Source organism: Pedobacter psychrophilus (assembly GCF_001652725.1).
Classification (GTDB): domain Bacteria; phylum Bacteroidota; class Bacteroidia; order Sphingobacteriales; family Sphingobacteriaceae; genus Pseudopedobacter; species Pseudopedobacter psychrophilus.
In genome coordinates this window covers 346,028-510,043 of the sequence record NZ_LWHJ01000027.1, presented here as the reverse complement: position 1 = coordinate 510,043, position 164,016 = coordinate 346,028, and the positions used below count along the sequence as shown (strand labels likewise).

The 164,016-nt window shown below is 32.5% G+C and carries 142 protein-coding genes, 2 tRNA genes and 1 pseudogene (1 of these 145 running past the window's edge); 69 read left to right on the top strand and 76 right to left on the bottom strand.

Translation table 11 applies throughout. The features are described 5' to 3' along the window. Positions 1–200: 200 nt before the first annotated feature. The 3 genes from A5893_RS10690 to A5893_RS10680 form a co-directional block, all read right to left on the bottom strand. A complete protein-coding gene (locus A5893_RS10690) occupies positions 201–1,244 on the bottom strand; it encodes a tyrosine-type recombinase/integrase (RefSeq protein WP_068822539.1) in 1,044 nt (347 codons plus the stop codon). 81 nt (positions 1,245–1,325) lie between these two features. Beyond that, positions 1,326–3,668: a M1 family metallopeptidase gene (locus tag A5893_RS10685; RefSeq protein WP_068822538.1), complete on the bottom strand. Its 2,343-nt coding sequence runs from the start codon at positions 3,666–3,668 to the stop codon at positions 1,326–1,328. Positions 3,669–4,069: 401 nt separating this feature from the next. After that, positions 4,070–4,648: a HupE/UreJ family protein gene (locus tag A5893_RS10680; RefSeq protein ID WP_068822537.1), complete on the bottom strand. Its 579-nt coding sequence runs from the start codon at positions 4,646–4,648 to the stop codon at positions 4,070–4,072. 43 nt (positions 4,649–4,691) lie between these two features. Here A5893_RS10680 and A5893_RS10675 point away from each other — a divergent pair, with 43 nt between their 5' ends. Next, positions 4,692–5,165 carry a DUF6702 family protein gene (locus A5893_RS10675; RefSeq protein WP_068822536.1) on the top strand — a complete coding sequence of 158 codons (474 nt, stop codon included), beginning with the start codon at positions 4,692–4,694 and terminating at the stop codon, positions 5,163–5,165. Positions 5,166–5,177: 12 nt separating this feature from the next. Next, on the top strand, positions 5,178–6,056 hold the full coding sequence (locus A5893_RS10670) for a glycosyltransferase family 2 protein (RefSeq protein WP_068822535.1): 879 nt from the start codon (positions 5,178–5,180) through the stop codon (positions 6,054–6,056). On the opposite strand, the gene A5893_RS10665 is transcribed toward A5893_RS10670, so the two are convergent. Both A5893_RS10665 and A5893_RS10660 read right to left on the bottom strand, forming a co-directional pair. Then, on the bottom strand, positions 6,042–7,934 hold the full coding sequence (locus A5893_RS10665; protein WP_068822534.1) for a RecQ family ATP-dependent DNA helicase: 1,893 nt from the start codon (positions 7,932–7,934) through the stop codon (positions 6,042–6,044). The two genes, A5893_RS10670 and A5893_RS10665, sit on opposite strands and share 15 nt — an antisense overlap. A gap of 181 nt (positions 7,935–8,115) precedes the next feature. Beyond that, complete coding sequence (locus A5893_RS10660; protein ID WP_068822533.1) at positions 8,116–8,766, bottom strand: LON peptidase substrate-binding domain-containing protein; 651 nt, start codon at positions 8,764–8,766, stop codon at positions 8,116–8,118. A 229-nt stretch (positions 8,767–8,995) separates the two neighbouring features. On the opposite strand from A5893_RS10660, the gene A5893_RS10655 reads away from it, so the two are divergent. The 5 genes from A5893_RS10655 to A5893_RS10635 all read left to right on the top strand — a co-directional run bounded on the left by A5893_RS10655 (position 8,996) and on the right by A5893_RS10635 (position 14,462). Further along, positions 8,996–11,029 carry a M13 family metallopeptidase gene (locus tag A5893_RS10655; RefSeq protein ID WP_068822532.1) on the top strand — a complete coding sequence of 678 codons (2,034 nt, stop codon included), beginning with the start codon at positions 8,996–8,998 and terminating at the stop codon, positions 11,027–11,029. Between the two features lie 456 nt (positions 11,030–11,485). Next, positions 11,486–12,646: a homogentisate 1,2-dioxygenase gene (locus A5893_RS10650; RefSeq protein WP_068822531.1), complete on the top strand. Its 1,161-nt coding sequence runs from the start codon at positions 11,486–11,488 to the stop codon at positions 12,644–12,646. A gap of 130 nt (positions 12,647–12,776) precedes the next feature. Then, positions 12,777–13,925: a 4-hydroxyphenylpyruvate dioxygenase gene (hppD, locus tag A5893_RS10645; RefSeq protein WP_394330785.1), complete on the top strand. Its 1,149-nt coding sequence runs from the start codon at positions 12,777–12,779 to the stop codon at positions 13,923–13,925. A 91-nt stretch (positions 13,926–14,016) separates the two neighbouring features. After that, entirely contained in the window at positions 14,017–14,208 is a 192-nt protein-coding gene (locus A5893_RS10640) for a hypothetical protein (RefSeq protein WP_068822530.1), read from the top strand. Then, positions 14,199–14,462 carry a Txe/YoeB family addiction module toxin gene (locus A5893_RS10635; protein ID WP_068822529.1) on the top strand — a complete coding sequence of 88 codons (264 nt, stop codon included), beginning with the start codon at positions 14,199–14,201 and terminating at the stop codon, positions 14,460–14,462. The genes A5893_RS10640 and A5893_RS10635 overlap by 10 nt, the downstream gene beginning before the upstream one ends. A gap of 63 nt (positions 14,463–14,525) precedes the next feature. Here A5893_RS10635 and A5893_RS10630 read toward each other — a convergent pair. Further along, positions 14,526–14,609 (bottom strand) — tRNA-Leu (locus tag A5893_RS10630). Between the two features lie 125 nt (positions 14,610–14,734). On the opposite strand from A5893_RS10630, the gene yihA reads away from it, so the two are divergent. The 5 genes from yihA to A5893_RS10605 all read left to right on the top strand — a co-directional run bounded on the left by yihA (position 14,735) and on the right by A5893_RS10605 (position 20,454). Next, complete coding sequence (gene yihA, locus A5893_RS10625) at positions 14,735–15,373, top strand: ribosome biogenesis GTP-binding protein YihA/YsxC (protein ID WP_068822528.1); 639 nt, start codon at positions 14,735–14,737, stop codon at positions 15,371–15,373. A 14-nt stretch (positions 15,374–15,387) separates the two neighbouring features. Beyond that, entirely contained in the window at positions 15,388–16,248 is an 861-nt protein-coding gene (locus tag A5893_RS10620; protein WP_068822527.1) for a 4-hydroxybenzoate octaprenyltransferase, read from the top strand. Then, positions 16,245–17,951 (top strand): M3 family oligoendopeptidase, encoded by a 1,707-nt coding sequence (locus A5893_RS10615; RefSeq protein WP_068822526.1) that lies wholly within the window; start codon positions 16,245–16,247, stop codon positions 17,949–17,951. The genes A5893_RS10620 and A5893_RS10615 overlap by 4 nt, the downstream gene beginning before the upstream one ends. A gap of 151 nt (positions 17,952–18,102) precedes the next feature. Beyond that, complete coding sequence (locus A5893_RS10610; protein ID WP_068822525.1) at positions 18,103–19,422, top strand: cytochrome ubiquinol oxidase subunit I; 1,320 nt, start codon at positions 18,103–18,105, stop codon at positions 19,420–19,422. A 3-nt stretch (positions 19,423–19,425) separates the two neighbouring features. After that, positions 19,426–20,454 (top strand): cytochrome d ubiquinol oxidase subunit II, encoded by a 1,029-nt coding sequence (locus A5893_RS10605; RefSeq protein WP_068822524.1) that lies wholly within the window; start codon positions 19,426–19,428, stop codon positions 20,452–20,454. Positions 20,455–20,595: 141 nt separating this feature from the next. Here the strand turns inward: A5893_RS10605 and trxB are convergent, their stop codons facing one another. The 5 genes from trxB to A5893_RS10580 all read right to left on the bottom strand — a co-directional run bounded on the left by trxB (position 20,596) and on the right by A5893_RS10580 (position 27,710). Further along, positions 20,596–21,549, bottom strand: coding sequence for a thioredoxin-disulfide reductase (gene trxB / locus A5893_RS10600; RefSeq protein WP_068822523.1), 954 nt, complete (start codon positions 21,547–21,549; stop codon positions 20,596–20,598). Between the two features lie 295 nt (positions 21,550–21,844). Continuing rightward, positions 21,845–22,060 (bottom strand): cysteine-rich CWC family protein, encoded by a 216-nt coding sequence (locus A5893_RS17470; RefSeq protein ID WP_082911405.1) that lies wholly within the window; start codon positions 22,058–22,060, stop codon positions 21,845–21,847. Between the two features lie 9 nt (positions 22,061–22,069). Beyond that, a complete protein-coding gene (locus A5893_RS10590) occupies positions 22,070–24,442 on the bottom strand; it encodes a ribonucleoside-diphosphate reductase subunit alpha (RefSeq protein ID WP_068822521.1) in 2,373 nt (790 codons plus the stop codon). A 67-nt stretch (positions 24,443–24,509) separates the two neighbouring features. Then, positions 24,510–25,478: a ribonucleoside-diphosphate reductase small subunit gene (locus tag A5893_RS10585; protein ID WP_068822520.1), complete on the bottom strand. Its 969-nt coding sequence runs from the start codon at positions 25,476–25,478 to the stop codon at positions 24,510–24,512. Between the two features lie 603 nt (positions 25,479–26,081). Further along, complete coding sequence (locus tag A5893_RS10580; protein WP_068822569.1) at positions 26,082–27,710, bottom strand: acyl-CoA carboxylase subunit beta; 1,629 nt, start codon at positions 27,708–27,710, stop codon at positions 26,082–26,084. 220 nt (positions 27,711–27,930) lie between these two features. On the opposite strand from A5893_RS10580, the gene A5893_RS10575 reads away from it, so the two are divergent. Further along, a complete protein-coding gene (locus tag A5893_RS10575) occupies positions 27,931–28,404 on the top strand; it encodes a ribonuclease H-like YkuK family protein (protein WP_068822519.1) in 474 nt (157 codons plus the stop codon). A 126-nt stretch (positions 28,405–28,530) separates the two neighbouring features. Next, positions 28,531–28,722: a cold-shock protein gene (locus A5893_RS10570; protein ID WP_017259446.1), complete on the top strand. Its 192-nt coding sequence runs from the start codon at positions 28,531–28,533 to the stop codon at positions 28,720–28,722. 98 nt (positions 28,723–28,820) lie between these two features. Here the strand turns inward: A5893_RS10570 and A5893_RS10565 are convergent, their stop codons facing one another. From A5893_RS10565 to A5893_RS10545, 5 genes are all read right to left on the bottom strand, one after another. Beyond that, complete coding sequence (locus A5893_RS10565; protein ID WP_068822518.1) at positions 28,821–29,042, bottom strand: hypothetical protein; 222 nt, start codon at positions 29,040–29,042, stop codon at positions 28,821–28,823. A 47-nt stretch (positions 29,043–29,089) separates the two neighbouring features. Continuing rightward, the gene (locus A5893_RS10560) at positions 29,090–29,302 is read right to left on the bottom strand and encodes a hypothetical protein (RefSeq protein WP_068822517.1); all 213 of its coding nucleotides are present in this window, start codon (positions 29,300–29,302) and stop codon (positions 29,090–29,092) included. A 172-nt stretch (positions 29,303–29,474) separates the two neighbouring features. Next, positions 29,475–29,969: an FKBP-type peptidyl-prolyl cis-trans isomerase gene (locus tag A5893_RS10555; protein ID WP_068822516.1), complete on the bottom strand. Its 495-nt coding sequence runs from the start codon at positions 29,967–29,969 to the stop codon at positions 29,475–29,477. Between the two features lie 33 nt (positions 29,970–30,002). Next, entirely contained in the window at positions 30,003–32,009 is a 2,007-nt protein-coding gene (locus A5893_RS10550) for a thioredoxin domain-containing protein (RefSeq protein WP_068822515.1), read from the bottom strand. 166 nt (positions 32,010–32,175) lie between these two features. Next, a complete protein-coding gene (locus A5893_RS10545; protein ID WP_068822568.1) occupies positions 32,176–33,396 on the bottom strand; it encodes an ABC transporter permease in 1,221 nt (406 codons plus the stop codon). Positions 33,397–33,460: 64 nt separating this feature from the next. On the opposite strand from A5893_RS10545, the gene A5893_RS10540 reads away from it, so the two are divergent. Next, positions 33,461–34,699, top strand: coding sequence for an exo-beta-N-acetylmuramidase NamZ family protein (locus A5893_RS10540; protein ID WP_068822514.1), 1,239 nt, complete (start codon positions 33,461–33,463; stop codon positions 34,697–34,699). A gap of 7 nt (positions 34,700–34,706) precedes the next feature. On the opposite strand, the gene A5893_RS10535 is transcribed toward A5893_RS10540, so the two are convergent. Together A5893_RS10535 and A5893_RS10530 are read right to left on the bottom strand one after the other, a co-directional pair. Beyond that, positions 34,707–36,497, bottom strand: a complete 1,791-nt coding sequence (locus A5893_RS10535; RefSeq protein ID WP_068822513.1) for a MutS-related protein — start codon at positions 36,495–36,497, stop codon at positions 34,707–34,709. Between the two features lie 84 nt (positions 36,498–36,581). Beyond that, the gene (locus A5893_RS10530; protein ID WP_068822512.1) at positions 36,582–37,184 is read right to left on the bottom strand and encodes an OmpA family protein; all 603 of its coding nucleotides are present in this window, start codon (positions 37,182–37,184) and stop codon (positions 36,582–36,584) included. A gap of 198 nt (positions 37,185–37,382) precedes the next feature. Here A5893_RS10530 and A5893_RS10525 point away from each other — a divergent pair, with 198 nt between their 5' ends. The 3 genes from A5893_RS10525 to A5893_RS10515 all read left to right on the top strand — a co-directional run bounded on the left by A5893_RS10525 (position 37,383) and on the right by A5893_RS10515 (position 38,814). Further along, a complete protein-coding gene (locus A5893_RS10525) occupies positions 37,383–37,751 on the top strand; it encodes a response regulator (protein WP_082911403.1) in 369 nt (122 codons plus the stop codon). 36 nt (positions 37,752–37,787) lie between these two features. Continuing rightward, positions 37,788–38,261 (top strand): 23S rRNA (pseudouridine(1915)-N(3))-methyltransferase RlmH, encoded by a 474-nt coding sequence (gene rlmH, locus A5893_RS10520; RefSeq protein WP_068822510.1) that lies wholly within the window; start codon positions 37,788–37,790, stop codon positions 38,259–38,261. 175 nt (positions 38,262–38,436) lie between these two features. After that, positions 38,437–38,814, top strand: a complete 378-nt coding sequence (locus A5893_RS10515) for a DoxX family membrane protein (RefSeq protein WP_068822509.1) — start codon at positions 38,437–38,439, stop codon at positions 38,812–38,814. 11 nt (positions 38,815–38,825) lie between these two features. Here the strand turns inward: A5893_RS10515 and A5893_RS10510 are convergent, their stop codons facing one another. Continuing rightward, positions 38,826–39,257, bottom strand: coding sequence for a hypothetical protein (locus A5893_RS10510; protein ID WP_068822508.1), 432 nt, complete (start codon positions 39,255–39,257; stop codon positions 38,826–38,828). 204 nt (positions 39,258–39,461) lie between these two features. On the opposite strand from A5893_RS10510, the gene A5893_RS10505 reads away from it, so the two are divergent. Both A5893_RS10505 and yidC read left to right on the top strand, forming a co-directional pair. Further along, a complete protein-coding gene (locus A5893_RS10505; RefSeq protein ID WP_068822507.1) occupies positions 39,462–41,075 on the top strand; it encodes a CTP synthase in 1,614 nt (537 codons plus the stop codon). 33 nt (positions 41,076–41,108) lie between these two features. Next, the gene (yidC, locus tag A5893_RS10500) at positions 41,109–42,914 is read left to right on the top strand and encodes a membrane protein insertase YidC (RefSeq protein WP_068822506.1); all 1,806 of its coding nucleotides are present in this window, start codon (positions 41,109–41,111) and stop codon (positions 42,912–42,914) included. Between the two features lie 62 nt (positions 42,915–42,976). Here yidC and A5893_RS10495 read toward each other — a convergent pair whose 3' ends face one another. Next, positions 42,977–43,198 carry a hypothetical protein gene (locus A5893_RS10495; protein ID WP_068822505.1) on the bottom strand — a complete coding sequence of 74 codons (222 nt, stop codon included), beginning with the start codon at positions 43,196–43,198 and terminating at the stop codon, positions 42,977–42,979. A gap of 230 nt (positions 43,199–43,428) precedes the next feature. Here A5893_RS10495 and A5893_RS10490 point away from each other — a divergent pair, with 230 nt between their 5' ends. From A5893_RS10490 to nhaA (A5893_RS10480), 4 genes are all read left to right on the top strand, one after another. Further along, positions 43,429–44,049 carry an L-threonylcarbamoyladenylate synthase gene (locus tag A5893_RS10490; RefSeq protein ID WP_068822504.1) on the top strand — a complete coding sequence of 207 codons (621 nt, stop codon included), beginning with the start codon at positions 43,429–43,431 and terminating at the stop codon, positions 44,047–44,049. A gap of 83 nt (positions 44,050–44,132) precedes the next feature. Next, a complete protein-coding gene (locus A5893_RS18310) occupies positions 44,133–44,255 on the top strand; it encodes a T9SS type A sorting domain-containing protein (protein WP_082911413.1) in 123 nt (40 codons plus the stop codon). Between the two features lie 66 nt (positions 44,256–44,321). Next, positions 44,322–45,521: a Na+/H+ antiporter NhaA gene (gene nhaA, locus A5893_RS10485; RefSeq protein ID WP_068822503.1), complete on the top strand. Its 1,200-nt coding sequence runs from the start codon at positions 44,322–44,324 to the stop codon at positions 45,519–45,521. Positions 45,522–45,726: 205 nt separating this feature from the next. Beyond that, entirely contained in the window at positions 45,727–46,968 is a 1,242-nt protein-coding gene (nhaA, locus tag A5893_RS10480) for a Na+/H+ antiporter NhaA (RefSeq protein WP_068822502.1), read from the top strand. On the opposite strand, the gene trpA is transcribed toward nhaA (A5893_RS10480), so the two are convergent. The 4 genes from trpA to trpD form a co-directional block, all read right to left on the bottom strand. Further along, positions 46,958–47,731 (bottom strand): tryptophan synthase subunit alpha, encoded by a 774-nt coding sequence (gene trpA / locus A5893_RS10475; protein WP_068822501.1) that lies wholly within the window; start codon positions 47,729–47,731, stop codon positions 46,958–46,960. The two genes, nhaA (A5893_RS10480) and trpA, sit on opposite strands and share 11 nt — an antisense overlap. Positions 47,732–47,818: 87 nt before the next feature. Beyond that, positions 47,819–49,000, bottom strand: coding sequence for a tryptophan synthase subunit beta (trpB, locus tag A5893_RS10470; protein ID WP_068822500.1), 1,182 nt, complete (start codon positions 48,998–49,000; stop codon positions 47,819–47,821). A gap of 10 nt (positions 49,001–49,010) precedes the next feature. Then, a complete protein-coding gene (locus A5893_RS10465; protein WP_068822499.1) occupies positions 49,011–49,643 on the bottom strand; it encodes a phosphoribosylanthranilate isomerase in 633 nt (210 codons plus the stop codon). Beyond that, a complete protein-coding gene (gene trpD / locus A5893_RS10460) occupies positions 49,643–50,641 on the bottom strand; it encodes an anthranilate phosphoribosyltransferase (protein WP_068822498.1) in 999 nt (332 codons plus the stop codon). Before trpD ends, A5893_RS10465 begins: the two co-directional genes overlap by 1 nt. A 198-nt stretch (positions 50,642–50,839) precedes the next feature. On the opposite strand from trpD, the gene A5893_RS10455 reads away from it, so the two are divergent. Further along, positions 50,840–51,778 carry an ion channel gene (locus A5893_RS10455; protein WP_068822497.1) on the top strand — a complete coding sequence of 313 codons (939 nt, stop codon included), beginning with the start codon at positions 50,840–50,842 and terminating at the stop codon, positions 51,776–51,778. A gap of 3 nt (positions 51,779–51,781) precedes the next feature. On the opposite strand, the gene A5893_RS10450 is transcribed toward A5893_RS10455, so the two are convergent. Beyond that, positions 51,782–53,383, bottom strand: a complete 1,602-nt coding sequence (locus A5893_RS10450) for a peptide chain release factor 3 (protein WP_068822496.1) — start codon at positions 53,381–53,383, stop codon at positions 51,782–51,784. 308 nt (positions 53,384–53,691) lie between these two features. On the opposite strand from A5893_RS10450, the gene A5893_RS10445 reads away from it, so the two are divergent. From A5893_RS10445 to A5893_RS10435, 3 genes are read left to right on the top strand one after another with little or no spacing between them, the layout of a single operon-like run. Then, positions 53,692–54,924, top strand: a complete 1,233-nt coding sequence (locus tag A5893_RS10445; protein ID WP_068822495.1) for a nucleoside recognition domain-containing protein — start codon at positions 53,692–53,694, stop codon at positions 54,922–54,924. Between the two features lie 5 nt (positions 54,925–54,929). Then, positions 54,930–55,301: a methylglyoxal synthase gene (locus A5893_RS10440; protein WP_068822494.1), complete on the top strand. Its 372-nt coding sequence runs from the start codon at positions 54,930–54,932 to the stop codon at positions 55,299–55,301. 31 nt (positions 55,302–55,332) lie between these two features. Continuing rightward, positions 55,333–55,977, top strand: coding sequence for a DUF1801 domain-containing protein (locus A5893_RS10435; RefSeq protein WP_068822493.1), 645 nt, complete (start codon positions 55,333–55,335; stop codon positions 55,975–55,977). Positions 55,978–56,051: 74 nt separating this feature from the next. Here the strand turns inward: A5893_RS10435 and A5893_RS10430 are convergent, their stop codons facing one another. From A5893_RS10430 to topB, 6 genes are all read right to left on the bottom strand, one after another. Beyond that, positions 56,052–56,999, bottom strand: coding sequence for a HaeIII family restriction endonuclease (locus A5893_RS10430; protein WP_068822492.1), 948 nt, complete (start codon positions 56,997–56,999; stop codon positions 56,052–56,054). A gap of 16 nt (positions 57,000–57,015) precedes the next feature. Beyond that, positions 57,016–57,444 carry a DNA cytosine methyltransferase gene (locus tag A5893_RS10425; protein WP_394330784.1) on the bottom strand — a complete coding sequence of 143 codons (429 nt, stop codon included), beginning with the start codon at positions 57,442–57,444 and terminating at the stop codon, positions 57,016–57,018. A 122-nt stretch (positions 57,445–57,566) separates the two neighbouring features. Then, a complete protein-coding gene (locus A5893_RS10420; RefSeq protein ID WP_068822491.1) occupies positions 57,567–58,073 on the bottom strand; it encodes a hypothetical protein in 507 nt (168 codons plus the stop codon). After that, positions 58,070–58,315 carry a hypothetical protein gene (locus A5893_RS10415; RefSeq protein ID WP_068822490.1) on the bottom strand — a complete coding sequence of 82 codons (246 nt, stop codon included), beginning with the start codon at positions 58,313–58,315 and terminating at the stop codon, positions 58,070–58,072. Before A5893_RS10415 ends, A5893_RS10420 begins: the two co-directional genes overlap by 4 nt. After that, positions 58,312–58,842: a DNA cytosine methyltransferase gene (locus tag A5893_RS10410; protein WP_198342304.1), complete on the bottom strand. Its 531-nt coding sequence runs from the start codon at positions 58,840–58,842 to the stop codon at positions 58,312–58,314. Before A5893_RS10410 ends, A5893_RS10415 begins: the two co-directional genes overlap by 4 nt. Before the next feature lie 246 nt (positions 58,843–59,088). Beyond that, positions 59,089–60,933 carry a DNA topoisomerase III gene (topB, locus tag A5893_RS10405; RefSeq protein ID WP_068822489.1) on the bottom strand — a complete coding sequence of 615 codons (1,845 nt, stop codon included), beginning with the start codon at positions 60,931–60,933 and terminating at the stop codon, positions 59,089–59,091. 606 nt (positions 60,934–61,539) lie between these two features. Here topB and A5893_RS10400 point away from each other — a divergent pair. Beyond that, complete coding sequence (locus tag A5893_RS10400) at positions 61,540–62,445, top strand: SDR family oxidoreductase (protein ID WP_068822488.1); 906 nt, start codon at positions 61,540–61,542, stop codon at positions 62,443–62,445. A gap of 79 nt (positions 62,446–62,524) precedes the next feature. On the opposite strand, the gene A5893_RS10395 is transcribed toward A5893_RS10400, so the two are convergent. After that, positions 62,525–63,574 (bottom strand): glycoside hydrolase family 113, encoded by a 1,050-nt coding sequence (locus A5893_RS10395; protein ID WP_068822487.1) that lies wholly within the window; start codon positions 63,572–63,574, stop codon positions 62,525–62,527. Further along, positions 63,555–64,406 (bottom strand): hypothetical protein, encoded by an 852-nt coding sequence (locus A5893_RS10390; RefSeq protein WP_068822486.1) that lies wholly within the window; start codon positions 64,404–64,406, stop codon positions 63,555–63,557. Before A5893_RS10390 ends, A5893_RS10395 begins: the two co-directional genes overlap by 20 nt. Positions 64,407–64,664: 258 nt before the next feature. On the opposite strand from A5893_RS10390, the gene A5893_RS10385 reads away from it, so the two are divergent. The 10 genes from A5893_RS10385 (at position 64,665) to purE (ending at position 78,069) form a co-directional block, all read left to right on the top strand. After that, a complete protein-coding gene (locus A5893_RS10385; RefSeq protein WP_068822485.1) occupies positions 64,665–67,373 on the top strand; it encodes a carboxypeptidase-like regulatory domain-containing protein in 2,709 nt (902 codons plus the stop codon). A gap of 76 nt (positions 67,374–67,449) precedes the next feature. Continuing rightward, positions 67,450–68,412 (top strand): WG repeat-containing protein, encoded by a 963-nt coding sequence (locus A5893_RS10380; protein WP_068822484.1) that lies wholly within the window; start codon positions 67,450–67,452, stop codon positions 68,410–68,412. 229 nt (positions 68,413–68,641) lie between these two features. Continuing rightward, a complete protein-coding gene (locus tag A5893_RS10375) occupies positions 68,642–69,040 on the top strand; it encodes a DUF4348 domain-containing protein (RefSeq protein ID WP_068822483.1) in 399 nt (132 codons plus the stop codon). A gap of 171 nt (positions 69,041–69,211) precedes the next feature. Then, positions 69,212–70,219: a phosphotransferase gene (locus A5893_RS10370; RefSeq protein ID WP_068822482.1), complete on the top strand. Its 1,008-nt coding sequence runs from the start codon at positions 69,212–69,214 to the stop codon at positions 70,217–70,219. A 52-nt stretch (positions 70,220–70,271) separates the two neighbouring features. Then, on the top strand, positions 70,272–70,919 hold the full coding sequence (locus A5893_RS10365; protein ID WP_068822481.1) for a hypothetical protein: 648 nt from the start codon (positions 70,272–70,274) through the stop codon (positions 70,917–70,919). Positions 70,920–71,156: 237 nt separating this feature from the next. Then, complete coding sequence (locus A5893_RS10360) at positions 71,157–71,369, top strand: putative signal transducing protein (RefSeq protein ID WP_157687541.1); 213 nt, start codon at positions 71,157–71,159, stop codon at positions 71,367–71,369. Positions 71,370–71,451: 82 nt separating this feature from the next. Then, complete coding sequence (locus A5893_RS10355; RefSeq protein WP_068822479.1) at positions 71,452–72,672, top strand: DUF2254 domain-containing protein; 1,221 nt, start codon at positions 71,452–71,454, stop codon at positions 72,670–72,672. Between the two features lie 120 nt (positions 72,673–72,792). Beyond that, positions 72,793–76,041, top strand: a complete 3,249-nt coding sequence (locus A5893_RS10350; RefSeq protein ID WP_068822478.1) for an amidohydrolase family protein — start codon at positions 72,793–72,795, stop codon at positions 76,039–76,041. Between the two features lie 243 nt (positions 76,042–76,284). Then, positions 76,285–77,418 carry a 5-(carboxyamino)imidazole ribonucleotide synthase gene (locus A5893_RS10345; protein WP_068822477.1) on the top strand — a complete coding sequence of 378 codons (1,134 nt, stop codon included), beginning with the start codon at positions 76,285–76,287 and terminating at the stop codon, positions 77,416–77,418. 147 nt (positions 77,419–77,565) lie between these two features. After that, positions 77,566–78,069, top strand: a complete 504-nt coding sequence (gene purE / locus A5893_RS10340; protein ID WP_068822567.1) for a 5-(carboxyamino)imidazole ribonucleotide mutase — start codon at positions 77,566–77,568, stop codon at positions 78,067–78,069. 284 nt (positions 78,070–78,353) lie between these two features. Here the strand turns inward: purE and A5893_RS10335 are convergent, their stop codons facing one another. Next, positions 78,354–78,917, bottom strand: a complete 564-nt coding sequence (locus A5893_RS10335; RefSeq protein WP_068822476.1) for a YqgE/AlgH family protein — start codon at positions 78,915–78,917, stop codon at positions 78,354–78,356. A gap of 128 nt (positions 78,918–79,045) precedes the next feature. Between A5893_RS10335 and pdxH the strand changes: the two genes are divergently transcribed. From pdxH to A5893_RS10305, 6 genes are all read left to right on the top strand, one after another. Next, complete coding sequence (gene pdxH / locus A5893_RS10330; protein ID WP_068822475.1) at positions 79,046–79,699, top strand: pyridoxamine 5'-phosphate oxidase; 654 nt, start codon at positions 79,046–79,048, stop codon at positions 79,697–79,699. After that, the gene (locus A5893_RS10325) at positions 79,672–80,196 is read left to right on the top strand and encodes an NADH-quinone oxidoreductase subunit C (protein WP_394330783.1); all 525 of its coding nucleotides are present in this window, start codon (positions 79,672–79,674) and stop codon (positions 80,194–80,196) included. Before pdxH ends, A5893_RS10325 begins: the two co-directional genes overlap by 28 nt. 84 nt (positions 80,197–80,280) lie before the next feature. Beyond that, the gene (locus tag A5893_RS10320) at positions 80,281–81,405 is read left to right on the top strand and encodes an NADH-quinone oxidoreductase subunit D (protein WP_232456841.1); all 1,125 of its coding nucleotides are present in this window, start codon (positions 80,281–80,283) and stop codon (positions 81,403–81,405) included. A gap of 51 nt (positions 81,406–81,456) precedes the next feature. Beyond that, a complete protein-coding gene (locus A5893_RS10315; protein WP_068822473.1) occupies positions 81,457–82,350 on the top strand; it encodes a carboxypeptidase-like regulatory domain-containing protein in 894 nt (297 codons plus the stop codon). Positions 82,351–82,862: 512 nt separating this feature from the next. Next, positions 82,863–84,845, top strand: a complete 1,983-nt coding sequence (locus tag A5893_RS10310) for a DEAD/DEAH box helicase (protein WP_068822472.1) — start codon at positions 82,863–82,865, stop codon at positions 84,843–84,845. A 185-nt stretch (positions 84,846–85,030) separates the two neighbouring features. Then, positions 85,031–85,882 (top strand): MORN repeat-containing protein, encoded by an 852-nt coding sequence (locus A5893_RS10305; RefSeq protein ID WP_068822471.1) that lies wholly within the window; start codon positions 85,031–85,033, stop codon positions 85,880–85,882. A 7-nt stretch (positions 85,883–85,889) separates the two neighbouring features. Here the strand turns inward: A5893_RS10305 and A5893_RS10300 are convergent, their stop codons facing one another. Further along, the gene (locus tag A5893_RS10300) at positions 85,890–86,792 is read right to left on the bottom strand and encodes a YitT family protein (protein ID WP_068822470.1); all 903 of its coding nucleotides are present in this window, start codon (positions 86,790–86,792) and stop codon (positions 85,890–85,892) included. Positions 86,793–86,859: 67 nt separating this feature from the next. Between A5893_RS10300 and A5893_RS10295 the strand changes: the two genes are divergently transcribed. Together A5893_RS10295 and A5893_RS10290 are read left to right on the top strand one after the other, a co-directional pair. Next, positions 86,860–88,227 (top strand): NAD-dependent succinate-semialdehyde dehydrogenase, encoded by a 1,368-nt coding sequence (locus A5893_RS10295; protein ID WP_068822469.1) that lies wholly within the window; start codon positions 86,860–86,862, stop codon positions 88,225–88,227. 124 nt (positions 88,228–88,351) lie between these two features. Beyond that, positions 88,352–88,849: a GNAT family N-acetyltransferase gene (locus tag A5893_RS10290; protein WP_068822468.1), complete on the top strand. Its 498-nt coding sequence runs from the start codon at positions 88,352–88,354 to the stop codon at positions 88,847–88,849. Here A5893_RS10290 and A5893_RS10285 read toward each other — a convergent pair. Together A5893_RS10285 and A5893_RS10280 are read right to left on the bottom strand one after the other, a co-directional pair. After that, positions 88,846–89,340 (bottom strand): hypothetical protein, encoded by a 495-nt coding sequence (locus tag A5893_RS10285; RefSeq protein ID WP_082911398.1) that lies wholly within the window; start codon positions 89,338–89,340, stop codon positions 88,846–88,848. The two genes, A5893_RS10290 and A5893_RS10285, sit on opposite strands and share 4 nt — an antisense overlap. A gap of 1 nt (position 89,341) precedes the next feature. Continuing rightward, the gene (locus A5893_RS10280) at positions 89,342–90,718 is read right to left on the bottom strand and encodes a dicarboxylate/amino acid:cation symporter (RefSeq protein ID WP_068822466.1); all 1,377 of its coding nucleotides are present in this window, start codon (positions 90,716–90,718) and stop codon (positions 89,342–89,344) included. Between the two features lie 63 nt (positions 90,719–90,781). On the opposite strand from A5893_RS10280, the gene A5893_RS10275 reads away from it, so the two are divergent. From A5893_RS10275 to A5893_RS10265, 3 genes are all read left to right on the top strand, one after another. Beyond that, positions 90,782–91,300: a hypothetical protein gene (locus A5893_RS10275; RefSeq protein WP_068822565.1), complete on the top strand. Its 519-nt coding sequence runs from the start codon at positions 90,782–90,784 to the stop codon at positions 91,298–91,300. 63 nt (positions 91,301–91,363) lie between these two features. Then, entirely contained in the window at positions 91,364–91,867 is a 504-nt protein-coding gene (locus A5893_RS10270) for an RNA polymerase sigma factor (RefSeq protein ID WP_068822465.1), read from the top strand. Further along, complete coding sequence (locus A5893_RS10265) at positions 91,854–92,456, top strand: hypothetical protein (RefSeq protein WP_068822464.1); 603 nt, start codon at positions 91,854–91,856, stop codon at positions 92,454–92,456. Before A5893_RS10270 ends, A5893_RS10265 begins: the two co-directional genes overlap by 14 nt. Before the next feature lie 4 nt (positions 92,457–92,460). On the opposite strand, the gene A5893_RS10260 is transcribed toward A5893_RS10265, so the two are convergent. From A5893_RS10260 to holA, 3 genes are all read right to left on the bottom strand, one after another. Continuing rightward, a complete protein-coding gene (locus tag A5893_RS10260; protein ID WP_068822463.1) occupies positions 92,461–92,853 on the bottom strand; it encodes a hypothetical protein in 393 nt (130 codons plus the stop codon). Positions 92,854–92,855: 2 nt separating this feature from the next. Beyond that, positions 92,856–93,260 carry an EVE domain-containing protein gene (locus A5893_RS10255; protein ID WP_068822462.1) on the bottom strand — a complete coding sequence of 135 codons (405 nt, stop codon included), beginning with the start codon at positions 93,258–93,260 and terminating at the stop codon, positions 92,856–92,858. 204 nt (positions 93,261–93,464) lie between these two features. Beyond that, the gene (gene holA / locus A5893_RS10250; RefSeq protein WP_068822461.1) at positions 93,465–94,469 is read right to left on the bottom strand and encodes a DNA polymerase III subunit delta; all 1,005 of its coding nucleotides are present in this window, start codon (positions 94,467–94,469) and stop codon (positions 93,465–93,467) included. A 71-nt stretch (positions 94,470–94,540) separates the two neighbouring features. On the opposite strand from holA, the gene A5893_RS10245 reads away from it, so the two are divergent. Both A5893_RS10245 and A5893_RS10240 read left to right on the top strand, forming a co-directional pair. After that, entirely contained in the window at positions 94,541–95,011 is a 471-nt protein-coding gene (locus tag A5893_RS10245) for a type I restriction enzyme HsdR N-terminal domain-containing protein (RefSeq protein ID WP_068822564.1), read from the top strand. Between the two features lie 189 nt (positions 95,012–95,200). Then, entirely contained in the window at positions 95,201–95,614 is a 414-nt protein-coding gene (locus A5893_RS10240; RefSeq protein ID WP_157687539.1) for a hypothetical protein, read from the top strand. Positions 95,615–95,665: 51 nt separating this feature from the next. On the opposite strand, the gene A5893_RS10235 is transcribed toward A5893_RS10240, so the two are convergent. The 3 genes from A5893_RS10235 to A5893_RS10225 all read right to left on the bottom strand — a co-directional run bounded on the left by A5893_RS10235 (position 95,666) and on the right by A5893_RS10225 (position 99,324). Next, the gene (locus A5893_RS10235) at positions 95,666–96,550 is read right to left on the bottom strand and encodes a Ppx/GppA phosphatase family protein (RefSeq protein ID WP_068822459.1); all 885 of its coding nucleotides are present in this window, start codon (positions 96,548–96,550) and stop codon (positions 95,666–95,668) included. Between the two features lie 5 nt (positions 96,551–96,555). After that, positions 96,556–98,607, bottom strand: coding sequence for a polyphosphate kinase 1 (ppk1, locus tag A5893_RS10230; protein ID WP_068822458.1), 2,052 nt, complete (start codon positions 98,605–98,607; stop codon positions 96,556–96,558). A gap of 96 nt (positions 98,608–98,703) precedes the next feature. Further along, positions 98,704–99,324, bottom strand: coding sequence for a hypothetical protein (locus A5893_RS10225; protein WP_068822457.1), 621 nt, complete (start codon positions 99,322–99,324; stop codon positions 98,704–98,706). 71 nt (positions 99,325–99,395) lie between these two features. On the opposite strand from A5893_RS10225, the gene A5893_RS10220 reads away from it, so the two are divergent. Beyond that, positions 99,396–99,890, top strand: coding sequence for a YajQ family cyclic di-GMP-binding protein (locus A5893_RS10220; protein WP_068822456.1), 495 nt, complete (start codon positions 99,396–99,398; stop codon positions 99,888–99,890). 1 nt (position 99,891) lies between these two features. Here A5893_RS10220 and A5893_RS10215 read toward each other — a convergent pair whose 3' ends face one another. Continuing rightward, a complete protein-coding gene (locus A5893_RS10215) occupies positions 99,892–101,196 on the bottom strand; it encodes a nicotinamide mononucleotide adenylyltransferase (protein WP_068822455.1) in 1,305 nt (434 codons plus the stop codon). 98 nt (positions 101,197–101,294) lie between these two features. Further along, positions 101,295–101,732, bottom strand: coding sequence for an Hsp20/alpha crystallin family protein (locus tag A5893_RS10210; RefSeq protein WP_068822563.1), 438 nt, complete (start codon positions 101,730–101,732; stop codon positions 101,295–101,297). A gap of 132 nt (positions 101,733–101,864) precedes the next feature. Between A5893_RS10210 and A5893_RS10205 the strand changes: the two genes are divergently transcribed. The 8 genes from A5893_RS10205 to A5893_RS10170 all read left to right on the top strand — a co-directional run bounded on the left by A5893_RS10205 (position 101,865) and on the right by A5893_RS10170 (position 109,738). Further along, the gene (locus tag A5893_RS10205) at positions 101,865–102,314 is read left to right on the top strand and encodes an acyl-CoA thioesterase (protein WP_068822454.1); all 450 of its coding nucleotides are present in this window, start codon (positions 101,865–101,867) and stop codon (positions 102,312–102,314) included. A gap of 12 nt (positions 102,315–102,326) precedes the next feature. Further along, entirely contained in the window at positions 102,327–102,926 is a 600-nt protein-coding gene (locus A5893_RS10200; protein WP_068822453.1) for a DUF6992 family protein, read from the top strand. 376 nt (positions 102,927–103,302) lie between these two features. Then, positions 103,303–105,438, top strand: a complete 2,136-nt coding sequence (rnr, locus tag A5893_RS10195; RefSeq protein ID WP_068822452.1) for a ribonuclease R — start codon at positions 103,303–103,305, stop codon at positions 105,436–105,438. Between the two features lie 143 nt (positions 105,439–105,581). Continuing rightward, positions 105,582–106,556 (top strand): polyprenyl synthetase family protein, encoded by a 975-nt coding sequence (locus A5893_RS10190; protein WP_068822451.1) that lies wholly within the window; start codon positions 105,582–105,584, stop codon positions 106,554–106,556. 11 nt (positions 106,557–106,567) lie between these two features. Beyond that, on the top strand, positions 106,568–107,458 hold the full coding sequence (locus tag A5893_RS10185; protein ID WP_394330782.1) for a 3-hydroxybutyryl-CoA dehydrogenase: 891 nt from the start codon (positions 106,568–106,570) through the stop codon (positions 107,456–107,458). A gap of 33 nt (positions 107,459–107,491) precedes the next feature. Beyond that, entirely contained in the window at positions 107,492–108,331 is an 840-nt protein-coding gene (locus tag A5893_RS10180) for an MBL fold metallo-hydrolase (RefSeq protein WP_068822450.1), read from the top strand. A 17-nt stretch (positions 108,332–108,348) separates the two neighbouring features. Continuing rightward, on the top strand, positions 108,349–109,152 hold the full coding sequence (locus tag A5893_RS10175; RefSeq protein ID WP_068822449.1) for a metallophosphoesterase family protein: 804 nt from the start codon (positions 108,349–108,351) through the stop codon (positions 109,150–109,152). Next, complete coding sequence (locus tag A5893_RS10170; RefSeq protein ID WP_232456838.1) at positions 109,133–109,738, top strand: hypothetical protein; 606 nt, start codon at positions 109,133–109,135, stop codon at positions 109,736–109,738. The genes A5893_RS10175 and A5893_RS10170 overlap by 20 nt, the downstream gene beginning before the upstream one ends. A gap of 58 nt (positions 109,739–109,796) precedes the next feature. Here A5893_RS10170 and A5893_RS10165 read toward each other — a convergent pair whose 3' ends face one another. Then, positions 109,797–112,385, bottom strand: a complete 2,589-nt coding sequence (locus tag A5893_RS10165) for a phosphoenolpyruvate carboxylase (protein ID WP_068822448.1) — start codon at positions 112,383–112,385, stop codon at positions 109,797–109,799. 252 nt (positions 112,386–112,637) lie between these two features. Here A5893_RS10165 and A5893_RS10160 point away from each other — a divergent pair, with 252 nt between their 5' ends. From A5893_RS10160 to A5893_RS10150, 3 genes are all read left to right on the top strand, one after another. Further along, positions 112,638–113,573 (top strand): DM13 domain-containing protein, encoded by a 936-nt coding sequence (locus A5893_RS10160; protein WP_068822447.1) that lies wholly within the window; start codon positions 112,638–112,640, stop codon positions 113,571–113,573. Between the two features lie 49 nt (positions 113,574–113,622). Further along, positions 113,623–114,468, top strand: a complete 846-nt coding sequence (locus A5893_RS10155) for a hypothetical protein (protein ID WP_068822446.1) — start codon at positions 113,623–113,625, stop codon at positions 114,466–114,468. A 271-nt stretch (positions 114,469–114,739) separates the two neighbouring features. Beyond that, a tRNA-Ser gene (locus A5893_RS10150) sits at positions 114,740–114,824 on the top strand. A 421-nt stretch (positions 114,825–115,245) separates the two neighbouring features. On the opposite strand, the gene A5893_RS10145 is transcribed toward A5893_RS10150, so the two are convergent. The 10 genes and pseudogenes from A5893_RS10145 to A5893_RS18190 all read right to left on the bottom strand — a co-directional run bounded on the left by A5893_RS10145 (position 115,246) and on the right by A5893_RS18190 (position 128,964). Next, positions 115,246–118,434, bottom strand: coding sequence for a type I restriction endonuclease subunit R (locus A5893_RS10145; RefSeq protein ID WP_068822445.1), 3,189 nt, complete (start codon positions 118,432–118,434; stop codon positions 115,246–115,248). Between the two features lie 60 nt (positions 118,435–118,494). Next, positions 118,495–120,579, bottom strand: a complete 2,085-nt coding sequence (locus A5893_RS10140; RefSeq protein WP_068822444.1) for a DUF262 domain-containing protein — start codon at positions 120,577–120,579, stop codon at positions 118,495–118,497. Beyond that, the gene (locus tag A5893_RS10135; protein ID WP_068822443.1) at positions 120,576–122,342 is read right to left on the bottom strand and encodes a DUF262 domain-containing protein; all 1,767 of its coding nucleotides are present in this window, start codon (positions 122,340–122,342) and stop codon (positions 120,576–120,578) included. Before A5893_RS10135 ends, A5893_RS10140 begins: the two co-directional genes overlap by 4 nt. Before the next feature lie 34 nt (positions 122,343–122,376). Beyond that, positions 122,377–123,480, bottom strand: coding sequence for a restriction endonuclease subunit S (locus A5893_RS10130; protein WP_068822442.1), 1,104 nt, complete (start codon positions 123,478–123,480; stop codon positions 122,377–122,379). 76 nt (positions 123,481–123,556) lie between these two features. Beyond that, positions 123,557–125,073, bottom strand: a pseudogene (locus A5893_RS18305) (type I restriction-modification system subunit M). A gap of 84 nt (positions 125,074–125,157) precedes the next feature. Next, positions 125,158–125,436: a hypothetical protein gene (locus A5893_RS10120; protein WP_068822441.1), complete on the bottom strand. Its 279-nt coding sequence runs from the start codon at positions 125,434–125,436 to the stop codon at positions 125,158–125,160. Positions 125,437–125,501: 65 nt separating this feature from the next. Then, positions 125,502–126,404 carry a helix-turn-helix transcriptional regulator gene (locus A5893_RS10115; RefSeq protein ID WP_068822440.1) on the bottom strand — a complete coding sequence of 301 codons (903 nt, stop codon included), beginning with the start codon at positions 126,402–126,404 and terminating at the stop codon, positions 125,502–125,504. A gap of 51 nt (positions 126,405–126,455) precedes the next feature. After that, a complete protein-coding gene (locus A5893_RS10110) occupies positions 126,456–127,583 on the bottom strand; it encodes an AAA family ATPase (RefSeq protein WP_082911396.1) in 1,128 nt (375 codons plus the stop codon). Positions 127,584–127,805: 222 nt separating this feature from the next. Next, entirely contained in the window at positions 127,806–128,780 is a 975-nt protein-coding gene (locus A5893_RS18195; RefSeq protein WP_262497033.1) for a zinc-binding dehydrogenase, read from the bottom strand. Continuing rightward, positions 128,737–128,964 (bottom strand): alcohol dehydrogenase catalytic domain-containing protein, encoded by a 228-nt coding sequence (locus A5893_RS18190; RefSeq protein ID WP_262497032.1) that lies wholly within the window; start codon positions 128,962–128,964, stop codon positions 128,737–128,739. Before A5893_RS18190 ends, A5893_RS18195 begins: the two co-directional genes overlap by 44 nt. A 238-nt stretch (positions 128,965–129,202) precedes the next feature. Between A5893_RS18190 and A5893_RS10100 the strand changes: the two genes are divergently transcribed. Both A5893_RS10100 and A5893_RS10095 read left to right on the top strand, forming a co-directional pair. Beyond that, positions 129,203–129,661, top strand: coding sequence for a ferritin-like domain-containing protein (locus A5893_RS10100; protein WP_068822438.1), 459 nt, complete (start codon positions 129,203–129,205; stop codon positions 129,659–129,661). A 120-nt stretch (positions 129,662–129,781) separates the two neighbouring features. Then, entirely contained in the window at positions 129,782–131,488 is a 1,707-nt protein-coding gene (locus A5893_RS10095) for an FAD/NAD(P)-binding protein (RefSeq protein WP_068822437.1), read from the top strand. 111 nt (positions 131,489–131,599) lie between these two features. On the opposite strand, the gene A5893_RS10090 is transcribed toward A5893_RS10095, so the two are convergent. The 13 genes from A5893_RS10090 to A5893_RS10030 form a co-directional block, all read right to left on the bottom strand. Then, entirely contained in the window at positions 131,600–131,893 is a 294-nt protein-coding gene (locus A5893_RS10090; protein ID WP_068822436.1) for a hypothetical protein, read from the bottom strand. A 158-nt stretch (positions 131,894–132,051) separates the two neighbouring features. Then, positions 132,052–133,050 (bottom strand): Gfo/Idh/MocA family protein, encoded by a 999-nt coding sequence (locus A5893_RS10085; protein WP_068822435.1) that lies wholly within the window; start codon positions 133,048–133,050, stop codon positions 132,052–132,054. 98 nt (positions 133,051–133,148) lie between these two features. After that, the gene (locus tag A5893_RS10080) at positions 133,149–134,984 is read right to left on the bottom strand and encodes an ABC transporter ATP-binding protein (RefSeq protein ID WP_068822434.1); all 1,836 of its coding nucleotides are present in this window, start codon (positions 134,982–134,984) and stop codon (positions 133,149–133,151) included. A gap of 175 nt (positions 134,985–135,159) precedes the next feature. Then, positions 135,160–137,445 carry a GH92 family glycosyl hydrolase gene (locus tag A5893_RS10075; RefSeq protein WP_068822433.1) on the bottom strand — a complete coding sequence of 762 codons (2,286 nt, stop codon included), beginning with the start codon at positions 137,443–137,445 and terminating at the stop codon, positions 135,160–135,162. Between the two features lie 127 nt (positions 137,446–137,572). Continuing rightward, positions 137,573–139,852 carry a GH92 family glycosyl hydrolase gene (locus A5893_RS10070; protein WP_068822432.1) on the bottom strand — a complete coding sequence of 760 codons (2,280 nt, stop codon included), beginning with the start codon at positions 139,850–139,852 and terminating at the stop codon, positions 137,573–137,575. Between the two features lie 444 nt (positions 139,853–140,296). Continuing rightward, on the bottom strand, positions 140,297–141,376 hold the full coding sequence (locus A5893_RS10065) for a formylglycine-generating enzyme family protein (protein ID WP_068822431.1): 1,080 nt from the start codon (positions 141,374–141,376) through the stop codon (positions 140,297–140,299). A gap of 73 nt (positions 141,377–141,449) precedes the next feature. After that, positions 141,450–143,885 carry a TonB-dependent receptor domain-containing protein gene (locus A5893_RS10060; protein ID WP_068822430.1) on the bottom strand — a complete coding sequence of 812 codons (2,436 nt, stop codon included), beginning with the start codon at positions 143,883–143,885 and terminating at the stop codon, positions 141,450–141,452. Between the two features lie 125 nt (positions 143,886–144,010). Further along, the gene (locus A5893_RS10055) at positions 144,011–145,378 is read right to left on the bottom strand and encodes a right-handed parallel beta-helix repeat-containing protein (RefSeq protein ID WP_068822429.1); all 1,368 of its coding nucleotides are present in this window, start codon (positions 145,376–145,378) and stop codon (positions 144,011–144,013) included. Beyond that, positions 145,375–147,996, bottom strand: coding sequence for a glycoside hydrolase family 3 C-terminal domain-containing protein (locus A5893_RS10050; protein ID WP_068822428.1), 2,622 nt, complete (start codon positions 147,994–147,996; stop codon positions 145,375–145,377). The genes A5893_RS10055 and A5893_RS10050 overlap by 4 nt, the downstream gene beginning before the upstream one ends. A gap of 59 nt (positions 147,997–148,055) precedes the next feature. Further along, positions 148,056–149,564: a glycoside hydrolase family protein gene (locus tag A5893_RS10045; RefSeq protein ID WP_068822427.1), complete on the bottom strand. Its 1,509-nt coding sequence runs from the start codon at positions 149,562–149,564 to the stop codon at positions 148,056–148,058. A 24-nt stretch (positions 149,565–149,588) separates the two neighbouring features. Beyond that, positions 149,589–151,421 carry a glycoside hydrolase family 36 protein gene (locus A5893_RS10040; RefSeq protein ID WP_068822426.1) on the bottom strand — a complete coding sequence of 611 codons (1,833 nt, stop codon included), beginning with the start codon at positions 151,419–151,421 and terminating at the stop codon, positions 149,589–149,591. Between the two features lie 153 nt (positions 151,422–151,574). Beyond that, positions 151,575–153,449, bottom strand: coding sequence for a T9SS type A sorting domain-containing protein (locus A5893_RS10035; RefSeq protein ID WP_068822425.1), 1,875 nt, complete (start codon positions 153,447–153,449; stop codon positions 151,575–151,577). Positions 153,450–153,635: 186 nt separating this feature from the next. Beyond that, positions 153,636–155,441, bottom strand: a complete 1,806-nt coding sequence (locus A5893_RS10030; protein ID WP_157687538.1) for an endo-1,4-beta-xylanase — start codon at positions 155,439–155,441, stop codon at positions 153,636–153,638. A gap of 438 nt (positions 155,442–155,879) precedes the next feature. Between A5893_RS10030 and A5893_RS10025 the strand changes: the two genes are divergently transcribed. Beyond that, positions 155,880–157,127 (top strand): glycoside hydrolase family 5 protein, encoded by a 1,248-nt coding sequence (locus A5893_RS10025; protein WP_068822423.1) that lies wholly within the window; start codon positions 155,880–155,882, stop codon positions 157,125–157,127. A 144-nt stretch (positions 157,128–157,271) separates the two neighbouring features. Here A5893_RS10025 and A5893_RS10020 read toward each other — a convergent pair whose 3' ends face one another. The 6 genes from A5893_RS10020 to A5893_RS09995 form a co-directional block, all read right to left on the bottom strand. After that, positions 157,272–158,105, bottom strand: a complete 834-nt coding sequence (locus tag A5893_RS10020; RefSeq protein WP_068822422.1) for an oxidoreductase — start codon at positions 158,103–158,105, stop codon at positions 157,272–157,274. Next, positions 158,095–158,607: an SRPBCC family protein gene (locus A5893_RS10015; protein ID WP_068822421.1), complete on the bottom strand. Its 513-nt coding sequence runs from the start codon at positions 158,605–158,607 to the stop codon at positions 158,095–158,097. The genes A5893_RS10020 and A5893_RS10015 overlap by 11 nt, the downstream gene beginning before the upstream one ends. Before the next feature lie 11 nt (positions 158,608–158,618). After that, positions 158,619–159,368 carry an SDR family oxidoreductase gene (locus A5893_RS10010; protein WP_068822420.1) on the bottom strand — a complete coding sequence of 250 codons (750 nt, stop codon included), beginning with the start codon at positions 159,366–159,368 and terminating at the stop codon, positions 158,619–158,621. A gap of 83 nt (positions 159,369–159,451) precedes the next feature. After that, positions 159,452–159,802 (bottom strand): SnoaL-like domain-containing protein, encoded by a 351-nt coding sequence (locus tag A5893_RS10005; RefSeq protein ID WP_068822419.1) that lies wholly within the window; start codon positions 159,800–159,802, stop codon positions 159,452–159,454. An 80-nt stretch (positions 159,803–159,882) separates the two neighbouring features. Beyond that, positions 159,883–160,767, bottom strand: a complete 885-nt coding sequence (locus tag A5893_RS10000; protein WP_198342301.1) for an AraC family transcriptional regulator — start codon at positions 160,765–160,767, stop codon at positions 159,883–159,885. Between the two features lie 443 nt (positions 160,768–161,210). Continuing rightward, a complete protein-coding gene (locus A5893_RS09995) occupies positions 161,211–162,065 on the bottom strand; it encodes an SDR family oxidoreductase (protein ID WP_068822417.1) in 855 nt (284 codons plus the stop codon). A gap of 59 nt (positions 162,066–162,124) precedes the next feature. Here A5893_RS09995 and A5893_RS09990 point away from each other — a divergent pair, with 59 nt between their 5' ends. Beyond that, complete coding sequence (locus A5893_RS09990) at positions 162,125–162,604, top strand: winged helix-turn-helix transcriptional regulator (protein WP_082911394.1); 480 nt, start codon at positions 162,125–162,127, stop codon at positions 162,602–162,604. 234 nt (positions 162,605–162,838) lie between these two features. Further along, the gene (locus tag A5893_RS09985) at positions 162,839–163,705 is read left to right on the top strand and encodes an NmrA family NAD(P)-binding protein (RefSeq protein ID WP_068822416.1); all 867 of its coding nucleotides are present in this window, start codon (positions 162,839–162,841) and stop codon (positions 163,703–163,705) included. A 188-nt stretch (positions 163,706–163,893) separates the two neighbouring features. On the opposite strand, the gene A5893_RS09980 is transcribed toward A5893_RS09985, so the two are convergent. Beyond that, on the bottom strand, positions 163,894–164,016 hold the 3' end of the coding sequence (locus tag A5893_RS09980; RefSeq protein ID WP_068822415.1) for a beta-L-arabinofuranosidase domain-containing protein. It continues 1,608 nt past the right edge of the window; 123 of the gene's 1,731 nt are visible here — the last part of the coding sequence; its start codon lies off the right edge, out of view; it ends in the stop codon at positions 163,894–163,896.

Below are 164,016 nucleotides of genomic sequence, written 5' to 3'. Positions count from 1 at the left end.
AACAACTCGCGAAGTCATCAAAAAAAATATCGATAATATTTTGACCATTGCTTATTTCAATTTCTGTCATTATTCGGTTTTGTTATAATTGCGCCTAACTTGTATATATGTATGACCCAGACATACATATACAGCTGTAAATTGTTGTGTATGTATGATAAATGTTATACTTTATAAATTTTAAAAATATAAAAAAGTTATTATAAATCATCAAATGGGCTCTTAATTTGTTGTAAATTCTTAGTACTTACATGGGTGTAAATTTCGGTTGTTCTACTGCTGTTATGTCCTAATAATTCTTGTATGTATCTTAAATCAGTACCACTTTCTAATAAATGAGTAGCGTAGCTATGGCGCAACCAATGCAAACTTACGGGCTTTTTAATATTTGTTTTTTCTAAAGCTTGTTTCAAAACACTTTGTAAACTTTGTTCAGAGTATAATGTGCCTGCTTCTTTTCCTTCAAACAGCCAAACTATAGGTTTATATATTTTAAAATAATCACGCAACATCTCTAATATTTTAAGGCTTAAAGGTGCAATTCTATCCTTTTTTCCTTTCGTTTGTCTGATAATGACAATATTTCGTTTAGAATCAATATCTGTAAGTTTTAAATTTATTAATTCACTTCTGCGTAAGCCACAACTATAAATTAAACTGAGCATAGTTTTATGTTTAATATTGGAGTGTGCATTTAAAATTTGCTTAATTTCCTCTTTACTTAACACATTAGGTAATAATTTCTGCGTTTTTGGCCTGTATATCTTCTCTATAATAATTGCCGTTTCTTTTATCGTTTTAAAATAAAGCTTTATCGCATTTACTACCTGGTTTTGAAATGATATGGATAATTTTTTTTTTAAAATATAATTGTTGTAAAAGTTTACAACATCTTGGTTATTAATGGTCTTTACGTTTTTATCGTTGTAAAACATTAAAAAGGTTTGTAATGCTTCAGAATATGTTTTTACCGTATTAGAACTGTATCTTTTGGTGTTTAAATACTTCTTAAAATTTTCTATCTCTTGTATCTTATCAAAGTTTATATGTGGTATTTCTTCAAGCTCAATACTAAACTTTATTCTGTTTTCTGTAGTATCTGGCAAATGCCAAACTTGTAAGCTGGCGCTCCATTTGGCATCATCTAATTTTCTAAACCTGGTAATTAGCTCTTGCTGATTTGGATACCAAACAGCAATTCGTTTTTTACTTTTATGGGTAATTATTTTTGCCTCAAAAGCCATAGCTTAATCAATTATAAAAGAGTATAAATCTATTCAAAATCAAATCGTTAAAAAAATTAACTCTTAAATTTTAATAGGTCACTATTTACTACCATTCTTCTTAGCATCTTGCATTGGGTTTCCACCTCCCGATGCTCCTCTAATGCTTTGTTGTTGTTTAAACAATTCGAATTTTGTAGGCTCATAATTCCTTGGGAAACTATTGTTTGAGATATCAATATCTGCAGTTTCTAAATAAGGATCTAATTTTACCGATGCCATCGGCTTTGCCTTTGCAAAAACTTTGGTGACTTTATTTTCGTCTTTACGCCAGATATAAGCAGGTATGGTTTCCACCTCTTTGGTGCCATCTGTAAATGTCCATTCTAAAATTATCGGGGAAACTAAACCCCCTTTATTTGTAAAATCTATTTGGTAAAAATTAGTCTTGCTATCGTAGATTTTCTTTTCGGTTGCACTTAAACCTGCATAATAGTTATTAAAATTTTCTTTGGCAGTTGTTGTAACCGCAAACCTATCCCATTTGCTGTAAAAGTCTTGTAGCGTGGTATCTGCTTCTACTGCAAAATTAATCCCCGATTCTCTATTTCTCTTTCTGCCAATTTCTTTGTTTGCATTTTCATAATCTCTTTTGGCAATAGCATTTTCTAAATCAGGATTTTTAGAATCCAATTGATAATAACTGATGTTATCAATAGAAATATCAACAGGGTCTGTTCCGTAAAACCAACCTCTCCAAAACCAATCTAAATCCACGGCAGATGCATCTTCCATCGTTCTAAAAAAATCTGCAGGAGTTGGGTGTTTAAAAGCCCATCTTGTTGCGTAAGTTTTGAAGGCAAAATCAAATAACTCACGCCCCATAACCGTTTCTCTCAAAACATTTAAGGCTGTTGCAGGTTTCGCATAAGCATTTGGCCCAAAATTGATGATGTTTTCTGAGTTAGTCATGATGGGTTCTAACTGGTCCTTTGGCAATTTCATATAATCGGTAATCATACGGGCCGGACCTCTTCTTGATGGGTAATTATTATCAAACTCCTGTTCTGCCAAATACTGGCAAAAAGTGTTCAATCCTTCGTCCATCCAGGTCCACTGACGCTCATCAGAATTAACAATCATCGGAAAAAAGTTATGCCCAACTTCATGGGTAATTACTCCAATCATTCCATATTTTGTAGCTTCAGAATAAGTTCCGTCTTTTTCTGTTCTTCCATAATTAAAACAAATCATAGGATATTCCATACCATTTGCAGCCTCCACAGAAATTGCAACCGGATAAGGATAAGCAATGGTATGTTTAGAATAAACCTTTAAAGTATTTGCAATTACCTTGGTAGAAAATTTTCTATATAAACCGTAAGCTTCTGGCCCATAATAAGACATTGCCATTGGTGCTTTTCCTTCTACGTTTACTTTCATCGCATCCCAAATTAATCTGCGTGAGCTTACAAAAGCAAAATCCCTGACATCTTTAGCAATGTATGTCCAGGTTTTTTTTGCCGTAGCTTTAACTTTCATCGCATTTTTTGCTTCTGCTAATGATACCACTTCTATAGGTTCTGTAGCATTTTGAGCTTGTTTCCAACGATTATATTGTGCAGCGGTTAATACAGAACTATAATTTTGGCATTCGCCAGTAGCACCAATTACATGATCTGCAGGAACAGTAATATTTACTTTAAAATCTCCAAATGTTAAAGCAAACTCTCCCCTACCTGTAAATTGTTTATTTTGCCAACCTTGAAAATCCGAATAAACTGCCATACGTGGATACCATTGCGCAATAGTGTATAAATAATTATCATCTTCCGCAAAATATTCATATCCGCCTCTGCCGCCAACCGATAAACGATCTGTGATTTTATAATTCCAATTGATTTTAAAAACAAACTTGGCCCCTGGCGCTAGAGTCTTTGGTAAATCAATCCTCATCATAGTTTGGTTAATGATGTATTTTAAAGGATTTCCGCTGGCGTCTGTAGCTTTTAAAATGTTTACACCAAAATCATTTACTCCGCCAATTATTCCGTTTAATTGGTTAGCACTCATTTTAGAATTCATTTTACTACCGTCAAAAGCCTGATTATCGCTGGTTGCTTTGTGCTCATTTTCATCCAATTGTAACCATAAATAGGTTAATGGATCTGGCGAATTATTGGTATAGGTAATGGTTTCTGCACCTGTTAATTTTTGGGTTTTATCATCAAGCTCAGCGTTAATCTCATAATCTGCTTGTTGCTGCCAATATTTCGGACCTGGCGCACCAGAAGCAGAACGATACATATTTGGATCTCTAATGATTGTTTCTAACTGCTCGAACTTGTTACCATGGTTAGACCCGGGATTGTTTTGTTGAAACTGTGCAAAAGTGTTACTGCAAACACCTAAACTTAAAAGGAATAGTAGAGATTTTATTTTCATGTTATTTTGAGTATTGAGATATTAGTATTGAGTATTGAGACCTTTAAAACTGATTATTTTTATTTATAAATTATTTATTTGTAATTCTGTTAATTAATATTTTTGATGACAAATGTTTATCGATTAAAATAAAAATCAAAGTTTCTAAAGTAAAACTTTATACTTTATACTTTATACTTTTTACAACTTTCTACTTAACACTTTAAACTTTTTACTTTTTCAGGGCATGCCCCTCATAAAAAATTCGGGTCGGGCTTTTTGCTCATACTGCACAGGCCTTATTCACAGGCCGGTATCCACTTCAATCCCTCATGCGAAATATCTGGTAATCACAAAATGAATGCTTTAAAACCCCTAACCACCCAACAAACCAACCACCTAAAACCTAACAAACTAACCACCTAAAAAGGAAACCTTTCAATTGCCATAATCACTGCTATTCCAAAAATTGCGGAAGAAAGAAACAAATTCCATTCTCTTTTTTGCACTTTTAAGATACTGATCATCAAAAAACAAATCAGCAATACCGAAAGTACAATAATTATTTGTCCAAATTCTAGCCCGATGTTAAATGCCAATAGTTCTCCAACAACATTGTTACTTTTGCCCATTAAGCTTTTCAAATAATTGGAAAAACCCATTCCGTGTATTAAACCGAAAAGCAAGGCGAGGAAATAAATTGGATCAAATCTATTTTTTGAAGCCTTCTTTTTTACGATGTTGATAAATGCAGTAGTAAATATAGTAACAGGAATTAAAAATTCTATCCAGTTAGAAGGAATTAGAATTTTATTAAAAACACTTAAAGCTAACGTTATAGAATGCCCAATGGTAAACGCGGTGACTAAAATCAGTACTTTTTTCCAATCGCTTAATAAAAATACACCACACAAGGCAGTTACAAAAAGAATATGGTCATAACCCTGCCAATCCAAAATATGTTGCCAACCTAATTCAAAATAAATGGAGAAGTCTTGCATTAAATTCTTTTAGTAGTTTTGTTCAAATTGCAAAATATCAAAAATGATAAATATATTAATCGTTCTGTTCAGTTTTTTACATCCTTTCTATGTAAGTGTTACAGATATACGCCATAATGCAAAAAATAAAAGCATAGAGATAAGTTCTAAAATATTTTTTGATGATTTAGAACGTGAAATTGAACTGGAAAATAAAGTCAGTTTTGATATTATTAAACCAGTTGATAAGGCTAAAGTAGATTTGCTAATTGCAAATTACATTAAAAAACATCTTCAACTAAAAGTAGACGGAAAGTTAATGGCCATGAATTATATTGGGTACGAGATTCAGGAAGATGCTGCATGGTGTTATCTGGAAATCCCTAAAATTAATAAAGTTGGCAAAATTGAAATTGATAATAATATTTTATTTAAGCTACATCAAGAACAGATTAATATGCTAAATGTTACTGTAAATGATCATCGCCAAAGCACTAAATTAGATGCGCCAACAAGCAAGGCAAGTTTTAAATTTTAAATTCTTTTCATCATGCTTTCGGTTTGCATTCCACATTATAATTATGAAAATCCTTCCCTTTTAAACACATTAAAAGCTCAATGCGAAGCTTTAAATCTAGTTTTCGAGATTTTAATTATTGACGATGCTTCGGACATAAACAAAAAAAAATATCTAACATCATATGAAGAAAAACCATTCAGGGTTATTTATTTAGGAGAAAATATTGGCAGATCGGCCATTAGAAATTTACTGGCTAAGCAAGCCACTTTCAATTTACTTTTGTTTTTAGATGCGGATGGGAAAATCGAAAATGATCATTTTATTAAAACCTACCTTAATAATTTTAATGAAGATATAGTAAGCGGTGGTCGGGCTTATGCTAACATGAAGACTGATGCAGCTCATTTTCTGCATTATAATTATGGTTTTAATATTGAATCTAAAAGTCAAAGTTTTTTTCATTCCAATAATTTCATCATTAAAAAAAGTGCTTTTGAACGCTTAAAATTTGATGAAAAAATTAAAAATTACGGCTACGAAGATGTTGTTTTTGGTTTGGAAGCAAAAAATATGGGATTTAAAATGTTAACGATTGAGAATCCAGTTATCCATCAAGACATAAAAAGCAATAAAGCTTTTTTAGATGATGTTGATCAGGCCTTGGATAATCTTTTAAAAATTATCGGGATAAAAAAAGATCTGCAAATTGTCGATTTTGTAGGAATCAGCAAGAAATATAAAATGCTGGAAAAATTTGGATTAACTAAATTATTATCGATAAGAAATCGTAAAATAACCAACAGTTTAAGAAATTCTATGGTTTTAAATCCAAAGAAAAACAGCAATATTTTGCTATCAATTTATAAGCTTTATAAATATCATCAGCTAAAGAATTTAAAGCTGGTATAAATCTCCAATTAATTTTAAATCCCCAGCATCCATCATCAAACGCACTAAATCTAGCTTTTCCTTTTCTGAACCTTTTTTCACAGCTATTAAAATTTCTTTTAAGGTTAACTTTTTTTGATTGGATAATAGTTGCGTGATTTGATTGGCAATTTGTTCGTTTAAATCTTGCTGTAAATTTCGTTTTTCATTTAAGCAAACATCGCAAATACCACATTTTCTAACTTCCGTTTCATCAAAATATTTTAAAAGCTGAATGCTTCTGCAAACATCTTTCTCTATAAAATTTAATACGGAAAGCATTTTTTGATGATAATTTTTCTTTCTTTCCTGGTAATAAGTAGCATCTATGGTTAAATCACTAATTGGGATTCTTGGTTTTAAAAAAGTAAGTAAAGGTAAATCTGTTTGTTTTTGATAACTGATAATCTCCAATTTATCCAGCTCCTCTAAATAAGAAACTACCAAATTTTTGTTGATGCCATTTTTTTGAGCAATATCAAATTCCTTAATCTGGATAAATTGGTCAAATGCTCCTCCATAAAGTCTTAATATAGATTTTATAAAACCATCATACTTAGCGTTTTCTACCTGAAACTTATATAAATCATCACCATCTACAATAACCTGTAAACGAGAAGGCAACAGCGCATTTTCACTCAGTATAAAATATTCATCATGTTCTAAAAATTTAATGGCACTAATTGCACTTAAAACTTCCAATTGAAATTTAGAGCAAAAATCGGCTAAATTAAAATCATAGCTGATTTCCATTCCGCTTTCAAATGGAATCTGTAAGTAATTGCATAAAAAGTGATAAACTTGTTTGATGTAATTGATGTCAGGAAAATTCTGTTCGTATTTTTTTTCAAAAGCTATTTTATCCCTTGGTTGATAAAGCATTACAGCATAGGCTTTTTTTTCATCCCGCCCTGCCCTTCCTGCCTCCTGATAATAAGCTTCTAAACTTTCGGGCATTTCATAATGCACAACAAACCTTACGTTTGGTTTATCAATTCCCATCCCAAAAGCATTGGTAGCAACCATAATCCGCACTTGGTCGTTTAACCAATATTTTTGCTTTTGTGCCCTTTCTTCTAAATTTAAACCAGCGTGATAATATTGTGCAGCAATATTATTTTGGTTGAGGTATTTTGCCAGTTCAACAGTGTCTCTTCTGGTACGAACATATAAAATACCGCTTCCTTGTACTCCATTGCAAACATCCAACAGTTTTTGCAATTTATTTTCTTGATTGATAACAGAATAGCTGAGGTTAATTCTTTCAAAACTTTTTCTAAAGATATTTCTGCTTTTAAAACCAAGTTTCGTAATAATATCTTCCTGTACTTTTTCTGTAGCGGAAGCAGTAAGTGCTAAAACCGGAACATTTGGATGGATCTCTCTGATTTCTGCTATGTGCAAATATGGTGGCCTAAAATCATAACCCCACTGAGATATACAGTGCGCTTCATCAACAGCTATCAAATTCACTTTCATGTATTTAATACGCTCTTTTACCAAATCCGAAAGTAAACGCTCTGGAGATAAATAAAGAAATTTTATAGGGCCATAAATGCAGTTATCTAAGGCAATATCAATTTCCCTTTTGCCCATTCCAGATACAATCGCAATAGCTTGAATTCCTCTTTTTTGTAAATTTTCTACCTGATCTTTCATTAAGGCAATGAGCGGAGAAATAACAATGCAAATTCCTTCCATTGCCATCGCAGGTACCTGAAAACAAATGGATTTACCTCCGCCTGTTGGCAATAATGCCAGAGTATCTTTATGATCTAAAACAGATTGAATGATTTCTTCCTGCAGAGGTCTAAATTCATCATATCCCCAATATTGTTTTAAAACACTTTTAATTGGCATCTTATTTTAATGAGAGAATTAATGAATTTGAATGAGAGAATTTTAAAATTTTAAATGAATGAAGGATTGAATTTTTAGTAAAATATTGATATTACATTTTAAATCTTCTTGATACTAAATACTTTATACTCATTACTCAATACTCAATACTCATTACTCGATACTAAATACTCAATACTCCCTACCCCTTATTATTACTACTAAACTTAAAGGATTGCAGGTTTTTAAAATGCCCATTAGCTACAATTCTGGTTTGTGTTTCCTGGATGCTTCGCATAGATGGCATAATAAATTTAAAATGATTGATCATAATTTCTTGCCTTTCTTCTTCTGATGGCGTAGCCAGTAAAGCTAATTTTTGATCTTCGTTTAAGCCTGCATAATGTGCAATTTGAAACGAGTACTTATTCGGATTGATGTTTATGATTTCTTTTCTTTGGGTTAACATCGCTTGAAATTCTTCATACAAATTTTGAAGCTCTTCAAATTTGATCAGATTATATTCCTCATCATCAATCAATAGTTCAATATTTGCGCCTTCGTACCTTTTATCAATATAAGTGCTATAAATTTCATTGATTGAAAAAACGCCCACACCTTCGGTTACAACATCCATTTCTCCACTTGAATATAGTTTTTCAATCTTCACTAATTTAAGCTGTGTACCTAAAGAATATATTTCGTTTTTGATCACTGGAGGAATACCAAATGTCATTGATTTATCTTCATTCAAATCATTAAAAAGATCACGGTAACGTTGTTCAAAAATATGGAGATTCAGTTGTTCTCCGGGGAAAGCGATCAGTTGAAGAGGAAAAATAGCAATATCCATAAATTACGTAACAATATTTTTATAAATAAGTTGTTTAAAATCAGAATGCAAAATATATAGAGTAAAATGCGCTTAAAATCAAATCTACCAAACTTTTTAGATATCAGATATTTATTTAAATCAATTTATTATTGGTTTAATAGGTGAAATTTCAATCATTTTGATAAATATAATTAGCTAATTACTTACATTACCTGATATTTTTCAAACACAATCTTAATTAAATTTTATGAAACTTAAAGTAGCTTCTTTAATGCTGTTGAGTTCGGGCTTTATTTTTACTGCTGCTCAAGCTCAAGATGGCACTAAAAAATTTATTGATAAATCTAATATGGATTTATCTGTTAAACCCGGAGATGATTTCTATACTTATGCTAGTGGAAATTGGATTAAAAATAATCCAGTACCTGGAAAAGAAACGCGTTGGGGTAGTTTTCAAGTGTTAAGAGATTTTAACATCAATGCCGTAAAAACGATAGTTACCAATTCTATGAATGATAAAAATGCAATTGCAGGTTCATTAGAAAAAAGGGTTGGAGATTTTTATGCAGCGGGAATGGATAGTTTAACGATTGAAAAATTAGGTTACACTCCCATTAAACCTGATTTAGCCAGAATTGACGCCATTAAAGATTTGAATGGAGTTATTGATGAGGCTGCAACTATGAGAACTAAAGGAATTGGATCTCCAATGTTTGGTTTTTATATTGGGCAGGATAGTAAAAACCCGACTGTAATGATGCCACAATTAGGTCAAGGTGGCACAACTTTGCCAGATAGAGATTATTATTTAAAAGATGATGCCCGTTCAGTAAAAATTAGAGAGGCATATCATGATTTTATTGTCAGCCTTTTTACCCTAACCGGAACAACTCCAGCTCAATCAGAAAAAAATGCAAAAACCATTTTTGATATTGAAAAGAAATTTGCAGAAGCGCAAATGAGCCGAGTAGAAATGAGAGATCCTTATAAAACTTATAATAAGTTTAGTGTTTCAGATTTTTCTAAAACTACTCCAGGTTTAAATTGGGGATACTTAATGCAAAAAATGAAGGTTGTTGGAGAGGATTCTATTTTGGTGGGCAATCCAAAATTCTTTGTAACTACAAGTTCTATGTTAAAGTTTATTCCTTTAGCAGATTGGAAAACTTATTTAAAATGGAACGTTTTAAAGAGTTCTGCTAATAACTTGAGTTCTCCATTTGTAGCAACAGGGTTTAAATTTTCTCAAGCTTTATCTGGTCAAAAAGTTCAAACTCCAAGATGGCAAAGAATGTCGTCTTTAACAGATGGTACCATTGGCGAATTATTGGGGCAGATTTATGTTAAATCTTATTTTAAGCCAGAAGCTAAGGTAAGAATGAAAGAACTGGTTAATAATTTATCTAAGGCTTATGAAATTAGAATTTCTAACCTAAATTGGATGAGTGATGTTACCAAGAAAAAAGCTTTAGATAAATTAAATGCTTTTACCAAAAAAATTGGCTATCCAGATAAATGGGAAACATATGATGGTTTAGCAATTAATAAGGCAACTTATTTTCAAAATTTAAGAAGTGCCGGAGCTTGGGGATATAATAAAATGGTTAACCAATTAGGTAAACCTGTTGATAAAAACAGATGGGGAATGACGCCTCCAACGGTTAACGCTTATTACAGCCCGGTAATGAATGAAATTGTTTTCCCTGCAGGGATTTTACAATTTCCATTTTTTGACCCAAATGCCGATGATGCAGTAAATTATGGTGGAATTGGAGCTGTTATCGGACATGAAATGTCTCATGGTTTTGATGATCAAGGGAGTCAATACGATAAAGACGGAAGTTTACGTAATTGGTGGACTCCAGAAGATTTGAAAAATTTCAAAGCAAAAACATCTGCTTTAGCTGCTCAATATGATGGTTATACGGTTTTAGATACTATCCATGTAAATGGAAAATTAACATTAGGCGAAAATATTGGTGATTTAGGAGGGCTTAATGTTGCTTATGCTGCCTTTAAAATGACAAAACAAGGTCAGTCTGAAGATAAAATTGATGGATTTACACCAGACCAAAGATTTTTCTTAGCGTGGGCACAAGTTTGGAGAGGTAATATTTTACCGGAAAGCGCAGCACAATTAATTGTGACAGATCCACATTCTCCTGGTCCATACAGAACTATTGGCGCTCCCGTAAATATGGACGCTTGGTATAAAGCTTTCAATGTACAAGCTGGAGATAAACTTTATAAAGCACCAGAAGATAGAATAAGAATCTGGTAGTTATTAAATAATTTAAGTAAAAAAAGGTCGGGCAATATTGCCCGACCTTTTTTGTTAGTCAATTTAAAACTTACAATATATTCGTACTCATATTTGCCTTACTTTCTCAATCCAAGAAATACAGCTAGTCAAAATTCTGACATTCCAAACAAAATATCCAACCAACATCAGGAAAATCCTATAATCCTGTTAATCAAGATTCAGACATTTATTTTTATCCTAAATTTAAAAACCTTATATTGTCAATCAATCAAAACAAATAAACATTGCAAAACTTAAAGCATCTTAGATTAGTTTCTTCGGGAGTACTTGCTAAATTCCGTTCTGCAATGGTAGCTAAAATCGTTTTCGCACAATATTCCATCTAAACTCTTGATAACAATCGTTATCAAAACCTTTCAACCTTCACAACCTTTTCGTATTCAAATCGTTATATAATTATTAACCGATTTTATTATGCCATTTTATTATAAACTTGGAGAAATTCCTCCAAAAAGACATACCCAATTTCGTAAGCCTAATGGCGAGCTTTATGCAGAAGAGCTAGTTTCTACAGAAGGCTTTTCAAGCAATTATTCATTGGTTTATCATTGCCACCCTCCCACTTTGGTTAAAAATTTAGGAGAAGCTTATTCTGTTGAACCAAAAATTGCAAGAGAAAAGCATTTAAAACACACCAGTTTAATTGGTTTCAAAATTAAACCTGAAGATGACTTTTTAAAGAGTAGAAAGCCTGTTTTAGTAAATAGCGATCTTCATATTTCTTTGGCAGCGCCGAGGAAATCTATGACGGATTATTTTTATAAAAATACCATGGCGGATGAGATGATTTTCATCCATGAAGGATCTGGAATTTTGAAAACAGGTTATGGAAACATCAATTTTGAATATGGAGATTATCTGATTATACCACGTGGAGTTATTTATCAAATCCATTTTAATGATGAAAAAAACAGACTATTTATAGTTGAGAGTTTTAGCCCGATAAAGGCACCAAAGCGCTATAGAAATGAAAACGGTCAACTTTTAGAACATTCTCCTTTTTGTGAAAGAGATATTAAAACACCTCAAAATTTAGAAACTATAGATGAAAAAGGTGATTATAAAATATTAATAAAAAAACAGGGATTGATTTATCCATACACTTATGGAACACATCCTTTTGATTTTATTGGTTGGGATGGTTTTCATTATCCATGGGGATTTAGCATCCATAATTTTGAACCAATTACAGGTCGCTTACATCAACCACCGCCGGTTCATCAAACATTTGAAGCACATAATTTTGTGGTTTGTTCTTTTGTTCCGCGTAAATACGATTATCATCCACTATCAATTCCGGCTCCTTATAATCACTCAAATGTAGATTCTGATGAAGTTTTATATTATGTAGATGGAGATTTTATGAGTCGTAAATCAGTAGAAAAAGGACAAATCACTTTACATCCAGGAGGAATTCCTCATGGTCCACATCCCGGAACGGTAGAAAAATCTATCGGTAAAGAAAGTACCGAGGAATTAGCCGTTATGATTGATCCTTTCCGACCATTAATGTTAACAGAAAATGCTTTAGAAATTGAAGATCCTAACTATTATAAAAGTTGGATGACTGAATAGATTTGAGTACTGAGATTTGAGTAGCAAGATAAAAGACAAAGAAAATTAAAATTAAAAATTAAAAATTTAGACTTCGGTCCTCGGACTTCAGACTATAACACATAAAGACATGACAAATCCTAATGAACCAATGACTAATGAACTAATTAGCCATTCTGAAAATACTAATGAAACAATGACAAATGACTCAAAAGATTTCCTTCCCATTAACGGAACAGACTATGTAGAATTTTATGTAGGAAATGCAAAACAAGCTGCACATTTTTATAAAACAGCTTTTGGTTTTCAAAGTGTGGCTTATGCCGGACCAGAAACTGGAGTTAAAGACACAGCTTCCTATGTGATTCAGCAAGGGAAAATACGATTTATCTTAACATCTGCTTTGCGTTCCAACCATCCAGTTGCACATCATGTTTTAAAGCATGGCGATGGCGTTAAAATTTTAGCACTTTGGGTGGATGATGCTTATAAAGCACATGAAGAAACGGTAAAAAGAGGTGCAAGGTCTTTTTTAGAACCAGAAACTTTATCGGATGAAAATGGAGAGATCAAACAAAGTGGGATTTACACTTACGGAGAAACTATCCATTTATTTATCGAAAGAAAAAACTATAACGGCCTGTTTTTACCAGGATATCAACCATACACTTCGACATATAACCCAGAGGAAATAGGCTTATTACATGTTGACCATTGCGTAGGAAACGTGGGTTGGCACCAAATGAATAAATGGGTCAGCTTTTATGAAGACACCATGGGTTTCAAAAATATCTTAACTTTTGATGATAAAGCCATTTCAACAGAATATTCTGCATTAATGAGTAAGGTAATGAGCAACGGAAATGGTTATGTGAAATTTCCAATAAATGAACCAGCAGAAGGTAAAAGGAAATCTCAAATTGAAGAATATTTAGAATTTTACGAAGGCGAAGGCGTACAACATGTTGCTATTGCTACCGCAGATATTGTAGATACGGTAAAAAAATTAAAAGCAAAAGGAATTGAATTTTTAGACACTCCCGATACTTATTATGAAGATTTGTTAGACCGTGTAGGTAAAATTGATGAGGATATTAAAGTATTAAAAGAGCATAAAATATTAGTAGATAGAGATGAGGAAGGTTATTTACTACAAATTTTTACCAAACCTTTGCAAGATCGTCCAACTGTGTTTTTTGAAATTATCCAAAGAAAAGGAGCTCAATCTTTTGGAGCAGGAAACTTTAAGGCTTTGTTTGAAGCGATTGAAAGAGAGCAAGAGTTGAGGGGGAATTTGTAATTTTTTCTTTCGTTTCTCAAATAAGCAAAACAATATATTAAACAGATTATTTAAGAAACTATTATTTTATATTTGTTTAAAACAATAAGATATGACTACTTTAACTATAGAAATACCTGAGGAAGAAAAGGATTTATTTTTGCAGATTATAAAAAAATTTAATGCTAAAGTCGTTAATAGCTCTTATAATGCTGAGTTTGTGTCCGAAATTGTAAAAGGGATAGAGGAAAAAAATCAAGGTAAAAAAGGGTTAAAAGTAGATTTAGAAAATTTATGGAAATAATATTCCATGGAAAAGCAAAAAAAGACTTTGATTATTGGAAAAAATCTGGAAATAAATCTGTTCAAATTAAAATAGAAGAATTATTAAGGGATATAATTTCAAATCCTTTTCAAGGTATTGGAAAGCCAGAGCAACTAAAATATGAATTATCTGGACAATGGTCAAGACGTATTAACAACGAACATCGCATCATTTATGATGTTGACTTTGAAACTATTAATGTCTATTCCTTAAAAGGACACTACAATAAATAAAATCCTAAAAAATTTATTTCAAAAATAAAAAACCGCTTTAAGATAATTAAAGCGGTTTTTTTGTGTCCGAGAGCAGATTCGAACTGCCACACCCAAACGGGCGCCAGCCCCTCAAGCTGGTGCGTCTACCAATTTCGCCACCCGGACAATTGTTTTGCAAACTCAAAGATATATTTAAAATGATTGATCACGATTATAAATTAAGATTTCGTTTTAACCTTCTATCTACAAACCAATCCTTGTTCAAATAAAAATTAGATTAACTTTGTGTTATGATTATAAAATCTGCCGACTTTACGGTAAGTAATACAAGAATTAGCAAGCTGCCTCCGCCAATTTTGCCAGAATATGCTTTTATAGGGCGTTCTAACGTTGGTAAATCCTCATTAATAAATATGATTGTTAATGTGAAAGGTTTGGCTAAAACTTCTCAAAAACCAGGTAAAACTCAGCTTATTAATCACTTTTTAATTAATAAAGAATGGTATATAGTTGATTTACCGGGTTATGGCTATGCGAAAAGCTCAAAATCTAATAGAGCAGAATGGGCAAAATTTATCAGGTTCTACCTGGAGAAAAGAGAAAGTTTACAAGTGGTTTTTGTACTAATAGATAGCCGATTAGAACCTCAAAAAATTGATATTGAGTTTTGCTGTTCATTAGGAGAAAAAGGAATTCCTTTCTACCTTTTATTTACAAAAGCAGATAAACAAGGTGCAGTGAAATCTCAACAGAACATGGCTCAATTTAAAAAAGAATTATCTGAGTTCTTTGAAGAAGTTCCACAAATGATTTTAACCTCTGCAGAAAACCAATTGGGCAAAGACGATGTTCTAGCATTGATACATGAGATAAATGGAAACTTTGTTGTTCCAGAATTTGAGGAAAGACAAAGTCCTTCTTTAGGTTAAAACATAAATTTTAAATGAAAAAATACCTTTCATTAGTTACCTTTTCCCATACCATATTTGCAATGCCTTTTGCTTTTATAGGATTTTTTCTGGCTATAAGTACCACAGATCATGAGTTTTCCTGGCTAAAATTAGTCTTGATGATTTTATGTATGTTTTGCGCAAGAAATGCCGCCATGGCTTTTAATCGTTATTTAGATCGGGAAATTGATGCTAAAAACCCACGTACAAAATTACGCGATATTCCTTCAGGTAGAATTTCAGCAAATAATGCTTTAACATTTACAATCATTAATTGCTTACTATTTATAATTGCAACTTATTTTATCAATCTACTTTGCTTTTTTCTATCTCCAATAGCATTATTAGTGGTATTAGGTTACAGCGCCACCAAAAGATTTACCGCTCTTTGTCACTTAGTGTTAGGTCTGGGGCTTTCCCTCGCTCCTATTGGTGCATATTTAGTAGTAACTGGCGAATTTGCACTTTTACCTGTTTTATTTTCATTAGCGGTTTTATGTTGGGTTAGCGGTTTTGATATTATTTATGCCTTACAGGATGAAGATTTTGATAGAACACAAAATTTGCATTCTATTCCCTCCTATTTAGGAAAAGAGAGAGCTTTAATGGTGAGTAATATTCTGCATGTTTTCGCAGCACTTTTTGTAATTGCTCCCTTATTTTTTACACCATTAACCTGGCCTTACTATATTGGTTTAGCAATTTTTATTGGAATGTTGGTTTATCAGCATCAACTGGTAAAGCCAAATAATTTAAGCAAAGTAAATTTCGCCTTCATGACCACAAACGGCATAGCTTCTGTAGCTTTCGCCATATTTTTTTTATTTGATATTTATTACAGACACCACTTATGATTTTAGAAAAAGCGAAAAGGAATTACATTCCTCAAGAATTAAATATGGATTGGCATGCGTTAGAACCAATTTTTAACGAACTTTTAAACCGAGAAATCAATTCAGTAAATGAATTAGAAAAATGGCTTAAAGACAAAAGCGAAGTTGAAGCCGCACTTGAAGAAGATTTTGCTTGGCGATATATCAAAATGAGTTGCGATACTGCAAACGAGGATTTAGTGAAATCGTTCCAGTATTTTGCGACTGAAATTGAGCCTAAAATTGCCCCGATTGGAAATGATTTAAACAAAAAACTAAATGATTCTCCTTTTGTAAAAGATTTAGACCAAGATAAATACTTTGTTTACTTACGTGGGATAAGAAAAGCATTAGAACTTTTTAGAGAAAAAAATATTCCTTTACAAACCGAATTACAAGTAGAGCAACAAAAGTATCAGGGTATTACGGGTGCAATGTCGGTTACACTAAACGGACAAGAATATACTCTAGAGCAAGCCGCAAATTTTTTAAAGGATTTAAATAGAGAAACCCGTCAAGAAGCTTGGGAAGCAATTACTGCAAGAAGACTAGAAGACAAAGATAAATTAGATGGCTTGTTTAATAAGTTAAAAGACTTGCGTCATGAAGTTGCTTTAAATGCTGGATTTGATAATTTTAGAGATTATATGTTTCAGGCTTTAGGCCGATTTGATTACACGCCTCAAGATTGTTTTGATTTTCATGATGCAATTGAAAAGGAAGTAGTTCCCTTGTTATCAGCACAAGCGGAAGAAAGAAAAAGTCTTTTAAAATTAGACAGTTTAAAACCTTGGGATACCGAGGTTGATACTTCTGGAAAAGCAGCTTTAATTCCTTTCAACAATGGCGAGGAGCTAATTGAAAAAGCAACTAATTGTTTCAACAAATTAGATAGTTATTTAGGTTCTCGATTAGAAATAATGAAAGCTAATGGACTTTTTGATGTAGAAAGCAGGAAGGGAAAAGCTCCTGGAGGTTATAATTACCCACTTTCAGAAACTGGCGCACCTTTCATATTTATGAACTCTGCTAATTCTTTTAGAGATTTAACTACAATGGTTCATGAAGGTGGCCACGCTGTTCATACATTTTTAACTGCAAATTTAGAATTGAACGATTTTAAACATTGCCCTTCTGAGGTTGCTGAATTAGCATCTATGAGCATGGAATTAATTTCTATGGACCATTGGGATGAGTTTTTTAAGGATGAAGAAGAATTAAAAAGAGCAAAGCGTTACCAATTAAAAGATGTTTTGAAAACTTTGCCTTGGGTTGCAGTAGTTGATTCTTTCCAACATTGGATTTATACTAACCCAACCCATACCGTAGAAGAAAGAACAAAAGCTTGGACAAATATTTTTAATCGTTTTGGAGCTAACTTTGTAGATTGGAGCGAACATCAAGAAGCTTTAGAAAATCTTTGGCAAAAACAATTACACATTTTTGAAGTGCCTTTTTATTACATAGAATACGCTATTGCGCAGTTAGGAGCAATTGCAGTTTGGAAAAACTACAAAGAAAATCCAACAAAAGGTTTAGCAAAATATATGGAAGCACTAAAGTTAGGTTACACAAAAGACATGAAAACCATTTATGAAACTGCAGGTATCAAATTTAATTTCAGTGCAGATTATATTAAAGAATTAATGGATTTTGTAAAGAGTGAACTAGAAAAATTAGATTAACTAAATAATAAATTTTAATTAAGATTTAGGGATGCCAAACGGTATCCCTATTTTTTTTATTAATAATCACTTTAAATTATATTCTCATCTTTTATAAGCCAAGTTAAAATTTGATATTCTGTAGATTTGCGTAGAATAAAAAATTATTAAAATGAATGATTTTATTGCCGCTCGTTCGCAGATGGCTCTTTCGTTGGGTTTTCACATTATATTTTCTTGTATTGGTATGGTGATGCCGTTTTTTATGGCAGTTTCTCATTATCTATATTTAAAAACTAATGATGTTTCTTATAAAAATATTACCAAAGCCTGGAGCAAAGGTGTAGCTATTTTCTTTGCAGTTGGTGCAGTTTCTGGAACTGTGTTATCTTTTGAATTAGGATTGCTTTGGCCAAAATTTATGGAACATGCAGGACCAATTTTTGGAATGCCCTTTTCTTTAGAAGGAACCGCTTTTTTCATAGAAGCCATTGCCTTAGGTTTTTTTCTTTACGGTTGGGATAGATTTAACAAATGGTTTCATTGGTTTACTGGAGTTGTAGTTGGTGTAAGTGGTTTACTTTCAGGTATATTAGTAGTTGCAGCTAATGCATGGATGAACACCCCAGCAGGTTTTGATTATGTGGATGGAAAATATATTAATATTGATCCTATTGCAGCCATGTTTAATGATGCTTGGTTTTCTCAAGCTTTACACATGAGTATTGCAGCTTTTGCAGCAACAGGTTTTGCAGTTGCTGGCGTACATGCATTCATGATTTTAAGGAAACAGAATATCTCTTTTCATACTCGTTCATTTAAAATAGCTGCCATTTTTGGGACAATTGCAGCTGTACTTCAACCTTTAAGTGGAGATATTTCTGCAAAGTTTGTCGGTAAATCACAACCAGCTAAACTTGCAGCCATGGAAGCACATTTCCATACGGAAAAATCAGCATCATTAATTATTGGTGGTATTCCCGATGTTAAAAATCAAAAGGTAGATTATGCCATAAAAATTCCAGGGGCATTAAGTTTTATGGCCAAAGGCGATTTTAATGCTGAAGTTACAGGCTTAGACCAAATCCCAAAAGAAAACCAGCCTCCAATAGCTATCACGCATTATTCTTTTCAAATAATGGTTGCATTAGGAATTATAATGATGGGAATTGCATTTTCTTATTTTATTGCATTGATAAAAAAGAAAAGTTGGTTACAGAAAAAATGGTTGCTTAAGCTTTTTGTATTTGCAACTCCTTTAGGTTTTATAGCTGTCGAAGCGGGTTGGATAGTAACAGAAGTTGGTAGGCAACCTTGGATAATAAATGGAATAATGCGCACTAAAGATGCAGTTACTCCAATGCCCGGAATCCAATATTCATTTTATTTATTTTCTGCCGTTTATATTTCTTTATCAATCATCGTTATTTTTATGCTATATCGACAGATAAAAATGGTTTCTCAACTTTACGATAATCCTGAAAATTCTTAAGATATGCTTTACGTTGTTATGATTTTTCTTTGGACCGCTATTTTGCTATACCTGCTTTTAGGTGGTGCTGATTTTGGAGCGGGTATTATTGAACTTTTTACATCTGATCCCAATAAAAGTAAAATTCGTAAAACCATGTATCGGGCAATTGGTCCTGTTTGGGAAGCCAATCATATGTGGTTGATCATTACAATAGTAATTTTATTTGTTGGCTTTCCGAGTATTTATACCACCATGTCGGTTTATATTCATATTCCTTTGGTATTGATGCTTTTAGGAATTATTGCTAGAGGTACAGCTTTCACATTTAGACATTACGATGCAGTAAAAGATGAGATGCAACAGGTTTACAATAAAATATTTGTTTATTCTAGTTTTATAACTCCTTTTTTCTTGGGAATTATTGCGGGTAGTACCGTTGCAAGAAGAATTGATACAGAGGCAACTAACTTTTTAGACGCTTATATTTTTAGCTGGTTTCATTGGTTTTCCATTGCTGTTGGATTGTTTACGGTAGCTATTTGCGGTTTCTTAGCAGCGGTTTTTATTATTGGGCAAATAGAAGATAGACAAGAGCGTGAACGGTTTGTGCGCAAAGCTAAAACATTTAATATAGCTGCAGTATTTTGCGGTGGATTGGTTTTTATGGCCTCACTTTATGAAAAAATACCATTACTAGATTGGGTTTTTGGAAACCCGGTTGGGATTACTACTTTTGGTTTGGCAACTATCTCAGTGATTTTCTTATGGAGATTATGGGATACCGATAAAACAAATTTAATGCGTTTACTAGCCGGGTTCCAAATTACTATGATCTTATTAATTACCACTTGGAAACATTACCCAAATATCATTTTATTAAAAAATGGAAATTCTCTTTCTCTTTTAGAAGAACAAGGAAATGCAAAAACTATTGATGCTTTAGGTTGGGCCTTATTGCTGGGAAGTTTATTCATTCTCCCAGCTTTAATCTGTTTAATATATAGTTTTCAAAAACCTAAAGAGAAAGTAAAAAGACAATTTGAAAATTAACAAAAAATCTTGTCTACTTAACCCAATATTAATTGATTTTAAATGTCATCACTCGATCGCTTTTTTTTGCGACTTGAAATAAGAATTACAATAAAAGGCTCAGATAAATCCGAGCCTCAATAATAGTTTAATATTTAAAAATTAAGCTTCAACATCCTCTTTTGCAGCTAAATATCTTTCTGCTTCTAAAGCTGCCATACAACCAGTTCCGGCTGCAGTAACCGCTTGGCGATATATTTTATCTTGTGCATCCCCACAAACAAAAACACCGTCAATATCTGTTGAAGTGGTATCTGGATGAGTGATGATATAGCCAACTTCATCCATTTTTAACCAATCTTTAAAAATATCTGTATTTGGTTTATGGCCAATTGCCACAAAAAATCCAGTTGCAGGGATATCAGTTTCTTCTAGTGTTTGATTATTTAAAACTTTAACCCCAGTTACTCCTTTTCCATCACCTAAAATTTCTTTAGTTTCTGAATTATAAAGAATTTCGATATTTTTAGTTTTTAATACTCTGTTAACCATTGCTTTCGAAGCCCTAAACTCGTCTCTTCTTACCAGCATAGTTACTTTATTACAAAGTTTTGCTAAATAAGTAGCTTCTTCTGCGGCTGTATCTCCTGCTCCAACAATTACTACATCTTGATTTTTAAAGAAAAAACCATCGCAAACTGCACATGCAGAAACTCCAAAACCATTATATTTTTCTTCTGATGGTAATCCTAACCATTTTGCTGTTGCACCAGTTGATACAATAACTGTATCAGCTAAAATAGTGGTGTTTTCATCAACAATTACTTTATGTACAGGGCCAGAAAAATCTACTCCAGAAACATATCCAAACCTAATATCAGTTCCAAAACGCTCTGCTTGCTTACGGAAATCCTCCATCATTTCTGGCCCCATTATTCCGCCTGGATAACCGGGGAAATTCTCAACATCAGTAGTTTGGGTTAACTGACCGCCCATTTGCATACCAGTAATCATTAATGGTTTCAAATCTGCCCTTGCAGCGTATATTGCAGCAGTATAACCTGCTGGCCCTGAACCTATAATTAGGCATTGTACGTGTTCTAATTCTTCTGACATGATTTTAAATTGATGCACAAATTTAACATAAGTGATTGCATATCCCAAACGATATTCTCTATTGTGAGATAGGGATTATTTATTTGAGTTGATTTTATAATTAATTTTAATTTTTCCTTTAAATAAGCTGCTATAACGATTGAAACGACATCCCCGGCGGTAGTCGGGCAAGCTTTTTTTTCTTTTTCGAAAAAAAGATATAGTGGAAAGAGTGTATAAACGACCAAAAAATAAATTTAAGTTTTATAAGATTGTTAAAATAAAAATCGGCCTGCGTTTCTCACAGACCGACTAATTATTTATTCTCAATTGAAGTTTGATATTCTTGTCTCAATTCCTGTAAACAAGCCAAACACATACAATCTTCGTAACCTTCTTCTGCAATGTATTGCAATTCATTGAGGTTCAATTGGATTTGTGAACATTGACATTGCGTAAAATTATTGGCTTTGCATTCAATTTTTTTGCCGCATCGTCCGCATGGGATACACTCATGTTTAGTATATTCCATCCATAAATTTTAAGATCCACAAGAAAGACAACCGTCTTCCATGCTGCAACTTTGTCCGTTCATGTCTTCTACTTCAGCTTCTACAGTTTGTACAACTGGATCAATTTCTTTAATTGCCTGGCTTTGTACACTAAACTTAACAGCTTGTGCGGCAGCTTGTGTACGTAAATAATACATACCAGTTTTTAAACCTTTCTTCCATGCGTAAAAATGCATAGATGTTAGTTTTGATGCTGTTGGCTGACTAATAAATAGATTTAAAGATTGAGACTGACAGATGTAAGCACCTCTATCGGCAGCCATATCTATAATTGTACGCATCTTAATCTCCCAAACTGTTTTGTATAAGTCTTTCAGTTTTTGTGGGATGCTATCTATATTTTGAACAGATCCATTTGCTAAAATGATTGCTTCCTTCATCTTATTATTCCACAAACCTAAGTCAACCAAATCTTTTAATAAATGCTTGTTTACCACTGCAAACTCACCACTTAAAACCCTACGACTATAAATGTTAGAAGTGTATGGTTCAAAGCATTCGTTATTACCTAAAATTTGAGAGGTAGAAGCTGTTGGCATTGGTGCTAACAATAATGAGTTTCTAACACCGGTTTTGACAACTTGCTTTCTCAGTTTTTCCCAATCCCATCTTTTTGTTGCTGGCTTAACATCCCAAAGATCAAACTGAAATTTACCTTGAGATAAAGGAGAACCTTTAAAACTTTCGTAAGCACCTTCTTTTATTGCTAAATCTGCTGAAGCTTGCATTGCAGAAAAATACATGGTCTCAAAAATCTCGATATTTAATTGCTTAGCTTCTTCACTTTCAAAAGGAAGTTTCAATATCATGAAAGCATCTGCCAAACCTTGTACACCTAATCCAATTGGACGGTGACGGGTATTAGAATTTTGAGCTTCAATTACAGGATAATAGTTATGGTCTATAATTCTGTTTAAATTGATAGTTGCCTGATAAGTAACTTCATACAATTTATTATGATCAAATTCTCCGTTGATGATATATCTTGGCAAAGACAAAGAAGCTAAATTACATACTGCAACTTCATCTGGAGAGGTGTATTCAATAATTTCAGTACATAAATTAGAACTTTTTATGGTACCTAAATTTTGTTGATTTGATTTTCCATTAGCAGCATCTTTATATAAAATATAAGGAGTGCCGGTTTCTATTTGAGCATCTAAAATTGCAAACCAAAGTTCTTGTGCTTTAATTGTTTTTCTAGCTTTTCCTTCTTTTTCGTAACGCTCATAAAGATTTACAAATTCTTCTCCATGGCAATCTGCCAAACCTGGTGCTTCATGAGGACAGAAAAGACTCCATTGACCATCTTCTTCTACTCTTTTCATGAATAAATCTGAAATCCACATTGCGTAAAATAAATCACGAGCTCTGTTTTCTTCTTTACCATGATTTTTCTTCAAATCTAAGAAGTCGAAAATATCAGCATGCCAAGGTTCTAAATAGATAGCGAATGCACCTTTACGTTTACCACCACCCTGATCTACATATCTTGCAGTATCATTAAATACCCTTAACATTGGTACAATACCATTACTTGTACCATTTGTACCACCAATATAAGAACCTGTTGCCCTTACATTATGAATGCTTAAACCAATACCACCAGCGCTTTGAGAGATTTTGGCAGTTTGTGTTAAAGTGCTGTAAATACCTTCAATACTATCGTCTTTCATTGTTAATAAAAAACAACTAGACATTTGAGGCTTTGGTGTTGCAGCATTAAATAAAGTTGGCGTTGCGTGAATAAACCAACGTTCGCTCATCAAATCATAAGTTTTGATAGCGCTTTCTAAATCATTTTTATGGATACCTACAGCAACACGCATAAACAAATGTTGCGGACGCTCGGCAATTTTACCATTGATTTTCAAAAGATAAGAACGTTCTAAAGTTTTAAATCCGAAGTAATCAAAACTAAAATCGCGATCATATATAATGGTACTATCTAATAAATCTGCATTATCTGAAATAATTTGCATCACATCATCAGCAATTAAAGCGGCTGGTTTGCCTGTTTTATCATCACGATAAGTGTGCAATTTGTGCATAGTCTCAGAAAAAGACTTCTGTGTATTTTTATGTAAGTTGGAGACTGCAATCCTGGAAGCTAATAACGCATAATCAGGGTGACGAGTAGTTAAAGAAGCCGCTGTTTCTGCTGCTAAGTTATCTAATTCTGAAGTGGTTACTCCATCATAAAGACCATCAATAACTTTTTTAGCAACTTCAGCAGGATCAACAAAATGTTGATTTAAGCTATAGCTTAATTTCTCAATCCTCGAAGTGATTTTGTCGAATTTTACAGTTTCTGTTCTACCGTCTCTTTTTATTACAAACATATTTTTTTGATTTATTATCCAGTATGTAGTATTAAGATTAAATTTTAATACTTAAATCTTATTTTATTTAAAAGTCTTCACTTAATGAAAACGTTTGACTTTCTTTATCGCCAATCACTCCACTTTTTTGATAATCTCCTACCCTTTTTTCGAAGAAATTGGTTTTGCCTTGAAGTGAAATCATTTCCATAAAATCAAATGGATTTGTTGCATGATAAATTGGTGGATAACCTAATTCAGTAACCCATCTATCAGCTACATATTCGATATATTGTTGCATTAAGCGGGCATTCATACCAATTAAATCAACTGGTAAAGCATCTGTAACAAATTCCTTTTCAATAGTTACAGCCTCTTCAATAATACTATAAACTTGTTCTTTACTCAATTGATTCTGCAACATGCCATAAAGTAAACAAGCAAATTCACAATGCAAGCCTTCATCTCTTGATATTAATTCATTACTAAAGGTTAAACCCGGCATCAAACCTCTTTTCTTCAACCAAAAAATGGAACAAAAACTTCCACTAAAGAAAATGCCTTCTACCGCTGCAAATGCAACCAGTCTTTCTGCAAAACTTCCATTCTCGATCCATCTGAGTGCCCATTTTGCTTTTTTCTGAACACAAGGAACAGTATCAATAGCATGTAATAGTCTGTCTTTCTCTTTCGGATTTTTGATGTAAGTATCAATCAAAAGCGCATAAGTTTCAGAATGGATGTTTTCCATCATAATTTGGAAACCATAAAAACATCTTGCTTCTGGTAATTGAACTTCACTCATGAAATTTACCGCTAGGTTTTCATTAACGATTCCATCACTTGCTGCAAAAAAGGCTAATATATGACTGATGAAATGTCTTTCGCCATCAGTCAAGTTTTCCCAATCCTTTTGATCTGATGATAAATCAATCTCTTCGGCAGTCCAGAAACTGGCTTCATGACGTTTATACATTTCCCAGATTTCAGGGTATTTAATAGGCAAAATCACAAAGCGATCTTTGTTTTCCTTTAGTAATAATTCTTCCTCTGGCATATTGACGTTTTTATTGTTTGATTGATATTTTTTGATGAAAACTATTATCGATTATTGTAAATATTATTACCGATATAAAACCTCATCATAAACTAAAGCTCGTTTTTAAGAGCATATAATTTCATCTCTTTTTCTTAGCTAACTGGAAATAAAAGGCTTCACTTTTTTTAATAAAATTTTAAAAAAAATGATTTTATTTTAAAATCTCTATTTGAAGATCCTGAAACATCTAATCATCTATAATTGATATATTTATGATTAAAAGCTTGTAAACTTTATAAAGAAATTTTTGAGCTAACCATTCCTAAAAAGAACGAATGTAAATGTATGTTTTGATGTACGAAATACACAGTCAAAGTTTTACACAATTCATGATTTTTCTTCACAAATCCTTTAAAATTTAGCCAGAAAGAAATGTTTTGATGTGAGTAAATTAGGATAGAAAAATTTATAGTTAAGATATTTTAAAAACCTAAAAACTATTAATTAAATAGTTATAAATCACAAAAATATATGCAATTATATATTATAATAAGCCAGGTCAATGTTAGTATATAATAAGATTAATTATCATCCTATTTGCAGACAATTATTTATAAATAATCAGGTTTGGATAATTCCCACATTAAATCGCTTTTTTATTGGCGATTGATTGGCTGCCTCAATTCCCATAGAGATTGCTACTCTGGTTTCAATTGGATCAATAACACCATCAACCCATAATCTTGAAGCAGCATAATAAGGTGTAGTTTGCTCATCATATCTATCTGTAATAATTTTAATCTGTTTTTCTTCTTCCTCTTTGGTAATTTCCTCCCCTGCATTTTTCATACTTGCAGATTGAATTTGCCATAAAGTTTTACCAGCAGAAGCACCACTCATTACAGCAATTTTTGCTGTTGGCCAGGCAAAAATCAAACGTGGATCATAAGCTTTACCGCACATAGCATAATTTCCTGCACCATAAGAATTTCCTAAAACGATAGTGAATTTTGGCACTACTGAATTAGAAACCGCATTTACCATTTTTGCTCCATCTTTAATAATTCCTCCATGTTCTGATCTTGAACCCACCATAAAACCAGTTACATCTTGCAAAAACACCAATGGAATTTTCTTTTGATTACAATTCATGATAAAACGGGTGGCTTTATCTGCAGAATCTGAATAGATAACACCTCCAATTTGCATTTCACCTTTACCAGATTTTACAACTTTACGTTGATTGGCAACTATACCAACCGCCCATCCATCAATCCTAGCCAAACCGCAAACAATACTTTGACCGAAACCTGCTTTATATTCATCCAAAGAATCTTCATCAATTAAACATTCTAACAATTGATGCATATCATAAGGTTTTTCTCTTGTATCAGGTAAAATCCCATAAACATCTTCTAATTTTCTTTTTGGCATAGCCGATTTAATCCTGTTAAAACCTGCATCTTCTGGTGCACCAATCTTAGAAACAATACTTTTTATGGCTGTTAAACATTTCTCATCATTCTCATGCTTATAATCAGTTACACCGGATATCTCACAATGCGTTGATGCGCCACCCAATGTTTCGTTATCAACGCTTTCGCCTATTGCGGATTTTACTAAATAAGAACCTGCCAAAAACACAGATCCTGTTCCGTCAACTATCATGGCTTCATCACTCATGATAGGTAAATATGCGCCTCCTGCAACACAAGAACCCATAATGGCCGAGATCTGAATAATTCCCTCTGAACTCATGATTGCATTATTTCTGAAAATACGTCCAAAATGTTCTTTATCAGGAAATATCTCATCTTGCATCGGTAAAAAAACTCCTGCAGAATCAACTAAATAAATAATTGGCAATCTATTTTCCATGGCAATTTCTTGCGCCCTTAAATTCTTTTTAGCAGTCATCGGAAACCATGCACCTGCTTTTACAGTCGCATCATTAGCAACTATCATACATTGTTTACCGCTGATATAACCAATCCCAGCAATTACACCAGCAGAAGGACAACCGCCAACATCTTCATACATTCCTTCAGCTGCAAAAGCACCTATTTCTAAAAATGGTTTATTATCGTCTAATAAGAATTTAACACGTTCCCTTGCCAGCATTTTACCCTTAGCTTTTTGCTTTGCCGAAGATTTTTCTCCTCCACCCAAATAAACTTTTTTTAGTTTTTGCTTTAATTGATAAACCAATTGTTTGTTTACGTCTTCGTTCTTATTAAATTCTAAATCCATGGATTGGTTGTTTTGGCTAATTTCAATTATAACGATTTTATTTATTTTTTTGAGCTTGATGGCTAATAAATAAATATTAAACAATTTCAAAAGAACAATAACCTGTTGATAACGAGGAATATGTTAACAATTAAATAATAATAATTTTATAAAAGTGAAGTAATAAATCGCTTATTTTTATAGACCCTAAAATTGGTCAGGATAATTTAACCCCAAAATTATGACCTGGAAAAAATTCAGTGGTGAAATATTAAATTCACCAATTATGGAAGAAGTGGAACAAACCATTGAAAGAGAATATTTAATGGGCAATAAACTTAAAGTTTGTATAGGAACAGATTCACAAGTAAAAGGTAAAATTACCGATTTTGCAACTGTAATTGTTTTTTTGAGAGAAAAAAAAGGTGCTTTTATGTACATCCATCAAGAAAGAAGCGCTTTGAAAATGAGCATTAAAGAAAGAATGCTTTCAGAAGTTCAAAAATCCATTGATTGTGCTTATTCACTTTGCAACCTTTTAGATTTATATGATGTTGATTTAGAAGTTCATGCAGATATCAATACAAACCCAAGTTTTAAATCTAATGCAGCTTTACATGAGGCTATGGGTTATATTTTGAGTATGGGTTTTGTGTTTAAGGCGAAACCAGAGGCATTTGCAAGCTCTTATTGTGCTAATAAAATGGTTCAATAAATATCATAGTGATAACAAAAAACCTTTGTTTAGAAACATTTATTATACTGATTATCAAAAAATTAAAAAATAATTTATTATTAAAATATTAATTCATACATTTGTATAAATTAATAACAATACATAATGAACAATGGAACAGTAAAGTTCTTTAATTCTACCAAAGGTTTTGGTTTTATTAAAGAAGACGGAACAAACAAAGAATACTTTGTACACGTTTCGGGTCTGGTTGACGAAATCAGAGAAAATGATGAAGTTACTTTTGACCTACAAGACGGAAAAAAAGGATTAAATGCAGTGAATGTTAAACTTGCTTAATTGCAGGTCTCTTAATATAGATCACATTTAAAATCATCAAAGCCATTATCCAAAAGATAATGGCTTTTTTGCTTTATAAGATTTTAAGAAATAGTAATTTATTTATTGAAATCGATAATTTCCGATTTGTTTGCATTAGAAGTATGGTTAATCATTACTTCTTTTGGATTTATTTGTTTCTCTTTTACTTGAGCATTAGTTCTATTGCATTGGCCCAATGCAAAATAAATCAATACAAAAATTACGATTGTAGATAAACATCCACCACCTAATTTTTTAGCACCGTAACCGGCAATTAGAGTTTTAAAAAAGCTGTTCATGTTTTTGGGTTTAAAAAAATCCCATGTTTATCATGGGATTTTAAATGTTAATAACCTTGGTTATTGTAATTAGCTGACGAGCTAGGTTGATTGATATTTTCTATGGCATCTTTGCCCATTTTTTTGGCTTTATCAATCCAATCAGGAGCATTTTCTTTAATGCTGTCTAATTTAGATTTACCAAAAGCATCCTTTTTAGTTATGTAATTATAACCGTAAGCTGCTGCTGCACCTAGTGCAATTAAATTAAATAGTTTCATATTGATAGTTTTTTTAAAATGTAATCAATGATAATGCCATTCTAGTAAAAAAAATCTAAAATATAATTATAGAAATAATAGCATATTAAAGAAATAAGAATACAAATAGTGCCATAAACAAAAACCTCAAAATCATTGATTTTGAGGTTTTAGGATATTACTGATATTTTTATTAGTGTTGGTGTCCACCTTCTCCGTGAACGTGACCATGTTCTAATTCCTCTTCGGTTGCAGGTCTCACATCCTGTATAGTTCCGTTAAAATGCAATTCATGACCAGCCATTGGATGGTTTAAATCTACTAAAACCGCATCTTCTACTATAGAAACAACTCTTCCTTGAAATTGGCCACCATTATTATCCTGTAAAGGTAAAATAGAACCAATTTCTGGTAAAGGCTCTTCGCCGAACATATCTTTAGGAAGTGGCGCAACTGCCTTATCATCATAAGCTCCGTATCCATCTTCAGCGGTAAGCGAAAATGAATAATCATCACCTACAGATAAACCTGTTAAATGTTCTTCAAACTTAGGCAACATCATACCTGCACCATATAAAAAAACTAGAGGCTGCTCAGTTGTAGCACTTTCTACGTGTTTTTTTTCTCCATCCTCTGTTACATACAAATCGTATGTTAAACTTACTACGTTGTTATTATCAATTTTCATTTCTTGGATTTTTTCGAAACGATACGCTCGTTTCTATTCTAAAATTTGTTTAATTGCTTCATTTACATCACTTACTGGTAACTGACAACTTTTGTCTTTACAAACATAAATTTTTGTGTCACCTGTAATCTTATCTTGCAGCAAAGGTAAATTTCCTTGTTTACCTCCCAAAATTATCTTGTTAGGAATGTAAAGTTTTTCTATTTCTTTACGCTTAAGTGAAGCTTCATCTCCAGTAATTGCAATTTCAAAGCCACCTATTACCTCTTCTAACAACAAAGATGCCCAATTAGAATATCCTGAAGCATAAGATTTAATATTAGGAGCTACAGTTGCCAGCATTTTTTGGTATGTATTTGTATAATGGGAATTATCGAAAAGCAAACTTAATTTTTTTAAATTCCAAGCCATAACCGAGTTTGAAGCTGGTATTACATTATCCATTACTTCGTATTTTCTAGCTATTAGAGCTTCATCTTTGTTAGATGTATAAAAAAACATTCCAGATTCTTCATCTGTAAAATAATCCAAAACATAATTGGTTAAGGCTTTCGCCGAGGTTAAATAATCCTCATTGAAGGTGGCTTCATATAAGCAAATGAGTGAATCAATTAACAAAGCATAATCATCTAAAAAGGCGTTGATATTTGCTTTACCATTTTTATAATTTCTATAAATGCCACCATCTTCTTTCATCATGTTCTTGTGAATGAAATTTATATTTAGAATGGCCACTTCTAAAAACTTTTCATCGGCGAAAGCCTGATAAGCATTTACTAACCCTTTTAACATCAATGCATTCCATGAGGTTAAGATTTTATCATCTAAGCCAGGATGAATTCTTTTATTTCTTACTGCTAATAATTTTTCTCTTGAGGCTTTTAAAATATCATCTAATTTTTGTTCGGTTATATCAAAAGCCTGAGCGAAATCTTCTTTCTCTTTTCTTACCCAAAGATTGTTAATGTGTTCTTCCTCCCAGTTTCCCTCATCAGTAACCTGATAAAAATGATTAAAAATTTCCGCATCATTACCTAAAATCTCCTCAATTTCCTTATTATCCCAAGTATAAAATTTACCTTCTACACCTTCACTATCCGCATCTAATGCAGAATAAAATCCCCCCTCGGGTGAAGTCATTTCTCTTTTTAGCCAATCAAAAGTTTCATAAACTACTTCTTGATACCGATCTTCTTCACACCATTTATAAGCATCAGCGTAAAGCGACATTAATTGACCGTTATCATAAAGCATTTTTTCGAAGTGAGGAATATGCCATTTCCCATCTACAGAATATCTTGCAAAACCACCGCCTAAATGATCATAAATACCACCAGCAGCCATTTTATCTAAAGTTAACCTCACAATAACATGAGCAGCTTCGTCTTTTAAAAGATGTGCAGCTCTCATTAAAAAATCCCAATTATTAGGCATCGGGAATTTTGGAGCCCGGTTATGTCCACCTTCCGTAAAATCGAAAAGCATTTTCCAAGGCTCTAAAATTTCTTCTAAATCTTTTTCACTATAAGCCTCTACCCTTTTCACAAAGCTCAACTTTTCAGATTGTTGAATGCCTTCAGTCAGTTTTAATGCATAATTTTCTGCATCTTCTGGTTTGGTTTCATAAAAGTGAGCAAGATTGGTTAACAAATTCATCCAATCTGTTTTAGGGAAATAAGTTCCTCCATAAATTGGACGCTGATCTGGTAAGCAAAAACAATTTAACGGCCAGCCTCCCCTTCCTGTCATTAACTGAGCGGCCGTCATGTATATTTGATCGATATCTGGTCGTTCTTCTCTATCAATTTTTATACAAACAAAAAATTGATTCATCAGCTTTGCTACCTCCTCATTTTCAAAGCTTTCATGCTCCATAATATGACACCAATGGCAAGCAGAGTAACCAATGCTTACTAAAATGAGTTTGTTCTCATTTTTTGCTTTATCTAATGCTTCTTTGCCCCAAGGAAACCAATTTACAGGATTATTTGCGTGTTGCAGTAAATATGGAGATGTAGAATTTTTGAGTTGATTGGACATATAAGTTTAACGATAGAATTGATGGAGTGTTTTAAAATTTAGTAATCTTGATGTTTATGATCTTAAGATTTTCTTGATTCTATTTAAAGACTAGATTTTAAAGTTCTCAGATTGGTAAAAATTAATAGCTCTACATTAATTTATATTAGTGCATTCTGGCTAAAAATTACTTAAAAGCTATTGCTTTGATAGGTGTAATTTTAGTGACTAACATAGAAGGGATTAATAAAACTAATAAACAAATACCTAAGGTTGCAGCGTTTATTAGAACTATATCTAAAACATTAAATTGAACTGGAATAAACTTCATATAATAAGAGGCCTCATCTAATTTAAAAAAATGAGTCTTTTGTTGTAAAAAACCTAATCCTAAGCCAAAAATATTACCTAAAAACATTCCAATTCCAACTAAATAAAGTGCATTATATAAAAATATTTTTCTTACTCCCCAATTGGTTTCTCCCAAAGCCTTTAATAAACCAATCATGTTTGTCCGTTCTAAAATCATGATTAGTAAAGCAGAAATCATATTAATAACCGCAACTATCAACATCAAAATTAAAATGACTTGTGCATTGACATCTAATAAAGAAAGCCAATCGAAAATTATGGGATAATTCTCTTTCACTGAAACGGTTTTGATTTGTGGAGGCAAATAATTGCTAAGTTCATCTGCAAAATGGTCTAATCTGTTAAAATCATTTATTCTAATTTCATAACCACCAACTTCATCTTTTTTCCAGTCGTTTAACTTTCTGATTAAAGAAATATCCCCAATCACATAAGTTTTATCAACTTCTTCAACACCTGTATTATAAATTCCAACAATTTCAAACTTTCTTTTTCTTAAAGCTTCCTGGATAAAATACATCAAAAAATCATCGCCAACTTTAAGATTTAAACGCTTTGCTAATTTTTCTGAAATGATAATTTGTTTTGAAGCTTGTACGCTGTCAGAAAAGTCTATTGTTTTGCCAGAAGTTAATATATTTTTAAAATAAGACCAATCATAATTAGCGTCCACACCTTTTAATACAACACCCTCAACTTCATTATTTGCTTTTATGATACCTGGTTTAGTGGCAAAAGGAACAATATGTTCTACTCCTTTTTCTTTTTTTGCATCCTCTAAATATTTTTGTTGTAAAGTAAAAGGCGAGTTTTCATAAGATGAGTTTAAATCATATTTTATGAATTGGATATCACCGTTAAATCCCCTTACTTTTTCTCTGATTTCTGCTTTAAAACCTTTAACAATGGCCAAGGATAGAATCATTACACCCAACCCAAGCATAATTCCTACAATTGCAATTCGTACAATCAGTTTAGAGAAAGTACGTTCTGCTTTAAGCGAAATTCTGTTAGCTATAAATAATCCTAAATTCAAAAGCTTTTTGTTAATTTGATAATCGCAAATATGCAATCAATTCTATAAAATCACTCTTTTAAAAATGATAAATTTAAAGTTTAATGTATTTTTTCTTTTAACGATGCCATTGTTAATTGCCTGTAATGGTTGCAATACTGTAAAGATTGAGACACCAAAAAGCAATAAGGAAGCTACTTCTGTAAAATATATTGAAACAAAAATTTTAACGGGTGCAGATCAAGCTCAAAAATATTTATCTATTTTGAAAGGTAAAAAAGTGGGCTTGGTAATTAATCAAACTGCAGAAATAAATAGTGTGAATTTAGCCGACACCTTAAAAAGTTTAGGTATTAATATAGAAGCCATTTTTGGTCCTGAACACGGTTTTAGAGGAAATGCAGATGCTGGAGAAAAGGTTGGGAATTATGTAGATAAACAAACTGGAATTCCAGTAATCTCACTTTACGGAGCAAAAAGTGCTCCTTCTAAAGAAGACTTAAAAAATATTGATTTGATGGTTTTCGATATTCAGGATGTAGGCGCTAGATTTTATACATATACCATAACAATGGCAAAAATTATGCAGGCTTGCGCCGATAATGATATTCCGCTTATGATTTTAGACCGACCAAATCCTAACGGAGATTTAATAGATGGGCCAATTTTGAACCCAGATTTTAAATCTGGAGTTGGGATGCATCCCATACCAATTTCTCATGGTTTAACAATTGCCGAGTTTGCACAAATGATTAATGGTGAAGGCTGGTTAAATGGCAGTAAAAAATGCAAACTAGTCATTGTGAAAAATGCAAATTATAAACATAGCGATGAATATATATTGCCCGTAAAACCTTCTCCAAACCTTCCAAATAACCTTTCTATTTATTTATATCCTAGTTTATGTTTATTTGAAGGAACTGTTTTGAGCCAAGGTAGAGGAACTTTATTCCCATTTCAAGTTTTGGGTCATCCTTTATTAAAAGGTAAATATGATTTTAGTTTTACGCCTAAAAGCATTGATGGAATGAGTAAAAATCCACCTTTAGAAAATCAGCTTTGCTATGGAATAGATTTCAGAAAAATGGATTTAGAAAAAATCCGAAATGAAAAACAATTGAACATTAAATTATTGTTGGATGTTTACAAATCTTATCCAGATAAAGAACATTTCTTTAATCCTTTCTTTGATAAACTGGTTGGTAATGATGCTTTAATGCAACAAATAAAGGACGGAAAAACTGAGAAAGAAATTAGAGACAGCTGGCAACCTGCTTTAAATGATTATAAGTTAAAACGTAAAAATTATTTGTTGTACAATTAAAACAAAATTAATCTTCAATCTCAATTCCAATTGCTTTTAGAAGAATTGAGGCATTAAACGTTTTACATTCCCCGTTTTTAATTTTATAATCAAAAAACATTTCTTGGTTTCCTATGGTGATATCGAAATGGAAGTTCCGTAATTGAGTGGGAAATTCCTTTTCAAGTTCTGCAATTTGAAGATCATGAGTTGCAATAAAACCCGGAGTATTTTGGGCAATTAGTTTTTTGATAAATACCTTAGAACCTAAATATTTATCCTTGCTATTTGTCCCTCTTAGCATTTCATCAATTAAAACAAAACTATTTTGATGGGATTGTGTAAAATCTAAAATCATTTTCAAACGATCAATTTCAGCTTTAAAAGTTGATGTTTGGTTTGCCAAAGAATCTTTAATACGCATATAACTTATCAGGCTAAAAATAGAAGTTTCCATGTTTTTAGCACAAACTTTTGCACCTGCATAAGACAAAACCATATTTATACCAACAGTTCTTAAAAAAGTTGATTTTCCCGCCATATTTGATCCTGTAATCACGTCAACTGTAATGTTTTTGGCTAATTGAAAATCGTTATCTATTCTTGAATTTTCATTAATCAATGGATGACCAATGGCTTCTGATTGGAAGTGGTATTGGTTGAGAATTTTTGGATAAACCCAATTTGAATGATTAGAACTAAATGTTGCTAAACTGATTAACGCTTCAAAATTTACCAAAACTTCAAAAGCATTTATAATTTCACTTTTATTTTTAGCTTCCCATTTTGAAAGCCTTTTTAATGTTCTTAAATCCCACTGAAAAAAAAGGTTAAGAAATAAACCCACTATCGGGTTTAACCGGCTGTTTAAACTATTTAATATTTTTGAGAGTGAAAAAATTTCTTGACTAATCAACTCGGTTTTTTTAATGGATGATTTTAATTGATTCAATAAATTGCTTTTCCATTCTTCGTTTTCAATCCATTTTATATTTTCCGCATAATGTTCCAATCCATTTACACTTTTCCCTATTTGTTCATGTATTTGATCTATCTTTTGTTTGTAAAACATGTAGCAGACACCGCTTAAAAGCAATATCAATCCAAAGATATTCCATATCAACCCATTAAATATGATGGATAAAATTAAAACTCCAACAGATAAAACGGGTGTTATTAGAATGAGGATATTAATAAATTTACTATTTAAAAATTCTAGTTTATTTGGTAAAAAATCACTGAAAAATGTTTTTATAGTTATAATTTCAGATTTATCAATATCAAATAATCTTGTTCTAAAATTTAAAGATTCTTCATATTTATCAGCTAATTCCTCAATTGCAATTTGTCTTTCTTCTATCTGTGTTTTTGTGGAGGTGGATTTTAAAAAATTGGCTAAAATATTTTGACTTTCATTTGTTGCGCTTCTATTAATGTATTCAAATAGTGAATGTGCTCCAAAAATATCCAAATCATCTGTGTAAGGATGCTGAGGATTACAAAAACCTTCCCCGTTATTATAAATGTTGATTTTATTGCTTTTTATATTTATTTCATTTTCTACCAATAACTTTTTAATGCTTAAAAATTTTAGTTCACTTTGATGTTTTACTTGCTTTTTAACCAAAAACATAAAACCAATTAATGATAAAACAACTACTAAAATTAATATGGTAATTCCTTGATTAAAAAATAGATAAATCAACAAGATATCAATTCCAAACAAAATTAATCTGGCAAAAGAATATTGATTAATCAGTTTTTTTAAAGCTTTTATTTCGCTTTCTAATTTTGTTTTCTGTTGTAAATAATCGATCATAATAAATATAAAATCATTTCATTATTAAAAACAAAACCGCCTGTTTTGCAGACGGTTTTGCTTTACTTTTAAAATTACTAATTTTTAATTTTGAATAGCAATTTCAACCCTTCTATTTAAAATTCTACCTTCTTCTGTACTATTATTAGCAATAGGTTTAGATTCACCTAAACCTTCAGTAATCAATCTACTAGCAGCAATCCCATTATTAACCAAGTAAGCTTTTACAGCATTGGCTCTGTCTATGGATAGCATCATATTCCTGTTTTCTGTTCCCTCAGCCGATGAATTTCCGCTTAACATAAATTTTGCATTGCCGTACTTTTTAATTTGAGAGGCAATATTTTCTAAAGTTACGTAAGAAGAAGTTTTTAATACCGAAGAATTAAATTCGAATTGTATGTTTTTAGAATCAAATGGTTTATCCATTTCTTTGGGGCAACCTCCATTGTCTATACCTCCTTTAACCTCAGGGCAATCGTCTCTATCATCAGGCACACCATCACCATCAGTGTCTAAAGGCTTTGCTGGTTCAGGCTTTTTGGGTTGTTCAATTACCTCTTGTGTTGGCTGTTGAGTTTCGTTAGGGGTAACTGGTTTTTTAGCTTTACATGAACTGTAGAAAATTGCTAAAGTGCATAATACACACACAATAATAAAACGATTTAAATTTTGTTTGATATTCATATTCAATATTAAAGAGATTAAATAATTAAAAAAATAAAACTAAGATAATTTATAAATATAGTTTTATAGTTGAAAAATTTTATTCTTGCTAAAAAAAACGTAAGATTTCATCGTTTCATTTTTAGCCTTTAAATTATTTGCATACATTTATTTTTTAAATCTAAATTTACTCAACTCAGCATATTTTTGGTAATCGATATGAATAATATTTTGATAATAGATGACGAAATTGGAATATGTCTAATTATGTCTAAATTCTTAACTAAGAATGGTTATCAAACAACCACTGCAGAAAGTGGAGAGGCTGCATTTGAAGAATTAAAAAAACAAAAATTTGATCTTGTACTAAGTGATTTTAGATTAGAAGACACAGATGGTAGAGAAATATTGCGAAGGATTAAATCTGATTATCCGGGCTTAATTGTAATTATAGTAAGCGGTTTTGGAGATCCAAATTTAGCTGCAGAATTAGTTAGAATGGGTGCTTATGCATTTATAAACAAGCCAATATATCCGAATGTGATTTTAGAAACTGTAGAAAGGGCTTTGTCCCAAAAATCTGTCTAAACTTTTACTATTTAGCCATTACCTAATACTCATTTAATGAAAATAACATTATTAGTAATTGGCAAAATAGATGATTCTTATCTTTTAGATGGTATTGATAAATATTTAAAGAGACTGAAGCATTATATAAAATTTGATATTCAAATTTTACCCGACATAAAAAAAACAAAAAATTTAACCGAACAAGAGCAAAAAAATAAAGAGGCCGAACTATTTTTGAAATTTATACAACCTCAAGATGATATCATTTTATTAGATGATAAAGGAGCTGAACTTAGTTCTAAAAGGTTTGCAGATTTATTGAATAAAAAGATGATTGCAAGTGTTGGTCATTTAGTTTTTTTAGTTGGAGGACCTTACGGTTTTGATAATAGCATATACCAAAGGGCCAATCAAAAACTTTCTTTATCAAAGCTCACTTTTTCTCATCAAATGGTAAGGTTATTTTTTGTTGAGCAAGTTTATAGAGCATTTACAATTTTAAAAAGTGAACCATATCATCACGAATAACAATTAATTATGGATTTATTTGGTCTTAAAAGAAACTATAGATTTAAAGGAGGCAATCAAAATAATGAAAACAAATTATTTTGGATTTTGGCCGTTTTAGTTAGCGTAATCTTTTTAGCAATTTACTTATATAGATAAACTTAAATTTTTATAACTATTAACTATAAAAACTATCATGAAAAATAAAATACTATTTGTGGTTTCTTTATTATTTGGATTATTGTTTATAAATGCCGGACTCAATAAATTTTTTAATTACATGCCAATGCCAGATAATTTGCCTGAAAAAATGGTAAAAATTATGGGAGCAATTATGGAAATAGGTTGGCTTTTACCATTAGTTGCAGTTGCAGAAATAGTAGGTGGTTTATTAATCATATTACCAAAAACCAGAGCATTAGGAGCAATTATAATTTTCCCTATTATGGTTGGTATTTTATTGATTAATATATTACAAGCTCCTTCCGGTTTGCCTTTTGCAATAGTTTTATCTTTAATTTTGGGTTGGATAATGTTTGAAAATAGAAGAAAATATATGAGTTTAATAAATTGATTGAATAATCATTATACATTAAAAACAAAATTCACACTAACTTCTTTTTCTCCTTGATTATCAATATCTGCAATCTCTTCTAGAAATAAATCCCAGTCTCCATCTGTAAATAAATTCCCTTCGTATTCTTTAATATCATCATGGTAGTGAAAATACCATTCATTTAGTTCGTCTAATCCATCTAAAGTATAAGCTCTTACACTAAAACCATCTTCGTTAAACTGAGCTGTCCAAATACTTTCTAACTCATCAATTTTGGTTTTGATAGACATTTCGATTTCAAAAGCGTTAGCAAATTCTGGTAAGTTTTCCAAAAAATCCCTAATCATTGAGGCTTTTGCCAATTCGCTGGGTATTGTAATATTCTTATCTTCTAATAGCTGATAAAACTCTAAAAAATAATTTTGATATCTTAATAACAGGCTTTTGAAAATCTCACTCATATTTTACAAAATTAAATATTTTATTCAAACCATATGTAATAAAATCCTTTCCCTTTTCTGTAACAATTGCTTATCCACACCAATCTATTTTCTCCACACCTACACTAGAGTAAAATAAAAAGCCTACTTTTGTATCCCGTACAAATAGCTTTAAAATTAGCCCTAAACTTTTTTTTTTAAAGCATTATAAATATAAAATCCATCATGACTAAGTATATTTTTGTTACGGGAGGCGTTACATCGTCTTTAGGAAAAGGTATTATTTCCGCTTCATTGGCTAAACTGCTACAAGCCAGAGGTTATAGCGTAACAATCCAAAAATTTGATCCTTACATAAATATTGATCCTGGAACTTTAAACCCTTATGAACATGGCGAATGTTATGTTACAGAAGACGGTGCAGAAACAGATTTAGATTTAGGACATTATGAACGTTTTTTAAATGTTCCAACTTCCCAAGCCAATAATATAACAACAGGCAGGATTTATCAAAATGTAATCAACAAAGAAAGAGAAGGCGCTTATTTAGGTAAAACAGTACAAGTTGTACCACATATTACTGATGAAATTAAACGTAATATGGCTCTCTTGGGACAAAATGGAGAATATGATATCATAATTACTGAGCTTGGCGGAACCGTGGGAGATATTGAATCCTTGCCGTTTGTAGAGGCTGTACGACAGTTTAAATGGGAAGTGGGTTCTAGCAATGCCATTGTAATACATTTAACATTAGTGCCTTTTTTGGCTGCTGCAGGAGAATTAAAAACAAAGCCTACTCAACACTCTGTTAAAATGCTGCTAGAATATGGGATACAACCCGATATTTTAGTTTGTAGAACAGAACATCATATCTCACAAGATTTAAGAAAGAAGATTGCTTTGTTTTGTAACGTGAATTTAAATGCAGTTGTAGAATCTATTGATGCCAAAACGATTTATGATGTTCCTTTATTAATGTTGAAAGAACAACTAGATAGAACAGTACTTTCAAAACTAAAACTTCCATTAAAAAATGAACCAAATCTAGATAACTGGAAAGATTTTTTAGGAAGGTTAAAAAATCCCACTTCAGAAATCAGGATTGGTTTAGTAGGTAAATATGTAGAATTACCGGATGCCTATAAATCAATCACAGAATCATTTATACATGCTGGTGCACAAAATGAGTGCAAAGTTAGAGTAGAATGCATACACTCTGAAAGTATTACCCCAGAAAACGTACAATCCAAATTGGCTAATTTAGATGGTGTTTTGGTAGCTCCTGGCTTTGGTAATAGAGGTATTGAAGGGAAAATAATTTCCATTCAATTTATCCGTGAAAACAACATTCCTTTTTTCGGGATTTGTTTGGGAATGCAATGTGCAGTAATAGAATACGGCAGAAATGTATTGGGAATTAAAAATGCCCACAGTACAGAAATGGACCAGGAGGAAGAAGATGCAGTAATTTCTATGATGGAAGATCAGAAAAAAATTACTTTAAAAGGTGGTACCATGAGGTTGGGTTCTTATGTTTGCGAGCTTAAAAAAGGATCCAAAGCAGCAAATATTTATGGTAAATCAAAAATAAACGAACGTCACAGACATCGTTATGAGTTTAACAACAAGTTTTTAAAACAATATGAAGATGGTGGTATGATAGCTTCAGGGATTAATCCCGATAATAATTTAGTTGAAATTGTTGAGTTAAAAAATCACCCATTTTTTGTTGCCGCACAATTTCATCCAGAATTAAAATCAACTGTTGCAAATCCTCACCCACTTTTTGTTAAATTTGTCGCCGCTTGCTTAGAAAACGCAAAAAAGAAAAATTAAATTTTGATAATATAGAGGATAGAAAATTAAGAAATGGATAGAAATACGTTTACAGGTTTATTCCTGATATTAGTCATACTAGTGGGATCAACCTTTCTTTTAAAACCATCATCAGAAGATGTTAAAAAAGAACAATTATTGCAGGATTCTTTAGCTAAAGCAAAAAATATTACAGTAACAAATAATGATACAACGCTTGCTAAAACTAATAATGCCTTAACTACTGGAAATACAAATATTACAGATACGACAAAAAGTACTTCATCTTTAATTAATGAAGAATTTACTGTTTTAGAAAACAAAAATTTAAAAGTCTTAATATCTAACAAAGGTGGTAAGATTGCTAGTGTAGAAGTTAAAAATGAAACCACTTATCAAGGTAAACCATTAATCTTATTTACTCCAGAATCTACAAATTTTGGTTTTGAGTATAAAGGCACCAATGCTGTTGCAAATACAACCAATAACTTTTTTAACAAAGTAGAAACTGGTAACGGAAAGGTGGTGATGCAATTGGCTAACGCCGATGGATCCAGCGTTCAATACACTTATACTTTATCTCCAGATTCTCATCAAGTTGGTTTTAGAGCTGATGTAAAAGGTTTCCAAAATATCATTACAGATAATTCTTTGGTTTTAGACTGGAACACTAAATTATTACAACAAGAAAAAGACATTAAAAATGAGAGAATGGGTTCTACAACCTATTATCAAAAAGCTGATGGAACTGTTGATTTTTTGAGTGAAAGTAAAGACGAAGATTTAGTGCTTAACGAAGGAAAAACTAATTGGATTTCTTTTAAAGAACACTTTTTCTCCGCAGCTTTAATTCCTAAAGAAGGATTTAGCAAAGCTGATATTAAAATAATCACTATTGCCGATAGCTCCGCTGTAAAAGCTTATGCAGCAAAATTAAGCCTACCCTACAAAAACCAGGTGGTTAATAGTTATGAGATGAACTTTTATTTTGGATCTAATAAGTTTAGCCAGTTAAAAGCTCAAGGTCATGATTTAGAACAAATGGTAAAAATGGGCTGGGGTCCGTTAAAATGGATCAATAGATTTTTAGTACTTCCTATTTTTAATTTTTTCGAAAGCTTAAATTTAGGTTACGGACTAATTATCCTTTTATTAACCTTAATCTTAAAATCTGTTCTTTTCCCATTTACCTACAAGTCATATCTTTCGATGGCTAAAATGAGGGTTTTAAAACCTGAAATGGACGAGATAAAAAAGAAAGTCGGAGAAGGAAATCAAGCCCTAGTACAACAAGAGTATTTAAAATTATACAAGCAAGCTGGTGTTAATCCATTAGGTGGCTGTTTACCTTTGGTTTTCCAAATGCCATTTATATTGGCATTCTTTTACTTTTTCCCAAATTTATTTGAGTTAAGACATGAAAGTTTCTTATGGATGAAAGACCTTTCTACATATGATCAATTTATAACATTTGCTCCAATCCCACTTTTAGGTTGGAATCATATTAGTTTAATGTGTTTGTTGATGACTATTTCGACGTTGGTTTATACTTATTTTAACAACCAAGTTTCTGGAGCACAAGGGCAGATGAAATATATTGGTTACATCACTCCTTTAATCTTTTTTGGTGTTTTAAATAGCTACCCAGCGGGTTTAAATTATTATTATTTCTGTGCTAACATTTTAACATTCTCTCAACAATACTTTATTAGGAAATTTGTTGATGATGATAAGATTCATGCTCAAATACAAGAGAATAAGAAAAAGCCAGAGTCTGAAAAGAAAAAAGGTGGATGGCAGAAGAAAATGGAAGACATGATGCGCCAACAACAACAAGTAAATCAACAAAAAAAGAAATAATAAATCTCTTTATAAATAAAAAACCTATCGCTTTAAACGATAGGTTTTTTTATGCAGTTTATTTAGCTAGCGTTAGCTAAACTTGGATTTGAATTCGAAAATTGGGATTTTAAAGCGTTTAAATCATTTTTTATAATTGCTAATAACTCATTATCATAAACTTTAGTAGCCATGTTTATAAATTTTGATTTTACTTTAGAATGTTGTTCTTGAATATCATTTTTTAGAATATTTAATAATTCTAAATCAAAGTTTGCGCTTATAATAGTTGAGTTATTTTTCATCATCTTAAAATATTAGTTTGGTTATTTTCCGTAATACCAATCAAATGCCAAATTTTAAAAAAATTTAAATTTTGCAAATAACAAAGCTCTAGCAAATATTTAGCTTATAAAAACGGTTTAAAGCCGAATTAAACGAGAAAGATTTTAAAATTGTGACCTTTATTTGGTACGATTTATGAAATTGTATCATTAAAATTAAAAAACAGTTTATAATACTTATTTTTAAAATTATGTTAATCCGTGTTTACCCTGAGAATCCAAATGAAAAAATTATAGAACAAATTGTTGATGTTCTAAAAAAAGGCGGAATTATTATTTATCCAACCGATACAGTTTATGGGATGGGCTGTGATATAACCAATCATAAAGCAATTGAAAAAATTGCACAGCTAAGAGGTGTTAATCTAGAAAAAGCCAACTTTTCTTTTATTTGTTATGATTTAAGCCATATATCGGATTATATTAAACCTATCGACAATACCATTTTTAGAGTTTTAAAGAAAGCGCTTCCCGGACCTTTTACATTTATTTTTAACGCAAATAATAACGTCCCAAAACTATTATCAAGTAATAAAAAAACGGTTGGTATAAGAGTTCCTGATAACAATATAGCCAGGCAAATTGTTAAAATGTTAGGTAATCCAATCCTTTCAACTTCTATACATGATGAAGATGAAATTATAGAATACACTACCGACCCAGAATTGATATTTGAAAAATATCAAGATAAAGTAGACTTAGTAATTGATGGAGGATATGGAGATAACATTGCTTCTACTGTGATTGATTGTACATCAGGAGAATTTGAAGTGTTAAGGGAAGGAAAAGGAATTATTGAGGATTATATATAATCAAGAATGATACAATCATTTCTTATTCTGTTAACATTGAGTTAGTTTTCATGAGATATTTATGTGGCTTAAAATTCACTTAAATATTTATAAAAAAATTCTACTACTTTCTCAATCAACAAATACAAAATCTTAATTCAGGAACTTATATAATTAGAATTAAGGATGATAATCTTAGCTTTCAAGAAAAAATAATCAAGAAATAGTAAAAAATCCCCTTTTAAGGGGATTTTTTAATTCTTTTTAAAAGCCTTATTGTTATTTTAGCAGAAATGGCTAAAATAATCAACCTAAAACCTTACAAAGACTTTTTTACTTCTCAGTCTACAGGAGGGATACTCTTAATGATTTGTGTGGTAATCAGTTTAATTATTGCTAATTCTAGTATAGGAGATGCATATAATAACTTATTAGCTCAACAAATCGGATTTGAAACATCTTCTGTTAATTTAAGATACAGTATTCTATTATGGATAAATGATGGCCTAATGGCAATCTTTTTTCTAATGGTTGGGTTAGAAATCAAAAGAGAATTGATTGAAGGTGAATTATCCAGCATCAAACAAGCTAGTTTACCTATTATGGCAGCAATTGGTGGTATGCTAGTTCCAGCTGTTTTATATATGTTATTAGATTCTTCTGAAGAGACAGGGCATGGCTGGGGAATACCAATGGCAACTGATATTGCATTTGCAATTGCCATATTATCTTTATTGGGCAGCAAAGTGCCAAACTCCTTAAAAATATTTTTAACAGCATTGGCAATCGTTGATGACTTAGGAGCGATTTTAGTAATCGCTATATTTTACTCAACAGAGATACATTTTATGTATTTATTATATTCTGGAGGTGTTTTAATTTTATTAATAGCTCTTAATTATTTTGGTGTTAAAAGGCTTGTATTCTATATTATTCCAGGAATTTTAATGTGGTATTTTATTCATCATTCTGGTATTCACGCTACTATAGCCGGAGTATTAACGGCTTTAACAATCCCTACCAATGAAACGAATAAAGCCTCCCCTTTAGAGAAATTAGAGCATATTTTAGTAAAACCAGTGAATTTTATTATTATGCCTTTATTCGCTATTGCAAATACAAACATCCGTTTTGAATCAGAAATGCTAAATAACATCACTTCGGGTTTAAGTGTTGCAATTATTGGTGGTCTGTTAATTGGAAAACCCTTAGGTATATTATCTTTTTCGTGGTTATCAGTTAAGCTTAAAATTAGCAAATTACCAGAAACAGCTACCTGGTCACAAATTGGTGGTTTAGGTTTATTAGGCGGCATAGGTTTTACAATGTCGATATTTATTGCGCTACTTTCATTAAATAATCCAGAATATCAAACTCAAGCTAAATTTTCAATCCTAATTGCGTCTGTAAGTGCCGGAATATTAGGCTATTCGGTATTAAAATTCTTGGGAAAATCAAAAAAACGTATGATTTTAAAGGACAATACGCTTTAAGTCAAATTATATAAGAATAAAACGAAAGAAATTTTAAATAATTCTTAATAATTGATTGGATTTTGCATATGTAATTAGTAAAATTTCATTTTTTGTTAATTTTACAGATAAATCATTTAAAAATGATTGAAATTTAAAACCAAAATCATAATATTTATATATTTTTTCCTATTTTTATACTCATTATCGTTAAGACAATTATAAAATGAGAGAAATTAGTAAGAATGTTTATAAAAAGTTTCTACAAACAGAATCCAAAGCTGGTATTATTCTAATATTTTGTGTCTTTATATCAATTTTAATAGCTAATTCTTCTTTAGGTAGTTATTTTAACAATCTTTTAAATCTTAAGCTAGGTATTGAAACTGGTGGTATTGATTTAAACTTTACCTCGCTAAGTTGGATTAACGATGGCTTAATGGCAATTTTCTTTTTATATGTTGGTTTAGAGATAAAAAGAGAAGTTGTTGATGGCGAATTAAAATCAATTAAACAAGCTTCACTACCAATTATAGCAGCTTTAGGAGGAATGTTAGTACCAGCATTGCTTTTTGCCTTAGTAAATATTGGGGCAGCAACGTCTAAAGGTTGGGGCATACCAATGGCAACTGATATTGCATTTGCGATAGGTATACTTTCTGTTCTTGGAGATAGGGTTCCAAAATCTTTAAAGATTTTCTTAACTGCCTTAGCTATTGTAGATGATTTAGGTGCCATCTTAGTTATAGCAGTATTTTATACTTCTGATTTACATTTTACTTATTTACTATTGGCTGCTGGTGTTTTTGCGTTTCAAATGGCACTAAACTATTTTGGAGCTAAAAAACTTATTTATTATATCATACCTGGAATTATATTATGGTATTTTATACATCATAGTGGTATTCATGCAACTATTGCTGGAGTTTTAACCGCAATTGCTATTCCTGCCAATGCAGAAAAAAGAAAATATTCTCCTTTAGAAAGATTAGAAGGCTTATTAAGTAATCCTGTTAGTTATGTTATTATGCCCTTGTTTGCATTGGCAAATACAAACATAAAGTTTGAATCTGAAATGCTTAAAGGATTAACAAATCCATTAGGTTTAGGAATTTTGGCTGGTCTTTTTATAGGAAAACCGCTTGGTATTACTTTCGCATCCTGGATAGCTATTAAATTAAAAATAGCTAAAAAACCACGATTAGCGACTTGGAAACAATTATCAGGTGTTGCTATGTTAGGTGGTATTGGTTTTACCATGTCGATATTTGTCTCATTACTATCCTTTGCATCTCCACTATTTCAGTTAGAAGCTAAGTTTTCGATACTGATAGCGTCTATTATATCTGCAATTTCAGGATACATTTTCCTAAATTATTTGAGTAAAAAACAAGCTCCGGCAATAGTTAAGGAAAAATCAAAAGGAGAGAAATTTTCAGGAAAAGAAAAATTAGAGCTTAGTCTCTAATTTTTCTAATAAATTCTGGAATGTGGCTTAAATAATCTTTGGTATCCCCTATCGTTTTTACAAAGGCAGAGCCAACAATAGCACCATTCGCATATTTGCTAGCTCTCATAAAACTATTTTTATCGGATATGCCAAAACCTATGATTAATGGGTTTTCAAGATTTAATGATTTAACTCTATCATAATAAGCTCCTATCTCATCCGAAACGTCTAAGCTTTTCCCTGTAGTTGCAGACGATGATAACAAGTAAATAAATCCATTTGAAAGTCCGTCTATTTTTTTAATTCTTTCATTTGATGTTTGCGGAGTTACTAAAAACACATTACTTAATCCGTTATCTATAAAATCATTTTTATAAATCTCTTCGTATTCATATAAAGGTAAATCCGGAACAATTACTCCATCAATACCAACATCGGCGGCAGCCTTACAAAAATTTGCCACCCCGTATTGCAACATAGGATTAGCGTACCCCATTAATAAAACTGGTATAGAAACCTTAGCCCTTAAATCTTTTAATTGCTGAAATAAAAGCTTTAGGGTCATTCCGTTTTCTATTGCAACTTGTGAGCTGTTTTGTATAATTGGTCCATCAGCTAATGGATCAGAATATGGAAAACCTATTTCTAAAAAATCTGCTCCAGCTTTTTCTAAGGCTTCAGCAATTTTTAAAGTCGCTCCAATTTCTGGATAACCAGCAGTGAAATATATGGAAAGTATATTGTTTTTCTTTTTCTCAAAGAGTTGTTGTAATCTGTTCATTTATTTTAGGATTAAGAAGCAAGAATCGAAAGAATAAAGAATTAGACAAGGTCTTTAATTTTTATTCTTTGCTCTTTTTTTTTTTTTTTAAAGTTTAAAATATTTCATAAAGGTATCTAAATCTTTATCTCCTCTCCCCGATAGGCATATTACAACCACTTCATCAGGTTTAAAAGTCATTTTTTCTAATTGTGCTAAAGCATGTGCAGATTCTATAGCAGGGATAATACCTTCTAATTTAGATAATAACAAACTCGCTTGCATGGCTTCATTATCAGTAATATTTACATATTCTACCCTTTTTACTTTATGCAAATGAGCATGTTGAGGACCAATTCCAGGATAATCTAAACCTGCGGAAATAGAATAAGGCTCTACAACTTGTCCATCATCAGTTTGCATTAGCAAGGTGCGTGAACCATGCAAAACGCCTTCTTTTCCTAAAACAGAAGTTGCGGCAGAATGACCAGAATTTACACCTAAACCTGCAGCTTCTGCAGCAATTAAACGAACGTTTTCGTCATCTAAAAAATGATAAAACATTCCCATAGCGTTACTTCCGCCACCAACACAAGCTAAAACATAATCAGGTTGATCATTGCCAGTTTGCTCAATTAATTGCTTTTTTGTTTCTTCTGAAATGATTGATTGAAATAAAGAAACCATTTCTGGATAAGGATGTGGCCCAACTACAGAACCAATTATATAATGTGTATCAACAGGATTGTTAATCCAGTCTCTCATCGCCTCATTTGTTGCATCCTTAAGCGTTTTACTTCCCGATGTTGCAGGAATTACTGTCGCTCCCATCATTTTCATACGGGCAACATTTGGTGCCTGACGCTCAATATCAACCTCACCCATATAAATAACACACTCTAAACCTTTTAATGCGCAAACAGTTGCTGTGGCTACACCATGTTGCCCTGCTCCTGTTTCGGCAATGATTCTTTTTTTACCTAGCTTTTCAGCTAAAATTATCTGGCCTACCGTATTGTTTATTTTATGGGCTCCTGTATGATTTAAATCCTCCCTTTTAAGATAGATTTTTGCACCATATTTTTCCGAAAGTCTTTTAGCTAGATATAAAGGTGACGGTCTGCCTACATAATTTTTTAGCAAGTCTTCATATTCTGCTTTAAAATCTGGTTGGGCAATAATATTTAAATACTCATTTTTTAATTGTTCGATATTTGGATAAAGCATTTCTGGAATGTATGCTCCACCGAAATCTCCATAATATCCATTTTCATTTACACGATAGTTCATCTTCACTTGTTTAATTTCTTAAAATTTTAAATGCCAATTCCAATTTTTCTATGTCTTTTAATCCAGGTTCAATCTCAAATTTTGAGTTTAAATCTACCCCGTAAAAACTGGGGTTTTCTATTTCTGCAATTGATGTTAGATTATCTAAACTTAAGCCTCCGCTTAAAAAGAAAGGTATATCAAATTGGTAATTATTTAATAATTGCCAACCAAAAGTTTTGCCAGAACCACCATGTTCTACAGTTTTTGTATCAAATAAGAAATAATCAACACAGCCTTTATAATTTTCTAAAGTTTTAAAATCAAAACTGTCATCTATACCAAATGCTTTAATAATTTTAAATCCCTTTCCCATTAACTCATTACAAAATTCTGGAGATTCAGATCCATGTAATTGAATAGTTTTAAAGCCATAAATATTACTAAATTCTACTACCTCGTGAAAATGTGCATTTACAAAGACAGCAGTTTTATTTATTTCTTCGTCCATGCTATTCAAATCTGATTTTTGAAAATCCAAGCCTACAAATCTTTTTGATGGAGGATAAAAAATAAAGCCCATATAATCAGGTTTAATATCAGATAATGCAGTAATATTATCTGGATATTTCATTCCACAAACTTTAATTTTTAAATCTTTCATTAATTGTTTAATGATAATAATGTTTTAAATGATGTTTTTGCATTTCCAGCTGTTAAAGAATTTTCTGCTTCATAAAAGCAATCTGCAAACGTCTTATTTAAATTAATGGTTTTAATTGCCAAAGCCGCATTACATAAAACCACATTTTTCTGATTTTCGGTCGCTTCGTTATTTAAAACATCCATAAAAATTTTAGCCGACTCTTCAACCGTATTACCTCCTGTTATTGTATTTGCTTCTATCCTTTCAAAACCCAAACTCTCAATGGTGGTAATTTGTTCTCCTTTATTTGAAAAAGTTTTAAAATCGCAGGTTAAAGAAACTTCATCATAACCTTCTAGAGCATGTAAAATAGTATAGTTTTTATTTGATTGCTGATACAAATAGGCATATAATCTTGCCAATTCCAAGCTAAAAACACCTACAATTTGGTTTTGAGGCTGAGCTGGATTAACCATAGGACCCAACATATTAAAAAATGTTTTAACGCCTAATTCCCTTCTAATGGGTGCTACATTTTTCATAGCCGGGTGAAAGAGAGGTGCATGGAGAAAACAAATTCCAGCTTTATCTAAAGACTTTTTTAAATCGTCTTCATTATTAGTGAATTGATAACCCAAAAATTCCATTACGTTTGAAGAACCACAACCAGACGAAACGCCATAATTACCGTGTTTTGCCACGTGATAACCTGCTCCCGCAACCACAAATGAAGCTAAGGTAGAAATATTAAAAGTATCTTTTCCGTCTCCACCTGTTCCACAAAGATCAATTAAATCGAATTCAGAAGTTAGGTTTATTGGGATGCAAAGTTCTAACATCGCATCTCTAAATCCTTCTAACTCATCAACAGTAATATTTCTCATGCAGTAAGCAGTCATAAAAGCTGTCATTTGTGATTGATTGTATTTCCCTAAAGAAATATTTTTTAGAATCTCTGTAGATTGCTCTTTAGAAAAGGTTTTTTGCTCGAATAAGTGATTTAAAATCGCTTTCATTAAATTGCTTAATATTAAATAAAAAAAGGGCTACCAAATGGCAACCCTTTATATCTTGTTTAAAATAAAAAATGAGGTATGCCTTACGAGTTTTCGTAATGCCACCACCAAATTATATTTAGATTTAAAATTTTCATGTTTGTTAGGCAAATATGGTAATTTTTTGAATATTGAAAAAATTAAAAGCATTTTTAATTAATGATTAAGATTAAACATAAATCAACCATAAATGAGGATTTGGGTTTTGGGAAAAATCCAACCCAAAATAACCAACGGCTTTTAAACAAAGATGGCAGTTCTAACATCAAAAGAAAAGGTTTGCCGTTTTTTAAACCTCATGAAGCTTATAATTCTTTAATTTTTATGAGTTGGACAAGGTTTTGGATAACCATCTCCATATCTTATATTGGAATTAATATCTTTTTCGCATTTATTTATTATAGTTTAGGGATGGAACATTTAAATGGTTCTGTTTCTACAGAACCATTTAAAAAATTTCTTGACGCCTTCTTTTTCTCAGCCCAAACAATTGCCACAGTTGGTTACGGACATTTAAGTCCAAATGGTTTTTTAACAAACATTGTTGCTGCATTTGAGTCTTTTTTAGGATTATTAACATTCGCATTAGCCACAGGATTGTTATATGGCCGTTTTAGCAGACCAAATGCTAAAATTATTTATAGCGAAAACATATTGGTTGCACCTTATTTAGAAGGAAAAGCCTATATGTTTAGATTTGCGAATTTACGTAGCAACCAATTAATAGAATTACATGTGGAAGTTTTGCTAAGCATTAATGTTGGTGAGGGCGAAAAAGCTACCAGACGATTTGTACCACTTAAATTAGAGCGAAATACCATCAATCTGCTGACTTTAAGTTGGACTGTAGTGCATCCTTTAGATGAAGAGAGTATCTTATATAATTTATCAGCAAAAGAATTAATAGATGGAGATGCAGAATTTATAATCATGTTAAAAGCTTTTGACGATGCTTTTTCACAAACTGTACATTCCAGAAATTCTTATAAGGCTAACGAAGTCGTATTTGACGCTAAGTTTGAGAAAATCATTAACACTGATAAAGATGGAATTGCTGAAATTGATTTAGCAAAAATTAGTGATTATCAGGTTATTTAAATCCTATTTCTTATCCACTAACATTTCCCATTCTGATGTTTCATGAAAGGTAATTGCTGGATATTCTTTCGCAGCATATTCAATATCCCATGCAGAAGAAGCTAAAAACACAGGCTTACTTTCTTTATCGAAAGCTATTTTTTGAGCATAACGTCTGGTAAATTTTTCTAATTCTTGAGGAGTTGTAGCCGAAATCCATTTTGCTTTAGAAATATTTACTGGTCTAAAATGACAAGACGCTCCATACTCATTTTTTAACCTGAATTGTATCACCTCAAACTGCAACTCTCCTACTGTACCGATGATTTTTCTGTTTCCAGGATTTTGTACAAATAGTTGAGCAACACCTTCATCACTCAATTGATGGATTCCTTTTTCTAATTGCTTGGTTTTAAAAGGATCGCTGTTTTCTAATTCTCTAAATATTTCTGGTGAAAAACTTGGTATACCAATAAACTGTAAACTTTCTCCTTCTGTTAAAGTATCTCCAATCTTAAAGTTTCCTGAATCATATAGACCAACCACATCGCCAGGAAAAGCCTCTTCTACCAAGCTTTTATTATCAGCCATAAAACTGGTGGGTGAAGCAAATTTCAATTTTTTGTTTAAACGATTATGCTGATAAAATGTATTGCGTTGGAAAGTACCCGAGCAAATTCTGCAAAACGCAATTCTATCACGATGATTGGGATCTAAATTTGCATGAATTTTAAAAATAAATCCACTAAACTTAGGTTCATTAGGCTCTACTTTACGTGTATCAGTCTCTCTGCCTTGCGGCGATGGAGCAATTTTTATAAACGTTTCTAACAGTTCCTGAACTCCAAAATTATTGATTGCACTACCAAAAAAAACTGGGGCTAAATATCCTGAAAGGTATAAATCTCTATCAAAAGGTTCGGCAACGGTTTCAATTAATTCTACATCTTCTTTTAATTTCGATGTTAATCGCTCTCCTAAAAGTTCTTCTAATTTAGGATCATCTAAACCGTTAATTGCAATGCTGTCATCGGCAATATGTTTTTTGCTGGCACTAAAAAGATTTAAAGATTTATCATGTAGTTGGTAAACACCTTTAAACGTACTTCCGATACCAATTGGCCAACTTAAAGCCCTTGTAGAAATATTTAGCTCTTTTTCAATCTCTTCTAATAAATCGAAAGGATCTTTACCCTCTCTATCCATTTTATTTACAAAAACGATAACAGGTGTATGGCGCATTCTACAAACCTGCATCAGTTTTTTGGTTTGCTCTTCTACCCCTTTCACACAATCAACCACTAAAATCACCGAATCTACGGCGGTTAAAGTACGGTAGGTATCTTCAGCAAAATCCTTGTGACCCGGTGTATCTAAAATGTTGATTTTAGTATTTAAATATTCAAAACCCATTACAGATGTAGCCACAGAAATACCACGTTGTTTTTCAATCTCCATAAAATCTGAAGTTGCCGCTTTATCTGCTTTGTTACTTTTTACCGCTCCAGCTTTTTGTATGGCACCTCCAAATAAAAGTAATTTCTCTGTTAAAGTTGTTTTACCTGCATCAGGGTGACTTATAATACCAAAAGTTCTACGTTTGGCAATTTCGCTTTGTAAACTCATATTAATTTCATGCTAAAGCTGAGCTTTTGCTTGTGGGTAATTTTTGAGGTGCAAATATAGGGTTTTAATCTATTTAGAAAATTGAAGATTTGTATTACCACAGAGGTAACAGAGGAAGGCACAAAGAGCGCAAAGTTTTTATAAATTAATTGCAGGGGAGTTATTGGTTTGCAAATCAATACTTTTTATCCTTAAATCTTATAAATCGAAATGGAGATAATTTTATTTTATTTGATTTACAGCTATTAATCAAACCTCAAAAATTTATATCTTCAAAAAATTTTAAACTTTAGACTCAAAACATATAAATGGCTTTAAATTACGTTTGGATTGCTTTTTTCTTAGTCTCTTTTGTGGTGGCTTTGGTAAAATTAATTTTCTTTCAGGATTATCAAATTTTCCAAACTATTGTAAACAGTACTTTCGATATGTCTAAAACCGGGGCAGAGATTTCTTTGGGTTTGGTTGGATTGATGACGTTTTGGTTGGGCATCATGAAGATTGGCGAAAAAGGAGGAATGATTAATATTTTTGCCAAAATTGTAGGTCCTTTTTTCTCTAAAATTTTTCCAGAAGTTCCACGCAATCATCCTGCATTGGGGTCTGTTTTGATGAATTTTTCTGCAAATATGTTGGGTTTGGATAACGCCGCAACTCCACTTGGTTTAAAAGCCATGAAAGAACTGCAAGAGCTTAATCCTAATAAAGAAACAGCATCTAATGCTCAGATTATGTTTTTGGTGCTTAATGCATCAAGCTTGGTTTTAATTCCAACCAGTATCATGGCATTTAGAAAAGCTGCAGGTGCGGTTGATCCTTCCGATGTTTTTGTTCCCTGTCTGCTAGCTACATTTTTCTCCACTTTGGTAGGTTTGGTGGTGACTTGTATTTATCAGAGAATCAATTTATTTCAAAAAGTAATCATCATTTACTTAGGATCAGCGGCAATATTAATTGGGGGTTTGTTATATTATTTTACTACGCTCAATCCAGATCAGATTGGTTTAGTTTCTGGTGTGGTTGGCAATGTTTTATTATTTAGTATCATCATTTCATTTATCACATTAGCACTTTTCCGTAAAATAAATGTTTTTGAAACTTTTATAGAAGGTGCAAAAGAAGGTTTCGAAATTGCAGTTAAAATCATCCCATATTTGGTTGGGATTTTAGTTGCAGTAGGTGTTTTACGAGGTTCTGGAACTTTAGATTTTATCACTCAAGGCATTGGAAGCATTGTTGCATTTTTTGGTTTAGATACCGGATTTGTGCCTGCCTTACCCGTTGCTTTTATGAAACCGTTAAGTGGCAGTGGCGCAAGAGGATTAATGGTAGAATTGATGGAGAACAGTGGAGCGGATAGTTTTGCATCTAAAGTGGCTTGTGTGATTCAAGGTTCTACCGAGACTACTTTTTATGTATTAGCTATTTATTTTGGATCGGTCTCCATTAAAAAAACGAGACATGCTTTGCCAGCAGCTTTATTGGCAGAACTGGCTGGAGTAGTTGCCGCAATTATAATAGCATATATATTTTTTAAATAACAGATATGAGAAAGAGATTAGCTTTAATAGCTCACGACGGAAAGAAACCAGAAATGGTTGCATTTGTAAAAGATCATTATGATATTTTATCTCAAATGGATTTAACGGCGACTGGTACAACCGGAGGATATATAGAACAAACAGGATTGGATGTAGATAAAAAATTGAGCGGCCCAAAAGGTGGCGATGCTCAAATTGCTGCAATGACAGCGGAAGGAAAATTAGATGGGATTATTTTCTTTAGAGACCCGCTGGGTAAACATCCACACGAACCAGATGTACAAATGTTAATGAGGATTTGTGATGTCGCAAATGTGCCAATCGCTACTAATCCTGCAACAGCAAAATTAATTTTAGATGGCTTTAAAGCAATATAAAAATGATCATTTTCTATAAATTCTTTTTAACATGAACCCTAAAGTTGATGAATTCATTTCCAATCTGAAAAATTGGAAATCAGAAATGGAAAAACTGAGAAGTATTATCTTAGAAACTGGTTTACAGGAAGATTTTAAATGGATGCATCCTTGTTATACTTTAAATAATGCCAATATTGTGTTGATACACGGCTTTAAGGATTATTGTGCGCTTTTATTTTATAAAGGTGCTTTGTTAAATGATGAGAAAAATCTACTCATCCAGCAAACAGAAAATGTTCAATCCGGAAGGCAGATAAGGTTTAACAATATTAAAGAAATTGTAGAATTAGAAAGCACTTTAAAGGAATATATTTATGAAGCTATCGAGGTTGAAAAAGCGGGTTTAAAGGTCGAATTAAAAAAACATGAGGATTTTGAATTACCCGAAGAATTAATTAGTGGTTTTGATAAAGATTCCAAATTTAAAAATGCTTTTGAAGCATTAACGCCAGGCCGACAAAGAGCTTACATCTTACATTTTTCTGGTTCTAAAAATGCCGCCACTCGTGAAAACAGAATTGAAAATTATAAGCAAAGAATATTAAATGGAAAAGGAATAAATGATTGTGTTTGTGGCTTATCTAAAAGATTTCCTGTTTGTGATGGGTCTCATAAAGGTTTGGTAAACAGATAATCAATATCAAATATTACACTTTTTATGCTAGTTGTTAACTATTGAAACGATGAGCGCAAGCTCGAGATTGAAAACTAACCAACAAACAATTTGTTTACAAACAATGAATGTGGTGCAGAAACCAAATTAATATCAAACTTTAAGGATGGTTCAATTCTCGAACTTGCATTATGAATTCTGAACGAAATTTGCCAACCTTCAGTTAAAGTTACCAACAATGTAGTTTTAGAATTATCTTGGTAAACTACCTCAATTAATCTATTTGGCAATTTTAGACGCTGAATTTTAAACTTAGGTTTTACATTTTCAAAAGGTAAATTCAAAGTTCCATGCAAATTATAAGCTTGAATTTCCACTTTACTTTTTCCTTTAATAATTTTATAAAAATCTTGGTTACCAATTAAGTATTCAACTAATTTTTCTGCGACAATTCCTGGATTTTCATTATCCAGCCGTATTAATTCTTTTTTGAAAGCGTCTAGAACTGGAACATAAACCGAAGTATGGTAATCACCTAATGTACTCCATTTCTGCGTGGCTTTACTCAAAGTTCTTAATTCAGCTAAATTATCAAATATTGGTTTTATCTCTTCAAAATATCCCGAACTGGATGTAAAGCCTAACCATTTTTGACCAAAATTAATATCGTTTGACAGACGAGAATGTTTAACCGCTCTATGGTTATTTTTGGCAGAAATCCCAATTTCCCATTTTTGCAATGACCTAATTGCTAAAACATCCCGAACATCTCCAATCTGACCTTCTTTATCTGAAACAATCTCTAATTGAAGAATATCATTTTCGCTAATTCCATTTGACAATCTTGGTTCAATATCTAACAAAAAATTAACAGCAAAACTAGCAACCAATTTATATTGACCTTGCTCTTTTTCGTCAAATGTTTCAAAACATTTTAAAGCCGTTTGAAATGGTGCATTATCGACTATAGAAGTTTGAGTTATTTTCTCCAATCTTTCAAAAAATTGGTTTAGTAAAGCATATTCAAATGCTTTACCGTTAATAGTTTAACTTGGAACTTTAGGCATTAACAGGAATATTATTTATTATTTCAACCATTCTTTCTCGAACTACAACGCCATTAACTTTGGTTATGACTTTCTGAATTTTCACATCATTCTTGACTTTGAAACCTTTTAAGTCTTTTAAAATTTTATTAGCTAAAATCTCTCCCATTTTTACAGGAACAGCATTTCCAATCATTTTGTAACCTGCATCAACACTCTTATAATAAAATTTAAAAGTATCGGGAAAAGTTTGAATTCTTACGCATTCTCTAATACTCAATCGACGATATAAATCTTCACTTCCTCTCACAAATTCTCGTAAATTCTGCTCAATAAACTTCATTTTTGGAGCTTGTGGGTGTATTGGAACATGACGACCGCCAGCTTGAATTGTATAAGACACTTCATCCCAAGAACGTACTCTGTTTCTCGACATGAAAATTGAAGAAAATAAAAATAATTTGGGCGTAACCCTGCGGGTCGGGCTATTCGCTTCAATCTTTTTGCAGAAAAAGCAAAAAGGATTTCCACTGCTATCCCTTACGTAAACCTATATCATGGATATTAATACCCAATTAATAAGATTCCTTTAAGAGGAAGATGGAGGCGATTTGAGATATAAAGAGTCTCTAAAAAAGTGTGAATTATCTCAAAATCTTTGTGTTTTCGATACACTTTTCTTACTACGATTATTAAATATTCTACTTCAAACATCATACATGCTTGAAAAATATCTTTTAAAAATTGATTGTTTTCTGTTGCTCTTCCTGCTTCAATTTCAATTACAATTTTTCCATCACAGCTTAGCGCATCAGCATTGAAAGATTTATCTATTCGGTTGTCATAACCAAATAAGACTGGGACACTTATTTTTTGAGTTGCCGATTTACCAGTTTCACAAATAAATTCAAGTTTTTCTAAATGAGGTCTTACAACTTCTAACACTTCATTACTTGACAAATTAAATTCGGGAGATTTAATATTTGAATATTCTAATTCAAAACAAGAAATCACATCTTTAATTTCTTTAGTAATACCTTGTGACCGAGGGAAAAATTGAAATGTAATCATGAAGCTTGTTCTTTTAGTAACTTAATTAAATCATCATCAGACAATTTAATTTCATTTTCTTGAACAAAGTAATAAATTTTTTCATCAACTGAAATAGCTTCATCAGAAACATAACCTCCTTTATCGTTCATTAACAAATCATTTAACTCAACAGTCGAAATTAATACATTTCCAATTTTTGGTAGTTCAATTTCTCTAATTAAATATTCTTTGTTGTGAAATTCTATTTTATCAGTTATCATGCAGCATTCTTCAAAGTGAATTTTAAACCTAAATCCTTTCTATAACCAATAAAAAAAACTCTCTTCCTATCCTGTGGAACTCCAAAATCAGAAACATTTAACAATTGAAAAGACAAATCATATCCAATTTCTTGAAACATCTGTTTTATGTTTGCTAAAGCTTCTTTATGTGCAGGTAAAAGCATTCCAGACACATTTTCAGCTAAGAAAAATTTTGGATTTTTATCCGCAAGAATTCTCATAAACTCATAGAATAACTGACCTCTTTTATCAGCAATTCCAGGTTTAGAACCAGCTTCCGACCAACTTTGACAAGGCGGACCTCCAATAATTCCATCACAATCAGGAACTTCACTTGAAGGAATGTCAACGATACTTCTTCTATCTAAAATTGTGTTTTTATGGTTTTTTTCAAAAGTTTCCCAAATCTCTTTATCGTATTCGTTTGCCCAAATAACATCGAAACCAGCATTTTCAAAGCCTAAATCAAGACCTCCAGCACCAGCGAAAAAAGAAACGACCTTCATAAACTAATAATTTTAGCAATAAAGGTAATAAATGAAACTCAAAGACGACAATAAGATTTTCAACATTGAGGACTTTTAAATCTTATATGTGCAGAACTGAATATAGAGAATTTCCGCACCTAGTCACAGGTTTGCAAAATTGCGGTTATTGTGCTTGTACTTTCTTCGGCTTTTATAACTAATTTAGAACTGGCAGAAAGAAATTGGTCCGTCTAAATCTCCATTTCTTATCCAATCGATTGACCCTTAAGCCACCTTCTCCTCTTTCAAAATCTGCATCAATCCAGAACCTGCAACCAACAATTCTTGTGTAATGGTTTTGGTGTAATCTGCAATCTCAGCTTTAAATTCTTTTACGGAAGCACCTGTTCTAATTTCCTCTAAACGCTTTTCCCACTGTCCGGTTAGTTCTGCCTGGGCTATTTTTTTGTCTTTTACTACCTCGTAAACGCCTAATCCTTTATTAGAAGGAACCAAATTTTTCTTTTCTCTAAAGATATATTCTCTTTTAATTAAGGTCTCAATAATGGAAGCTCTGGTTGCTGGCGTTCCTAAACCACTTTCTTTCATGGCATATCTTAATTCCTCATCTTCAATATCTTTACCACAGGTTTCTAAAGCTTTTAATAAAGTAGCTTCGTTAAATAATGGTTTAGGCTTGGTTTGTTTTTGAAGGATTGCTTTATTGGTAATGTCTAAATCTTCGCCTTTAATCACCTTTGGTAAAGTAGCATTGTCTTCATCCTTTTTTTCTTCATCGTTATCATTAAAAACAGAACGCCAGCCAGCAGATTGTATCACAGTTCCGTTGGCAACAAAATCAATTCCTGAAGTGATGGTGATTTTGGTGGTCGCCTTTAAACATTCTTTATGGAAAGCTTCAATCATCCTCCCAACCACCATATCATAAACTGCTTGTCGGTCTGAAGATAAATGCCCTGCGTATTCCCCTGTTGGTAAGACGGCATGGTGATCCGTTACTTTTTTAGCATTTACACTACGCTTATTGAGTTTTGTATTTAACAGTTCTTCTGCTTGTTTTCCAAATAATGGATGATTGGTAAATTTTGATATTAAATCTGGAACGGTAGCAAAAACATCATCCCCAATAAACCGACTTCCGGTACGTGGATAAGTCACCAGTTTACTTTCGTATAGATTTTGAAGGATGCCCAAAGTTTGGTCGGCGGTGTAACCTTTCTTTCTGTTGGCCTCTTGTTGCAAGCTACTCAGATCATGCAAAAGTGGTGGTGGTTCTTTTTTTGCTTTTGCTTCTACATCTTTAATATGTCCACCTTTTTGGTTTCCAGATGCCAAATCTAAAACTTGAGCTAAAACAGTTTCTGCTTTCTCTTTCTCCTCAAAGTTGACTGTGGAAATTGCCCTGAATAATTGTTCGTCTTTTTTTAATTGAATAGCAACCTGATAGTAAATTTGAGGGACAAAATCTTTGGTCTCTAAATATCGCTGACAAATCATGGCTAGCGTTGGCGTTTGTACCCTTCCCAAAGAAAGTACGGCTTTGTTTCCAGCAGAAATACTCAATGCTTGTGTGGCATTCATGCCAACTAACCAATCAGATTCTGACCTACAATGAGCCGAATTGAAAAGTGTATCATAATCGGTTCCCGGTTTTAAATTACGGAAACCATTTTTTATAGCTTCATCTGTTTGCGAAGAAATCCATAACCTGCGGAAAGGTTTTTTACATTTTAGATAATAGTAGATATATCTAAAAATCAGCTCTCCTTCCCTCCCAGCATCCGTTGCAACTATAATTTCAGTGCATTCATCAAACAAGGATTTGATAACATCTAACTGCTTTTTTACAGCAGGATCATCTACCATTCCTTCTTTGGTTTTTACTTTCCTGATGGCCAGTTTAAACTTTGCGGGAAGCATGGGCAGGTTTTGTTGTTTCCAACCGTAAAAGCCATAATCTTGAGGAGGTGCCAATTGTAGTAAATGACCAAAAGCCCAGGTAAAAGAATATCCTTTACCTTCAATATAACCCACCTTTTTTTGATTAGCTCCAAAAACTTTGGCTAATTCACGGGCTACAGAAGGCTTTTCGGCGATAACAACTTTCATTTAGGCTTTGAAGATTTGATGCGCAAGTTATAGAAAATGCTTGTTGAGATGGATTAAATGTTATTCAAATCCTTTGTATTTATCCACAAATTATCTGAATCTTGATTTACTCGATTTTAGGATAAACCAGATTTGAATTAAACAATTTACTAAATATCCATCATACAAGAATCCTGAAAATCCTTTAATCCTGAAAATCGGGATTCAGAATATTGCCGATATCTTTTATTTGTCTGAATCTTGATTTGCTTGATTTTAGGATAAAATTATCTGAATCTTGATTTGCAGGATTTTAAGATAAAATTGGCTGAATCTTGATTTACTCGATTTTAGGATAAAAAGGATTTGATTGATTTTGCGCTTAAAAGGATTTGAATAAAATTTCTATACTAAATATCCATCATACAAGAATCTTGAAAATCGGGATTCAGACTTTTGCGTTAACGATAGAAGCGATATCCTTTTGCTCTTGCCAATTTGCAAATAGCAAAAAAAGATTTAGCGGATAGCGTGTTAAAACGCCCAAATAATATTTAACACGATATTACATCAATTTTAAAAAGGCATGAATTTTGAAATTCTCAATGACATCGAATTATAAAAAACATGAAAACAGAAAATCAAAAAACCAAGAAATTAGAAAATCCACAAACTAAATATCCTCAGCCACCTTTTAAAGGTCAGTTGCAAGATTGGCCAGGTTTAGCAAGTAAAATGAAACCCGTACCAGATCATGGCGAAAAAAGTTATAAAGGTTCTGGAAGATTGGCTGGCAGAAAAGCTTTAATTACAGGCGGAGATTCTGGAATGGGAAGAGCGGCTGCAATTGCTTACGCTCGTGAAGGTGCTGATGTTGCCATCAATTATCACCCATTAGAAGAGGAAGATGCTAAGGAAGTAATCGCATTAATTGAAGCTGAAGGAAGAAAAGCATTTGCAATTCCGGGAGATTTGATGGACAAAGATTTTTGTAAGCAATTGGTAAAAGAAGCGGTGAAAAAGTTAGATGGATTGGATATTTTAGTAAGTAATGCTGGAAGACAACAAGCGCATGATTCTATATTAGATATTTCTGATGAGGATTTTGATGCCACCATAAAGACCAATATTTATGCGCCGTTTTATATCATAAAAGCGGCATTACCTCATTTGGTAGAAGGTTCTAGTATTATTGCAAGCACATCTGAACAGGCAACCGACCCTACAAAAGATTTGTATGATTATGCACAAACAAAAGCTGCAACAACAAATTTTGTAAAATCTTTAGCTAAGCAATTGGCAGATAAAGGGATTAGGGTAAACGGCGTTGCACCCGGACCAGTTTGGACACCTTTGCAGGTTAGTGGTGGCGCATCACAGGAAAAATTAAAACAATTTGGCGGCAAAACTCCTTTAAAAAGACCGGGACAACCTGCCGAACTAGCTTCTATTTATGTGCAATTGGCGGATAATGATGCTAGTTATACAACAGGACATATTTATGGTGCGGCTGGCGGAGCTGGTCAGCCTTAAGTTTTACCTATTATATTAAAAAACCATTGTTCAATAACGAGCAATGGTTTTTTTAGTTTATGGGGAGATTTATTAAATTTTATTTCCCATAATATTGCGTCATGATATCCTGAGCGGGTTTATTTTGCGGTGTCCAATCATGGTTACTTGTTGGGTCTAACCTTCTAAATGATGTATACCATTTCCATGCAAAACCTCCGGCAAACCATTTCTCGTTCCATAAACTTCTAAATAAAGCATCATAAGCATTTGCCTGACCCTGATTATTTATTGGTCGTTCTTGATATTCCATTTCCCAACTTCGCCATGCGGCTTGGTCCATACTTCGATATCCATATTCTGTAAATAAAATTGGCTTTCCCTCTTTTAAACTAAATTGTTTTAATTGCTGCTTTACAGGTCCCCAGGCTTTAACTAAATCTGCTGTTTTTGGAGTTACCGCATCAGAAAGCGGAAAGTAACCGCTCATTCCTATTAAATCTAAATCTTTCCAAAATTCTACGTCTTTGTAATCATCCCAATTGGCACAATAAGTTAGTTTGCCTTTGTATACTTTTCTAATATCTTTAATTAGCTGCACCCAATAAGATGGCCGTTTTTGTACTGCTTTTTTATATTCGGTACCAATACAAAATAGATCGACTTTTTCTTCTGCAGCGAGTTTAACAAAAGACATAATGTAAGCTTCGTAATCTGTTTCCCAAATTTTCCAATCTTCTTCTTTTTCTAAATCAAAATCCCCAATCCATCCACTTTGTGTCCAAACCTGAGGCTTAATCATCACCTTTAAACCAGCTTCATGTGCTTGTTTAATGTTAACCCTTACCCCTTCAATGCTTTCTCCCCAATATTGTCTCCCGTTTCCAAAATATACTTTTGGCTCGTTTGCTTTTGTAAATGCATAAGGGATTAGCGCCACATAATTGGCATTTATTTTTTGCAATTCGCCTGTCCAGCTGCTATCAATTTGCCTTGGAGAAGCGGTAAGACTTACACCTCCAATTTTATTAGAAATTGGATTATAATTTTTATCAACTATAATATTATCTTTTTTTTGCGATTCTGCGCTGTTGCAGGCAAAAAGGAAAACCAGGAAAATAAGGATGTATTTAGTGTTGCCAGTAAGCATATCTAGAGGTTTGTTTAAGTGTTAAGTTCAGTCCGTCCCAGGTGTTTTGTTTTAATAATAGATTTGGATATGATTTTTGAAAATAATAAACGTTGGTTTTATTTGGCTCAAGCGTTACGGTAACTTTCCAGGTTGCTTGTGCTAAAATGTCGTTATTTCCATCGCTAACATTTAATTTGGCTTTATAAATTTCAAGATTGCCTACCTTGTTTGTAATCTGACTTTCTAAGATATTAGCATCAAAACTTAAACCTGCTTTAAAATTTAAACTTCTTAAAGTGTAACTTAATTGATCTTCAAATAAATTTTCTGTAGCTATATTTTTCTCACCATCGCCTTCATTATCAAAATAAGAATGGTAATTCATTACGTATTGATTACCGTTGTTTAAATATTCTTTATAAGTGTTACCACACCACTCTTGCGAACTGGTAGTCATTTTATCCATTTCCCAGGGTTTATCAAAATAAAAAAACATCGAACTTAAATAATGATATGGATAGTTATCTGTTTTTATACTTGCAAAGGCGTTCAGCTTCATTACTTTATATAAATCCTTACGTTTATAATCATCAGTTTTAACTCTAAATTCTTTGTTAAAATCTTCTGCTACAGTGATATAAGTATAATCGAAATTTCGCTGTTTCTTGTAAACAGTTTTTTGAGCGTCGTAAGTTGCTACCTCCGCCAAGCCATCATACCAAAGCTTGTTATTTGCCCAATCTTTATTAAAGTTTTGGCTTAAAGCCGATGGTTTTTCTTGTTTGCTACTAGATTGATCAGTACAAGCAACCAATAAAATGCTTATCACTAAATATGGATAAAACTTCATGTTATAATTGGGTTCTTTATTAGAAATAATTGTTAAAAATATAAATTAAAAAAATGAAGCATCATCCATTTAAGAAAAGATACGACATTATTACAAATTGGTTTTGATAATGATTTAAGTTTACTGTAAAATTTTAGTTCAATTTAATAATATAATACTTGCTTCTCTGTTTGAAATGTTAAAAAAAACTAAATTTTATTTTAAAGGCTGATATTTTTAATTTAAAAACTAAATTTAAAAACTTACATATTTTACAGGATGAATAGCTTCAAGATTTACTTTTTTATATTTATTTCCATTTTATCATTTAAAGGATTTAGTCAGACAAATAACATCACCCTAAAAGAATTAGCAGATAAAAAAGCCAAGCAATCTTATGATTTCCCGTCAGAGAAAACCTATTTGCAATTTGATAAACCCTACTATGCAGTTGGTGATACCATTTGGTTTAAGGCTTATGTTACTTTAGAAAACCATTTGCCCTCTCCTATCAGCAAAATTTTATATGTCGATTTAATTAACCAAAAAGATTCTTTGGTAGAAAGTTTAAAGATTCCAATTAAAAATAGTGTAGGAACAGGAAGTTTTCTATTGGCTTATCCTAATTTTAAAGAAGGTAATTATCATTTAAGGGCTTATACCAAATGGATGTTAAACTTTGGGGAGTCTTACTTTTTTAAGAAAAACATTTTAGTCGGAAACGCTTTGAGTAAGACTTTAAATACACAAATCAATTTTGATGGAAGTGTAAATGATAAATCTCAAAACGTAAAAAGTAAGATTATTTTTAAGGATGAATATGGTAAAGTTTTAGCTAACAAAAAAGTAAGTTGGGAAGCAACAGCAGATTATGAAAGGGTTGCCAAAGGAAAAGAAACTACCAATGCAAAAGGAGAAATTTTATTCAACTTTAGCGCTGATAATAAAGTTGCGCTCAACACAGGAATCTTAACCACATCTTTGGATGCAGGGGATAATAGAATTTTAAACGCCACTTTTCCACTTAAAACCGCCATTTTAGATTACGACCTTCAGTTTTTTCCAGAAGGAGGAGATTTAATTGATGGCCTACCTACAAAAGTTGCTTTCAAAGCGTTACAATCTGATGGTTTAGGCGCTGGTTTTACAGGTAAAATTGTTGATGAACAAGGTGCAGAAGTTTCTAAAATAAGTCCCACTCATTTAGGGATGGGTAATTTTGAAATCACTCCCTCAAAAGGAAAAAAATATTTTGCTAATGTAGTCTTCCCAAATGGCAAACAAAAAAACATCCCTTTACCCATAGTTAAGGATGAAGGTATTGCCTTAACTACCCAAATTATTGGAGATAGTTTAAACATCAAAATCAATCCAAACGACACTTATTTACAGAACAACAGAAATCAGGTTTTTTACATTGTTGCACAAAACAGTAAAATACTTTTTTACGCTGCACAAAGTACATTAAGGATAAAAAATTATTCGATTAACATACCAATAGTTAGATTACCCACAGGTATTTTACAAGTCTCTTTGTTAAATGCAGGTTTTGAACCTTTAAGCCAGCGTTTAACTTTTATCCAAAGAAATGATGATTTAAAAATCACGTTACGCCCAGACTTGCCTGCCTATAAAGGTCGATCAAAAATTAAAATAAGTATTTCTACTTCTCAAGGTATGGATATGATGGCAGGTAATTATGCGGTATCTGTTATTAATGATGCCAAAGTTCCTTTTAACGAGGATAAAGAAACATCCATTTTAAGTTATTTTTTATTGAGTTCTGATTTAGCAGGTTTTATAGAGGAGCCTAACTATTATTTTCATCATGTTGATGCAAAAAAAATTATTGATTTAGATAATCTAATGCTTACCCAGGGCTATACAAAATTTGTATATAAAGATATTGCGACTGACAAGAAATTTGACATTTTAGCTTTCCCGGAAGGAAGCATGGCAATTACGGGAACCATCAGAAAAAGAGATGGAATGCCCTTAGAAAATGGTAGAATTTTGTTTCAAATACCCGATAAATTTTTTAATACTACAGGCACTACAGATAAGGAAGGGCGTTTTAAATTCGAAAATTTAATTTTTAAAGATTCTTCAGAAGTTATAATTAACGCCAGAAATAACCTAAATTCAAAAGACTTAAGAATAGCTGTAGATGGCGAAGCATTTCCTTCTATTTATAAAAACATTAATACTGCAAATGATGTCTTAAATATTGATAGTGCTTTAGAAACCTATCTTAAAAACAGCAAAATTGAGCATCAAAGTGCATTTTTATTAAGGGAAGTTGTGGTAAAAGCAGCCGCAGTAAAAAAAATTGATCACACTGATTATTCAGCGTTAACTGGCTTAAACCCAATAGCAGATAGGCAAGTTGATGGTAAACAATTTGAAGGATGTAATATTTTACTTAATTGCCTAGCAAGCGCTGGCTTAACCTATTTAGACCAACAATTGTACCTTTCAAAAAATTATAACCAAGGTTTAAAAGTCCCTATAGAGATTTACGTAAACGGATTACAAGTTGATGTAAATTATTTAGCAAGTCTTGATGGAAAAGGAATTGATAACATAGAAATATTTAATAATGACGGACTTTCGGGAATAAACAGGCTAAATGGTACAAGTGGTGTAGTTTCTATCAATATGAAAGAATTAAAGAAAACACCAGTTACCAAAGACCAGTTAAAAGAGCTTTTCCCTCCAAATAATGTTTTAACATTAACTCCAAAAGGATATGCTGTAGAACGCCAGTTTTATAGTCCTAAATTTGCTGGACCAAAATCCAGTTTACAAGCCCAGGATAACCGCACAACTATTTATTGGAATCCTTTTGTGGTAACGGATAAAGAAGGTAAAGGAAGTTTTGAGTTTTTTAATAGCGACGATAAAGGTCCTTATAAAATCACCATTGAAGGTATTGATGCAAATGGAAATATTGGGAGAGGAATTTATACTTACGAATTGAGGCAGTAAGTATTTTGCGAGGTGATAACTTAAAAACCCCTGATATATACAAGTTAGCGGCAACTTTAGACGACACAACATAAATATGAACGACAATTTATTTCAAGTTACAAAAGACGGTAAATCTGGTTTCATTAACGACAAGGGACAAATAGTAATTGACTTGACGTTTGACGGTGTTTCTTCTTTTTCCGAAGGACTTGCAAGGATTTTCGTTGACGACAAAGTTGGTTTCATTGACAAGCAAGGAAACATTCAAGTTGAACCCAAGTTTGACACAGTTTCAGGTTTTTCGGAAGGTATGGCATATGCAACCATAGGAGACAAATACGGTTACATTGACAAATCAGGTAATTTTATTATTGAACCAATGTTTTATCGTTGTTGGGCTTTTGAAAATGGTTATGCTCTTGTTATGCAAGAAGTTGTTTCAACAGGTTGTTTTATTGACAATTTTGGTACTATCAAACTAAACGGCAGAAATTTTCTTGTTTCAAAGTATAGCGAAGGACTAATAAATTGTTCGGAACGTGGAGATTGGGGCCACATTGACATCAACGGCAATTTTATTATCCCACCAAATTACAAATACACAAGAGAATTTTCAGAAGGTAAAGCAGCAATTGCACCGAAAAAAATAAATGGCAAAGCAAACAGAAAAGACCTATATGCTTTTATTAATAAAGGCAATGAGATTATAATTCCACCATTATTTACTGGTGCTGACATTCATTTTTCAGAAGGAATGTGTGCAGTTTTTGACAGTGGATATGGTTACATTAATGCTAAGGGACAACTAATAATTCCTTGCGATCTTTGTTTGGGTCAGCATTTTTCAGAAGGACTTGCTGTTATAAAAGAAGACGCCAAAATTAAAAAATATGGCTACATTGATAAAACAGGAACAATAGCAATTAAACCAACTTTTACACTGGCAGAAAGTTTTAAAAATGGACTTGCATCAGTGACAATTGGAAAAAAATATGAAGAATTTAAACACGGCTACATTGACAAAAGTGGAAACTATATTTGGGAACCGACAAGATAAAAAAGCAGCCGCTAACCACAAGTTTGTAAAAAAATGGCTGACCTGCTTAAACTCAATTTATACAAATTAATTAAGTTTATGCAAGCTGAAATTGGTACTGCTTTAATGCCATTTCTGCACAAACTTGCAAAACGTTAGCGGTATTTATAAAGACATGCTAAAACGACATTTCATAATAAGCATCTTAATATGTGTTTTCTTGAACGCCTGTAACAGCAATTCAACAAATTTGAAAAGCCAGAACTATGCTGAAAAGCAAACTGTTACTTTCCCGACCAAAGAGAAAGTTGACAACGATTTCAACGATTTTCTAATAAAATTTAGTAGCGACACATCTTTTCAAAAAAGCAGAACTAAATTTCCTCTAAAAATTAATTGGTACGACATTGAAAAAGACAAAGACTCTTTAATTTACAAAGATGTATCGGACTTTGAAATGATGGATTTTCGAAAGAAAAAATCTAAAGGTCAATATGACCAATGGGAACAGAAAATATTGGTCGACAAAGATAATACATCTGCAATAATCGAAATCCGCGGAATCGAAAATGGCATTATGGTGGACTACTTATTTAAAAAGATAAAAAATGTATGGATGATTATTGAAATACGAGACGGCTCAACATAACTGGTGCTAACAGCAAATTTGCACAAAAATGGCTGACGGTGGTTTACGTCAATTCATCAGTTATTTATTTAAATATAATGCTATATTATAATGGTTTTGCTTGTAATGCCATTTCTGCGCAAATTAGCAAAGCGCTAGGTAAAATTTTACTACAGAAAACAAAGTAAACCAATGACAAATTTTCCAGTAACAAATTCTAATCTTTCAGCAACACATCTTGGACTGTTTTTACAGGAAAAATATTCTTTAAGCAAAGAAACCAAATGCCAATTAATAAAGGCGGGGATTAATGACACCTATTTGGTAACGGATAATTTAGACAAATTTATATTTAGAGTTTATAGTTTGAATTGGCGTTCAAAAACTGAGATTAACGAAGAAATTAAACTGCTAAATCAACTAAAAGAAAATGAAATTTCAATCTCTTTTCCGCTATCAGACAAAGAAAATAATTACATACAAACATTAAATGCTCCAGAAGGCGACAGGTTTGCTGTACTTTTTACTTTTGCAAGTGGTGAAAAGCTGCATATAATTTCGCAGGAAACACATTTCCAAATTGGAAAACTTATGGCTAACCTTCATAAGATAACCATTAATCAGCAGGTAAACCGTATAGACTACTCTCCAGAAGTAATTCTTATTGACTCCCTAAAAAAAATATCATCTTTTTTGACAAATGATACAGAAGAAATGAACTTTATGAAATCGGCTCAAACAAATTTGTTAGCCGAGTTTGAAAATGCAAACATTTCACAAATTCGACAGGGGATTGTTCATCTTGATATTTGGTTTGACAATCTAAACATAACAAGCGATAATAAAGTAACAATATTTGATTTTGATTTCTGTGGAAACGGTTGGTTATGCTTAGACATTGCTTACTATATTTTGCAACTACATAACGTTGAGAAATATGAAGTAAAAGATTATCAACCCAAAGTTGAAAGCTTTATTAAAGGCTACGAATCTGTAACACCAATAAGTGGAGAAGAAAAGCGACTAATTCCAATGCTTGGAGTAAGCTTATACTTTTTCTATTTAGGTGTTCAATGCCAGCGATACGACAATTGGTCAAACTCCTTTTTAAGTGAGAACTATTTGAAAAGATTTATCAACGGACTTGTTAAAAAATATTATAATATTTATAAACTGGGGGAAAATAAAAAAAGTGTCTAACAGGCATTTGGCAAATCGTTACCAGTTATTTTAAAGAGAATAGAAATCAACAATGAAACAACTTTTACTTTTACTATTTTTTTTCACTTTTTTGAAAGCGGCACAAAGTCAGACCAAACTAAATACTGACACTTTAAAAGTATACGAATTCTCCGTAAGTGAATATCCACAGAAAGTTAAACTAGTAGAATTTCAAAACAAAAGCTATAAAGGATTAATAACAACTCCTTTCTATCAAGGACGATTTACAAATAATGGCTTTTTCAAAAGACTTTGGAAGAATATTTGGAACAATCAACCTACAGGAAAAATTATTGATAGTATAGAAATAAGTCCCAGATTGACAATGAATTTAATGAATGAACTGAAACTTGAGGGTATTGAAACAATCAAAGATTGTGAAGATGACAAAGATTGTAATGATAGATATTTTTTGGATGGAAGTTCAGTTAGTTTTAAAATATCTACAGACTCTTTGAAAAGGTCCTATGGATTTAAAGAAATACATCCTAATAACTCGAACAATACTGAAAATACAGAATTAAGAAATCAAGCTCAAAAATTAGTTACTACCATATATGAGAGTTTAAATTTTAAATATCAATTTGAGCAAAGCAAAGAAAGACTTCCAAAAGGATATTATTTTTATATTAGAAGTGGTAATTCATTTATCGAATTTTATAGTAGGAAAGGAAAATAAAATGACAAAACTACTGCTGGTAACAGCAACAATAAAAACTACAAGTAGACCTTTTAAAGTCAAAACAACTTTTAAAACCACTTATGGTTAACCTCAATTTGAAGTTTATTAAAAAAAAGCAAAGATCAAACAAAATCTAAAAATCGTACCTACTATATAATTACAAATAATGCTATGCAAAATCAAGACGACATTTTATCGGTAGAAGTATTTTCCGGGGCACTTTGGCAATCCACAATGGTGAAAAATATATTAATCGATAATAACGTAAAAGCATTTCTTGAGAATGAATTAATGGGAACCGTTGCGCCTTGGAGGGTTACATCAGGTGGATTTAATCCTGTCAGAGTAATCGTATCAAATCTGGATTATGAAGCATCTATCAAACTAATTGAAGAGTTTAACAATAGCGAACCTCAAGAAGAAACTGACGATTGGCAGCAAGAATAATTAAATGATTAAAAAATTCTTAAAGCTAGGCAATTAATTATTTGGACAAATTATTGCTTTCCCTATCGCACAACAACAATTTATGTTCAATAAAATTAAATATTGGTTTAAAAGCCATTTGAATAAAATTCTTAACAGCATTTCATTTTATCCTGCCGTTATAGGACTTTTATTTTTGGTTTTAGCTATCCTAATGATGGGATTTGATTTTTCCCTACAAGGAAAACAATTTAAATCCCAAATAGATTGGCTTAACATAAAAGATGCAACCACTGCCAGAAGTATCATTTCAGCAATTGCGGCAGGCATTATCTCATTAGCGGTTTTTAGTTTTTCTATGGTGATGATTATCCTAAATCAGGCAGCATCACAGATGAGTAACCGAGTTTTAGATAAATTGATAGGTAATCGTTTTCAGCAAATTGTATTAGGAATTTATATAGGAACCATTGTTTACGCTTTCTTTTTATTAAGTACCATTCGTGATATAGATTCTGGGCTGTATATCCCATCATTAAGTACATATCTTCTTATTTTAATTACAATTTTCGATATTTTCTTATTCATCTATTTCTTGCATTATATTACGCAATCTGTTAAGTATGATGTAATTATTAAAAAAGTTTTCGATAATACTTATGATGTAATGAAAGATGATTGCACTGTAAAAGAACATACTTCTGTTACAATAAAATTTGCTCAAAAATTTGAGATCAAAACTTTACAAGCTGGAATTTATGAGGGGTTTGATAAAAATAGCTTGCTGCATATTTGTGAAAAACACAATTGCATGGTAAATATTTTGAGAGCTCCTGGAAGCTCACTTCTCAAAAATATAGTTATCGCAAATGTTGATGTCGACTTAGATCAAGAAATTAAAAAAGATATTGCTGATTGTTTCTTTTTGCATAAATCAGAATCTATAGAAGAGAATTATTTTTATGGCTTTAGGCAATTAACAGAAATTGCACTTAAGGCATTAAGTCCAGGAATTAATGATCCTGCAACCGCAATTATCAGTTTACGATCTTTATTTGAATTATACAGCTTTCAAATTGTTAACTTTTCTAAATTGCTTTTTACCAATAAAAATGGCGAAGCTAAAATCCTTTTAAAAGGATTAAGTTTTGATGATATCTTTATTGAAACCATAATCCCAATCTGGAATTATGGTAAAAATGACAGGATGATCCAAAAAGAATTATTGTCTTTACTACCTCAATTACTCTCAATTTCAGAAAACGAAAAAGTAACACAATTCTTAAATGTGGTAAAGGAAAAAGCTAAAGAAAATATCTTTTAATGATTGAAAAAAATATTGTTAATTGAAAATTTATAATCCTGATTTTCTTAAAATCCTGAAAATCCTAATTCAGACAAAATTTAAAATTATTAAATTGCGGATTGTAATATATCCTCAATCATGAATAAAAATATCATAACCACTTTAATATTCACATTTTTAACGGTATTTACTTTTGCACAAGACAAAGACAAATGGGATGTTGAAAAACCAACCGGACCTTCAAAATCTGTAAATTTTAGTACTGATGAAGGTACTTATATGAATGTGGATGTGAGCCCAGATGGAAAAAACATTGTTTTTGATTTATTAGGTGATATTTATAAAATGCCAATTTCAGGTGGCAATGCTACCTTGCTTTCTGGCGGAATGGCTTTTGAAGTTCAACCTCGTTTCTCGCCTGATGGTAAGTACATTTCTTACACAAGCGATAAAAATAGTGGGGATAATATTTGGGTGATGGATGCAGATGGTAAAAACCAACGAGCCATCACTAAAGAAAATTTCAGATTACTTAACAACGCCGTTTGGACATCAGATAGCAAATATATAATTGCTAGAAAACATTTTACAGGTACTCGCTCTTTAGGTGCTGGTGAGCTTTGGATGTATCACATTGCTGGTGGTTTAGATGGTATCCAACTTACCAAAAGAAAAAACGACCAACAAGATTTGGGCGAACCTTGGGTTTCTTCAAATGGAAAATATGTTTATTACAGTGAAGATGTGAGCGATGGTCCAAATTTTCAATACAATAAAGACCCTAATACAGAAATTTATGCCATAAAAAGATTAAACCTTACAACTTCAGAAACAGAAAAAGTTGCTGGTGGATCTGGCGGTGCTGTACGTCCACAAGTTTCTCCTGATGGTACAATGATGGCTTTTGTAAAAAGAGATAGGTTAAAATCTGTACTTTATATACAAAACTTAAATACCGGAGAAGAATATCCTGTTTATAACGATTTATCAAAAGACCAACAAGAAGCATGGGCAATATTTGGGGTTTATCCTAATTTTAATTGGTTGCCAGATAATCGCACTCTTATTTTTTATGCTAAGGGCAAAATTAGAAAAGTAGATATCATTACTTTATATTCTGAAGTAATTCCTTTTAATGTAGAAGTAAAACAAACTGTTCAAGATGCTTTGCATTTTCCTCAAAAAGTGTTTTCAGATAACATCGATATTAAAATGATACGCCAACTGGTAACCTCTCCGGATGGTAAAAAAGTGGTTTTTAATGCTGCAGGATTTTTATACATCAAAGAATTACCTAATGGAAAACCAACACGTTTAACAAACGGAAAAGATTGGGAATTTGAGCCAAGCTTTAGCGCTGATGGAAATTATATTGTTTTCACCACCTGGAATGATGAACAACGTGGCGCTATTTTAAAATATGATTTTAAAAGCAAAAAAACAAGCTCAGTGACTAATGAGCGAGGCTTTTATTACTCCCCAAAATTTAATAATAAAGGAAATTTAATTGTTTACAGGAAAGGGGTTGGAAATAATGTTTTGGGATATATTTATGGAAAAAATCCTGGGATTTATACCATTCAGCCTAATTACGGCACTCCAAAATTTATCAGCAAAGAGGGTATAAAACCTTCTTTTAACAGCACTGATGATCGTATTTATTTTCAATCGAGCGAAAGCGGGAAAAAAGCTTTTAAAAGTTGTGATTTAGATGGTGGTAAAGTAAGAACGCTTTACACCTCTACCTATGCAAATGCTTTTATTCCGAGTCCGGATGATAAATGGTTGGCATTTAACGAACTTTTTAACGTTTATATAACTCCTTTAATTGCTACCGGAACAGCGCAAGAACTTTCAAGTAACAATAAATCTTTACCATTAAAAAAACTGACAAAAGATGCTGGGATTAATATCCATTGGAATACGGATAGCAAAACTTTACACTGGACATTGGGTCAAAAATATTTCTCGACCAAATTATCAGATGCTTTTGCTTTTGTGGATGGTGCTCCGGATAAATTACCTGCAATAGATGAAACCGGAATAGAATTAAATTTAACATTGCCTACTGATAAACCAACAGGAAGAATCGCATTTAAAAATGCAAGGATCATCACCATGGATGGTAATAGCGTAATTGAAAACGGAACAATTGTAGTTAACGAAAACAGAATTGAGAACATGGGGAATACTATTGATGTGAATATCCCTAATGATGCCAAAGTTTATGATGCTGCTGGTAAAACCATAATGCCTGGCATAATAGATGTTCATGCACATTTACCTACTAGTCCGGATGGTGTTTCCCCTCAACAAGATTGGGCTTATTACGCCAATCTAGCTTATGGCATCACCACTTCTCATGATCCATCCAGCAATACAGAAATGGTTTTTAGTCAGGCTGAGATGATTAAAGCAGGACTAATGGTTGGTCCAAGATTATATTCTACAGGTACGATTTTATATGGTGCTGATGGAGATTTTAAAGCAGTAATCAATAATTTAGATGATGCCCGCTCCCATTTAAGAAGGATGAAAGAGGTAGGTGCGTTTTCTGTTAAATCATATAATCAACCTCGTAGGGAGCAGCGTCAGCAAATTATCCAGGCAGCAAGAGAACTTAATATGGAAGTAGTGCCAGAAGGTGGTTCAACTTTTTTTACAGATATGAGCATGATTGCCGATGGGCATACCGGAATTGAACATAATATTCCAGTTATCCCCGTTTATAAAGATGTATTAAACTTTTGGAACGGTAGTAAAACTGCCTATACACCAACATTGATCGTAAGTTTTGGCTCTCAATCTGGCGAGAATTATTGGTATGATAGAACCAATGTTTGGGAAAATGAACATTTATTAAATTTTATCCCCAAAGCAATTATTGATGAAAGATCAAGAAGAAGGACGGCTTCAGAATATGGAGATTACGGACATATTGATGTTTCAAAAGCGGTTAATGATATTTCTAGAGGTGGAACAAAAATAAATTTGGGAGCACACGGACAATTACAAGGCTTGGGCGCACATTGGGAATTATGGATGTTGGCACAAGGCGGAATGAAACCCATAGATTGTATCAAATCTGCAACTATAAATGGAGCCGAATATTTGGGAATGGATAAGGAAATTGGTTCTTTAAAAATTGGAAAATTAGCAGATTTAATCGTCTTAAATTCTAATCCATTGGATGATATCCGCAATAGCGAAAACATAAAATACACCATGGTTAACGGACGTTTATACGATTCTGAAACCATGAATGAAATAGGAAATAGAGAAAAGCCTAAAGCAAGATTTTGTTGGCAAATAAGTAATGGCGAAAATTATTTTGTACCAAGCGGAAATGTAGAAACTTATACTTTTACAGTGCCAGACTGTGATTAGATATTTTAAATTATTTATTAGGGCGATTTACCCTCATAGCAAAAAAGCTAAAAAAAGGATACTCTTTAATCGATAGCGCAAAATTCTATAGAACACCGTCATGTTGACGTAAGGAGACATCTCACAAATAGGCAATAGATTAAATGAATACTTTGTTAATCAATTTTTCATTAAAATAATAATCATGATATTTGCCTCAAAAATAATCAGAATTATAGCTATTAACTCAGCTACCAATAAAAAATGAAAGTAACACAAACCAGATTAGGAATTTTAGGTGGCGGTCAATTAGGCCGTATGTTTATCCAGGCTGCAATTAATTACAATATCTCTGTTCATATATTAGATCCAGATGCCGATGCACCATGTAAAAACATCTGTGATCACTTTGAAGTCGGTTCTTTAAGCAATTATCAAACAGTTTATGATTTTGGAAAAGATCTGGATTTAATTACCATAGAAATTGAAAAAGTAAATATTGAAGCTTTAGAAGATTTAGAAAAGGAAGGAGTTATTGTTTATCCTCAACCTAGAATTATAAGGTTAATTCAGGATAAGGGTTTACAAAAACAATTTTTCAAAGAAAACGACATTCCTACCGCTCCTTTCCAATTATTTAATACAAAAGAGCAACTAATAGAAGCAAACATCAATTTCCCTTACATCCAAAAATTAAGAAAAGATGGATACGATGGAAAAGGTATTAAAAAAATTGATAACTCTAATGATTTAGATCAGGCTTTTGAACAACCATGTTTAGTTGAAAACTGGATAGATTTTGAAAAGGAAATTGCAGTAATTGTTGCTAGAAATGAAAATGGAGAAATGAAAACTTTCCCAATGGTAGAGATGGATTTTAACCCACAAGCTAATTTAGTAGAGTTTTTAATTTCACCCTCTACTTATTCGTTTGAGATTCAACAAAGAGCAGAAGACATTGCAAAGAGTATTGCTTCAAGTTTAAATATTGTTGGGATTTTAGCTGTAGAAATGTTCCTCACTGCCGACCATCAGATTTTGGTTAATGAGTTAGCTCCACGTCCTCATAACAGCGGACATCAAACTATCGAGGGAAATTTTACTTCACAGTTTGAACAGCATTTAAGGGCAATTTTTAATCTGCCTTTAGGCGATACCCGCTCTATCACAAATGCAATAATGGTAAATTTATTGGGAGAAAGTGGACATGAAGGAGTTGCAGAATATAAAGGTTTAGAAAAAGTTTTGGAGAAAGACGGTGTTTACGTTCACCTTTATGGAAAGAAATACACAAAACCTTTTCGTAAAATGGGACATGTAACCATTATTGATGAAGACAGACAAAAAGCAATTGAAAAAGCGAATTTTGTTAAAGAAAACTTGAAAGTAGTTAGTTAAGGAAAATTCTCTAAATCTTGATTTGTAGGATTTTAAGATTATCAATATTAATAATTTTTTTAATTAACATTCAACTCTGTGAACTCAGTGTTCTCTGTGATTGAAAATATAAATAACTCTGTGCCCTCTGTGGTTAACAAAAAATATATGAAAGTAGGAATTATCATGGGCAGTAAATCCGATTTAGGGATTATGGAAGAAGCTGCAAACGTATTAAAAGAATTAGGTGTAGACTATGAGTTAACGGTAGTTTCCGCCCATCGCACACCAGAAAGAATGTTCGAATATGCAAGCAAAGCAGTTGAGAGAGGCTTAAAAGTGATAATTGCAGGAGCTGGCGGTGCGGCACATTTACCCGGAATGGTCGCCTCAATTACTTCATTACCAGTAATTGGCGTTCCAGTAAAATCAAGTAATTCTATCGATGGTTGGGATTCTGTTTTATCAATTTTGCAAATGCCAAACGGAATTCCAGTTGCTACTGTTGCTTTAAACGCAGCAAAAAACGCAGGAATTTTAGCAGCTCAAATTTTAGCTATCGCCGATGAAAACATCGCAAAAAACGTGATTAAATTTAAAAATGATTTAAAAGCTAAAATTGAAGAATCTGCAGAAGATTTAAAAAAAGAGGGTTTTCCATCTGAATTTTAATTTTTTCTTGCCACGAATAGCACAAATTAAACTAATTTGAATTAGATAAAATTCAAATGGTAATAAACCAAGAATCGTTTTTATCCTGAAATCCTGCAAATCAAAATTCAGACAAATATTAACCACTAATCACACAAAGCTTCAAAAAGAAGGAAAAGAATTCTTAAATTTTAATAATTAGAAAATCAAATCCTTTTTATCCTGAAATCCTGAAAATCAAGATTCAGACAGTTATTAAACCCAGTTTAGTGTTAATTAGTGAAATTAGTGGCAAAATAAAAACTCTAATTCAACCCAGGATCTTCAGGGAAATTAACAATATGTGCATATTTGATCCCCATATTGGCAACAGCTTCTTTCCAAAGGTTATAACTTTCCTCATCAAAAATCATATCGGAGTTATATTTTTTAGAAACCATCCAACTATTTAAAGCCAATTCATCATCCAGTTGATCTTTAGACCAGCCAGAATATCCGATAAAGAACTTTATTTCTGAATCCTTAATATTGTAATTATTGATTTGAATTTTTAATGGTTCAAAATCTCCTCCCCAAAATAAACCGTTTCCCAAATCCTGTCCATTTGGTATTTTATCCGGACAGTTATGAATAAAATGAAGTGTATCTGTCGCTACCGGACCACCATAATAAACTTGAAAATTAGCATCCCAACAATCTGGAATAACATCTTTTAAAAGATAATCGCTTTTTTGATTCAAAATATAGCCAACAGAACCTTCCAAAGAATGTTCTGTAATTAAAACTACTGATCTTTTAAAATTTGGGTCGCTCATAAACGGCTCCGAAATCAATAAGCTTCCTTTAGTTGGGATGTCTTTTGTTAGCATAATTCAATTAACGTTTTCAAATATAAAAAGGTTTTAAACAACTAGCATGGATTAGGCCAAGTCTTCAATAAATTCTTTATTAAAAACATTCTTTAAAACTATTTCACAATGGTTAAGTTTGTTCTATCATGAGTATCGATAAAGCAACCATACAAAACTTAAGGCAAGATTACCGTTCTGCAGCACTTTCTGAAGAAGATGCCACAGAAAACCCCTATCAATTATTTGAAAAATGGTTTACTGAAGCCCTAAATGCTGAAGTTTTAGAAGCAAATGCGATGACATTGGCTACTTGTAGTAAAAATTGTATTCCATCAGCTAGGGTAGTTTTATTAAAAGATTTTAATGAAAATGGATTTGTTTTTTACACGAATTATGAAAGTCAGAAAGGATTAGAAATTCAGGAAAACCCGTATGCAGCATTGGTGTTTTTTTGGGGAGATTTAGAGCGACAAATAAGAATTGAGGGTGTTGTAGAAAAAGTAAGTGAAGAAGAATCTACAAGTTATTTTAAATCAAGACCAAAAGGAAGTCAATTAGGTGCTTTAACTTCTCCTCAAAGTAAAAGCATTCCTAATCGCGAGTTTTTAGCAAAAAAACTAGCCCAATTAGAAAAAGAATACGAAGAAAATGAGATTATTAAACCAGAATATTGGGGCGGTTACCGTGTAATCCCAAATAAAATTGAGTTTTGGCAAGGTCGTTCCAACCGCTTACACGATCGTTTAGCATATATTCAAGCAAAAGACCAATCTTGGAAATTCGAAAGGTTGGCGCCATGATCATCAATAAAGTAAAAGAAATATTAATTGCCAAATTTGGTGATGAAGTAATAATCGCAGAAGAATTAAATCAAAAACAACCTGCTTTAATTATTAATCCCGAATTGATTGATGAGGTTTGTTTAATTTTAAGAGACCATCCAGAAACTTGGTTCGATTTTCTTTCTTGCTTAACCGGAGTTGATTATGGCGTAGAACAAAAGAAATTTGGTGTGATTTATCATTTAAGCTCCATCATCAAAAAACATCAAATCGTTTTAAAAACTTTTAAAGAAAACGATAGAGATTTAAACCAGTTACCAGTTTTCAAAAGTATAAGTGCTGTTTACAAAGCTGCCGAATGGCATGAGCGTGAAGCTTTTGATTTGTTTGGTATTTATTTTGAAAACCATCCAGATTTACGCAGAATATTATTGCCAGACGATTGGGAAGGTTATCCGCTAAGAAAAGATTACCAAACCGCCGAAAATTACCACAACATTAAAATCGATTTTTAAGTTTTGCAAGATACCTCCATATATAAATATCAAGAAGCTTTAATCAGTTATCAAGAAAAAATTAAAGCGGTTGCTTCCGAAGAAATGGTGTTGAATCTAGGTCCTCAACATCCAAGTACACACGGAGTTTTGCGTTTAGAATTAATTACCGACGGAGAAATTGTTAAAGAAGTAATCCCACATATTGGTTATTTACATCGCTGTTTTGAGAAACATGGCGAATCCCTGAATTACGCTCAGATTATTCCATATACCGATCGTATGGATTATATGGCTTCCATGAATAACAACCATGCTTTTGTAATGGGCGTTGAGCGAATGTTGGGAATAGAAAATGACATCCCAAAACGTGTAGAATATATTAGGGTTTTGGTTTGTGAGCTTAATCGTATTGCATCCCATTTAATTGCGATTGGAACTTACGGAATTGATATTGGTGCCTTCACTCCTTTTCTCTGGTGTTTTAGAGACCGCGAACATATCATGAACATGCTAGAATGGGCCTCTGGAGCAAGAATGCTTTATAATTATATTTGGGTTGGAGGATTATTTTATGATATTCCAGTTGGTTTTGAAACTCGATGTCAAGAATTTGTGGCCTATTTTAAACCTAAAATGCAGGAGCTGAATGAGCTTTTGACAGACAATCAAATCTTTATTTCTCGTACTGCAAACATCGGTATATTGCCTTTAGATGTTGCAATAAATTACGGTTGTTCTGGACCAATGTTACGTGGTTCTGGTTTAAAATATGATTTACGCAGAGTGGATGAATATTCTGTTTATCCAGAAATAGATTTTGAAATTCCTTTTGCCAAAGGCGAGATTGGCCAGGTTGGTGATTGTTGGAACCGTTATAAAGTTCGGATAGATGAGATTGAGGAGTCCTTAAAAATTATTGAGCAATGCACAGAAAAGCTAACTAAAGAACATAAACGCACTACTGAGTTCGATCCAAGAGCGTTAGTTCCTAAAAAAACGGTTCCAAAAGCACAAGATTTTTATGTGCGAGCAGAAAACCCAAAAGGTGAAATTGGTTTTTATTTTATTGCTGATGGTCGCTCAGATAAACCTTTCAGGATTAAATCCAGAGGCCCTAGTTTTTGTAACCTCTCCGTTTTACCGGAAATTTCTAAAGGGGTAATGATAGCAGATTTAGTAGCTATAATTGGTTCTTTGGATATTGTTTTGGGTGAGGTGGATAGGTAAGTATATATTAGAACTAGATTTAACTAATCTCTAATTACATTAATTTTAATGATGAAAAATGGATTTCTTTTTATATTCCTAATATTTCAATCAATTCATATTTTTGCTCAATTTACTGCAACAATTATAGATGCGAAAGACAAAAAAGGGATAGCTTATGTCAGCATTTATATTCCTGAAGAAAATATTGGAATTACTGCAGATGAAAATGGGAAATTTACTATTAAAACATCTTTAACTAGTAAGTTAATTTTTAGCGCATTAGGTTATGAAAACAAATCAGTTGCTTTCGCCGATTTAAAAGAGATAATTGAATTAAGCCCAAAATTTTTTGAATTAAATGAAATAAGAGTTTTTCCAAAGCAGATGGAAGAATTAAAAATTAACACTTTTTCAGAAACAGAAATTAAAAATTCATTTGCTTCTTCAACCGTAACTCCAACAATCTATGCTCGGTATTTCCCCTACGATACAATTTATCAACACACTCCATTTATAAAATCTATTAAAACAAGCGTTCGCAGCTTTACTAAAAACAGCATATTCAATATCAAAATTTATGGAGTTAAACACGATGGAGGTGTAGGTAAAGAATTAACAAATAAGAATATTTTAGTTAAAACCAAAAAAGGGATAATGTTTCCAATAACAGATGTTAGTAAGCTTAATATTCAATTCCCAGAAGATGGATTATTTATTGGGCTTGAAAATCTATTGTTAGAAAGCAATAAATACGATTCAAAAGAATTATTAAATTGGCCAAAAGATAAACCGTTTAGAATGCATACTTATTATTCCCCACTTTTCAATAATGTGGTTATCAAAGATAATTTTTACACTTGGGTAAATATGAATGGTCAATGGGAAATTGTTAGTAAAAATTATTCTGATAACCACATGTTTAAGTACAGCAAGTTGGCTATTGAATTAACTCTTTCAAATTAATCTTTTCTTAACTAAATTTTTTTGATAATTAAATAATTTCATTCCTGTTTTACTCTTAAATTTTTACGGCTAAGAGTTGAAATTTTTATTTTTATTTAGTTAAATATTATTTTGATGAATTGATATTTTTTGAAAAAGATTATTATCAAATAAATAGTAAAACTAATACTTTGATTAACAACATTAAGAAAAGAATTAACAGATGTTTTTATTGCGTTAACGATTGAAGCGATATCCTTTTTTTCTTTTTCAGAAAAAAAGATTTAGTGCAAAGCGTGGTAAAAACGCCACAATAATATTTGAAATAACCAAAATTAAATCATCCAATCATTACTCCTTATTTCATTCTATAATCATCATTCAAAATTCGTCAACCATTCTTTCAATAATTCCCTCATCCCTCTATCATTCGCTCCTTCACAATTCTATCATTAACATCCCCTTGCAATTCCCAAAACAAAACCCTATCTTTGCGCCCGATTTAACGATGTTGTTAAATCTTATAATTAATCATGAACCCATTCAATGAATTGGGGATCCGTGAAGATATTGTTAATGCGATAACCGAGTTAGGCTTTGAAACGCCAACTCCGATACAGGAAGGTGCCATTCCGGTTTTGTTATCAGGCAGCAACGATTTTGTCGGATTAGCCCAGACAGGAACCGGAAAGACCGCAGCATTTGGTCTTCCACTTTTAGAACTAATAGACTACAAGAAAAATTTCCCTCAAGCTTTAATTCTTTGCCCAACCCGCGAACTTTGTTTGCAGATTAGCAATGATATTAAAAATTATGCAAAAAACCTTCCTAATGCAAGTGTTGTAGCGGTATATGGCGGTGCCAATATCGTAAATCAATTACGTGATATTAAAAGAGGTGTCCAAATTGTTGTTGCTACCCCAGGTAGAATGAAAGACATTTTGAACAGAAAAGCCATTGATTTCTCTGAAGTAAGATTCGTTGTTTTAGACGAAGCTGATGAGATGTTAAATATGGGTTTTCAGGAAGATATCGATGATATTTTATCGACTACTCCAAAAACCAAAAAAACTTGGTTATTTTCTGCTACCATGCCTCGCGAAGTGAGAGCAATAGCTCAAAATTACATGACCGACCCGAAAGAGTTGACCATGGGAACCAAGAACACAGGTAACGTGAATATTGAGCATGAATATTATGTGGTGAAAGCCCGTGATAAGTATGCTGCTTTTAAACGTATTGTAGATTATAACCCAGAGATTTTCGGTATTGTATTTTGTCGTACTAAAATTGAAACGCAAGAAATTGCAGAATCTTTGGTAAAAGATGGTTACAATGCAGATGCTTTACACGGAGATTTATCTCAACAACAACGTGATAAAGTAATGAAGCGTTACCGCGATAGAAGTTTGCAATTATTAATTGCAACTGATGTTGCAGCAAGAGGTATTGATGTTAACGAAGTAACTCACGTAATCAATTACTCTTTACCAGATGAAATTGCTAACTATACACACCGAAGTGGTAGAACTGGTAGAGCAGGAAAATCTGGTATTTCTATAGCGATTATCAACTCTAGAGAGACTGGTAAAATACGTCAGATAGAAAAACAAATCGGTAAACAATTTACTAAAGCTGAAATACCTAGCGGTTTTGATGTTGTAGAAAAACAATTGTTTGGATTGATACACAAGGTAAATCAGGTTGAAGTTAATGATAGCCAAATTGACCAATATTTACCAAGAATAATGGACGAATTTGCTGATGTAAGCAAAGAAGACATTATCAAGCGTTTTGTTTCCTTAGAATTTAACAGATTCTTAGAATATTATAATACAGCCAGAGACCTTAATGCAGCAGCAGAAGAAAGAGGTGATAGAAGCGAAAGAGGTGAACGTGGAGAGCGTAGTGAAAGAGGTGGCAGAAATGCTAGTGAAGGGTTTACACGTTTGTTTATCAATTTAGGTGCGGTTGATGATTTTAGCAGAGGAGATTTATTAGGTTATATCTGTAACAATACTGGTATTACTGGTAAATCTGTTGGTAAAATTGATATGAAAGGTGTTTTCTCTTTCTTTGAAGTAGAAACTGAATTTACTGAAAAAGTAATTGAAGCATTTAAACCAATTGATTTCCACGGAAGAGACGTAAGGATAGAAATATCCGGAGAATCTACAGGTGGTGGTGAAGGTGGCGAAAGACGTGGCGGTGGCGAGAGAAGAAGCGGTGGCGGTGGCTACGGTGGTGGAGAAAGAAGAAGCGGCGGCGGTTATGGCGGTGGCGAGAGAAGAAGTGGTGGTGGCGGTTACGGCGGCGGCGGAGACAGAAGAAGTAGCGGAGGTGGACGTAGTGGTGGTGGAGAGAGAAGAAGTGGTGGTGAATCTGGCGGAAATAGCGGAGGTGGTTTCAGAGATTACTCTGGTGGCGGAAATAGAAGAAGTGAAGGCGGCAGTGGCGATTCTGGAAATAGAGGTGGATCAGGTGGTGGTGGCAGAAGACGCAGAACTGACAGTTAAGATACTGTTTATTATGTTGTTTGAGAGAGGTTTCACATTGTGGAGCCTCTTTTTTTTTGATATAATTTTTAAAACCAGACTTACGAAGTTTTAAAAACTTCGTAAGTCTTGCATCATTATATAATCTCTTTTTTATAAAATTTATAGTCATTAAAATAAGCTATTGAATTTTTAGTTTTATTGAGGTGATAAAACTTTTCCCATTGCTATTAATTTTTTTTTACCTGAATGTTCAGGGTCAATCCCCTTGTTTAAGCGGCGATTGTGAAAATGGTTATGGCAAATATAAAACTAGCGGTGGTGATTTATATGAAGGCAGTTTTAAAAATGGTTTATTTGAGGGAAGAGGGAAAATAATTCTAAAAAATAAAGGGATTATAGAGGGAGATTGGATTAAAGGTTTACCAATTGCAGGTAATTTAACTTTCCCTAATGGTGATAAATATGTTGGGCAATTAGCAGATTATAATCCAAACGGTAAAGGAAAATATCTTTATAAAAACGGCAATATTTACGAGGGGAATTTTAGTAGAGGTAAATGCAGCGGAAAGGGAAATCTGTTTTTTACAGATGGCAGAAGATATACTGGGGATTTTTTATTTGATAATCTTTACGGTAAAGGCGCATTAACCTATCCAAACGGAAATATTTATACAGGAGATTTTATTGACGGAATGGCTCAAGGCGATGGAATCTATAAATCGCGTTTAGGTGTATATTGTGGTAAATGGTTTAAGGATAAATATAACGGAAAAGGAATTTATCAATATGCAAATGGCGATGTTTACAATGGCGATTGGGTAGCTGGATATTGTCACGGACAAGGAACTTTAACCTACAAAAATGGCAACAAATACATTGGCAGTTACATCCAAGGAAAAAAAGCGGGAAAAGGTAAATGGTTTAGTTTAGATGGCAGCATTTATGAAGGTAATTTTGATCATGGCGTTAAACATGGCGATGGATTGATTACTTATAAAGATGGCTCAAAGAAAAAAGTTACTTTTAAGGATGACGTTTTGGTGAGAAGTTATTAAATAATAATTACTGATGCAACGGCCGCTGTTTCACCATTCCGCCATAGGTATCATCAACTGTGTGCATTACAATAAAAGCTCCTTTATCTATATTTTTCACTAAGTTTTTTAAACGAGAAACTTCCAATCTGGTAACCACAGTAAAAACAATTTTTAAGTTAATATCATCTGGATTTGATTCACTGATAAAACCTCTTTCCCCTTTATAAATAGTGACTGCCCTTCCCATTACTTTAGTAATTACTTTTCTTATTTCTTCATTTCTAGAAGATATAATAGTTACACCAATGTATTGCTCAATACCATGAATGATAAAATCTACTGTTTTTGATGCTGATAAATAAGTTAAAATTGCATAAAGTGCGGTTTCCATATTTAGGATATAAGCTGCAACGCCAAAAATCACAATATTGAAAACCAAAATAATATCGCCTACGCTTAGGCTAATTTTTCTTGAGATAAACAAAGCTAAAACCTCAGTTCCATCAATTACAGCTCCTCCCCTAATGGCTAAACCAATTCCTGCTCCTAAAAAGAAACCTCCAAATACGGCAATCAATAATTTATCTGATGTTACAATAGGATAAAAATCGAAAGAGACCATTAATGCTAATCCTGCAATAGCCAATATAGTCTTGAAAGCGAACATCTTAGAGATCTGCTTAGAGCCTAATAATACAAAAGGTATATTAACTAAAATAACCAATGCACCTAAAGAATATCCGGTTTTTAAATTTAAAAGAAGAGAAATTCCCATTGCACCACCATCTAAAAAATGATTGGGCAACAGAAAACTCTTGAGTCCAAAACTTGCGGAAATAATTCCTGCAACTATAAAAAATAGTTCTCTAAATATAATTCCGAAGTTTGCTTTTCGGTATGCTAATTGCGCTTTTCTCTTATATCCCATTGCGTGTTAAGATAAAAAATTAAGCGTTTTAATCCGCAATAAAATTCATTATTTATTAAAATAACCCATGACTTTAAAAAGCATCAATCCGTTTAACGGAAAAACCATAAAAACTTATAAAGAACATAGTCCAAAAGAAATTGATAAAAAAATTGCGCAAACTCATCAAACCTGGTTAAGTTGGAAAGAAACAACATTTAAGGAACGCTCCACTTTGATGATGAATTTAGAAAAAGTGCTAAAATCTAAAAAAGAAAAATTAGCAAAACTGATGACTGAAGAAATGGGTAAACCTTATTTGGCTGGCATTGGTGAAGTTGAGAAATGTGCCTTAGTTTGTGAATATTATGCAAAAAATGCTAAAGACTTTTTAAAAGATCAAATTATAAAAACCGATGCTTCCAAAAGCTTTGTAGCTTTTGAACCGATTGGAGTTGTATTGGCGATAATGCCGTGGAATTTTCCATTTTGGCAAGTATTTCGTTTTTTGGCTCCAAATTTAATGGCTGGTAATTGTGATATATTAAAACACGCTTCAAATGTTAGTGGTTGTGCTTTGGCCATAGAAGAAATGGTTTTAGACGCTGGTTTTCCAAAATATACTTTTCAAACTTTATTTGTAAGTGGCAAAAAAGTAAATCCAATTATAGAAAATCCATTCATTAAAGCGGTTACATTAACAGGAAGCACAGCTGCTGGTAAAAAAGTAGCAGAAAAAGCAGGTTCTGTTTTGAAGAAATGTGTTTTAGAATTAGGCGGCAGCGATCCTTACATCATTTTAAAAGATGCAGATTTAGAATATGCGGCAGGTGCTTGTGTAAATTCCAGGATGATTAACAATGGACAAAGTTGTATTGCTGCTAAAAGATTCATTGTTGTAAAATCTGTAGAGAAAGAATTTATCAAGCTTTTTAAGCAAAAAATGGAAAGCAAATTAATGGGTAATCCTATCGATAAAAAAACAGATTTAGGTCCCCAAGCAAGAACGGATTTACGTGATGAATTACATCAACAAGTTAAGAAGTCAATTGCTAAAGGAGCAAAATGTATTTTAGGAGGTGAAATTCCGAAAGGGAAAGGAGCTTTTTATCCCGCAACAATTCTGACAAACCTTAAAAAAGGAATGCCAGCATATGATGATGAACTATTTGGACCTGTTGCATCAATCATTACTGTGAAAGATGAAAAGGAGGCTATCAAAGTAGCTAATGATTCTGTTTTTGGATTAGGTTCTGCTGTTTTTACAAACGATTTAAAAAGAGGTGAAAAAATAGCCAAACATCAACTTCAGGCTGGAAGTGCATTTGTAAACGATTTTGTAAAATCTGATCCACGTTTGCCTTTTGGTGGCATTAATCAATCTGGTTTTGGCAGGGAATTAAGTAGTTTTGGAATTCATGAATTTATAAACATAAAAACTATTTACATTAAATAATTAATTACAAATACTTCAAATATATTAGGGATAATAGCGAAATATCCTCTATAATAACATTGGCTGTTTGTTGGTTATTAATAGGATAAAGTTAAAGCCGATTGAAAGTTTATAAAATACCAGTATGCTGATTAAAAAATTACTTCCGGAACATTGGGAATCGGTCAAAAAAATTTACGAATTAGGAATAGCAACCGGACTTGCTACTTTTGAAACTCAGGTTCCTGATTGGAACAACTGGGATGAAAAGCATCTTCCATTTGGACGTTTAGTTTGTATTATTGATGAAAGGGTTGCAGGTTGGGTTGCTATTTCATCTGTTTCAAGTAGAGATGTTTATAAAGGTATTGCAGAGATTAGCATTTATATTCATCCTTCATTTAAAGGCTTAGGCATAGGTTTCGTTTTATTAAATAATGTGATTAGCGAAAGTGAAGAAAATGGTATTTGGACTTTGCAGGCGGGTATTTTTGAAGAAAATAAGTCAAGCTACCGTTTACATGAAAAAGCAGGCTTTAGAAAAGTAGGTTATAGAGAAAATTTAGGACAAGTTAATAACCAATGGCATAACATCATTTTATTTGAAAGAAGGAGTAAATTAGTAGGATTTAATTTGATTTAATTTTTCTGCTTATCAGCAGCATCCTCAATAACACCATCAACAGTTTTTATCAATTCCATAGCTGCATCACGTAATTTGATATTTTTATTATAGTCTGCATCAATTTCAATAACCTTCTTTTTGCGCTGATAATCAAACTCTAAATAATAACGAGGAACTCTATTAGTGCTGTCTCCAAGCATTTTTTCTGGCCAATTCCATAATCCTAATTCTGCAGCTTTTCTATGAACGTATAGCATATCATCTTTAGATAACTTTACTTTCATTTTAATAGAAGAATCGCGGGTATTCAAATATTGATATTGTTGGGTTTCTGAGGAGTAAGTTTTATCATAATTTGTCCCCAAGCCAGATTTAACGCTTAAACCCTCAAATTCTACAAATTTATAGGGTGCGTTTTTTATCATAATAGAATAGTAATATACACTATAAAGTATAAAAGGAATAGCAATACTACATCCTAAAAATATTTTCTTAAATCGATCACTCATTTTATAATTCTTCTAATTCTATGTGATTGGCATTTTCATCAAACTCTCCCTCCCATTTAGCAATTACAACGGTTGCTAAGCAATTTCCTAACACATTTACAGAGGTGCGAGCCATGTCCATTAACTCATCAATCCCCAAAATTATGAATATTGGCCAAACTGGTAAATTAAAAGATGCTGCCGTCCCCAATAATATCACTAATGATGCCCTTGGCACACCAGCAACGCCTTTACTGGTAAGCATTAAGGTAAATACTATTACTAATTGATCACCAATACTCATTTCAATCCCCGCAGCTTGTGCAACAAATACTGCAGCTAATGCTAAGTAAAGCGTGGTTCCGTCAAGATTAAAACTATAACCAGTAGGGATAACAAATGCTACAATCTTCCGTGGAACTCCAATTCTTTCCATTGCTTCCATTGCTCTTGGCAATGCAGCTTCAGAACTTGTGGTTGCAAATGCAATTGAAATTGGTTCGGCCACGGCTTGCAAAAACTTCTTGATAGGAACCTTAAAAGATAACGCAATAGGTAATAAAACCAATAAAATAAAGGCTATTAATGCCACGTAGAGCGTAGCTAAAAGTTGAAATAAATTAACTAAAATACCTAAACCCATATGCCCAACGGTAAATGCAATTGCAGCCCCAACACCTATAGGAGCAAAATACATGACGATGTTGGTAAATTTAAACATCACTTCAGAAAGGCTTTCAGCAGCTTTTAACATTGGTCGGCGTTTTTCTTCCTTAACCATTGCTAGTGCAATCCCAAAAATAATACTAAAAACTACAACTTGTAAAACCTGACCTTCGGCAATTGATTTAGCGATATTCTCTGGAAAAATATGTAAAATAATATCTGTTGCAGTTTGAGGTGGAACAGCTTGTAGCGTTTCATTTACAACCGGTGGTGGTATAATTCCAACTCCTGCTTTAGAAATATTAATTGCCAATAAGCCAATAAATAAAGCTAATGTGGTAACCACTTCAAAATAAACAAGCGATTTCCATCCCATACGCCCCACTTGTTTTAAATCTGAATGACCAGCAATTCCAAAAACTAATGTTGCAAACAATAATGGCGCAACAATGGTCTTAATCATTTTTAAGAAAATTTTACTTAACGCCTGTAAATTAACTGCAATAGCCGGAAAATCATGACCAATTTCAGCGCCTACAACCATGGAAATTAATATCCAGGCAGTTAAAGTATTCTTAGTAAATCCATAAGCAATTAATGATGCAATGGCTAACCATCTTATTATTAATAAACCCATTTCTGGGATAGCAACAATTTGATAATGATTTAAACTTGTAACCAGTGCAGCAATGAATATTGCAATCAAAGTAATTAATGGGATTCGTTTATTCATGAATTGTAGTTTGGGAATTTAGCAAAAGTAAGTAATTTGCCGATGTGCGCAAATGTTAAGCAAATGAACAGTCCGAAATTAGCAGAATTAAAAAAAGAGCTCAACTATTTAGAACTTACACAAGTTAAAGAATTGTGCTTACGTTTGGCAAAATACAAAACCGAAAATAAAGAATTACTTCATTATTTATTATTTTACTTTGATAAAAAAGAGGATTACGTAAATGAAGTTAAAGATTTGATAATTAATGAATTTGATGATTTACATCCAAGTATTTACTATGTAAGCAAACAGCTTAGAAAACTGCTTAGGATTATTAATAAACACATAAAATACATTGGCGAAAAGGATAAGGAATGTGATATTATTTTATGCTTTTGCGAAGAATTTATTAAACATCCTATTGTTACAGTTTCTCAACAAGCGTTAATTTTATTATTGTTTAGACAATTAAAAAGAGCAAATAGAATTTTACCGAAACTAAATGAAGATTTACAGTTTGATTATCAGCAGCAATTTGATGAATTGATTAAGCTGCTAAAGAGCAAACGGAAAAGTTTTAGAATGGTAGAGATTGAGTGATATTGTTTAAACTCTGTAACAATTTAAAAATTCCAAGCTCTAAATTCAAAAAACTAAACATAGATGCCCAGTCAAGAGCAGATATTTAAGGAAATTTTTCAGGCTAATTCTAAAAAGATTTATCATTTATGTTTTGGTTATACCGGAGATGATGCTGCCGCAAATGATCTTTTACAGGAGACTTTCTTAAAGGTTTGGCAAAACTTAGATAAGTTTAGAAACCAGTCTATGATTTCTACATGGATTTACAGAATTGCTGTTAATACCTGCCTAACCTATCTCAAAAAAGAAAAACGCCAGGCAAAGGATGAGCTCACTCCTAACATCATAGAAAATGTTGAAGAAGATTTTGCAGATAGAGAAAAACAAGATCAAGTTAAAACCCTATACGAATGTATCTCTAAATTAGATGAGAACGAAAGGATTATTATTACAATGGTGATGGATGAAATTCCATACCCAGAAATTGCAGATGTTTCAGGTATTTCTGAGGGCAATTTAAGGGTAAAAATTCACAGGATTAAACACAAGCTAACCGAATTATATAATCAGCATGAAAGACTTTGATTCATTAGTTGGCATTTGGAACGAACAAAAAACGGCTCCACAGATTGATTACAAGGAAGTAATCAACCAATATAAAAAGAGTAGGGAAAAGTTAAGTCTTAAATTTTTTCAGGAGATTTTATTAATGTTACCAGCAATATTTATTGTTATCTATTTATGGATAAACATAAGTTTTAGCTTTTGGACATCTTATTTAGGCTTAAGTATTGTTGCAGGTTGCTGTATATATTTTATTGTTATACAATTAATTAACATAAAAAATATTGTAAATAGCAACACTTTGTTTGACAAACCTCAGGATCATATTCAATTTTTACAAAAGTTTAGAAAATCAAGATATATCCAACACACTCGTAATTATAAAATCTATTCTATTGCTTTAGGTTTAGGAATTAGTTTATACTTTATAGAGTTTTTTTATAGTTTAAATATCTGGATAATGCTGGGGATTGTAACAGCTACTATTGCGTGGTTTGTTATCTGCTATATGTATTTAATGAAGATTTACATCAATAAAGAGGAAAAACGTTTTACAGAAATGATAGAGAATTTAGAACGGTTAAGCAATCAATTTAAAGATGAAATTTAAAGGATTATTTATTCTCCTTAATAGCTGTAATGACTAATACTTCCGCATCCATTGTTTGAAAAACCAATTCTTTATCATTTAATTCTTTGATAAGAAAAGGGATTTTACGTTTTTGTCCATTAGGTAAATATTCTTCATATCTAATAATTTTTCCTTCAACTTGATAAGTACCATTAGATAAAATTTTACCGCTCGAAAAAATTTTAGCTTTTCCATCACTATAGAAAACAATAGCTGGATTTTTAATAGTGATACTTGGTAAAGGTTTATCTAAGGATTTATTAGCATATCCATAAGAAGTATAATTCCATTTTCCAATTAAATCTTGCTGCTTAATATTACCATTACAAGCAATTAAAAACATCAAAAGTGAAGAATAAAATAGCTGTTTTTTCACATTTAAGATCCTAATTCTACAATCCTATCAAATTCTTCTCCTTTTAACTGCATTACAGATAACCTCCCCTGCTTCACCAAAGAAATATTCTTTAATCTTTCATCAGCCTTAATGGTTTCTAAAGTTACCGGATTTTTTAAAGATTGAACAGGAACTAAATCTACAACTACCCAATTCTTGTCTTCTGTTGTTGGATCTTGATAAAACTCCTTTACCACTTTAGCAATTCCAACCACATTTTTACCTTCATTACTGTGATAAAAAAGCACCAAATCGCCTTCTTTCATTTCTTTAAGGTTATTACGAGCTTGATAATTTCTAACACCGTCCCAAAAAGTACGTTTATCTTTATTAAACTTATCCCAACTGTATTTAAAAGGTTCTGATTTTACTAGAAAATATTGCATAAATTAATTTTGAATGATAGAATTTTGAATGAGTGAATTTTGAATGAATGAATTTTGAATGAGTGAATGAATAATAAACCTAACTAAAAACTAACTAACTAACTAACTAACTAACTAACTAACTAACTAACTAACTAACTAACTAACTAACTAACTAACTAACTAACTAACTAACTAACTAAAAGATAACCACCTAATTAAAACCTAATGAATAATCTTATAAACCAGTTCTTTCATTAAATCTCCAGCTTCAGTGTTGCCTGTGCTATCAACGCCTTTAGATTTTAAATCATATTCTCTTAAAAGGGAAATTACCTCAAAAGTTTTTCCTAATGGATAGTTTTTTGCAGCAAATTCATAATCCTTTAAAAAATACGGATTAACGCCCATTTCTCTTGCAGCTTGAGATTTATCTTTAATGTAATGATATTTTAAAATTTTAGTAAAATAACCAGCTAAATTTCCCATTACCAAAACCATTGGATTTGCTTTTGGATTGGCCTCAAAATAATTTACAATTTGATTAGCCTTAAAAACATCTCTTTTAGAGAGTGCATTCTGCAATTCAAAAACATTGTATTCTTTACTGATACCGATATTATCCTGAACTTCTTTAGTGCCTATCTCCTGCCCTTTTGCAACATTCAACATCAACTTTTCCAGCTCGTTGGCAACCTTACTTAAATCATTACCTAAATACTCTCCTAGCAATGCAGCAGCTGTATGGTTGATGTGATATCCTTTAGATTTAATAAAATCCTCTATCCAGGCTGGCACTTTATTATCATAGATACTGGCAGATTCAAATACTAAACCATTTTTCTCGATTACTTTATAAACCTTTTTACGTTTATCAAATTTGCCATACTTATGGCATAGCACTAAAATGGTACTCTTTAAAGGATTTTCACAGTAAGCTTGAAATTGTTCTGCAGCTTTATCTATCTTTAATTCTTGAGCTTCTTTAACCATTACTAATTGATAATCGCTCATCATTGGGTAACGTTTGCTGGCGTTTAAAACCGACATCACATCTGCATCCTTACCATAAAAGATAGTTTGGTTAAAACTTTTTTCTGCTTCGCTTAAAACATTTTCTTCTAAATAATCGCTTATTAAATCGATATAATAACTTTCATCGCCATGCAATAAATATATAGGCTTTAGTTTTTTGGCTTTAATATCTTTAATAATATCTACTGCAGTCATGTATCAGCTAAATTAAAAAATATTAGCCCTCAAAAATTAGAATGTTGATAATTCAACCTTATTTTAGCAAAATGTTTAAACCAATTCCTCTAAACTTACCTCAATATCCTTTTAAATTATCGCAAAAGGATGATGTAGTTTTCATTTTTGATGAATTGCGAAAAAAGGATTTAGTACTTACACCAGAAGAATGGGTAAGGCAGCATTTTGTAAAATATTTAATCATTCAAAAGAAATATCCAAAAACGCTTATCAAACTTGAAGGCGGTTTAAAACTAAATAAATTACAAAAAAGAACTGATATATTGATATTTGATAGAGCAGGCGAACCAATTATATTAGTAGAATGTAAAGCTACATCCGTTAAGATTGACCAAAAAGTTTTTGATCAGGCAGCTAGTTATAATATGATACATAAAGTTAAATTTTTGGTAGTAAGTAATGGCCTTAAGCATTATTGCTGTGTTTTAAATTACGAAACTAATAGCTATCAATTTTTGGAAGAACTACCAGAATTTACCCCTAATATCATTGATTTTTAAATCTTATCAATATTAATTTAGTATTAAGTTTAATCATAAATAGATACAACAATTACCTAAACAAAACTTTGTAACCTTATATTTTAAATTTCCGTAAAAAGCAATAACCTCAAAATTTAAAACTGTAAGAAATGGAACAAAGTATTTACATTAAATGTGATAAATGCCTGTTTTCTAAAAATGGTTTGTATGCTATTTTATCGGCAACAACTATTTTGGCAGGAGTTTCAATCACACTATTTTACGCAAATCATTACAGAATTAAGCTCTTATCTTTTTCTATCTATCTCATCAATTGTTATTGCATTTTGTTTTTACGAACTATATGTACAGCAAGAAGAGAATTACATTTTCATTAATGATGATGAAATTTGGTTTAAACATTCGTTACAGAATGAAACCATCTGTTTGAAATTTAACACATTAAATCATTTCGAAACTCGATTTTCTGAAATTGTATTTAGCACCAAACAGGAAGAAAAAGTTGTATTAAAACTCAACAGGATTACTGATGAGAAAAAAAGGTGGGAAGTAAAAGAATTCTTAAAAAATCATATTCCGCAGTTTCGCGATAGTAAGGTTTCGCTATTAAAAACTGCTTAGCCATTTGTTTAACCTTTATTTAGCCTTTTATCAGTTTGGTAGAAGGCTTTTTTATTTAACAGGAAAATTTGTATCAATCAAAACCTGTATTATTCCATCCACTAAACCAACCTTAGGAACAAATATTTGCTTTATGCCACCCCATCTCATTACTGTTAAAAAAAGCTCACTAGCAGGGATAATTACATCCGCCCTATCTTGGTTAAGCCCTAAAATATTGATACGATCTTTTAAAGAAAAGGAATTAAGGTATTCATATTGTGCCTTAAGCTTTAGAAAACTTAACGCTTTGTTCTCTTTTTCTTCTGATAATCTAAAAATTTTATTAATGTTGCCACCAGTACCTATACCTATTAAAACTTTATAATTAGTTGTTTCCTTCCTTAACCAAAGTTTCATTTCATCCCAAGTTTCTGGTTTATCTTGGTTATCTAAAATGCGAATAGTTCCTAAATTAAAAGATTTAGAGGCCTGAATCTTTCCATTTGAGAATATGGACAGTTCTGTACTTCCACCTCCAACATCTATGTATAAATAATTCTTTTTTCTATCTAGGGTTTGATCTACATGACTTGAGTAAATGATATGCGCTTCTTTTTGGCCACCAATAATTTCTAGATTTATATTTGAAGCCTCAAAAATCCTTTTTACTAACTCATCTCCATTTTTAGATTCTCTGAGTGCAGATGTAGCGCAAGCCATGTAATCTTTAACTTTATAAACATCCATTAAATTTCTAAACGCTACCATTGTTTTGATCACATCATCAGCTTTTTTATCAGAAATACTATGGTTTAAAAAAGCATCATCTCCTAACCTTACTGGCACTCTAATCAAAGAATTTTTCTTAAAAGAAATCACTCCATTATTGTTGGTAATATTTGCAATGAGTAATCTTATTGCGTTAGAACCAATATCAATTGCTGCGTATATCAAAATCTTTAAGATTTATTTTTTAAATAATTATAGGAATCCACTTGACTTCTTATAGGTAATGCACTTCTTATTCTGTGGTATTTGTTGTTATTTAAAGCATTTATTTCTCTTGCTTTTACATTATCTTTTAATTGGATATTGATGATATCTCTAATCTCTTGCTTAATTTCTGGATTATAAATAGGGAAACCCACCTCAACTCTATGATCCAGATTACGGGTCATCAAATCTGCAGAAAGCAAATAAATATCTTCATTTCCATCATTTGCAAAGATCCAAATCCTGGCATGTTCTAAAAATTTATCAATTATTGAAATAACATGAATATTAGTGCTAAAACCTTCTTTACCAGGAACCAGGCAACACATTCCTCTAATAATTAAATCAATTTTAACACCACTATTACTGGCCTCATAAAGCTTTTTGATAGTAAGCTCATCTGCTAAAGAATTCATTTTTAAAATTAAATATGCTTCCTTTCCTAGTTTTGCATTTTTAATTTCCCTATCAATCATAAAGAATAATCTTTTACGAGTTTCTAAAGGAGAAACTATCAAATGCTCATATCCTTTAGAAATTTTCTTTTGCTCAATATTTTCAAAAAGCTTACTCAATTCTTTGGTAATGCGTTCATCTGCTGTAAAAAGGCTATGGTCGCAATATATTTTTGCTGTTTTCTCATTATAGTTTCCGGTTGCCATATTTGCATAATAAACTGGCTTACCTTTTTCTATCCTTGTTACCATGCAAATTTTAGTATGCACTTTATATCCAGAAATACCATAATTCACTACAATACCCTCTTCTTCTAACTTATTGGTCCAATAGATATTTGCTTGCTCATCAAATCTCGCTTTAAGCTCTACTAAACAGTGAACTTTTTTACCGTTTCTGGCTGCATTAATCAATGCATTTACAATTCTAGAATTTTCTGCCAACCTATAAAGCGTAATATGGATGCTTTTAACTCTTGGGTCTATTGCTGCTTCTCTTAAAAAATGGATGATATAATCAAAGGATTGATATGGAAGATTAATAAGGTAATCCTTTTGCTTGATAAGCTCTAACATCCCCTTAGATATACTTAAATCTTTAACTGGTAAAGGTGTGATTTTTTTATACTCTAAATCTGCTTCACCAACATTAGGAAAGCTTATAAAATCTTTGAAGTTATGATACTTATTTCCAGGAATCAAGCTTTCAGAGCTCAATTCTAATTTGTTAATAACAATGTTTAACATCTCGATTGGCATTGCGCTGTCATACAATAAACGCATTGGCTTGCCTTTTTTACGCTTTTGTAAACTCTTAGAAAGTGCCTCAATAAATTTATCGCTGACATTTTTATCCAGATCTAATTCTGCATCTCTTGTTATTTGGATAGAATATGCCTCTACTTCGTCATAATCAAAAACAAAGAAAATTTCGTCTAAACAGTAACGTATAACATCATCTAAAAGAATGATAAATTTTAAATTGTTGGTTTCAGGTAAAACCAAAAAACGATTTAAGCTATCAGGAATCTCAATTAAAGCATATTTTACTTTCTGCTTTTTAGCATTATTAGTTAATTTAACTAAAAAATAAATTACCCGATCTCTTAATTCTGGAAACGGTTTTTTATCATCAATAATAATCGGAACAATTGTAGAAAGTATTCTTTCTCTAAAATATTTTTTAACAAATATCCCTCTGCTAACGTTTAATTGATGTTCATTAAGTATAAATATTTTATTTTCAGCAAGTTCTTTGATGATTTCTTCATACAAAAGATTAAATTTTTTCTCTTGTTTTACAACGATGTTTTTAATTTGGTTAAGGATTTTTTTTGGATTATAACCAAATTCTTCTTTCACTTTGCTTACCAAGTTTGCTAACCTGTTTAAAGTAGCAACCCTAACACGGTAAAATTCATCTAAGTTAGAAGAGAAAATTGCTAAAAACCTCAGTCTTTCTATCAACGGGACAGTTTTATCAGTAGCTTCCTGCAAAACTCTTGCATTAAAATAAAGCCAACTGATTTCCCTATTTATTAAAGGAGGTTTTTCTTGAGTCATGTATATTGAAAAAATCCCGAAGCAAATGTCCGGGATTCAAAACTGCAAATTATTTTGTTAATTAATCATTAAATTAAGGTTAATTACCTTTTTTAATTACCCTCTTTTATATTTATTCTGAGGTCCAGCTTGAGTGGGTAAATCTGTATTATGAGGTTTGCTATCAGATTTTGGCGTAGCAACTTTTCTTTTAGTACTACTCACAACTTTAGGAGTTTCTGGATGTTTGTTCTCTAATTTCGGATCTTCTGATTCTTCTTCTTTTTGTGATGATGATGATGAAGCGTTTGTTTTTGATACTGGTTTAACAGGTTTTTTGTTGCTTGCTGTTAACGGGTTAAGGTTATTTACAGAATTAACTTTTTCAGAAACCTCCTCTTTAACTTTAGTAGCTTGTTTTATAACTTTATTTAAAGATTTGCTAACCTCTTTTTTTGCTTTAGCCACCTCTTTTTTAACAACCTTTTTTACTTCTTCTTTTTCTATATCAGCTTTTTTGAATTTATCTTTAATAGAATTCTTTACTCCATCAGCTTTTTTTGATAATTTTTTAGAAATAATCTTACTTGCTTTTTTAATTTCACTACCAATATCTTCTGCATCATGCCCAAGGCTAAAAATGAAATCTTTGATTTTTTTTGATAAGTCAATTTCTATGGTAGAAATCACTTTTTTCTTGGCATCTTTTTTTGCTGATTTTGATTTTGGACTTTTCATATCTTATATTTAATAATAAATTATTTTAAATTTACCGTTAATTAAATATATTATCAAATAACAGTCCAAATATGCCTACTTTCGATATCGTTTCTAAAATTGATGCACAAACACTTGATAATGCAATTAATAATGCAAAAAAGGAAATTTTAAATCGATACGATTTTAACGATTCTAAAAGTAGTGTAGAACTCGATAAAAAAGCAAATTTACTGACCATTATTACAGAAAATGATATGCGCTTAAAAGCAATAGTAGACGCTATTATATCACGTTTTGTAAAACAGGGTTTAGACCCTAAAGCATTAGATTTAGAAAAGCCTTTTTTTAGCGTTACCGGAAATATGATTCGAAAAGAAATTTCAGTTAAAGAAGGTATAGAGAAAGAAGCTGCGAAAAAAGTGGTCAAGAAAATAAAAGATTCTGGACTAAAAGTGCAAGCTTCTATAATGGATGATCAGGTAAGGGTGCAAAGCAAAAAAATAGATGACTTACAAGCGGTTATCGCTCTTTGCAGAACAGAAGATTTTGGACAGCCTTTACAATATATTAATATGAGAAATTAATCTATTTGTTTTCTAACTCTTTTATCTCTTCAATATCTAATATATACTTATTCTGTATCAAGAAATCAAAAAGCGGTTTTGCTTCTGGCGATACCACCAAATTTTTTGTAGTAACAATTACCTTATTTTTTATATCTCTAAAAGGATAAGTCAGCAATTTTACATTTCCGCTAAACAAATCACTTATATAAGCTAAAAGCTCATTGGTGTAATTTGCACCGTAATTTTCAGATAAAAATATATGTTTAAGATTGGCAATATTTGTGGTGATTGCAACACTTTTGGGTTTACATTTAGCTAAATATCTGGCGAGTTTATTATGTCTGTTAAAGTTAGAAATAATCACTGCATGCCCCATTTCGGTAATATCCTTTGCTCTTCTTGCAACCCTATCTAAAAGCTCATTATCATCGCTTTCTGCTTTTTCCATCATATTGTTTAAAGTAAGCTCGGCCATTGTTATTAATTCAACATCGCTAATTTCTAAATAAGCTTTATATTGAGTAACTGCATGGCTAAAAAGCTCGAAATCTGGTTTAGTCTTTTGGTTAAACCGAGTTCTTAAAATCATGATATGCTGTTTGTACATGTAATCTTTAGCCTGTACAACACCCGCATTAGGCGTAAATATAGCCGCACTAGAAAATCCTTTTTGTATCAAATAAAGGTTAACCAACACTTCATTTAAATCGGTAAAGGCAGTACCATTAACGCTTATTAAATCTATCTCTACAGAACCAGTACTTAAATTATCAGCCAAAGATTCTATCATCCTTTTTGGCTCTTGATGATAATTAAATGCTGCATAAACCAAATTAACACCTAATATTCCTAATACGTTTTGTTGCAAAGTAGCATCGTTATCCAATAACCTAACGTGAAAAATTATTGTATTTGATGGGCCACAAGGTTCTAATTGAAATTTGATACCTAGCCAGCCATGCGGATCATTAGATTTATTATAGTTTAAGGTAGTAACAGTATCAGCAAAAGAGAAAAAAGTACGGGATTGATATTCTACACTACATAATCGCTCTCCTAATAATGCAAATTCATGATTCAGCATTTTTTCCAATCTAGATTTAGAAACATATCTTCCAGATTCTTCTAAGCCATAAATTTCATTACTAAATGTCATATCATACGCCGACATTGTTTTAGCAATGGTACCAGAAGCCGCTCCTGCAGTGAAAAAATTCCTGGCCACTTCTTGTCCAGCTCCAATTTCTGCAAATGTGCCATAAATATTTTCATCTAAATTTATCTTTAATGCTTTACGGCGGGTATCTAGCGTTTCTAGTATCATATTCACAAATGTAAAATAATTTAAAGGCTATTAAAAAAGCAATCCCGACTTTTATGCAAAGCCGGGATGCGTGTTAACCAAATTAAACTAAAAAACTCTTAATTAATCGCAATATCCCTTGTTTGAAATTTTGCTTCTTCTTTTTTCGCAATGCTGATGTTTAAAATACCATCAACATAAGTAGCCTCAATTTTTGAATGATCTATTAAGTCAGGCAAATTAAAAGATCTTACAAAGGATCCATAATTAAATTCTTGTCTGTTTAATTTTTTACCTTCTATTTCATCTTTACTTTTAACATCGGCTACAATTTTTAAAACATCTTTGTCTAAGCTAATTTTAAAATCATCTTTTTTCATTCCCGGTGCAGCCAATTCCAAATGAAAATGGTCTTTTGTTTCAGAAATATTTACCATCGGAACGCTTGATAAAATTTTATCATTTACATAGTTATCTTTAAAAAAAGAATCAAATAATTCGTTAAAAGTTGAATAACCGTTTACTTTTTTGTCGTTGTTAAATTTTACTAAAGTCATTTTTATATCCTCCAATTATTTTTTTTATGATTATGTTTATGCTTGGTCAAACCAAATACCAACAGGGTATTTGCTTATTTTTAACGACAAATTGTCGTTTTTAAGCATTATTTACCGACAACATTTCCGATTATGGATATAAAAGAAGTTTTAAAGAAGTTTAAGTACAAAACTGAAATCCCTATAAGGTTTTCTGATATGGATATGTTTGGACATGCAAATAATGCAGTTTATCTCACCTATTTTGAACAAGCCAGAAGTAATTATTGGAAAGATATTATTAAATGGGATTGGAAAAAAACAGGGATAATTGTTGCCAAAGCCGAAGTAAATTACATTAAACCTATAGTTTTGGATGAGCAGATTATTGCTTATGTTAAAACAAGTAGACTAGGAAATAGCAGCTGGGACATAGAATATGTATTGGTTTGTATAAATGAAGACGAAACAGAATCTTTAAGAACACATGGGAAATCCGTACAAGTTGCGATTGATTATCAAACTAATAAACCAACTCCTATACCTGCAGAAGAAAGATATTTAATGAAAAACTACGATGATATTTGGCTGAATGAAGTTTAATTTAAATTTACTATGAAAAAGCTATTATCAATATCGTTACTATTTTTTGCCGTTCCCGTTTTTGCGCAACAAACAATTCAAGATGTTAATCATCAAAGAAATGAAATAAACCTAACAGGGATGAAAATTTTAGGCGGGTGGGCTTTAGCAAACATGGCAGTTGGTAGTATTGCTTATTTTAAAACATCGGGAAAAAATAAATATTTCCATCAAATGAATGTGTTTTGGAATGTTGCAAATTTAGGTTTAGCTACAGCTGGATATTTTGGAGCGAAGGCAGATTTAAATCAACAATTAAATTTAGCAAGGTCTGTTCATGATCAACATAAAATAGAAAAAATATTATTATTAAATGCAGGATTAGACGTTGGCTACATGGCAACAGGCTTGTTCTTAAATGAAAGAGGAAAAAATAAATCATCTGATAGATTAAAAGGATATGGTAATTCTTTAATATTACAAGGTGCTTTTCTTTTAATTTTCGATTCTGGAATGTATGTCATCCATAATCATAATGGAAATGGTTTAGATAAAATCTTGGAAAAAGTAAGTGTTAATTTTGATGGTGAGCAGATTGGAATAACTTATTCCATTAACCACAAAGCCCACTAAGTTTTTCACAGAGAAAACAAAGTTTATCAGTAAAAGTCTTAACTTTCTTAATTTCTTAATGGTCGAAAATAAATTAAAAATTGTTTGAATCTTGATTTACAGGATTGAAGGATTATCATGATGTTTAAATTCAAAATTATCAGAAAGTGATTTTTCAAAAAAACGTTTCTAAATCAAAATCCCTTTTATCCTAAAATCTAGAAAATCGAGATTCAGACAAAAAAATTTAGCATTAATGAAAATTAGTAGCAAAAACACTTAATGTTATCAAAAAACAATTCTCTAAAAAAACCACCACGTTAAACAATTGTTAATACAGCTAGAATTAAAAACTTAATTCTTATTTTGAGCCACAAACACAACAATACAAAATAGCATGTCAAATCACAACGGAAACTCTATTAAGCAAGTGCTCTTGCAACTCATCTCAAATGTTTTCGAGCAATCTGGAAATAAACCACTTAATCATAGGCAAGTAGCCAATATATTAAACATTATAGATCCCGCCTCAAAAGCTACTATTTTAGAAATTTTAGAAGATGAAACCAAGAATGGCGTTTTTTTAGAAGTCGCAAAAGGAAAGTATAAATTACATGAGGTTAAAGCTTTTTTAACTGGTAAAATATCTATGGCTAATGATGGTTCGGCATTTCTAATTCCGGATGATGAATTTGAAAAAGACATTTATATCGGTCCTAGAAAATTAAGAACAGCCTTACACGGCGATATTGTTAAACTACATGTTTATGAAAGTAGTAAAGGCAAACGCAAAGAAGGGGAAGTAGTAGAAATAGTGAAAAGGGCAAAGATGGAGTTTACTGGAATTATTAAAATCTCCCAGCATTTTGCTTTTTTTATCCCTGATGATCGTAAGATGCTGCATGATATTTTCATCCCTTTAGAGGATTTAAATGGTGCAAAAAACGGTATGAAAGCTTTGGCTAAGATAGTGGATTGGCCTGCGGGAGCAAAAAACCCGGTTGGTGTAATTAAAAGTATCTTAGGAAAACAGGGAGAAAACAATACCGAGATGAACGCAATCCTGGCAGAATATGGTTTCCCGCTCACTTTTCCAGAAGAAGTTGAAAGAGAGGCCCAGGAAATCTCCACAGAAATTACCAAAGAAGAAATTGCAAAGCGCAGGGATTTTAGAGAGGTAACCACTTTTACTATTGATCCATTTGATGCAAAAGATTTTGATGATGCCATCTCTTTTAAAATATTAGAAAATGGAAATTATGAAGTGGGTGTGCACATTGCAGATGTTTCCCATTATTTAATTCCTGATTCTGCTTTAGACAAAGAAGCCTATGATCGTGGAACTTCAGTTTATTTGGTAGATAGGGTAATCCCGATGTTACCAGAAGTTTTATCTAACGGTTTATGCTCTCTTCGTCCTAAAGAAGAAAAATATTGTTTTTCTGCAGTATTTGAAATGGATAAAGAAGCCAATATTCATGACCAATGGTTTGGCAAAACCGTAATCTACAGCGATAGAAGATTTGCTTATGAAGAAGTTCAAGAAATTATTGAGGCTAAAGAAGGTGAATTTAGCAATGAAATACTCACTTTAAATGCATTAGCTTATAAGTTAAGGGAAAGAAAATTTAAACATGGTGCCATCAACTTTGAAAGCACAGAAGTAAAATTTAAACTAGATGAAACTGGAAAACCAATTGGTGTTTATGTAAAAGAGCGAAAAGATGCACATAAACTAATTGAGGATTTTATGCTCTTAGCTAATAAAAAGGTAGCAGAATTTATTTCGAGAAAGGGAAAAGGGAAACACAAATATACTTTTGTTTATAGAGCTCATGATGTGCCAAAGCCAGAGAGTTTAAAAGCTTTTGCAGAATTTGCTTCTAAATTCGGTCATAAAATATCTACTAAAACAGATAGGGAAACAGCCAGATCCTTAAATAAATTAATGGCTGATGTAGAAGGTACAAAAGAACAAAATGTGCTGACTTCTTTGGCAATCAGATCAATGGCTAAAGCCATTTATACTACAAAAAGCAGCAGCCATTATGGTTTGGCTTTCGATTTTTATACTCATTTTACTTCTCCAATCCGTCGTTATCCTGATGTAATGGTTCATCGACTTTTAGAACATTATTTACAAAATGGTGAAAATGTGAGCGCAGAGCATTACGAAAAAATGTGTCAGCATTCTTCACAAATGGAGAAAAAAGCTGCAGATGCAGAGCGAGCTTCTATCAAATACAAACAAGCAGAATATTTGGAAGATAATATTGGGCAGATGTATAAAGGAATTATTTCTGGCGTAACAGAGTGGGGAATGTATGTAGAAATTGAAGAAAATAAATGTGAGGGAATGATACGTTTAAGGGATATTTCGGATGATTTTTACACTTTAGATGAAAAGAACTATTGCATTATTGGTCAAAAGAAAAAGAAAAAATATCAATTGGGTGATGAAGTGAAAATTAAAGTAAAAAGGGTTGATCTTGCAAAGAGACAAATCGATTTTAGTTTGGTGATAGAAGATTAATGATTGAATTTCAATGAAAGAATGATTGAATTTTGAAGGATAGAATGATTGAATTTTAAATGTTAAAATGAATCAAAGACTCTTAACTCAAAACTAATAAACTCTTTTGCTAAAACTAATACCAGTGAACTTTTAATACAAAAATGTACAGCATACAAGAACTACAAAGCATTATAGATAAAGCAGTTAAAGGCACTTCTTATCCTGCCGAACCTAAAGAATTATATGAACCGATAGCCTATTTAATGTCGCTTGGTGGAAAAAGGTTAAGACCTGCTTTAGTTTTAATGGCAACGGATTTATTTGGTGGCGATATTAATGATGCCCTTGCCCCTGCCCTTGCGGTAGAGCTGTTCCATAATTTTACCTTGATGCATGACGATATAATGGACAAGGCGCCATTAAGGCGAGGAAAACCTACAGTACATGCTAAATGGGGTGATTCTGTAGCTATACTTTCTGGCGATGTGATGTTTGTGAAAGCTTACAAAATGATGATTCAGGTTAAACCTCAGATCTTGGCCGACGTTTTAGATGTTTTTAATGCAACTGCGATTGGCGTTTGTGAAGGCCAACAAATTGACATGAATTTTGAAAATAGAGGTGTTGTAGAAGTTGATGAGTATTTAGAAATGATACGACTTAAAACAGCAGTTTTAGTGGGTGGAGCTTTAAAAATTGGGGCTTTAATAGGTGATGCCTCAAAACAAGAAGCAGATAATCTTTATCAATTTGGTGAAAATTTAGGAATTGCATTTCAACTACAAGATGATATTTTAGATGTATACGGCGACCCTTTAAAATTTGGAAAACAAGTTGGTGGAGACATCATCTCAAATAAAAAAACTTATCTTTTAATTAAAGCATTAGAATTAGCCAAAGGCGATGATTTAATCGAACTTAAAAACTGGCTTGCAAAACCTGATTTTAATTCAGAAGAAAAAGTAAATGCTGTGAGAAACATTTACAACAACATAGGAATTAAAGACCTATCTGAGAACTTAATGCAATCTTATGCTCAACTAGCTTTAGATAATTTAGATAAGATAAATGCATCTCAAGAAAATAAAAGCACTTTAATGGATTTTGCCGATATGTTGATTAAAAGAGAACACTAAAATTAAATGAGATGATTAAAAACGTAGCAGTAATAGGTTCAGGAACAATGGGAAACGGTATTGCACATACGTTTGCCCAAAATAATTTTAAAGTTTCTTTAATAGATATTTCAGAAGAAAATTTACTAAAAGCAATTGCTACAATTGATAAAAATTTAGAAAGGCAATTAACAAAAGGAACGATTTCACAACAAGATAAAGCTAATACGTTATCTAATATTCAAACATTTACCATTTTAAAAGACGGAGTGAAACATGCCGATTTAGTAGTTGAAGCAGCTTCGGAAAATTTAGAAATTAAGCTTAAAATATTTAAGGAATTAGATGAAATTTGTAAGCCTGAAACCATTTTAGCCTCCAACACATCTTCCATTTCAATTACAAAAATTGCATCTGTTACCAACAGAGCTGATAAGATTATTGGTATGCACTTTATGAACCCAGTTCCTATTATGAAATTGGTAGAAGTGATACGCGGTTACACAACTTCAGATGAAGTGACAAATAACATCATGGAGCTTTCTAAAACTTTAGGAAAATCACCGGTTGAAGTAAATGATTATCCTGGTTTTGTGGCTAATAGAATTTTAATGCCGATGATAAATGAAGCAATTTATACTTTGTTTGAAGGCGTTGCCGGAGTTACAGAAATTGATACCGTAATAAAATTAGGAATGGCACACCCAATGGGACCATTACAACTGGCTGATTTTATAGGTTTAGATGTTTGCTTATCTATTTTATATGTATTGCATGATGGTTTCGGAAATCCAAAATATGCTCCTTGTCCGCTTTTGGTAAACATGGTAACTGCCGGAAAAAAAGGAGTGAAATCTGGCGAAGGTTTTTATTCTTATCAGCATGGTAGCAAGGAGTTGGTAGTTGCTGAGAAGTTTAGTTAAATTGTACAAAAACCAAATCGATAAAGTAATCAAATGAAACTACACACCATAAATACAGGATTTTTCAAACTAGACGGCGGTGCCATGTTTGGCGTTGTTCCTAAATCCATTTGGCAAAAAACGAATCCAGCTGATGAAAATAATCTCTGTAATTGGGCAATGCGCTGTTTATTAATTGAAGATGATGATCGATTGATATTGGTGGATACAGGAATCGGTGATAAGCAAAGCGAAAAATTTTTTAGCCATTATTATTTGCATGGCGATGATACCTTAGAAAAATCGTTACAGAATTTAGGTTTTAGCCGCGATGATATCACAGATGTTTTTTTAACCCATCTACATTTTGATCATGTTGGTGGAGCTATTATCCGTGAAAACGAAAAACTAATTCCTGCTTTTAAAAACGCTATTTATTGGAGTAATAAAAACCATTGGGAATGGGCAACAAATCCAAATCAGCGTGAAAAAGCTTCTTTTTTAAAAGAGAATATTTTGCCGATTGAAGAAAGTGGAAAATTAAGGTTTATAGAAAATAAAGATAGTGTAGAGTTTACAAAAAATATTAAAGTGCGTTTTGCTTATGGGCATACCGACGCTATGATGCTTCCTCAAATCTCATATAAAGGTAAAACTTTAATTTATATGGCAGATTTACTTCCTTCCGTCGGGCATATCCCTTTGCCTTATGTAATGGCTTATGATATGTTTCCATTAAAAACTTTAGATGAAAAAGCGGCATTTTTGAAAGAAGCACAAGAAAACAAATACATTCTTTTCTTAGAACACGATCCTATAAATGAATGTTGCACTTTAGAAATGACAGAAAAAGGCATAAAATTTGGTCAGGCATTTAGATTAGCGGAAATTTAACCGCTTGTCTGAAAAATATGATTAAAAAATTCCTTTCTATTTTATGCGTCTGTGGATTTTTCTTAATGGCCTGCAGCGATTTTGAATATAGTCCAAACCAAGCTTTTGATAAAGATAGCCCTGTTGATTTAAATGCTAAAAGCTTAGCCCGTCTTCAAAACATTGAAAATGATGACACAGTTAAATTCATTGTATTTGGAGATCCACAAAAATCAGCAAATGAATTAGACGAGTTTATTGCTAAAGTTAACACCATGAAAAATGTTGATTTTGCAATTTTAGCAGGCGATATTTCTGAATTTGGTTTATTACAGGAAACCAAGTGGGTAGCTTTAGAACTAGAACAACTAAAAATTCCTCATTTTGCAGTAATAGGAAATCACGATTTATTAGCAAAAGGTGATGCTGTATTTAAAAGAATGTTTGGAGAACTTAATTATTCTTTTGCTTATGATGGTGTTAAATTTATTTGCCATAATACCAACGGGAGAGAATATAAGTTTAATGGATTAGTGCCTGATATCAACTGGTTACAACAAGAACTTAAACCCCAAACTGGTGTAGAAAGCTACGTTGCTATTTCACACATCAGACCTTTTTCGCCAGATTTTGATACCAACTTAGACATCCCATACACAGATGTTTTTAACGCACAACCTAAATTTTTAGCATCATTTCATGCACATGACCACGGTTACGGAGAATTTTTTCCTAATAATTCAAGAGTTCCATTTGTGGTAACCACCAATATTGGAAATAAAGGTTTCATCTTAGCAACTATCGTGAATAATAAAATTTCTTATGAGCGCATTAACTACTAAAACTTTATATTTATTGATATGCCTTTGCTGTTGCGGATTTTTTTCAAAGGCTCAAAAACTAAAATTCTTAATTCCAGATGGAGCCGTAGTTCAACATGCTGGTAGTATAGGTTATTTTAGCGGTGGCGTTAGTTATGATCTCTTTAAAAGCAAAAAAGGAAGTTTAGATATTACTTACGGTTATTTACCTGAAAATAAAGGCGGGGCATTTAGCACCATTTCTACTAAATTCATTTATCGCCCATTAAAAATAAAAGCAAATGACTGGTTAACTATTTATCCAATTAACCCAGCAACGTTTATAAGCTATACCGTAAACAAAGATTTTGATTTAACATGGGATAGAGGTCAATATTCTAAAGGGTATTATTATTGGTCAGAAGCTTTAAGAATTCATTTGGCATTTGGCAGCGAATTAAAGTTTAATACCAACAAGCTAATTCAGTCAAAAAAGATCAATGCTTTATCTTTGTATTATGAGATTAACACCAATGATGTATATATCATAAATTATGTGCAAAATAAATCTTATCTAAATATCACAGATATTTTTAAAGCAGGAATTGGTTTAAGAGCATATTTCTAAATCAGGAAATAAATAATGGCTCTGTAATCAACACTGAGCCATTATTTATTTTTTAAGACTATGCAGAATTCCTCGCTGCATTTACAATACCGTATAAAGTTCTTAAAATGAGCTTATCATAAACTTCTTTCTGACTTGCTTTTAAGTTTTTATCTAAACTTTTGATGATTGCGTAGCGCTGAATAATTACCAATGGTAAAGTTATTTTTTCCCTTACATCTATCGACTGAGCTTCGGTTGGGTATTTTTCCATTAAAACTTTGGTATCAGATAAATCTAACAACAGTTTTTTGGTGAGTTGATATTCTGCATGAAGCATTTTCCAGAATTCGCCGAAGGTTTCATCATCTGCTAAATAAGCTGTTAATCTAAAATCGGCTTTTTTCATAGACATCATACAGTTATCAATAATGGTTTTGTAAAACCCCGAATCTTTGTAAAGATTCTTAAGATTTAACCATTCGCCATCTTCCTTCATTTTTGCTAGTGCAGCACCCACACCAAAAAAACCAGGGATATTTTGTTTTAACTGACTCCATGAAGTAACAAAACTAATTGCCCTGAGATCTTCTAATTTAAGTTCTGAATCTGAATTTCTTTTAACCGGACGGCTACTAATATTTATCTGAGAAAGCATCTTTAAAGGACTTTGCACCTCCATAAATTTCAAGAATAAAGGATTAGTCCTTAAATCTATAAAAGCATGATAGCTGATATCTGCCATAGTACTCAATAAAGATTTTTCTTTCTCATCTAAGGTATTTTCCTTTTGCTTATATAAAGCAGAGGTAATCCCAGCATGAATCAATTGTTCCAGATTATTGATAGATGTTTCAAAAGTACCGTAATGAGAACTGATGGTTTGACCTTGAACCGTAATCTGGATTTGTTTATTGGCAACATCTTTACCGAAAGAAGCATAAAATTTGTGTGTTTTACCTCCACCTCTTGCAGGCGGACCTCCCCTTCCATCAAAAAACGCTAAATCAATTCCGTTTTTACGAGAAACTGAGGTTAATGTATATTTAGCATAATATAAAGACCAGTTTGCCATTAAATAACCTCCATCTTTGGTGCTATCAGAAAAGCCTAACATAATTACTTGTCGGTTTTTTCTGCGTTCTAAATGTTTGGCATAAATGGGATGACTATAAAGAGATTGCATCACTTCTTCTGCTGCTTTTAAATCATCAATAGTTTCAAAAAGAGGAACAAAATCAATATCTAATTCGTCCATTTTCCATCCGCTCCATAAAAATAATTGCATCAATTGTAAAATATCAGATGCTTTTTGGCAATTACTGATGATGAAACGATGACAAGCTCTTTTTCCGTTATTTTTTTGAAGGTCTTTTATAAGTCTGATTACATCTAAACTATCTTTACTTAAATCTGTAAATTTATTGTAATTGATTAGTTCTGCCGCGTTTAAAGGAATAGAATCAATTTTTTCAGTTTCTGATAAATTCATGTAATTTTCAGAAATACTGCCTTTTATCTCTGGATTAGACATACACTCTTCAAATAGAGATCTTAAAATCCTGCTATCTTGACGTATATCTAATGAAGCAAAATGACAACCAAATAGCTTCACCTTCCAAATCATATCATCTACAATATCAACAAATAAACTATCGTGATAATCTGTTAAAACTCTTTTAATATTTCTTAAACTATCTAAAAGTTCTTCTTTGTTATCATAAACATTTACGTTTATTCTAAAAGCATTATCATAAATAATGGTTTCTAAAATATCCATATATTTTTCTACACCATTAAAAGTTACCCTACGCTTCATGTTTTTAAAATCGCGGTAGTAACATCTAAACAAAGCTTTTCTTAAAAAAGAAGAAACTTGTTCTGTAGTTTCTGCGGTAACAAAAGGATTTCCATCTCTATCGCCACCTGGCCAAAAACCTAATTCTATTAAACTATGGTTATCTAAATTAAGATTAAAAACACTTTCCAGATTTCTATGAACATCTGAAGCAGTTTGATAAAGTATATTTTCTAAATACCATGTTAAGCTAATGGCCTCATCAACCGGAGTGGGTTTTTTCTTTTTAAAGAAAGGCGTTTTACCTAATTGTTGCAGTAAAAGGTTGATGGCATTAACATCATTAACTTTAATAGCATCAGTTAAATCCGTCATAATTCCCAAAACCGGACCCGGATAAAACTGAGTTGGATGGGCAGTTAAAACCAAACGAAGCTTAAACTCACTTAAACAATCCTGAATTTTTTTATAAAGGTCTTCATCTTCTAGAGCTTTATTCATTAATGTTCTTAAAGAAGTTGCTTCTTCTTGTACACTTATCTTACTAAAAGCAGCATCTTCAACCGCATCAAACAAAACTACCTGTCTTTCTATATATTGGATAAAGCGAAAGAGTAAATCTGTAGTGTCTTGTTGCTTGGTCAATCCTTTTTGTTGAGTAAAAAAAGACTCTATAATTTCATCCGGAGTTTGATGATTTTCTATTCCTTTTTCGCAATGGTCAAAAAAGTAAGGCAATGCAAGTCCTGTATTTTTTACACTATAAAAAGGAAGCGTTAAAAACAAGCTATTGTAAAGATCAAACTTTGTAGTGACCTCATTTTTGAATATGGTTTCTTTTGAGCTTAGGTGGGTAGTAAGTTTCGACATGATGTGTGAAAATTACAAAATCTTTGTCAGTACGCAAATAAATAACGAAAATATACCATTTCATGTTTTAGACTAAATCTTAATAAAATAATAAGAATCTAAAATTGATTTATTGGTAGATGTGATATTTGCAAATATCCTTGATATAAATTATTTTATTATGACAATATAAAACTACATTTCAATTAAATTCGTTGGTAATAAAGTAGTTAAAGTAAAAAATATTCACTCCTTTACCTAAAAATAAAAGTCATGTTGAAAGCAATAGGCATTAAAGTTTCATTTTTATTGATTTTATTGATTAATGCTTGCCAAGGCACAGATATTCTTGATGATGCAATTGTTAACCCTAAATTTGAGTTAATAGCAGCTCAAACAGCGTTGAGGGTAAATGAAACTGCTACCATTAGTGCAAAATATTTTGATGAATATGGTATCGAAAAAATTGTTCCTTTCACTTGGGCATCAACTCAACCACAAATTGTAAGCGTGAATTCAGCGGGTAAAATAACGGCTATAGCTGCAGGAAGTGCTCAAATTTATACTCAATATCAGAACACAACAGCAAACTCCATAAATATTACTGTAGTAGCTACCGATAATGCGGTAGCAAAAGTGATTATAACCTCTACAAAAACGAATCTTAATTTAAATGAGAACTTAAATTTAAGCATTAGCGCTCAAAATATTAATAATCAACTTGTAAATGGTCAAACAACACAATGGTTTTCTGAAAACGAAAGTATCTTAAAAGTGGATGGCAGCGGTAAAGTAACAGCGGTAGCAAATGGCGTAGCAGGTATACATGCAAAGATTGATGGGGTAAAAAGCAATAGTATAGATTTTACAGTAGGCAGCAGCGAATTAACAGGTACTTTTATTTCCGCAGGCGGCTATCAGGCTGTTGGAGATGCTTCATTGAAAAACGTAAATGGCGATGTAACCTTAAATTTAGCCAGTAATTTTTCCACTAGCTTTGCTTTAGGCACATTTGTATATTTAGCTAACTCTACTAATGGTGCCACAGTTAGATCTGCAGGTTTAGAATTAGGTGAAATAAAAACAAATGGAGCGAAAACATTTAATGTAAGTCAAATTAAAAGTGGAGTTACCTTACGTGATTATAAATATGTAATTATACTCTGCAAACCTGCAAGTGTAACCTTTGGATATGCAGAATTAAAATAATCTTGTTTTTAAGTTAATTAAAGCTTTTATCGTATAAATAACAACCTCAATGAAAATTATTTATCAGCTAACAGTTATCTGCTTTATTTTAATTAAATCTTCTAGTTTGTTTGCTCAAGGTTGGGTAAAAGAAAAAAGAACGGGTTATTTCAAAGTTGCCGAGAATATAGTAAAAAGCAATAAATATTACGCTCCAGATGGCAGCACCGTCAATATTATAACTATTGGTCAATATCAAACATCGCTTTACGGCGAATATGGCATTTCAAAAAAAATTACTGGTATTATTAATTTCCCATTTTATGTTAAGCAAACCTTAAATAATATACAGTTTAAGCAAAGTGGGAAAACAATTCCTGGAGACCAGACTAGTGGCATTGGCGATGCCGATTTAGGAATTAAGTATGGTTTCTTCCAAGATAAAAAAATAGTTTTGAGTACAAGCTTAATTTTGGGTTTACCTTTTGGGAAAACTGGTGCAGGCACAACAGGGATTTTACAAACCGGAGATTCTGAATTTAATCAGATTATTAGGATTGATGCTAGCCATTCTTTTTATCCAAAACCAATCTATACTTCTATTTATTCTGGATATAATAATCGTACTAAAGGTTTTTCTGATGAGATTCGTTACGGTGGCGAAATAGGATTTTCATTAGAAAAGTTTACTCCAATTATAAAATTGAATGGGGTACTTCCTATTAAAAATGGTAATACACTCACCTCGCAAGGAAGTTTATTTGCAAATAATATCGAATACCTATCACCATCTTTAGAGATTAACTATCAAGTTTCAAAAAAAATTGGTTTAAGCGGAGCAGCTGCCGGAGCAATTTATGCAAAAAATGTACTAAAGGCCCTTAATTATAATGCAGGTGTATATTTTAAATGGTAATTTAAATCGAGTTTAATAATTAACCCCCCTTCTCAAATTATTTAAATAATCCACCTTTAAATTTATTCTGACACCTTCAGTTTAATAATACGCTTTTTATAAAAAATGAAATCGATTCACCCTTTGTATAAACCTCTTTAGTATGAGTAATTTTCAAGTGAAATTAAAATTAATATTCTGATAGCTAACTCATTAAAACTTAAATATGGGAAATATAAATTTTTATTAAAATAATGTTTGCCAAAATGATTCACTTTTGTACTTTTGCAGCGGAGAGTTGGCAGAGTGGTCGATTGCGGCAGTCTTGAAAACTGTTGACTGTTACAGGTCCGCGGGTTCGAATCCCCCACTCTCCGCATAATTTAAAAAGCCTGAAGTTTTTCAATTTCAGGCTTTTTTATTTTAGAAGAATCTGGATTTTTCTTTTATTTCAATAGTAAAATAATGTGCTGCTATTTTTACTTCTATACATTTAAATAAGAAAACTGATTTTGTGATTTCTATATTTATAAGAAGATAAAAAGCCCTATAATAAAAATCAGGCTGATTGCTTTCTTTGGCTTCTTAGAGCTTCATTATTTTAAGATTCCAGATATTTTAATTTGGAGCAGCTTATATCGGTAACTCATTCAAAATTTTCTTTTGCACTCTCCAGTTTGGCAAATATTTATTCATAAGGATGACGAAGTTTTGTCATGATTTCTTTCTAATAAATGAACCATTCTATGCATAACAATATATTCAATACATTATAAAGGTTTCTTAGCCAATTCGATATTAAAAAGCGTTAATTTGATTACCATATCGACTAAAAACATATTGATACACTGCAATACTTTTTAAATCAACATCTTCATCTGTATAAGCATCTGAAGGTAACCATAGTAAATTTTCGTAAATACTAGATCGAACTTGCCCTTTAAGCTGTCGGCTTTCTTTCCAATTTGGGATGTTTAGTTTTTCTGCTTTTAACTTATCTAAAGTTTGTTTTGCTACCTTTTTAACATCTTTTAAATCTTTATCTGATAGCTCTTTACCCTCTTTGAGTAAATCAAAAACACTAAGCGTTTCTTGGTCCAAATTTTCTTTGAATGCCCTAATTTCTTCAACTGATAAATCTTTGATAAACTCTTGTAGATCTTCAAAGGTTTTGATGGTGTCTTCTAAAGATTTACCTTTATTATAAGCTTCAATAATTTCTTGATAACGTTCATAAAAAGCTAACCTTAGCGGATTGTCTCTTAACATTTGTTGCAGTTTTTGGTCAACCGCATTTTGAAGATCGTAAACCAATTCTTTTTTATTTGGGATTTTAGCGAAGGCTTTCCGTAATTTATCAAAATCTAGTTTCGATAAATCGACATAAACATCTTTTGGCTCATTAAGTTTGTTGTCTAATAAAATGCTATCATTTACAAAAGCTTGCAAACGCATCATTACTTCGGTTACATCTGCTGATTTGGTCTTTTTGTTTAGTGCGTTGTAAATCGCATCAATGGCATTATATTTCTTAATATGTGCTATCGCTTCCTTCTCGGGATAAAGCGCTTTGTACTTTCTGAATACATTTCTGGACGCAATTTCAAAAGTAGTTCTGGTTGTTTCGTTTAAGCAAACGCAGTCCATCGCTTTTTTAATCAGACCGATTTTCTCCATGGCTTTTGCATTGGTTAAATCAGTTAAATTGAACTCCAATTCCTTCAACTTCCCAACTACAACGGCTATCGCTTCTTTTAGTTCGGCTTCTATACTAATAAGCAATTCTAAAGGTTTGTCATTCGCAGAAGTTTTACCTCCTTTTGTTTTGCTCCCTTCGCCATAAACAGAGTAGGCTTTTTCTAATTGTTTATAAACGTTGCCGTAATCTACAATTAAACCGTTTTCCTTTTCATCATCATAAACTCGATTTGCCCTGGCGATGGTTTGCATCAAAGTATGGCCTTTTATAGGTTTGTCTAAATAAACTGTAGAAACACATTTAGCATCAAAACCTGTAATCCACATGGCGCAAACAATGGCTAAACGGAAAGGATTGTCTTCATCTTTAAACTCTTTTTCCAAATTACGCTCCACCATTTTACGGCGATGAGTTTCAATATCCAGATTCATTTTACGGAATCGATCTACTTCATTTTGTTCAGCACTTACAACTACACAAATCTCCGTTGCTTTTACCTTATCATATTTGCGTTGTAAATCTTGCACTTCTTGCTCATCCGTAGCTTGCTTAATTTGCTTTTCGAGTTCTGCTAAATACTGAGGCCAATATTTTGTAATAAGAGTAAACATTCTAACCGCAGTTGGTTTATCCAAAGTAACCAACATGGCTTTACCTTGGTAACCACGTTCGTTAAAATGCCAAACTAAATCTTTTGCAATGGCATCTAATCTAGGTTCAGCAGTTAAAATGGGATATTCTTTATTGAACAAATAAGCAAGTTTGGCTTTTTGATCTTCGTCTAAATCTTCATCCTCAAAAACTTCTGCCATCTTCTCGTCCAAATCGGGATTGGCAATATTCAAGCGCTCTCCCCTATTCAGGTATTTCAAAGGCAATGTTGCATCGTCATCAATGGCTCTTTTAAAATCATAGATAGAAACATAGCCACCAAAAATATCTTTGGTTATTTCTTCCTCTTCTTTGATGATTGGTGTGCCAGTAAAACCCAAATAAGAAGCATTTGGAATACCGAAATAGCGCATATTACGGGCATAAGTTCCGCCTTGTGTGCGGTGTGCTTCATCAGAAATTACAATGATGTTTTTTCTTTCGGTAATCAGCGGATATTCTGTTTCCTCATTTGGATTGATAGAGAATTTATGGATTAAGCTAAAAACATAACGATGGTTTTCTGCCAGCAGTTCTCTTAAATGTTCTCTTCCGCTAATGCCTTTCTTTTTACCAGCGACTACATTTTTATCTTTGACAATCCCTACACCAGAGAAGGTATCGTAAATCTGATTTTCCAGTTCGGTACGATCTACTACAATTAAGAAAGTGTAAGAACCGCCCAGTTTTCGGTGGATTTTCTCGCAAAGGAAAACCATTGCGTAGGTTTTTCCCGAACCTTGTGTATGCCAAAAAACTCCAAGCTTCCCTTGTAAGTCTTCAATGTTTTTTACATTATCAATAACTTTGTTTACACCAATGTATTGGTGGTTTTTAGCCATCAATTTGATAATTTCTCCTTCCGATTCATCAAAAATCAGGAAGTTCTCAAAAATATCCATCAAACGCTGTGGCACACAAATACCACGCAATATGGCATCTAAATCTATTTGGCCTTCTTCGTCTTCACTGATTCTTTTCCACTCTAAAAAGTATTTGTATTTACTGGTAACCGTTCCAACTTTAGCTTCGGTTCCATTGCTTAAAATTATAAAAGCATTGGTATGGAAGAGATGCGGAATGGTGTCTTTATAATCGGTCAGGTTATCATCAAAAGCACTTCTTAAATCCGTATGGTGCGCTTTTAGTTCGAAGAAAACTAGAGGAATACCGTTTACAAATCCAATCACATCTGGTCGGCGGTTATACAATTCGCCTACAACTTCCAACTGCCTAACGGCTAAAAAATGATTGTTTTGGTAATTCTGAAAATCGAATACTTTGAGTCTTTTATTTTGTTGAAAGCCGTTCTCATCAGGAAAAGAAACGGGTACACCATTTTTTAATAAATCTGCTTTGGCTTTATTAATTTGCGCCAATGATTTATCCGCTTCTTTTAATGTAATTTTTTCAATTGCCCTTTGATAAGCAATGGCTGGTAAATCTGGATTTAAACTTTGTAAAGCGTTTAATAAATAGCGCTCTAAAACAACTTCACCTTTGTCTTCTCTGCCCAACAAACCGTTTTCTCCGAAGCTTTCGTTTTGCCAAGCCTTTATTACTTTCCAGCCCAACTCTTCCAGGCCTTCTTGTGTGGCTTGTTCTATGAGGGCATCTTCGGAGTATTCGTAGGACATATTTTTGATTTAGGTAAGAACCGCGAGGTTCTGCGAGAATCTCGCGGTTTTTTGATTTAGTTAATCTTCGACCTTAATTTTAACCATTCGTGACAGTACTTGTGGCTGACCTCCTTGAAAGTTTCCCTTTGTATTTACAAGTCTCCAAAAATTCGGAAAATACTTATCCACTTTTTGATGTTTGTGATTACCCATGGCTACGTACCATCCCTGATTCCACATTTTTTCTCTTAAATGAAAATTATAAAATTTAACGACATCCTCCACATCCTCGCTATCAACATTGTAAACTGGTTCAGTAATCTTTTTTACGGATAAGTCTTCTAGGCTATCTGAATTTATCAAATCTTTAAAAAACCTTTTAAAACATTCTTTTGATGAATCAATATCACGAACAATTCTTCTTTCTTTATCGAAATCTAAATTATCATAATCATTAGTGACTTTACTCATCCAAAACTTACCATAAGTAATTAAAGTAGTCAAGAAAAGGTTGTAATTTTTCCAGTCAATAGTGTCGTTATCTTCAACAGTTATAGGAAAAAGATGAAAGAATTTTTCATGAATATTTTTTAAATGATTTAATGTTATTTCATCTGTATAGTCAATTAAGTGACTACTATTTATATTCTTAACATCTCGTCCATCCAAATTTATAGGATGATCTTCTATTTTCCATATCAATGATAAAATTTTAGTAAAATCTATGTGATTTTCCTTAGAATGTATAAACTCGTATTTTAAAACCTCTTCATTATTTGTGTTGTCCGTTATTATAGCTTTGTAAGTGTGCTTAGCGAATTCATTTGCGTTAATAATATTAGATAATACCGCTCTATCAAAATTATGATAACGGTTATAGAAGATTCTTATGGACAAAAGAAGATTTTCATCAATTGTAGAATACTTGGTAAGATAATCAAGTATTGACCAAACTAGAACCATACGATTACGTTCAGTACCTCTATTTTTATCATTGACATTCGCAAACCAATTTGTATAATTTTTATTTAGAAGTTGCCTAAAAATCTTTCTAAGCTTTTTTAACCAATCATAGTGTAAATTACTTTTAATGCAAAATTCATCAATCTCAGAGCTGAATAATATTTCGAAAGCGTTTATATATTTTTGAATTGTAACTAACCCATCTGTTTCTAAGCTTTTTAACAATTGGTTATGAGAAGGTTTAGTATACTTTTGATCTATATGCTCTATTTCAATCCCGAGCTCATTTTTCATATTTTGAATACCTGCAACACAATAAATAAATTCGTTAAATACGTTATCTGCATTTTCGTTTTTCCCTCTAATTTTCCAAAAAACATCTTGCCAAGATTCCCATTTCTCGCCCCATTTATTTTTTAAAGTAGAAGTTTCAATTTGTGCTAAAAGGTCGGCTTTAAGATTTTCGCTAGACTGCATTCCTTCTCCACGAGCATTCATGTATACATAAAGTTCTTCTCCCTGTTCACTTATGTTAGTGTCAAAATACCAAAATTGAACAAAATCAAGTAAATAATCCTTGAACAAACTTGTATCTACATTTTCATCAGCGAAGTAGGCCCTAATAATATCTAGATTGGTTATGATAGACTGAATAGTCTTATCGTGTTTATATGAATCATAATACCAATAATTGTCCTTCAAATTATAGCTGTTGTCACATACAATTTGGTTAATTGCCTTATTTATAAATAAATAACTTGACTCCCTTACTCTATATTCTATGAAAGATTTTTTATTTACGAAGAATTGCTTTTTAAATATTTCTGCAAATTCTTTATCAAGTGAAGCAATAACTGCCAATGTCAAATAAATAGTAGTTAAGCGTTGTTGCCCATCTATTAAAAAATATTTATCTGCAAACTCCTTATCACTATAGGCATAAATAAAGCCAATACTGGATGAATATTTTATGCTTTTATAATGATTTATTAAAGCTTTTTTTAGTGTTTCATCTTCTATATCTAAATTGAGAAAATTATCCGATGATGTAAACTTATTAAAATCATAAACCAATGATTTTAATAAACTTTCAACTTGATCTCGTCCCCATACATAATCTCTCTGTATTTCAGGAACTATTATAGAATCTATATTTTTATTAAGAAAAAGTTCCTTTATAGTGTATTTACCAGCTTTCATGATTTAAGAACTAACTTTTCTAAATTTTGACGCAACTCAATAATTCTATTCAACATAATTTGTTTATGATCAATAATATTTGCTCTATTCCATCTTGTGAAATCACCAGGATTAATGTTAAAAATTGATTTAGTGAAAATCTCAATAGTGTGAGGGGGAATAAATTTAGCAGATTTTACTCTGTTTAAAATTTTAAAACGTTTCTCATCATAAAATGCGCAACCATTTAAAATATTATCTACGTTTGACAATAAACATAGATTACCTATAGAATGTATAAAACCAGAGCGTTTTAACGCATCGGTGTAAACTTCCTTATCTTCTGGTGTTCGTTCTTTTTTCTTCAATACTTTTTCAACTTTTAGTTTGTCTGCATCTCCAACTAACTCAATAATATATGTTTTATCATTTTCAGTTAATGTATTTTTTTTACCTTCGGGAGTTTGCGGAAAAATATGTTCCAATGTCCAATTCTCTTCAACATAGCTGTAGAAATCAAATTTATCTTTGGTGTTGAACAAATTAATTGCTAGCAGTATTTGATGTATGCTATCCGTATTTCCTTCATAATTGGAGTCTTCAAGGTCTAATGGTAAAATATCAAGAATTTTCTTCAACAATTCATTTTTAAGAGTCTCTTTCGAAGATGCCGTCATTTCATTGATAAAATTATTGATAGTAAATTTTGACTTCTTGTAGAAAAACAGATATCCGAATCTATTGTGCAGAATTGGATCATTATACCAATCTTTTAAAATCCAAAACGTATTGTATAATTTCTCCTGCATAATTTCTATTTCTTGAATATTAAAAAAATTAAACATTTCTCTATGCGTGGAGTCTTCGTTAAATACTAATTTATTATTGATGTTATTAGCTACTACATTTAAAAATCCGAACATTGGGTCTTTAGATTGCCTAAAATAAAAAGACTTTATATACTTATTGTTAACCCAATTTTCAATCTCATCCCATCGTTTACCTAACAATAGACGTTGTTCATTTATTTCACGAAAAGTTTTACCTCGATGTTCCTCCTTCAATCTTGCATATTTGGTAACAAACAACGCTTTAATTAACTCCGATTCTGTAAGAGCTACGCTGGTGCTATGGAAATTAGAAAAAGTTTTTTCACTATCCACATTCTCTACGACATTTACAATTATCAAAACGTGATTAAGAACAAATTGGTAAAATTTAAGTAAATCAATCTCACTAAACTCTTCCAAAAAGCTGTAACATTTTTTTATTGCATGAAAAATATAATAGGTATCTTGATTATCAATGAAGGTATCAGTATCGATTTCCAAACCTTTTTTCTTATTCCAATCTAGAGTCAACAATAAAGCTAAAGATTCCTTTTTATAAATATATTCATCAAAAAAATTTGATCGAACTGCATAATCTAACTTTCCACTGGCTTGGTTTGATTCGCCTAAAATATAACTAAACACTGATAATAGAATAGATAAGGTAGTAAGCCTTTGTTGCCCATCAATTACTTCTAGATGTATTTTCCTTTCCTGTTTTTTTAGCGTAATATATTGTAAATAATAGTCAAGATTCTTAGAAGAAACATCACGTTTCGAAAACGCGATTAATAAATCTTGCAATAAAATTGTTACCGCACCATTATTATCAGAACCCCATTTATATCCTCGTTGATACGCTGCAATGTGATAGCATTCAGCATTATAATCAAAGAGGCAACCCTGCGCATCTTTAGAGAAAATATTTTTTACATTATATATTAATTCGGCCATTTTTAATTTTATTTTTAAATCAAAGTTCAGACATTCACACCTCAATCATCCCACTCATTAACCTTGGCAATAATATATCTCTTGCTTCTTTTAAGCGGTGGTTTTGATTTTGAAGATTGAAGTTACTATCAAATATACTTTTCAGAATAGGCTTAATCTCTTCTAAAACTTTAGTGGAGGGCAAAATAAATTCAATACGATTTAGATTTGCTTGATTAATTTTTGGCTGGGCAGAACCAGTTATATGACTTGAAATTTTATATTGACTTAAAAAACAGAATAATAACTCATTACTAACCTTGGTTCCATTTAAAACATGAGCATGATTATTTACCCAAAACTTTCCATCTACAAATTGCAACATCGGAGTGCCATTTTTTGTGATAACTGTTCCGTCTTCACCCATCAAAACAAACCTTCCGTCAAAAAGAAAATCATTATCAAAATCCATTATCGCTGCTGCGCCATAATAAGGATAAACTCCTCTTATTTTTTCTCTTTTCATCGAAGAAATTGGAACTCTTTTAGAATCAAAATTCTCAACAATCTCCCCTAACTTCACTTTCTCCCAACCCTCTGGCAATCCAGTTTCTACATCAATTACAACATCTTCAAAACCCGGGAAACGCATACGCACAAACCATTCTTCATAAGTTTGTTGTGCCATTTCTTCCAATAATTTAATGCGCTTTAAATTATTTTCTATCAAATCATCATAAGCTGACAAAATAGAAGCTATTTTTTGCTGGGTTTCTTTACTTTTAGGAATATTTACAGTAACTACATTTAATGTTTTAGTTGTCAAACTTGGTATTGCGGCACCTTCATCCAAAGTCGAAAAATCATAAGTCTTTAATATATAATAAAGAAATTTCGGGAATACGTTTAATTTATTAACCTTACTCCAAAACATTGTATCAACTGTGGAAAAGGGGGCATTTAAATAAAATAAATTAGTTAAAGTTCCTTTTCGAGGGATTAATATCGATTCATCGTCATATAGAAATTCGTCAACATATCTCATAATACCACCAGAGCCGTATAATGGATATTTTCCATCATTTAATTTCTTGTGGTCTTTACCGTATTTAATTTCAAGTAGTTCCCCTAATTTAAAACTCTTCCAACCCTCCATCATATCTTAAAACCTTGAATTTTCTCCATCAATTGATTGGCCTCCAAATTCATCTCTGATAACTCTGTATGAATTTCTTTCATCCTACTTTTGTAGTCAAATTCATATCAATCTCCACATTTACGCCAACATATCGCCCCGGCGTTAAGCTGTAATCTTGTTCGGCAATTTCAGCTCGGCTCACTATTTTGCATAAACCTTCTACATCTTTATAAATCCCTTCAGGGAAATAAAAACTAAACCAACCGTTATCAGCGGTCACTTCAGGTTTTTCGCCACGGTACATCGCCATAATGGCTGTTAAGCCTGCTAATTGTTCTTCCGAGAAATCGTTAATGGTAGTGCTTACTTTTCTAAAGACGTTTCGAGCATCAATCATCAAAACCTTATCTGTATTGGATTTGGTTTTGCCTTTATCAAAAAACCAAAGGTGGCAAGGCAAAGAGCGGGTGTAAAAAAAGTTGTTGCTAATGGAAACAATGCAATCTACCGCTCCGGTTTTTACCAGTTCTTCCCGCACTCGCTTTTCGGCATTTCCAGCATCAGTAGCAGAAGAAGCCATTACAAAACCTGCTCTACCTGTTGGGTTTAGGTACGACATGAAATATTGTATCCACAAATAATTGGCGTTTCCAATACTGCCTTTACCGGTTAATGGCGCACCAAAAGGCAAACGTTTATCTTCGGCTAAAAACTTATTCTTAGCATCTACTTTATCCACATTAAATGGTGGGTTTGCCATTACAAAATCGCACTTGCCAAACAGATCATGCGGGTCGGAATAAAAGGAATTGCTATTGGCTATTTTATCATCAATGCCGTGTATGGCGAGATTCATTTTAGCCAGTTTGGTGGTGTTAGATTTATATTCGGTACCGAAAACGGTAATGGCTTCGTTTACATTTTTGTTTTCGTGGTTTTTTACAAAATGTGCCGTTGTATAAACATACCGCCTGAACCACAAGCCGGATCGTGAATGATGCCGTGGTTGGGTTTTATAAAATTAACGATGAGTTGCACCAAAGACGGAGGTGTAAAAAACTCGCCACCTTCTTGCGCTCCCGCTCCCATCATGGAAAGCTTCATCAAAAAATATTCGTAAACCCGACCGAAAATATCTCCGGTTGCTTTCTTTACAGAATCGCGGTTAAAAATACGGATGAGGTTACGCAACAGATTGGCTTCTTCATCATCTTCGGGCATTAAATCTTGATAGTTACGAGGTAAAATACCAGCCAGTTCGGGGTAATCTTCCTCTATCAGTTTCATGGCGCTGTTTACGGCTTCCGCAATATCTTCACTTTCCGGCAAGGCTACCAAATAATCGTATTTAGCTTCTTTGGGCAACATAATTGCGCCGGCTCCCGCAAAATCATCTTTGGTTAGCTCTCTTTGTTGGCCTGTCCGCGGATTAATGGGCAAAGTGTTTTCTAAATGTGCTTTGGCTTCTTCGTAGCGGTTTTGAGCAAACCTTAATAAAACCAAACCCAATAATGGGTCTTTATATTCGCCGGCAGTTAGTTTAGAATTTGCTCTTAATTCGTCGGCCGCTTCCCACAGTTCTATTTCTAATTGCTTGATATTTTGGTTGGTCATTTATTTAAGTAAGTAAAAAGTCTAAAGTAGAAAGTATTGGGTGGCTAGATAGTTGGTTTATTATATTGTGAACTAGATGTCGTTTTAAAGACTATTTAAATACGCTTGCCATTCCTCCGATAGGTTATTCATTGCCTCAACTGCACCATCATAATTAACATAATTAATCGATACGGTATCCTTAATGCTTTCTTTTGTATGATTATTTTCGTTAGGATTGAAAACATACTCGAATCTTAAATTCAAATCAATCATGAGAACATTGGTTGGCCCAAGAGTGCTATTGGTGTTAACTTTAATTGCCTTAATTCTTGAAAGGTCGATACTTAGTCCGTTGACTATGATAATTTTTGAATGTGCCATTTATCGAAGTAAAAAGTAGTTAGTATTAAGTTGTGAGTATTGAGTCGTCAAATTTTTCAAAATATTTATTGGTAAGCTGTTAAGGCATCCTTTAATTTTTGCTTTATGGATTCCCGTAAAAAAGCTGGTTCTAAAACTTCCAAATTTGCACCATGAGAAAGCAGTTCCATCTCTAAATCGAAAGTAACATAAATATTTAGCTTTATAGTTAAACCTTCTTCATTGTCAATAAGGATTTGTTGGCTTAGATGTAAAGGAAGTGATTTAATGTATTTTCCCTGTTGCGCACTAAAACGAAGCACAACCTCTTGAACTGGTTTGCCACTATCATTTTTAATAATGCCAAAACTGTTCTTAAAATGCTCTTTCGGGATAAAATTTGCTGGGTATTTGAATATCTTTTTACTGATATCGAACACTGTAATTCTATCCAAACCATAAGTACGTAATTCGTTTTTATTGATATCATAGGCTATAATATACCAGCGGTTTTTAAATTCTTTTAATAGGTAAGGTTGTAGAGTCTTCAAACTAGATTCATCTTGCCAATAACTTTGATAGGTAATATTTATTTGCTTTCGGTTTTTAATAGCATGTAAAATCCCATGAAAATTTTGGTTCCCTGTAGATTTTCTTTCTTCTAAATCCAGATAATCTGAATATCCAACGCTAGAGTTGAGCGCATTTAAGGTGTTAAAAGCATCTAAAATACGGTCGCTTAAATTTTCATCTTCCTGATTGATGATTTCATAATATTTATTTGAGGTGTTGTAATCAATTTGGATTTGATAAAGTGAGAGAATATCATCTAAATCTCGCCTAAAAGTTTTATTAGAAATTTTAAGGTTGTAGCCGTGTAAATCTGACTGCAATGCTAACTCTTCATTTATACTTTTTAAGGTTGACGGCCCTTTCTTTAGTTTATTGATGATAGCGTTTTGACGCATTAAAGTTTCTCTTTTAGACATGATAGCAATAATTACAATCGAATAATTTATTAAATGTGGTTAAGCAATATATTAAGCTGAAATTTTAAAACCAACGGATTTAAAATTTTTCTTGTTGTTGTATTCCTTTTCATCCTGATTATAAATTGAGGTTAATAACATGGGTGAATTTATGTTTAAACTAAAACCTAATTTTGTAGATAGTTTTTGTGCTTTTACTATCTCCAATTCTTTAAACTCATATTTCGCAATCAGCCTGCCTTTACGCATTAGAGCATTATCTACCTTAGAAATATCAGTATTAAAAGAACAGATAATTTGGATATTTAAACAATCGGCCAACAAACCATCAGAAATATTAAGTATTGCAGATACGGGTGAGTTTCCGTCATTTTCTCTATCTACTACAATGTTTTCTGCATCTTCAATTACAAAAATTGAGTTTGGATTATCAACCAAAACAGAAATTAAATCTGGATTGGTTATAGCGGAAGCCATGTTGGGTGGTAAGAAAATAACATCTTTTTTAACAGAGGAAATAAGATACCGAATGTAAGATGTTTTTCCTGTTCCCGGCTTTCCATGGAGTAAAACCAAACCTTTATCATTTTTTTTATTGAGCCTTTTTAAAATGGTTTGGTGTACTTCTATAAAATCATCATTGTAATTATCTGAAATATTTAATTTAGGTTTATTGATTTCAAAAGGTTTGGTATCAATCCCTTTAGAGGTTGAAACTAATAATGAAACTATAGGCTGATTTTTAGATTTTCTGGTTTTAAACTTTGTTATTCCATTTTTAATTTCATTTACCTTAAACATTTCTGTTTTACGAAATAGGAATCTCACAACATCATTAATGTGATCAAAATTTACCATTAAATCTTCATCAATGAAATAAAATACATCATCAAAGTCGACAGCTTTAAATTTTTGTAAAAATCTCTTTTTGTAATAATTATCTTTAATTTGATTTTGAAAATTATTCAGCAACCAGTCTTGGGCCTTTTTACAATTTATATTAGGTTCGCAAATCACGTTAGGGATGACATTATAATAAGCTAAGTATAAGGTATGTTCATTTAAATATAAGCTGTCTCTATTTGCAAACACCTCATGTGAGCTCATTTTTGACAGATGATTATTTGGTACAAAAACTTTGGATTGTAGTAGACTTAAGTCAATTTGGTTCTTTATCATTTTGATATTTTATTAGTTTATATCAAAAGTAAAGTGGCGGTACGCCAAAAGATGGCGTAGGTTAATTATTATTTCAGAAAGTGCATTTTAAGCAATCTCACATAAAGTCTAATGCTACCTTAATTTAAAGAAATCATTTAACAGAAATTTAGATTATTAAACAAAAAAAGAAGTCCTTTTTTAAAGAACTTCTTTTTGATAATTGAAAGTATTTAAGATTAATTAGGGTTTAAGTACCACTTTAACGCAATCATCTTCTTTATTATCGAAGATTTTGTAACCATTTGCAACCTCACTTAAAGGTAAAGTATGGGTAATGATATCATCTAAAACCACTTTATCTTGTTTAACCAAGTCAAAAAGCTTATCAACGTAATTTAACACAGGTGCTTGTCCTTGTTTGATGGTTAACCCTTTATCAAAAATCCTGAACATTGGGAAATTATCATAAGGAGAGCCGTAAACACCTACAATACTTACCGTACCACTTCTTCTTACTGCTTCAAAGGCCATATCTAACACTTTCATGCTTCCTTTTTCAAAATTGATGGTTGCCTTAATTTTATCAAGAATGTTTCTTTCTGGTTCAAAACCAACTGCATCAACACAAACATCTGCACCTCTCCCACCTGTCATATCTCTAATTGCTTGTACAACATCAACTTCATGAGGATTTAATGTATCAACTTTGTTTACTTTTTTGGCTTTTTCTAAACGATAGTTTAATGGATCAATAGCAATCACCCTGCTAGCTCCATTTATCCAAGCCGCTTTTTGTGCCATTAATCCTACCGGACCCGAACCAAAAATAGCAACTACTTCTCCACCTTTTAGTTGTGCCCAATCAATTGCAGACCAACCCGTAGGAAAAATATCAGATAAAAATAAAACTTGTTCATCTGTCATTTCATCAGGAACAATCCTTGGGCTTATATCTGCATAAGGAACCCTGACATATTCTGCTTGTCCGCCTGAATAGCCTCCATATAAATCGGTATAACCAAATAATCCTGCTCCTTTTTCATCTGCTACGTTGCCAGATGGACCATAATTTTCATAATTAGAATTTTCGCAATGTGGTGATGCGCCATGGTTACAAAAGAAACACTGACCACATGCTATTGGAAAAGGAACAACCACACGGTCGCCTTTTTTAAGATTTTTTACAGATGGACCAACTTCTTCTACGATGCCCATAAATTTCGTGACCCATAATCATATCTTCGCCCTGTGGCACTGCTCCGCTCAAGATATGCAAGTCGGATCCGCATATAGCTGTAGATGTAACTTTTAAGATTACATCATTAGGTTCCAAAATTTTAGGATCTTCTACAGTATCATAACTGATGTCTCCTGGTTTGTGAAAAACTGCTGCTTTCATAGATATTTATTTTAAATAGATAATGTTTAGGCTTTTTATATCAAGATTTTTGCCAAATATTCATTTCAGCATTATGTTTATTTAAACTTAACCTATAGAAATATTTAAAAGGTTCATCATAACACTGATATTTTTGATAGGTTAAGACCGTATTTTTTAAACAATTTGTTTTCAATTATTTTTTGGAATAAAAATTGTTTTTATGTAGTATCTATAAACAAATAAAAAAAATTTACTTATGAGTACTGACAACACATCAACAGAAATCTTAAACGATTTAGTGAAAATTAATAATGACCGAATTGAAGGTTATACAAATGCAATAGAAAACTTAGAGGCCAAAGATGGAGATTTAAAATCTTTATTTATTGCCATGATTGATGAAAGTCGCAAATGTAAAATGGCACTTTCTAATGAATTAAATGTACTTAAAGCAGACACAGATCCCGGAACTACCAATAGTGGTAAGCTTTATAGGGTTTGGATGGATGTAAAAGCTGCTTTTACTGGACATGATAGAAAAAGCGTTTTAGAAAATTGCGAATTTGGTGAAGATGCTGCACAAACTGCCTATAAAACAGCTAGTGAAGATGAAGATTTACCAAATCATTTGAGAGTTTTAGTGCTTGAGCAAAAAAGCATATTGAAACAATCTCATGATAAAATTAAAGCTTTAAGAGACCAACAAGTTTCTTAGAAGATCTTTAGACCCTACATTTATCTTATATCTGCGCCCATTTTACTATTGTATAATGGGCGTAAATATGATATCTTAAATTAAATCAATTAACTAAACAAAAAAAGTCGATAAGTAGTTATGCCTGAGGTTAACAAAAAAAAGATTGCAATAATTGGTGGTGGACCAAGTGCATTGTTTATGTATAAACGATTGATTGAAGCAGAAGATAAAAATTATGATATTCATATCTTCGAAAGAAAGAATAAACTTGGTGCTGGTATGCCTTACAGCGAAGAAGGAGCTTCTGCAGAGCATATTACCAATGTTTCTGATAATGAAATACCAGAAATTGTTTGTTCTATAGAAGATTGGGTGAAAACAAACCCACCACTTGCTACTGAATTTAAGATTAATCCATCTAATTTTAACGAATACAAAGTACTTCCCCGCTTACTTTTTGGTAATTACCTTACTGCACAATTTGGGCTGTTATTAGACAAAGCAAAAGCGGAAGAAATTGATACGACTCTGCATTTATCCGTAATTGTAAAAGATCTCATCTATAAAGAGCAATTAAATGAGGTTTGGTTAAAAACCGATAACGAAACGTTAGTATTTGATACTGTTATTATTTGTATCGGCCATAATTGGCCAAAGAAATTTGAAGGCAAAATTGATGGTTATTATGATTCTCCTTATCCTCCTTCTAAACTAAATCTTCAAGTAAACCACCCTATCGCAATAAAAGGGTCGTCTTTAACTGCAATTGATGCTATCAGAACGCTTTCTAGACACAACGGTTATTTTGATAAAGATGAAAAAGGAATGCAGCAATATCATTTGAATAAAGAAAGTGAGGGTTTCAAAATAATGATGCATTCCAGAAATGGATTTTTACCAGCAATAAGATTTCATCTGGAAGATTCTCACCTTCAAAACAGTTCATTATTAACTGCCGAGGAAATAGCGGAAAATCGTAAACTAAATAATGGTTTTTTGTCTTTAGATTACATTTTTGAGCAAGATTTTAAAGAACTATTTAAGGAAAAAGAGCCCGAATTTTATCATCAAATAAAAAATAGTAACCTGGAAGAGTTTGTAGAACAGATGTTTGCTTTAAGAGAACAAGAAGATACATTTGAACTTTTTAAGGCTGAATATTTGGAAGCAGAACAATCTATTAAAAGAAAAAAATCTGTTTATTGGAAAGAACTTTTAGGCGTTTTAAGTTTTGCGATGAACCAACCTGCAAAACATTTTTCTGCTGAAGATACCATGCGTTTACAAAAACATTTAATGCCGTTAATTTCTTTGGTTATTGCTTATGTTCCGCAAAGTTCTTGTGAGGATTTAATGGCACTGCATAAAGCTGGTTTTTTGGATATTGTTTCTGTAGGTGATGATGGAGAGGTTATACCGCAGCAAAATGGAGGAATCATTTATTCTTATCAAGATAAAAATAATAAACCAGTAGAAAACTATTTCAAAACTTATATTGATTGTGTAGGTCAGGCACATTTATCTTATGAGGATTTCCCCTTTAAAAGTTTTGTAGAGGATAATACCATAAGCCAGGCTTTGATAAAATTTAAATCTGCAGAAATTGGTAAATCAGAATTGGATAAAAATCCAGAAAAAGTAATTTTTTATAGCGGTGATTATTATCTAAAAGTATCTGGAATTACCATAAATGATCATTTTCAAATTGTAGATCAATATGGGGCATTTAATAAAAGCATATATATCATGGCAGTTCCTTATATCAGTGGTTTTAATCCGGATTATTCTGGTTTAGATTTTTGCGAGTCTGCTTCAGAAAAAATTATGGAAAGTATAAGTATTTGATAAATCTTTTAAAAGCGATTTTTAAATCTATTCTATATTTTAAAACAGAAAACCTATCCTTTTTATATGGATAGGTTTTCTTTTATGTTTTCTGTTAAGTTATATTAAATGTTATTCACACTTTTCTTTAAGGAAATCAACTAAATATCCTTCCAATAATTCAGTGTCATAGTCAACATTTTCTTCATTTCTTTCTAAGGTTAATTCATCGTCAGAAACAATAATTGTAAATGCATTACCTTCTAATACCTCAGGAAATGAAACATTTATGATATCATGAACGTGGGCATACTCTATGCTTAATCCAGAATCCATTTTTGAATCTGCATAAGCTGCAAATTCTTTCTTTAAAAGATCATAAAGGTCTTCTGCGCTTAAAGGTTGAACATTTTTAATAGTTGTCATATGATTTTATAAATTATAAATTTTCTTTTTACAGATAACCCATAACCAAGCCAAGATTTATCAATATATCTAACACTATTAAATTTTAAATTTTTAGTTAAGAAATTGAAATTCTTAAGATTCAAAAGAATTAAATTATATAATGAAACTCAAGAATTTTAAACAATTTTTATCAAAGACTCAGATGCTGCACTTTGGATAATAGCATCGATAACTTTCATATTATTTTCTGCATCATTTAACGAATATGGAACTTCGCTACCAGTTAAAATAGCATCGGCGAAAGCCTTACACTGTAATTGATATTGATTGGCTTTAAAAACAAACTCATTTTTTCCTTCTGCATTATTTAAGATAATTTTACATTCGGCATCTGTAGGTGCATTGCAGGGAAATTCAATTTCTATACGTCCTTTGTTTCCAATGATATGGCAACGTTGGTACGGATAAGCCTGAGTACTACAAGAAAATGTTGCAACAACCTGCTTATCAAAATGTAAAATTCCAGAAGTTAAAAAATCGGTTTTAAATACCGGATCTTTCTGAACAGAGCCAAAAACACTTAGCGGTTCAGCTTCTAAAATAAATCTTGGGAAAGAGATACAATAACAGCCAATATCCATCAATGCACCACCGCCAGCATCCGTTTGGTTACGGATGTTTTGTCCGTCTTTATTGTAATAAGAAAATAAGGTATTGATGCTGATAATTTCTCCAATATCTCCATTTTTAATAATCTCTTTAGCCTTAATCCATTGAGGATGAAATTTGTACATAAAAGCTTCCATCACTTTTAAATCGGGATGTTTTTTTAATTCTTCATTTAATAATGCGACTTCTTTGGCGTTAAGCCCGATAGGTTTTTCACATAAAACATGTTTGCCATGTTCTAAAGCTTTTAGCGTATATTCTAAATGCAGATTGTTTGGTAAGGGATTATAAATAACATCGATATCTTTATCCAGAAATAACTCTTCATAACTGCCATAAGATTTTTTAATTCCTAAATCTTGAGCGGTCTCTTCGGCATTCTCTTTATTTCTGGAAGCAATTGCAACTACTTCACAATTATCAGCCCGTTTTAAAGCTGGAACTACATTTTTTCTCCCAATTTTTGCAGTACTTAAAATTCCCCAATTAAATTTTTTCTTATCCATTTGTATGCTATTTAATTTGGTTTTTGTTTTTTTAACAATGTATTTTTATAGTTGTTGCGACCAAAGAAAGAGATTTTTAAATAATCTTCAACTATTTATCACTGATATCCCTTTGCCTGTAAATTAAAAAGTTCGGCATATCTACCATCAGCTTTCAATAATTCCTGGTGAGTTCCTGATTCTAAAAGAGTTCCGTTTTCTAAAACTAAAATCCTATCAGCAAGCCTTGCAGTAGAAAATCGATGCGAAATTAAAACCGCAGATTTTCCTTTGGTGAGTTCTGAAAAACGTTGAAAAACTTCATACTCAGCTCTTGCATCCAATGCTGCGGTTGGCTCATCTAAAATTAAAACTTGTGCATCTTTCATATACGCTCTTGCTAAAGCTACTTTTTGCCATTCGCCACCAGAAAGTTCTACTCCATCATTAAATCTTCTGCCTAACCATTGCTGATAAGCATCAGGAAATTTTAATGCTAATTTATCTGCTAAACTTTCTATTGCTGCCCTTTTAACCAATTCTTCATTCTCAATTTCTTTGATATTTCCAACCGCAATGTTTTGATAAAAAGTCATTTGATAACGAATGTAATCCTGAAAAATAATTCCAAGATTATGTCTTAATCCTTCCAATTCATATTCCTTTAAATCTTTCCCATCCAATAAAATCCTTCCTTCAGTTGGGTCGTATAATCTGGCTAACAATTTTACCAATGTTGTTTTTCCTGCCCCGTTTTCGCCAACTAAAGCAAGTTTTTCTCCAGGTTTAAGTGTAAAGCTTAAATTTCTGTTTGCCCATCTATCTGTATTTCGATATTGAAAACCTACATTCTCGAACACAAATCCTGTTTTAATGGGATTTGGAAAAGGTAATGCGTTTTGATTTTGAGTTATTTTTGGTTTAATCTCAAAGAAATCGATGAAATCATTCAAGTAAATAGCTCCTTGAGAAACTATAGTAAAGCGAGAAAGCATGGTTTCCATCAATCCACTTAACTGACGGAAAGAGCCAGCTAAAAAAGTTAAACTACCTACTGATGATTTGCCCGAAATAGTTTCATAAATGATAAATCCATAAGCGGCATAATAACCCAACGTACCCAAAACCGAAAAGAAAGTTCCCCAAAGAGAACGGCGGACAGCCAATTTACTATTGTCATTATAAAATTTATCTGAAAGTGTTTTGAAGCGGGCAATGATAAAATCTGACAATCCAAAAATCTTCACCTCCTTTGCTGTTTCATCACTCGCACCTAAATAACGCAGATAATCCAGTTCTCTACGCTCTGGGGTTTGGCTTCTTGATAATGCATAGTTTTTACTATTGAAATAGGATTCCCCTAAAAAAGAAGGAATTATTGCGAGTAGTAAAAGCAAAATCAACCATGGGTTAAAGGCAATTAATGCAGTGAGTAAAAAAGCCATGGATATAAAATCCTGAACCTGACTCATCACCTGCGATAGCAAAACTGTTCTTCCAACGGTTTGCTGCCTGGCCCGTTCCAATTTATCGTAAAAAACTGAATCCTCAAACTGGTCTAAATCTAATGTTGCGGCATGCTTCATAATGCGCATGGAGGTATAATTAGAAAACAGGTCGCCTAGCAGACTATCCGTAAGGTTAATCATCCTATTTAATCCATCAGTTAACAATGCTAAGGCAAATTCTAAGGCGACTAATTGCCACAGTTCTTGCAAATTCCCCGTTGGAGAATTAGTATTTAAGGCAACAACTTGATCAATAATTAATTTTCCCACATAAAGCAAGGCAACCGGCATTGCAGAGCGAAAAATCCTTAAAGTAAAACTGATCAGGGTTTTGCTTGAACTACTTTGCCAAACCAGCTTAAAGAAATTAGGTAAATTTTTTAATGCTGAAAGACGTTCTTTAAAAGAGATATCTTGAGTTGGAATGGTGTTTCTGCTTTTTGCCATTTATTGATTCGAGGTAGGGCAAATTTAAAAATTTCAGCTTGATTGAATTAACAATAATATAATCAATTAAGGAATAAATTTTATAAGCCAATTTTATATATCACATTATCCTTATTCTAGGAAATCTTGGCTTAGTTCCAACAATCCAATAATATTAAATAATGTAAATGATAGATTATTTATTTGGTTTAGCCGACATTTCAAAAACTAAATCCCCACCCGCAACTAATTGTTCAAAACTGATAAAAGGTTTAGATAAAGTTTTGCCATTATAAGTCACTTTCCTTACATATACATTTTTCTCACTTTGGTTTTTTGCAGTGACTGTTAAAGTTTTCCCGTTCTCTAAATTCAGTTTAGCGTTCACAACAGTTGGAGTTCCCAATGCATATTCGTTAGAACCTGGGGCAACAGGGTAAAATCCTAAAGAGGAGAAAATATACCACGCACTCATTTGTCCACAGTCATCATTTCCACCCAAACCATCAGCACCATTATGGTACTGTTTTTTCAAAATCATTCGGATGGTGGATTGTGTTTTCCAAGGTTGGTCTGTCCAGTTATATAAATAAGCAACATGATGCGCTGGCTCATTACCGTGAACATAATTCCCAATAATTCCCTCACGGGTGATGTCTTCGGTATGTTCAAAAAACTCATCTGGTAAATGCATGGTAAATAAAGAATCTAAATGAGGAACGAATTTTTTAGAACCGCCCATCATGCTGATTAAAGTCGCTGGGTCTTGCGGAACATATAAACTATAATTCCACGCGTTTCCCTCAATAAAACCTTGTCCGTCTGTTTGTAATACATCATATTCTTTTTTGAAAGACCCATCACTTAATTTTGGTCGCATAAAACCAATGCTTTTATCATAAACATTTTTCCAGTTTTGTGCTCTTTTGCTAAACGTTTCGTAAATATCCTGTCTATTTAGTTTTTTGGCGAGTTGTGCAATACACCAATCGTCATAAGCATATTCTAAAGTGGAAGAAACGGAAGTTCCATTTCTTTCTGCCGAGATGTATCCATTATCAATATAATCACCAATTCCCTCATAAGAACGATGGTTTGCTGTTGCCACACAAGCATCCAAAGCTCTGTTAGCATTGCCTGTATAAATACCTTTCATAATGGCATCAGTAATTACAGAAACGCTATGGTAACCGCTCATACACCAATCATCATTTGCACTATTTGACCAAACTGGCAACATGTGTAAAACGCTTTGATCATAATGAGCCATCATGGATTTTACCATATCGTTATTTCTGCCTGGCTGAATTAGATTGAACAAAGGATGTAAAGCTCGGTAAGTATCCCACAAAGAAAATGTAGTGTAATTAATAAAACCATCTGCCAGATGCACATTTTGATCTAACCCCTTGTAATGTCCATTTACATCCGTGTAAACGGTTGGCGTAATAAATGCATGATACATAGCGGTATAAAAATTTACCATATCAGCTTTTGAAATCATATTTACCTGCACACGCTCAAATTCCTTTTGCCATTGTGCTTGTCCTTTGTTTTTTATTTCATTGAAATTCCAATTTGGAGTTTCAACTTTCATGTTTTCTAAAGCATTTAAAGTACTTACCGGAGATAAAGCAAATTTGATGTCGATTTTTTCACCGTCTTGAGTATCAAAATCAAAGTACATTCTCAGTTGCTTTCCTGCTAAATCAGGGAAGTTTTTGGTTTGATCAAACTTGCCCCAAAAACCTCGATAAGGAACTTTTGGAGAATAATCTTTAGAGCCATAAGATTTAAAGGACTTCGAAAACTTAATGGCAAAGTAAACGGTTCGGGTTCGAGCCCAACCACTGGTTTGGCGGTAGCCGACTACTGTCGAATCGTTTTCCACCCTTACAAAAGTCCAAACATTCTTTTCGTCGTAATTATAGATTCCATGCATCAGATCCAGAATAATGTGCGCTTGATCTGATTTTGGAAAAGTATACTGATGATATCCTACTCGAGTGGTTGTCGTTAATTCGGCAGTGATATTATGGTCGTCTAATTTTACTTTATAATAATTCGGCTCTGCCAGTTCATTTTCATGAGAGAATTTAGAACGGTAACCATTTTCTGGATGGTCTTCCGTTCCGGGATTCAAATGTAATTTACCAGTCGTAGGCATAATCAGAAAATCACCTAAATCAGAATGACCAGTTCCTGAAAAATGCGTATGACTAAAACCTACAATGGTTGGATCATCATATTGATAACCCGCACAATATTTATAAACTGTTCCGGTATATTTCCCCTGATAAGCATAAGGAATTGTATCTGTATCTGGACTTAACTGCACCGCACCAAAAGGAACAGTAGCCCCTGGATAAGTATGCCCCATTTTCTCTGTTCCGATAATGGGTTTGGCATATTGCACATAATTGGTTTGCGCAGAAAGTTTTAAACTTATGGCGAGAAAGAATATGATGTTAAGTTTTTTCATTTTAAATTTACTTTTTTCGTCACCTCGAGGAAACGAGAGGTCTCACAAATAGGTTTTCATTCAATTTCCACACCATGTGGCAACTTTATTTGTGAGATGTCTCCTATCGTCGACATGACGTTGTTTTTTATTTATCAGTTGACATAGAATAAGGAAAATCTTCCTTTTTGCTTCCGCGAGTTTTATTCGGCTCGGCAGTCATCTCAAAATTAAGGACTGCTCCTTTTTGCAATTCTGAATGGCTTAACCAATTTTTACTATAAGGTTTTCCATTCAATGTCATGCTTTTTACATACTTATTTTCATCGCTGTTTTTCGGTGCATTAATTTCGATGGTTTTGCCATTGGCTAAACTCACCATGATTTTTTTGAACAAAGGCGCACCCAAAACATATTGGTCGGTTGCTGGCGTTACCGGATAAAATCCCATTGCCGAGAAAATGTACCAAGCAGAAGTTTGTCCGTTATCCTCATCTCCACAATATCCATCAGGTGTGGCCTTGTATAACCTATTCATAGCTTCTCGAACCCAATATTGTGTTTTGTATGGGGCGCCTCCATAATTATAAAGGTAAATCATGTGTTGTATAGGCTGGTTTCCATGAGCGTATTGGCCCATATTGGCAATCTGCATTTCTCGAATCTCATGAATTACCCCGCCGTAAGCACTTTCATCAAAAATGGGTGGCATAGAGAAAACAGAATCTAGTTTTTCGACAAATTTACGATAACCTCCCATCAGTTTTGCGAGTCCGTCCACATCCTGAAAAACCGACCAAGTATAATGCCAGCTGTTACCCTCTGTAAATGCCCCGCCCCATTTAAATGGACTAAAAGGACTTTGAAAACTCCCATCTTTATTTTTACCACGCATTAATCCGCTTGCCGGATCAAACAAGTTTTTATAATTCATGGCTCTTTTTTTATAAATTTCTATTTCGCTTGCTGGCTTATTTAAAGCTTTACCTAATTGGTAAATGGCAAAATCGTCATAGGCGTATTCTAAAGTTTTGGCCGCATTCTCACTTACTTTTACATCGAAAGGCACATAACCCAGTTCGTTGTAGTATTTCACCCCATCACGTCCCACTGCCTCCATTGGGCCTTCATTATTTGCACCATGTTTTACGGCTTCCCACAAAGTTTCCACATCGTAACCACGTAAACCTTTTATATAAGCATCTGCAACAACCGAAGCTGAATTATTCCCCACCATAATATTGGCATAGCCGGGACTGCTCCACTCGGGCAACCAGCCGCCTTCTTTATAATCGTTCACCAAACCTTCCTGCATTTCTTTGTTAATTTCTGGATAAACAAAATTCAGGAAAGGATACAAAGCTCTAAAAGTATCCCAAAAACCTGTCCCAGCGAACATTCTGCCGGGCAAAATTTTACTGTTATAAGGGCTCCAGTGAACTATTTCATTGTTTTTGTTGATTTCATACAATTTATTTGGGAAGAATAAGGCTCTATATAAACAAGAGTAAAAAGTGCGGGTTTGCTCATCTGAACCGCCTTCTACTTTAATTTTACTTAATTGCTCGTTCCATTCTGCTTTAGCTTTCGCTGATGTTTGCTCAAAAGAATCACTACCAACTTCTTTCGTCAAATTTAATTCAGCTTGTTCAAGACTGATGAACGATGAAGCTACTTTAGCATTTACTTTTTCTCCTTTTTTGGTTTTAAAACCGATGATTGCCGCAGTGTGTTTATTTTGTAGTTCTTGGGTTTCTGATAAAAAATCTTTTCCATCCCAAACTCCTGACGAAGAAAAATCTTTATCAAATTGAATGACAAAATAATTTTTTAGGTTTTCGTATTTCCCTCTGCTATATCTGGAATTATAACCCACAATCTTTCTTTCTGAGGGAATAATTTTCACATAAGAACCTCTATCAAAAGCATCAATAATAACATAAGAACTGTCTGATTTTCCAAAAGTAAAACGGAACTGCGCTGCCCTTTCGGTTGGTGTAATTTCTGTGGTGATGTCATGATCGGCCAAGTAAACGCTGTAATAATAAGGTTTGCTTACCTCCGCTTTATGCGAAAACCAGCTTGCTCTTGCTTCTTGACTAAGCTTTAATCCGTTTACTGGCATAATGGAAAACTGTCCGTAATCATTCATCCAAGGTGACGGCTGATGCGTTTGTTTAAACCCTTGTATTTTGTCGGCAGTATAAGTGTACATCCAACCATCACCCATCTTTCCTGTTTGTGGCGACCATAAATTCATGCCCCAAGGAACTCCGATTGCAGGATAAGTATTGCCATTGGATAAATCTGGTTTAGATTGAGTTCCCATAAGTGGATTTACCATTTCTACCGGATCAAAGGATGTTTTTTTTTGAGCAAACAAACTAAATGATACGAAAATTGAAAGTATAGCTAATGTTCTTTTCATTTACTTCAAATTTAAAACAATGTTTATAGAGATTTAAAATTAGAATAATATACTTAAAGTAGGGCTCAACATTAGCATCTTCTTTTATGAGCAAAGTAATTATCTTTAATAGGAATTACTTAAAAAGAAACAAGTGAAATTTCCTCCATTGTTACCCAATTAATTTAAAGGATTTGGATACATTTATTCATTTAATGCTTACCAAACATCTATTATTTCGTTCTAAAAACGAGAAACCCTTGCAAAAATTTAATTTACAAGGGTTTAAAAATTTGATTGCAATGTTAAGAGGGAATACATTTATCAATTAAACGGTTTTTGATCTTTTAGAGGTTTAAAGAGTTCTATAAATGAATAAAATCAAATTGCCTATTTGTAACATAAGCGCCCATTAGCAGAGTATTTTATAACCTAAAATAATCTTAGTAAATTTTACACAATAGTTTATCTAACACATCTAAATCCCATGTTACTCAAGCCAGAATCATATGAACTTTTCATCCTTCGGGCAACTCTGTAGCCAGAGCAATAACTGTCATTGCACATATAAGATCCTCCTCTCGCAACTTTTTTAGGCGCATAGGGTTCATCCGGATCATAACTATCCGCAGGCCCTTGTGGATTCTTTACTCCTTCTGGCTTAGTCACAGACTGGTAATAATCATTTCTATACCAATCTGAGCACCATTCCCAAACGTTGCCTGCCATGTCATATAATTTATATCCATTTGGTGCAAATTGTTTTACTGGAGCTAAATCCATAAAACCGTCTCTTCCAGAGTTAGCATTTGGGAATGCCCCATCCCAAGAATTTGCTTTTGCTTTTCCCACAGCAATTCCTTCATCCCCCCATGGATATATTTTATCTTTCATTCCACCTCTTGCTGCAAATTCCCATTCTGCTTCTGTCGGTAATCTTTTACCTGTCCATTTACAATAAGCACTGGCGTCGTCCCAACTGATGTGAACTGCAGGATAATTCTCTTTCCCTTTGATATCAGAATCGGGTCCAGAAGGATGCTTCCAGTTTGCGCCCTGCACCCAACTCCACCATTGAGAATAATCATTCAAATCAACCGGATGGTTTGGCGGCGTAAAGACCAGTGATGCTGCAACCAATTGACTTTCGTCTGGTTTTGGAGTACCCGGGGGAACTTGCTTTTTTAATTGTTCCCAATCTGGTTTTGTCTCTGCTGTTGTTACATATCCAGTAGCATCAACAAATTTTTGAAATTGTGCATTGGTTACCTCATGCTCATCCATATAATAGGCATCCACAATTACTTTATGTTTCGGATATTCATCTTTATCTGCTTGTGCATTATCACCACCCATCAAAAATGTACCTCCAGGAATAAATACCATTCCTTCTTTGGATGTATCTCCGCTAAACTTTATTTGTATTGCGGATGTTTGTTGCACTTTTAATGTATCCGCATTATCAGTAGCTTTTTTATCTTGATTGCAAGAAAAAAAACTTAATGCCCCTATAAAAAATAATCCCTTCAAAAAATATGGTTTCATAATAGTAGATATGTTTTTTTAAACTTAAGAATAATTATCATAATTGATTGTTCGTGGAATTTAAAAATTAATTTTAAAACTCTTTATCGCCAAATTCACTGCCTGGCAATTTAAGTTTTCTGGATAATTTATTGAGGTTGAAGCTAAAATTTAGCATAAAAATATCCGTTTCGTAAATATAATTAGTGGTGGTAAAAAAATCAGCACCAGACGTAGTAATTCTTTGTTTGTTACTTTCATTCATTCCTAAATCTATATTTTGCCATTGTAATAAAGCGGTTAGCCTTCCATCTAAAAAAGTTTTTTTAAGTGACAAATTGGGTATTAAAAATCTGGAATCTTCACCTTGAACTGTTGGCCTGCTAGAAAGGTAATTTACATTACCCTGCATACTCCAATTAGTTGAAAGGTTAACATTAGTATTAAAGTTAACAGAATATACAAAGCCATTATTGTTAACATTAACTGCATTTGTTAAAATAGAACCTTTGATATTATATTGATAAAAATTTGCTCCTAAATATAAACTCCAGGATTTTGTGGGTTCTAAGTTAGTACCAAATTCCAATCCGTATTTTTGGGCTTTGCCAGCATTAGTAAAAATCCTGTTAAGAACAGTATCAGCAAAAACACTGTTGACTCTTTGAATAGGATTTTTAATATCCTGAAAATATAATGTTGTAAAGAATGAACCTTTGTTAAATGATTTTATAATACCTGTTTCTGCTAAATAAACAAACTCAGGTAATAAATTCGGATCTCCCTGTTCTAAAGTTTCCGAATGCTCTCTTTCTTGAATTGGGTTCAGCTCAAAATTATTATTTCTTTGCACCCGTCTGCTCACTCCTACTTTTAATTTATAGCCCTTTTCTAAATCATAAAGTATACTTGCCGAAGGAAAAAGATTATTATAGTTCAGTTTAAAATCATTATTAATATTTGAGACTGTTAAATCTCTTTTGGCATTTTCATAACGCAATCCACCCACATATTCAAGCTTTTTGGCTTTACCAGAAAACTGGCCATAAAGTGAGTGAATATCATTTCTTGATTTCACGTTTCCAGTAAATAAAGGAATGGTTGTAAAAGGACCACCAAAATAGCTTTCTCGATAAATGAAATCGCCATCTTGCTTATCCATCCTATATTGGTAACCAAATTCTAGTTTTACTGCCCCAACATTTACGCTGTAATCCAGTTTTACCCTTAAACCATTTAATGGATTTTCATATGTGCTTAATGTGTTTTGCGCTGTGTCAGCCCCTTCAATATTTCTATTTTTAGTAGAGCCATAAAGTTTATCATATTCATATAAGGTAGAAAAAGTCAGAGTTGATTTATTGTTAAAAGTATGTGTATAATCTATATTCCCTAAAACAAAATCTCCTTGCTTATTTTGAAGGTTAGAGTTAAAATACTGCTTTCTCCCAACTACTTGTCCGCTAGAATTTGTTTTGGTATTGTTATAATAAATATCCGCCAGTCTATCTTGAAACTTGTAGCCTGCGAAAAAACCTAAAGAAAAAGCATCATTTTTATTTGGATTAAACCCGATATTGAATCTGCCTCCGTAATTGTATTTATTAAAACTACGTTCTCCGTTTGATGGAAAAGTTGTTTTTAAATTGTTATTGATGGTAAAAACGTCTCCTTCCCTAAAACCTGCATTATCATTTCTAAGATAGTTTGCACTTGCAGATATGTCCCATTCTTCTTTTCTATAATTAAAAGTAATATCTCCTCCGTAACGCTGTTGATTTTCTTTATTTCCGAAATCCGTAGTGCTTAGCAAGCCACTTTGTATATTGGCAATCATTGATACTCCGTCGCTTGCTCCTTTTTTAGTAGTAATATTTAAAATTCCTCCTTTTCCATCTGCGTCATATTTTGCGGATGGTGCATTAATAAATTCTATATTCTCTAAAGTGTTTGCTGGTAGCTGACTTAAAATCGTTTGTGCATCTCCCTGTACAGGCTTGCCATTTATCAACACTAAAAAGCCTGTAGAACCTCGTACTGAAATTTCACCTGCTCCGTTTACTGCAACTGATGGTAAGTTCTTTAAAGCGTCAATGGCAGTTCCTCCTTTTGCAGCAGCGAACTGATCGGCTTTGTAAATTTGTTTATCAATTTTATTGAAACTTTGGGTTTGCTGACCTGTTATTTTAACTTCGTTTAAAAACCTTGCATCAGGGTTTAAATAAATTTTTCCAAGATCAAGATTTTTACCTGTGAGATTTATTGCTGATATTATTTTAGAATCATACCCCAAAAACTGAACTTTAAGATAGTAACTTCCTTTCTTAATTCCTTTTATAATAAATTTACCATTTAAATCTGCAACAGCTCCGTTGAGTAAAGTGGAATCTACTGAATTATAGATTGATACACTAGTAAATTCTAAAGGCGTATTGCTTGTTTTATCGATGATGATTCCTTCTATTGAAGAAGTTTGAGCTAAAATTTGAAGTGGAAATATAAATAGGCATAGGTAAAAAAGTTTATTCATGATAGCAAGACTTATTTGCGAATAAAAGGATTAATCAAATAACTCCTTAAATAGAAAACTCGTATTAATAAAATAAAAATTAGTCTACCTAACCTTTTATTTCTAAATTAATTTCAAGATTGTTTTTACTGCTCAAACGCTCCTCTATCAGGTTTACTTTCTGAACGTTTCTTATTTAAAAGATCAGTTTTGACTGGGATGTCATTAGTTCCGGAATTTATAATTTTGCTTCCTTTTTTTAATCTGAAATCGGCTTTCCTTAAATCATTATCAACTTTAACAAACTCAGGATTTATCATTAAATCATTTTCTCCTGAAAATACTTCTTGTTTATTTGGATAAACATTATAATCCCACTTTATATTAGTGTTTTTACTGTCGGATGTTACTTTACCATTCGGGCGGGGAACAATAATGTTATTTAGGATGGTTATATCCTCACAATTATTTGGAAATAACTCTTGATAACCTACTGTTTGTCCGTTCCAATAAGTGGTGTTATTGATGATATCTACATGTTTAGTTCTAAAAGTATGGATTCCAGAGCCACCATTATAGGCACTTATATTATTGGCAATCAGCGCTCTACCTTTCCATTCAGGACGTAAAGAAACTTTAATCTTGGCAGGTTCAATAACAGATTTTATTTCTTCTATAACAGCATCTGCATTAGGGTTGGTAGCACCACCTCTTTTTTGGTCTGTAACATCTAATAATATTCCGTTACCATCACTTAATTTCCCAGTTCGCTCCCATGGTACCAATGTTTTATTGTTCCAAACATAATTTCTTTGAATAACAATGTGATAACCAGGAGCATCATCAAATGCCCAATTATTAAGCGTGGTAATTCCGGAACCTGCATAGCGCATATACCATGCATTATTATAAACTTCACAATCTTCAACTGTGACATAATCAGCCTCTAAAATGGTAATCCCTCCGCCTGGACATTTCCCTATCTCGCAGTTACTAATGATAACATGATGTGGCTTTTCTTTTACTCTACGGCCTTCTACAATGATTCCATTGGTATTATATTTTGGGTTTGGAATGCTATTTTTCGCATCTGCCAAAGCATCTAATAAAGTTAATCCATCATTTTGACCAATAATGCTGATGCCCTCAACTTTTATATAAGATGCAGAAATTTGTATTCCTGCCCAGCCAATTGGGTTGATGGTTGGTTTACAATCGGGCAAAGCTTTAAAAATAATCCACGCATCAGGCGTTCCTGATGTAGTAACAGAAAGCACTGCACCATTATCTTGCGTATTGCTATTAGAATAACTTCCTCCCCCAATTAAAACCACATCTCCTGGTTTAGCTATGTCTGCAGCTTTTTGTAAAGATTCTAATGCGCTTTTTTCTGATTCGCCACTATTTTTGTCATTTCCATTAACAGAGACATAAATGTTTTTTGCTATAGCTGATGAGCTTAAGGATAGACTTAAAATAAATAAAACCGTATTTCTTATTAAATTGATTTTCATAAATTGATGGTTTTTTCAATAACAGAACTGTTTTTAAGCATTGATCTAGAGGGCTGTCCACCTCCCATTGTGATTTGAAGGTTTCCTTTTATAGGAAAAATTTTACCATCTGCATCTACTTCAGATAAATCTCTGCTATTAAGTGCTATTTCTACGGTTTTACTTTCTCCCGATTTTAGGTTAATTCTTTTAAAACCTTTTAAAGATCTAATTGGTGTTTTAAAATCAGAATTTTGATGTGTTAAATACAGTTGAACCACTTCTTCTCCAGCTATTTTTCCAGTATTGGTTACCTTAACCTTCACCTTTAAATTGTCTTTTTCAGTTCTAATCACCTCCATATTACCATATTTAAATCTGGTATAGCTTAAACCAAAACCAAATGGATACAATGGTTCTCCCTTAAAATAACGATAGGTTCTGTTATCCATCTTGTAATCCTGAAAATCGGGTAAATCATCTACACTTTTATAGAAAGTAATAGGTAATCTGCCAGCGGGATTATAATCACCAAATAAAACATCGGCGATAGCCTCCCCGCCTGCTTGACCTCCATACCATACTTGAACAATGGCTGGCAAATTTGCCGCTTCCCACTGAAAACCGATGGCACTACCTGATAGGTTAACAAAAATTACTGGTTTACCTGTTGCTTTAAGTGCTTTCATTAGTTCAGTTTGCGCTTTTGGCAAAGCTATATTGGTCCTATCACCTCCTTTAAAACCATCAATCTCCACAGGCATATCTTCTCCTTCTAACCTTGCCGAAATTCCTCCAGCAAAAATAATTACATCTGCATCTTTTACTCTTTCTGCTATGGTTTCTGGTTTTTCTGTTATGATTTTACCTAAGTCTAATTTTACTTCGGCGTTATCTGAATATTGCCAATATTCTAAAACTATCTTGTAAGATTTCCCTTTTTCGGCATTAAAAGTATAGTACCCATTTCTTGTTCCTGCTTCCTTAACTTTTTTATCATTAATAAATAAGCGAGAACCATCATCTGCTTTTAATTCAAAAGTATATGTTGTTGTTTCTTGAGGCACAAAATTAGCAGTCCACCTTACCCCCATATTTCTAGCTATAATTTTATCAGCTATTTGTTCGCCATCTCCCCATTGGTGGTCAATATTTGGCTCTTGTCTAGTAAAAGCTGGTTCGCCTTTAAAGGTGGTGTTTTGAAAATACGCTGCTTGAAAACCGTTTTTTCCGTTGAAATTAAATAATTGATTGTCTTTAATAGGTTTAAAAACCTGATTATCAGTTAAATTAACTCCTTTCTCGTAAATGATTTGGGCATTGGTTTTACTTTTGATTCCTTCTAAAATACTGCTTATTTTTGATGGGTAACCATAGTAATTGGCTAGCATTACTTCTTCATCTGCAGCATTTGGACCTATAACCGCAATTTTTTTAAGGTTTTTACTTAACGGTAAAATATTTTTAGCGCTTTTTACAAATGGTTCGTTTTTTAATAGAACTATAGATTGGCGAGCCATTTTTAAGGCTAATGCCTGATGTTCTTTATTCTCTAAAACTGAAGTATCAATTTTATTGAATGGCACCATTTCCTCAGGGTCAAACATCCCCAAACGGAAACGAATGGTAAATAATCGTTTAACTGAAATATCAATTTCTTTCTCCGTGATTTTGCCATCGCTGACTGCTTTTAGAAGCGCAAAATAAGAAGGTTGATTGGAACACTCGCAATCAGTACCATGCAAAACAGCATCTGCAGATGCACTTTCTGCATCGGGATGGGTTTTATGGGTTTTATAAAAATGACCAATACCGCCACAATCTGAAGTAACATAACCTGTAAATTTAAACTGGTTGCGCAAAATATCATTCATTAATAAATCACTACCACAACAAGGCTGACCTTCAAACCTGTTATATGCACACATCACACCGCTTACTTTAGCATCTACAATTAAATCTCTAAATGCGGGCAAATATGTATCCCATAAATCATGAGAAGAAACTTCGGCGTTATAAGTACTTCTATTCCACTCTGGCCCACTATGTACCGCAAAATGTTTAGCACAAGCCGATGCTTTTAAGTATTTAGGGTTATCCCCTTCTAAGCCTCTTACAAAAGACTTACCTAAAGCGCCTGTTAAATAAGGGTCTTCTCCGTAAGTTTCTTGGCCACGCCCCCATCTTGGATCTCTAAAAATATTGATATTTGGTGTCCAATAAGTTAAGCCCAAATAAATCCCTGTTTTTCCCTGACGTTTAGAATCGTTGTAAATTGCCCGGCCTTCTAATGCACTAAAATTGGCCATTTGAAACAACGAAGTAGTGTCCCAAGTGGCGGCCATTGCAATGGCTTGTGGATATGATGTTACATGATAAGGACTTCTAGCTACACCATGCAATGTTTCGTTCCACCAATTATATGCAGGAATTTCTAAACGTTTGATTGCTGGCGCATTGTTAACCATTTGTCCTACCTTCTCTTCCAGCGTAAGCAAACTCACTAAATTATCAACCCTATTTTCTATCGATAAAGTGGGATCTTGAAAAGGATATTTGTATTTAGAATGAAAAGAAATGGTAATGGTAGCTACCGTAATTATCACCAATAAAATACTTAGCTTAAACTGCTTTTTCATAGGTTTTATTTTAAAATAATTGTGTTTGCGGATAATGAATATCTTTTAATAAGTGTCTATTATTGATACTTAACCAGGCTTTTATCCGCAATTAAAATTGGTGCATCGTAAACAGGGATATTTTTAAAAATGTATTTAATGCCGGTTTTTGTCCAGTTGCTTTTGGGGATTTCATAAACCTTTCCAGTGATTATATCCACATATACAGGATTATCCATATTGCCATTTAGGATGGTAAAATTTATATCTTTAGTTTCTATACTGTTAGTTGGTAGGTAATCATCCACCCAAATGGTAAAAAGCTGCTTTTTAGAATCTTTGTTTTCATAACCATAAACGGCAAAACTTCTATCGCTACCTGTAGAGTAAAGAACATTTCCGTTTGTTGGAATATCATTGGTATTAAATGTTGGATGTGTACTTTTTATTCTTTGGAATGAGTCGTCAAAAATGGAAGTGATATTTTGAACAGCGTAATATGCAACTTTTGGTCGCAGTGCTTTCTTTGTAGAATCTGATTTGATGAGCCCTTTAACGTTTAATTTTTGTATAGGACCAGCAGTGTAGGCTATTTCAATAATGGTAAAAACACTGCTTTCAATATCATGCCCTAAATCGCCTAACATTCTGCGGGTATTCCATTTGGCTTGTGAAAGCTCTGACCAATCATGATCCGCCAAAGCACCTCCCAATCGTGGTTCTGATGGAGCACCGTTTTCTCCTTGTCTTAGTTTTACTTTGGTAGAATATTTTTGTAAGGTTAACCTTAACAATTCTACTTTTCCGTAATTCGAATCTGGATTATAGACATAATCATGATAGGTCATGTTATCAAATAAATCTAGTTTCTTTTTTTTATAGAGGATTTTAAAAAATTCATCGGCATAAGCCAAATTAATATGCCCAATTGCTAAACCAGAAACTTTGGCATTGGATTGTGTTTTTTTGATGATATCAATAGTTCTGATATTTAAAGCAGCAGTTTTCTCTGGAGTATTATCGGTATTGTCTCCAAAATTGGGTTCGTTCCAAATTTCCCAGTCAAAAACTTTGGTTTTATACCTGTTCACTGCTGCGGCCACCCATTTATCCCAAGCTTTTAGAGCCTCCTCAGAATGTGGCATTCCAGCTCCCAAGTTTGCACCACCACCACCTTGGTATAAATGATTTCCATAAGATAATTGGAGCCATGGCGATAATCCTTTGCTAACAGCATCATTTATAATATAATCAAGCCAAGCCCAATCATAAACGCCTTTTACTTTTTCGGTTTTATCCCAACCACCTTGTAATCTTATTTTTTTTATCCCCAACGGCACTAAATAATCCTTGTACGCATCGTAATTGGCATAATCTCTATCTAATGTTTCGCAGCCTAATAGCCAATTAGAAGATTTTATTTCGTTGGTGTTTTTTGGTTTTAATGTCCCTAAATAAGTGAAAGGTATTTTAATTCCCGTATCTACCCTATTTCTAGTAGTGTCAATTTTCTGGCTAAAGCCGATGTTATGATAAGCTAAAAATATAAAGAGGAGCAAAAAGCTTTTTAGGTTTTTATTCAATTTCATTTTTTAAGGTGTAAATTTTGATGCTTAATCTATTCTAACAATTCCAGAACCTGGGACATTGATTTTAAAAAGACCTTTGAAGTTTACTTTTTCTTTTTTGATGATATTTCCAGAACAATCATAAACGGTTAAATTTCTTGTCCCAAAATCTTTATCCATATTAAAAACAAGTTGATCTTGGTGTGTGGCATTAACAATCATGCTTTTTTTATTAATTTTTTGTGGATTTAAAGTCGAATTCTGATAAGCCACAATCACAGTTTCATTATCTAAAGAAGTTTCTGACCAGGTATAAAAAGCTTCTGGACCGTAATTAAACGCTTCGCCTCTGGTAAGGGTTTCATTAAAATCTCTCCATTGACTCAATAAAAATTTTAACATTTTTAACTGATTTTTATCCATTTTGCCCAAATCCGTTGAAACCTGCGGAACGGACAACATGGTGTTTAACAATTGTAAAGCAGACATTGCTGGTTTTTCTTGCTCATTCCACGCTAATGGATCGGCATGAACCACTTGGTTATTTAAATTTCTTATGTCTAAAGTACGCGTTCTGTTCTCTAATATATCATTGGGGCAATCAATAGCCCTAAACATATTTGCATATTGTTGTAATATAGGGTTGGTATAAAACTGTCTAAATTCTATCAAAACATCCTTATTATTTGCCTTGCAACCATTGTAAATATCAGCCAATAATTTAACAGTTGCTTCTTCTACACTTTCATAATCGCGACCATCTCCGTAAGCCATTTTACCGGCGAAACGAGAATTCATCAAATCCATAAAATCTATTTTGTAACCGTTTATACCCGATTGCTTCATTAAAGACACCAATCTATCAGTGAGATATTTTCTTACTTCTGGAAAACGAGGATCAGGTACCCAAGCTGCAGCCCAATCTGCTTTATAAAGCATTTTATTTTTCAGTTTAGCATAAATTTTAGATTTTTCACCAATCATAGTTGGACCAACCCAAAGCATATAATTCATGCCCATGTTTTGCACTTTTTTTACATGAGATTTAAAATCTTTAAACCTTATCGTATCAACTTCCCAATCGCCATTGTAAAGGCAATATCCCGCTTTTGCATCTTGTGCTTTTTGCCATCCATCATCAACTATTATGGTTTCACAGCCTAATTCTTTAGCCAGTTTAGCTTGTCTTTCTACATTTTCGGCATTTACACCATCGGCTTTAAGCGCATACCAAGTACAGTAAAACGGCAAATGTGCTGCTTTTGGCACAGAAGCAAAGTTTAAGTTATTTTCTGTTTGCCACCATTTTAATAAATCTTTTTGGGCTGAATTATAATTTATATCCCTATGATCTAACCTGATTTTAACTTGATAAGAAGTCAAAGACTTGGTAGGATATTCAAATAATCCCATCCTTATCTCAAAGCCTACCCCATTATCTTCATTTTCGCCGGCTAAAAATGTGATGGGATACGTGAGTTCTGATGCTGCAAGTGTAAGTCTGTTTTTATTATTGTTATTGATAAAAGTGATGCTTGGCTGATCCATAGTTGCAGAGGTAAATTTTGATTTTGCAGCAAAACTTACCGGAATCATTCGGGATATTGGATAATTATATAATGAGGTAGCATTGCTTTCTGCATTTGCACCATAAGGCGACAAATAACTTTGAATATCTATTGATGGCTGTTTAAAATTTATACTAATTGGTTTTGGGATGGCTTTTTTTGATGCTGATAAATAAATGTTTAAGTATGTAATACCACTTTCTGTTGATACGCTTACTGTTCTTTTAAAATGATCATCATTACCATTTACAGCTAGTTCTAATCCATTTATTGGATAAACTTGAGCATTTAAATGGATTGATAAAGCCATTAAAAAAATAAAACATTGGAAACAAATTCTCATGAATAGTAAATTTTATAAAACATTAATATTTAATTATTTATCCTTAATAGCTTAGTCAAAAAAAACGACGGCAAGTAAAACTTGCCATCGTTAACCAATTTAAATTAAAACTTTAACCAATTAATTTTTAATCAATTTGATGATAGACTTTTCTCCGTTAAGCACCTGTATAAAATAAACTCCAGCTTTTAACTCGTTTAAATCTAAAGATGTTGAAGTGCTATTTTTTTCTATACTTTGTATTTTCAATTCTTTACCACCTAAATCAATCACGCTAATACTAGCTTTTTCTAAACCTGCAGCATGTTGTACCGTTAAAGGACCTGTTGTTGGGTTAGGGTAAATTACTACGCTTTCTGTTTGTAATAAAGAAGATTTGATAGCTATTACTTCGCTATAATCAAAAGTACCATCATTATCTACTGATTTTAAACGGTAGTAAAGTGTTCCTGCTGCGCCATTAAAATCTATAAAGCTGTAATTGCTACCTGTAGTAACTCCTTTAGTTAATACTGGAGAACCTACCGCTGTAAAAGCTTTGCCATCTGCACTTCTTTCTACCACGAATTCTTTAAAGTTAACTTCTGATGATGTAGCCCAAGTTAATTTATTATTTCTTCCTTGTGCTTCCCCTTTGAAAGAGGTTAATTTGATGGGTAAAACAGTAGAACCTGGAGTAAATGCTACCCCTCTAAAACCGTAATTTGTACCTGCAGTTGCTAAAGTTATAAAAGATGAGTTAACTCCATCTGTCATTGCTACTGTACGAGCGCCAGCATCTGTTATCGCAACTAAAGTATTATTTGAGCCTGTATTATTACCAGTAACAGCATAAATAACTGGCTGCCCTAATGCATTAACATTTACAGCTATAGAAGATAGTGCATTACCAGCAGCCGCATAATTCCCTGCTAAAACCCAATTGGTTCCATCAAAGAACCATTTTTCTAAACCATTATTGAATTTAGCTATATAAAGTAAATCCCATCCAGTGCTTAAATAGCCTACAGAATTATCCACATTTAAAAAAGAAAAACCACACAAATCGTGATTTGTAGTTATACCTGGTAAATTTGTAGCGGTTACGGTACTTGTTGGTAAAGCAGTAGTTGTAAAGCGTATAGGAGTTGTACTAAAGCCAGAAGCAAAATATAATTGTCCACCATGTAGTCCTATACTTCTTGAATTTTGACTAAAAATTAATGTAGATGAAGTAGTTTGACCAAAAGGTACGTATTCAACCCTAGCTGCATTTAAATAAAATGAACTACCATCTGTAGATATTGCACCTTTTACAGAACCATTAGATTGAAAACTAGAAGATGGAAAGTTGGTTGTGTAATCAACTGCACCAGTGTTATTTACTCTTGCAATAACTTTATTACTGCTAAATCCTTGCCAGTACGCACTATTTAATGTGGCAGTTGCCGTTGCGCCAGTACCAGCACCAGAGCTTGTAATTGTTACTGTTGGGGCAGATGTATAACCACTACCTGCATTAGTAATTGTGTAACTACTAACTCCACCTGATGTTATGTTTGCAGAAGCCGTGGCGGTTACGCCAGCTGTTTGAGGAGCAGAAATAGTTACAGTTGTTGTACTAAAAGTATATCCACTTCCTTGTGCTCCTACAGTAATGTTTGATATACCTTTGCTTGTTGCTAATTCACCAGCGGCAACATCGTAACCAGCTAGTGAAAGGAAATTTCTATCTGTAGATAAACTTATTTGCCCTTCGTTTAGATTTCCTCCGATAGTTAATCTACTTCCTGTAGTACTACCTAAAGTTACTGTTTTTATGGGAGTAGCCTGATTTACACCAATTGTGGTGAACTCTAACAAACTAATTGGAGCTGTATTAGCAGAAAGAGCGGTTGAACCATCTCCTACTCTAGTAACTACTAAATTGCCAGAAACAAAATTTTGCGCAAAAGTTGTACTAGTACAAAATATTAACGCAAATAGAAAAACTGTTGATGAGTAAATTTTTTTCATTTTTAAAGGTTAAAAAGGTTAAGTCCAACAATTTTAAGATTTTAGTTAGGACTATAATTATAATTAGTTATCCAAAACTATATAATTGAATACTTTAAAAATTTAATTGAATTTGCATTAGCTTGAACTATTTTTGCGTAGTCAATATTTAATCTTTATTTAACTGCAAATCGGGAATTTGTGACGCTAATTTTCGGCTATAATTGTCACTTCTTTATTTATTTTATCAAAATGTGAGAAGCTGATTTTTTGCGTTTTACCCTCTAATTTTAGTGTAATCTTATAATTTCCATTAAAAACCGTGGTGGTAATTTCCCCATTGCCAGAAGTTGCTTTTTCTTCATTTGTTACCCATTGCTTGGTTACTAAATCTTCCCAAACTTTTGCATTTGGCTTAGGCGACCAGTCTTTCCTAAACATGGCTGCATCTGGCTTCCAATGAGAGCCTTGCCAAAATCCCCACATGGTAAAGCCGGTTACGGCGGGGTGGCTAAAACAAGCAATTAAAAAATCTCTGGTGTAATCTGCCTGTAGTTCTTCATCAGGCATATTGATATCAAACTCGGTAATTTGTATGGGTAAATTTACATTAGCCATTACATCTAAATCGGTTAAAACAGATACAGGGTCGCGAGGTTGCCTACCTACATGCCCTTGAATACCTACTGCATCTATTGGTGCGCCATAAGATTTCAATTCTTCAATTAATGCTATAAATGTTTTAATGGTTGCAGGACTAGAAACGCTGTTTAGCATTCCATATTCGTTTAAAAAAAGCTGAGCATTTGGATCAATTTGTTTGGCTAATTTATACCAATCTGCAACGTTAGTGCGGGGCATTACATTAAAATAATCTTTTTCATGTACCATTTCATTTACCACATCCCAAGCCACTACTTTTCCTTTGGTATAGTTTGCAATGTTTTTGATGTGATTGGTGATGCTATCGTTTAATCCATCTACAAAACTGGTTTTGGTTTTAAATTCTGTAGGAGTGAATTTTTTGCCAGGCCAAACTAAATTATGCCCTCTTAAATTCAAATTTTTGGCTGAAATCCAGTCTATGGCTTCTTTGGTGCAATCTCTTCTTTTGGAGTCTATCCATTGCCCCCATTTTAAGCCATTACCAATGGTTACGGTATTAAATAATTGGGTGATTTTACTTTTATAGATGTCAACCTGTGGATTATCCTGACATAATAAATCGGCATTAACCTCGGTGCCAAACATAAAATCAGATTTTACCATATTGATAGAAACTTTAGCTCCTTGTATGGGATTGCCATTTTTATCAACCACCTTAATCAAAATAGGAGTTTTTCTTATTTCATCAATACGATTTAAAGCTTCCTTTCTCCAAAGAGCATTATTGTCCCTTCCTGTATAAGTAAATTTTGTTTCGGGCAGCTCTACTTTTTTAATGCTTTTGGCAAAATTGAGAACTGTTATATCTTTTAACTGAATTTTTTGTGCCAAAGCCCCAAATGACAGGCAAATGGTAGCACTTCCAAGTGGTAGATCTTGTTGAGCAATAAATGGGATATTGTATTCTTTCCACTCGGGGCCTGCACCCAAAGCTAACATGATACTTTTTTCGAAATTTTTACCATCTTGCACATAAAAATTCACTTCGCCATCTCCCGATTCTTGTTTGGCGTAAATGGCTTTCATCATAAATCGAGCTAATAAAACATCGCCTTTTTTAATCGACGAAGAATTTTTCCAGCTAAGCTGAACCCCATAATGAGAGCTTAGCGCTTTGATAACCTCTACTTCAAAAACAGGTTGATTATTTGTATTGGATAAAACTTTTATAACACTTGGAGAAGCATTGCTATTCCCATCTTTAAAAACATAATTGCTAGCTGCATTTTTAGGAAAAACATCTGTATTTGCTATTTTTTGAATAGCTGTAGGTAAAGGATTTAGCTTTTGTGCCGATGTAGTTTTAAATAAAAAGACTAGGACAAATAATAGGGTTAAGTTTCTCATTTTTTTTAATTGAAATATTCTCAAATTCAATGTATCCATTTTATGATTTGTATGAGTTGTGCTTTGTAAATATTTTAAAACACCGCTGTATGCTTTACATTAAAATTGAATAAACTGATGATGGTTAATTTAGGAATTGTAAAAATGGAAGATTTACAGGAAGTATAATTTAACTCCATTTGCAAACAATAACACTATTTTGCTTTATGCTAATCTTTAAGAAGTTGAAAGGAGAAAAGATGATTAGATACTTCAATTTATGACTAAACATTAGGTGCTAATTATGTATTATGTAAAGCAAAAAATGTGCAATCGCGTTATAAATAAACATCTTACTTTCGCATAAAACCAATTTACATCAGCTTATTAATTTAAATTGTTAATACGCGATCACTAGTGTAATTTCTCAGAATTCTAATAACTTTTTGGATATAAATGATGAAAAAAATAACTTTTTTTACAATTTTCTTTTTACAACTAATCAGTTTTGGTTTTGCACAAGTTAGCAGCCAAGCAAAAGGTTTTGTGGGCATCAAAGGACTAGATTTGATTAAGCCAAATGGCGAAAAATTATTTATAAAAGGTATTAATCTGGGTAATTGGTTAAACCCCGAAGGATATTTACTACTCCTAAAAAATAACGCCGATTCTTACCGATTGATAGACCAAACCTTTAAAGAAATAGTTGGTGAGGCTGTTACCGATAATTTTTGGAGAGAATTTCAGCAGCATTATGTTACCAGAGCTGATATTAAATACATCCGCCAAACAGGGATGAATACCGTACGTATTCCTTACCATTATAAGTTACTAACCGATGAACCTTTTATGGGTTATGCCTCTAAAAAACATGGCTATGGCGTTTTAGATACGGTAATAAAATGGTGCAAAGAAGAAGGATTGTATGTAATATTAGATCTTCATGATGCACCGGGTGGGCAAACTGGAATAAACATTGATGATAGTTATGGTTACCCTTGGCTATTTGTTACCGAGCAGCATCAACAACAATTTTATCAGATTTGGAAAGAAACTGCAAAGCATTATCGAAATAATAAAACAGTTTTGGGTTTCGATTTATTGAACGAACCCATAGCATCATCTTTTTTCACAAAAGATACAGCCATGTTAAATGTACAATTAGATAACTTGCTACGAATAGCTACTCAAACCATAAGAGAAGTTGATAAGAACCATTTAGTTATAGTGAGCGGAAGCAGATGGGGACAAGATTATTCTATTTTTAAAGATTGGAATTACGATGATAAATTAATGTTTACTTGCCACCGCTATCATTGCGATACTACTGAAGCTGGCATTCAAGATTTTTTAGATTATCGTAAAAAGTTTAATCGGCCATTTTACATGGGAGAAACAGGGCATGAACCTGATGAATGGATAGCAAGTTTTAACCGAATGCTTGAAAAAGTAAATATAGGTTGGACTTATTGGCCTTACAAAAAAATGGGGAACTCAACCAGTATGCTGAACATTAAAGAGCCTGAAAATTGGAATCTGATAGTAAATTATGCGGCAGCTAATAGAAACTCTTTTAAATTGATCAGAGAAACCAGACCAGATCAAGTTTTAATTAAACATGCTTTAGCACAATTGATAGAAAACCTGAAACAAAAAAACTGCCCTGTAAATGCGGGTTATATCAAAGCATTGGGAATGAAACCTTGATTTTATTAAAAAAAATAAAATCAAAATAAACAAATATTAAAACTAAAAAGTTCAATAACAGCATATTATAATGATAATTGTAAAATTTATAAATAAAACTTATGTAAATAGTTTCAAAGAATACTCAGAAATTCATAATTTGAATTATTCATAAACTGCATTTTCAGCAACCGTTCTAAATTCATTTAAATCTTTTATCACACTATTTATTTTTGCTGTTATTGATGCGATTGCAATTTTTCCTAAGGGTAATCGTAACGGTGGATTTTCTAAATTAGAAATAGCTAATATTGCTTCTGCTGCTCTTAAAGGGTCTCCTTCTTGTTTCCCATCTACAGCTTTCATTCGTTTTCTAAACTCGCCAGCGGTTTCGTTATAGTCGGTGATGACGGCCTCTGCTTCTTTAAATGCGTTTCCGACAAAATTAGTTCTAAAAGGTCCGGGCTCAACAATGGTTACTTTAATGCCTAAAGGCTCAACTTCAATTGCTAATGCCTCACTAAAGCCTTCTAAAGCGAATTTACTTGCATTATATATTCCAAAACCTTGAAAGGCTTTAAAACCTCCGTGTGAAGAAATTTGAATAATGTGCCCATATTTTTGTTTTCGAAATATGGGTAATGCGGCTTGTGTAACTTGTAATGTTCCAAAAAAATTAGCCTCAAATACTTCTCTAACTTCTTTTACACTCGTTTCTTCTATTGCACCTGCAAATCCAAAGCCTGCGTTGTTTATCAAAACATCAATTTTGCCGAATTTCTCTTTTACGATTTCAAATACGTATTCAATCTCGATAGGATTTGTGATATCTAGCGTTAATGCGAAAGCTTTATTCTTATGCAGATTGTTAAAGGCATCTGCTTGGGATTTTCTACGGAAAGTTCCTATCACAAAATCGCCTTGTTCAATAACGGTTTGGGCAAGTGCCTCACCCAAACCGCTTGATATGCCTGTGATAAACCAAATTTTATTTTTCACTTTTTAATTTTTTTAAGTTTTCTAATAATTCTAATTGTAGATTTTGAAAGGCATCTAATCTAAATTTTCTGTTTTTGCTTTGCACCTCAAAAACTGCTTTAAAGGTTACTCTAACTCTTTTATCACCAATATCATCCACTAAAAATGAGGCTAAATAATTTTGAATTGGCAATGGAGTTTCAATCATTACGTAGTTTATTTTCTTTCTCTTATTATTAAAAAAAGAGACTTTTTCAACAATTTTACCGCCATTTACTAAAGTTAAACTCACGGTACTGCCTTTTCCATTCCCATTAGTAACAGACTCCTTAATAGTTGACGGGACAAGGTTTTTCAAGTTGCTTAAATCGGAAAGATAGATCCACACACTTTGAGCATCTGCGTTAAAAACGATACTATTTTCTACTTCCGCTTTTTCAAATTTTTCTGTTTGAGCAAACGATATTGAGGAGCTGGATAGTAAGAAAAAAATAAACAAAATAGATGTTATTTTATTTTTCATGATGCTTTTGATTAAAAGGTGATACTTTTTCCACCATCTACTCTAATTTCTGAACCTGTCATAAATGTGCTATCGGCGGAAGCTAAAAAAAGTGCTGCATTCGCAATATCTTCCGATGCTCCGAAACGATTCATAGGTATAAGTGCTTGTACGCCAGCGGCAAATTCTTGCAAAATATCTTGAGGGATACCCATTTTTGAATAAATAGGTGTATTTATTGGCCCTGGACTAATGGTATTTACCCTAATATCTTTAGGCGCTAACTCAATTGCTAATGTTTTGCAAAACGATAAAACAGCAGCTTTTGATGCAGAATAGGCACTAGATGTTTCATATCCTAGGTGCGCTAAAACGGTAGCATTTAAAACTATAGAACCACCGTTAGGAATTAATGGTAAAAGCTTTTGTATTGTAAAAACAGTTCCCTTAAAGTTAATTTCCATGTTAGCATCAAAAATTTTTTCGGTAGTTTGCTCAAATGGAGCAAACAGGCCTACTCCTGCATTAGAAAATAAAATATCAACTGTATCGCTTAGTTTCGAAATTTTATTTGGCAAAGCGTTTATATCCTGCATGTTGCCTGCATCACATAAAATACCAAAAGCATTTTGTCCCAATTGTGCTACTGCTTCATCAATTAATGTTTGGTTTCTGCCTGTTATAATCACTTTGGCACCCTGCGCTAAAAATAATTTTGCTGTTGCAAAGCCAATACCACTGTTACCGCCAGTAATCAGTGCTGTTTTTCCAAAAAGTCTCATTTTGTTCTGTTTGAATTTTTAAAACAAGCTTACCATCAAAACCTAGTAGATAAGCTTGTTTGTGGGTTTAAGTTTAGCTTGAATTATGCGAAGTAGCGTTCAGAAATAATTTTACCATCTTTCCAGTCTTGAATAGCTACTTCAACTACATTTAATGTACCTTGAGTGTTATCCAAATCAATTGACCAAACTAAAAAGCTTCTGTTGCCTTTAACAATTTTACCTACTGCGCTAAAATCTCTTACAGCAGTAATTATTGATATTGCCTCTGTTCCGTTTTGTAAAAGTTTCTCTTTTCCGGTTTGTAAAACACCATCTAAATCTATTTTTTGAATATCTTGATGGTAAAATTTTTCATAAGCATCTAAAGGTTTGCCTTCTGCAACTAATGAAATTAATTCGTCTAATGCGTTGGAAATTTCTTGCTCTGTCATCTTTATAATTATTAATTTTTGTTGTCACTATTGACAATACAAAGATGATTAGCAAGCAGCACTTGATGTTATAACAGATACTACCTTATTCGGTATTTTTCGGACATTTGGTTTTTAAAAACTATTGGAGTTTTGCCGGTTTCGGCTTTAAATAGTTTTGCAAAGTACGAACTATCAAAATAATTTAGTTGTGTAGCAATCTCAGAAACCGTAAAATCGGTAAAGGTTAACAATCGTTTGGCTTCCAAAATACTTCTTGCTCTAATTACTTCGCTTGAAGTTTTGCCAGTCACATTTTTTGTGATGAGGTTTAAATGATGAGAGGTGATATTTAAATGGTTGGCAAAAAAAGAAGTTGTTTGATTAGCAGTAAAATGTTGTTCTAATAAATTTTTAAATTGCTTAAAAACCACCAAATAATTTTTAGAAATTGGTTTTTCTGTTTGCGTATCAATACATCTTTGGATTTGAGCTAGTAAAATATGAAGTAATGCTTGGGTAATTGTTTCGCTTTTATCGTGGCGTTTGTGTTCGTTAGAAATTAGCTCAATAGTTTGCTTAATATCTCTAAAATTCTCTTTATCAAACTGAATACATGGATTAGCGTAAAAGTTATCTAAAAAACTTAGCTCAAAAAGTTTGTCTTTATTATTATGATTTAATAAAAAAAAGTCTTCGGTAAAAAGGATTGTACCACCTTTTAATGGTTTCCATTCTTCAAATTGATGTACCTGATTGGGTGAAATAAAAAATAAACTATTTGGCAAAACTTCGTACTCTTTATAATCTATCGTTTGTTTACTTACTCCTTTTTCTGTCCAAATAATTTCGTAAAAAGTATGTTTATGAATGTCATCTACATTAGGTTCTTCCATGTTGTCAAACTGCATAATTTCAAATTCAGTTTGGTTTGATGGCTGGTTTATAAAATGACCGATATTGTAATGGGTAAACAATTCTTTCATAATCTGAAAAATATCAAAGCATGCTTTAGATGAATTTATAAATAGTTATTGGAATTAGATAATTGGGAAATTCATTTTTAAAAAAAATGAATTTCCCAACTTTTTGAAATAGCAACTTATCTTTAACATATCTATTAAATATTGTTAAAATAGCACATCATCACTATACTTTCTATGTTTAGCGATAGGTTACTATTATTGCTTTAAAAAAACATTTTTAATGTGTTATAAAGGTCAAAATTTAAGTTTTAAAAATCAATATTAAATAACCAATTAATAAGCATTGAGAAGAGTTTATTGATATAAAAAGCACTTTATTTACAACTGCAAAAAATCATTAAATGGTTAATTTGGTAGATTGCTAAATTACTCGGTTTACAAGAAATATTTTTTAAAGATGAGGAAATCTAATTCTTCCTCATCTTAAAGAAAATTATTTGATATTATTTAAAATCTGCAATTAGCACATCTCTTAAAAGGCTTGGTTTTTTACCCGTAATAGTCTCCACATTATTGGTAAGGAAATTAACCTTATGATCAGAAATGAGCGAGTATACACTCGTCATATAAGGTGCTATAAAATCTGGTGCTCCAGCTGCTTTTAATGCTTTTGTATATTCTTCTATAGATGGGTTTGGATAGACAATTTGTTTTCCTGTAACTTCTGATAAAAGCGTTGCAGCATCTTGATAAGAAAGTAATTCTGGACCGGTTAATTCATATATTTTTTTTGAATGCCCTGTTGAGGTAAGAACCGTAGACGCAACCAAACCAATATCATCTACATCTATAAAACCTACTTTACCTTCACCAGCGGTAACATAAGTAATACCTCTCTGGGTAATATTTTCCCATTCATAATTTTTAAAATTTTGCGAAAAAAAACTAGGTTTTAAAATGGTGTAATCAAAACCATCGGCTTTTAATTTTTCTTCTATAATGGTATGAAAAGTTAGTGTATCTCCCATTTTTTCGGCACCTAAAGCCGATATATAAACCACTTCTAAAATATTTTTAGCTTTTAAAAAGTCTAAAAATGGCATAAGGACATCGGCTAAGTCATACCTTAACGGAGGGCCTAATAAAAACACTTTGCTTACACCATCTACAGCGTTTTCAAAAGTGGAAATATCCTCAAACTCAAATTTCACAACGTTAATATCTGAACCAAATTTTTCCGCAGCCTCTTCTGGATTACGGCTTGCGATTAAAAAGGAAGCATTTTTTGCTTTTAGGTGTTTTACAACTGCTTTTCCGATGGTACCGGTTGCACCGGTAATTAAGATTTTTTCTGACATGTTATTAAATTTTAAATTATTATAGTTACTTTTAGTAACCCAAAGCTAAATAGTAACTAATGACAAAACAAGAAGGCACAGCAACATTACCTAGTTACCTAACTGTAACTAATGCTGATTTTGAGCACCTTACTGGTACAGAAAAAAATAAAAAATTTTTTGAACTTGCTAATACCACAAAAAATCAGATATGTCCTATTCGTGATATTGTAGCAAGAATAAGCGATAAATGGAGCGTATTGGCAATTTATGGTTTAGGTGGCTATGGAAAACTCCGTTTTAATGAGTTAAAACATAAAATTGGTGATATTTCTCAACGAATGCTCACCGTTACTTTAAGAAACCTTGAGGCAGATGGGTTAATTACTCGAACTATTTATCCACAAGTGCCCCCAAGAGTAGAATATGAATTAACAGAATTAGGGCACAGCTTAATGCAACAATTACAATTGTTTGCAGAATGGGCAACTAAAAATGGGCCTGAGATTATTTATTATAGGGAAAAGGCAAATAAGGTTATAAAAGATAGAATTGCTTGATGAAGATTATTTATAGATTACAGGAGTTTTACAGTTAGCAAAAGAGTTAACATTCCACATTGCATTCCACATTTAAACAACAAATCGCTTCTCTACTTTACCGACTTTTAAAATATATCTTTATTCAATAAAATTCGTTTTCTTTTGACAATAAAATGCAAAAAAGACTATAAAGATTTTATTGAATACGAATCTCCTTAGCATAAAATTATAACGCATTATAAAATCATCCAGATGACAAAAGTCTTAATTACTGGTGCTACAGGAAATGTTGGAATTGAAGTAATAACAGCTTTACTTAATCTTGATTATCCATTAGAAATTTATGCTGGAGTGCGAGATACAAAATCAGGCAACGAAAAATTATTAAATTTTAAAGTTAATAACCTAAATTTTGATTTCACAAATAGTGATACTTTCATGCCTGCCTTTAGGAATATTGATATCCTTTTCCTACTTCGACCACCACAAATTTCAGAGGTAAATAAATATTTTGTACCACTAATTGAAATCGCAAAACAATCTACTATCAAACACATCGTGTTTCTATCCGTTCAAGGAGTTGAAAAAAGCAAAATAATACCACATCATAAAATTGAAAAATTAATTGTTGATAGTAAAATACCGTATACATTTTTACGTCCTGCCTATTTTATGCAAAACTTCATCACAACTTTACACGATGATTTGGTGAAAAAACAAAGAATTTATTTGCCAGCTGGAAATGTAAAATTTACAGTAATAGACGTAACTAATATTGGAGCTGTTGCAGCCAGAATTTTAAGTGACACGCAAAAACATCTTAACAAAAGTTATGAATTAACAAACAAAGAAACCTTGACATTTGCTGAAATGGCAGCCAAAATCAGTTTGGGTTTAGGGAAAACTATAAAATTTATTTCACCCAATTTACTGCAGTTCTTTTTAACCAAACTTAAAGAAAAGATGCCGACGATGCTTATTCTAGTGATGATTATGTTACACTACTTTCCTAGGTTTCAAAAGACACCAAAGACGACTAATTGTGTGCAAAGCATTACTGGCAAAGAACCAAAATCATTTGATAATTTTGTTAAAGCAAATCATAAACTACTTCAATAAAAAAGAATTAACATTTCATATTGCCTTCGCCAATTTTGTAAGAAATCACTTTTCTACTTTACTGTGTTTTAAAACACACCTTTACTCAATAAAATCATCCATTAAGCCAAATAATATATAACTAAATAAATTATCTTATCGATAAAAAACTTAAAGAAAAGGACTTTAGCTCCTGTAAAAATCCAATTTTACTTTTCTGCTTTAATCCAAGTGGTAACCACACCGCCTGTTTGGCTAGCATCAGCATAAGGAACTAACACAATATTGGCAGGTTTACCATCTGCTGTTGCTTTAACCTGATATGCTTGCGT

Excerpts from the sequence above, each read along its gene's own strand:
- A5893_RS10690 (WP_068822539.1), bottom strand. The coding sequence starts at position 1,244 with ATGGCTTTTGAGGCAAAAATAATTACCCATAAAAGTAAAAAACGAATT.
- A5893_RS10685 (WP_068822538.1), bottom strand. The coding sequence starts at position 3,668 with ATGAAAATAAAATCTCTACTATTCCTTTTAAGTTTAGGTGTTTGCAGT.
- A5893_RS10680 (WP_068822537.1), bottom strand. The coding sequence starts at position 4,648 with ATGCAAGACTTCTCCATTTATTTTGAATTAGGTTGGCAACATATTTTG.
- A5893_RS10675 (WP_068822536.1), top strand. The coding sequence starts at position 4,692 with ATGATAAATATATTAATCGTTCTGTTCAGTTTTTTACATCCTTTCTAT.
- A5893_RS10670 (WP_068822535.1), top strand. The coding sequence starts at position 5,178 with ATGCTTTCGGTTTGCATTCCACATTATAATTATGAAAATCCTTCCCTT.
- A5893_RS10665 (WP_068822534.1), bottom strand. The coding sequence starts at position 7,934 with ATGCCAATTAAAAGTGTTTTAAAACAATATTGGGGATATGATGAATTT.
- A5893_RS10660 (WP_068822533.1), bottom strand. The coding sequence starts at position 8,766 with ATGGATATTGCTATTTTTCCTCTTCAACTGATCGCTTTCCCCGGAGAA.
- A5893_RS10655 (WP_068822532.1), top strand. The coding sequence starts at position 8,996 with ATGAAACTTAAAGTAGCTTCTTTAATGCTGTTGAGTTCGGGCTTTATT.
- A5893_RS10650 (WP_068822531.1), top strand. The coding sequence starts at position 11,486 with ATGCCATTTTATTATAAACTTGGAGAAATTCCTCCAAAAAGACATACC.
- hppD (WP_394330785.1), top strand. The coding sequence starts at position 12,777 with ATGACTAATGAACTAATTAGCCATTCTGAAAATACTAATGAAACAATG.
- A5893_RS10640 (WP_068822530.1), top strand. The coding sequence starts at position 14,017 with ATGACTACTTTAACTATAGAAATACCTGAGGAAGAAAAGGATTTATTT.
- A5893_RS10635 (WP_068822529.1), top strand. The coding sequence starts at position 14,199 with ATGGAAATAATATTCCATGGAAAAGCAAAAAAAGACTTTGATTATTGG.
- yihA (WP_068822528.1), top strand. The coding sequence starts at position 14,735 with ATGATTATAAAATCTGCCGACTTTACGGTAAGTAATACAAGAATTAGC.
- A5893_RS10620 (WP_068822527.1), top strand. The coding sequence starts at position 15,388 with ATGAAAAAATACCTTTCATTAGTTACCTTTTCCCATACCATATTTGCA.
- A5893_RS10615 (WP_068822526.1), top strand. The coding sequence starts at position 16,245 with ATGATTTTAGAAAAAGCGAAAAGGAATTACATTCCTCAAGAATTAAAT.
- A5893_RS10610 (WP_068822525.1), top strand. The coding sequence starts at position 18,103 with ATGAATGATTTTATTGCCGCTCGTTCGCAGATGGCTCTTTCGTTGGGT.
- A5893_RS10605 (WP_068822524.1), top strand. The coding sequence starts at position 19,426 with ATGCTTTACGTTGTTATGATTTTTCTTTGGACCGCTATTTTGCTATAC.
- trxB (WP_068822523.1), bottom strand. The coding sequence starts at position 21,549 with ATGTCAGAAGAATTAGAACACGTACAATGCCTAATTATAGGTTCAGGG.
- A5893_RS17470 (WP_082911405.1), bottom strand. The coding sequence starts at position 22,060 with ATGGAATATACTAAACATGAGTGTATCCCATGCGGACGATGCGGCAAA.
- A5893_RS10590 (WP_068822521.1), bottom strand. The coding sequence starts at position 24,442 with ATGTTTGTAATAAAAAGAGACGGTAGAACAGAAACTGTAAAATTCGAC.
- A5893_RS10585 (WP_068822520.1), bottom strand. The coding sequence starts at position 25,478 with ATGCCAGAGGAAGAATTATTACTAAAGGAAAACAAAGATCGCTTTGTG.
- A5893_RS10580 (WP_068822569.1), bottom strand. The coding sequence starts at position 27,710 with ATGGATTTAGAATTTAATAAGAACGAAGACGTAAACAAACAATTGGTT.
- A5893_RS10575 (WP_068822519.1), top strand. The coding sequence starts at position 27,931 with ATGACCTGGAAAAAATTCAGTGGTGAAATATTAAATTCACCAATTATG.
- A5893_RS10570 (WP_017259446.1), top strand. The coding sequence starts at position 28,531 with ATGAACAATGGAACAGTAAAGTTCTTTAATTCTACCAAAGGTTTTGGT.
- A5893_RS10565 (WP_068822518.1), bottom strand. The coding sequence starts at position 29,042 with ATGAACAGCTTTTTTAAAACTCTAATTGCCGGTTACGGTGCTAAAAAA.
- A5893_RS10560 (WP_068822517.1), bottom strand. The coding sequence starts at position 29,302 with ATGAAACTATTTAATTTAATTGCACTAGGTGCAGCAGCAGCTTACGGT.
- A5893_RS10555 (WP_068822516.1), bottom strand. The coding sequence starts at position 29,969 with ATGAAAATTGATAATAACAACGTAGTAAGTTTAACATACGATTTGTAT.
- A5893_RS10550 (WP_068822515.1), bottom strand. The coding sequence starts at position 32,009 with ATGTCCAATCAACTCAAAAATTCTACATCTCCATATTTACTGCAACAC.
- A5893_RS10540 (WP_068822514.1), top strand. The coding sequence starts at position 33,461 with ATGATAAATTTAAAGTTTAATGTATTTTTTCTTTTAACGATGCCATTG.
- A5893_RS10535 (WP_068822513.1), bottom strand. The coding sequence starts at position 36,497 with ATGATCGATTATTTACAACAGAAAACAAAATTAGAAAGCGAAATAAAA.
- A5893_RS10530 (WP_068822512.1), bottom strand. The coding sequence starts at position 37,184 with ATGAATATCAAACAAAATTTAAATCGTTTTATTATTGTGTGTGTATTA.
- A5893_RS10525 (WP_082911403.1), top strand. The coding sequence starts at position 37,383 with ATGAATAATATTTTGATAATAGATGACGAAATTGGAATATGTCTAATT.
- rlmH (WP_068822510.1), top strand. The coding sequence starts at position 37,788 with ATGAAAATAACATTATTAGTAATTGGCAAAATAGATGATTCTTATCTT.
- A5893_RS10515 (WP_068822509.1), top strand. The coding sequence starts at position 38,437 with ATGAAAAATAAAATACTATTTGTGGTTTCTTTATTATTTGGATTATTG.
- A5893_RS10510 (WP_068822508.1), bottom strand. The coding sequence starts at position 39,257 with ATGAGTGAGATTTTCAAAAGCCTGTTATTAAGATATCAAAATTATTTT.
- A5893_RS10505 (WP_068822507.1), top strand. The coding sequence starts at position 39,462 with ATGACTAAGTATATTTTTGTTACGGGAGGCGTTACATCGTCTTTAGGA.
- yidC (WP_068822506.1), top strand. The coding sequence starts at position 41,109 with ATGGATAGAAATACGTTTACAGGTTTATTCCTGATATTAGTCATACTA.
- A5893_RS10495 (WP_068822505.1), bottom strand. The coding sequence starts at position 43,198 with ATGAAAAATAACTCAACTATTATAAGCGCAAACTTTGATTTAGAATTA.
- A5893_RS10490 (WP_068822504.1), top strand. The coding sequence starts at position 43,429 with ATGTTAATCCGTGTTTACCCTGAGAATCCAAATGAAAAAATTATAGAA.
- nhaA (WP_068822503.1), top strand. The coding sequence starts at position 44,322 with ATGGCTAAAATAATCAACCTAAAACCTTACAAAGACTTTTTTACTTCT.
- nhaA (WP_068822502.1), top strand. The coding sequence starts at position 45,727 with ATGAGAGAAATTAGTAAGAATGTTTATAAAAAGTTTCTACAAACAGAA.
- trpA (WP_068822501.1), bottom strand. The coding sequence starts at position 47,731 with ATGAACAGATTACAACAACTCTTTGAGAAAAAGAAAAACAATATACTT.
- trpB (WP_068822500.1), bottom strand. The coding sequence starts at position 49,000 with ATGAACTATCGTGTAAATGAAAATGGATATTATGGAGATTTCGGTGGA.
- A5893_RS10465 (WP_068822499.1), bottom strand. The coding sequence starts at position 49,643 with ATGAAAGATTTAAAAATTAAAGTTTGTGGAATGAAATATCCAGATAAT.
- trpD (WP_068822498.1), bottom strand. The coding sequence starts at position 50,641 with ATGAAAGCGATTTTAAATCACTTATTCGAGCAAAAAACCTTTTCTAAA.
- A5893_RS10455 (WP_068822497.1), top strand. The coding sequence starts at position 50,840 with ATGATTAAGATTAAACATAAATCAACCATAAATGAGGATTTGGGTTTT.
- A5893_RS10450 (WP_068822496.1), bottom strand. The coding sequence starts at position 53,383 with ATGAGTTTACAAAGCGAAATTGCCAAACGTAGAACTTTTGGTATTATA.
- A5893_RS10445 (WP_068822495.1), top strand. The coding sequence starts at position 53,692 with ATGGCTTTAAATTACGTTTGGATTGCTTTTTTCTTAGTCTCTTTTGTG.
- A5893_RS10440 (WP_068822494.1), top strand. The coding sequence starts at position 54,930 with ATGAGAAAGAGATTAGCTTTAATAGCTCACGACGGAAAGAAACCAGAA.
- A5893_RS10435 (WP_068822493.1), top strand. The coding sequence starts at position 55,333 with ATGAACCCTAAAGTTGATGAATTCATTTCCAATCTGAAAAATTGGAAA.
- A5893_RS10420 (WP_068822491.1), bottom strand. The coding sequence starts at position 58,073 with ATGATTACATTTCAATTTTTCCCTCGGTCACAAGGTATTACTAAAGAA.
- A5893_RS10415 (WP_068822490.1), bottom strand. The coding sequence starts at position 58,315 with ATGATAACTGATAAAATAGAATTTCACAACAAAGAATATTTAATTAGA.
- A5893_RS10410 (WP_198342304.1), bottom strand. The coding sequence starts at position 58,842 with ATGAAGGTCGTTTCTTTTTTCGCTGGTGCTGGAGGTCTTGATTTAGGC.
- topB (WP_068822489.1), bottom strand. The coding sequence starts at position 60,933 with ATGAAAGTTGTTATCGCCGAAAAGCCTTCTGTAGCCCGTGAATTAGCC.
- A5893_RS10400 (WP_068822488.1), top strand. The coding sequence starts at position 61,540 with ATGAAAACAGAAAATCAAAAAACCAAGAAATTAGAAAATCCACAAACT.
- A5893_RS10395 (WP_068822487.1), bottom strand. The coding sequence starts at position 63,574 with ATGCTTACTGGCAACACTAAATACATCCTTATTTTCCTGGTTTTCCTT.
- A5893_RS10390 (WP_068822486.1), bottom strand. The coding sequence starts at position 64,406 with ATGAAGTTTTATCCATATTTAGTGATAAGCATTTTATTGGTTGCTTGT.
- A5893_RS10385 (WP_068822485.1), top strand. The coding sequence starts at position 64,665 with ATGAATAGCTTCAAGATTTACTTTTTTATATTTATTTCCATTTTATCA.
- A5893_RS10380 (WP_068822484.1), top strand. The coding sequence starts at position 67,450 with ATGAACGACAATTTATTTCAAGTTACAAAAGACGGTAAATCTGGTTTC.
- A5893_RS10370 (WP_068822482.1), top strand. The coding sequence starts at position 69,212 with ATGACAAATTTTCCAGTAACAAATTCTAATCTTTCAGCAACACATCTT.
- A5893_RS10365 (WP_068822481.1), top strand. The coding sequence starts at position 70,272 with ATGAAACAACTTTTACTTTTACTATTTTTTTTCACTTTTTTGAAAGCG.
- A5893_RS10360 (WP_157687541.1), top strand. The coding sequence starts at position 71,157 with ATGGTGAAAAATATATTAATCGATAATAACGTAAAAGCATTTCTTGAG.
- A5893_RS10355 (WP_068822479.1), top strand. The coding sequence starts at position 71,452 with ATGTTCAATAAAATTAAATATTGGTTTAAAAGCCATTTGAATAAAATT.
- A5893_RS10350 (WP_068822478.1), top strand. The coding sequence starts at position 72,793 with ATGAATAAAAATATCATAACCACTTTAATATTCACATTTTTAACGGTA.
- A5893_RS10345 (WP_068822477.1), top strand. The coding sequence starts at position 76,285 with ATGAAAGTAACACAAACCAGATTAGGAATTTTAGGTGGCGGTCAATTA.
- purE (WP_068822567.1), top strand. The coding sequence starts at position 77,566 with ATGAAAGTAGGAATTATCATGGGCAGTAAATCCGATTTAGGGATTATG.
- A5893_RS10335 (WP_068822476.1), bottom strand. The coding sequence starts at position 78,917 with ATGCTAACAAAAGACATCCCAACTAAAGGAAGCTTATTGATTTCGGAG.
- pdxH (WP_068822475.1), top strand. The coding sequence starts at position 79,046 with ATGAGTATCGATAAAGCAACCATACAAAACTTAAGGCAAGATTACCGT.
- A5893_RS10320 (WP_232456841.1), top strand. The coding sequence starts at position 80,281 with ATGGTGTTGAATCTAGGTCCTCAACATCCAAGTACACACGGAGTTTTG.
- A5893_RS10315 (WP_068822473.1), top strand. The coding sequence starts at position 81,457 with ATGAAAAATGGATTTCTTTTTATATTCCTAATATTTCAATCAATTCAT.
- A5893_RS10310 (WP_068822472.1), top strand. The coding sequence starts at position 82,863 with ATGAACCCATTCAATGAATTGGGGATCCGTGAAGATATTGTTAATGCG.
- A5893_RS10300 (WP_068822470.1), bottom strand. The coding sequence starts at position 86,792 with ATGGGATATAAGAGAAAAGCGCAATTAGCATACCGAAAAGCAAACTTC.
- A5893_RS10295 (WP_068822469.1), top strand. The coding sequence starts at position 86,860 with ATGACTTTAAAAAGCATCAATCCGTTTAACGGAAAAACCATAAAAACT.
- A5893_RS10290 (WP_068822468.1), top strand. The coding sequence starts at position 88,352 with ATGCTGATTAAAAAATTACTTCCGGAACATTGGGAATCGGTCAAAAAA.
- A5893_RS10285 (WP_082911398.1), bottom strand. The coding sequence starts at position 89,340 with ATGAGTGATCGATTTAAGAAAATATTTTTAGGATGTAGTATTGCTATT.
- A5893_RS10280 (WP_068822466.1), bottom strand. The coding sequence starts at position 90,718 with ATGAATAAACGAATCCCATTAATTACTTTGATTGCAATATTCATTGCT.
- A5893_RS10275 (WP_068822565.1), top strand. The coding sequence starts at position 90,782 with ATGAACAGTCCGAAATTAGCAGAATTAAAAAAAGAGCTCAACTATTTA.
- A5893_RS10270 (WP_068822465.1), top strand. The coding sequence starts at position 91,364 with ATGCCCAGTCAAGAGCAGATATTTAAGGAAATTTTTCAGGCTAATTCT.
- A5893_RS10265 (WP_068822464.1), top strand. The coding sequence starts at position 91,854 with ATGAAAGACTTTGATTCATTAGTTGGCATTTGGAACGAACAAAAAACG.
- A5893_RS10255 (WP_068822462.1), bottom strand. The coding sequence starts at position 93,260 with ATGCAATATTTTCTAGTAAAATCAGAACCTTTTAAATACAGTTGGGAT.
- holA (WP_068822461.1), bottom strand. The coding sequence starts at position 94,469 with ATGACTGCAGTAGATATTATTAAAGATATTAAAGCCAAAAAACTAAAG.
- A5893_RS10245 (WP_068822564.1), top strand. The coding sequence starts at position 94,541 with ATGTTTAAACCAATTCCTCTAAACTTACCTCAATATCCTTTTAAATTA.
- A5893_RS10240 (WP_157687539.1), top strand. The coding sequence starts at position 95,201 with ATGCTATTTTATCGGCAACAACTATTTTGGCAGGAGTTTCAATCACAC.
- ppk1 (WP_068822458.1), bottom strand. The coding sequence starts at position 98,607 with ATGACTCAAGAAAAACCTCCTTTAATAAATAGGGAAATCAGTTGGCTT.
- A5893_RS10225 (WP_068822457.1), bottom strand. The coding sequence starts at position 99,324 with ATGAAAAGTCCAAAATCAAAATCAGCAAAAAAAGATGCCAAGAAAAAA.
- A5893_RS10220 (WP_068822456.1), top strand. The coding sequence starts at position 99,396 with ATGCCTACTTTCGATATCGTTTCTAAAATTGATGCACAAACACTTGAT.
- A5893_RS10215 (WP_068822455.1), bottom strand. The coding sequence starts at position 101,196 with ATGATACTAGAAACGCTAGATACCCGCCGTAAAGCATTAAAGATAAAT.
- A5893_RS10210 (WP_068822563.1), bottom strand. The coding sequence starts at position 101,732 with ATGACTTTAGTAAAATTTAACAACGACAAAAAAGTAAACGGTTATTCA.
- A5893_RS10205 (WP_068822454.1), top strand. The coding sequence starts at position 101,865 with ATGGATATAAAAGAAGTTTTAAAGAAGTTTAAGTACAAAACTGAAATC.
- A5893_RS10200 (WP_068822453.1), top strand. The coding sequence starts at position 102,327 with ATGAAAAAGCTATTATCAATATCGTTACTATTTTTTGCCGTTCCCGTT.
- rnr (WP_068822452.1), top strand. The coding sequence starts at position 103,303 with ATGTCAAATCACAACGGAAACTCTATTAAGCAAGTGCTCTTGCAACTC.
- A5893_RS10190 (WP_068822451.1), top strand. The coding sequence starts at position 105,582 with ATGTACAGCATACAAGAACTACAAAGCATTATAGATAAAGCAGTTAAA.
- A5893_RS10185 (WP_394330782.1), top strand. The coding sequence starts at position 106,568 with ATGATTAAAAACGTAGCAGTAATAGGTTCAGGAACAATGGGAAACGGT.
- A5893_RS10180 (WP_068822450.1), top strand. The coding sequence starts at position 107,492 with ATGAAACTACACACCATAAATACAGGATTTTTCAAACTAGACGGCGGT.
- A5893_RS10175 (WP_068822449.1), top strand. The coding sequence starts at position 108,349 with ATGATTAAAAAATTCCTTTCTATTTTATGCGTCTGTGGATTTTTCTTA.
- A5893_RS10170 (WP_232456838.1), top strand. The coding sequence starts at position 109,133 with ATGAGCGCATTAACTACTAAAACTTTATATTTATTGATATGCCTTTGC.
- A5893_RS10165 (WP_068822448.1), bottom strand. The coding sequence starts at position 112,385 with ATGTCGAAACTTACTACCCACCTAAGCTCAAAAGAAACCATATTCAAA.
- A5893_RS10160 (WP_068822447.1), top strand. The coding sequence starts at position 112,638 with ATGTTGAAAGCAATAGGCATTAAAGTTTCATTTTTATTGATTTTATTG.
- A5893_RS10155 (WP_068822446.1), top strand. The coding sequence starts at position 113,623 with ATGAAAATTATTTATCAGCTAACAGTTATCTGCTTTATTTTAATTAAA.
- A5893_RS10145 (WP_068822445.1), bottom strand. The coding sequence starts at position 118,434 with ATGTCCTACGAATACTCCGAAGATGCCCTCATAGAACAAGCCACACAA.
- A5893_RS10140 (WP_068822444.1), bottom strand. The coding sequence starts at position 120,579 with ATGAAAGCTGGTAAATACACTATAAAGGAACTTTTTCTTAATAAAAAT.
- A5893_RS10135 (WP_068822443.1), bottom strand. The coding sequence starts at position 122,342 with ATGGCCGAATTAATATATAATGTAAAAAATATTTTCTCTAAAGATGCG.
- A5893_RS10130 (WP_068822442.1), bottom strand. The coding sequence starts at position 123,480 with ATGATGGAGGGTTGGAAGAGTTTTAAATTAGGGGAACTACTTGAAATT.
- A5893_RS10120 (WP_068822441.1), bottom strand. The coding sequence starts at position 125,436 with ATGGCACATTCAAAAATTATCATAGTCAACGGACTAAGTATCGACCTT.
- A5893_RS10115 (WP_068822440.1), bottom strand. The coding sequence starts at position 126,404 with ATGTCTAAAAGAGAAACTTTAATGCGTCAAAACGCTATCATCAATAAA.
- A5893_RS10110 (WP_082911396.1), bottom strand. The coding sequence starts at position 127,583 with ATGATAAAGAACCAAATTGACTTAAGTCTACTACAATCCAAAGTTTTT.
- A5893_RS18195 (WP_262497033.1), bottom strand. The coding sequence starts at position 128,780 with ATGGGCATCGTAGAAGAAGTTGGTCCATCTGTAAAAAATCTTAAAAAA.
- A5893_RS18190 (WP_262497032.1), bottom strand. The coding sequence starts at position 128,964 with ATGAAAGCAGCAGTTTTTCACAAACCAGGAGACATCAGTTATGATACT.
- A5893_RS10100 (WP_068822438.1), top strand. The coding sequence starts at position 129,203 with ATGAGTACTGACAACACATCAACAGAAATCTTAAACGATTTAGTGAAA.
- A5893_RS10095 (WP_068822437.1), top strand. The coding sequence starts at position 129,782 with ATGCCTGAGGTTAACAAAAAAAAGATTGCAATAATTGGTGGTGGACCA.
- A5893_RS10090 (WP_068822436.1), bottom strand. The coding sequence starts at position 131,893 with ATGACAACTATTAAAAATGTTCAACCTTTAAGCGCAGAAGACCTTTAT.
- A5893_RS10085 (WP_068822435.1), bottom strand. The coding sequence starts at position 133,050 with ATGGATAAGAAAAAATTTAATTGGGGAATTTTAAGTACTGCAAAAATT.
- A5893_RS10080 (WP_068822434.1), bottom strand. The coding sequence starts at position 134,984 with ATGGCAAAAAGCAGAAACACCATTCCAACTCAAGATATCTCTTTTAAA.
- A5893_RS10075 (WP_068822433.1), bottom strand. The coding sequence starts at position 137,445 with ATGAAAAAACTTAACATCATATTCTTTCTCGCCATAAGTTTAAAACTT.
- A5893_RS10070 (WP_068822432.1), bottom strand. The coding sequence starts at position 139,852 with ATGAAAAGAACATTAGCTATACTTTCAATTTTCGTATCATTTAGTTTG.
- A5893_RS10065 (WP_068822431.1), bottom strand. The coding sequence starts at position 141,376 with ATGAAACCATATTTTTTGAAGGGATTATTTTTTATAGGGGCATTAAGT.
- A5893_RS10060 (WP_068822430.1), bottom strand. The coding sequence starts at position 143,885 with ATGAATAAACTTTTTTACCTATGCCTATTTATATTTCCACTTCAAATT.
- A5893_RS10055 (WP_068822429.1), bottom strand. The coding sequence starts at position 145,378 with ATGAAAATCAATTTAATAAGAAATACGGTTTTATTTATTTTAAGTCTA.
- A5893_RS10050 (WP_068822428.1), bottom strand. The coding sequence starts at position 147,996 with ATGAAAAAGCAGTTTAAGCTAAGTATTTTATTGGTGATAATTACGGTA.
- A5893_RS10045 (WP_068822427.1), bottom strand. The coding sequence starts at position 149,564 with ATGAAATTGAATAAAAACCTAAAAAGCTTTTTGCTCCTCTTTATATTT.
- A5893_RS10040 (WP_068822426.1), bottom strand. The coding sequence starts at position 151,421 with ATGGCTTTATCAATCCATTTAAATGCTCAAGTTTATCCAATAAATGGA.
- A5893_RS10035 (WP_068822425.1), bottom strand. The coding sequence starts at position 153,449 with ATGAAAAAAATTTACTCATCAACAGTTTTTCTATTTGCGTTAATATTT.
- A5893_RS10030 (WP_157687538.1), bottom strand. The coding sequence starts at position 155,441 with ATGAGAAACTTAACCCTATTATTTGTCCTAGTCTTTTTATTTAAAACT.
- A5893_RS10025 (WP_068822423.1), top strand. The coding sequence starts at position 155,880 with ATGAAAAAAATAACTTTTTTTACAATTTTCTTTTTACAACTAATCAGT.
- A5893_RS10015 (WP_068822421.1), bottom strand. The coding sequence starts at position 158,607 with ATGAAAAATAAAATAACATCTATTTTGTTTATTTTTTTCTTACTATCC.
- A5893_RS10010 (WP_068822420.1), bottom strand. The coding sequence starts at position 159,368 with ATGAGACTTTTTGGAAAAACAGCACTGATTACTGGCGGTAACAGTGGT.
- A5893_RS10005 (WP_068822419.1), bottom strand. The coding sequence starts at position 159,802 with ATGACAGAGCAAGAAATTTCCAACGCATTAGACGAATTAATTTCATTA.
- A5893_RS10000 (WP_198342301.1), bottom strand. The coding sequence starts at position 160,767 with ATGAAAGAATTGTTTACCCATTACAATATCGGTCATTTTATAAACCAG.
- A5893_RS09995 (WP_068822417.1), bottom strand. The coding sequence starts at position 162,065 with ATGTCAGAAAAAATCTTAATTACCGGTGCAACCGGTACCATCGGAAAA.
- A5893_RS09990 (WP_082911394.1), top strand. The coding sequence starts at position 162,125 with ATGACAAAACAAGAAGGCACAGCAACATTACCTAGTTACCTAACTGTA.
- A5893_RS09985 (WP_068822416.1), top strand. The coding sequence starts at position 162,839 with ATGACAAAAGTCTTAATTACTGGTGCTACAGGAAATGTTGGAATTGAA.